Annotated in this window: 199 protein-coding genes, 1 tRNA gene and 1 riboswitch (2 of these 201 cut by a window edge); of the genes, 122 read left to right on the forward strand and 78 right to left on the reverse strand. The window is 55.6% G+C overall.

Annotated features, from left to right (window positions below; genetic code table 11):
* From SHEW_RS20635 to hemC, 6 genes are all read right to left on the reverse strand, one after another.
* Positions 1 to 10939 carry the 5' portion of a retention module-containing protein gene (locus SHEW_RS20635; protein WP_150099933.1) on the reverse strand. Its footprint begins 3449 nt before the window's first position, so the window shows 10939 of its 14388 coding nt (coding positions 1-10939); it begins with the start codon at positions 10937 to 10939; the stop codon falls past the left edge of the window.
* Between the two features lie 239 nt (positions 10940 to 11178).
* Positions 11179 to 15834 carry a retention module-containing protein gene (locus tag SHEW_RS01640; RefSeq protein WP_190272403.1) on the reverse strand — a complete coding sequence of 1552 codons (4656 nt, stop codon included), beginning with the start codon at positions 15832 to 15834 and terminating at the stop codon, positions 11179 to 11181.
* A gap of 290 nt (positions 15835 to 16124) precedes the next feature.
* Positions 16125 to 17291 carry a heme biosynthesis HemY N-terminal domain-containing protein gene (locus SHEW_RS01645; protein WP_011864121.1) on the reverse strand — a complete coding sequence of 389 codons (1167 nt, stop codon included), beginning with the start codon at positions 17289 to 17291 and terminating at the stop codon, positions 16125 to 16127.
* The gene (locus SHEW_RS01650) at positions 17288 to 18430 is read right to left on the reverse strand and encodes a uroporphyrinogen-III C-methyltransferase (RefSeq protein WP_011864122.1); all 1143 of its coding nucleotides are present in this window, start codon (positions 18428 to 18430) and stop codon (positions 17288 to 17290) included. The genes SHEW_RS01645 and SHEW_RS01650 overlap by 4 nt, the downstream gene beginning before the upstream one ends.
* 55 nt (positions 18431 to 18485) lie before the next feature.
* A complete protein-coding gene (locus tag SHEW_RS01655) occupies positions 18486 to 19217 on the reverse strand; it encodes a uroporphyrinogen-III synthase (protein ID WP_011864123.1) in 732 nt (243 codons plus the stop codon).
* 2 nt (positions 19218 to 19219) lie between these two features.
* Positions 19220 to 20149, reverse strand: coding sequence for a hydroxymethylbilane synthase (gene hemC, locus SHEW_RS01660; protein WP_041406288.1), 930 nt, complete (start codon positions 20147 to 20149; stop codon positions 19220 to 19222).
* Between the two features lie 209 nt (positions 20150 to 20358).
* Between hemC and SHEW_RS01665 the strand changes: the two genes are divergently transcribed.
* Positions 20359 to 22779 (forward strand): class I adenylate cyclase, encoded by a 2421-nt coding sequence (locus SHEW_RS01665; protein WP_011864125.1) that lies wholly within the window; start codon positions 20359 to 20361, stop codon positions 22777 to 22779.
* A gap of 7 nt (positions 22780 to 22786) precedes the next feature.
* On the opposite strand, the gene cyaY is transcribed toward SHEW_RS01665, so the two are convergent.
* On the reverse strand, positions 22787 to 23119 hold the full coding sequence (gene cyaY / locus SHEW_RS01670; protein WP_041406290.1) for an iron donor protein CyaY: 333 nt from the start codon (positions 23117 to 23119) through the stop codon (positions 22787 to 22789).
* A 543-nt stretch (positions 23120 to 23662) separates the two neighbouring features.
* Between cyaY and lptM the strand changes: the two genes are divergently transcribed.
* The 7 genes from lptM (at position 23663) to SHEW_RS01700 (ending at position 28873) form a co-directional block, all read left to right on the forward strand.
* Positions 23663 to 23818: an LPS translocon maturation chaperone LptM gene (lptM, locus tag SHEW_RS20285; protein ID WP_223294750.1), complete on the forward strand. Its 156-nt coding sequence runs from the start codon at positions 23663 to 23665 to the stop codon at positions 23816 to 23818.
* Positions 23819 to 23823: 5 nt separating this feature from the next.
* Positions 23824 to 25068: a diaminopimelate decarboxylase gene (gene lysA / locus SHEW_RS01675; RefSeq protein ID WP_011864128.1), complete on the forward strand. Its 1245-nt coding sequence runs from the start codon at positions 23824 to 23826 to the stop codon at positions 25066 to 25068.
* Positions 25069 to 25105: 37 nt separating this feature from the next.
* Positions 25106 to 25945: a diaminopimelate epimerase gene (gene dapF, locus SHEW_RS01680; RefSeq protein WP_011864129.1), complete on the forward strand. Its 840-nt coding sequence runs from the start codon at positions 25106 to 25108 to the stop codon at positions 25943 to 25945.
* On the forward strand, positions 25942 to 26580 hold the full coding sequence (locus SHEW_RS01685) for a DUF484 family protein (RefSeq protein ID WP_041406294.1): 639 nt from the start codon (positions 25942 to 25944) through the stop codon (positions 26578 to 26580). The genes dapF and SHEW_RS01685 overlap by 4 nt, the downstream gene beginning before the upstream one ends.
* A 7-nt stretch (positions 26581 to 26587) precedes the next feature.
* Positions 26588 to 27481, forward strand: a complete 894-nt coding sequence (xerC, locus tag SHEW_RS01690) for a tyrosine recombinase XerC (protein ID WP_011864131.1) — start codon at positions 26588 to 26590, stop codon at positions 27479 to 27481.
* Positions 27474 to 28196: an HAD-IA family hydrolase gene (locus SHEW_RS01695; protein ID WP_011864132.1), complete on the forward strand. Its 723-nt coding sequence runs from the start codon at positions 27474 to 27476 to the stop codon at positions 28194 to 28196. The genes xerC and SHEW_RS01695 overlap by 8 nt, the downstream gene beginning before the upstream one ends.
* Positions 28197 to 28297: 101 nt before the next feature.
* Positions 28298 to 28873 (forward strand): HupE/UreJ family protein, encoded by a 576-nt coding sequence (locus tag SHEW_RS01700; RefSeq protein WP_011864133.1) that lies wholly within the window; start codon positions 28298 to 28300, stop codon positions 28871 to 28873.
* Positions 28874 to 28985: 112 nt separating this feature from the next.
* On the opposite strand, the gene ric is transcribed toward SHEW_RS01700, so the two are convergent.
* The 4 genes from ric to prmA form a co-directional block, all read right to left on the reverse strand.
* Complete coding sequence (ric, locus tag SHEW_RS01705) at positions 28986 to 29702, reverse strand: iron-sulfur cluster repair di-iron protein (RefSeq protein WP_011864134.1); 717 nt, start codon at positions 29700 to 29702, stop codon at positions 28986 to 28988.
* 262 nt (positions 29703 to 29964) lie between these two features.
* Positions 29965 to 30270: a DNA-binding transcriptional regulator Fis gene (gene fis / locus SHEW_RS01710; RefSeq protein ID WP_011864135.1), complete on the reverse strand. Its 306-nt coding sequence runs from the start codon at positions 30268 to 30270 to the stop codon at positions 29965 to 29967.
* 17 nt (positions 30271 to 30287) lie between these two features.
* On the reverse strand, positions 30288 to 31256 hold the full coding sequence (gene dusB / locus SHEW_RS01715) for a tRNA dihydrouridine synthase DusB (RefSeq protein WP_011864136.1): 969 nt from the start codon (positions 31254 to 31256) through the stop codon (positions 30288 to 30290).
* Positions 31257 to 31407: 151 nt separating this feature from the next.
* Positions 31408 to 32289, reverse strand: a complete 882-nt coding sequence (prmA, locus tag SHEW_RS01720; protein ID WP_011864137.1) for a 50S ribosomal protein L11 methyltransferase — start codon at positions 32287 to 32289, stop codon at positions 31408 to 31410.
* Positions 32290 to 32635: 346 nt separating this feature from the next.
* Here prmA and SHEW_RS01725 point away from each other — a divergent pair, with 346 nt between their 5' ends.
* From SHEW_RS01725 to SHEW_RS01745, 5 genes are all read left to right on the forward strand, one after another.
* Entirely contained in the window at positions 32636 to 33358 is a 723-nt protein-coding gene (locus tag SHEW_RS01725) for a fumarate reductase cytochrome b subunit (protein WP_011864138.1), read from the forward strand.
* Positions 33359 to 33502: 144 nt separating this feature from the next.
* Complete coding sequence (locus SHEW_RS01730; RefSeq protein ID WP_011864139.1) at positions 33503 to 34174, forward strand: fumarate reductase cytochrome b subunit; 672 nt, start codon at positions 33503 to 33505, stop codon at positions 34172 to 34174.
* Positions 34175 to 34220: 46 nt separating this feature from the next.
* Entirely contained in the window at positions 34221 to 36227 is a 2007-nt protein-coding gene (locus SHEW_RS01735) for a fumarate reductase flavoprotein subunit (protein WP_011864140.1), read from the forward strand.
* Positions 36224 to 36955: a fumarate reductase iron-sulfur subunit gene (locus SHEW_RS01740; RefSeq protein ID WP_011864141.1), complete on the forward strand. Its 732-nt coding sequence runs from the start codon at positions 36224 to 36226 to the stop codon at positions 36953 to 36955. The genes SHEW_RS01735 and SHEW_RS01740 overlap by 4 nt, the downstream gene beginning before the upstream one ends.
* A gap of 191 nt (positions 36956 to 37146) precedes the next feature.
* Positions 37147 to 38070: a LysR family transcriptional regulator gene (locus SHEW_RS01745; protein WP_011864142.1), complete on the forward strand. Its 924-nt coding sequence runs from the start codon at positions 37147 to 37149 to the stop codon at positions 38068 to 38070.
* A gap of 75 nt (positions 38071 to 38145) precedes the next feature.
* On the opposite strand, the gene rho is transcribed toward SHEW_RS01745, so the two are convergent.
* Positions 38146 to 39411 carry a transcription termination factor Rho gene (gene rho / locus SHEW_RS01750; RefSeq protein WP_011864143.1) on the reverse strand — a complete coding sequence of 422 codons (1266 nt, stop codon included), beginning with the start codon at positions 39409 to 39411 and terminating at the stop codon, positions 38146 to 38148.
* A 230-nt stretch (positions 39412 to 39641) separates the two neighbouring features.
* Positions 39642 to 39968 carry a thioredoxin TrxA gene (gene trxA / locus SHEW_RS01755; RefSeq protein ID WP_011864144.1) on the reverse strand — a complete coding sequence of 109 codons (327 nt, stop codon included), beginning with the start codon at positions 39966 to 39968 and terminating at the stop codon, positions 39642 to 39644.
* Between the two features lie 171 nt (positions 39969 to 40139).
* On the opposite strand from trxA, the gene rhlB reads away from it, so the two are divergent.
* The 3 genes from rhlB (at position 40140) to SHEW_RS01770 (ending at position 45397) form a co-directional block, all read left to right on the forward strand.
* Positions 40140 to 41447: an ATP-dependent RNA helicase RhlB gene (rhlB, locus tag SHEW_RS01760; protein WP_011864145.1), complete on the forward strand. Its 1308-nt coding sequence runs from the start codon at positions 40140 to 40142 to the stop codon at positions 41445 to 41447.
* Complete coding sequence (locus SHEW_RS01765; RefSeq protein WP_011864146.1) at positions 41447 to 42379, forward strand: Ppx/GppA phosphatase family protein; 933 nt, start codon at positions 41447 to 41449, stop codon at positions 42377 to 42379. Before rhlB ends, SHEW_RS01765 begins: the two co-directional genes overlap by 1 nt.
* A 288-nt stretch (positions 42380 to 42667) precedes the next feature.
* Positions 42668 to 45397 (forward strand): TonB-dependent receptor domain-containing protein, encoded by a 2730-nt coding sequence (locus tag SHEW_RS01770; protein WP_011864147.1) that lies wholly within the window; start codon positions 42668 to 42670, stop codon positions 45395 to 45397.
* 50 nt (positions 45398 to 45447) lie between these two features.
* Here the strand turns inward: SHEW_RS01770 and SHEW_RS01775 are convergent, their stop codons facing one another.
* Together SHEW_RS01775 and SHEW_RS01780 are read right to left on the reverse strand one after the other, a co-directional pair.
* Positions 45448 to 45984, reverse strand: coding sequence for a thioredoxin family protein (locus SHEW_RS01775; protein ID WP_011864148.1), 537 nt, complete (start codon positions 45982 to 45984; stop codon positions 45448 to 45450).
* 229 nt (positions 45985 to 46213) lie between these two features.
* Positions 46214 to 46792, reverse strand: coding sequence for a nucleoside triphosphate pyrophosphohydrolase family protein (locus SHEW_RS01780; RefSeq protein ID WP_011864149.1), 579 nt, complete (start codon positions 46790 to 46792; stop codon positions 46214 to 46216).
* Between the two features lie 417 nt (positions 46793 to 47209).
* Here SHEW_RS01780 and nhaC point away from each other — a divergent pair, with 417 nt between their 5' ends.
* Entirely contained in the window at positions 47210 to 48730 is a 1521-nt protein-coding gene (gene nhaC / locus SHEW_RS01785; RefSeq protein WP_011864150.1) for a Na+/H+ antiporter NhaC, read from the forward strand.
* Positions 48731 to 48855: 125 nt separating this feature from the next.
* Here the strand turns inward: nhaC and SHEW_RS01790 are convergent, their stop codons facing one another.
* From SHEW_RS01790 to SHEW_RS01800, 3 genes are read right to left on the reverse strand one after another with little or no spacing between them, the layout of a single operon-like run.
* A complete protein-coding gene (locus tag SHEW_RS01790; protein WP_011864151.1) occupies positions 48856 to 49491 on the reverse strand; it encodes a TlpA family protein disulfide reductase in 636 nt (211 codons plus the stop codon).
* A complete protein-coding gene (locus tag SHEW_RS20290; RefSeq protein WP_011864152.1) occupies positions 49488 to 49934 on the reverse strand; it encodes a cytochrome c-type biogenesis protein in 447 nt (148 codons plus the stop codon). Before SHEW_RS20290 ends, SHEW_RS01790 begins: the two co-directional genes overlap by 4 nt.
* A 2-nt stretch (positions 49935 to 49936) precedes the next feature.
* A complete protein-coding gene (locus SHEW_RS01800) occupies positions 49937 to 51892 on the reverse strand; it encodes a heme lyase CcmF/NrfE family subunit (protein ID WP_041406297.1) in 1956 nt (651 codons plus the stop codon).
* Between the two features lie 473 nt (positions 51893 to 52365).
* On the opposite strand from SHEW_RS01800, the gene SHEW_RS01805 reads away from it, so the two are divergent.
* The 11 genes from SHEW_RS01805 (at position 52366) to SHEW_RS01855 (ending at position 63365) form a co-directional block, all read left to right on the forward strand.
* Entirely contained in the window at positions 52366 to 54405 is a 2040-nt protein-coding gene (locus SHEW_RS01805) for a cytochrome c3 family protein (protein ID WP_011864154.1), read from the forward strand.
* Between the two features lie 81 nt (positions 54406 to 54486).
* The gene (locus SHEW_RS01810) at positions 54487 to 54912 is read left to right on the forward strand and encodes a rhodanese-like domain-containing protein (RefSeq protein WP_011864155.1); all 426 of its coding nucleotides are present in this window, start codon (positions 54487 to 54489) and stop codon (positions 54910 to 54912) included.
* An 84-nt stretch (positions 54913 to 54996) separates the two neighbouring features.
* Positions 54997 to 55782: an FKBP-type peptidyl-prolyl cis-trans isomerase gene (locus SHEW_RS01815; protein ID WP_150099934.1), complete on the forward strand. Its 786-nt coding sequence runs from the start codon at positions 54997 to 54999 to the stop codon at positions 55780 to 55782.
* A 28-nt stretch (positions 55783 to 55810) separates the two neighbouring features.
* A complete protein-coding gene (locus SHEW_RS01820) occupies positions 55811 to 56503 on the forward strand; it encodes a tetratricopeptide repeat protein (RefSeq protein WP_011864157.1) in 693 nt (230 codons plus the stop codon).
* A gap of 60 nt (positions 56504 to 56563) precedes the next feature.
* Entirely contained in the window at positions 56564 to 57268 is a 705-nt protein-coding gene (locus SHEW_RS01825) for a 4Fe-4S dicluster domain-containing protein (RefSeq protein WP_041406878.1), read from the forward strand.
* A 2-nt stretch (positions 57269 to 57270) separates the two neighbouring features.
* Complete coding sequence (nrfD, locus tag SHEW_RS01830; protein ID WP_011864159.1) at positions 57271 to 58218, forward strand: NrfD/PsrC family molybdoenzyme membrane anchor subunit; 948 nt, start codon at positions 57271 to 57273, stop codon at positions 58216 to 58218.
* Between the two features lie 54 nt (positions 58219 to 58272).
* On the forward strand, positions 58273 to 58761 hold the full coding sequence (locus SHEW_RS01835) for a nitrous oxide reductase accessory protein NosL (RefSeq protein WP_011864160.1): 489 nt from the start codon (positions 58273 to 58275) through the stop codon (positions 58759 to 58761).
* A gap of 100 nt (positions 58762 to 58861) precedes the next feature.
* Positions 58862 to 60130, forward strand: coding sequence for a nitrous oxide reductase family maturation protein NosD (gene nosD, locus SHEW_RS01840; protein ID WP_041406879.1), 1269 nt, complete (start codon positions 58862 to 58864; stop codon positions 60128 to 60130).
* Entirely contained in the window at positions 60127 to 61056 is a 930-nt protein-coding gene (locus tag SHEW_RS01845; RefSeq protein ID WP_011864162.1) for an ABC transporter ATP-binding protein, read from the forward strand. The genes nosD and SHEW_RS01845 overlap by 4 nt, the downstream gene beginning before the upstream one ends.
* Positions 61053 to 61904, forward strand: a complete 852-nt coding sequence (locus SHEW_RS01850; protein ID WP_011864163.1) for an ABC transporter permease — start codon at positions 61053 to 61055, stop codon at positions 61902 to 61904. Before SHEW_RS01845 ends, SHEW_RS01850 begins: the two co-directional genes overlap by 4 nt.
* A 180-nt stretch (positions 61905 to 62084) precedes the next feature.
* A complete protein-coding gene (locus SHEW_RS01855) occupies positions 62085 to 63365 on the forward strand; it encodes a winged helix-turn-helix domain-containing protein (RefSeq protein ID WP_011864164.1) in 1281 nt (426 codons plus the stop codon).
* Between the two features lie 69 nt (positions 63366 to 63434).
* Here SHEW_RS01855 and fre read toward each other — a convergent pair whose 3' ends face one another.
* Together fre and ubiD are read right to left on the reverse strand one after the other, a co-directional pair.
* The gene (fre, locus tag SHEW_RS01860) at positions 63435 to 64133 is read right to left on the reverse strand and encodes an NAD(P)H-flavin reductase (RefSeq protein ID WP_011864165.1); all 699 of its coding nucleotides are present in this window, start codon (positions 64131 to 64133) and stop codon (positions 63435 to 63437) included.
* A 134-nt stretch (positions 64134 to 64267) separates the two neighbouring features.
* Entirely contained in the window at positions 64268 to 65749 is a 1482-nt protein-coding gene (gene ubiD, locus SHEW_RS01865) for a 4-hydroxy-3-polyprenylbenzoate decarboxylase (RefSeq protein WP_011864166.1), read from the reverse strand.
* A gap of 167 nt (positions 65750 to 65916) precedes the next feature.
* Here ubiD and SHEW_RS20060 point away from each other — a divergent pair, with 167 nt between their 5' ends.
* A complete protein-coding gene (locus SHEW_RS20060; RefSeq protein ID WP_011864167.1) occupies positions 65917 to 66393 on the forward strand; it encodes a hypothetical protein in 477 nt (158 codons plus the stop codon).
* Between the two features lie 28 nt (positions 66394 to 66421).
* On the opposite strand, the gene lepB is transcribed toward SHEW_RS20060, so the two are convergent.
* Positions 66422 to 67093, reverse strand: coding sequence for a signal peptidase I (lepB, locus tag SHEW_RS01875; protein ID WP_041406300.1), 672 nt, complete (start codon positions 67091 to 67093; stop codon positions 66422 to 66424).
* Positions 67094 to 67255: 162 nt separating this feature from the next.
* Here lepB and yjjG point away from each other — a divergent pair, with 162 nt between their 5' ends.
* A complete protein-coding gene (gene yjjG / locus SHEW_RS01880; RefSeq protein WP_011864169.1) occupies positions 67256 to 67933 on the forward strand; it encodes a pyrimidine 5'-nucleotidase in 678 nt (225 codons plus the stop codon).
* An 11-nt stretch (positions 67934 to 67944) separates the two neighbouring features.
* On the opposite strand, the gene SHEW_RS21015 is transcribed toward yjjG, so the two are convergent.
* A complete protein-coding gene (locus SHEW_RS21015) occupies positions 67945 to 68436 on the reverse strand; it encodes a type IV pilin protein (protein WP_011864170.1) in 492 nt (163 codons plus the stop codon).
* A gap of 189 nt (positions 68437 to 68625) precedes the next feature.
* Between SHEW_RS21015 and SHEW_RS01890 the strand changes: the two genes are divergently transcribed.
* From SHEW_RS01890 to cyoE, 7 genes are all read left to right on the forward strand, one after another.
* Positions 68626 to 68716: transfer RNA gene (locus SHEW_RS01890), tRNA-Ser, on the forward strand.
* 589 nt (positions 68717 to 69305) lie between these two features.
* Positions 69306 to 69704, forward strand: a complete 399-nt coding sequence (locus SHEW_RS01895; RefSeq protein WP_041406303.1) for a hypothetical protein — start codon at positions 69306 to 69308, stop codon at positions 69702 to 69704.
* 140 nt (positions 69705 to 69844) lie between these two features.
* Complete coding sequence (cyoA, locus tag SHEW_RS01900) at positions 69845 to 70795, forward strand: ubiquinol oxidase subunit II (protein WP_011864172.1); 951 nt, start codon at positions 69845 to 69847, stop codon at positions 70793 to 70795.
* Complete coding sequence (cyoB, locus tag SHEW_RS01905) at positions 70795 to 72783, forward strand: cytochrome o ubiquinol oxidase subunit I (RefSeq protein ID WP_011864173.1); 1989 nt, start codon at positions 70795 to 70797, stop codon at positions 72781 to 72783. Before cyoA ends, cyoB begins: the two co-directional genes overlap by 1 nt.
* The gene (cyoC, locus tag SHEW_RS01910; protein ID WP_011864174.1) at positions 72780 to 73406 is read left to right on the forward strand and encodes a cytochrome o ubiquinol oxidase subunit III; all 627 of its coding nucleotides are present in this window, start codon (positions 72780 to 72782) and stop codon (positions 73404 to 73406) included. The genes cyoB and cyoC overlap by 4 nt, the downstream gene beginning before the upstream one ends.
* On the forward strand, positions 73403 to 73729 hold the full coding sequence (gene cyoD, locus SHEW_RS01915) for a cytochrome o ubiquinol oxidase subunit IV (RefSeq protein WP_011864175.1): 327 nt from the start codon (positions 73403 to 73405) through the stop codon (positions 73727 to 73729). The genes cyoC and cyoD overlap by 4 nt, the downstream gene beginning before the upstream one ends.
* Before the next feature lie 10 nt (positions 73730 to 73739).
* Positions 73740 to 74666, forward strand: a complete 927-nt coding sequence (cyoE, locus tag SHEW_RS01920; RefSeq protein ID WP_011864176.1) for a heme o synthase — start codon at positions 73740 to 73742, stop codon at positions 74664 to 74666.
* Between the two features lie 124 nt (positions 74667 to 74790).
* Here cyoE and SHEW_RS01925 read toward each other — a convergent pair whose 3' ends face one another.
* The 5 genes from SHEW_RS01925 to hslV all read right to left on the reverse strand — a co-directional run bounded on the left by SHEW_RS01925 (position 74791) and on the right by hslV (position 78585).
* Positions 74791 to 75657: an AraC family transcriptional regulator gene (locus tag SHEW_RS01925; protein ID WP_011864177.1), complete on the reverse strand. Its 867-nt coding sequence runs from the start codon at positions 75655 to 75657 to the stop codon at positions 74791 to 74793.
* 94 nt (positions 75658 to 75751) lie between these two features.
* On the reverse strand, positions 75752 to 76186 hold the full coding sequence (locus SHEW_RS01930; RefSeq protein WP_011864178.1) for a DUF3859 domain-containing protein: 435 nt from the start codon (positions 76184 to 76186) through the stop codon (positions 75752 to 75754).
* A gap of 21 nt (positions 76187 to 76207) precedes the next feature.
* Entirely contained in the window at positions 76208 to 76603 is a 396-nt protein-coding gene (locus tag SHEW_RS01935; RefSeq protein ID WP_011864179.1) for a gamma-butyrobetaine hydroxylase family protein, read from the reverse strand.
* A gap of 76 nt (positions 76604 to 76679) precedes the next feature.
* Positions 76680 to 78005: an ATP-dependent protease ATPase subunit HslU gene (gene hslU / locus SHEW_RS01940; RefSeq protein ID WP_011864180.1), complete on the reverse strand. Its 1326-nt coding sequence runs from the start codon at positions 78003 to 78005 to the stop codon at positions 76680 to 76682.
* Positions 78006 to 78060: 55 nt separating this feature from the next.
* Entirely contained in the window at positions 78061 to 78585 is a 525-nt protein-coding gene (hslV, locus tag SHEW_RS01945) for an ATP-dependent protease subunit HslV (RefSeq protein WP_011864181.1), read from the reverse strand.
* A 594-nt stretch (positions 78586 to 79179) separates the two neighbouring features.
* Here hslV and SHEW_RS01950 point away from each other — a divergent pair.
* Positions 79180 to 80874, forward strand: a complete 1695-nt coding sequence (locus tag SHEW_RS01950) for a beta strand repeat-containing protein (protein WP_011864182.1) — start codon at positions 79180 to 79182, stop codon at positions 80872 to 80874.
* Positions 80875 to 80973: 99 nt separating this feature from the next.
* On the opposite strand, the gene SHEW_RS01955 is transcribed toward SHEW_RS01950, so the two are convergent.
* From SHEW_RS01955 to priA, 3 genes are all read right to left on the reverse strand, one after another.
* Positions 80974 to 81552 (reverse strand): SPOR domain-containing protein, encoded by a 579-nt coding sequence (locus SHEW_RS01955; RefSeq protein WP_011864183.1) that lies wholly within the window; start codon positions 81550 to 81552, stop codon positions 80974 to 80976.
* Between the two features lie 14 nt (positions 81553 to 81566).
* Positions 81567 to 83312 (reverse strand): arginine--tRNA ligase, encoded by a 1746-nt coding sequence (gene argS / locus SHEW_RS01960; RefSeq protein WP_011864184.1) that lies wholly within the window; start codon positions 83310 to 83312, stop codon positions 81567 to 81569.
* A gap of 122 nt (positions 83313 to 83434) precedes the next feature.
* Positions 83435 to 85630, reverse strand: coding sequence for a primosomal protein N' (gene priA / locus SHEW_RS01965; protein ID WP_011864185.1), 2196 nt, complete (start codon positions 85628 to 85630; stop codon positions 83435 to 83437).
* 265 nt (positions 85631 to 85895) lie between these two features.
* On the opposite strand from priA, the gene SHEW_RS01970 reads away from it, so the two are divergent.
* The 35 genes from SHEW_RS01970 to SHEW_RS02135 all read left to right on the forward strand — a co-directional run bounded on the left by SHEW_RS01970 (position 85896) and on the right by SHEW_RS02135 (position 124729).
* Complete coding sequence (locus tag SHEW_RS01970) at positions 85896 to 86672, forward strand: FimV/HubP family polar landmark protein (protein WP_011864186.1); 777 nt, start codon at positions 85896 to 85898, stop codon at positions 86670 to 86672.
* Positions 86673 to 86852: 180 nt separating this feature from the next.
* On the forward strand, positions 86853 to 87065 hold the full coding sequence (gene rpmE, locus SHEW_RS20295; RefSeq protein ID WP_011864187.1) for a 50S ribosomal protein L31: 213 nt from the start codon (positions 86853 to 86855) through the stop codon (positions 87063 to 87065).
* A gap of 226 nt (positions 87066 to 87291) precedes the next feature.
* Positions 87292 to 88062 carry a thermonuclease family protein gene (locus SHEW_RS01975; RefSeq protein WP_011864188.1) on the forward strand — a complete coding sequence of 257 codons (771 nt, stop codon included), beginning with the start codon at positions 87292 to 87294 and terminating at the stop codon, positions 88060 to 88062.
* 179 nt (positions 88063 to 88241) lie between these two features.
* Positions 88242 to 89489, forward strand: a complete 1248-nt coding sequence (locus tag SHEW_RS01980) for a malic enzyme-like NAD(P)-binding protein (protein ID WP_011864189.1) — start codon at positions 88242 to 88244, stop codon at positions 89487 to 89489.
* Positions 89490 to 89663: 174 nt separating this feature from the next.
* Positions 89664 to 91574, forward strand: coding sequence for an RNase E specificity factor CsrD (gene csrD, locus SHEW_RS01985; RefSeq protein WP_011864190.1), 1911 nt, complete (start codon positions 89664 to 89666; stop codon positions 91572 to 91574).
* A 236-nt stretch (positions 91575 to 91810) separates the two neighbouring features.
* Positions 91811 to 92689 carry a hypothetical protein gene (locus SHEW_RS01990; protein ID WP_011864191.1) on the forward strand — a complete coding sequence of 293 codons (879 nt, stop codon included), beginning with the start codon at positions 91811 to 91813 and terminating at the stop codon, positions 92687 to 92689.
* Entirely contained in the window at positions 92690 to 93295 is a 606-nt protein-coding gene (locus SHEW_RS01995) for a PilN domain-containing protein (RefSeq protein ID WP_011864192.1), read from the forward strand.
* Entirely contained in the window at positions 93292 to 93948 is a 657-nt protein-coding gene (locus tag SHEW_RS02000) for a hypothetical protein (protein WP_011864193.1), read from the forward strand. Before SHEW_RS01995 ends, SHEW_RS02000 begins: the two co-directional genes overlap by 4 nt.
* Positions 93929 to 94255, forward strand: a complete 327-nt coding sequence (locus SHEW_RS02005; RefSeq protein WP_011864194.1) for a hypothetical protein — start codon at positions 93929 to 93931, stop codon at positions 94253 to 94255. The genes SHEW_RS02000 and SHEW_RS02005 overlap by 20 nt, the downstream gene beginning before the upstream one ends.
* A complete protein-coding gene (gene mshL / locus SHEW_RS02010; protein ID WP_011864195.1) occupies positions 94256 to 95947 on the forward strand; it encodes a pilus (MSHA type) biogenesis protein MshL in 1692 nt (563 codons plus the stop codon).
* A 4-nt stretch (positions 95948 to 95951) separates the two neighbouring features.
* Entirely contained in the window at positions 95952 to 96857 is a 906-nt protein-coding gene (locus tag SHEW_RS02015; RefSeq protein WP_011864196.1) for an ExeA family protein, read from the forward strand.
* Entirely contained in the window at positions 96854 to 98014 is a 1161-nt protein-coding gene (locus SHEW_RS02020) for a tetratricopeptide repeat protein (protein ID WP_011864197.1), read from the forward strand. Before SHEW_RS02015 ends, SHEW_RS02020 begins: the two co-directional genes overlap by 4 nt.
* Positions 98011 to 99771, forward strand: coding sequence for a GspE/PulE family protein (locus SHEW_RS02025; protein WP_011864198.1), 1761 nt, complete (start codon positions 98011 to 98013; stop codon positions 99769 to 99771). Before SHEW_RS02020 ends, SHEW_RS02025 begins: the two co-directional genes overlap by 4 nt.
* Positions 99772 to 99773: 2 nt before the next feature.
* Positions 99774 to 100991: a type II secretion system F family protein gene (locus tag SHEW_RS02030; RefSeq protein ID WP_011864199.1), complete on the forward strand. Its 1218-nt coding sequence runs from the start codon at positions 99774 to 99776 to the stop codon at positions 100989 to 100991.
* Between the two features lie 32 nt (positions 100992 to 101023).
* Positions 101024 to 101515, forward strand: coding sequence for a hypothetical protein (locus tag SHEW_RS02035; protein WP_011864200.1), 492 nt, complete (start codon positions 101024 to 101026; stop codon positions 101513 to 101515).
* Positions 101516 to 101609: 94 nt separating this feature from the next.
* Positions 101610 to 102224, forward strand: a complete 615-nt coding sequence (locus SHEW_RS02040; RefSeq protein ID WP_041406888.1) for a type IV pilin protein — start codon at positions 101610 to 101612, stop codon at positions 102222 to 102224.
* A gap of 89 nt (positions 102225 to 102313) precedes the next feature.
* Entirely contained in the window at positions 102314 to 102823 is a 510-nt protein-coding gene (locus SHEW_RS02045; protein ID WP_011864202.1) for a type II secretion system protein, read from the forward strand.
* A 14-nt stretch (positions 102824 to 102837) separates the two neighbouring features.
* Positions 102838 to 103329 (forward strand): type II secretion system protein, encoded by a 492-nt coding sequence (locus SHEW_RS02050; protein ID WP_011864203.1) that lies wholly within the window; start codon positions 102838 to 102840, stop codon positions 103327 to 103329.
* A 146-nt stretch (positions 103330 to 103475) separates the two neighbouring features.
* Entirely contained in the window at positions 103476 to 103925 is a 450-nt protein-coding gene (locus SHEW_RS02055; RefSeq protein WP_011864204.1) for a type II secretion system protein, read from the forward strand.
* On the forward strand, positions 103915 to 104466 hold the full coding sequence (locus tag SHEW_RS02060; RefSeq protein WP_011864205.1) for a type II secretion system protein: 552 nt from the start codon (positions 103915 to 103917) through the stop codon (positions 104464 to 104466). The genes SHEW_RS02055 and SHEW_RS02060 overlap by 11 nt, the downstream gene beginning before the upstream one ends.
* Positions 104466 to 105263 carry a PilW family protein gene (locus SHEW_RS02065; protein ID WP_011864206.1) on the forward strand — a complete coding sequence of 266 codons (798 nt, stop codon included), beginning with the start codon at positions 104466 to 104468 and terminating at the stop codon, positions 105261 to 105263. The genes SHEW_RS02060 and SHEW_RS02065 overlap by 1 nt, the downstream gene beginning before the upstream one ends.
* Positions 105253 to 105690, forward strand: a complete 438-nt coding sequence (locus SHEW_RS02070; protein WP_011864207.1) for a hypothetical protein — start codon at positions 105253 to 105255, stop codon at positions 105688 to 105690. The genes SHEW_RS02065 and SHEW_RS02070 overlap by 11 nt, the downstream gene beginning before the upstream one ends.
* Entirely contained in the window at positions 105641 to 108385 is a 2745-nt protein-coding gene (locus tag SHEW_RS02075; protein WP_502577619.1) for a DUF8470 domain-containing protein, read from the forward strand. The genes SHEW_RS02070 and SHEW_RS02075 overlap by 50 nt, the downstream gene beginning before the upstream one ends.
* Positions 108386 to 108550: 165 nt before the next feature.
* Positions 108551 to 109600 (forward strand): rod shape-determining protein, encoded by a 1050-nt coding sequence (locus SHEW_RS02080; RefSeq protein ID WP_011864209.1) that lies wholly within the window; start codon positions 108551 to 108553, stop codon positions 109598 to 109600.
* A gap of 134 nt (positions 109601 to 109734) precedes the next feature.
* Complete coding sequence (gene mreC / locus SHEW_RS02085; protein ID WP_011864210.1) at positions 109735 to 110616, forward strand: rod shape-determining protein MreC; 882 nt, start codon at positions 109735 to 109737, stop codon at positions 110614 to 110616.
* The gene (gene mreD / locus SHEW_RS02090) at positions 110613 to 111101 is read left to right on the forward strand and encodes a rod shape-determining protein MreD (protein WP_011864211.1); all 489 of its coding nucleotides are present in this window, start codon (positions 110613 to 110615) and stop codon (positions 111099 to 111101) included. The genes mreC and mreD overlap by 4 nt, the downstream gene beginning before the upstream one ends.
* A 2-nt stretch (positions 111102 to 111103) precedes the next feature.
* Positions 111104 to 111691, forward strand: coding sequence for a Maf family protein (locus SHEW_RS02095; RefSeq protein WP_041406890.1), 588 nt, complete (start codon positions 111104 to 111106; stop codon positions 111689 to 111691).
* A 97-nt stretch (positions 111692 to 111788) separates the two neighbouring features.
* Positions 111789 to 113291, forward strand: a complete 1503-nt coding sequence (rng, locus tag SHEW_RS02100) for a ribonuclease G (RefSeq protein ID WP_011864213.1) — start codon at positions 111789 to 111791, stop codon at positions 113289 to 113291.
* A complete protein-coding gene (locus tag SHEW_RS02105; RefSeq protein ID WP_011864214.1) occupies positions 113291 to 117601 on the forward strand; it encodes a YhdP family protein in 4311 nt (1436 codons plus the stop codon). Before rng ends, SHEW_RS02105 begins: the two co-directional genes overlap by 1 nt.
* Positions 117525 to 118355, forward strand: coding sequence for a carbon-nitrogen hydrolase family protein (locus SHEW_RS02110; RefSeq protein ID WP_011864215.1), 831 nt, complete (start codon positions 117525 to 117527; stop codon positions 118353 to 118355). Before SHEW_RS02105 ends, SHEW_RS02110 begins: the two co-directional genes overlap by 77 nt.
* A 41-nt stretch (positions 118356 to 118396) precedes the next feature.
* Positions 118397 to 119845, forward strand: coding sequence for a metalloprotease TldD (gene tldD, locus SHEW_RS02115; protein WP_011864216.1), 1449 nt, complete (start codon positions 118397 to 118399; stop codon positions 119843 to 119845).
* Between the two features lie 192 nt (positions 119846 to 120037).
* Positions 120038 to 121441 (forward strand): TolC family protein, encoded by a 1404-nt coding sequence (locus SHEW_RS02120; RefSeq protein WP_011864217.1) that lies wholly within the window; start codon positions 120038 to 120040, stop codon positions 121439 to 121441.
* Positions 121431 to 122402: an HlyD family secretion protein gene (locus tag SHEW_RS02125; RefSeq protein ID WP_011864218.1), complete on the forward strand. Its 972-nt coding sequence runs from the start codon at positions 121431 to 121433 to the stop codon at positions 122400 to 122402. Before SHEW_RS02120 ends, SHEW_RS02125 begins: the two co-directional genes overlap by 11 nt.
* Positions 122403 to 122414: 12 nt before the next feature.
* Positions 122415 to 123587, forward strand: coding sequence for an ABC transporter permease (locus tag SHEW_RS02130; protein ID WP_011864219.1), 1173 nt, complete (start codon positions 122415 to 122417; stop codon positions 123585 to 123587).
* Positions 123584 to 124729 (forward strand): ABC transporter permease, encoded by a 1146-nt coding sequence (locus SHEW_RS02135; protein WP_011864220.1) that lies wholly within the window; start codon positions 123584 to 123586, stop codon positions 124727 to 124729. The genes SHEW_RS02130 and SHEW_RS02135 overlap by 4 nt, the downstream gene beginning before the upstream one ends.
* A gap of 36 nt (positions 124730 to 124765) precedes the next feature.
* Here SHEW_RS02135 and yjgA read toward each other — a convergent pair whose 3' ends face one another.
* The gene (gene yjgA / locus SHEW_RS02140) at positions 124766 to 125305 is read right to left on the reverse strand and encodes a ribosome biogenesis factor YjgA (protein ID WP_041406308.1); all 540 of its coding nucleotides are present in this window, start codon (positions 125303 to 125305) and stop codon (positions 124766 to 124768) included.
* Positions 125306 to 125454: 149 nt separating this feature from the next.
* Between yjgA and pmbA the strand changes: the two genes are divergently transcribed.
* The 6 genes from pmbA to SHEW_RS02170 all read left to right on the forward strand — a co-directional run bounded on the left by pmbA (position 125455) and on the right by SHEW_RS02170 (position 131062).
* A complete protein-coding gene (gene pmbA, locus SHEW_RS02145; protein WP_011864222.1) occupies positions 125455 to 126795 on the forward strand; it encodes a metalloprotease PmbA in 1341 nt (446 codons plus the stop codon).
* 168 nt (positions 126796 to 126963) lie between these two features.
* Positions 126964 to 127311: a metalloregulator ArsR/SmtB family transcription factor gene (locus SHEW_RS02150; protein ID WP_011864223.1), complete on the forward strand. Its 348-nt coding sequence runs from the start codon at positions 126964 to 126966 to the stop codon at positions 127309 to 127311.
* Positions 127312 to 127314: 3 nt separating this feature from the next.
* Complete coding sequence (gene arsB, locus SHEW_RS02155) at positions 127315 to 128349, forward strand: ACR3 family arsenite efflux transporter (RefSeq protein ID WP_011864224.1); 1035 nt, start codon at positions 127315 to 127317, stop codon at positions 128347 to 128349.
* A gap of 35 nt (positions 128350 to 128384) precedes the next feature.
* Complete coding sequence (locus SHEW_RS02160) at positions 128385 to 129395, forward strand: ArsJ-associated glyceraldehyde-3-phosphate dehydrogenase (RefSeq protein WP_011864225.1); 1011 nt, start codon at positions 128385 to 128387, stop codon at positions 129393 to 129395.
* 3 nt (positions 129396 to 129398) lie between these two features.
* Positions 129399 to 130628, forward strand: coding sequence for an organoarsenical effux MFS transporter ArsJ (arsJ, locus tag SHEW_RS02165; protein ID WP_041406895.1), 1230 nt, complete (start codon positions 129399 to 129401; stop codon positions 130626 to 130628).
* A 185-nt stretch (positions 130629 to 130813) separates the two neighbouring features.
* The gene (locus tag SHEW_RS02170) at positions 130814 to 131062 is read left to right on the forward strand and encodes a PspC domain-containing protein (protein WP_011864227.1); all 249 of its coding nucleotides are present in this window, start codon (positions 130814 to 130816) and stop codon (positions 131060 to 131062) included.
* 66 nt (positions 131063 to 131128) lie between these two features.
* On the opposite strand, the gene SHEW_RS02175 is transcribed toward SHEW_RS02170, so the two are convergent.
* Positions 131129 to 131614 (reverse strand): DUF2938 domain-containing protein, encoded by a 486-nt coding sequence (locus SHEW_RS02175; protein WP_011864228.1) that lies wholly within the window; start codon positions 131612 to 131614, stop codon positions 131129 to 131131.
* Positions 131615 to 131691: 77 nt separating this feature from the next.
* On the opposite strand from SHEW_RS02175, the gene SHEW_RS02180 reads away from it, so the two are divergent.
* Positions 131692 to 132114: a helix-turn-helix domain-containing protein gene (locus SHEW_RS02180; RefSeq protein WP_011864229.1), complete on the forward strand. Its 423-nt coding sequence runs from the start codon at positions 131692 to 131694 to the stop codon at positions 132112 to 132114.
* Between the two features lie 204 nt (positions 132115 to 132318).
* Positions 132319 to 133692, forward strand: a complete 1374-nt coding sequence (locus tag SHEW_RS02185) for an alanine/glycine:cation symporter family protein (RefSeq protein ID WP_011864230.1) — start codon at positions 132319 to 132321, stop codon at positions 133690 to 133692.
* 77 nt (positions 133693 to 133769) lie between these two features.
* On the opposite strand, the gene SHEW_RS02190 is transcribed toward SHEW_RS02185, so the two are convergent.
* The 7 genes from SHEW_RS02190 to SHEW_RS02215 all read right to left on the reverse strand — a co-directional run bounded on the left by SHEW_RS02190 (position 133770) and on the right by SHEW_RS02215 (position 139434).
* A complete protein-coding gene (locus SHEW_RS02190; RefSeq protein WP_011864231.1) occupies positions 133770 to 134870 on the reverse strand; it encodes an ABC transporter permease in 1101 nt (366 codons plus the stop codon).
* Entirely contained in the window at positions 134857 to 135879 is a 1023-nt protein-coding gene (locus SHEW_RS02195) for an ABC transporter ATP-binding protein (protein WP_011864232.1), read from the reverse strand. Before SHEW_RS02195 ends, SHEW_RS02190 begins: the two co-directional genes overlap by 14 nt.
* Positions 135879 to 136832 carry an HlyD family secretion protein gene (locus SHEW_RS02200; RefSeq protein ID WP_011864233.1) on the reverse strand — a complete coding sequence of 318 codons (954 nt, stop codon included), beginning with the start codon at positions 136830 to 136832 and terminating at the stop codon, positions 135879 to 135881. Before SHEW_RS02200 ends, SHEW_RS02195 begins: the two co-directional genes overlap by 1 nt.
* A 230-nt stretch (positions 136833 to 137062) precedes the next feature.
* A complete protein-coding gene (locus SHEW_RS20800; protein ID WP_011864234.1) occupies positions 137063 to 137236 on the reverse strand; it encodes a hypothetical protein in 174 nt (57 codons plus the stop codon).
* Between the two features lie 328 nt (positions 137237 to 137564).
* Positions 137565 to 138257 carry a TorF family putative porin gene (locus SHEW_RS02205; RefSeq protein ID WP_011864235.1) on the reverse strand — a complete coding sequence of 231 codons (693 nt, stop codon included), beginning with the start codon at positions 138255 to 138257 and terminating at the stop codon, positions 137565 to 137567.
* A 239-nt stretch (positions 138258 to 138496) separates the two neighbouring features.
* Positions 138497 to 138769: a non-specific DNA-binding protein Hbs gene (gene hbs / locus SHEW_RS02210; protein ID WP_011864236.1), complete on the reverse strand. Its 273-nt coding sequence runs from the start codon at positions 138767 to 138769 to the stop codon at positions 138497 to 138499.
* Between the two features lie 254 nt (positions 138770 to 139023).
* Entirely contained in the window at positions 139024 to 139434 is a 411-nt protein-coding gene (locus tag SHEW_RS02215; RefSeq protein WP_011864237.1) for a hypothetical protein, read from the reverse strand.
* 285 nt (positions 139435 to 139719) lie between these two features.
* Here SHEW_RS02215 and SHEW_RS02220 point away from each other — a divergent pair, with 285 nt between their 5' ends.
* Positions 139720 to 140229 carry a DUF4240 domain-containing protein gene (locus SHEW_RS02220; protein WP_011864238.1) on the forward strand — a complete coding sequence of 170 codons (510 nt, stop codon included), beginning with the start codon at positions 139720 to 139722 and terminating at the stop codon, positions 140227 to 140229.
* 21 nt (positions 140230 to 140250) lie between these two features.
* On the opposite strand, the gene SHEW_RS02225 is transcribed toward SHEW_RS02220, so the two are convergent.
* Complete coding sequence (locus tag SHEW_RS02225; RefSeq protein ID WP_049766486.1) at positions 140251 to 140550, reverse strand: hypothetical protein; 300 nt, start codon at positions 140548 to 140550, stop codon at positions 140251 to 140253.
* Between the two features lie 182 nt (positions 140551 to 140732).
* On the reverse strand, positions 140733 to 141044 hold the full coding sequence (locus tag SHEW_RS02230) for a hypothetical protein (RefSeq protein ID WP_011864240.1): 312 nt from the start codon (positions 141042 to 141044) through the stop codon (positions 140733 to 140735).
* Between the two features lie 247 nt (positions 141045 to 141291).
* Here SHEW_RS02230 and SHEW_RS02235 point away from each other — a divergent pair, with 247 nt between their 5' ends.
* Entirely contained in the window at positions 141292 to 141813 is a 522-nt protein-coding gene (locus SHEW_RS02235; protein WP_011864241.1) for a DUF3016 domain-containing protein, read from the forward strand.
* 14 nt (positions 141814 to 141827) lie between these two features.
* Here SHEW_RS02235 and SHEW_RS02240 read toward each other — a convergent pair whose 3' ends face one another.
* Positions 141828 to 143600 carry a bifunctional diguanylate cyclase/phosphodiesterase gene (locus SHEW_RS02240; RefSeq protein ID WP_011864242.1) on the reverse strand — a complete coding sequence of 591 codons (1773 nt, stop codon included), beginning with the start codon at positions 143598 to 143600 and terminating at the stop codon, positions 141828 to 141830.
* A 133-nt stretch (positions 143601 to 143733) separates the two neighbouring features.
* Positions 143734 to 144045 carry a hypothetical protein gene (locus SHEW_RS02245; RefSeq protein WP_011864243.1) on the reverse strand — a complete coding sequence of 104 codons (312 nt, stop codon included), beginning with the start codon at positions 144043 to 144045 and terminating at the stop codon, positions 143734 to 143736.
* A gap of 48 nt (positions 144046 to 144093) precedes the next feature.
* Here SHEW_RS02245 and SHEW_RS02250 point away from each other — a divergent pair, with 48 nt between their 5' ends.
* Both SHEW_RS02250 and SHEW_RS02255 read left to right on the forward strand, forming a co-directional pair.
* Positions 144094 to 144978 carry a TraB/GumN family protein gene (locus SHEW_RS02250; RefSeq protein WP_011864244.1) on the forward strand — a complete coding sequence of 295 codons (885 nt, stop codon included), beginning with the start codon at positions 144094 to 144096 and terminating at the stop codon, positions 144976 to 144978.
* A gap of 107 nt (positions 144979 to 145085) precedes the next feature.
* Entirely contained in the window at positions 145086 to 145718 is a 633-nt protein-coding gene (locus SHEW_RS02255; protein WP_011864245.1) for an MCP proteins methylation stimulator CheD, read from the forward strand.
* Positions 145719 to 145726: 8 nt separating this feature from the next.
* On the opposite strand, the gene SHEW_RS02260 is transcribed toward SHEW_RS02255, so the two are convergent.
* Complete coding sequence (locus tag SHEW_RS02260; protein WP_041406314.1) at positions 145727 to 146509, reverse strand: methyltransferase; 783 nt, start codon at positions 146507 to 146509, stop codon at positions 145727 to 145729.
* Between the two features lie 202 nt (positions 146510 to 146711).
* Here SHEW_RS02260 and SHEW_RS02265 point away from each other — a divergent pair, with 202 nt between their 5' ends.
* Positions 146712 to 147551 (forward strand): MaoC/PaaZ C-terminal domain-containing protein, encoded by an 840-nt coding sequence (locus SHEW_RS02265; protein WP_011864247.1) that lies wholly within the window; start codon positions 146712 to 146714, stop codon positions 147549 to 147551.
* 133 nt (positions 147552 to 147684) lie between these two features.
* Here the strand turns inward: SHEW_RS02265 and SHEW_RS02270 are convergent, their stop codons facing one another.
* The gene (locus SHEW_RS02270; RefSeq protein ID WP_011864248.1) at positions 147685 to 148575 is read right to left on the reverse strand and encodes an aldo/keto reductase; all 891 of its coding nucleotides are present in this window, start codon (positions 148573 to 148575) and stop codon (positions 147685 to 147687) included.
* A gap of 173 nt (positions 148576 to 148748) precedes the next feature.
* On the opposite strand from SHEW_RS02270, the gene SHEW_RS02275 reads away from it, so the two are divergent.
* A complete protein-coding gene (locus SHEW_RS02275; protein WP_011864249.1) occupies positions 148749 to 150443 on the forward strand; it encodes a formate--tetrahydrofolate ligase in 1695 nt (564 codons plus the stop codon).
* A gap of 144 nt (positions 150444 to 150587) precedes the next feature.
* Here the strand turns inward: SHEW_RS02275 and SHEW_RS02280 are convergent, their stop codons facing one another.
* On the reverse strand, positions 150588 to 152210 hold the full coding sequence (locus SHEW_RS02280) for a mechanosensitive ion channel family protein (protein WP_011864250.1): 1623 nt from the start codon (positions 152208 to 152210) through the stop codon (positions 150588 to 150590).
* Between the two features lie 124 nt (positions 152211 to 152334).
* Between SHEW_RS02280 and SHEW_RS02285 the strand changes: the two genes are divergently transcribed.
* Complete coding sequence (locus tag SHEW_RS02285) at positions 152335 to 152670, forward strand: hypothetical protein (protein ID WP_011864251.1); 336 nt, start codon at positions 152335 to 152337, stop codon at positions 152668 to 152670.
* A gap of 118 nt (positions 152671 to 152788) precedes the next feature.
* Here the strand turns inward: SHEW_RS02285 and SHEW_RS20640 are convergent, their stop codons facing one another.
* Positions 152789 to 152986, reverse strand: a complete 198-nt coding sequence (locus SHEW_RS20640) for a hypothetical protein (RefSeq protein ID WP_150099935.1) — start codon at positions 152984 to 152986, stop codon at positions 152789 to 152791.
* Between the two features lie 230 nt (positions 152987 to 153216).
* Between SHEW_RS20640 and SHEW_RS02290 the strand changes: the two genes are divergently transcribed.
* From SHEW_RS02290 to rraB, 6 genes are all read left to right on the forward strand, one after another.
* Positions 153217 to 153477 carry a hypothetical protein gene (locus tag SHEW_RS02290; protein WP_011864252.1) on the forward strand — a complete coding sequence of 87 codons (261 nt, stop codon included), beginning with the start codon at positions 153217 to 153219 and terminating at the stop codon, positions 153475 to 153477.
* A gap of 77 nt (positions 153478 to 153554) precedes the next feature.
* The gene (locus SHEW_RS02295; protein ID WP_011864253.1) at positions 153555 to 154760 is read left to right on the forward strand and encodes a hypothetical protein; all 1206 of its coding nucleotides are present in this window, start codon (positions 153555 to 153557) and stop codon (positions 154758 to 154760) included.
* On the forward strand, positions 154744 to 155655 hold the full coding sequence (locus SHEW_RS02300) for a metal ABC transporter solute-binding protein, Zn/Mn family (protein ID WP_011864254.1): 912 nt from the start codon (positions 154744 to 154746) through the stop codon (positions 155653 to 155655). Before SHEW_RS02295 ends, SHEW_RS02300 begins: the two co-directional genes overlap by 17 nt.
* Before the next feature lie 60 nt (positions 155656 to 155715).
* The gene (locus SHEW_RS02305) at positions 155716 to 156507 is read left to right on the forward strand and encodes a metal ABC transporter permease (RefSeq protein ID WP_011864255.1); all 792 of its coding nucleotides are present in this window, start codon (positions 155716 to 155718) and stop codon (positions 156505 to 156507) included.
* Positions 156508 to 156742: 235 nt separating this feature from the next.
* On the forward strand, positions 156743 to 157477 hold the full coding sequence (locus SHEW_RS02310; RefSeq protein WP_011864256.1) for a 1-acylglycerol-3-phosphate O-acyltransferase: 735 nt from the start codon (positions 156743 to 156745) through the stop codon (positions 157475 to 157477).
* Positions 157478 to 157501: 24 nt separating this feature from the next.
* Positions 157502 to 157909, forward strand: a complete 408-nt coding sequence (rraB, locus tag SHEW_RS02315) for a ribonuclease E inhibitor RraB (RefSeq protein WP_011864257.1) — start codon at positions 157502 to 157504, stop codon at positions 157907 to 157909.
* 77 nt (positions 157910 to 157986) lie between these two features.
* Here the strand turns inward: rraB and SHEW_RS02320 are convergent, their stop codons facing one another.
* Both SHEW_RS02320 and SHEW_RS02325 read right to left on the reverse strand, forming a co-directional pair.
* A complete protein-coding gene (locus tag SHEW_RS02320) occupies positions 157987 to 158958 on the reverse strand; it encodes a GGDEF domain-containing protein (RefSeq protein ID WP_011864258.1) in 972 nt (323 codons plus the stop codon).
* Positions 158959 to 158971: 13 nt separating this feature from the next.
* On the reverse strand, positions 158972 to 159967 hold the full coding sequence (locus SHEW_RS02325) for a response regulator (RefSeq protein WP_011864259.1): 996 nt from the start codon (positions 159965 to 159967) through the stop codon (positions 158972 to 158974).
* A 405-nt stretch (positions 159968 to 160372) separates the two neighbouring features.
* Between SHEW_RS02325 and SHEW_RS02335 the strand changes: the two genes are divergently transcribed.
* Together SHEW_RS02335 and SHEW_RS02340 are read left to right on the forward strand one after the other, a co-directional pair.
* Positions 160373 to 161182, forward strand: a complete 810-nt coding sequence (locus SHEW_RS02335; protein WP_011864260.1) for a crotonase/enoyl-CoA hydratase family protein — start codon at positions 160373 to 160375, stop codon at positions 161180 to 161182.
* A gap of 171 nt (positions 161183 to 161353) precedes the next feature.
* Positions 161354 to 161851: a YqhA family protein gene (locus SHEW_RS02340; RefSeq protein ID WP_041406317.1), complete on the forward strand. Its 498-nt coding sequence runs from the start codon at positions 161354 to 161356 to the stop codon at positions 161849 to 161851.
* Positions 161852 to 161898: 47 nt separating this feature from the next.
* Here SHEW_RS02340 and SHEW_RS02345 read toward each other — a convergent pair whose 3' ends face one another.
* Both SHEW_RS02345 and rapA read right to left on the reverse strand, forming a co-directional pair.
* Positions 161899 to 162783 (reverse strand): DUF3530 family protein, encoded by an 885-nt coding sequence (locus SHEW_RS02345; RefSeq protein WP_011864262.1) that lies wholly within the window; start codon positions 162781 to 162783, stop codon positions 161899 to 161901.
* 135 nt (positions 162784 to 162918) lie between these two features.
* On the reverse strand, positions 162919 to 165825 hold the full coding sequence (gene rapA, locus SHEW_RS02350; protein ID WP_011864263.1) for an RNA polymerase-associated protein RapA: 2907 nt from the start codon (positions 165823 to 165825) through the stop codon (positions 162919 to 162921).
* A 365-nt stretch (positions 165826 to 166190) separates the two neighbouring features.
* Here rapA and SHEW_RS02355 point away from each other — a divergent pair, with 365 nt between their 5' ends.
* From SHEW_RS02355 to SHEW_RS02365, 3 genes are all read left to right on the forward strand, one after another.
* Positions 166191 to 167585, forward strand: coding sequence for a PhoH family protein (locus SHEW_RS02355; RefSeq protein ID WP_011864264.1), 1395 nt, complete (start codon positions 166191 to 166193; stop codon positions 167583 to 167585).
* A 240-nt stretch (positions 167586 to 167825) separates the two neighbouring features.
* Complete coding sequence (locus SHEW_RS02360; protein WP_011864265.1) at positions 167826 to 171518, forward strand: response regulator; 3693 nt, start codon at positions 167826 to 167828, stop codon at positions 171516 to 171518.
* A 222-nt stretch (positions 171519 to 171740) separates the two neighbouring features.
* Positions 171741 to 174140, forward strand: a complete 2400-nt coding sequence (locus SHEW_RS02365; protein WP_011864266.1) for a zinc-dependent metalloprotease — start codon at positions 171741 to 171743, stop codon at positions 174138 to 174140.
* A 72-nt stretch (positions 174141 to 174212) separates the two neighbouring features.
* Here SHEW_RS02365 and SHEW_RS02370 read toward each other — a convergent pair whose 3' ends face one another.
* Positions 174213 to 174752: a hypothetical protein gene (locus SHEW_RS02370; protein WP_011864267.1), complete on the reverse strand. Its 540-nt coding sequence runs from the start codon at positions 174750 to 174752 to the stop codon at positions 174213 to 174215.
* A gap of 309 nt (positions 174753 to 175061) precedes the next feature.
* Here SHEW_RS02370 and SHEW_RS02375 point away from each other — a divergent pair, with 309 nt between their 5' ends.
* On the forward strand, positions 175062 to 175370 hold the full coding sequence (locus tag SHEW_RS02375) for a hypothetical protein (protein ID WP_223294754.1): 309 nt from the start codon (positions 175062 to 175064) through the stop codon (positions 175368 to 175370).
* A 118-nt stretch (positions 175371 to 175488) separates the two neighbouring features.
* On the opposite strand, the gene SHEW_RS02380 is transcribed toward SHEW_RS02375, so the two are convergent.
* From SHEW_RS02380 to SHEW_RS02400, 5 genes are all read right to left on the reverse strand, one after another.
* Positions 175489 to 175872, reverse strand: a complete 384-nt coding sequence (locus tag SHEW_RS02380) for a hypothetical protein (RefSeq protein WP_011864269.1) — start codon at positions 175870 to 175872, stop codon at positions 175489 to 175491.
* Positions 175873 to 175924: 52 nt separating this feature from the next.
* Positions 175925 to 176308: a hypothetical protein gene (locus SHEW_RS02385; RefSeq protein ID WP_011864270.1), complete on the reverse strand. Its 384-nt coding sequence runs from the start codon at positions 176306 to 176308 to the stop codon at positions 175925 to 175927.
* A gap of 160 nt (positions 176309 to 176468) precedes the next feature.
* Complete coding sequence (locus SHEW_RS02390) at positions 176469 to 176879, reverse strand: c-type cytochrome domain-containing protein (protein WP_011864271.1); 411 nt, start codon at positions 176877 to 176879, stop codon at positions 176469 to 176471.
* Positions 176880 to 177075: 196 nt separating this feature from the next.
* Positions 177076 to 180150, reverse strand: a complete 3075-nt coding sequence (locus SHEW_RS02395) for an efflux RND transporter permease subunit (protein WP_011864272.1) — start codon at positions 180148 to 180150, stop codon at positions 177076 to 177078.
* Positions 180151 to 180153: 3 nt separating this feature from the next.
* Positions 180154 to 181236, reverse strand: a complete 1083-nt coding sequence (locus SHEW_RS02400; RefSeq protein ID WP_011864273.1) for an efflux RND transporter periplasmic adaptor subunit — start codon at positions 181234 to 181236, stop codon at positions 180154 to 180156.
* Positions 181237 to 181432: 196 nt separating this feature from the next.
* Between SHEW_RS02400 and SHEW_RS02405 the strand changes: the two genes are divergently transcribed.
* Positions 181433 to 182377, forward strand: a complete 945-nt coding sequence (locus tag SHEW_RS02405; protein ID WP_011864274.1) for a LysR family transcriptional regulator — start codon at positions 181433 to 181435, stop codon at positions 182375 to 182377.
* Positions 182378 to 182379: 2 nt separating this feature from the next.
* Here the strand turns inward: SHEW_RS02405 and SHEW_RS02410 are convergent, their stop codons facing one another.
* Entirely contained in the window at positions 182380 to 183051 is a 672-nt protein-coding gene (locus SHEW_RS02410) for a Qnr family pentapeptide repeat protein (protein WP_011864275.1), read from the reverse strand.
* A gap of 16 nt (positions 183052 to 183067) precedes the next feature.
* Positions 183068 to 184435, reverse strand: coding sequence for an MATE family efflux transporter (locus tag SHEW_RS02415; protein ID WP_011864276.1), 1368 nt, complete (start codon positions 184433 to 184435; stop codon positions 183068 to 183070).
* A gap of 227 nt (positions 184436 to 184662) precedes the next feature.
* Here SHEW_RS02415 and SHEW_RS02420 point away from each other — a divergent pair, with 227 nt between their 5' ends.
* Together SHEW_RS02420 and groL are read left to right on the forward strand one after the other, a co-directional pair.
* On the forward strand, positions 184663 to 184953 hold the full coding sequence (locus SHEW_RS02420; RefSeq protein ID WP_011864277.1) for a co-chaperone GroES: 291 nt from the start codon (positions 184663 to 184665) through the stop codon (positions 184951 to 184953).
* Positions 184954 to 185009: 56 nt separating this feature from the next.
* Positions 185010 to 186659 (forward strand): chaperonin GroEL, encoded by a 1650-nt coding sequence (groL, locus tag SHEW_RS02425; protein WP_011864278.1) that lies wholly within the window; start codon positions 185010 to 185012, stop codon positions 186657 to 186659.
* 526 nt (positions 186660 to 187185) lie between these two features.
* On the opposite strand, the gene SHEW_RS02430 is transcribed toward groL, so the two are convergent.
* The 5 genes from SHEW_RS02430 to SHEW_RS02450 form a co-directional block, all read right to left on the reverse strand.
* A complete protein-coding gene (locus tag SHEW_RS02430; RefSeq protein ID WP_011864279.1) occupies positions 187186 to 187713 on the reverse strand; it encodes a hypothetical protein in 528 nt (175 codons plus the stop codon).
* Positions 187710 to 188057: an STAS-like domain-containing protein gene (locus tag SHEW_RS02435; protein WP_011864280.1), complete on the reverse strand. Its 348-nt coding sequence runs from the start codon at positions 188055 to 188057 to the stop codon at positions 187710 to 187712. The genes SHEW_RS02430 and SHEW_RS02435 overlap by 4 nt, the downstream gene beginning before the upstream one ends.
* On the reverse strand, positions 188044 to 189210 hold the full coding sequence (locus SHEW_RS02440) for a hypothetical protein (protein WP_011864281.1): 1167 nt from the start codon (positions 189208 to 189210) through the stop codon (positions 188044 to 188046). Before SHEW_RS02440 ends, SHEW_RS02435 begins: the two co-directional genes overlap by 14 nt.
* A 216-nt stretch (positions 189211 to 189426) precedes the next feature.
* Complete coding sequence (locus SHEW_RS02445; protein ID WP_011864282.1) at positions 189427 to 190224, reverse strand: NYN domain-containing protein; 798 nt, start codon at positions 190222 to 190224, stop codon at positions 189427 to 189429.
* Positions 190225 to 190255: 31 nt separating this feature from the next.
* Positions 190256 to 190630: a hypothetical protein gene (locus tag SHEW_RS02450; RefSeq protein ID WP_041406321.1), complete on the reverse strand. Its 375-nt coding sequence runs from the start codon at positions 190628 to 190630 to the stop codon at positions 190256 to 190258.
* Between the two features lie 826 nt (positions 190631 to 191456).
* Here SHEW_RS02450 and SHEW_RS02455 point away from each other — a divergent pair.
* The 6 genes from SHEW_RS02455 to SHEW_RS02480 all read left to right on the forward strand — a co-directional run bounded on the left by SHEW_RS02455 (position 191457) and on the right by SHEW_RS02480 (position 196935).
* Positions 191457 to 191693 (forward strand): helix-turn-helix domain-containing protein, encoded by a 237-nt coding sequence (locus SHEW_RS02455; protein WP_011864284.1) that lies wholly within the window; start codon positions 191457 to 191459, stop codon positions 191691 to 191693.
* A gap of 2 nt (positions 191694 to 191695) precedes the next feature.
* Positions 191696 to 192997: a HipA domain-containing protein gene (locus tag SHEW_RS02460; protein WP_011864285.1), complete on the forward strand. Its 1302-nt coding sequence runs from the start codon at positions 191696 to 191698 to the stop codon at positions 192995 to 192997.
* A gap of 87 nt (positions 192998 to 193084) precedes the next feature.
* Positions 193085 to 194125, forward strand: coding sequence for a tetratricopeptide repeat protein (locus SHEW_RS02465; RefSeq protein WP_041406323.1), 1041 nt, complete (start codon positions 193085 to 193087; stop codon positions 194123 to 194125).
* 134 nt (positions 194126 to 194259) lie between these two features.
* Positions 194260 to 194664, forward strand: coding sequence for a hypothetical protein (locus SHEW_RS02470; RefSeq protein WP_011864287.1), 405 nt, complete (start codon positions 194260 to 194262; stop codon positions 194662 to 194664).
* Between the two features lie 289 nt (positions 194665 to 194953).
* The gene (locus SHEW_RS02475; RefSeq protein WP_011864288.1) at positions 194954 to 196120 is read left to right on the forward strand and encodes a BamA/TamA family outer membrane protein; all 1167 of its coding nucleotides are present in this window, start codon (positions 194954 to 194956) and stop codon (positions 196118 to 196120) included.
* 2 nt (positions 196121 to 196122) lie between these two features.
* Positions 196123 to 196935 (forward strand): hypothetical protein, encoded by an 813-nt coding sequence (locus SHEW_RS02480; RefSeq protein ID WP_011864289.1) that lies wholly within the window; start codon positions 196123 to 196125, stop codon positions 196933 to 196935.
* A gap of 121 nt (positions 196936 to 197056) precedes the next feature.
* Here SHEW_RS02480 and SHEW_RS02485 read toward each other — a convergent pair whose 3' ends face one another.
* The 5 genes from SHEW_RS02485 to SHEW_RS20065 form a co-directional block, all read right to left on the reverse strand.
* Positions 197057 to 198328: a hypothetical protein gene (locus SHEW_RS02485; protein WP_011864290.1), complete on the reverse strand. Its 1272-nt coding sequence runs from the start codon at positions 198326 to 198328 to the stop codon at positions 197057 to 197059.
* Positions 198329 to 198364: 36 nt separating this feature from the next.
* Entirely contained in the window at positions 198365 to 198982 is a 618-nt protein-coding gene (locus SHEW_RS02490; protein ID WP_011864291.1) for an excalibur calcium-binding domain-containing protein, read from the reverse strand.
* Between the two features lie 92 nt (positions 198983 to 199074).
* Positions 199075 to 200091 carry a permease gene (locus SHEW_RS02495; RefSeq protein WP_011864292.1) on the reverse strand — a complete coding sequence of 339 codons (1017 nt, stop codon included), beginning with the start codon at positions 200089 to 200091 and terminating at the stop codon, positions 199075 to 199077.
* A 27-nt stretch (positions 200092 to 200118) separates the two neighbouring features.
* Positions 200119 to 200367 (reverse strand): thioredoxin family protein, encoded by a 249-nt coding sequence (locus SHEW_RS02500; RefSeq protein WP_011864293.1) that lies wholly within the window; start codon positions 200365 to 200367, stop codon positions 200119 to 200121.
* 10 nt (positions 200368 to 200377) lie between these two features.
* On the reverse strand, positions 200378 to 200782 hold the full coding sequence (locus SHEW_RS20065) for an ArsR/SmtB family transcription factor (RefSeq protein WP_011864294.1): 405 nt from the start codon (positions 200780 to 200782) through the stop codon (positions 200378 to 200380).
* Between the two features lie 277 nt (positions 200783 to 201059).
* Here SHEW_RS20065 and SHEW_RS02510 point away from each other — a divergent pair, with 277 nt between their 5' ends.
* Positions 201060 to 201488 carry a hypothetical protein gene (locus SHEW_RS02510; protein WP_011864295.1) on the forward strand — a complete coding sequence of 143 codons (429 nt, stop codon included), beginning with the start codon at positions 201060 to 201062 and terminating at the stop codon, positions 201486 to 201488.
* 118 nt (positions 201489 to 201606) lie between these two features.
* A complete protein-coding gene (locus SHEW_RS02515) occupies positions 201607 to 203634 on the forward strand; it encodes a S9 family peptidase (protein ID WP_011864296.1) in 2028 nt (675 codons plus the stop codon).
* 81 nt (positions 203635 to 203715) lie between these two features.
* Here SHEW_RS02515 and SHEW_RS02520 read toward each other — a convergent pair whose 3' ends face one another.
* The 3 genes from SHEW_RS02520 to SHEW_RS02530 all read right to left on the reverse strand — a co-directional run bounded on the left by SHEW_RS02520 (position 203716) and on the right by SHEW_RS02530 (position 206360).
* Positions 203716 to 203970, reverse strand: a complete 255-nt coding sequence (locus SHEW_RS02520) for a DUF2999 family protein (protein WP_011864297.1) — start codon at positions 203968 to 203970, stop codon at positions 203716 to 203718.
* A gap of 129 nt (positions 203971 to 204099) precedes the next feature.
* Positions 204100 to 205692: a bacteriohemerythrin gene (locus SHEW_RS02525; protein WP_011864298.1), complete on the reverse strand. Its 1593-nt coding sequence runs from the start codon at positions 205690 to 205692 to the stop codon at positions 204100 to 204102.
* Positions 205693 to 205853: 161 nt separating this feature from the next.
* Positions 205854 to 206360, reverse strand: a complete 507-nt coding sequence (locus SHEW_RS02530) for a hypothetical protein (protein WP_011864299.1) — start codon at positions 206358 to 206360, stop codon at positions 205854 to 205856.
* Positions 206361 to 206603: 243 nt separating this feature from the next.
* Between SHEW_RS02530 and SHEW_RS02535 the strand changes: the two genes are divergently transcribed.
* The gene (locus tag SHEW_RS02535) at positions 206604 to 207356 is read left to right on the forward strand and encodes a hypothetical protein (RefSeq protein ID WP_011864300.1); all 753 of its coding nucleotides are present in this window, start codon (positions 206604 to 206606) and stop codon (positions 207354 to 207356) included.
* A gap of 223 nt (positions 207357 to 207579) precedes the next feature.
* The gene (locus SHEW_RS02540) at positions 207580 to 208242 is read left to right on the forward strand and encodes a hypothetical protein (RefSeq protein WP_041406326.1); all 663 of its coding nucleotides are present in this window, start codon (positions 207580 to 207582) and stop codon (positions 208240 to 208242) included.
* A gap of 354 nt (positions 208243 to 208596) precedes the next feature.
* Here SHEW_RS02540 and SHEW_RS02545 read toward each other — a convergent pair whose 3' ends face one another.
* Positions 208597 to 209970 carry an alanine/glycine:cation symporter family protein gene (locus SHEW_RS02545; RefSeq protein WP_011864302.1) on the reverse strand — a complete coding sequence of 458 codons (1374 nt, stop codon included), beginning with the start codon at positions 209968 to 209970 and terminating at the stop codon, positions 208597 to 208599.
* A 242-nt stretch (positions 209971 to 210212) separates the two neighbouring features.
* Positions 210213 to 210332, reverse strand: a riboswitch (glycine riboswitch).
* Positions 210333 to 210850: 518 nt separating this feature from the next.
* Here SHEW_RS02545 and dauA point away from each other — a divergent pair.
* Positions 210851 to 212560 (forward strand): C4-dicarboxylic acid transporter DauA, encoded by a 1710-nt coding sequence (dauA, locus tag SHEW_RS02550; protein WP_223294788.1) that lies wholly within the window; start codon positions 210851 to 210853, stop codon positions 212558 to 212560.
* A 5-nt stretch (positions 212561 to 212565) separates the two neighbouring features.
* Here dauA and SHEW_RS02555 read toward each other — a convergent pair whose 3' ends face one another.
* On the reverse strand, positions 212566 to 213195 hold the full coding sequence (locus tag SHEW_RS02555; RefSeq protein ID WP_011864304.1) for a flavin reductase family protein: 630 nt from the start codon (positions 213193 to 213195) through the stop codon (positions 212566 to 212568).
* A 145-nt stretch (positions 213196 to 213340) separates the two neighbouring features.
* Here SHEW_RS02555 and SHEW_RS02560 point away from each other — a divergent pair, with 145 nt between their 5' ends.
* The 4 genes from SHEW_RS02560 to SHEW_RS02575 all read left to right on the forward strand — a co-directional run bounded on the left by SHEW_RS02560 (position 213341) and on the right by SHEW_RS02575 (position 216822).
* On the forward strand, positions 213341 to 214693 hold the full coding sequence (locus SHEW_RS02560) for a M24 family metallopeptidase (protein ID WP_011864305.1): 1353 nt from the start codon (positions 213341 to 213343) through the stop codon (positions 214691 to 214693).
* Between the two features lie 88 nt (positions 214694 to 214781).
* Positions 214782 to 215798, forward strand: a complete 1017-nt coding sequence (locus SHEW_RS02565; RefSeq protein ID WP_011864306.1) for a hypothetical protein — start codon at positions 214782 to 214784, stop codon at positions 215796 to 215798.
* Between the two features lie 202 nt (positions 215799 to 216000).
* Positions 216001 to 216285, forward strand: coding sequence for a DUF134 domain-containing protein (locus SHEW_RS02570; RefSeq protein ID WP_011864307.1), 285 nt, complete (start codon positions 216001 to 216003; stop codon positions 216283 to 216285).
* Between the two features lie 9 nt (positions 216286 to 216294).
* Positions 216295 to 216822 (forward strand): NifB/NifX family molybdenum-iron cluster-binding protein, encoded by a 528-nt coding sequence (locus SHEW_RS02575; protein ID WP_011864308.1) that lies wholly within the window; start codon positions 216295 to 216297, stop codon positions 216820 to 216822.
* A gap of 5 nt (positions 216823 to 216827) precedes the next feature.
* Here the strand turns inward: SHEW_RS02575 and SHEW_RS02580 are convergent, their stop codons facing one another.
* Positions 216828 to 217169 (reverse strand): thioredoxin family protein, encoded by a 342-nt coding sequence (locus SHEW_RS02580; protein ID WP_011864309.1) that lies wholly within the window; start codon positions 217167 to 217169, stop codon positions 216828 to 216830.
* Between the two features lie 264 nt (positions 217170 to 217433).
* Between SHEW_RS02580 and SHEW_RS02585 the strand changes: the two genes are divergently transcribed.
* A complete protein-coding gene (locus tag SHEW_RS02585; RefSeq protein WP_011864310.1) occupies positions 217434 to 218645 on the forward strand; it encodes an NnrS family protein in 1212 nt (403 codons plus the stop codon).
* Positions 218646 to 218701: 56 nt separating this feature from the next.
* A complete protein-coding gene (locus SHEW_RS02590) occupies positions 218702 to 220060 on the forward strand; it encodes an ammonia-forming cytochrome c nitrite reductase subunit c552 (RefSeq protein WP_011864311.1) in 1359 nt (452 codons plus the stop codon).
* Positions 220061 to 220127: 67 nt separating this feature from the next.
* On the opposite strand, the gene SHEW_RS02595 is transcribed toward SHEW_RS02590, so the two are convergent.
* Entirely contained in the window at positions 220128 to 221045 is a 918-nt protein-coding gene (locus SHEW_RS02595; RefSeq protein WP_011864312.1) for a LysR family transcriptional regulator, read from the reverse strand.
* Positions 221046 to 221172: 127 nt separating this feature from the next.
* Here SHEW_RS02595 and SHEW_RS02600 point away from each other — a divergent pair, with 127 nt between their 5' ends.
* Positions 221173 to 222264 carry an alkene reductase gene (locus SHEW_RS02600; protein ID WP_011864313.1) on the forward strand — a complete coding sequence of 364 codons (1092 nt, stop codon included), beginning with the start codon at positions 221173 to 221175 and terminating at the stop codon, positions 222262 to 222264.
* Between the two features lie 73 nt (positions 222265 to 222337).
* On the opposite strand, the gene SHEW_RS02605 is transcribed toward SHEW_RS02600, so the two are convergent.
* Positions 222338 to 223495 (reverse strand): putative sulfate/molybdate transporter, encoded by a 1158-nt coding sequence (locus tag SHEW_RS02605; RefSeq protein WP_011864314.1) that lies wholly within the window; start codon positions 223493 to 223495, stop codon positions 222338 to 222340.
* A gap of 265 nt (positions 223496 to 223760) precedes the next feature.
* Between SHEW_RS02605 and SHEW_RS02610 the strand changes: the two genes are divergently transcribed.
* Positions 223761 to 224186 carry a hypothetical protein gene (locus tag SHEW_RS02610; RefSeq protein WP_011864315.1) on the forward strand — a complete coding sequence of 142 codons (426 nt, stop codon included), beginning with the start codon at positions 223761 to 223763 and terminating at the stop codon, positions 224184 to 224186.
* A 52-nt stretch (positions 224187 to 224238) separates the two neighbouring features.
* On the opposite strand, the gene SHEW_RS20645 is transcribed toward SHEW_RS02610, so the two are convergent.
* Positions 224239 to 230686, reverse strand: the 3' portion of a protein-coding gene (locus SHEW_RS20645; protein ID WP_011864316.1) for a VCBS domain-containing protein. Its footprint extends 1991 nt past the window's final position; only the last 6448 of its 8439 coding nucleotides appear in the window; its start codon lies beyond the right edge, outside the window — the gene reads right to left on this strand; the stop codon is at positions 224239 to 224241.

A 230686-nucleotide genomic window follows, 5' to 3' on the forward strand; every position in this document is an offset into this window, starting at 1 on the left:
AGGTACCGCCATTAGGATCGATAGAGAGAGTAAAGATCACCGATTGTGCGCTATTGCCCGAATCATATGCCGAAGGAGTACCACTGGTATCCGAATAAGCAATGAGCATGCTTGGGTTGGCCGGATCTACATAGTAGAACACGGTTAATCCACCTGCCGTAATGCCCGAGTCAGAGAAGGTGCCTGCCCCCGAAATGTTGCCAGAGAGATCGGCGCTAAAGCCTTGATCTGCGCCGTCTACATTTATCACACCATCATAGATGCCTGCGGCGTTATCACCGGCAAGGTCTAGTGGATTGACCGTGACGCCGTCATCGATAACCTTCACTGATACTGTGCCTGTCGCTGTGTCATTGGCGGCATCAGTCGCAACGACTGTAATGCCGTTAATCACAAGTTCATCGACACTGGTTCCATGCGGTAAGTTGTCTAGTAGAGTCACTGAGACGGTAACAGTACCTGTCGCACCTGCGCTGATGTTACTACCCGATAGGCTAAGTTGAAGTACTGCATTGCCATCGATTTTGCCGATCAGGTTACCCGAGCTATCTAGGCTCCAGCTAATGTTTGCATCAAGGCCGCTGACATTGATATCCCCAATGTTGCCAAAAGCAAAACCTGTTACATCGTAAGCACCTGCAGTGAAGCTCAAACCTGCGCTGTCGCTGTCGGTTGCAGTGCCTTGGGTGTTGGCATCATCGACTATAAGGTCAACATTGTTGCCGCCGTCGACACCTGGGGTGACCGTGATAGTCAGGGTCGCCGTCTCACCGGTGTTGGTGGTGTAGGTGACAACCGGTACGCTGCCGTTCCAATCCTGGTTTGGCGTGAAGCTGTAGCTACCATTGCTGTTAACCACCAGTACGCCGCCCGCCAGGGTGACGCTGTCACCGGCAATAAAGCTCTCTTGTGAGCCGTTGCCGTCGGTGTCGAGGGTGAAGCTGACCACGCTGGTGTTGCCGGCCTCATCGTTGCTCAGCACGTTGCCGCTGGCAACAGTGTCTTCTGCCACGGTGATCGCATCGTTGGCCACATCGGTGTTGTCTGGGGTGACCGTGATGGTCAGGGTCGCTGTCTCACCGGTGTTGGTGGTGTAGGTGACAACCGGTACGCTGCCGTTCCAATCCTGGTTTGGCGTGAAGCTGTAGCTACCATTGCTGTTAACCACCAGTACGCCGCCCGCCAGGGTGACGCTGTCACCGGCAATAAAGCTCTCTTGTGAGCCGTTGCCGTCGGTGTCGAGGGTGAAGCTGACCACGCTGGTGTTGCCGGCCTCATCGTTGCTCAGCACGTTGCCGCTGGCAACAGTGTCTTCTGCTACGGTGATCGCATCGTTGGCCACATCTGTGTTGTCAGGGGTGACTGTGATGGTCAGGGTCGCCGTCTCACCGGTGTTGGTGGTGTAGGTGACAACCGGTACGCTGCCGTTCCAATCCTGGTTTGGCGTGAAGCTGTAGCTACCATTGCTGTTAACCACCAGTACGCCGCCCGCCAGGGTGACGCTGTCACCGGCTGTGAAGCTCTCTTGTGAGCCGTTGCCGTCGGTGTCGAGGGTGAAGCTGACCACGCTGGTGTTGCCGGCCTCATCGTTGCTCAGCACGTTGCCGCTGGCAACAGTGTCTTCTGCTACGGTGATCGCATCGTTGGCCACATCGGTGTTGTCTGGGGTGACCGTGATGGTCAGGGTTGAGGTGTCGGTGCTTGAGCCGTCGGTGAGCACATAGGTGATCACTGGTACCGGACCGTTGTAGTTGGCGGCCGGGGTAAAGCTGTAGCTGCCGTCAGCGTTCAGGGTGAAGCTGCCGACGCCATTGATGTTAACCGCCTGACCCAGGGTGAATGGGCCGGTAACGCCGTCGATGCTGAAGCTCTGCACGCTCAGCTCGCCATCGACGCTGGTGTCATCAATCACATTACCTGTGGTGGCGCCGCTGTCTTCATTGACGTTAATGACTTCGTTGTCATCGGTGAAGTCATCGTTGACCGGATCAACCGTGATGGTCAGGGTTGAGGTGTCGGTGCTTGAGCCGTCGGTGAGCACATAGGTGATCACTGGTACCGGACCGTTGTAGTTGGCGGCCGGGGTAAAGCTGTAGCTGCCGTCAGCATTCAAAGTGAAGCTGCCGACGCCATTGATGTTAACCGCCTGACCCAGGGTGAATGGGCCGGTAACGCCGTCGATGCTGAAGCTCTGCACGCTCAGCTCGCCATCGACGCTGGTGCCATCAATCACATTACCTGTGGTGGCGCCGCTGTCTTCATTGACGTTAATGACTTCGTTGTTATCGGTGAAGTCATCGTTGACCGGATCAACCGTGATGGTCAGGGTTGAGGTGTCGGTGCTTGAGCCGTCGGTGAGCACATAGGTGATCACTGGTACCGGACCGTTGTAGTTGGCGGCCGGGGTAAAGCTGTAGCTGCCGTCAGCGTTCAGGGTGAAGCTGCCGACGCCATTGATGTTAACCGCCTGACCCAGGGTGAATGGGCCGGTAACGCCGTCGATGCTGAAGCTCTGCACGCTCAGCTCGCCATCGACGCTGGTGCCATCAATCACATTACCTGTGGTGGCGCCGCTGTCTTCATTGACGTTAATGACTTCGTTGTTATCGGTGAAGTCATCGTTGACCGGATCAACCGTGATGGTCAGGGTTGAGGTGTCGGTGCTTGAGCCGTCGGTGAGCACATAGGTGATCACTGGTACCGGACCGTTGTAGTTGGCGGCCGGGGTAAAGCTGTAGCTGCCGTCAGCGTTCAGGGTGAAGCTGCCGACGCCATTGATGTTAACCGCCTGACCCAGGGTGAATGGGCCGGTAACGCCGTCGATGCTGAAGCTCTGCACGCTCAGCTCGCCATCGACGCTGGTGCCATCAATCACATTACCTGTGGTGGCGCCGCTGTCTTCATTGACGTTAATGACTTCGTTGTCATCGGTGAAGTCATCGTTGACCGGATCAACCGTGATGGTCAGGGTTGAGGTGTCGGTGCTTGAGCCGTCGGTGAGCACATAGGTGATCACTGGTACCGGACCGTTGTAGTTGGCGGCCGGGGTAAAGCTGTAGCTGCCGTCAGCGTTCAGGGTGAAGCTGCCGACACCATTGATGTTAACCGCCTGACCCAGGGTGAATGGGCCGGTAACGCCGTCGATGCTGAAGCTCTGCACGCTCAGCTCGCCGTCGACGCTGGTGCCATCAATCACATTACCTGTGGTGGCGCCGCTGTCTTCATTGACGTTAATGACTTCGTTGTCATCGGTGAAGTCATCGTTGACCGGATCAACCGTGATGGTCAGGGTTGAGGTGTCGGTGCTTGAGCCGTCGGTGAGCACATAGGTGATCACTGGTACCGGACCGTTGTAGTTGGCGGCCGGGGTAAAGCTGTAGCTGCCGTCAGCGTTCAGGGTGAAGCTGCCGACGCCATTGATGTTAACCGCCTGACCCAGGGTGAATGGGCCGGTAACGCCGTCGATGCTGAAGCTCTGCACGCTCAGTTCGCCATCGACGCTGGTGCCATCAATCACATTACCTGTGGTGGCGCCGCTGTCTTCATTGACGTTAATGGCTTCGTTGTCATCGGTGAAGTCATCGTTGACCGGATCAACCGTGATGGTCAGGGTTGAGGTGTCGGTGCTTGAGCCGTCGGTGAGCACATAGGTGATCACTGGTACCGGACCGTTGTAGTTGGCGGCCGGGGTAAAGCTGTAGCTGCCGTCAGCGTTCAGGGTGAAGCTGCCGACGCCATTGATGTTAACCGCCTGACCCAGGGTGAATGGGCCGGTAACGCCGTCGATGCTGAAGCTCTGCACGCTCAGTTCGCCATCGACGCTGGTGCCATCAATCACATTACCTGTGGTGGCGCCGCTGTCTTCATTGACGTTAATGACTTCGTTGTCATCGGTGAAGTCATCGTTGACCGGATCAACCGTGATGGTCAGGGTTGAGGTGTCGGTGCTTGAGCCGTCGGTGAGCACATAGGTGATCACTGGTACCGGACCGTTGTAGTTGGCGGCCGGGGTAAAGCTGTAGCTGCCGTCAGCATTCAAAGTGAAGCTGCCGACGCCATTGATGTTAACCGCCTGACCCAGGGTGAATGGGCCGGTAACGCCGTCGATGCTGAAGCTCTGCACGCTCAGCTCGCCATCGACGCTGGTGCCATCAATCACATTACCTGTGGTGGCGCCGCTGTCTTCATTGACGTTAATGACTTCGTTGTCATCGGTGAAGTCATCGTTGACCGGATCAACCGTGATGGTCAGGGTTGAGGTGTCGGTGCTTGAGCCGTCGGTGAGCACATAGGTGATCACTGGTACCGGACCGTTGTAGTTGGCGGCCGGGGTAAAGCTGTAGCTGCCGTCAGCATTCAAAGTGAAGCTGCCGACACCATTGATGTTAACCGCCTGACCCAGGGTGAATGGACCGTCAACGCCGTCGATGCTGAAGCTCTGCACGCTCAGTTCGCCATCGACGCTGGTGCCATCAATCACATTACCTGTGGTGGCGCCGCTGTCTTCATTGACGTTAATGACTTCGTTGTCATCGGTGAAGTCATCGTTGACCGGATCAACCGTGATGGTCAGGGTTGAGGTGTCGGTGCTTGAGCCGTCGGTGAGCACATAGGTGATCACTGGTACCGGACCGTTGTAGTTGGCGGCCGGGGTAAAGCTGTAGCTGCCGTCAGCGTTCAGGGTGAAGCTGCCGACGCCATTGATGTTAACCGCCTGACCCAGGGTGAATGGGCCGGTAACGCCGTCGATGCTGAAGCTCTGCACGCTCAGCTCGCCATCGACGCTGGTGTCATCAATCACATTACCTGTGGTGGCGCCGCTGTCTTCATTGACGTTAATGACTTCGTTGTCATCGGTGAAGTCATCGTTGACCGGATCAACCGTGATGGTCAGGGTTGAGGTGTCGGTGCTTGAGCCGTCGGTGAGCACATAGGTGATCACTGGTACCGGACCGTTGTAGTTGGCGGCCGGGGTAAAGCTGTAGCTGCCGTCAGCATTCAAAGTGAAGCTGCCGACGCCATTGATGTTAACCGCCTGACCCAGGGTGAATGGGCCGGTAACGCCGTCGATGCTGAAGCTCTGCACGCTCAGCTCGCCATCGACGCTGGTGCCATCAATCACATTACCTGTGGTGGCGCCGCTGTCTTCATTGACGTTAATGACTTCGTTGTCATCGGTGAAGTCATCGTTGACCGGATCAACCGTGATGGTCAGGGTTGAGGTGTCGGTGCTTGAGCCGTCGGTGAGCACATAGGTGATCACTGGTACCGGACCGTTGTAGTTGGCGGCCGGGGTAAAGCTGTAGCTGCCGTCAGCGTTCAGGGTGAAGCTGCCGACGCCATTGATGTTAACCGCCTGACCCAGGGTGAATGGGCCGGTAACGCCGTCGATGCTGAAGCTCTGCACGCTCAGCTCGCCATCGACGCTGGTGCCATCAATCACATTACCTGTGGTGGCGCCGCTGTCTTCATTGACGTTAATGACTTCGTTGTTATCGGTGAAGTCATCGTTGACCGGATCAACCGTGATGGTCAGGGTTGAGGTGTCGGTGCTTGAGCCGTCGGTGAGCACATAGGTGATCACTGGTACCGGACCGTTGTAGTTGGCGGCCGGGGTAAAGCTGTAGCTGCCGTCAGCGTTCAGGGTGAAGCTGCCGACGCCATTGATGTTAACCGCCTGACCCAGGGTGAATGGGCCGGTAACGCCGTCGATGCTGAAGCTCTGCACGCTCAGCTCGCCATCGACGCTGGTGCCATCAATCACATTACCTGTGGTGGCGCCGCTGTCTTCATTGACGTTAATGACTTCGTTGTCATCGGTGAAGTCATCGTTGACCGGATCAACCGTGATGGTCAGGGTTGAGGTGTCGGTGCTTGAGCCGTCGGTGAGCACATAGGTGATCACTGGTACCGGACCGTTGTAGTTGGCGGCCGGGGTAAAGCTGTAGCTGCCGTCAGCGTTCAGGGTGAAGCTGCCGACGCCATTGATGTTAACCGCCTGACCCAGGGTGAATGGGCCGGTAACGCCGTCGATGCTGAAGCTCTGCACGCTCAGCTCGCCATCGACGCTGGTGCCATCAATCACATTACCTGTGGTGGCGCCGCTGTCTTCATTGACGTTAATGACTTCGTTGTCATCGGTGAAGTCATCGTTGACCGGATCAACCGTGATGGTCAGGGTTGAGGTGTCGGTGCTTGAGCCGTCGGTGAGCACATAGGTGATCACTGGTACCGGACCGTTGTAGTTGGCGGCCGGGGTAAAGCTGTAGCTGCCGTCAGCGTTCAGGGTGAAGCTGCCGACGCCATTGATGTTAACCGCCTGACCCAGGGTGAATGGGCCGGTAACGCCGTCGATGCTGAAGCTCTGCACGCTCAGCTCGCCATCGACGCTGGTGCCATCAATCACATTACCTGTGGTGGCGCCGCTGTCTTCATTGACGTTAATGACTTCGTTGTCATCGGTGAAGTCATCGTTGACCGGATCAACCGTGATGGTCAGGGTTGAGGTGTCGGTGCTTGAGCCGTCGGTGAGCACATAGGTGATCACTGGTACCGGACCGTTGTAGTTGGCGGCCGGGGTAAAGCTGTAGCTGCCGTCAGCATTCAAAGTGAAGCTGCCGACACCATTGATGTTAACCGCCTGACCCAGGGTGAATGGACCGTCAACGCCGTCGATGCTGAAGCTCTGCACGCTCAGTTCGCCATCGACGCTGGTGCCATCAATCACATTACCTGTGGTGGCGCCGCTGTCTTCATTGACGTTAATGACTTCGTTGTCATCGGTGAAGTCATCGTTGACCGGATCAACCGTGATGGTCAGGGTTGAGGTGTCGGTGCTTGAGCCGTCGGTGAGCACATAGGTGATCACTGGTACCGGACCGTTGTAGTTGGCGGCCGGGGTAAAGCTGTAGCTGCCGTCAGCGTTCAGGGTGAAGCTGCCGACGCCATTGATGTTAACCGCCTGACCCAGGGTGAATGGGCCGGTAACGCCGTCGATGCTGAAGCTCTGCACGCTCAGCTCGCCATCGACGCTGGTGCCATCAATCACATTACCTGTGGTGGCGCCGCTGTCTTCATTGACGTTAATGGCTTCGTTGTCATCGGTGAAGTCATCGTTGACCGGATCAACCGTGATGGTCAGGGTTGAGGTGTCGGTGCTTGAGCCGTCGGTGAGCACATAGGTGATCACTGGTACCGGACCGTTGTAGTTGGCGGCCGGGGTAAAGCTGTAGCTGCCGTCAGCATTCAAAGTGAAGCTGCCGACACCATTGATGTTAACCGCCTGACCCAGGGTGAATGGACCGTCAACGCCGTCGATGCTGAAGCTCTGCACGCTCAGTTCGCCATCGACGCTGGTGCCATCAATCACATTACCTGTGGTGGCGCCGCTGTCTTCATTGACGTTAATGGCTTCGTTGTCATCGGTGAAGTCATCGTTGACCGGATCAACCGTGATGGTCAGGGTTGAGGTGTCGGTGCTTGAGCCGTCGGTGAGCACATAGGTGATCACTGGTACCGGACCGTTGTAGTTGGCGGCCGGGGTAAAGCTGTAGCTGCCGTCAGCGTTCAGGGTGAAGCTGCCGACGCCATTGATGTTAACCGCCTGACCCAGGGTGAATGGGCCGGTAACGCCGTCGATGCTGAAGCTCTGCACGCTCAGCTCGCCATCGACGCTGGTGCCATCAATCACATTACCTGTGGTGGCGCCGCTGTCTTCATTGACGTTAATGACTTCGTTGTCATCGGTGAAGTCATCGTTGACCGGGGTGACATTAATGGTCAGAGTCGCACTATCACCAGTATTAGTGGTGTAGGTGACGACAGGTACGCTGCCGTTCCAGTTGTCGTTTGGCGTAAATGTGTAAGAGCCGTCGGCGTTTAGTACCAGGATACCACCTTCGAGCTCCACACTTTCACCAGCGTTGTAGACGGTGTCTTCACCGTCGACAGTGAAAGTGGCTACTGACAGTTCGTTGTCGATATCGCTGTCGTTATCTAGTACGTTGCCGCTAGCAACAGTGTCCTCGGCTATGGTGTTAAAGTCATTGACCGCGTTTGTGGTATCGTCCACTGGGGTAACGACGATGGTCAGAGTGGCGGTGGCACCTGTATTGGTAATATAGGTCACTACGGGCACGTTGCCGTTCCAGTTTTCGTTCGGAACGAAGCTGTACGAGCCGTCGGCGTTAAGGAAGAAAATACCGCCGTCGAGCGTGGCGACGTTGCCAGCGATATAGCTATTGCCATCGATTTCGAAGCTGACCACAGACAGCGTGTCATCCACATCACTGTCGTTGTCGAGAACGTTGCCACTGGCAATCGTATCTTCGGCCACTGTGTTGAAGTCGTTGACGGCGTTGGTGGCATCGTCCACAGGGTCAACGTAGATAGTCAGGATAGCGGTGGCACCGGTGTTAGTAGTATAGGTCACCTCAGGTACGTAGCCATTCCAGTCGGCATTGGGAGTAAAGCTGTAAGAACCATCAGCATTAAGCACCAGAGTGCCACCGTCGAGTACGACGCTGCTACCTGCTGTATAGCTGTTTCCATTCACTTCGAAGCTGACCACGGACAGTTCGTCATCTACATCACTGTCGTTGTCAAGTACGTTACCGCTGGCCACGGTATCTTCAGGTACGTTGATGTAGTCATCCACGGCACTTGTGGCATCGTCCACTGGGGTAACGACGATGGTTAGAGTGGCGGTGGCACCTGTATTGGTAATATAGGTCACTACGGGCACGTTGCCGTTCCAGTTTTCGTTCGGAACGAAGCTGTACGAGCCGTCGGCGTTAAGGAAGAAAATACCGCCGTCGAGCGTGGCGACGTTACCAGCAATATAGCTATTGCCATCGATTTCGAAGCTGACCACAGACAGCGTGTCATCTACATCACTGTCGTTGTCGAGAACGTTGCCGCTGGCAATCGTATCTTCGGCCACTGTGTTGAAGTCGTTGACGGCGTTGGTGGCATCGTCCACAGGGTCAACGTAGATAGTCAGGATAGCGGTGGCACCGGTGTTAGTAGTATAGGTCACCTCAGGTACGTAGCCATTCCAGTCGGCATTGGGAGTAAAGCTGTAAGAACCATCAGCATTAAGCACCAGAGTGCCACCGTCGAGTACGACGCTGCTACCTGCTGTATAGCTGTTTCCATTCACTTCGAAGCTGACCACGGACAGTTCGTCATCTACATCACTGTCGTTGTCAAGTACGTTACCGCTGGCCACGGTATCTTCAGGTACGTTGATGTAGTCATCCACGGCACTTGTGGCATCGTCCACTGGGGTAACGACGATGGTTAGAGTGGCGGTGGCACCTGTATTGGTAATATAGGTCACTACGGGCACGTTGCCGTTCCAGTTTTCGTTCGGAACGAAGCTGTACGAGCCGTCGGCGTTAAGGAAGAAAATACCGCCGTCGAGCGTGGCGACGTTACCAGCGATATAGCTATTGCCATCGATTTCGAAGCTGACCACAGACAGCGTGTCATCTACATCACTGTCGTTGTCGAGAACGTTGCCGCTGGCAATCGTATCTTCGGCCACTGTGTTGAAGTCGTTGACGGCGTTGGTGGTATCATCTACCGGAGTGACGTTAATGGTCAGGGTCGCGCTCTCACCAGTATTGGTGGTGTAGGTGATAACCGGTACGCTGCCGTTCCAGTTGTCGTTTGGCGTAAAGGTGTAAGAGCCATCGGCGTTGATCACCAGGCTGCCGCCTTCCACTTCGACTGCGGTGCCCGCAGTGACGGTTTGACCGTCGACACTGAAGCTCACGACTGATAGCTCACTATCTATATCGCTGTCGTTGTCTAATACGTTGCCGGTGGCGACAGTGTCCTCTGCAACCGTGTTGCTGTCGTTCGCCAGTATAGATGGGTCATCTACCGGAGTGACGTTAATGGTCAGGGTCGCGCTCTCACCGGTATTGGTGGTGTAGGTGATGACCGGTACGCTGCCGTTCCAGTTGTCGTTTGGCGTAAAGGTGTAAGAGCCATCGGCGTTGATCACCAGGCTGCCGCCTTCCACTTCGACTGTAGTGCCCGCAGTGACGGTTTGACCGTCGACACTGAAGCTCACGACTGATAGCTCGCTGTCGATATCGCTGTCGTTATCTAATACGTTGCCGGTAGCGACAGTGTCCTCTGCAATCGTGTTGCTGTCGTTCGCCAGTATAGATGGGTCATCTACCGGAGTGACGTTAATGGTCAGGGTCGCGCTCTCACCGGTATTGGTGGTGTAGGTGATGACCGGTACGCTGCCGTTCCAGTTGTCGTTTGGCGTAAAGGTGTAAGAGCCATCGGCGTTGATCACCAGGCTGCCGCCTTCCACTTCGACTGTGGCGCCCGCAGTGACGGTTTGACCGTCGACAGTAAAGGTAACGACTGACAATTCGGTATCGAAATCAACATCATTGTCTAAAACGTTGCCAGTTGCCACGCCATCTTCTGCGATGGTGTTTGTGTCATTAGCGGTAATGGTAGGGGCGTCATCACTACTAACGGTAAACGCTTGAACGGTCGGCTGCTCGACAGAAAATCCAGATGTCGTATATCCGGCGCCAGCGAGTGTTTGGGCGCCTGTCCTGCTTACCGATATAAAGCCAGAGTCGCCTTCACTGGCGGCAGTGTTGCCTGCTGCGGTTTCTGGTAATTCAGCTGTTGGATCTTCTCCAGAGGCGATGAGCGCTTGAAGTTGTTCTATTTCATTTAATGCATCAGCTTCAGCGGCCGAAGTTTCATTGAGACTTTGGCTTGTAAATGAGGTGCCATCGGCAAACGCTAGTTCTAAATCAGCTTGTTCAGCAATGAGAATAGTGCTTCCTTCGGGAATCATTTCACCGATAGTTACTTCTTTTTGCTCGGTTTCTGTGACTAAAGAAACCTTTCCTTTCACATCTATTACTTGTCCATTTTTGGTTGTAACTAACGATTTCATACCTGCCCCCGCAGAATTAAATGACACAACTTGATTTTTTATGTTGCAACTGTTAGCGCGTTTTTTCGCCAAGTATCGAATGTTATCAATAGTCTGTACAGTGGTCAATTTTTTGACGCACAAATAATGCTAAAGCTAAGGCATACTCTCAGTTTGTAATGCTTAAGATTGACAAAAAAAAGGCCAAACCACTAATTGTTAGGGCTTGGCCTTACAGGGTGTCGCGATAATGTCAGCTGTTATGGAATTGTATCAATTACCAAGTTTTCGTTACCGAGTAGGTTGTTGATGATCTGAGCATCACTTAAGGTGTTGTTATTGGTTAAGTCAACATTGTTCAATACTATAGTGAGATCCACCACTCCATCATGGTTGGCATCAACAGAGATCTCAGTGTTACCACCACTGAAATTGAACGCTAAGTATTGATCTAAAGCATATACACCACTCTCTTCATCAACCAATATGGCAGACAAATCTAGCTTATCCATACTGATATCGAAGTTGAGCACAGTATCTATGCTGTTGTCATCGGACCCAACATCCCAAACAAAGGTATCTATATCGCTATCTATACCTGCATCTATGGTGTCGCTGCCCGCACCACCAATGAGTATATCGGCGCCTATGCCGCCATCGATAGTGTCGTTTCCTAGGCCTCCTAAGATGATGTCATTACCACTTCCGCCTTCGATCAGATCGTCACCAGAGCCACCGATGAGTTGATCGTCGCCTTCCAATCCGAATATGGAGTCGTTACCTTCTCGACCATAAATTTCGTCATCAAGGTTTGCCCCAGTTAATGAGTCTCCTTCTGTAGTACCGAAAATGAGATTATCTACATTATCAGTTCCTGTGACCGTTACTGCGGTATCAGGGAGCAATTCATGGGTAAAGGTTGCCTGAACAAAGCGTGCCTGATAAGAACCACCATCATTATCCAAGTAAGTAATGGTCCAAATATCACCTGGATCGACAGGATTGGCACCGAGATAATCGGCCAGGGTGATGCTATTGTCAGATTCCATTAGAATGTTTGTATAAGAGATATGAGCACTCATCAAACCGGAGTTAGCGTCATAAAACCAATCTGTTACGCCATTCGCTGCTGCTATCACAATAAAGGTGATACCGTTAATGGTCAGCCTTACAGATACTTCTTCCTCCCTTTCAATGCCAGTCTGTCCACCAATCTCGCCGTTAGGAATTGGGATGTCGAAAGGTGATTTTTGGAAATCGGTAAATAGATCTAATGCACCGCTGCTTGGATCTAAGTTTATGGCGCTGGCAAATGCACTGCTGACAGTCAGATAAGCGTCTTGGTCATTACCTGACGTCAATGGTGATGAGCCATCACCGATTAGTACGGTATTTCCGCCCAGGCTATTTGCTGGAACTGTATGTATGACAAAGTTGCCATCGACGCTATCGGAACCTGAGTTGACCGTGAAGGTTAGGTTGATATCCAGTTGATCTTCAATACCTGCATTATCTCCTGGGACATACACCAGGCTACCTAGCTCTGAAGCAGAAAGCACGACTGGATTATCGAAGTCATACAGGGTTAATACGCCCGTATTGTCATCGACGTACCAGATCTCACCTATGTCGGCTGTTTCGTCGGGATCAACGAAGGATAAACTTAATCCAGTAATGGTAATGACATCGTTATAGTCCTGATCCGTTGGCACATCGATACCAAGCGGATAACCATCTAGATAAGGTATGGCTATTTCTGCAAGTGAGGCGGGTACCCAGATCTCTTTAGCAAACTCACCCTCAATCGGATCATTATTACCATTAATGGTGATTGTGACCGTTTGGGTATCGTAAGCCCCATGCTTGTCCGCCACAGTGACATCGAAGCTAAGAGTAATGGTTTCATTGGCCGCTAGGAACTGTACAAGTGAGTTGAGAATTGAGTAATCCCAATGATCTTGATAAACGCTAAATCCGTCGATGAGCGCTTGAATTTGATCGGCGCTCAGGACGTCTGTTATATCGCCTCCACTCCACATTAAGCTGTTAGCGACATAACTAGCAGACAGATCATGGCCTACATATTCTGGTAAATACTCATCGTCTACATCTGTAAAACTTAACGTTCCTGTATCGGTCAACATTGGGTCTGAGTCATCTTCGGTGACCAAGCCACTTGTCTTATCAATCGTAAGCACCGGAATATCGTTGGTACCGGTAACGGTGACCGTGACCAGCTGGGTGCTGTAGGCACCGTGCTCGTCGGTGACGGTGACCAGGAAGGTCTCCTCATGGGTCTCGCCTTGGGCGAGGGCATCGACCAGGGCGTTATCGGCCAGGGTGTAACTCCACTCACCGGTGCTGGCGTTGATGCTAAAGGTACCGTAGTCGCTGACCTGAGGCACACCGCTCCAGGTCCAGCTGGCGCCGTTGTCGACATCTGCTGCGGTTAAGGTGCCGCCGGTGACTAGGCTGCCTGGCTCAGGCACGTTACCACCATCCATGACGCCGGCTTCCAGTACGCTACCGGTGGCGGCTTCAATGTTCGAGGTGATGACCGGAATATCGTTGGTACCGGTAACGGTGACCGTGACCAGCTGGGTGCTGTAGGCACCGTGCTCGTCGGTGACGGTGACCAGGAAGGTCTCCTCATGGGTCTCGCCTTGGGCGAGGGAATCGACCAGGGCGTTATCGGCCAGGGTGTAACTCCACTCACCGGTGCTGGCGTTGATGCTAAAGGTACCGTAGTCGCTGACCTGAGGCACACCGCTCCAGGTCCAGCTGGCGCCGTTGTCCACATCTGCTGCGGTTAAGGTGCCGCCGGTGACTAGGCTGCCTGGCTCAGGCACGTTACCACCATCCATGACGCCGGCTTCCAGTACGCTACCGGTGGCGGCTTCAATGTTCGAGGTGATGACCGGAATATCGTTGGTACCGGTAACGGTGACCGTGACCAGCTGGGTGCTGTAGGCACCGTGCTCGTCGGTGACGGTGACCAGGAAGGTCTCCTCATGGGTCTCGCCTTGGGCGAGGGCATCGACCAGGGCGTTATCGGCCAGGGTGTAACTCCACTCACCGGTGCTGGCGTTGATGCTAAAGGTACCGTAGTCGCTGACCTGAGGCACACCGCTCCAGGTCCAGCTGGCGCCGTTGTCCACATCTGCTGCGGTTAAGGTGCCGCCGGTGACTAGGCTGCCTGGCTCAGGCACGTTACCACCATCCATGACGCCGGCTTCCAGTACGCTACCGGTGGCGGCTTCAATGTTCGAGGTGATGACCGGAATATCGTTGGTACCGGTAACGGTGACCGTGACCAGCTGGGTGCTGTAGGCACCGTGCTCGTCGGTGACGGTGACCAGGAAGGTCTCCTCATGGGTCTCGCCTTGGGCGAGGGCATCGACCAGGGCGTTATCGGCCAGGGTGTAACTCCACTCACCGGTGCTGGCGTTGATGCTAAAGGTACCGTAGTCGCTGACCTGAGGCACACCGCTCCAGGTCCAGCTGGCGCCGTTGTCCACATCTGCTGCGGTTAAGGTGCCGCCGGTGACTAGGCTGCCTGGCTCAGGCACGTTACCACCATCCATGACGCCGGCTTCCAGTACGCTACCGGTGGCGGCTTCAATGTTCGAGGTGATGATGGGAGTGTCATTAGTACCCGTGATGGTGATGGTTAGCGGGACGAGTACCGAGTCGCCATCGCTATCGGTTAGCAGGTAGTTAAAGGTTTCGGTTATCTGCTGGCCTAGTGCGAGTGATTGTACTGCGCTGGATCCATTGTTGAGTTGATAGCTATAGCTACCATCGGCAAACAGGGTGAGTACCCCGAACTGACCTTGGATGCTATTGGTTTCACCAAGGCTAATTGAGGTGCCTTGGCTGTTAGTGACAGCGGTAACCTCTGCTGAGTCTGCACCTTGTATGTCGTTGCCGAGTACGTTGCCTGTTGCCACTGTAGCCGTATCTTCGGTGACGGCGTTGCTGTCGGCGAACCCTTCTGGCTGATCGTCGATAATATTGACGGTAATGGTACCTGTGGCGATATCGCCTTGATTATCGACCAATTCTATATTGAACAGGAACTGCAGCTGATCGCCAGCGCTGTGATCGGCTGAGCTATTGAAAGCGTAGTCGTAGGTAAATTGTCCCGACGCGCTGTCAAAGCCGGTGATGGTGAGGACACCATTGGGCGTGTTGATTACTATGGGGCCAGCAAATTGGCCGCCACTAATGATATTGATGCCATTGATAGTCAGGCTGCTAATACCTGCATCTGCAGCTGTTTGAATGTTGTTGGCAAAATTGGTGAGTAGTGCAGAAGGTGAACTACCCTGGGCCAGGTTGGCCTCAAATAGCGAGAAGGTCGCAGAGGAGACAGTGGGCGCACTGGGTTGAAGCTCGGGAATGATCACCTCTTCAACTGTGGTATCTGGCGTCAGTGGGAAACCTGCTGTGTCCCAGCCGGCATCGGCGAGGGTTTCATCACCGGTTCTGCCGACTGAGACGAAGTAAGCGTCGCCCTGGTTAGTCGGTGTGCCGGCTCCGGCGGCGGTTTCGGGCAGTCCTTGGGTCGGATCTTCACCGGCCAATATCTGCGCCTGCAGCGCGGCGATTTCGGGATCTAAGGCTACCGGCGTGTTGGTTTGCGGCGCGGCGTCGCTCTGTTGTTCCTGACCGGTGTCCTGGCTCACCGTTGTATCTTGATTAAGCGTGTCTTGCATCAAGTTGGCTTGGGTCGTTGATGAGCCATCTTCATATTCAAGATTAAACTTAGCATTGGGTGAAAATATAAGTTGCTCCCCGGCATGGATCAGGTCGCCTATTTTTACCTCTCTGATATTTCCTTGTTCATCTTTAACCTTGAGTTCGCCTACAAGGTTAACAACTACTGCATCCTGTGTTGTGATTGAAGCACCCATAATCATGTCTCGCTCTACAAAGAGTAAAATCAAGAGCAAAAGAGTTCTGTTTTGCGCTTGCTATTGGTATATCCACGTGGTTTAGCTCTTTAAGTGTGGTTGGCATTGGATAGCTGTCAAATAGCGGTAATTAAGGGAAAAATAGGGTGAAATAGTGTGTTTTTATAAAAATACAACTAATTAATTGTTTTAATGCGGGTTATATGTAAGGAAGCAGGTTGGGGGCATTTTTATAAATAAAAAACCACCAGTAAAGGTGGTTTCTTAGTTGAAAACAGTATAAAAAAGCGTCAAAAAATTGCCGCTTTTCGGTAATTCTGCAGTGCCTGGTTCTGTTCACCCAGGTGTTCGCAGGCCTCGGCAAGCGCCAGCCAGCGCTGTTTGGTGGGGGATTGCTGGCAGACTTTAGCCCACCACTTTTGAGACTCTCTGAACTCCTTGCTTTGATCGTACAGCGCGGCGATACAGGCCTGGTATTCGGTTTGCTCGCCGAGTTTCTTTTCAAGTTCAAAAAGTTGCTTTCTCGCGTCGAGATCCGCTGGGGTCAGCACCTGGGGCAGGGCGTCGAAGATCGCCTGCGTGGGCTGCTGTTTCGCCTGTTTCATCAGGAGTTTGATCGCCTCGTCTCTGCGCTCAAATTTGGCGAGGCCCAGGGCATATTGTGCAATAAACTCGGTTTGCTTACGTTCTGCGCGGGAAAGCCAGTGCCATGCTTTTTCTAATGCCTGTTCGTTCTGCCCCGCTGCTTGCTTGAGCAGCTCCAGGTTAACCTCGGCGTTCAGCGCTTGATGCTCGCTTTCATCTATGATGCCGCGCTTCTTAACGATGGGAAGTAGCAGCTTGAGGGCCGACCAATCTTGCTGGGCGCGATAGAGATCGAGTGCCAAAGCCAATACGGGTGGCTTGCTCTTGCTGGTCGGGTTGAGCTCGTCCAGCAGGGCGCGAGCCCGGGTGAGTTCGCCTTGTTGAAGCAGGTATCTTACTCGAGTCGTGAGTACCGCCTTGTAGGCCGCGGGATCTTTGGCCGCCTCGTTGAGGTAATGATCACGGGCGTCATGGTCGTTTCTGTGCTGGGCGGCGCGGGCGGCAGCTAATAGATTCAACGCCGGGATCTCGCCCTTGTCGGCGCCACGGGCCATCGCCTTTTCGGCGGTCGACCAATCTTCTTCGGCCAAGGCTAAGGCGCCTGTGAGGGTGTGTTTTCTGGCTGCCTTACGACGCCACTTTTCCGGTAGCAGGCGGCTGTTTAGAACCAAGTTTATGGTCCAGACGACCAGCATCTCCAGCAATACCAGCCCCACGTAAAACATGACGGCGGCAAAAATGGCAAATACCAGACTGGTTTCCAGTTCATAGTCGCCAATGGCGATATAGATATAACCTTTTAGCCAGGAGAGATAAGGGCTGGCGATTAACCCTATGATGACGATTACCAGGTAGATCAAGGCTCTTATCATAGCGATGTCTCCCGATCCTTAATCAGGCTGCCGTTGGTCACCAGCTGCTGTAGCAGCGGCGTAGCGGCAAATTGCTCTATGGTGGGCGACTGAATTTCCAGGGTGGCTAGGGCATCCAGTGCAGCCAAGGTCTGCTCGGTCTTGTTATCGTCGAGATCGAAATACTGGAAGATCCATTTTCTGGCCAGCGTCACCGACTGACGGTAATTCACCTGATCCTGTCGGAACAGTGCCAGTTGTGCCTGCAGGAGCTTGTTGCGAATGTTTTCAACAAGATACCACTGTTGATCGGGCGCCAGTAGCGGTGCCGGATCTGTGGTGCGTTTGCGTATGATGACAAACTCTTCGATGAGTGCCTGCCAAGATTTGGCCAGATTACTCTGCCAGTCGTCGATAGATTCGGTGACTTGCAACGAGTCGTCTTTGGCGTTGATTTTGGACTCGCTACGATTGACCTTGAGTTTAGGCAGGCGTTCTATGATGGTGTCTAGGCTGAGCACAGTGCCGGCTACGTCGGTACTCTTGATGGCGGCGACATCGTTCATGTCTCGCGCCAAGGCCTTACGGATCGGCGTCAGCGATGGATCTTTCATGGTTTCGATGCGATCGTCCGCGGCCTCCAGCAGGCTAAGCGCCGTCTGGGGATCTTTCTCTAGCCACAGCTTATTGCCCGCCATTCTGACCAGGTATTTGGCTTCCTCGGCCATCCAATGGTTGGGGTTGCGCTGAGCCAACTTGTTAACCTGATCCTGCACCTCACCCTGCTTGGCTTGTAGCTGGGCAAGCTTTTGATCGAATTGATTTTCTGCTGTGCGTTGCTGCTGCTCTAGATGGGTAATGCGGGTGCGCGGATCGTCTAGCCCCTGTTGCAGCTGTTTAGCCAGTACGGCCGTCTTTTCTTTCTGCTGGGTCAGCTCCTGATACAGGTAGAAACCGCCGGTTGCCGTGGCAAACAGGAGTAATAGGATAAATACCAGATTAAAGAGAAATCCCCATGAAACCCCGCCGCCAGACTGAGCGGGCTTGGTCTCCTGGGATGCTGTCGATTTGGCCTGTGGCGTGTCGGTAAAGGTCGCATCGATAGACTCATCGTGCTCTGTGGTGGCGACCGCTTTACTCTCTTGGGTATTTTTGTCCATTTAGGCAGATCCTTGAAGACGAGGGCGACATCGGCGAGCAGCTGTGTAAGAAGGCTTAATCCTGTAAACCTAAGGCTGTGAGTACTGCGTCGCGGTTTGCTGCTTTTGCATTGGTGACCCGTGTAAAACCTGCCGCAATGGCTTGGTCATAGACACGTGCGCTGGGCACTATAATATGACATGCGTGCAGCCAAGCAAATAATTCTTTAGGTACAAGTGTAATTAGGTTGGCCAGAATTTCACCACTGGTAATCACTATGGTGTCAATTGCTTGCTCTCGCCATTCATAGGGAGTGTGGGGATCGAGCTGTGGGCAGGCGCGGCGATAGACCTCCCAGTAGTCGACCTTGGCGCCTCTATCTGCCAGTTCGCTGGCCAGAGTTTCCCGGCCGCCGACTCCCCTGACTATGGTGATCTGTTGTCCAGTAATGGCTTGCAGCTGAGCTAAGGTAAGCAGGCCTTCGGTTTGCTGGCAAGACTCGGGGGCCTCAAAGGCCACAATGCCTTTGTCCTTAAGGGCGCAATAGGTTGCCTGACCGACCGCAAAATATTGCTTATCCTTAGGCCAAGCTGACGACAGGGCAATATCGGCATACTCTACCGCATTGGTGCTGATAAAGATGATGATATCAGACTGATAGAAAAGCTTTTTCTTGTGCTCATGGTCGGCTTCGTTATTTGCGACGACCGCTAGCAGCGGCGCTATGGTGAATGGCACGTCACGTTGTGACAGTGCCTCGGCCATAGACTGATTGCGCCCTTCGGGGCGCGTCAGGAGTAGCTTCATTTTTACTTGGCGTATACCGCATCTAAAATGGCTTTGGCGCCTTTAGATAGCAGCTCATCGGCCAGTGCAATACCCAGCTGCTCAGCATCTTGCTTAGCGCCACTGGTTGTGCCGCGGATCACCTGGCTACCGTCTGGGTTACCTACTAAGCCTCGAAGCGACAGGGTGTCGCCGTCGATTTCCGCATAGGCACCGATTGGCACCTGACAGCCACCTTCCAGGCGAGTGTTCATGGCACGCTCGGCGATCACGCGGTAGCGGGTTTCGATATGCTCTAGCGGTGCAAGTAGCGCCTTGACGCGTTCATCGTCGGTGCGGCATTCGATACCCACGGCGCCTTGACCGTTAGCGGGTAGCGAGTCTTCCGCCGAGATAAAGCTGGCGATACGGTCTTCGAGTTTGAGGCGTTTCAGGCCAGCGGCCGCCAGAATGATAGCGTCATAGTTGCCGGCATCTAGCTTGGCCAGGCGAGTGCCCACGTTGCCACGCAGATCGCGGATCTCAAGATCTGGGCGCGCCGCACGGATCTGGCATTGGCGTCTCAGGCTCGAGGTGCCGACGATGGCGCCCTGTGGTAACTCTTCGATATTCTTATAGGTATTTGAGACGAAGGCATCGCGTGGATCTTCACGCTCGCAGATCACCTGCAGGCCCAAACCTTCGGGGAAGTCGACCGGCACATCTTTCATCGAGTGCACGGCGATATCTGCCTTGCCTTCTAGCATGGCAACTTCCAACTCTTTAACGAACAAGCCTTTACCACCTACCTTTGCCAATGGCGTGTCTAGGATGACATCTCCCTTGGTGCTCATCGGCAGCAGTTCGACGACTAAACCCTCATGGGCTTTTTCTAGTTCGGCTTTAACAAATTCAGCTTGCCACATTGCCAGTGGACTTTTACGTGTAGCGATACGAATGACGTTTTGAGACATGCTCGATATTCCATCAGAGGCCATAGTTGCGCTAATGCTAACATTGCTAATTGCTAGATGTAAGAAATGGCTGTCGATTCTTTGAAGTTCACCCGCTTACGCTTTGTGCAGCTTGAGGATAAAGTGTGATCCAGCTCTCAAATACTTGCTGTTTCCGCCTAAGCTGTTAGCATGCTATAGGTGAGCTAAATGGACTAGGTTGCTTAAAATTGAAAGAGCAAGAGCATTTTATCGCAACGGCGGAGCGCTTAAACAAAGTGCGTTTAGCGCGTGCGCTTGCCATGTTGACGCCTCTGCAGCGTCATCTGATGCAACTGATCCCTGTGCTGTTTCACTATCATCGTAGTGACTTCCCTGGCTACAACGGCCCCATGACGCCAAGCGGCGTGTTCGAATATTTTCCCAGTGACGATGCCCTAGAGGCCTGCCGTACCTTAGGGCTCAGCGAGCCCCAGGTGATCCATCAGCAGCAGAGCGCCCTGTATGGTGTTTATACCATGGGCAGTACCGCCAGTTTTGGGCAAAACCCTAAGAGTGATATCGACGTCTGGTTGGTGTATGACCCAACCCTGGCCGACGATGAAATCGCTTCCCTGCAGGATAAGTCGCAGCTACTGACGGCCTGGTTCGGGCAGCACGATCTCGAAGTGAATATCTATCTGGTTCATCCAAAACAGTTTATTTCAAGCAGTCGCGACGGCGTGGTTCAGACCGCAAGCCTGGGGTGCGAGAATAGTGGCAGCGTGCAGCACTGGTTGCTGCTGGAAGAATTTTACCGCAGCCAGATCTGTCTCGGCGGTAAGCGGGTCGCCTGGTGGCCAGGGGCCGAGGCGATCGAGAGCCATCTCTTTCTGGGGGACGTGAGTAACCTGCCCGCCAGTGAGTATTTCGGCGCCTCCCTGTGGCAGCTCTACAAAGGCTTGGACAAGCCCCATAAGGCGCTGCTCAAGGTAATGCTGCTGGAGGCCTATGCCAGCGATTATCCCAATAGTAACCTAGTGACCACCCAGGTGTGGCAACGCACTCTGGCGGGGGATTTTTCGGCCTTCAACGATGCCTATTTTCTCCTGTATCAATCGATCGAACACTATCTGGAATATAAGAACGATAAGCGGCGCCTCGAGATCGTACGTCGCTGCTTCTATTTGAAATGCGGTATCAGGCTGACGGTGGCGGAGCACCCTAAAGATTGGCGTTACTATAAGTTGCAATCCTTGGTGACGCGCTGGGGTTGGTCCGATAACCTGCTGCGCACCTTAGATCAATGCGCCAGCTGGCACTGTGGTCAGTTGCAGTGGTTCAACGAGCAGCTCAATGAGTTGATGCTGGGCTGTTATCAGACCCTCCTACAATTTGCCTCGGCCAACAAGCTGAGCGACAGCCTGAAGATCTCCGAGTTGGGGCTGTTGACCCGCAAGCTACACACCTACTTTAGCGAGGATGACAAGCAGATCATCAGCCTCAACCGACTCTGGACCCGCTCGGTAGCCGAGGCGCACCTGACGGTGATCTACAGCCATAATACCAAGGAGTATTACCTTTACCGCTGCACCCCAGAATCGAAAAACTTCATGGGGAATCGTGCGGTATTTCACTCCCATAGCAAGGCTAAGTTATTGATTTGGGCCAGCCTGAATGGCGTATCTACCGCCCAGACTCAGTGGTACGCCTATGGCGAAGGCAAAGGCCAGGATAAGGCGCTCACCAAGGCGGCCAAGCGTCTGCCCACTATCATGACGGAGCGTCGCTGGCGGGCATCTAAGCTGGACTTGTGTCAGCCGTGGCATTTTCGTCAGCTGCTATTTCTCATCAATTTCAATCGCGATGAGACCCAGCTGTGGCGGGGGCAGGAGATCATCTTCGACTACATGAACGCCAACATCTTCTCCATGGGGCGTCACCACAGGAATATGGTGCAGTCGCTGGATGTTATCTGTCAAAACAGCTGGGGAGAGTGGCACTGCCATCATTTCGAGGGTAACGAAGCCATCTTAGATGCCTTGGTCTACATCACCCCTGGCATGCAGCGGGCACCCCAGCAGGTGAAGGTGGATGTGGTGAGCTGCTCCAGCCGTCTCAGTACCCAGATAGAGCGCAGCATCAGCCAGCTGGTTCACCGAGCAAATCGTATGTGTACCAAGGCGAAAACCTCGTCGACTATGGTGCACCCCTTGCAGGTGGGCGGGATAAAATATGGCCTGTTTTTCAACTCCAAGGGCATGGTGTATCAGGACTTGAGTGAGTCCACGGCCTTCTATCAACGTCTCTCCAAGCAGCGAATGCTCGAGCTGCCGCGGCCGGATCTCGGCAACGAGCCTTTCAGCAAGATCCCCGAGGTGATCCAGGATTTTGCCGCCATAGGTGCGATTCAATACTTCTTGCGCCCGGGCAAGGAGGGGATAGACGTATTTGTGCTGGATGAAAAAAATGAACTGAATCATTATGTTCAGCCGGGGAACAACCTAGAGGAGCTGGTGAGTCAGGTGAGTCATCATCATGCTTTTGCCGACTCTTATCTGGATAACGAACGCTTTAATCTACCGCAGTTTTTCCGTTTGGTCAGAGTCGATGGCCGACTGCAGGCGCAGCCCTTTGGGGTCAACGTCGACGAGGCAGCCATCGAATTTTAACGCCGGCTTACAGGCTCAGCGCTATGCCGCCCTGACGCAGGATAGAGGCGAGCACGAAGGGCATAAATTCGCCCGCATCGCTGCGCTCATCCAGCCATTTACCCTCGACGTAAGAGAAGTGGTATCCACCAAACTGTGTCGCTACCCAGATCTGATGCAGGGGCTCTTGCTTATTGATGACTATCTTGGACTTGTCCTGGAACTCGAGTTGCAAAACATTGCCTGAGGCATCGATGTCGATATCGGCATCTTGTTCATCGATTGCGTTCTCTATGGCATCTTCAAGTGCGGTAAACATTTCGTCGGCGAGTTGGTGATACTCTGAATCTGTCATTGCCATCTGGGCATCCTTCAGTGGAGTGGGTTGTTGCAGAGCCCACATAGTAATACCAAATTTACCAAATATCTAACTTTGGCCGGGCCCTTGTGAGGTGAAGTTTGTCGCCAGTCGCCCGCCTCTCTCTCTGCTTTGCAGAAACTAAGGAGGTAGCCTCGGCTTGCCAATGAATAAAAATATTCACATTCGGGGGTTTTAGTCTGGGTTAAGCTTGACGTTTTGGCCCTATCTCTGCAAACATCAGACAGACTCGATATTGGTTGTGCGCGGGCGAGTCAGGCGAAGGGCAAGGGCCCAGTTTGATGACGATAAAGCGAGATTTTGCTGAGCAGGGATTTCGTTTGTCAGGTCGATGCCTGAAATATGAAAAGTGAATTTTTATGGCTTTTAGCGGGGATTTATCCTGTTTGGGGTAAAAATCATCTTTTTCTCTCCCGCGAGCCGAGATAGTGCGTACAATCATGAGAAACATGATGAAAAAGGTACGGAGCCCTTTGGCTACCGTGTGTGATCCCCTCGAAACTGGAATGTCTGATGTTGAATAAGATGAAACCGATTTTACTTATGGTGTTGGCGAGCGCGGCGCTGAGCGGCTGCGGGCAGAAGGGGCCTCTGTATAAATCGCCAGCGCAAGAAGACAACCAGAAGCCGCAGGTGGAACAGCCCACGCCAGCAACCGAGCAGAATAACAATAAGGATTAAGCCCAGTGGATCACTTTCTCTATCAACAAGATGAACTCTATGCCGAGCAATGTACCGTTGCCTCTCTCGCAGAAACCTATGGCACGCCGCTCTATGTCTATTCGCGCGCGACCCTAGAGCGCCACTGGCATGCCTTCGACAATGCGGTTGCCGACCATCCCCATATGATCTGCTACGCGGTGAAGGCCAACTCTAACCTGGCGGTGCTGAATGTGTTAGCGCGTCTGGGCAGTGGCTTCGATATCGTCTCCGGCGGCGAGTTGGCAAGAGTATTAGAAGCCGGTGGTGAGGCGAGTAAGGTGGTCTTCTCTGGCGTCGGCAAGACAGTTGCCGAGATGGAGATGGCCCTGGAAGCGGGGATCTACTGCTTCAATGTCGAGTCGGCCGCCGAGCTCGAGCAGCTTAACCTGGTCGCACTGAGGCTGGGCAAAGTCGCGCCTGTATCACTGCGGGTTAACCCAGATGTGGACGCCGGCACACACCCTTATATCTCGACCGGCTTGAAAGAGAATAAGTTTGGTATCGCCATGGAAGAGGCCGAGGCGATCTTCCTGCGGGCAAATGAATTGCCGGGCCTGGCAGTGAAGGGCGCCGATTGCCATATCGGCTCGCAGCTCACCGAGTTACAGCCTTTCCTCGATGCCATGGATCGCATGTTGGCCCTCATCGACCGTCTGGCCGAGCAGGGGGTGAAGATTGCGCACCTGGATGTGGGCGGCGGTCTGGGGGTCACCTATGATGGCGAGCAGCCGCCGGAGCCGAGTGCCTACGCCAGTGCCCTGCTTGGTAAACTCGCGGGACGCGACCTCAAGCTCATCTTCGAGCCGGGACGTGCCATTGCCGCCAATGCCGGTATCTTCGTGACTCAGGTGCTCTACCTGAAAGAGAACGCCGAGAAGAATTTCGCCCTAGTCGACGGCGCCATGAACGACCTTATTCGTCCTTCGCTGTATAGTGCCTGGCAGAAGATCATCCCTGTGGTTCCACGCCCAGGCGAGACCCGCCAATATGACGTGGTGGGCCCAGTGTGTGAGACGGGTGACTTCTTAGGCAAAGACAGGGCGCTCAACATCAGGGCCAATGATCTGTTGGCGGTGCGCTCGTCGGGCGCCTATGGCTTTACCATGGCATCAAATTATAACTCTCGCCCCCGCGCCGCCGAGGTGATGGTGGATGGCGAACGTCATTATTTGGTGAGAGAGCGAGAAAAAGTCGCGCAATTATGGCAAGGTGAACAACTCCTCCCTTAAGCAGGGCAGGCCGGTTACTTTTTGAAGGAAAACACATTTGATCCATTTCACCAAGATGCACGGTTTAGGCAATGACTTTATGGTGGTCGATGGCGTGACGCAGAACGTCTATTTCTCGCCCGAGCAGATAAAGCGCTTAGCGGATCGCAACTTCGGCATCGGTTTCGATCAGCTCCTGTTGGTGGAGCCGCCCTATGATCCTGATTTGGATTTTCACTATCGCATCTTTAATGCCGATGGCAGCGAAGTCGAGCAGTGTGGCAATGGCGCTCGCTGTTTCGCGCGCTTCGTTAAGAGCAAGGGCTTGATCAATAAGCAGAAGATCAAGGTCAGTACCTCTTCTGGCAAGATGACCTTGCGCCTTGAACGTGACGGCAGCGTCACGGTCAACATGGGAATCCCTGTGCTGGAGCCGAGTCGCATCCCATTCAATGCCAAGAAGGCGGAGAAGACCTACCTACTGCAGGCCGATATGCCTGAGGGCATGCAGACCTTCCTCTGCGGCGCCGTGTCTATGGGTAATCCTCACTGTGTGCTGGAGGTCGACGATGTGGCCAACGCTGATGTCGAGCGGATAGGTTCACTGCTCACCAAGCATGAACGTTTCCCCAAGGGGGTGAACGTAGGTTTCATGCAGGTGGTCGATGCAAACCATATTAAACTTAGAGTGTATGAACGCGGCGCGGCCGAAACCTTGGCCTGTGGCAGCGGCGCCTGTGCGGCCGTGGCCGTGGGCCAACTGCAAGGCAAGCTCGCCAGACGCGTGCGAGTCGACCTTCCCGGTGGTAGCTTAACCATCAACTGGGAAGGCGAGGGTAAGCCCCTATGGATGACGGGGCCTGCTGAACATGTATACGATGGACAGATACAGCAATGAATGATGCGATGAACAAAAAAGCCGAGTTGCCCTTCGATGAAGTCTTGATCCGCGAGTATCTGCTCGACAATCCCGACTTTTTCGCCCGCTATCCCGAGCTGCTGTTGGCGATGCGGATCCCCCATGAGCAGCGTGGCGCAGTATCCTTGGTGGAGCGTCGTCAGGAGATGCTGAGATCCAGGGTGACTCAGCTGGAGGAGGAGATCACCTCTTTGCTGGCCATGGCCTCGCGTAACGAACAGATCTATATGTTCAATACCGCCTTGTCGCTCAAGCTATTGCAGGCTGAGGATCTCGGTGACCTGAGGCAGATACTGTCGAGCGAGTTGCAGAAGCAATTTCAGTTTACCCATGTCCGTTTGATCACTGTCCATGATATCGACAGCGAACTGTCGAACATCTGGAGCGAACGCCTGAAGCAGGGTTACTACTTCGGCCGTCTCACCCAGAACGAATCTAAGCGTCTGTTTGGCTGCGAGGTGGGCTCGGTGGCGCTGTCCCGCCTGTCACAGCAGTGTGGCCAGGTGATCTTTGCTATCGCCAGCCAAGACCCTATGCATTTCCATCCTGAAATGGATAACCTCTTGCTGGATCAGCTCAAACAGTTACTCGACCACCTGCTGCCTAAGCTGTGAGGCCGTGATGTCTGACGACTGGGTGCAGGAATTTGTCTCATATCTGGTCAGTGAGCGGCAGCTCTCTCCCCACACGGTCAGAAACTATCGCTTCGAGCTCGAGCGGGTCGGCGAACTCCTCCCCGAGAATTTTATCTGGGCAGAGGTCAGCGACGAACAGCTGCAAGCCGTGCTCAATAAGCTGCACCGCAAGGGGCTGGGGCCTCGCTCCATCGCCCTGACGCTGTCGGCCCTCAAGCAGTTTTGTCATTATCTGCTGCAAGAGGGCTATATCAAAAAAGATCCCTGCCTGAACCTCAGCGCCCCCAAACAGCAAAAGCCCCTGCCTAAGAATATGGATCTCGATTCCGTGACCCATCTTCTGTCTATCGAGGGGGACGATGCGCTGGCGTTGCGGGATAAGGCGATCATGGAGCTGTTCTACTCTTCTGGCTTGCGTCTGGCCGAGCTGGCGGCCCTGGATACCCGAGATATCGCCAGCGGCGAGCATCAGGTCAAGGTCATGGGTAAGGGCAGCAAGGAGCGTATCGTACCCATTGGCCGCATGGCACTGAGTGCCATCGACGACTGGCTCAAGGTGCGCTCGCTTTTGCCCTGTGAAGACGACGCCCTGTTTGTCACCGCCAAGGGCAAACGCCTCGCCCACAGGAGCATACAGGCCAGGCTAAACAAGTGGGGTCAGCTGCAGGGGCTAAATGCCCGGGTGCATCCCCATAAGCTGCGCCACTCCTTTGCAACCCATATGCTGGAATCTAGCGCGGATCTCAGGGCGGTGCAGGAACTGCTGGGGCATGCCAACCTGTCGACGACTCAGGTCTACACCAGCCTGGACTTCCAACACCTAGCCAAGGTCTACGACGGCGCCCATCCCAGGGCGAAGAAGCGGGGTGGTAATGGTTAGTGTGGCGATAGGTCTGCGACCCTTTAAGGCGATCAGCTTCGATCTGGACGATACCCTGTATGATAACCGGCCTATCATCATGGCGGCTGAGCAGCGCCTGCTAAGCTTTCTGGCACAAAGGCATCCACTGACCCAAGCTTGGAGCCTGGATGATTGGCAGGTATTGAAGCGCAGTTTGATAAGACAATCCCCAAGCCTGGCCCACGACACCTCGGCGGCGCGCCTGGTTACTCTGGAGCAGGGGCTGATAACCCTAGGTTACGCTAAGACGCAGGCGGGCGAGGCGGCGCAGCAGGCCCTGGCCTACTTTGTCGAGCAGCGCTCCGACTTTACCGTCGCGCCCGAGGTGATCGCCAAGCTCACTCGTCTGGCACGGCACTATCCCTTGATTGGCATCACCAACGGCAATGTCGATGCTCAGCGGATTGGGCTGGGTGAGGTGCTGGAGTTCGTCCTGCATCCCGGCAATGGCACTCGCATGAAGCCCTATCCCGATATGTTCTATCAGGCCTGTCAACGGCTGGATATCGGCTGTCATGAGCTCTTGCACCTTGGTGACAGCTTTAAGGCCGACGTTCAGGGGGCTCGCCGCGCGGGTTGCCAGGCTGCCTGGCTGAATCCGGCGGTTGGAAGGGAACCACAGCTAATTTCTGAGGGGCAACTACCCCATATGACCTGCAGCGATCTTGACGATCTGCTGGCCCTTATCGACTAAGCTTGTCAGTCACTTATTTGCACTTTTCGGCTAACCATCACAGTCAGTTAACCTTCTTTCCTCTATTGTCGGTGCTCATATTTCAAGGATAGAGAGGACTTATGCGTACAAGGTTACTTCCCCTGTTGCTGCTGGCGTGGACTACGCCCGTATTCGCCCATGGGATCACCCATGGTGCGGGCTTCATGACCGGCTTTAATCATCCGGTGCTCGGTTTCGATCACCTGCTGGCCATGCTGAGTGTGGGCCTGTTGAGCACCCAGTTGGGTGGGCGGGCGATCTGGACGGTACCGCTCGCCTTCATGGCCTTCATGTTGGTCGGTGGCATCCTTGGCCTCTATGGCGTGGCTTTACCTTGGGTTGAGCTGGGGATCGCCCTGTCGGTGTTGCTGCTTGGTCTGGCCATCGCCTTGGGTAGGCACATTCCGCTGCTGCTCGCCATGGGGTTTGTGGGGCTGTTTGCCATCTTTCACGGCCACGCCCACGGCGCCGAGATGCCGGCCTTAGCCAGCCCGGTGCTCTATGCGCTTGGCTTCCTCACGGGAACCGCTGTGATCCATCTGCTAGGCGTGGCGCTCGGCATCATAATGCAGCAGCTGAGCCATAAGCTGCCGCTGCTGCGTCTCAGTGGCGGCGTGATCGCCTTGGTCGGTGGTTATCTGATTGTCGGCGCCTAGGCCGCCGATTGGATAGGGGCGCCGATTGCTGCGCCCCTTCTCTTGCTAAGTGATAGATAACTAAGCTTTAAATAGCTAATTGTTGAATGGCTATGTTTTAAAAAGCTATGTTTTAAATCGCCAGGGTCTTAGGGAAGAGGATGTTGTTCTCGATATGTATGTGTTGCTGCAGATCGGCAACAAATTCTTTCAGGGTGGCATAGCAGATACGCCAGGTGGTGCAGGCGTGGGGCGGCGGCGTGAAGTCGTTGGTGAGGGCTCTCAGGCGCTCGACAATCTCGCTGGCCTCATCGTGCTCATGCTCCATGGCATTGATGGGGTTGCCTATGTGACCGAAACAGCCACTCACCTGTTCGCCCGCAGCCATGGCGCGGATGGCGGGGAAGAGGATCTGCTCCTCCTTCATCAGGTGGGGCATGAGATCTTCTATCAGGGCACGAACCCAGCCGGCAAAGGGCTTTATCTCGTCATAATGCTCACCGTGGGCGCGCACCATCTTCTGGCTATATTCGATAAGCAGTGGCGCCTTCTCACGCACATAGTCGTGGTGAGTCGCCTCGATATAGTCGATCAGCTCGCTTAAGGGTAACTGATTCAGGCTATCCTCTTGCATCCCTTCGGCCTTCACGGCCTGGAGCGCCGCCTCTACCTCCACCAGGGCGATGCCCGCCCGATCACAGGCCTTTACCAGGGTGCGCTTGCCGCCGCAGCAGAAATCGATACCAAATTGGCTGAAGACGTGGGCGCGTCGAAAGTCGCCGGCCACTAGGCTGCCAACTGTCTCTTCGGCAAATTCTGAGGCCAATGGGGAGTGTGTAGATAAAGACATGGTGACTCCAATTCAAAAGCTGTATTTTATAAGTGTGTTTAGATGGTAGAGAGGTTACCGGGTAAATTCAACGTAAACTTGAGTGTTTTACTCGGGATTGTTGGTTTAGTTGAGGCAGATCATGATTTACACGTTAAGCCGTGGGCCTAAGGTGAGGGATTGATTGCAGAGTTGTGTGGCTGAGAGGGGAATGAAGCGGCTTAAAGCAAAACGGGCCCACCATCGCTGGCGAGCCCGTTCAATACAGCTGACTAAGAAAGTCTTAGTTCATGCCATACTTCTTTAATTTCTTACGCAGAGTACCACGGTTGATGCCTAGCATGTTGGCCGCGCGAGTCTGGTTACCACGAGTGTGTTGCATGATGATATCTAGTAGAGGTGCTTCAACTTCACATAACACCATTTCATAAACTTCTTCGGCTTCCTGGCCGTCCATTTGAGCGAAAAAGTTAGTTACTGCGCGCTTCACTGCGTCACGAAGTAACTGAGGCTTGATAGTGCCGTTAGCGGTTTCGATTTTGCCTACGGTAAGCTGATGAGCTTCTGGTTGAGTTGTCTGATCAAACATTCGTATTCTGCTCTTTATTAATTCTTTACTAATTCATCAAAATAACGCTCCAACATGGAACGTTGTTCTTCAACAGTTTCCAGCCGATTGAAGTCGGCTCTGAAAGATCTCTGCGCTTCTTGGTCCAGATACCATCCAACATGCTTTCTGGCGATACGTAACCCTTTGTATTCGCCATATAATGCATATAAATTCTTGAGGTGTTCCAGCATCACTTGACGCTTTTCGTCCACTTCAATGGGCGCTAGCTTATTACCTGTTTCCAAGTAATGTTGGATCTCTCTGAATAGCCAAGGTCGTCCTTGAGCGCCTCTTCCTATCATCACGGCATCTGCGCCCGTATAGTCCAGCACGGAACGTGCCTTCTCCGGGGTGCAGATATCGCCATTTGCGACAACTGGAATAGAGACATTCTGTTTAATCGCACGAATCGTGTCGTACTCGGCGTCGCCTTTGTACATGCATTGTCGCGTACGGCCATGGACCGCGAGCGAGGCAATGCCACAATCTTGCGCAATTTGGGCTATGTGAACCCCATTTCGGTGTTCGGGTGCCCATCCGGTGCGAATCTTCAGGGTGACAGGTACATCCACAGCGGCAACGACAGCCTGTAAAATCGCTTTTACCAGCTCTGGTTGCTGCAGTAGTGCCGAACCTGCCAACTTCTTATTCACTTTTTTTGCAGGACACCCCATGTTGATATCGATGATCTGTGCGCCCTGTTGTACGTTGACAAGGGCGGCATGGGCCATCATATCGGGGTCGGCACCTGCAATTTGTACTGAGCGAATCCCATCTTCACCAGCGTGTGCCATGCGCTGTCGGCTCTTGTCCGTGTCCCAGACCTCGGGATTGGACGAAAGCATCTCTGATACAGCCAGGGCGGCGCCGTAGCGTAAACAGAGATTTCGGAAGGGTTGGTCGGTGACTCCTGCCATAGGAGCCACGATCAGCTGATTCTTCAGTTGATAGGGTCCAATCTGCATTAATCATCACACCTTGCGCTTCAAAGGGGCGCTATAGTACGCCTTTTTCAAGCCTGTGAAAAGGTCAATAAATGACCTGAGAGCAACTTTTTTGCTTGACTTTTGCGAGGTGAGAAGTCTGTGGCGGCCTTGCGGCCGCTGGCTTTTACCCCTATTTGCGTCTGCCTGTCAAGCGGCTCCAATCCTCTTTGTGAACTGGTGCGTCCATGTCAAACCACTGGGCATAATGCTGGCTGATCTCGTCGGCCTGTTCCTTTAACAGGCCTGAGAGTGCCAGCAGGCCACCGGGCTGTACTTTCTCGGCGATGAGCGGTGCCAGTTCGCGCAGCGGGCCGGCAAGAATGTTGGCCACCAGAACCTCTGCCTTAAGATCGGCAGGCTGGTCTTCTGGCAGATACAGGTCGAGCTTGTCGGCCACCTGGTTGCGCTCGGCATTGGCCTTAGAGGCATCGATCGCCTGGTAGTCGATGTCTATACCTGTGACCTTGGCGGCGCCCAGCTTGAGCGCTGCGACCGCGAGAATGCCTGAGCCGCAGCCAAAATCGATCGCTTCTTTACCTTGTAAGTCCAGGCCGTCTAACCACTCCAGGCACAGGGCGGTAGTAGGGTGGGTGCCGGTGCCGAATGCCAGGCCGGGATCCAGCATGACGTTGACCGCTTCTGGGTCGGGCACTTCGCGCCAGCTTGGGCAGATCCATAGGCGACGACCAAATTGGATCGGGTGGAAGTTGTCCATCCACTCTCTTTCCCAGTCCTTGTCTTCGACCTGTTCTATCTTATGGCTAAAGTCGGCGCCTAAATAAGGTTGCAGCTTGAGCATCTCCACTACGGGCGCCAGATCATAATCGGCCTCGAACAGGGCGGTGATCACTGTGTGGCTCCACAGCGGGGTCTCACCCAGGTTAGGCTCGTAGATTGGGGTGTCTTTACCATCTTCATAGGTGATCGACAGGGAACCCAGCTCCATCAGCATGTCGCTGAGCTGCTCGGCGTGTTGGTTATCTGTGTCTATCTTTAACTGGATCCAGGCCATGGGATCTTCTCTCTAAGGTCAATAATGGCCCTATTGTAAACCAAGCCTAAGGCAAAGGCCGAGGAATCTGTTCCGAAACTGAGATTTGGGGGATTTAGCATCTAAATTCAATCGGTTATTTTGACTTGTTTGTGGTTGATTGTGTTGTTTGAAATAAGTATTTAAATTACTGATTACTATTGGTTAATTGGTTTTACCTTTGTTTCGTTGTGGGCGGATTGTTTGTGATCGACGTCAAATGTTCCACCTTAGCAGGGTGAGGTGTCTCACGCTTTTCAGCTGTCCGTATAGGCAGCTAAAAACTTGTTGGTATGGTGTAGATCCCGACACTAGGCGCAGAAAGATCATGAAGGTTAACAGCTTGCAGTACCAACACACACATTACGCTGCTTTGGGCAGTCCCTGGTCCGCCAAGGCTGACAGAATACAGAGTGCCACCGGCATCTTATTGGGATGTTTTTTGCTGGCGCATCTGCACTTCGAGTCGAGCATTCTCTTCGGTAAAGAGACCTTCTATCACGTGGTGCAGTTCCTCGAAGGCGGCATGTTCAGCAGCACAGGCCATGGCATGCCGATAGTGACCAAGGTGTTCTCTATCTTTATCATGCTGGTTGTGATGCTGCATGCGGCGGTGGCGCTGCGTCGCTTCCCGGCCCAGCTGGGGCAATGGCGCGCGCTGCGTAATCACATGCAGGGGATCAAGCATAAAGACAGCCACGCCTGGTTCTGGCAGCTGGTGACAGGCTTCATCCTGTTCTTCCTGGCGCCGGTGCACATCTTTACCATGATCACCAACCCGGAGATCGGCCCCCATCTGTCGGCCGAGCGTGTCTATCATGCCAACGCCTGGTTGCTCTACGCCCTGTTGCTGCCCGCTGTGGTGGTGCACGCCATGATAGGCCTCTACCGCGTCGCGGTGAAGTGGGGGCTTATCCGTCACCGTAAGGGGCTGAGAAAGGCGATCAAGGTGTTGATCATCTATCTGATGACCCTGGGCATCTTGAGCCTCATCTCTTACATCATGATAGGCCGATCACTCGTCTTGCCAATTACGCCATTTGTGCCATAACTGTGTAGGCGCGGGGTAGATTAGCAAATTATAAAATATCGGATTGTGTTTTGATCTATCTCACGGTTTCAGTTGGGTTTGTGAGCGACATTAAGGCTAGCTGTTCTTAAATCTGTTTGTCTCCCACTTTTCACAGGAGTGCCTATGTCGCTGGCGAAGAAAAATAATAATGTAAGCGGTTGGCTCGACATGAGCCAGAGTGTCTCTGGCGTCATCTTGGCCTTGTTCCTCTGGACACATCTGGTGTTGGTCTCCTCCATCCTGTTGGGGGCCGATGCCATGACATTTGTGGCGCGAACCATGGAGCTGAGCTTCCTCAGCGCCGATGGTCATGGTTATCCCTGGGTGGTGTCGGGCATCGCCATCCTAGTGGCGCTACTGGCGCTGATCCATGTATTGGTTGCCGTGCATAAGATGCCGCTGAATCTGCAACAGCAGCGGGCACTGCGCCAGCAGATGAGCGTGATCCACCATGATGATACCAAGCTGTGGGTGTGGCAGGCGATCACTGGCGTGGGGATCTTCCTGTTGCTGCCCGTGCATCTTTGGTTGATCGGCAGCGCGCCGGAAACCATAGGCCCTGTGGGTAGCGCCGACCGTATCTGGAACCAAGGGGTCTGGATGGTCTATCTGCCCTTGCTTCTGTGTGTCGAGTTACATGCCGCCATCGGCATCTATCGCGTGGCCATCAAGTGGGGCGCCAAGCGCGCCATCGACGCCCGCGCCCGAATTAAAAAAATAAAAACCATAGTGAGTGTGGTGTTTGTGGTGATAGGTCTGGCCTCTCTGCTTGCCTTCCTGCCCTACGCCAGCTAACCCATTAGACGCTAATTTGATCTCTTATCCCTCGTAAGGAGCAAGTGTGAAACTGATATATACCGATTCTTTAGTCGTGGGCGCCGGACTGGCGGGACTAAGGGTCGCCATCGCCTCGAAGGAACGCGGCCTGGATACCCTGGTGCTGTCACTGATCCCCGCCAAGCGTTCCCATTCGGCAGCTGCCCAGGGCGGCATGCAGGCCAGTTTGGGCAATACCGTCAAAGGCATGGGAGACGATGAAGACGTACATTTCCAAGATACGGTAAAGGGATCGGACTGGGGCTGTGATCAGGAAGTGGCACGTATGTTTGCTCATTGTGCCCCCAAGGCGGTGCGTGAACTGGCAAACTGGGGCGTGCCTTGGACGCGGGTCACCAAGGGGCCGCGTCAGGTGGTGGTAAACGCCGAGAAGGTCACCATCGAAGAGGCCGAGGAGGCCCATGGCCTGATCAACGCACGCGACTTCGGCGGCACCAAGAAGTGGCGTACCTGCTATACCGCTGATGGTACCGGCCACTCGCTACTCTACGCCGTGGACAATAAGGCGATCTCTCTCGATATTCCGGTACATGAAAGGGTGGAGGCGCTGGCGCTGATCCACGATGGCAAGCGTTGCCATGGGGTGGTGGCCAGATGCCTGATCACCGGTGAGCTGCGTGCCTATGTGGCCAAGTCCACCACGATCGCCACCGGCGGCTATGGCCGTATCTATGAGGTCTCCACCAATGCGATCATCTGCGAGGGAATAGGCCAGGCGTTGGCGCTGGAAACCGGCGTGGCGACCCTGGGTAACATGGAGGCGGTGCAGTTCCACCCGACGGCGATTGTGCCCGTGGGGATTCTGACTACCGAAGGTTGCCGCGGTGACGGTGGCCTGCTCAGAGACAAAGATGGCCACCGTTTCATGCCCGATTATGAGCCGGAGAAGAAGGAGCTGGCCTCGCGCGACGTAGTATCGCGCCGCATGACTGAACATATGCGCAAGGGTAAGGGGGTTGACAGCCCCTATGGGCCGCACCTATGGCTCGATATCACCCTGCTCGGTCGCAAGCATGTGGAGACCAACCTGCGTGAGGTGAAGGAGATCTGTGAGAACTTCCTCGGCATAGATCCCGCGGAAGATTGGATCCCTGTGCGTCCGACCCAGCACTACTCCATGGGCGGTATACGTACCGATGCCAAGGGGCAGAGTCCACAGCTAAAAGGGCTGTTCAGTGTGGGTGAGGCGGCCTGTTGGGACATGCATGGCTTTAACCGCCTGGGGGGCAACTCGCTGGCGGAAACCGTGGTGGGTGGCATGATCATCGGCAAGTATGTGGCCGACTTCTGTGAAGAGAACACCCTGGAGATAGACACCTCGCTGGCCGAACGCTTCGTGGCTCAGGTGCGCGATGAGATAGATGGCTTGGTCGAGGGGCAGGGCAGTGAGTCTGCCTATGAGCTTAAGCGCGAGATGCAGCGCATCATGATGGACTATGTGGGCATCTTCCGTAATGGCCCTGAGCTGAGCAAGGCGGTCGAGGAGCTAGAGGCTCTGCTGATCCGCTCGCGTAACTTGGGCCTTAAGTGCAAGAAGCGCCATGCTAACCCAGAGCTGGTAGAGGCGCTGAGAGTCAAGCGTATGCTTAAGGTGGCGTTAACGGTTGCCTGCGGCGCCGAGGCGCGCACCGAGAGTCGCGGCGCCCACGCCCGTGAAGATTATCCACAGCGTAACGATAAAGAGTGGCTCAACCGCACGCTCTCCTCCTGGCCGAGCGTGGATGCCACCCGTCCTCAGTTGGACTACGAACAGCTGGATGTGATGAAGATGGAGCTGCCACCTGGCTATCGCGGCTATGGTATCAACAACGCGATTGCGCATCCGGACACAGAGAAGCGTGAGAAACAGATCGTCGAGATCTTGAGTAACCTGGGCGAAGATGCCGATCGCCATGAGCGCCAACACGCGCTGATGCCGTTCGAGGTGCCAGAATCCCTTAGAGAGAAGAATGAGCGTTTGCATGATAAGCCGCTCGGAAACAGACAGCAGCTTGGAGAAGAAAGCAAATGAGTCAGGGTCGTACACTAACCTTTAATATCTTCCGTTATGATCCTCAGATGCCGGACGATAAGCCCAAGATGGTCAAGTATCAGCTGGAAGAGGCGCCGGGCATGACGGTGTTTATTGCGCTGAACATGCTGCGTGAGCAGCAGGATCCGTCACTGCAGTTCGATTTCGTCTGCCGCGCCGGGATCTGCGGTAGCTGCGCCATGGTGATCAACGGTTATCCCACCTTGGCCTGTCGCACCCTGACCAGCAAGTATCCTAAGGGGGATATCACCCTGATGCCGCTGCCGGGTTTCGAGCTGATTGGCGACCTGTCGGTCAACACGGGTAAGTTTATGCGCGAGCTGGCGGAGCGTCTCAAGCTGTGGCTGCATCCGAGAAACGATGAGGCGGACATTCACCGCATCGAGGCGCCCATGGATCCCGAGGAGGCGGCCAAGCTCTATGAGCTGGAGCGCTGCGTCGAATGTGGCGTGTGTGTCTCGGCCTGTGCCACCAAGCAGATGCGCGACACCTTCGTCGGCGCCGTGGGCATGATGAAGATCGCTCGCTTCGAGCTCGACAGTCGCGATGCCCGTAGCGTGGAAGACTTCTATCACGTGATAGGCAATCAAGATGGGGTGTTCGGTTGCATGACCCTGCTGGGCTGTCAGGACAACTGTCCTAAAGACCTGCCGCATATGCAGCAGATCGCCTATCTCAGACGTAAGATGGCGACCGCTTTGGTATAAGCCTATAACGCTTAGTCGATTGCACCATCCTTCACAAGAAGCCTGCCCGAGCAGGCTTTTTTATTGGCACCAAATCCACCACTTGGCTTACTTTTATCAAAAATATTTTGATAAAAGTAAGGTTTTTAGCCAGTCTATGCTTAATAGAAATTCACTCAAAGAGAGTGCCGAACGCGGCGGGGAAACAGGCGATGCAGGTCAATGATCTATTGTTATTTGTAAGGGTCGCCGACTGCGGCAGCCTGAGCGGCGCGGCGGTGGAGTTGGAGATCTCCGCGGCGGTGGCCAGCGCCAGCCTGAAGCGGCTGGAGAAGGAGCTAGATACCGTGCTCTTCATCCGCAGCACCCGCAGCCTGAGGCTGACCGACGCCGGTGAGCGTTACCTCAGCTATTGTCGTCGGGCGCTGGAGGACCTGCGTCTCGGTGAGCAGGCGCTGGCCTGCGCCAAGTCGCAGATTGCCGGCAAGTTGAGTGTAGCCCTGCCGTCCGATGCCGGGCGTAACTATATTCTGCCCTGGCTGGATCATCTGATGGACGAATATCCCAGGTTACAGCTGAGGCTGCATCTCGCCGACAGCCTGACCAACTTCTATCACGACAAGATAGATGTTGCCCTGCGAAGCGGCACCCCAAAGGATTCTAGCCTGGTGGCCTTTAAGATCTGCTCGGCCCAGCGCATCCTGTGTGCCTCGCCCGAGTATATTGCTGTCCATGGTCGCCCCGAAACCCTAAGCGATCTAGAGAAGCATAACTGCTTGTTTTTCATGTTAGATGAGAAGACCCACGACCAATGGTGTTTCTATCGCGACGGTCAGAGTCACAGGGTGAGGGTGTCGGGCAATCGCACCTGTAACGACGCCGAAGTCGCCCGCAAGTGGGCGTTGGCGGGCAAGGGGATCGTCTACAAGTCATCCCTAGATCTGGCGGATGACCTGGCCAGCGGCGCCCTGGTGCCGCTACTGACCCAGTACAGCGGCGAGAGCGCCGATCTCTATCTTGTGTGCCCCGGGCGCCAACATGTGACGCCTCTGGTGCTGACCCTGAGGGAGCATCTGCGCCAGCGCTGCCAGCAGCGCGCCAAGCGCCTCGCCGCGGCTTTTACTCAGCAGGCATAAAAAAAGCCGCATCTTTGCGGCTTTTTTATCGATAACATTTTAAGACTAATATTAGGACTTTTATTAAGACTTATATTAAGACTTGGCGCGTTTCATCGCGGTGAAGAACTCTTCGTTAGTCTTGGTCATGGCCAGCTTGTCGATGAGGAACTCCATGCCGCTAACTTCGTCCATAGGATTGAGGATCTTACGCAGGATCCACATCTTCTGTAGCTCGTCTGGTGTGGTCAGCTTCTCTTCGCGACGGGTACCCGAGCGGTTGAAGTCGATAGCTGGGAAGACACGCTTCTCGGCGGCCTTACGAGACAGGTGCAGTTCCTGGTTACCCGTACCCTTAAATTCTTCGTAGATCACTTCGTCCATCTTAGAACCCGTATCGACCAGTGCGGTGGCGATAATGGTCAGGCTGCCGCCGTGTTCGATGTTACGGGCTGCGCCGAAGAAGCGCTTAGGACGATGCAGTGCGTTGGCGTCAACACCACCGGTAAGTACCTTACCTGACGAAGGGATCACTGTGTTGTAGGCGCGTGCCAGACGTGTGATAGAGTCGAGCAGGATCACTACGTCTTTCTTGTGTTCAACCAGACGCTTGGCCTTCTCGATAACCATCTCGGCTACCTGTACGTGACGGCTGGCGGGCTCGTCGAAGGTAGAGGCAACCACTTCACCCTTCACCAGGCGTTGCATCTCGGTCACTTCTTCTGGACGTTCGTCGATCAGCAGTACCATGAGCACAACTTCTGGGTTGTTGTAGGTGATGCTCTGGGCAATGTTTTGCAGCAGCAAGGTCTTACCTGCCTTCGGCGGCGCCACGATCAGGCCACGTTGGCCCTTACCGATTGGCGAGCAGAGGTCGAGAATACGGGCGGTAATATCTTCGGTTGAACCGTTACCACGTTCCATTCGGATACGTTCTTCTGCATGAAGTGGGGTTAAGTTTTCGAAGAGGATCTTGCTGCGGGAGTTTTCGGGTTTGTCGAAGTTGACTTCACTGACTTTCAGTAGCGCGAAATAACGTTCACCTTCTTTCGGGGGACGGATTTTACCAAAAATGGTATCACCGGTGCGCATGTTGAAGCGGCGAATTTGACTCGGTGAAACATAGATATCGTCTGGACCTGCCAGGTAAGAACCGTCTGCGCTACGAAGGAAACCAAAACCATCTTGCAGGATTTCTAGTACCCCGCCACCGAAAATATCTTCACCGCTTTTGGCGTGGGCTTTAAGGATTGCGAAAATAATGTCCTGTTTGCGGGCTCGGGCCATGTTCTCGATTTTCATATCCTGAGCCAGAATGACTAGGTCTGAAATCGACTTCTCTTTTAATTCTGATAAATTCATCGTGGTGGGTCTTGTATATTGCGAGACAAAGCTATTTTGGGACTAATAGCATAAAGTTGTTTGGATATTAATCGAAATAGCGAGGTGTGGTTAATGAGAAAGTTTCTGGTTATTAAAGTAGCACTATAGGAGCAGGGCGTCTAGAAATTTAGCGACCCTCGACACAATTACTTGACCAAGCTGTGTCGAGAATCACTTTCTATGACAAAAATGTCATAGGGATCGAAGCATTATAGTTGTGCGTCGATGAACTCTTTAAGTTGAGTTTTAGAAAGGGCGCCTACTTTAGTGTCGGCTAGCTCACCATTCTTGAATAGAAGCAGTGTGGGAATGCCACGTACGCCGTACTTAGCCGGAGAGGCGTTGTTTTGGTCTACGTTTAGCTTAGCGATAGTTACCTTACCGGCATATTCGTCTGCAACGTCATCCAGGATTGGGGCGATCATTTTACAAGGGCCGCACCATTCTGCCCAGAAATCAACGAGGACTGGCAGGTCTGATTTTAAAACGTCGTTTTCAAAGCTGTCGTCGCTTAGGGTAATAATTTTATCGCTCATGATGTTCTCCAGTTAGGGTGCCATTGCTGGTTTGTTAATGGCTTAACCTGTATATTGGGTCTGAAATTCGCTTTTCAAGAGTTATTCGCGGCTTTCAACGGTCTTTTTTTATTAGCCGTTATTTCAAACGATCGAGTTCCTTATTGCAACCCTAACTGGTATGCTTGCGCTATGAGCGAAACACATTTAACTAATCAAAAGTTTGCCGACTTTTCTCTGCATCCAGAGATACAACAGGCACTAGTCGAAAGCGGCTTTGAATATTGCACGCCTATCCAGGCATTATCATTACCGATTTTACTCGAACATAAAGATATCGCAGGCCAAGCGCAGACGGGTACAGGTAAAACCCTGGCTTTTCTGGTCGCCACCTTCAATCATCTGCTAACCACACCTATCCCCGACGGACGTCAACTCAATCAGCCCAGAGCCATAGTGATGGCACCGACCCGCGAACTGGCTATTCAGATCGCCAAGGACGGGGAGCTGCTGGCGAAACATACCGGCCTTAAGGTGGGTATTGTCTACGGCGGCGAGAGCTACGAAGTGCAGCGCAAGGTGTTGGATAAGGGCGTCGATATCCTGATCGGTACCACTGGTCGTATCATAGATTATGTGCGCCAGGGGGTGATCAACCTCAGCGCCATCCAGGCGGTGGTGTTGGACGAAGCCGACCGCATGTTCGATCTCGGTTTCATCAAAGATATCCGCTTCCTCTTCAGACGTATGCCAGACGCCAACGAGCGTTTGAACATGCTGTTCTCGGCGACTCTGTCGATGAAGGTGCAGGAGCTGGCCTACGATCACATGAATGATCCCGAGAAGGTCGAGATCGCGCCAAGCGAGAAGACATCTAAGAACATCACCGAAGAGATCTTCTATCCATCGATGGAAGATAAGATGCGTCTGCTGCTAACTCTGATCGAAGAAGATTGGCCAGAGAAGGCGATCGTGTTCTCTAACACTAAGCACAGCTGTGAAAACCTTTGGGCTCACCTGGAGGGTGACGGTCACCGTGTTGGTTTGCTTACCGGTGATGTACCGCAGAAGAAACGTATCCGCATTCTCGAGCAGTTCACCAAAGGCGAGCTGGATATCCTGGTCGCTACAGACGTTGCTGCGCGCGGTCTGCATATCTCAGACGTGTCCCATGTCTATAACTATGATCTGCCTGATGACTGTGAAGACTATGTACACCGTATCGGTCGTACCGGACGTGCGGGTCAGAAAGGGGTCTCTGTCAGTTTCGCTTGTGAAGAGTACGCCCTGAATCTGCCAGCTATCGAGCACTATATTCAACATAGTATTCCTGTGACTAACTACGACAGCGAAGCGCTGCTCGATGATATTCCGCCACCAGTGCGCATTCATCGTAAGCACTCGCCACGTCCTACAGGCCGTTCCGGTGGTGGTAAGCCACAGGGTGGTCGTCCGGGTGCACGTCCAAGACGCCACGACAGGACCCGTAGACACAGTTAATGAAGCACTCTGGCGTCAGTCCCTTGTATGCGGCCATTACCTTAGGCTCGAATAGTTTCAATATGCTGGTGGCGCAAACCCGTGCCGGCAAGCCGACCGTAGTGGCCAAGTATAAGCGCAAGGTACGCCTTGCCGAGGGGATAGGCGCAGATGGTGTGCTCTGCCCCGAGGTGTTCGACCGTGGCCTGGATTGTCTGCAGATGTTTTCGCAGATGCTGGACCACGAAGGGGTGAGTCGTGACAATATCGCCGTCATCGCCACGGCGACGCTGCGCAGTATCAGCAACGCAGACGCCTTCTGCGAGGCAGCATTACCTATCCTGGGGCAACCCATAGAGATCATCTCCGGCCTGCGAGAGGCTGAGCTTATCTATCAGGGCATGGTCGCCACCACTGTGGGTGAGGGGCGACGCCTGGTGATCGATATCGGCGGCGCAAGTACCGAGTTCATCATAGGTGATGGCAATAAGGTGCTGCTTAAGACCAGCCTTCCCATGGGCTGTGTCACCTTCAAGGATAAGTTCTTCAACAGCTTCCCATTTCAGCAACTGGATTTCGATGCGGCCCAGAGTCAGGTCGAGACCGCCCTGGGTGACTATCGCAGGCGGCTGACCGATTATGGCTGGCACTGTGTGGTTGGCGCCTCGGGGACTGTACAGTCTGTGGTGGAGCTACTCAACGATCGCGGCGTCTCCGCCACCATTACCCCGGCAGTGCTAGCCGATCTCAGGGGTGAGGTGCTGGCACAGACAGATGTGAGCCTGCGAGACATTCGCGGCCTACATAGCGAGCGTGCGCCCACCTTTGCCGCTGGCTTAGCCATACTATCTGCCCTGTTTAATCTGCTCGACATTCAGTCCCTCAATCTCTCCGGCGGCGCCCTGAGAGAAGGCGTGCTGCATCAACTTGCCCAGCGAGTCTTGGCCGCCTAATTCTGCCTTTTATCGGCGATAGCCAGCATTTAGATGGCACCCTTAAAGTTCGTAATTTCTTCCCTCTTGCTAAGTAATATTTAAATTATCTAAATATTTTCAGATATTTATCTAATTTCGCTAGCCATCTTCTTCTCAGCATCTCTACATGAAGATCTTTTGTATATTGAAGATTGTATAAAATATGTCTTTTGTGTTATGTTTTTGTTGCGTCTGAGTTCTGTACCTACTTAAACCTAAATTTATGGCTCGGATGCTAATAAAAAATAATGAGGAAGGGAGAATACAATGAAGTTAAATAGACTGGCTCAATACGTGAGTTTGGCCTGTGGTGGTTTAGCTGCGATAGCTGTTCCGACGTTTGCGGCCGACAATAGTGATGAGACTGTTGAGCGTATTGAAGTGACTGGCTCGCGAATAAAGCGCATTGACATGGAAGGGGCTAGCCCTATCACTACCATTACCGCAGATGAGCTGGCTAAATCGGGCTTTTCGACAGTGGGTGATGCGTTGCGTAGTTCTAATTTGAATGCCTTTGGCTCATGGGGCGGCGGTTCTAACAATGGGTGGGGATCGCAAGCAACAGTGCAGCTTAAGGGAGCTTCTGCTTTTCATACGCTAACCTTGTTAGATGGTAAGCGTATGGCTAAGTCTCCAGTAATGGATGGTGGTGCGGCTAATATCAATACGATTCCAATGGCTGCGGTAGAGCGTATCGAGATTCTTACCGACGGCGCATCTGCTATTTATGGAACTGATGCTATAGCCGGTGTAGTTAATATTATTCTCAAGAAAGATTTCGAGGGTATTCAATTTGATGCTCGTATGGATAGACCGACCCAAGAGGGGGGGGACTCTTCCAACATGTCGTTCACAGGTGGTCTAGATTCAGAGAAGGGACATCTGGTTTTTACTGTTGAGCATTATGAGTCACAAAAAATCATGCAGAAGGATCGCTGGTATACCAGACCTTTTGTCAAAGAAGGTGGCAATCCTGAAGACTATCAAGATTGGGTCAATATCAGTCCTACTGGCCGTGTGCTCACGCAAGGTGATGCGGGCGGTTGGGTTTATTCAACACCGTTTTCAAATTCCGATAAGAGCTGTGCCGATGTTTATGGCGAGGCCTTTATCGGCTCTTTGATTGATAGTGATTATCCAGGGGATACACTATGTGCTTACGATTACACTCAAGCAGCCGCAACGTCCGTTGGCCAAACTCGAAATAATACATTGATTCATTATTCATACGAGTTAACCGATAGCATTGAATTAACTGCGAGAGCCTATTGGGCGTCAAATGAGACAAAGGATATTTCTGCGCCTGTACCTGCTTCTATTAGTATTCCCGAAGGGTTGCCCGCCTACACGACCCCGGAGGGGTTAGAGCTTGTCGAATTGGTTGCAGATCCTAGCGCAGGAATGAATTATCGATTTGATACGGCTGGCGACAGGGTCGCAGAGCATCACGATAATATTTATGATTTCCTCATAGGACTAGATGGTTCAGCAGAGAATTTCGATTGGGATGTCGCAGTTAATTACAACAAATATGATAACTACACTTGGGGAACTGGTTATCAATTAAAAGGGGCGACGACAGATCTTGTTGGTCATTGGGATGAAGATACAAACTCTTTCGTAGGTTGGGACCCTCGAGATCCAAACTCAGCCTTACCTCCTGGGGCAACGGCTAACTATGATAAGCGCATGTCAGCGTCTTATTTGGACGTTAATGGCGGCCTTTCTTTTAACTTATTTGAGTTACCAGCCGGAGATGTAGGCATGTATATCGGTGCTTCTTATCGAGAAGAAACACTGGACTCTAAAGTAGATGCGTTAGCCGAAGCAGGTCAGATAGTTGGTGGCAATGGTGGCTCAGGTGGTGCAGGTGAGCGTGATGTTAAAGCGGCATACTTCGAGGTTGTTCTGCCCATTATTGACAGCCTAGAGTTGAACCTTGCTGGTCGCTACGATGATTATTCTGATTTTGGGGGTACCTTTAATCCTCAGGTTTCTATTCGTTATAACGTTATAGACTCGCTATTACTGCGTGGCTCTTGGGGAACAGGTTTCCGTGCTCCAACCTTGTCTGACTTGTATCAAGGCACTTCTGAAGGCTTTGGTTATATTAAGAATTACCTCAACTGTTACAAAGAAGGCGAAGACATTGATACTTGTGATCGCTGGGATTATGGCGCAACACGAACTGGTGGCAATGAGGCGTTAAAGCCTGAAGAGTCAGAATCTTACAATATTGGTGTGGTTTGGGAAGTGACAGACGAAATCAACCTATCGGTTGACTATTGGTCATTGGAAACGACTAACCTCATATCAGAGCTTGATGCGAGTGAAATCGTAAGAACTCAGGCAAAGCTATGGGAACTTGCTGATGCCAATGGGGAACCTCGCCCTGATGTTTCTAGCGTATATCCTGGTACCTCAATAAGCCAAATCGGTAACGGTAAGATTGATTATGTTGTCAGTCAGAAACTTAACGTCGGATTGAGTGAACGAGAAGGGATAGACGTAAAACTGGGCGCAGGTTTTGGTTCTGACTACGGTGACTTCAAATTTGGCTTGGGCTGGTCTTATTTCTTAAAGTATAAGTCGTCCTATTCGCAGGCAGGTGCGCAGATCTTGTCTGATGATTATGCCGGTCGCGAAGATACCCCTGCGCATAGAATAAATCTAACCGCTGATTATAGTTTTGGCGATCACGCGCTGAGTTACTTTGGTAACTATATTGGCTCTCAAAAGAGTTGGGATATAGTAGAAGGAAGCTGGGACGCCGAAGCTGGTGAGACCGCTGATGATGGGCAACTTTATGAAGTTGATTCTGTTTTCTATCATAACCTTACTTACACCTACACTCTGCCTTGGAACAATAGCATTTCCTTAGGTGTTACTAACCTTACAGATGAAGATCCTAAGTTCAAATACGATGGTACATACAACGGTAATTTGTATGATATTCGTGGACGGACCTATTGGGCTGGATTCCGTCAGTCTTTCTAATATTTATAGAGCAAAAGGCCGCAGTTGCGGCCTTTTTTATTGGTGCGGGTTTAGTCGAGGATCTTCGCCAGATTCACCTCGAGAGAGGTTTCTGGACGCTCGACGATACGACCTATCTCCTTGCCATCCTGCTTCACGATGAAGGTTGGGATGCGGGTAAAGTCATACTTGGCCGCTAGGCCTTCTGGGTCGAGTTTCTTACGATCCACCCCTATGTAGGTCACCTTGATGTTCGGGTTGTTGGTCGCTTCCATGATGCGGATGAAGCGCGGCGTCTCACGGTGACAATCTGGGCACCAGGTACCTATGATGACGACAATCTCGGTCGGTGTCTGCAGCTTCTTGATTGGCGCGATGGCGGCCTCGTCGACCTGGTAGCTCTTATAGCCCTGGGTGAAATCATCAAGCTCTGTGACTAAGGTTTGGGCTTGTACTTCGCCGGTCAGTATCACTTCTTGTTTCTCCTCACTGCAAGTGGCGATAAAGCCTTCCTGCTTTTCATCGAATGCACAGCCATTATTTGCCAGTGCCTGAGTGCTAAAGAACAGCGCTGTGGTGGCAAGTAATGCTTTAATATTATTGGTCATAAATAGTACCTCAGGCCCGTAGACAAAAACCAGAATTGAGAATTCATTTCATTCTGATGCTATTCAATCATCTAAGTTGCACCGAGAGTAGCGCGAATGCGGCGAGCTGTTAACTGGATCACGCCATGGTCGATAGCTTAGCGCAGCGCTTCACACATTTGTCGCTAAATTGCAGAAATTTTCTGCGCTCGGCAACAAGGTGTTAACCCTGCGAGCCGCCTATTGCTGATTAGGCGGTGACCAGCTTGGCCAGATCGGCTGGGCGATAGTAGACAGACTTGAGCACCTTGCCCTGGCGTACTACCTTGCCGGTCATCTCCACATCCTTGGCGCACTTGGCGATGATGAAGTCGCCCTTGCGGCTGCCGACGATCTCCACGCCCTGCTTGGCATAGTGGGCTATGGTCTCTTCCAGTTCCTGCTCGTTACGGCAGACCTTGCTCATGTTGCTCGAATGCACCTCGTCCCAGCAGCGGACGAAGTCGATGTCGCGGTTCTTGGCGACATGCAGCAGTAGATCGATCACATAGCTGATCTCCAGGCGATCATTCATCTGTGTGGCGCCGAGATGCACCAGGCGGCCCATGAGTACATAGACAGAATCGACGATGGCATCGGCCTGTTCGACACGGCTATCGGCCTCGGCCAGCTCGGTCAACTCCTCGATGGCGAGCGAGGTGTGCAGGGTATCGGCCTGCTCATCCAGGCTGGTCTCATCTTCGATAGGCAGATCGAAGGTGGAGCGGAACTGGTGGATGTCACGGTAGAGGTGGTCGTAAAGGGTCTGATCGAGTGCGGTCAGTTTCATCTGTGGGCCTTATGGGTCTTGAATGTCTATATGCGTGGCGGCAATTTTAATTTAACCGGTCGCTAATTGAAAGTTAGCTCCCTGGTACCGGCTGGGTTAGAGGCGCAGGACCGCGAGAATAGTGGATTGGCTGCTGTCTGGGTGACTTTTTTCCCATGACGAAAGCCAGGGATATATGTGGATATCCTGCATAACCAGTCTCTAAAGGCCGCTCTTGGTGAATTTGTACGCTTAATGGGGCATAAGCCCTATGGTCTCATGGTGTCGATATGCCCGTCCGGTCTGGACTGGATTGTTAAAAATGTGTAACTATGTTTGACCCGTCTGGCGATGAAACGGCCCATTCATAGTTCAAATAGCTGCTTTGATCGCCGGGGAGAAGAATAGGAAACCCCATAATTATAATAAGGATTACCCATGACCTCTCATCAGCAGTCGCCAGAACAGCCTGGCAGAGATTCGAGTCCCGCGTCGGCTAAACGCCACAAGCAGCCGACGCTACTAGATGCCCTGATCCCCATTATCGCCCTGGTCTGTATGTTAACGGCCTCTGTGTATCTCTTCTCGTCCGACAGCTCCTATGGCGCCAACCAGATCGCCCTGATCATGGCGGCCTGTATCACTCTGGTTATCGGGGTGAAGAACGGCTATAGCTGGAAGGAGATGGAGGCGGGTATCGTCAAGAGTGTCTCCCTGGCCACAGGCGCTCTGTTGATCCTGTTTTCGGTCGGCTCCCTGATCGGCACCTGGATCTTGGCCGGAACCGTGCCGACCATGATCTTCTATGGTATGAAGATCTTAAACCCAGATTATTTCTACGCCGCCTCCTGCCTACTGTGCGCCGTGGTGGCCCTGAGTATCGGTAGCTCCTGGACGGTCGCCGGCACCTTAGGTATCGCCCTTATCGGTGTCGCCGGTGCCATGGGGCTGAGCGTCGAGATCACCGCCGGCGCCATCATCAGCGGCGCTTATTTTGGTGACAAGATGTCGCCCATGTCAGACACCACTAACCTGGCGCCCGCGGTTGCCGGCAGCGAGCTGTTTGGCCATATTCGCCACATGGTGTGGACCACGACTCCGAGCATATTGCTTGCCCTGATAGGCTTTTTGTTTATCGGCCTTAACAGCGACAGCAGCAGCGTCGCGACGGATCTGGCTGCGACCATGGCACGCATCGAGACCCAGTATCATCCCGGCCTGCATCTGCTACTGCCCCTGCTGGTGGTGTTAGTGCTGGCCTACAAGAAGTTACCCGCCTTCCCGACCGTGATTCTGGGTACCCTGGCCGGCGCCATCTGCGCGGCACTGTTTCAGTTCGATGGGGTGATCAAGTTCGTCAACGACGACAGCCTGCCGACTATGGTCGCCCTGGTGAAGGGGATCTGGGTCGCCATGTTCGATGGCTACACCGCCAACACAGGGGACAAAACACTCGACAGCCTGCTGAGTCGCGGTGGCATGAGCAGCATGGTCAATACCGTCTGGTTGATCCTATGCGCCATGGCCTTCGGCGGCGTGATGGAAAAGACAGGTCTGCTGCAGCGTCTGTTGCAAGGGGTGCTGCGTCTGGTGAAATCCAGCGGCAGCCTGATCATCACCACCCTGGCGAGCTGTATCGGCGCCAACTTGATCACGGGCGATCAGTTTATTGCCATCTTGTTGCCGGGTCGTATGCTCAAAGTCGAGTATGAGAAGCATGGTCTGGCGCCGGTTAACCTGAGCCGCGCACTGGAAGATTCGGCCACCATCACCAGCCCGTTGGTGCCCTGGAATACTTGCGGCGCCTACATGGCCAGCACCTTAGGCGTGGCGACCATCGCCTATCTGCCTTTCGCCTTCTTTAACCTCATCTGTCCTTTCGTCAGCGCGGCCTACGCCTACTATGACATCAAGATAGAGCGACTGGCGGAGAGTGAAGCCGTGGAGGCCGTGGCCTAGCTTTATCGCCCAAGCAGCTTTGTTTGGTGTTAGAAGCATAAAAAAATCCGCCCGGCGAAATCACTGGCGTCGTGCCGGGCGGGAGCAATAAAGTGATGGTGGGTGGCGCCTAAGGGCGCCATTGCTTAATGAAGATGTTGTGCTTTGTTCGGCTTGGCATATTTGGCGGTGAGCCGTTCCAGATAGGGCTGTACCGCCTTATCGCCCCAGTCTAGATAACCTCTTAAAAATCCAATTAAATTACCTTCGCCGTCGAAGGCGTAGGTGGCCGGTACTATGTTGGCCGGCAGCATCTTTTCCACCTGCCGCTGAGGGTCAATCAGCGTGGGATATCCCGCCAACTGGTGGCGAGTCAGAAAGGCACCCACTTCATCATGGGCCTCGTCGATGGACAGGGGCAGCACCACAAGATCTTTGTCGAGATTGTCCCGTCTTATCTTATCCATCATGGGGATCTCCTTGATGCAGGGGGCGCACCAGGTGGCCCACAGATTGATTAAGACCAGCTTGCCCCGGTAGTCGCTCAATTTGACCTGGTCACCACTCAGACTCTCGAAGGTCGCCTCATCGACCTTCCGGGCGCTGGTCATCTCCACGAAGCGCGACATGATCACCGGCTTAGGCAGGTTCTCTCCCGTGTCATACACCTTGGCGCTCGGCATCACGGCCAGGGCGTTGCTCGTCGGTGTCATTAAACTTAGAGCGGACAGGGCGAGGCTGAGCAGGGCAAGTTTTAGCAGGGCAACTAGTCGTTTTCTCATGATCTATCTTCCTGAGAGGTGTTAAAGGATGCGGCGCCAGCTATCTGCCTGAAATACCAGAATATCGCTAGAGCCAGCAGGCACAGCGGCGCGAAGAACAGCAGGGCGGTGCCGGCACTTAGGCTGGGCATATAGCGGATACGCTCGCCGTAGCGGACCACCATGAAGTCGACTATCTCATCGCTCGTCTTGCCCTGCTCCAGCTGCAGATAGATCTCCGCCTTGAGCTCGTTGGCGATCGGGCTCTGGGAGTCCTGCAGGCTCTGATTGGTGGACATGGGGCAGCGCAGGCCAGATGCGATCGCTATCGCCTGATGCTTAAGTTGAGCGGGCGTGCGCCATTGAGGGCTTCCACCTGTTTCTGCTAGCACTTGGGCTTGTGCTCGAGTCGGTCCAAGGAAACAGGCGAGTGCGAGCAAGAGTAATATCCAATATCCTTTCATCTTCAGGCTCCTTTCACCGCCAGTTGCGGCGAGGGCGCCCGAGACAGTCGGCGCACCTTGCGTGGCAGCAGCAGGCTCAGGCCGGCAAACATCATGATGAGGCCGCCTATCCAGATCCAGCCAATCAGGGGTTTGTAGCTGATGCGGATCAGAAACTCCTCCTCGCTCAGCCTATTGCCCATGGAGATATAGAGATCGGCAAACAGGCTGCGATGGATCCCGGCGGCGGAGATCTGCATGGCGTTGCTGTTAAAGGTCTGACGCTGGGGATAGAGATAGGCAAGATGCTGCTCGCGTCTGTCTCTCACCTCTATCTTTGCCTGAAGTGCACTGTAGCTGGTGTGGGAAACGGTTTCGGTCGCCCGGTAGATAAAGGTATAGCCCGCCACCTCCTTGCCTTGACCCGGCCCCATCCTGAGTAGCTCCTCCTGCTGAAAATAGCTGGAGCAGGTGGCCCCAAGTATGCTCAGCGCCACACCCAGGTGAGCAAAGCTCATGGCGTAGCAGCGCCTGTTATCCCCCGCGCCTGTGTACGCCGCCAGGCGTTTATGCAGATAGAGCCCAGTACAGCCGAGCAGCCAGAGGCAGGCGAAGCTACCAAGCAGGAAGTGGGCGGCAAACTCTTTCAGCAGCAGAGTATTGAGAGTGAGGCCGATAAACAGGCAGATAGCTGCCAGCGCCGTTAACTGTCTTAGCATGCCAGGGTTTGATACTTGCCAGCGCATCAAAGGCGCGGCGCCCATGACCAGACAGATAAGCCAGGTCAGCGGGATGAAGAGGCTATTAAAGTAGGGGGCGCCCACCGAGATGCTCTGACCGCTTGCTACCTCATAGAGCAGCGGATAGCAGCTGCCCAGTAAGATGGAGATGGCGGCGACCAGCAATAAGAGATTGCCCAGCTGCATCAGGCTTTCCCGGCTCAGCATATTGCTATTTACCGGTCGGTAGAGGCTAGGGAGGCGCTGCAGCAGCAGGGTAAAGCCGCAGATAGAGACCAGGGCAAACAAAGTCAACATGGCGCCACCGCGCAGGGGATCGGCGGCGAAGGCGTGAACCGATTGCACCACACCTGAGCGCACCAGGAAGGTGCCCAGCAGGCAGAGGCTGAAGCCTAAGATTGCCAGGAACAGGCTGGTGCCATGAAATCTGTCTCGACGTTCGCCCAAGATTAATGAGTGCATCAGCGCCGTGGCGACCAGCCAGGGAATAAAGGAGGCATTTTCCACCGGGTCCCAGAACCACCATCCGCCCCAGCCCAGCTCGTTGTAGGCCCACCAGGAGCCGAAGGCGTTGCCGCCGGTCAACATGGCCCAGGCCAGTATCGCCCATGGGCGCATCAATCGGCAGTGCTGCTTTAGCGGCTGACTGTTATCCAGCAGGGCGGCGATGGCTGCGGCGAAACAGACCGCCAGTCCCACATAGCCGATAAAGAGTAGCGGCGGATGCAGAATTAAGCCTATGTCCTGCAGTATGGGATTGAGATCCCGCCCCTCCACCGGGATGCCGGGTAGAAGCCTGGCGAAGGGATTCGATCCTATGAGCAAGAAGGCGATTAGGCCGGCCTGAATGGCGCCCAGCACGGCGTGGAGGTAGTGAAAAAACCGGTCTTTGTGGTTGGGCTGGAGGCTGAGCACGCAGCTCCAGATCCCCATGGCGCCAATCCAGAACAGCATAGAGCCTTCGTGACCCCCCCAGACGGCGGCTAGCTTATAGAGGCTGGCCAGCTGGGTGTTGGAATTGTTGGCCACATAGGCCACGGAAAAATCGTTGCTGAGAAACAGATAGGCCAGGATAAACAGGCTAGCCACCTGCGCCAAGCTATTAAGGCGAATAAAGAGGGGCTGGTAAGGCTTAAGCCTGAGTTTGACCCCGCAGGCAGGCATGACAGGGCTCATGGCCGTGAGTAAACACAGGGTCAAGGAGATAATAAGAAGTAGTAAGCCAATTTCCGCTGTCATGGTCTCGCCTTCAGCCAAGGGGACCAAGCTACTCATCTATTTGCTGGTGATGGATAAGCCTGGTCTGTCTCTGTTTTGGCCTCACCTTAGGCGAACTCCCAAGGGTATTCTGTGAGCTGTCTCAGGGTCTTTTTTAGCTGTTTTCCCGCTCAATATTTTTCATAACTCAAAAAGCCGCTTGAGCTTTTTTGAGATCTAAAAATGCCGCTTTTAAAACTAAAAAATCACACATAAATACAACGTAAGATTTTGTTTAAATTGATTTTATATCTATTCATAACTCACGAAAAACTCCGTGTGCGCCAGCTCAACTTTTTTCTCCTTTGTCTGTGAAAAATACTGAAATTGCTCAGTTGTATAAGTCGTTCGGTTAACGATTAGGTTTATTCCAATTAATTCCCGCCAGCGAAAAGGATGAGCTGATTTGGAATTAAACATAGACAGATAAAACTAAAAATATTTAGGAGTGAATGATGAGACGATGGAAACACAAGGTAGCCTTAAGTGCGCTATTTTGTTTCGGTGCCATTGCCAATGTGAATGCCGCTGGTGGTAAATACAACAGCGTGCCCGAGATGGGCAAGACCGCCAAAGAGGCGATAGCAAACTATCAGGGCACGGAACAGGTTAATGGTGTTAAAACCCTGCAAGACTATATTGTTCAAGAAGCCGAGCTGTTTGATTTCCTGTTTGAAAACCACCCTATGTTCAAATATCAGGAAGCGGGCAATCTGGTCGGCGACTACCACATCAGCGACCGGGGTGAAGAGTATCTGGATACTGGTCACAGCCCCGAATACAGCAAGAAGGCGGGCAAACCCAGAGCGGTCCAGTACCGTCTTGGCGCCAAGTCGATTCTGGATTATCCCAACAACTTCGTCGGCCCGGAAAAGTGCGCCGAGTGTCACGCGACTCAATATGAGAAGTGGAGCCGTTCACGCCACGCCAAGACGATCCGTTTCCCCGGGGAGCACCCAGAGGTGGATAACGATCTCAACAAGACAATGTACGGCACTAAGGACACCTCTATTCTACCCGACGGCATCACGCCGGATGTGATCTATGCGACCGTGGGTACGCCCAGAACCAAGTATGGCTTCATCGATGCCTGGTTGGTGCGTGGTTCATACCATATCGAGGGTGGTTTGCTTAAGGATGGCACGGGCAAGATGGTGGCCGGTGCTAACCAGTTCTCACGTGGCTGGGCCGAGTGGCTGACTCCCGAGATGGCCAAGAAGATCAATGCGGTGATCCCTGAGTTTCCAACGACCCTGGAAGCCTATGGCGGTTCAGGCTCTCACCAGTGGGGTATGAGCTCCTATGGTGCCAAGTACCGTAAGGAGATGCTGTTTCAACCCGCCAGCTCCTACTGTGAGGTATGCCATACTTTCAAGTTCGACTTTAAGACCAAGCAGGAATACTTCGACGCCTTGGGCGATCCTAAGAAACTGCAGGAACACACCATCAGTAAAGGGATCGCCTGTGAAGAGTGTCACGGCGCTGGCGGCCACTTAGATGGTGGTACCGGCGGCATGCAGTCTAACTGCGAACGCTGTCACCAACGCTTCCAGTACGACCCTGCCATGGCCGAAACCCCTGCCGCCCAGGAGAAGCCCGAGCTGGCCTTCGGCGTGAAGATGAAGTCGCTCTGTCCTTCTTGTGGTACCGAGGGCTCGCAGATGTATGGCTCGGCGCACTATGAGAAAGGGATGCGTTGTACCACCTGTCACGATCCTCACGAGGTTACAGACGGTACCTGGATGTCAGGCATCACCAAGCCTAAGTTGAAGACAGACTGTAAGGACTGCCACGAGGCGCAGACTGTGATTGCCAGCAACACAGACACCCACGCCAACCAGACCTGCCAGAGTTGTCACATGCCTAACATGGGTAGCTGTGAAAACTTCAAGGCGATGCAGTTCCCCGATCAGGCTGGCTTCGATGCGGTGCGTAAGTCGCACATGTGGAAGATCGATGTCGACCCTGAGCGTAAGACACTCAACCCGCCAGAAGGTCAGCCAAGGATCCAAGGACCTAAGGGTGCCAAGGGCTGGACAGTGGCCAAGAACGAAGAGGGTCGTACCTACCTGGACCTCATGTGGTCTTGTGCCCGCACCTCTATCTCAGATCACGACGTAGTGGAAAACAAGGGTTGTCATAGCCAGTTCCAGTCTGAACTCGAGACTGGCCTGCACTACAAGGATCAGCTGGAGATCTACGGTGAAGTGATGAAGTGGCAGAAGCCTATTAAAGAGGTCTTCGGTCAGGTTGAGCAGGCGCTGGTGCGTATCGATCAGCTGCTCGAGGTCACCAAGTTGTCTACCGAAGACAAGACTCAGGTGCTGATGCTGGCCGAGAAGGCCCAGGCCACAGTGGATCTGATCAAGCAAGATGGCTCTTGGGGTGTCCATGGCTTCCGTTATAGCCAGAAACGTCTCGATGCGGCCCTCACCTATGTGACTCAGGCGCAGAAGATCTTAGACGGCAGCGGCTATTCGGCCAAGGCCCACTAAGTCTCTGACACCTGGAGATATCTAGGTCAATCACTAACCACCCGGCGCCTTTCCGGCGCCGGGTATTAGAGGAGAGAGAAGATGAAATCCAAACTAGGGCTATCACTGGCACTGCTGCTGGGACTAACCCCGCTGTGCAGCCTGGCGGGCGGCGGCGCCGAGATGGCACCGGCGCACAGATACGAGCATAGCCTGCATACCATCAGCCTGGCCGAGGCCGAGGCCCTGCTGGCTCAGAAAGATGTCTACTTCTTCGACGTCAACACATTGGAGCTGTGGGCCGAGGGCTATATCCCTGGGGCCGTCTACTTCAATGTCGATAACTGGAAAACCCTGCTGCCTGAGGATAAGGCGGCGCGCATGGTGTTTTACTGTGCCAATCGCCTCTGCAATGCCAGCGAGATAGCGGCTCATCAGGTGATGAAGCTGGGCTACACCAATGTGATGCAGATGCACGATGGCATCTATGGCTGGCGCCTGTCGGGTAGAAGTATTGAAAAACCATAACAAACAAAGCCTTGCCTGATTTTTTGAACAATAGTCATTTTGAATAATAGACCTTTTGAGCAATAGATGATTGAGAGTGTGAATATGAAAGCGAATCTACTGAAATCTTGTCGTGTCACCACCTTAGCCCTGGCCTGCACCTGGTCATTCTTTGCCGCGGCAAGCGAGTCGCCCCAGGAGGTCGAAGATGCCTCCTATGCATTGGGGGCCTCTGTCGGTCATTACATCTCGGGCAAGATCTATAACCAGGTCGACCTGGGTGCCCAGATTAAGGTCGATACCGTGATCCAGGGGGTGATCGACGCCCTCAAGGGTGAGGGCAAGATGTCCAACGAAGAGATACTGACTCACCTCAATGCCCGCGCGGAGTGGCTCAACAATGCCAAGGCCGCAAAGCTGGAGGCATTAGCCAGCAAGCATCAGGCCGAGGGTCAGGCCTACCTGGCGGCAAACCAGGCCAAACCTGGCGTCAAGGTGACTGAATCGGGTCTGCAATATGAGGTGATCAAGCAGGGCGACGGCCCTAAGCCGGTCGAGTCCGATGTGGTCACAGTGCACTATGTGGGTAAGCTGCTGGACGGCACCGAATTTGATAACTCTTATGAGCGCGACGAGCCCAACCGTTTCGCCCTGCTGTCGGTGATCGACGGCTGGAAAGAGGGGATCGCCCTGATGAATGTTGGCTCTACCTATCGCCTGACCATTCCTGCCGAGCTGGCCTATGGCAAGGAGGTGGTGGGCGTGATCCCGCCTGGCTCGACCCTGATCTTCGATGTCGAGCTGCTCAAGATGGAGGCACCCGGAGAGAATGCCCACGGCATGGGCCTTAGCGGTATGGGCATGGGCGGCATGATGGGCATGGGCCACTAGTTTAGGTTATCGGCAGTAGGTGCTTGTTATGATTAGTTTAGTGTTCGCCATGGCGGTAACCCTGGTCTGTTTTATTGCGCCCATCTGGCGCCACTATTTCATCCAAGAGGAAAACGCCCTGGCTGGCGATGCGACCATCCCTGCTAGGAAGCAGACCCTGACACCTATTGTGGTGACAGGCATGCTACTGCTGATACCACTTACCCTCTATGGCCTGCTGGGCCGCTTCAACGACTGGCATACCGGCCAGATCGACGAGAACATCGATTATTTGATCGCCGCCGACATCAACAAGAATGCGCGCATCTTGGATGACACGCCTCTAGACCGACTGGCCTTGCTTAACCTGGCCAATGCCTACGCCGAAGGGGGACGCTACAGCGAGGCGGTAGAGACCTTAGATAAATTACTGGCAATAGCGCCCGACGCCGAGCTGTATGGCATGAAGGCGACGGCGCTCTATTACCGTGATAACCGCGCCATGAGCCTGGAGGTCTCCCTCGTGATATCCCAGGCGCTGGCGCTCGACCCCGAGGAAGTGCAGTCATTGCTGCTGATGGCGACCCACGCTTATCTGAACAAGGATTTTCAGCAAGCGATCGTCCATTGGCGGCAGTTACTGGACAGCGATAACCCCAACATAAACCGAGCATCGATTAACAGTGCGATTGTCAACGCTGAGCAGAAGATGGCTAACCGTACCGTGACTGCATCTGAGTAAAAGTCACCAAAATGAAATATTCAATGAGGTCGGCATGCGTGCCGACGGATGGAGGATGCTGTGAGTGAAAATATAGAGAGACGGAGGTTCCTGAAATGCTTAGGAGCCGGCTCTTTGATGTTGGCACCCTTGGGGTGCAGCGTTAAGGAGCAGACAGCGCAAGACGCTGCACCGCACTATGTGATGGTGTTCGATCAAAACAAATGTGTGGGGTGTGGCGGCTGTAAGGAGGCCTGTAACAAGGCCAATAATCTGCCCGAGGGACGTTCGCGGGTGTTACTGGAGCAGCAGTCATCTGCCGTTGCCGGGCAGGCTTGCCCGCACTGCGGCAAGACAGACTGTGACTGTCAGCGAAAGTATGTGCGGGTCTCCTGTCAGCAATGTCAGAACGCCCCCTGTGTGTCTGTGTGTCCCACAGGCGCGGCCCATAGGGATCCTAAGACGGGCATAGTCACCATGGACGCCAGCAAGTGCGCCGGCTGTAAATACTGTATCGCCGCATGTCCCTACAACGCCCGCTATATCAACAGCGAGACGGATGTGGCCGACAACTGCGACTTCTGTCTGCAGAGCAAGTTAGCCAAGGGAGAGCTGCCCGCCTGCGTGCAGGAGTGTCGGTACGACGCCCTGGTCTTTGGCGACGCCAATGACCCCAACTCCTATGTGAGCCGCCTGCTGGCGGTGAAGGATTCGGTGCGGGTCAAGGCCCACTTGGGCACGGAGCCGAGCCTACGTTACATACCTATCGTTAAGTTGGGGGTATAGAGATGGACGGAACACTCGAATTTACCATGGGCCTCTCGGAAGGGGTCGCCTGGCCTTGGCCCATCGCCGTTTACCTGTTCTTCGCCGGTATCTCGGGCGGTGCGCTGTCGGTCGCCCTGTTTATCCGCTTCTATAAGCAGCAGAGCGCCAATACCCCTTTCCTCAAGGCATCGGCGCTGATCGCCTTCGTCACCATCGCCCTGGGCATGCTCTGTCTGGTGCTGGATTTGACCAATCCGCTGTTCTTCTGGCGCATCTTGGTCTACTACAACCTCAACTCAGTGATGTCGGTAGGGGTGATCGCCCTGTCAGCCTATATTCCGCTGGTGGCCCTGATCGCCCTGTTCGCGCTTGAGGAAGAGATACGTCGCCTGCCTATGCTGGCGCCGCTGCTACCCTTGATCGACAAGCTCAGACCCTGGCGTCGTAGCAGTGAGACTCTGGTGCTGGTGTTGGCGCTGGCGGTATGTGCCTACACGGGCTTCTTGATCTCGGCGCTCATCCGCTTCCCAATCATTAACACCTCTGTGTTGCCGGCCCTGTTCGTGGCCTCTGGCCTGTCGGCCGGCGCCGCGGCGGCCAAGATGCTGGCGGTGGGGCTGTTTAAGGAAGACAGACACAGCAGCGACATGCAGATTCTGCACGGCGCCGAGTGGCCCATCATGTTTGCCGAAGCCCTGTTCCTCTTCATGATCATCATGTCGCTGGTGACAGGTAACGCCGGTGCTCAGAGCGCCTTCGAGGCCTTCCACACTGGCAGCTGGTCCATGGTGTTCTGGCTGGGTGTCGTGGGTGTGGGTTTTGGCGGCCCTTTGCTGTTGAACTTCGCCACCGGCGAGCGCTTTAGCCATTCCTCTCAGGCCTTCTACCTCTCTGGCCTGTGCGCCGTGAGCGGCATGATGTGCCTGCGGATGTTTATCCTCTACGCCGGTCAGAACTTTGCTATCTGACCATCTTGCTCAGCCCCTGGGTGACAGGGGCTGATTTCCAGCTTAGGAGTCATAATGAGAGCCTTTATCTTCATCTTTATCAGCGCCTTGTTTATCTCGGGTTGTGGCGCCGCCGAGAGCGATACCCATAACCACGACGGCTTAGTGATAGGTAACCACGAGCGCTGCCACATGTGCGGCATGATGGTGAAGCAATACCCAGGCCCTAAGGGCAGTCTGGATCTTAAGGGTAACGAGATGCAGCCCAAATTCTGCTCCACCCGGGATATGTTTATGTTTGCCCTGCAGCCCGAGAATCGCCGTCAGGTCGAGGCGCTCTGGGTACACGATATGGCGGCGACCGATTGGCAGCATCCAGAGGATGAGCATTTTATCGATGCCACCAAAGCCTGGTATGTATATGGCTCAAATCGCAAGGCGGTGATGGGCGTTGCCGTGGCGCCTTTCTCCACTCTGGCTGCGGCTGAGGCCTTCGCCCAGCAGTATGGCGGTGCGGTATTCGAATATGACGAGATCACCCTTGAGCTGCTGTCGGCAAAATAGGCAACGCCTGATGCTTAGGCCGTCGTTCAGGCAGTCATTTAGCCTTTGGCGACGACAAGGGCAGTGCCTGGCGCTGGTCTTGAGTCTAGGCCTCTGCTTAGTGCCTCATTTGGCCCTGGGGGCCGATCAGTCTCAGATCATAAATATTGCTGATAGCGAGGCGCTGCGCACGGCGCTGGCATCTGCACCAAATGGCACCGAGATACGGCTGTTGCCTGGGCGTTATATAGGGCGTTTCGAGGTCGAACAGCCGCTGACCCTGCGAGGCGAGCCAGGCGCGGTCATAGATGCCCAAGGCGCAGGTTCGGCGCTGGTAGTCAGCGCGTCCGGCGTGACCCTTACCCGGCTGACGATACGTAACTGGGGGCGGGATCTCTACGAGAAAGATGCCGCCATTCGTCTGCTGCCTGGCGCCAACGAGGTGACCATTGTCGCCAATGAGCTCAGTGGTCCTGGCTTTGGTATCTACGCCAGCGAGGTGAGCGACCTTAAGCTAAAGGACAATCAGATTGAGGGGGAGGCCGAGGCCTTCTTGCTGGATCGCGGTGATGGCATTCATCTGCTGAAGGTGAACTATCCCCATGTCAGCGGCAATCGCATCAAAACGGTGCGCGATGGCATCTACCTGGAGTCTGGCGTCGGTAGCCGTGTCTATGGCAATCATCTCTCTGAGCTGCAGTACGGCCTGCACTATATGTATACCAAGCAGGATGAGGCCATGGATAACCTGGCCTGCCGGGTCAGTGGCGGCTACGCCCTGATGAACTCAGAGGGAATACGCTTGGTGTTTAATCGCGTGCGCGAGGCCAAAGAGTTTGGCGTGCTGCTTAACCTTACCCATGACGCCGAGATCCAGGCTAATCAGATCGAGGCCACCCAGATGCCCAATAGTGTCGCCGGGGATCTCTTTAGCGAGGGCAAGGGGCTGTTTGTCTACGGCGCCAAGCGCAATCAGATCAGCGGTAACTATATCGCTGGTAATCAGATCGGCATCGCCATGGCGCTCGGCGGCGAGGACAATCTTGTCTATCAAAACCAGTTTCTGGCCAATGCCACTCAGGTGCGTTACGTGGGAGAGACGCGAGTGGAGTGGAGTCTTCAGGGGCGGGGAAACTATTGGAGCGATTATCGGGGCTGGGATCTCGATGGCGATGGTATCGGCGATGGTCAACATCTGCCCAATGACAGTTTAGATCGCCTGTTTTGGCTGTACCCGGAGGCGAAGTTCTTGATGGAGAGTCCCCTAGTGAAATTATTGAAGTGGCTGGATAACCAGCTGCAAGGCGAACATTCGGTCGGCGTGGTCGACAGTCATCCCGTGATGACGCCGCCACCTCATCTTGGCCCCGCCGCCTGGGAGGCATTATGAGTCAGATGGCGGTGAGCTTTAAGCAGGTGAGCCACTATTTCGATGAGCTGTGCGCCTTGAATGATCTTAGCTTCTCTCTGCCCGGGGGGAAGTTGATGGCGCTGCTGGGCCATAACGGCGCGGGTAAGTCGACACTTATAAAGATGATCTTAGGCCTGCTGCATCCCAGCCAGGGGGAGGTGAGTGTGCTGGGCCAGACCCAGAGGCAGGCATCGAAGGTCGCCTCGACCGACATCGGCTACCTGCCGGAGAACATCAGTTTTTACGATAAGTTGACCGGCCATGAGGTGCTGAGTTACTTCGCCGCGCTTAAAGGGGTCTCAGCCCGGGCGGTCGCCCCCTTGCTGGAAGAGTTTGGCCTGGGTTATGCGCAGCACAAGGCGGTTAAGGGCTACTCCAAGGGGATGAAACAGCGCCTGGGGTTTGCCCAGGCAATACTAGCGCAGCCCAGACTGCTCTTGCTGGATGAGCCGACCGTGGGGCTGGATCCCCAGGCGTCTCAGTTTATCTATCACAAGCTTAAGCAGCTGACCGCCCAGGGCTGCACGGCCATCGTCTGTACCCACGAGTTACAGCTGGTGGAACCGCAGCTGGACTTGGCCTTAGTGCTGGGGCGGGGCAGGAGGCTCGCCTTCGGCACCCTGGATGAGCTGGTGCTTAGTTGCGACCTGGGTGTGCGTATGGCCCATCCGGCCCTGGCTCGCCTGGTCGAGACCCACCCCCTATTACAATCTTTTTATCGAGATGGCGACCTGATTTGCCCCGTCTCACAACGCGAGGTGTTGATGAAGTACCTGACCCTAGAATGCCAGCTATTTGATGTGAAGGTGACACTTCCTGAGCTGGCCCAGGTGTACCATGCCAAGATGGCGCAGATGCAGGTGATGAGCGAGCTGGGGCTCAGCCTTACCTCGGGAGAGCTATGATGTCGACCTCAGTAAAACGGCCGAGTCTCCAGCTTATTCGGGTGATCGCCACCAAGGAGATGAAGGATAGCGTGCGCAATCGCTGGGTCATGGTGGTGTTTGCCATCTTCTGGCTGCTGGCCCTTTGTATGACCTTTGCCGGTAGTGCCGTGAGCGGCACACTGTCGCTGCCGAGCCTGAGCAGTGTGGTGGCCTCCTTGACCACCATCTCGGTATTTATCATTCCGCTGGCGGCCATCTTGCTTAGTTATGATGCCTTCGTGGGTGAGGAGGAGGCGGGCACCCTGCAGCTGCTGCTCACCTATCCCGTGAGCAAGTCGCAGATCCTCGTCGGCAAGTTGCTGGCCCATGGCGGGGTGATCTTTACCGCCATCGCCAGTAGCTATGCTAGCAGTGCCGCGATGCTGATCCTCTTTGGCCGAGGTGAGCCCTGGGGCGAGATTCTATCGTCATTCGCGCTGCTGATCGCCAGCAGCTGTCTGCTGGCGGTAATCTTCATCCTCATCAGCTATCTAGTCAGCCTGAAGTCGGCGGAGAAGGCCCGGGCCGTCGGCAGTCTGTTAGCCCTCTGGTTCGCCCTGGTGCTTATCTATGATCTATTGCTGTTGCTGCTCTTGGTGGCGGATCTTGGCTATGCCAGTCAATGGTTGGTGAATCTGCTCATTCTATTGAATCCGACCGATCTCTACCGCGCCACCAATATGCTTGGTGCGAGTGCCCCGCTGGGCAGTTTAGGCCTGCTGGCCCAGTATGAGTGGAGCCTGCCGCTGTTGCTAAGTGCCGGCGTTGCCTGGCTCTTGTCGCTGCTCTATTGGACGCGACGCGTGTTTATTCACAAGCTGGTATAGCCCTTGGCATTCTCTAGATAGCCGGGATTTGGGCGCTAGTTCACACTCTGAGTCGCGGCCTGAAATCCTGGCCTGGGATTTGAGTGAGTAGTCACGGTAATTTTTGGCGAATGTTAATAAAATGCCAAAGATAACAATAAGATATTTCTAATTAACGGTTAGGAATTATTGAGGTGTCAGGTGTTAAAAATTACGCCATATCTTGAGTTCGATGATGAGGCGCACCAACTACACGATCGTACCTGTGGCGCCACGATAGGGCTGAGCTTTTCCGAGTCGGCGGTGTTGGCTCACCTGCTTTCGCAGCCCGATGCCATCTGCGACAAGGAGGCCTTGATTGCTGTGGGTTGGCCCGATCGTGTGGTGGCGGCAACCTCGCTGACTCAATGCATCAGCACCCTGCGCAAGAAGCTGGAACCCTTTCCCGAGATACAGTTAAAGACCATAGCCCGGCGTGGTTATCAGCTCCATGTTTCGCCTAAATCCCATGTGACCATGTTGGCGGTAAGCGATGCGGGCTCGATCAAAGATGCGCTCATCGATGTCTCCCTTATGGTCAAGGTCAGTGGCATTCTGATCTTGCTGGGGATAGTGGCGACCCTCTGGTATCAGAGTGATTATCACCAGGTGATGAAGCATGCGGCCAGATGGGCCTCGGATCATGAGATCAATCTCGACATTGGTGGTACCACCCGGCCCGTGACGCTGATAAACCCCAAGGGGGTCGATAGCCTGCACCCTTCCATGTGGCAGAAGCATATCGCACCTGAGAGCAATAGCATCCAAGGGTTTAATAACTTTGGCGGCTTTGCCTTTACCGATGGCAACCACTATTCGATGGCGCTCTGCGATCTGGATGAACGCGGCGAGTGTCGCCGGGACAAGATAGTCAACCTGACGGCGATCGATCTTACCCCGGCGGGGCTCAACATGGTGGAATTTGTCGAGCTGAGTAAGCGGATGGAGGAGCGGATTCGCTATAACCGTATCCTTATCCCGCCTGGTGAGGCTGGCGGTGACCTGGTGGAACATCACTACAATGGTGACGTCTATTTTCCCGTGGCCGACGAGTTGTTGGTACGCGCCGACATAGGGATCTCTCTGGTGTATGAGCAGCCCCTCGGCGGCAAGTTTTACTCCCGCGCCTGTATCACGGACCAGGACTGTCTGACCACGCCGATTAAGTATCAGATCCGCGGCGAGTTCGAGCAGTATCGCCAGAAGCTGGGGCAACTGGATGTGGACGTGTTTCATGTGAAGGTGAGGCAGAAAGATCTCATCATGCCCGATGTGGTGAGTGCCTCGGCGATGCACTTCTACCGCGAGATCCGCAAGCACAACATTCGCGATGAAGAGTTGTTTTATATGCGGGTCCATGCCGACAACGGCACGGCGGTGTGGGTGGTGCCTCTGCTGGGCAGCCTGGTGGCCTGGACCAAATATGAGAAGGTAGCGCTTTAGCCGAATCGTGTTAGGGCTTGAATCAAGTTAGCCCCGGTCTCGCGGACCAGGGCTAAGCGCAGATGAGATTTACTTGATGAAGGCGAAGGCGTCGCCGTAGAGGTGTTCCTCTTCGACGCCGATCTCGCGGAAGACTTCGCGGGCGACGCCGACCATGTCAAAACGCCCGGCGATATAGATGTCGTAGCCGTTGAGGCTGACATAGTCTTGCTTGATCTGAGCCAGTAGGTTGGCCGTCTTACCCTGCCAATCTGGCGTCGACTCTTCTACCACGGGCACGAAATGTAGCCAGGGGTGATCCTGGTGCCACTGGCGCGCTAGCGACTCATAGTACATGGCGTCCTGGTTACGACAGCCCCAGTAGAGGGTGGTTTCGACTTTCTGTTCCAGGGCAATCGATTGCTCGACGATACTCTTGATGTAAGAGAAGCCAGTACCACCTGCGATCAGCAGTCGTGGTCTGTGGCTGTCGCTGCGCAGGAAGGCTTCACCGCCCGGCGCCTCGATGTCGATATATTCGCTCTGTTGTAAGCGTTCAACCACCTGCATGGGGTAGCTCTCGCTGACCGCCGCGCCAATGTGCAGCTCGATCTGCTCGTTACCCGGTGCCGAGGCGATAGAGAAGGGACGTTTATCTTTTTCACCCATTACGACGCAAAGGTACTGCCCAGCTTTAAATTCGAAGCTGGTTTCTGGGGTTAATGTTACCTGATAGACGGCATCATTAAAGGCGGTAACATGTTCAACTTTACAACGTATGGTGTTCATTGGTTTTCCTTTCAGACCCTCTCTGTGGAGGTTTAGCACCTCTGAATACCCGATTAAATTGTTCGGGTATTCAAAGGGTTGACTTCTTTGATTTATTTTTAAAATTCAGGCGATTAGTTTATGCCTGATATTGATTATAGTGTCGGAGCATCGTCTATGCCCAGGTCATCCCAGATCGCATCGATTCTCTGTTTGACCGCTTCGTCCATGACGATGGGGGTGCCCCACTCGCGGTCGGTCTCTCCTTCCCACTTGTTGGTGGCATCCATCCCCATCTTGGAGCCGAGTCCGGCCACAGGAGAGGCGAAATCCAGGTAGTCGATAGGGGTGTTGTCTATCATGACGGTATCGCGTTTAGGATCCATCCGGGTGGTGATGGCCCAGATGACATCGTTCCAGTCGCGGCAGTTGACATCCTCATCCACTATGATGATGAACTTGGTGTACATGAACTGGCGCAGGAAGGACCAGGCGCCCATCATCACCCGCTTGGCGTGCCCTGGATACTGCTTGCGGATGGAGATCACCGCCATGCGATAGGAGCAGCCTTCGGGCGGCAGATAGAAGTCGACGATTTCAGGGTATTGCTTGCGCAAGATAGGCACGAACACCTCATTCAGTGCCACACCCAGCATGGCGGGTTCATCGGGTGGCCTGCCGGTATAGGTGCTGTGGTAGATGGCGTCGCGTCTGTGGCTGACATGGGTCACTGTGAAGACGGGGAACTCGTCGGTTTCGTTGTAGTAACCCGTGTGATCCCCGTAGGGGCCCTCTTCGGCCATCTCGCCCGGTTCGATATAACCTTCGAGAATGATCTCGCTGGTGGCGGGCACCTCGAGATCGCAGCTCAGCGCCTTACATACTTCGGTGCGCTCGCCCCGAAGCAGGCCGGCAAAGGCGTACTCGCTCATGGCGTCGGGCACAGGCGTCACGGCGCCTAAGATGGTTACGGGGTCGGCGCCCAGCGCCACCACAACCGGGTAACGCTCGCCCGGATGCTGCTCTTTAAAGTCTTTGAAATCCAGCGCGCCGCCGCGATGATCCAGCCAGCGCATGATCAGCTTGTTCTTGCCCAGTAGCTGCTGGCGGTAGATACCTAAGTTTTGTCGCTTCTGCCTCGGACCCTTGGTGATGGTCAGTCCCCAGGTCACCAGCGGGGCCACGTCGCCAGGCCAGCAGTGCTGAATAGGCAGCTTGGTGAGATCCACCTCATCGCCGCTGACCACCACCTCCTGGCAGGGGGCGTTGCGCACTGTCTTGGGTGGCATGTTCAGCGCCTGCTTGAACATAGGAATCTTGGAGATGGCATCTTTAAAGCCGCGTGGCGGCTCAGGTTCCTTGAGGAAGGCCAGCAGCTCGCCCACATCGCGCAGGGCGAGGGGATCTTCCTTGCCCAGTGCCATGGCAACGCGTTTTGGGGTGCCAAACAAGTTGGCCAGCACAGGCATTGTCTTGCCGACAGGATTTTCAAACAGCAGCGCCGGACCCTTGGCTCTCAGCACACGATCGGCGATCTCCGTCATTTCCAGATGGGGATCGACAGGGTGGGCGATGCGCTTAAGTTCGCCATTGGCTTCGAGGTGATCGATAAAACTGCGTAAATCCTTAAAACTCATTTGGAAATACTCGCGTTGAGAAAAATGTGATATGGCGCGCACTATACCATTTATGGGCGCTATTCCCAAATAGCTTGCGTCGGCTTTGCGACCCCGGCATGGCAAGATTTTCAGGGGGTATAATTAAGGGTAAGATGCGGTAAACCCCTTGAGAGTGAGGTGGCAAGATGAAGCCCGATTTGAAACCTTTATTGCTCCTGGCTGGCGTGCTTTGGCTCGGGGCCTTGCCGCCCGTGTCTAACTCTGCCTGGGCGCTCAAGATAGACGATGAATTCGAGGTAGATCCCGACTTTGGCGTGGACCCAGATTGGGAGTATCGCCCCGACTGGGACAGGGACTTCTATGATCCCTGGCGCTGGCGTATCGGCATAGGCACAGGTTTTCCCTACTGGCGCCATGGCAGCTATGGCTATTGGCGTGATGGCTGGCGTTCCCCCTACCGTTACCAGCCGCGCAAATACCGCAAGCCTAAACCGCTCGCACCGCCGCAGCAAGTCACCACGAGTTTCACCCAGAGCGATGCCATTAAGAGCCTGCCCGCAAACGCCAGGGTGAGGGTGAAAGAGGGCAGAACTGTATATGAATGGCAAGGGGTAGAGTATATCTATGATTGGAATAGCGACAGCTACGTCAAGCTTAAGTAGCTGTCACCCTGTTGCTTCTCTTTAGGGATTAGATGGGTAGCAGCCAGCGCTCGCTTCTAAACCAATAGTAGTGCTCAGGATCGTTGGAGAAGGCTACCCTGTGGGCCTTGCCGGTGATCTCTTCGCGTGGAACGAAGCCGATGACGCGTGAGTCGGCGCTGGCGTCGCGATTATCCCCAAGCGCCAGATAGTGCCCCTCGGGGACAGTTACCGGGCCGAAATTGGCCAGCCTCGAGGGTTGGTCATTCAGCCTGATGGCGTGGGGCTTGCCGGGCAGGGTCTCTTGCCAAACGCTAAAGGCTGCTTGCCCGGCATTATCTGCAAGTGCCTGCGGCTCGGCGCGATAGTTGAGGGCCGCGCCGTTGAAATAGAGGCGGTTGTTGCGCATCGCCAAGGTGTCGCCGGGCAAACCTATGATGCGTTTGACCAGCTTCTTGTCGGCCTTGGCCGAGTCGAAGGTGATGATGTCGCCACGCTCCGGGTCGGCCAGCTTCATCAGGCTGACATGGGTGAAGGGCAGGCGCAGATCGTAGGCCAACTTGTTCACCAGTATGCGGTCGCCCTGCACTATGGTGGGCAGCATGGAGCCGCTGGGCACATGGTTCCAGTCGGCCACCGCGCTACGAAAGACCAGCATCAGGCCGATAAACAGAATGAACTGGCGGTGGTGTTTCACTTGTCGCATCACTTTTTTAAGCATACCAACTCCTTGGAAAGTAAAGTGTCTTAGCATCAGACGCCGCATCGTCCAAGTGGTTCCTGCTGTGTTATCCCAGAAGCGTAAGCAAATATTTTTGCTCTGCCGAGCTCGGCATTGATATAGTGCTGCCTGTTGTCCTAAGGCCATACCCATGGAGAGAGAATGAAGTACCAGTGGATATTATTTGACGCCGATGAAACCCTGTTTCATTTCGACGCCTTTAAAGGATTACAGCTGATGTTTTCGCGCTTCGGTGTGGATTTCACCCTAGCCGATTTCGAAGAGTATCAAACGGTTAACCTGCCTTTGTGGGTGGATTATCAAGACGGCAAGATCAGCGCCCGTCACCTGCAGGTGACCCGTTTCGAACGTTGGGCCGAGAAGCTTTCTGTGACCGCCGAGCACCTTAATTCGGCGTTTCTCACGGCCATGGCCGACATCTGCACCCTGCTGCCTGGCGCCGCCGAGCTGGTGGATGCCCTCTATGGCAAGGTGAAGATGGGAATCATCACCAATGGCTTTACCGACCTGCAGACGGTGCGTCTGGAGCGTACCGGCTTGCTGCATGCCTTCTCGCCCGTGGTGATCTCGGAAGAGGTGGGGGTCGCTAAACCCGATGTGGCGATCTTCGAACACGCCCTGTCGCAGATGGCTCATCCGCCCAGAGAGCATGTGTTGATGGTGGGAGATAATCCCCATTCGGATATTCAGGGTGGGCTTAACGCCGGCTTCGATACCTGTTGGCTCAACCGCGCCAGTCAGCCAGTCCCCGAGGGGATCACGCCTCACTATCAGGTGGCATCACTCACCGAGCTGCAACACCTGCTGCTTAAGGGCTAATGCCAATAGGGTTAGCAGCCCGAATCCACAATCTCGAAACTTGGGCCCTGGGTAGTACTCAGGGCCTGTGTGTATTTGAGGTAGCAGTTCTCGCTACTGGACTTCTTGCTTGGGTGCATGAAGCGGATGAAAGGCTCGGCCTTGTTATTGTGAAAGTACCAGTCGGCCGGGTCGTCGGCGTTGAACACGGCATCGGCAAAGCTGGCCTCGAGCAAGAGATCCCAGGCGTGGGCTGAGTCGGCAGCCGGGTAGCCATAGGCGAGCTCTACCTGATCGCCGTTGAGGCTTATGTTTGTGCTGGCCTGTGTCTGCAGGTTTTCCAGACTCGCCTTGGTAAACACCAGGGGCAGGGTGCCGCTCATCTCGCTCTTGAGTCCCTGTAGGGCGGCGATGCGGGCATCGGACTGGATATTGATGAAACGTGGCAGGGCAATGGTGGCCAGAATGCCGAGTATGATGACAGTGATGACTAGTTCAATCAGGGTAAATCCGTTACGTTTCATCTTGCTACCTGGGGTTGGCTTTGTGCCTATACTACACCCTGAGCAGGCATTTGATCCCTAAAATAGGTCCGAAAAGGTTGTTTTTAACGCATTTGTCATCGAAAAATGCCTTAATGGATTATTTGTTGCTCAGTTAGTGAAATTTAGGCTTTACATTTAAAGTCCATTTCCTTACTATTCTCGGCGTTCGGAGAGATGGCAGAGTGGTCGAATGCACCGGTCTTGAAAACCGGCACGGGTTTATAGCCCGTCTAGGGTTCAAATCCCTATCTCTCCGCCACATTAAGAAAAAGGGCTTCCAGAAATGGAAGCCCTTTTTCGTTCTAGCCCTTTTTCGTTCTAGCGCTAGCTAAGTTCTACCTAAGCGACTAAGCAGACATAAGCACTTTGAACCCAGGGTTCCTAATATTTAGGTCTGGATTCCTATCGATTCCATTTTGCTAGCCCACCGGCATCTGTGCCTAGGGGTTAATCCTAGTTCTCCTTTCCTTGCTTTAATTCCGTCTAACCCAACCTCAGTTGCATATACCCTGCATAATTATTCATCAAAGTGAATAGGCAAGTGGTCATTAATCGGGATAGAGGGGGCCGGTTTTACTGGGAGTTTGCGAGTAGATAAGTAGGCGCTAATAGGCTCATGGCTCACAAAATTGCCGGCTTTTGTGATCGGTTTTGGTGTTCTTAAGGTTTAAAAATTGTTAAATGTGGCGTTTTTATCGCTAATTTGAATAAATTTTAAACATCAGGCTGGATTCCCGCTTTCTTTTACCGAGCGCTTTTTGCTATGCTCCCGCGGCATAAAAATACAGTGTAAATTATTCGCATTTTTTCAATTGCTGTCGATCGCATTCCAATTTTGGACTGATCTATTGAAACCTACTCCTAGTCATTTTCTGGCCGACGCACAGCGTGACCTCGCCCGGCTGGCAATTAGTCATCAGAAACAGTTGGCCTATCTGTTAAGCCTGCTGTTGCTCTGCTATTGCCTCTCGGTAGTGATCTCCAGCTATTTAGATAGCCGTGAGCTGATGCAGCTGTTGTCAGACTGGCTGCTTTGGGAGTCCTTCGATCTCTCCATGATGGGGCCTGTGTTCATCAGCCCGCTGTTCATCTATCCATATCTCTGTCTCTGTTTCATCGCTTATCAGCTGTTTTGCCTCCTGGCTTCCCAAGGGCCAGGCTACCCACTGCTGACATGCGATCTTAAGAGCGTCGAACATGACGCTCACGGCTGTCGCGCCCCTCCAAGCCTAACACTCTGTTTATAAAATACTTTAAGTATCCTTAGCCGCTTAATTTTTGCAGCTTGAGCCCTATTTTGCGCTCTATGCTTGCCCCTTGCTGGCCCGGATACCCTTGCCAAGCCCATTTGGCAATCTCATAAACTAGGGTTAGAGGAATATTCCTTGTGTTAATTCGAAACTTTGCCAAAGCAAGCTGTGCCATGGCGGCGCTGATGTTGGCAGGCTGTGAAGGTGGCGTACTCGATCCAAAGGGACAGGTGGGGATCGATGAGAAGCAGTTGATCGTGATTGCCACCTTGTTGATGTTGATCGTGGTGATCCCTGTGATCGTCATGACCTTGTACTTCGCCTGGAAGTATCGCGACGGTCGCGATCATGAAATCTATGCACCTAAGTGGGCGCACTCTAAGACGATCGAATTGGTGGTCTGGTGCGTGCCTATCGTCATTGTCGGCATTCTGGGTGTGATCACCTGGCATTCGACCCATAAGCTGGACCCTTATCAACCGCTGGAGCATGAGGCCGAGCCGATCATCGTCGAGGTGGTGTCACTCAACTGGAAGTGGTTGTTTATCTATCCTGAGCAGGGCATCGCCTCGGTCAACGAGCTGGCGTTTCCTGCCAATGTGCCGGTGAACTTTAAGATAAGTTCCGACACGGCCATGAACTCCTTCTTCATTCCCCAGCTGGGTAGCCAGATCTACTCCATGGCGGGCATGACCACTAAGCTGCATCTGATCGCCAACGAGCCCGGTACCTACAAGGGGATCTCGGCCAACTACAGTGGCGCGGGCTTTACCGGCATGAAATTTAATGCCATCGCGACGCCTACCCGCGACGATTTCAACGCCTGGGTTGCCAAGGTGAAGCGCGAAGGCGCGGCGCTCGGCCAAGAAAGCTATCGCGAACTGGCGAAAGAGAGCAGCAATAATCCCGTGAGCTACTACGCCTCGGTCAGTGACGGCCTGTTTGAGCAGATCGTTATGCAGTACATGCATCAGCACCAGATGCCTGCCCAAGAGGGCATGGCGATGCCGGCCGCCACTTTACACGGGCAGTCACACGAGCAGGTGCATGCATCTGAGTCATCTAACACGACGGGAGGCGAACACTAATGTCGTCTTTTCTTGGAAAATTAACACTGGATGCGGTTCCCTTCCACGAACCCATCATCATGGTGACCCTGGCTGCGGTCGCCGTGATAGGCCTTGTTATCGCGGCCCTGATCACCAAGCATAAGAAATGGGGCCCTCTGTGGCGCGACTGGCTGACCTCAGTCGACCATAAACGCCTGGGGATCATGTATATCCTGCTGGCCTTCGTCATGCTGATCCGTGGCTTCTCCGATGCCATCATGATGCGAACTCAACAGGCCATGGCCACCAATGGCGCCGCCGGCTACCTGCCGCCCGAGCACTATGACCAGATCTTCACCGCCCATGGCGTCATCATGATCATCTTCATGGCGATGCCCTTCATGATAGGCCTGATGAACCTGGTGTTACCGTTACAGATAGGCGCGCGCGACGTTGCCTTTCCGTTTCTGAATAACCTCAGCTTCTGGTTGACCGCCTCCGGCGCCGTGCTGATCAACATCTCTCTGGGGGTGGGTGAGTTTGCCAAGACAGGTTGGGTGGCCTATCCGCCGCTGTCTGAGCTGGCCTATAGTCCCGGGGTTGGGGTCGATTACTATATCTGGGCGCTGCAGATCTCCGGCATAGGGACCACTCTCACCGGGGTCAACTTCCTGGTGACTGTGCTTAAGATGCGCGCGCCGGGCATGAAGTTGATGCAGATGCCGATCTTCACCTGGACCTGCACCTGGGCCAACATACTGATCGTCGCCTCATTCCCGATTCTGACGGCCGTGTTGGCCATGCTGACCCTGGACAGATACATGGATTTCCACTTCTTCACCAACGAAGGCGGTGGTAATGCCATGATGTATATCAATCTGTTCTGGGCCTGGGGACACCCTGAGGTGTATATCCTGATCCTGCCAGCCTTCGGTATCTTCTCCGAGGTGATCTCAACCTTTACCGCCAAGCGTCTGTTTGGTTACAAGTCTATGGTTTGGGCCAGCGGCGCCATCTCGATTCTGGGCTTCATCGTCTGGCTGCATCACTTCTTTACCATGGGCTCGAGTGCCAACGTCAACGCCTTCTTCGGGGTGATGACCATGGTGATTGCCGTGCCGACCGGGGTGAAGCTGTTTAACTGGCTGTTCACCATCTATCGTGGACGCCTGAAGCTGACGGTGCCCGTACTCTGGACCCTGGGCTTCATGGTGACCTTTACCATTGGCGGCATGACAGGCGTGTTGCTGGCGGTGCCTGGCGCCGACTATGTGCTACACAACAGCCTGTTTTTGATTGCGCATTTCCACAACACCATCATTGGCGGCGCCGTGTTTGGCTACCTGGCGGGCTTTGCCTTCTGGTTCCCTAAGGCGACCGGTTTCCACCTCAACGAACGTCTGGGTAAGGCGGCATTCTGGTGCTGGCAGGCGGGCTTCTATGTCGCCTTCATGCCGCTGTATGTGCTGGGCTTCCTCGGCATGACACGTCGTCTCAATCAGACTGATAACCCGGACTGGAACTTCTGGATCTATCTGGCGGCAGTTGGTGCCTGCATCATCTTCGTCGGCATAGTGCTGCAGTTTGTTCAGCTGTACGTGAGCATCCGCGATCGTGAGCAGAACCGTGACACCACCGGCGACCCATGGAATGGTCACACCCTTGAGTGGTCGACCGCCTCGCCACCTCAGTTCTATAACTTTGCCCGTCTGCCTAAGGTCGTGGATATCGACGCCTTCACCCATGCCAAGGAGCAGGGCCAGGCCTATCAGATGCAGGAGAGCTATCAGCCGATCCACATGCCGAAGAATACCGGCCATGGGGTTTGGATGGCCCTTGGGATCACCGCCGCCGGCTTTGCCGCCATCTGGCACATCCTCTGGCTGGCCATCGCAGGTTTCCTGGGCGCTTTCATCGTCTTCCTGATGCGAGCCTACGACACAGACACCGACTACTACGTGCAGGGCGATGAGGTTAAGCGTATCGAAACCGCGCACCTGAACAACTTATCTAAGGGGCAGATATGAGTATTGCTATCCCAGCTGACCTGAGTGTTACCCAGGTCGAGACCCTACATGAGGAGCACCATGATACCGGCGAGAACACCTTGCTGGGCTTCTGGATCTACCTGATGACCGACTGCATCCTGTTTGCCTCGGCTTTCGCCACCTATGCTGTGCTCTACATGAACACAGACGGCGGCGTGTCGGGCAAGGATGTCTTCGAGTTGGACTTCGTCCTGATTGAAACCGCGGCGCTGCTGCTCAGTAGTATCACCTATGGTCTGGCGCTGATCTTTGCCAAGCGTCATCACAAGGGGGCGACCCTGGCCTGGTTGGCGGTGACCTTCGCTTTAGGCTGTGTGTTCATCGGTATGGAGGTGAACGAGTTTCATCACCTGATCCTCGAGGGCAATGGCCCGCAGCGTAGTGCCTTCCTCTCCGCCTTCTTCGCCCTGGTGGGCATGCATGGTCTGCACGTGAGTGCCGGCCTGGTGTGGATGGCGATCATGATGCTTGAGGTGGTTAAGCGCGGCACGGGCGGACGCACCCTGACCCGCCTGAATTGCCTCAGCCTGTTTTGGCATTTCCTGGACATCGTCTGGATCTGCGTGTTCACCGTGGTTTATTTGATGGGGGTCTTATTATGAGCCAAGCCACTACCCATGGTCAGGACGATCTGGCCGCCAGCATCAAGTCCTATCTTACCGGCTTCCTGCTCTCTGTGGTGTTGACCGGCATTCCCTTCTGGGCGGTGATGACCCACAGCCTGGAGACCTCGACCACCCTGGCCATAGTGCTGGTGTTGGCCGTGGTGCAGATTCTGGTGCATCTTAAGTATTTCTTGCACCTGGATTTTTCCAAGGAAGGCAAGGTGAATACCCTGTCGTTTATGTTTACCGCCCTGGTGATTGTCATGGTGGTTGGCCTGTCGGTGTGGATCATCTACGCCGCCAACGACCTCATGATGTAGGAGAGGCAGCATGATTAGGCATTCGACCTCAACTCAGGTGGCCGCGCCCTTGGGGGCTTATCTTCAGGTGACCAAACCCGGGATTATCATGGGAAACCTCATCGCCGTGGTGGGCGGGTTTCTCCTGGCTGCCAGGGGGGAGGTCGATGCCGTCTTGATGCTGGCGACGCTGGTGGGGCTCTCTCTGGTGGTGGCCTCAGGCTGCGCCATCAACAACTATATCGACCGGGATATCGACGCCAAGATGCAGCGCACCTGCCGTAGGGCGACGGTGACCGGCGCTATCCCACTTAAGCAGGTACTTGGCTTAGGCATAGCCCTGGGCGTACTCGGCTTTGGCCTGCTGGCCTGGTTTACCAACCTGGCGGCCTTGCTGTTTGCCGCCTTCGGCTACCTGGTTTACGTGGGGCTCTACAGCCTCTACATGAAGCGCAACTCCGTCTATGGCACCCTGGTCGGCAGCCTCTCGGGCGCCGTGCCGCCCGTGGTGGGTTACTGCGCCGTGACCGGCAGGATGGATGGCGCTGCGCTGATCCTGCTGGCCATGTTCAGCCTGTGGCAGATGCCGCACTCCTATGCCATCGCCATCTTTCGCTTTAAGGACTATGAGGCGGCCAATATTCCTGTGCTGCCTGTGGCCCAAGGCGTAGAAAAGGCCAAGCTGCATATCGTCTTCTACATTGCCCTGTTCGCCCTGGTATCGACCCTGCTACCCCTGGCGGGTTATACCGGGGTGGGCTTTATGGCGGTGAGTTGCGTGACCAGCTTCTGGTGGCTACTGATGGCGCTAAAAGGCTATCGCAGCGATGTGAACCTGCTGCGTTGGTCACGCCAGGTGTTCGGTTTCTCGATACTGACCATAGCCATCCTGAGCCTCACCATGGCGCTGGACTTTCAGGTGGCCGGCCAGGCGCCGCTGCTGGCCATGTTGGGCTAGAAGTTGTACTAGCAGTCGCGCTATCTGCAGCGTTAGTCGTGCTTTAAGAAGAAAGCAAAAGGCGATCCATCTGGGTCGCCTTTTTTATTGCCTGGCATCTTGTAAGGCTCTGTTTCACCGACAGCTATTTCAGTGAAAAATAGATCTTTGTTACCAGCTCATGCTCCGCCACTTCGGGGAAGAAGTTGTGGTACTCGAAGTAGAGAGGAAAGTCCCTCAGCTCCTCGCCGCTCTGGGGCAGCCAGTCGCGGTAGAACTGATAGATCTTATCGTCCATCTGATCGTGCGGTCCAAGATGGCGGATCACGGCGCAGCGACCGCCGGGGATCGTCTTGGTGATCACTCCAAAGTCGTTGGCCTTGACCTCGGCCGTTACCGAGCCACAGATGTCGAAACGAAATGCCTCGGGCGCTACCGTGTTAGGGTCGTTAAAGGGTACGCCCAGGGTCAGGCTGCTGGCCACAGGGGATTCGCCGCTCTGCTTACGCCAGTTGATAAATTGTTGAATCGAGTCGTTCAGTGCGGCCGGGCTGCCTTGGTGTTCCAGCACGGCGACCTTGATATCGTCTCTTTGCGTGAGTTTGATCTGCACAGTTTCTCTCCTTGTATAGTTCACCTTGGCATATTGTTGACTCCATTGCTCCCACTTAGGCGTTAACCTGAACTGGGTCGGGGTCTGGGCAAATACCTGCTTAAAGGCTCGCGAGAAGGATTCGCCGTTCTCAAACCCGGCATCGAGGGCGATGTCGGTGATCTTGAGTTCGGGATGAAACACCAATCGGTATGAGGCCCGCTTCAGCCTGAGCAGGCTGATGTATTTACCTAAGGTTATACCGGTATACACCTGAAACTGGCGATGAAAATGATACTTGGAGAAGTGCGCCTTCTGGCTCAGTTGTTCCAGCGTCAGGGGCTGCTCCAGATGTTTCGCGATATAGTCACAAACCGTCTGGATTCGTTGACTATAGGCCTGGTGCGCTGCTCGGTTCATATGCATCCCTTTTCAAGTGAGCGGCCATTGTGCGACGAGAGGGCTTGCTTTGCCTGACTCATATTGCTCAATGGCGTTGGCCGAGCATTTGTGCTTAAAAGCCCCTGCGTTTCCAAAAGTTCGCCACCTGACTCTCCTCATCGTTAAGATGCACATGAAAGGTCTTCTCGGCAACCACCTTGTCACCCAGGGATAGTGTCATGCGCCACCTGCCCACCTTGTCATGCTCGGGGGCCCAGATGGTGTCACCCAGATAGAACTTCCAGTCGTTGGACTCGACAAACAGCTCACCCTCGAAGGGCGGGCGAACATTGCCCTGCTGGTCTGGAATATGGGGATGATAGATGCAGTAGCTCAACCTTTGATTCTTGGCCTTGCGGATACGAGCGATGAAGCCAAATTCTATGTCTATCTCTGCCGGCACATGGACCGTGGCCTTGAGAAACTTGGGCAGATCCGGGCTCTCTTCATCCCAACGGCTGAAGAGTCCGGCCTGTAGTATGGTGACATCGGCTTTGAGCTTAGACAAAAGGGGCGCGTGATTTAGGCGTTAGGTGTGATACTTCACGGCCATATCGATCAGCGGCTCGCGGCTGGCCTTGGCGGCGCGTAGTCTGGCCAGATAGTTCTCCCACAGATCTACCTGATTGCTGGCCAGATCATAGAGCACCTTCCAAGAGTAGAGGCCTGTGTCGTGGCCGTCGTCGAACACCAGCTTGACTGCATAGTTGCCTACAGGGGTGATGGCGTTGATATTGACGTTCTTCTTGTGGGTGACCAGCACGGGATTGCCGTGACCATGGACCTCGGCCGAGGGGGAGTAGACCCTTAGGAGTTCGCAGCTCAAGGTAAATTGCTGACCGTTGTCGAAACTTATCTCCAGCTGGCGCGACTTGCGTTTGAGTTTGAGCCCTGTGACCTTGGGCGTATCGCTTTGGGGGGTCATATGCTTCGCCTATTCATGGGAGGGTATCCCTGGTTAAAAAAGAGGGCCCGCAGGGGAACTGACGGGCCCTTTAAGTTTACAGGATGAAGCGGCTGAGATCTTCGTCCTGTACCAAGTTCTCCAGGTGAGCGTTAACATAGTCGGCATCGATCACAGTCGTGCTGCCTGACTTGTCCGAGGCCTCGAAGGAGAGATCTTCCATCAGGCGCTCCATCACGGTATGCAGGCGGCGGGCACCGATATTTTCGGTGCGCTCGTTGACCTGCCAGGCAGCCTGAGCGATGCGCTCGATACCCGACTCGCTAAACTCGACCTTAACGCCTTCGGTGGCCATCAATGCCACATACTGCTCGGTGAGCGAGGCATGGGGCTCGGTGAGAATGCGCTTAAAGTCGTTGGCAGACAGGGCTTCCAGCTCGACGCGGATCGGTAGACGGCCCTGCAGCTCGGGGATGAGATCCGATGGCTTAGACATCTGGAACGCGCCCGAGGCGATAAACAGGATATGGTCTGTCTTGACCATGCCGTGCTTGGTGTTGACCGTGCAGCCTTCCACCAGAGGCAGTAAGTCGCGTTGAACCCCTTCGCGAGAGACGTCTGGCCCCGAGGTGTCGCCACGCTTACAGATCTTGTCGATCTCATCTAGGAAGACGATGCCGTGTTGCTCGACCAGTTCGATCGCCTGCTCTTTAAGATCGTCAGGATTCACCAGCTTGGCGGCTTCCTCTTCGATCAATAGCTTATAGGCTTCCTTGATGGTCATCTTACGACGCTTGCTGGCGCCAGGGCCCATGTTTTGGAACATGCTCTGCAGCTGGCTGGTCATCTCTTCCATGCCGGGTGGCGACATGATCTCTATGCCCACCTGAGGCGCGGCGATATCGATCTCGATCTCTTTGTCGTCCAGCTGGCCTTCGCGTAGCTTCTTGCGAAACACCTGACGGGTGCCGGTGTCATCTTTCTTCTCAGTGTCCCAGTCTTCCTTGGGTTTAGGTAGTAGGGCATCGAGAATACGCTCTTCGGCCGCTTCTTCGGCTCTGAACTTACACTTGGCCATCTGCTCTTCGCGGGTCAGCTTGACGGCGGCGTCGGTGAGGTCACGGATGATCTGCTCGACCTCCTTACCCACGTAACCGACTTCGGTAAACTTAGTGGCTTCGACCTTGATGAAAGGCGCCTTGGCCAGCTTGGCCAGACGGCGGGCGATCTCTGTCTTACCTACACCCGTAGGGCCTATCATCAGAATGTTTTTTGGGGTGACTTCTTGGCGCAGCGCGGCATCTAGCTGCATACGACGCCAGCGGTTACGCAGGGCGATAGCGACCGAACGCTTGGCGTTTTGCTGGCCTATGATGTGGCTGTCCAGCTCGTGAACAATCTCGCGTGGAGTCATCTCAGACATAAGTATCCCTTAATGCTTGGGTGCATACGTTTGGTAACAGTGAGCGGGCTCAGTGTTAGTAATTCAGTTCTTCTATCGTCTTGAATTGGTTGGTGAATACACAGATGTCACCGGCAATGGTCAAAGACTTTTCGGCGATCTCCTTGGCGCTGAGATCGGTATTTTCCAGCAGTGCCGTGGCCGCGGCCTGGGCAAAGTTGCCGCCTGAGCCTATGGCGATCAGGTCGTTTTCTGGCTGCACCACATCGCCGTTACCTGTGATGATCAGGCTGCACTCGGTATCGGCTACCGCCAAGAGTGCCTCGAGCTTGCGCAGCACCCTGTCTGAGCGCCAATCTTTGGCCATCTCGACCGCGGCGCGCATCAGATGGCCCTGGTGCATCTCTAACTTAGATTCGAAGCGTTCGAATAGGGTAAAAGCATCGGCGGTGCCGCCGGCAAAGCCCGCGAGGACCTTGTTGTGATACAGGCGTCGAACCTTTCTGGCGTTTCCTTTCATCACTGTATTTCCCAGTGATACCTGGCCGTCTCCGGCAATGACAACCTGATTGTTGCGACGTACTGAAACGATTGTGGTCACGGTATTTCCTCTTCTCAAGCCGACGAGTAGGAAACTCATCGGTGGACAATAGCTTAGATATGGGGGTGGCATTTTGTTTTTCAAGGGAGATCAACCATAGGTTTACCCACGCCAGAGGAGAAAAGCCGAGTTTTGTGCCTCTGCGACCTAAAAGCCGTTTATTTTTATCGCCTTACTCATTCAAGTATGACGTCGGGGCTAATACTAAAGAGGGGGCCTGTCTGGGCAAAACTAGCCGCTTGGTGGTGGGCTTTCATACCTTAGCCGGATGAAGGGGGAGAGGCTTGTCCGCATACTTTTGCCTGCCAGCACAGGCTGGCGCTTGTTTCTAAGCCGCTTGTTTCAAACATGGGGATGAAAGGAAAACGGTTCGCGGTGTAGGGGTCGACAGGCCGGAGGTTGCACGGTGACGCTTGTCGGGATCTTCGCAGGATGCGCCAACATCGAGTGATGGGCGAAGAAGATTCGGCATCTGGTAATCGCAGTTTCATGTTACTGCTGAGACTTGCACAGGATTGCACCACCTAGGTGGTGTGCACAGGGGTTGCCTCAGGCGAGCGCCCCGACAGATAAATTTAGTAAAGGATATTACTCATGACAAAGCTACTTCCACTGGCCGCCGCCATTGCGATGACAATAGGTACCGCCCACGCTGCCGACAGCACGGCGACCACTTCACAAAATGGTTCGGGTAACATTGCCTCGACGGTGCAGACTGGTACTAATCATACTGCGACTATCAATACCGCCCTGGGTTTCGACAGCTCGGCGACTATCGACCAAGCCGGTGACGCGCAAACGGCCACCATCAACCAGATCGGCGGCGTCGCGAACTCTAGCGCCATGGTGACTCAGTCTGTGTCGTCAAATAACGCTACCGTTAACCAGGAGCACATGGACAACACCCATGCGACGGTTACCCAGGCCGGTGAGAGCAACAACGCCGATGTGAATCAGCTGCATGTTAACGACTCACAGGCGATCGTTGTGCAACAGGGTAACACCAACAACGCCAACATCAGACAGTATGGTTTCGGCATCCATAACCCAGCCGGTTCAACCATATTGCAGACTGGCAACAACAACAGCGCTAATACAGATCAAGATACCTCTACCGACGCCCTGTCGACCGTAGTACAGACCGGCGCCGAGAACATCGCCAACGTTAACCAGATGAACAACGCCGAACGTTCGGTTGTTGCGATTAATCAGATCACTAACAGCTCTGTGGCAACGGCGACTCAGGATGGCTCTGCCGACTCGAGCATCACCATCAACCAGATCAACGGCTCTATCGGCACCGCCGATGTGACCCAAAGCAACGGCAGCGAAAACCTGGCGAGCGTGACTCAGGATGATAACAGCCTGAATGCCACGGCGAGCGTGTCGCAAACTGGCAGCTTCAACCAGGTGAATACACTGCAACAGCATGCCATCAACACCAGCCTGAGCGTGATGCAAAACGGTGAGTCTAACATCGCCTCAGTTAATCAAGAGCATGTGAACGACAGCGTCGCGACCGTAAATGTGACCGGTGACACCAACACCACCACAGTGCGTCAGTATGGCTTCGGTTACCATGAACCAGCGTCGGCGACCGTAACGACTGTGGGTAACTTCAACAACGTGAACATCAATCAGGATACTTCGTTCATGGCTGAGGCCAGCGTAAACCAGGTGGGTAACGGTAACATCGCCCTGGTGAGCCAGCTTAATGAGTCTGATAATTCCAAGGTGTTCATCGACCAGATCGATGCCAGCGAAAACGGTAATGTTGTCGTGGCGCAGGATCAGGCTGCCGACTCTACGGCGACTGTGATGCAGTCAGGTGTTAATGGTTCGGCGGTATTTGTGGCCCAGGGTCCAGGTAGCCAGCTGAATGCCAACGTGAACCAAACTGCTAGCGTGGGCGGTATCGTAAATATCAATCAAGATGGCCTAGATCAAGGCGCCATGGTGAGCCAGAGCGGCACAGACAACATGGCCGACATCGACCAGACTGCCTCGCTGAACCGCGTGACTGTTGCTCAGATGGGCGATTTCGGTGCAGCCGATATCGACCAGACAGGCAACAACAACGAAGGTTGGCTTAACCAGACCGGCGGCGAATACAATGACGCCGTGCTGCTGCAACAGGGCGATGACAACTACGCCATGATCGAGCAATCTGGCCTGGGTCTTGATGGCGCACACAACCTGGCGACCATCAACCAGCTGGGCATGAACGATAGCGCTTCTATCATGCAGGCCGGTGGTTTCGGTAATACGGCGACCATCACGCAGAACTAAGCGATTAACGCAGACAACAAAAAGCCAGCATCAAGCTGGCTTTTTTATTGCCTCAAGCATAAAAAAAACGGGTCAGGGCCCGTCTTTAGTCTGCTAAGGCTAGCTGCCTTCCCAGAACCAGATCTGACAGCCGTTGAGGCCGCCACGCTGTAGTATGTGGCGATGTTTCTCGGCAAGGCGTTTACGCTCGTAAGGGCCTAGCACCACCTTATACCAGGTGCCGTTGCTGCCGCTGACCTTACGCACCTGCGCCTCTAGCCCCTGGAAGGCGATCACCGCCTTCATCTCATTGGCCTGAGATTCCTGTCTGAAGGAGCCGCATTGCATCTGGTAGGGGCGAGTCGGCGTGGTGTTTTCCGGAATATCCACCTCGACCTGCTTATTCTCCAGCTCCTCTTGGTAGGTCCACTCTTCCTTTGGCTTAGGCGGTAGCGCATTGGGGTCCTTCTTGACCACCTTAGGCTTCGCCGCTTGCACCTCGGGTTGAGTCTCTACCTTGTCGGCGCTGTCGTTGATGCTCCAGAGGAAGTAGCCGAAACCGCCCACTAACCCCAGGGTCACCAGAGAGAGCACGAAGGGGAAGCGTCTCGGCGCTGGTGCCGGCTGACGTCGGCCACCCGTGCTCTTCTTACGTCCTTTCGAGGCAGGTCTTCTGTTGGCGTAATCGCGATTGCTCATCCTGGCGCCCTATACTACATGCGTTCTAAGGTTTCGATACCCAGTAGATCAAGACCCTGCTTCAGCGTCTTAGCGGTCAGCTGTGCTAGCAATAGACGGCTCTTCTTCTCATCTTCTGAGTCGGCCGCCAGCACTGGGCAGGCCTCGTAGAAGCTTGAGAAGGCGCCAGCCAGTTCAAACAGGTAGCCACACAGGGCGTGAGGCTGACCCTTGGCCACCATGCGGCCTAGCACCTCGGCAAACTGGGCCAGCTTGTTGCCCAGCTCTTTCTCTTTGTCGTGCTCCAGCTTGATGCTGGCGCCCGTGAGGTCGATTTCGGCCGCACGCTTGAAGATGCCTGCAACACGCGTGTAGGCGTAGAGCAGGTAAGGCGCCGTGTTGCCCTCGAAGCTCAGCATCTGCTCGAAGCTGAAGATGTAGTCACTGGCGCGGTTCTTCGACAGGTCGGCATATTTCACCGAGGCGATACCCACCACTTTGGCGATCTTGGCCAGCTCCTCTTCATCCATATCTGGATTCTTGCTGCGTACCAGTTCCAGCGCACGGGTCTCGGCCTCGCTCAGCAGATCAACCAGCTTCACCACGCCACCAGAGCGGGTCTTGAATGGGCGACCATCTTCGCCGTTCATGGTGCCAAAGCCCATGTGTTCCAGACTCAGCTCTGGACGGACGAAGTTAGCGGTGCGGGCCAGGCTGAATACCTGCTGGAAGTGCAGGGCCTGACGCAGGTCGACGAAGTACAGGGCGCGGTCGGCCTTGAGTACGTTTGAGCGATAGCGCATCGCCGCCAGATCGCTGGTGGCATACAGGAAGCCGCCGTCGGCCTTCTGGATGATCACAGGCAGTGGTTCACCCTCTTTGGTTTGGAACTCATCCTGGAAGACCACCTTGGCGCCGTTACTTTCTGACAATAGGCCCTGGGCATCCAGATCCCGTACCACCTGCTCGAGGTCATCGTTGTAGGCGCTCTCGCCGCGCACGTCGGCGCGGGTCAGGCTCACGCCCAGACGCTCATAAACCTCGTGGCAATGGCTCAGTGAGATATCGTTAAATTCACGCCATAGCTTGTTGCAGTACTCGTCGCCCGATTGCAGCTCAACCACGAGCTGGCGAGCGCGGGTAGCAAACTCTTCCGACTCGTCGAAACGTACCTTTGCGGCGCGGTAGAAGCTCTCGAGATCCGCCAGTTCAACCTGGGCTTGCTCGCCTTGCTGGGCGCGTAGCTCTTCCATGTAGGCCAGCAGCATGCCGAACTGGGTGCCCCAGTCGCCGACGTGGTTCTGGCGGATCACCTTGTGACCCTGGAACTCCAGCGCGCGTACCACGGCGTCACCGATAATGGTTGAACGTAGGTGGCCTACGTGCATCTCTTTGGCCAGGTTTGGCGAAGAGTAGTCGACCACCACTGTCTGCGGCGTTGGCAGGGTTACACCCAGGTGATCGTCGCTCAGGGCGGCCATCAGCTGGTTGGTCAGGGCGTTCTCATCGATAAAGAAGTTGATGAAACCTGGGCCGGCGATCTCAACTTTAGCCACCTGGCTGTTTTGTGGCAGGCTATCGATTATCAGCTGTGCGACCTCACGAGGATTCTTGCGAGCCACCTTGGTCAGCATCATGGCTAGGTTGGTGGCAAAATCACCGTGGGTTTTGTCTTTGGTTCGGTCAACCTGAATACGAGCCTCAAAATCGGCAGGGATGATCGCCTGCTGTTTTAGGGTTTGAATGGCTTGTTCGAGCAAAGATTGAATATGTGATTTCATTGGCGTTTAATCGACAGTTGCTAAATAAAAAGATTCGGGGATAACCGCGTATTTTAGCCGCTTGTGGTGGCCAATTGCTATCCTCTGGCGGGATTTTTATGAGCTATTTTTGCATTTTTTGATCACAGGAGATCCTGCGGGTCGCGATCTAGGCTCCAGCGGCATCGCTTGGCCAGGGGCAGGGCTTCGATCTGCGGCAATGCCTGCTCGAAGGCCTGCTGCAACAGCCCGCGGGTCTTGGTCTGGAACATCAGCTGACGGCGGAACTTGCCGGCCTTTCTGTCCATGGGGGCGGGCATGGGACCGATGATCTCGCACTGCTCGTCTTGCGGCAGTAACTGGGCAACCTGGGCGAGGAAGGCGTCGGCATCTTCGGCCTTGTGGGCCTCGGCACGCAACAGCAACATGTGCCAGGCCGGCGGCAACAGGGCCTGTTTACGCTCCTCTAGCTGGCCGCGGGCGAACTCGCCATACCCCTTGTGCATCAACTCTCTCAGTATGGGGTTGTCACATTGGTGGGTCTGCAGCAGCACAGTGCCCGGCTTGCGCGCTCGTCCGGCGCGGCCCGATACCTGAGTATAGAGCTGGCCGAAACGCTCGGGGGCGCGAAAGTCGGCGCTGAACAGGGCGCCATCCACATCTAACAGGCCGACCAAGGTGACGTCGGGGAAATGGTGGCCCTTGGCGAGCATCTGGGTGCCGACCAAGATCTTATATTCCCCCTTATGGATGGCGTTAAGGTGGGTTTCCAGCGCCCCTTTGCGGCTGGTGGTGTCGCGGTCGATCCGCACCACAGGGTAGTTGGGAAACTCCTTAGCCAGAGCGTCGGCCAGCTGCTCTGTGCCCACCCCTTGGCCCATCAACATGGTGCTGCCGCACTGGTGGCACTGCCGGGGGATGGCGTACTGATTGCCGCAGTGGTGGCAACGGATCTCGCCTAGGGACTGATGCACAGTGAAGAAGGCGTCGCAGCGATCGCACTCGTGCAGGTGGCCGCACTCGTGACACAGCAGCGCCGGGGCGAAGCCGCGACGGTTGAGAAACAGCAGCACCTGATTGCCCGCATCCAGATGGATTCGCATCTCGTTGAGCAGGCCATGGGAGAGACCATTCTTGAGCGGCTGATTGCGGATGTCGATGATCCCCTGGCGCACCTTCTCGGCGGCGCCGGCGCGGCTTCCCAGGCTCAGGTGTTGGTAGCGCCCGGAGAGGGCATTCTGCAGCGTCTCCAAGGAGGGGGTGGCGCTGCCAAGGAGCACGGGAATCGATTCCAGATGGCCGCGCATCACGGCTAAGTCCCGGGCGTGATAGCCGATCCCCTCTTGCTGTTTGAAGCTGGCGTCGTGCTCCTCATCCAGGATGATGATGCCGGGATAGCGCATGGGGGTGAACAGCGCCGAGCGGGTACCGATGATGATGGCGGCCTCGCCACTTCTGGCCAGGCGCCAGGCGCTCAGGCGTTGATTGTCGGTGAGCCCAGAGTGGATCACCGCCACCTGCACCTTGAAGCGACGCTTGAAGCGGCTGATGGTCTGGGGTGTCAGGCCGATCTCGGGCACCAAGATCAGCGCCTGTTTGCCCTGCTTAAGTACCGTTTCCAGCAGCGCCAGATAGACCTCTGTCTTGCCCGAACCTGTGATCCCCTCGAGTAGGGTACAGTGGTAGCCCTGCTGTTGGTTGAGCATGGCGACGGCGATGGCCTGTTCGGGATTGAGCTGATGGGGCGTCTCATCGAGTTCGAGCCCGTCGCGCCAGCTGAGATTTGATTCGATACGCCGCTCGATACACTCTATCCAGCCCCGTTCAACAAGAGCCTTTAGCGCCGTCTTGCTCTGCTCCAGGGCATTGAGTTCATCCTGGCTGAGCTCTGTTTCTAACAGGGCAAGCAGCAGCTTGCGCTGGGCGGGTGCACGCTTTAGCAGATCGATATCCGCTTCCTGTCCGGCAGCGGTCACGCGCCAGACCTGTAGCTGCTGCGCCTCTACCTCGGCACCCTTACGCAGGGCGACGGGGAGGGCCTGAGACAACATCTGCCCTAGGCTGCAAAAATAGTAGCGGGCGGCCCATTGGGTCAGCTTGTACAGCGAGGGGGGTAATACCCCTTCATGGTCTAGGAAGGTGATAACCGACTTGATCTGATTCGGCGCCAAGTCGCAGCTCTGGCTTAGGCCTGTCACTAGGCCGATCAGCTGCTGGCGACCGAAGGGTACCCTGACCCTGACGCCTACCTGAGCCTTGTCGAGATCGGCCTCTTTGACGCGATAGCTAAAGGCTTGGCGCATGGGGACGGGGAGGGCGACTTCGACAAACAGGGACATAGATTCGGCTGGCAGCAATAATAGTAGAACAAGTGTAACCAGACAGCCTGACGAGGGCTACCAGAATCTGTCGCAAGTCGGTGGAAAGCTTAGGCTATTCAGATCTAAGACTTGTGACAAAATTGTTGAAACATCAAAGAGCTTGTTGCTTAATAGCTAGGTGAGACTCGGGGTTGGCGACTGGCCGGATGGCGGATGCGTGTGACCCTGAGGTGAGCGTCTGAGAGTCGAATCGATCCACCCAAACAGGGATAAGAAGGTTGCGATGAAGAGAGTGCAATATCTGGTCATGCTGTGCCTAGTGCTGCTAGGGCAAGCCGGGCTAATGAGTCTGCCCGCCTGGGCTAAGCTTACCCACGTCAGTATCAATCAAAGGCTGTCAGATCTGGGGCAGCGCCCGACGCTCAGGGTCAATATCGTTACCCAATCGGTCAACCTGGATAAGGTGCAGTTTATCGTCGAGCAGCGCTCCGGCAGCGAGCGATTGATGGTCAAGCCGATGAACTCCTATATGTTGCTGCTAAGTGGCGTCGAAGAGGTGGAAGATGGCGAGGCGCAGCTGGTGGTCAAGGAGTATCTGGTCAACAACTGGCAGGAGGTGAAGCGCATGCCGCTGTTTGATGCCGCCACGGCTTATCAGCAGAGCAAGCCGGTTAAACCAAAGCCTGTCAAATCAAATACGCCGGTTAAAACAGCCAAGACCAACAAGCAGCCGTCGCAACCCCTTGCCGCTGCCCAGCAGTCACTAGCAAGTTTGCCGCCTGTCGATGTAGGCGATCGGGTGCAGCAGGGATGTCAGCTGGATTATGCCCCGCCTCAGACCCTGTGGCGCCTCGGCAGCACCTACGCCAAGCAGTGGCAGCTGAGCACCTATGGCGCCATGCTGGCCATCTTCGAGGCGAACCCCAATGCCTTTAACGATCGCAAGATCAATGGCCTGCGGGCAGATGTGACCCTTAAGTGCCCGTCGGCGGCCCTCAAGCAGAGATACCAGAGCGCCGATGCGGCAAGAGCAGCCTTCGAGGCGCTGACGGCAGAATAGCCATGGCGGCCGATCGCCGCTGGAAGGAAAATCAGATAACGCAGGAGAATAGTTGCAGGCTATGCTTGTAACTATTGATGGTATCCTGTACTATCTCGCGCCTAAATATTCTATTAACTGCATGTGGTGTCCGACTTCGGGTTGGAAGTGCGACATGGCCTTAAACTTGAGGTAATCCCAATGAAACCAGGCATTCATCCTGAATATGCTGAAATCACTGCAACTTGTACTTGTGGTAACGTTATCAAAGTAAACTCAACTGCAGGTAAGCCACTGCACTTGGACGTATGTGGTGCATGTCACCCATTCTACACTGGTACTCAGAAAGTTATGGATACCGGTGGACGTATCGACAAGTTCAACAAGCGTTTCGGTATGCTTGGCAAGAAGTAATACTTCTGCAAAGAACTCTGAAAAAGGCGCCTATATGGCGCCTTTTTTGTTGCCCGTTTTTGCAGGTCTGTGCCTTTGGGCTCAGCCTGCCACTTATCCCGTCACTGAGTTTGCAAGTGGGCCTGCAAGTGGGCTTTCTTGAATAGAGTTGGCGCTCGGCCTAACATGCTTGTAAGGTTATGATATTACTGATGACTGAGCGTTTAATTTAGGGAAGCGATTCATTATGGACAAGATTCTGGCCCTCTCTCTTTCTCTCTGCTCCTTCCTGGCGACGGCCGCTGGCAGCCTGTGCGCGCCGACCCATTATGATGAGACTGTCACCTTCGCCTCGGTGATCGATGGTGATACCTTGATGCTGGAAGATGGCCGTCAGCTGAGGCTTATCGGCATCGACTCGCCCGAGATAGACAGGCACTACCCAGAGCTGTCTGAGCCCTTCGCCAATCGCGCGCGCAATTTCCTCGCCTCGCGTCTGCTGCCTGGGCAGAAACTCAAACTGGCCTTCGATCGTAAACGTCTGGATCCCAAAGGGAAAACCTTAGCCTATGCCTATACCCAGGAGGGAGAGCACCTGCAGGAGATAATGCTGAGTCAGGGCTATGCCAAGGCGAGGGTCTATCAGAATGATTATTTCTGGCAGTGTTTGGTCAATATCGAGCGCCAGGCTCGTCAAGAAAGACGTGGATTATGGAGCCATAAAAGCTATCAAGCCAAGTCGCCGGATGAGCTAAATCGTGACGATCGCAATCGCTGGCGAGAGGTCAGAGGAGTGGTGACGGGTTTTGAAAGAAAAGGTCAGCAATTGTGGCTGATTATCGATGAAATCTTTTATGTGGGTATACCTAGAGAAGAATCTGGTAAATTTAGCAACATTTTAACCCTGAACCTGCTTGAAAGTCCGGTAATTGTGCGTGGTGAGTTGTATTATTCCTACAAAAAATGGCAGATGATCGCCCATCATCCTTCGCAGATAAGTTTGCAAAATAAGCCTTAGACCGTTTGGCTTCATAATAAACTGAAATTTTCTAATATCTTGTTTAAAAATCGCCTAATTTCGAGTATCTTAGCGCTCTAATGACCTGCGTCGATTTTCGCCAAATCTGGGGGAGCGAGGCGGGGCAAATAAGACCTTACTCTGAATACACTTGTCGCATTTTTTGCAGGATTACTAAAATGGCCGATTTCCGTCAGCAAGCCCTTGACTACCATGAGTTCCCCGTACCAGGCAAAACCGCCGTTAGCCTGACCAAGCCCGCAGAGACCAGCATGGATCTGGCGCTGGCCTATAGTCCGGGTGTGGCCGAGCCGGTGCGTGAAATTGCTGCCAATCCTGACGATGCCTACCGTTACACCGCCAAGGGCAACACGGTTGCTGTGATCTCTAACGGTACCGCCATCTTAGGTCTGGGTAACCTGGGCCCACTGGCCTCTAAGCCTGTGATGGAAGGTAAGGCGCTGCTGTTCAAACATTTCGCCAATATCGATGCCACAGACATAGAGGTGAAGCACCGCACTGCAGAAGAGTTTATCAACACGGTCGAGGCGATTGCCGATACCTTCGGTGGCATCAACCTGGAAGATATCAAGGCGCCCGAGTGTTTCGAGATCGAGAAGGCGCTGATTGAGCGTTGTAACGTTCCTGTATTCCACGACGATCAGCACGGCACGGCCATCGTGACTGCAGCCGGCATGATCAACGCCCTGGAGATCCAGGGTAAGAAGCTGGAAGAGGCTGTCTTTGTCTGTATGGGCGCAGGTGCGGCGGCTATCGCCTGTATGACCATGCTGGTGAAGTGCGGCGTGCAGCGTGAGAATGTCTACATGCTGGACCGTAAGGGCGTTATCCACACCCGTCGTGAAGATATCAACGAATACAAGGCGCTGTTTGCCAACAACACAGACAAGCGCACCCTGCAGGATGTGATCAAGGGCGCCGACGCCTTCCTGGGTCTGTCTGGCCCAGACGTGCTGAGTGCTGAAGACGTTGCCCTGATGGCCGACAAACCGGTGATCTTCGCCTGTTCAAACCCAGATCCAGAGATCAAGCCTGAGCTGGCCCACGATGTACGTAAAGATCTGATCATGGGTACCGGCCGCAGCGATTACCCTAACCAGGTGAACAACGTGCTCTGCTTCCCCTTCATCTTCCGTGGTGCCCTGGATGTACGCGCCGCAAAGATCAACGACGAGATGAAGATTGCCGCGGTACACGCCATCGCAGCCCTGGCGAAAGAGCCTGTGCCAGCCGAGGTATTGGCTGCTTATCCAGACGTGACCGAGCTGAAGTTTGGTCCAGATTACGTGATCCCTAAGCCGATGGATCCACGCCTGCTGTCAAACGTGGCCAAGGCCGTTGCCCAGGCGGCTATCGACTCGGGTGTCGCGGCCTTGCCAACACTGCCTGAGCACTACATGGCCTAATCGGCGATGGTAATGATAAGAAAAGGGCCTCAGGGCCCTTTTTTATTGTGCCATTACCGCTTTATTTGTATGGTAAGTGGTGTTGCTCAGCCTAGGTGATAAAGCCTTTCGGGATCGTAGATGATAAAGCGGTCTCAGACGTAAAAAATAATAATAATCCTGCAGGAAGCGGAAATGAAATTGACACAACTCCTCACCAAGAAGTTAACCGGCTTTTGGCTGCTTTCCCTCGCTGCGGTCGCCTTCATCTTTCTGCTTACCGCCCTGGTCAGTTTCATTCAGCTCACCTATAAGTTTCAACAGCAACAGATGACAGAGCTGGAAGAAATGTTACTGCAGCATCAGGTGAGGCACGAGCTTCAGCACCTGGATATCTGGTTGCCGCAGATCCTGGCCGCTTACGATGCACAAAAATTTACCCTGATCCGGGGTGATGAGACGCTGTACCGCTTCGACCGGGGTAATCATGATCAGAGTGTGGTCAACTACGACAGGGTACTCAACGAAACCTTAGACCTGCATTTTCATATCAGCCTGCCTCAGCCCTTCCTGCTGCACAACATCAGCTGGCACGGCGGTCTGGTGTTCCTGGTGGGATGCATAGCGGTAGGCCTGCTGGTGCGCCGCGGCTATCTCTGGCTGGCCCTGCAGCTGCAGGGCATAGAAGATCTGGCTAAGCGTAGTCATCTGATCCTCTCGGGAGACTATGACAAGGCGCTGGCCGAGACGGGCCATGGCCGTCCAAGGCTTATCAACCGCGCCTTGACCCAGATGTTGCTTGAGCTCGATGATGCCCAGAAGCAGCGCGCCAGGTTCGATCAGTTTATTCGCTCCAACACCTTCCTCGACCCCGAGTCGGGCATCGGCAATCGCCTGTTCCTCAAGAACCGCCTGGACGCCCTGAGCAACAAGGATGGCATGATGGCCCCCGGGGTACTGCTACTGCTGGAGATGGAAGATCTGGATCTCTTACAGCAGGAGGCAGACGAGTTCAGCATTCAGGAGCTGCTCACCCAGACCATAGGCGGCATCAGTCACCTGCTGGACAGCCAGGCCAACAGCATCTTCTCTCGTCGCTCCTACAATCAGTTTGCCATAGTCGTGCCGCAGATCTCCCTGGCCGATGCCGAGAAGCTGGCCGCCAGGCTGCTCAAGGTCTGCCTGAGTCAGCCCCTGGAAGGGGTGAACAATCGCGACGATTTCTTTCATATTGGCGTCGCCTACTTCAAGGTGGGCGAGAGCAAGGAGCAGCTGATCGAAGAGGCCGAGATGGCGCTGCGGGCGGCCCAGTTTCAGGGCAATAGCGGCTGGTTCATGTATGACAAGGGCGCGGTGGATGAGGAGTTTGCCAGAGGCTCGGTGCGCTGGCGCAGCTTTCTCGAGTATGCTCTGGTCAACAAGCGCGTGGTGCCCTTCACCCAGGCGATACTCGACAGCGATGGCAAGGAGCACCATAGCGAGGTCTCCTGTCGTCTGCGCGACAGCAGCGACAACCTGGTGCGCGCCACCCTGTTCTTGCCCATGGCGATCAAGTGCGGCTTGATCCCCCAGATCGAGCGTCAGGTGATCGAGGCCGTGTTGTTCGATCTGTTACCCAAGTCACCCAAGGACCAGCGGAAATACAGTATTAATCTCTCTCTGGATACGCTGACCAGCCGCGCCTTTATCCGTTGGCTACAGACGACCCTGCTGGAGTATCGTCACCTGACGCCGCGGCTGATCTTCGAGATCAACGAAGATATCCTGGTGAATAATCTGGCGAAACTGAAGGCACCGCTGGATATGATCGCCAAGATGGGTGCCAGCCTGTGTGTCGACCGGGTGGGGCAGCAGGTGGTGAGTACCCAGTATCTTCAATCTTGCCGCGTAGATCTGATTAAGCTGCACAGATCTATCGTACGACAGATACATTTACGCCAAGAAAATCAATTGTTTGTCAGAAGCCTTATCGGCGGACTCTATCGCACCGAGGTGCAGGTCTTTGCCGAAGGGGTCGAGTCGCTGGAGGAGTGGCAGACGTTGAAGATTTTAGGGGTGAGTGCAGGACAGGGCAGTTTCTTTAGCGATCCCCTAGAGGCCGCGTGATTTTGTTATCTCCCTGTTGGGCCTGATAAGGGCTTGTTAGGGCAGGGTTACTGTTCTATGTTTATCTGAGTGTATCTGATTGATGTTAGATTTTTTCTATAAAATTAGGCGATTAGTCGCTACAATAACGCTATTATTTTGACGCTTTCCTCGAGGCAATATCCATCCGGCATTTGAGGTAGAGCGATTTGGGACACTCATGGCGCGTGAGTATCAAATTGGTGGATATGCCTTAAATGGAAAATAGTCTTTTGAGTAAATTTGCCTTCTGGCAAACCAAGCACGATAGAGTCGATTTAGGCGTATACCTCAACGCCGCCGCTGTGACCTTCTATAACCGCGATGGCGATCCCTCCTTTTCTCTGCCCCTATCGGGTGATGACTGGTCTGGCGTATTTCAGGCGCTGACCGACAAGATCCCCGCTCCCAACCTGCAACTCGTGCTCAGCGAGGACTTCTACCAGCTGCTGGTGGTCGACAAGCCCATGGTGCAGCCAGAAGAGATGCATCAGGCGCTTATCTGGTCGATCAAGGATATGGTGTCAGAGCCCGTCGAGTCCCTGCATCTGGATTATTTTGAATCGCCAGAGTCCACCAACAACAAGGTGACTGTGGTCGCGGTCAATAAGGCCATGCTGCAGGCGCTGGTTAAGGCAGCGGATAAGCACCAGGTGACCATTGCCGGGATCAGCATCGAAGAGATGGCCATCAGCAACTATGGCGCCGGGGATAAGCTGGCGCACATGGTGCTTTGTCATAAGCCCGGGAGCGAGCTGCTACTGACCGTGGTGAAACAGGGGCAGCTCTATATGCAGCGCCGTATCCGCGGATTCAGTCAGTTAGATAGAGTCTCCAGCGAAGATCTGCAGCTTAACGTCGCCGATAACCTCAGCCTGGAGCTGCAGCGCTCCATGGACTATTTCGAGAGCCAGCTGCGCCAGGCACCGGTAGCCTCTATCGCCCTGTTGATGGGCGGCGAGCGTCAGATGCTGGCTCAGCTATTGAGTCGGAACTTCGATCAGGCCGTCGAGGTGATCGCCTGTGAGCAGGTGCAGGATAAGTTGGCCCAATGGGCATTGGCCGAGCTTGAACGTCAAACGGAGGAGCCTGCCTAGATGAATCCAAAACTGCGGGTCAATCTCTTTACTGCCAGCCTGTTACCGCCTAGGTTGCGCCTCTCCTTTAGGCGCCTACTACAGCTAGGCTTCGGCCTATTTGTCTTGCTGCTGGCCGCGAACCTACTGGCCTATCTGCATCTGGGAAGCCTGGAGGCCGACAAGCATCAGCTACTCAGCGATAAGGCCGCTTTCGATCAACAGAAGGCGCAGCTCGAGCAGGCCATCGCCAAGCGCAGCGCCTCTCAGGCACTGGTGCAGCAGGTGGATCTCCTATCGCAGCAGGTGGAACTCAAGCGTCTGCTACTCGGCGAACTCTCCCATGTGGAGACCCTCACCAGCAAGGGCTATTCGCCCCTGCTGACCGGACTTGCGCGGGTGACCGACGATCAGCTCTGGCTGAGTCGTATCCAGGTGCAGGAAGATCAGTTTGTCTTCGAGGGCTTTAGCGCCGCGCCGAATGCTGTCCCCCTCTGGCTGGCCCGCCTGCAAGGGGTCGAGCCGCTCAAGGGGCAGACCTTTAGCACGCTCACCATGAACCGGGGCGAAAAGCAGCCGCTGGGATTTGTGCTGCGCAGCAAGCGTGATGAGGAGCAGGCGAAATGAAACAACAGATAGTCCGCTGGGGCGAAGCCTTCGATCAACTGAGTCAGCGCGAGCGGATTATGATCACCGTGGCGGTCGTGGTGGTGATCGGCATGTTGCTCTATCTGCCGCTCGAGTCTCTGCTGACCCAGAGCAGCCGCGTGCAGAGTAATATCAAGGCCTTAACCGCAGAGAACCGGATCTCAGAGCAACAGATTGACCTGTATCAGCAGACCCTGGCGAGCGACCCCGATCAGGAATATCGTCAGCGTCTGGCTGGGCTACAACAACAAGCCAAGGATCTCGACCAGCAGCTGTCGTTTCAGATGGTCGACATGGTGCCCGCCGACAAGATGCCGACCATGCTCGGCGAGTTGCTGGGTCGGGTGCAAGGGATACGCCTGCAAAGTTTCGAGTCTCTGGCGCCTAAGCCACTGCTGGCATTAGGAGATGAGAACAAGCTTAACCTCTACAGCCACGGCATCAAGCTGGCGTTCGAGGGAGATTACTTTGCCACCCTCAAGTTTATCGAGGCGGTCGAGGCCATGCCCAATAAGCTCTATTGGCGCCAACTGGATTATGTGGTGGGCGATTATCCCAAGGCCGAGGTGACGTTAGAGGTCTACACACTCAGTATTAACAAGGACTTTATCAGTGTTGCGAATCAAGATTAGTGTTTGCCTGCTGGCGCTGCTTAGCCTTGGGCTGACTCAGGCCTCGGCGCAGACCCTGAGGGATCCGACCCGTCCAGGTGTTGGAGCCCCAGGCTCGGCGCAGCATCAAGGTGGACAGAAGCTGGTGCTCAACAGCCTGATGATCACCGACAATTCGGCGACGGCCATTATCAATAACAAGACATTCACCACGGGTGACAGGGTACAAGGTGTGAGGATCACTCGCATCACGGCACAGGGAGTCTGGCTCGCCGATGGCCGCCAGATCAAGCTCTACCCAGAAGTAACTGCGACAAAGGGACAATAAATGACTGCGATGAAAACCATAACACCTCTGCTCGTGCTGATGTTAGCCGCCTGTCAGACAACGGATCGTCCCCAGCCTGTCGAGTCGAAATCGGCGATCGATAGCTCGATTGCCGCGGCGCAGAACAAGCCGCAAATGCCACCACCGGCGGCCGTGATGCCAGATTCGGTGCAGCGTGAGCTGCAGTCATCGGCCCTGCTCGGATCTTTGACCCCAAGCCAGCCGAGCGAGCGACGCTTCGATGTGTCGGCCAAGGATGTCGATGCCAAGGTCTTCTTCCCTAGCCTGGTACAGGGCACGCCGCTGAGCGTGGCCGTGCACCCTAATGTGACAGGTACAGTCTCCCTGTCCCTCAAGGGGGTGACCCTGAGCGAGGCGCTGCAGGTGGTCGAAGATATCTATGGTTACGAGGTGAGCCGAGAAGGACGTATCCTGCGTGTCTTCCCTGCTGGCATGCGCACCGAGACCTTCCCGCTCAACTATCTCTACATGGAGCGTCAGGGCCTGTCGCTGACCTCGGTGAACTCAGGGCGGATCTCGGACAACAATAACAACCGTAATAACAACGGTAACAACGGTAACAACAGCAATAATTACAACAACAATAACTCGAATAACAACGGTGGCGACAGCAATAGCAACAATAGCAACGAGACCACTAACGGCACCTTTATCCGCTCCAAGACCAAGACAGACTTCTGGGGTGAGCTGAAAGAGACGCTGGAATCTATCATAGGCAACACGGGTGACGGCCGTCAGGTGGTGGTCAGCCCGCAGGCTGGCCTGGTGACCATCAGGGCCTATCCCAACGAGCTGCGTCAGGTGAAGACCTTCCTTAAGACCGCCGAGAGCCATCTGCAGCGTCAGGTGATCCTCGAGGCCAAGGTGCTCGAGGTGACCCTGTCTGACGGTTATCAGCAGGGGATCCATTGGGAAAGCGTGCTGGGTCAGAGTGGTAACAACAGCATCGAGTTTGGTACCTCGCCCGCGCCCGATGGTCTGGGGGATGTGATCACCTCGGCCATAGGTGGCATCACCTCCTTGCAGATCAAGGGCAAAGACTTCAGCACCATGATTAACCTGCTCGATACCCAAGGCGATGTGGATGTGCTGTCGAGCCCAAGGGTGACGGCCTCGAATAACCAGAAGGCGGTGATCAAGGTTGGTCGAGATGAGTATTTCGTGACAGATGTGTCTTCGACCACGGTAGCGGGCACCACGCCGGTCACCACACCGGAAGTGGAGCTGACGCCGTTTTTCTCTGGCATCGCGCTGGATGTGACGCCGCAGATCGACGAGGAGGGCAGTGTGCTGCTGCACATCCACCCATCGGTTATCGATATCAAGGAGCAGAACAAGTCGATCAAGGTATCAGACAGCACACTCGAGCTGCCGCTGGCCCAGAGCGAGATCCGCGAGTCGGACACTGTCATTAAGGCCAATACCGGCGATGTGGTGGTGATCGGCGGCCTGATGAAGAGCGAAAATATCGAGCTGATCTCTAAGGTGCCGCTGCTGGGGGATATTCCGTTTCTGGGCGAAGCCTTTACCAATCGTTCCAACTCGCTACGCAAGACTGAGCTGGTGATCCTGCTCAAGCCGACCGTGGTGGGGGCCGAGACCTGGCAGACCGAGCTGCAACGCTCCAAGGCCCTGCTGGATCGCTGGTACCCAGAAGAGAAGCAGGAGTAGGCGATTGTATTTGCAGCACTTTCATTTGGCGCAGCCTCCCTTTTCGCTGACGCCAAATACCGGCTTCTTCTTCGGCTTGGCGCCCCATGTCGAGGCGCTGCAAGTGCTGCAAACTGCCCTGCAGACGGGGGAAGGTTTTATCAAGGTCACCGGCGAGGTCGGGACGGGTAAAACCTTGATCTGTCGTAAGCTGCTTAACGATATTCCCGAGCGCTTTCACTGCGCCTATCTGCCCAATCCCTATCTGAGTCCCAGCGAGCTGCGTTGGGCACTGGCTTTAGAGCTGGGGCTAAAATACAGTGCCGATCTGGATCAGCAGCGCCTTACCAGTCTTATTCAGCAGCAGCTTATTGCACTGAGTGCCCATGGACATTCCATCGTCCTAGTGCTGGACGAGGCTCAGGCATTGCCGGACGAGAGCCTGGAGGCGCTGAGGCTGTTCACCAACCTGGAGACAGAGAGTCGCAAGCTGCTGCAGGTAGTCTTGTTTGGCCAACCTGAGCTGGATACCCGGCTGCAACAGCCGCAGTTTCGTCAGCTCAGACAGCGGATCACCTTCAGCTATCAACTGCGGCCCATGACCGCCGACGAGACCAGAGCCTATCAGGCCCATAGACTCGAGGTGGCGGGGTATCGCGGCGAGGGGCTGTTTGGCGCTCGTGAGAGTAGACGCATCGCCCGTGCAGCAAGAGGAATTCCAAGACTCATCAATATCTTGTCACATAAGGCGCTGTTGCTGGCCTATGGCGAAGGAGCAGACAAGGTGAGCCTGCGCCACGTGAAGGGGGCGATTGCCGACACTCAGGATGCCGATAGGGGGCTGTTTCCCTCTTGGTGGCTGGGCACGGTTGGCGCCGTGTCACTGTGCGCCGGCGCGCTATGGTTCTGGCTCACCCGGGGGCTGGCATGAGCGTCATCAATACCATGCTCAAAGATCTGGATAAGCGCCAGCAGTCCCATGGGCTGGATGAGCTGCCTGTGCCGCCGCTGCAATATCGTCAGGCGCCTCAGTCGCGTCTGCCCTGGTTGCTGCTCGCACTGCTTGCTCTGCTGCTGTTGGCCATGGGCTATCTGGCGTGGGATCGCTACGCGGCCCTCGAGCGCACTAATCTGGCGCTGCAACAGGATAATCAGATTCTGGCCCAGGAGATCGCCAGTGGCGACCTCAAACAGCCGAGCGTAGAAAAAGTCGCTTCGAATGAAACGGCACTGGCAGCAGATGAAGCGCCTGCCGAGGAATCAAAGACTGAGGCTTCACTGGCAGCAGATGCTCAGGTTACAGCCAAAATCGAGTCTAGTGCCGAAGCTAGTGCTGAGCTCATGACTACATCTAATACTGACCCGGTTGCTGAGCCTAAGGTCGAGAGCAAGCCAGCTGTTGAGAGCAAGCCTTCCGCTAAGTCTCAGAGGGTTCGGGTCGAGCAGACAGCGGACGCCAACACAGCAAAAACGACCGGCTCCATGGCGGTGACCGAGGTGAAGCTATCGCCCGAGGCGCTGGCCGAGAAACGTTTCAGTCAGGGCAAGTCGGCCCAGGAGGGTGGGCAACTGTCCCAGGCAGTGGATGACTTTAGCGAGGCGATAAGACTCGATCCCACCCTGCACGGCGCGCGTCAGCATCTGGCTGCCCTCTATTATGGTCAGGGGCAGTTGGGTGAGGCTAAGACAGTGCTGCAACAGGGCCTCGCCCGCTATCCCCAGGAACTTGATTATGCCCTCATGCTGGCCAAAGTGTTGGAGGCACAGGGGGATAGCCAGGGGGCCTTGGCGGCGCTTGGCACGATCCCAGACGATCACCTGCTCGCCAAGCAGAAGTGGGTGCAGCAGAGTCATCTTGCCCAGCAGGCATCGCAATTTGCCTTGGCCGAAGAGAGTTATCGCCGCCTGGCCAGGGTCGAACCCACGCAGGCCAAGTGGTGGATGGGGCTGGCCTACGCCTTAGATTCCCAGCAAAAATATACCAGCGCCAAGCAGGCTTACGGTCAGGCCCTAGGCTTATCCGGCTTGTCGCAGCAGGCCAGCGATTTTATTCAGCAGCGACTGGCCCAGTTAGGAGATATCGAGTGAAACCCAAGTTAAAGATGCGCCTCGGCGACTTATTGGTACAGGAAGCGATCATCAGCGAGGCGCAGCTGGGCCAGGCCCTGGCCGAGCAGAGAAATACCGGCAAGAAGCTGGGTCGCACCCTGATCGATCTCTCCTGCATCACAGAAGAGCAGCTGCTTAAGTTTCTGTCGCAGCAGCTTAATATTCCCTTTTTGGATATCAGCCGCCGGGCGATTCCGCCTCAAGTCGTGAATCTTCTACCCGAGGTGCAGGCCCGTCGTTATCGCGCCCTGGCGGTGGAAGATAATGGCGACCATGTGCTGGTGGCCATGAGCGACCCTGCCGATCTGCAGGCGATGGACAATATCGAGGTCTTGCTGGCGCCCAAGGCGATTAAGATCGCCGTGGTTACCGAGACCCAGCTGCTGGAGGCCTTCGACAACCTGTATCGCCGCACCGGGGAGATCGCCCAGATCGCCGGTAAGCTGGAGGAGGAATATGCCGCCGACGATCAGTTCGATCTCGCCAGCCTGACCGATGCCGACAGCGACAACGAGACCACTGTGGTTAAGCTACTGCAGTCGATCTTCGAAGACGCGGTGCAGATGCGCGCCTCAGATATTCATATCGAGCCCGGTGACAAGGTGCTGAGGATCCGCCAGCGTATCGATGGTCAGCTGCAAGAGAATACCCTGCAGGAGGTGAATATCGCCTCGGCACTGGTGCTGCGCCTCAAGTTGATGGCGGGCTTGGATATCTCAGAGAAGCGTCTGCCCCAGGATGGTCGTTTCCACATGGAGATCAAGGGACACAAGATAGACGTGCGTATGTCGACCATGCCTATCTATCACGGCGAGTCAGTGGTGATGCGTCTGCTGGACCAGTCTGCGGGCTTGCTGACTTTAGATGAGACCGGCATGCCGGCCGAGATGCTGGCGCGGGTGCGCAGACAGATCAAACGCCCCCACGGCATGCTGCTGGTAACCGGGCCTACGGGTAGCGGTAAGACCACGACGCTTTATGGCGTGTTGAGTGAGCTCAACACCGCCGATCGCAAGATCATCACGGTAGAAGATCCGGTGGAGTATCAGCTGCCGCGTATCAATCAGGTACAAGTTAACCATAAGATAGGCTTAGATTTTTCCAACGTACTGCGTACCACCTTGCGTCAGGACCCCGATATCATCATGGTGGGTGAGATGCGTGACCAGGAAACGGTGGAAATTGGCCTCAGGGGCGCGCTGACAGGTCACTTTGTGCTGTCGACCCTGCATACCAATGATGCGGTCACCTCTGCCCTGCGTCTGCTGGACATGGGCGCCGCCAGCTATCTGGTGGCCAGTGCGCTTAGGGTGATCATCGCTCAGCGTCTGGTGCGCCGGGTCTGTCACAAGTGTGCCCAGCCCTATGATGCTAGCGCCGCCGATCATGCCTGGCTTAGCAGCATAAGTGGTCGCGACTTCAGCCAGGCCAAGTTTCGTATTGGCACCGGCTGTCAGAGCTGTAACGGTAGCGGCTATCGTGGCCGTATCGGTGTGTTCGAGATCCTGGAGCTGGATGAGAAGATGATCGATGCGATGCGTAGCGGCAATCCCCAGGCGTTTGCCCAGGCCGCCTACCAGAGCCCGAACTTTACTCCGCTGGCCGAGTCGGCGCTCAACTACCTTGCTGAGGGCATGACCACTATGGAAGAGGTGGCCAAGCTTATCGAAGATGCCAGCGATGCCCAGGTACCCATCTCGCAGGAGATGATCCATCAACATGAGATTGAGGGCTAACTATGCCTATCTATCAGTACAAGGGGCGTGATGCTCAGGGCAATGCGGTTAGCGGGCGGCTCGATGCGACCACTCAGAGCGCCGCCGCCGATCAGCTGCTGTCTCGCGCCGTGATCCCCCTTGAGCTGGTGGAGGCCAAAGTTGCGCGCGAGTTCCACCTGGGCAGCCTGTTCAAGAGCAAGGTAGGCCTGGATGAGCTGCAGATCTTTACCCGGCAGATGTATTCGCTCACCCGCTCGGGCATCCCTATTCTGCGGGCCATCGCCGGCCTGTCGGAGAGTTCTCACTCCAAACGCATGAAAGATGCCCTCAACGATATCTCAGAGCAGCTGATCTCGGGTCGTCCGCTTTCATCGGCGATGAACCATCACCCGGACGTGTTCGACGCCCTGTTTGTCTCCATGATCCATGTGGGGGAGAACACGGGTAAGTTGGAGGACGCCTTTATTCAGCTTTCTGGCTATATCGAACGCGAGCAGGAGACCCGCAGGCGCATCAAGGCGGCGATGCGTTATCCCATCTTCGTCTTGATGGCGGTGGCCCTGGCCATGGTGGTGCTCAATATCATGGTGATCCCTAAGTTTGCCGATCTGTTCGCCCGTTTCGGCGCGGATCTGCCCTGGGCAACCAAGCTGTTGATCGGTACCTCTAACTTCTTCGTCAACTACTGGTACCTGCTGCTCATCGCCTTGGTGGGGTGCTTCGTGGGGATCCGCTATTGGCACAATACAGAGAAGGGCGAGCAGCAGTGGGACAGGTGGAAGCTTAAGATCCCAGCTGTGGGCAGCATCATAGAGCGTTCGACCCTGTCGCGGTATTGCCGCAGCTTCTCCATGATGCTGAGTGCAGGCGTGCCCATGACACAGGCCCTGAGCCTGGTGGCCGATGCCGTGGATAATGCCTATATGCATGACCGCATAGTGGCCATGCGCCGGGGCATAGAGTCCGGCGAGTCCATGCTGCGGGTGTCGAATCAGAGTCAGCTCTTTACCCCGCTGGTGCTGCAGATGGTGGCCGTTGGTGAAGAGACGGGCCAGATAGATCAACTGCTCAACGACGCCGCCGACTTTTACGAGGGGGAGGTCGATTACGACCTCAAGAACCTGACCGCCAAGCTGGAGCCTATCTTGATCGGCATAGTGGCGGTGATTGTTCTCATTCTGGCACTGGGTATCTACCTGCCGATGTGGGATATGCTCAATGTGGTCAAAGGGGGGTAACCCATGACGGCCATGGGCACGGAGCATAGCTGATGGAAAACCAGACACGGGTCGACAGCGAGCTGATGCAGGCCTACGGCAAGATGATCGCCATAGTGGTGCTCTTGCTCATCTTGGGTGTACTGGGTTACGGTTATTTTGCCAAGGTGGATCAGGTCTCTTCTCAGGGGCTGAAGCTGGAGCACAGCCGCCTGCTGAATGTGCTGGCCATGGTGCGCTCTCAGTGGCTGGTGCAGGGGCGCCCCGCCGAGATGCATCTCGACTGGTCCACGGCCATGGAACTCAGGGACGGCGAGCAACCCCTGATCAAGATGAGTGATCAGGGTTGGCCAACCTTGGCGCAAATCACAGAGGAGAACTGCAAGACCCTCTGGTGGCAGCTGTTGGGTGGCCGGGATGATTTAGCCAAAATTGTTACACAAGCGGACCAGGCTGGAGAGGTTTGTAGTTATATTGCTAATAACGGTGATCGATTGAGTTATCAACTCACTAGTGGACGCGTTATTTTTTTGACAGATCGCTGAATTTAGCGACTTCTAAGGTTTTATAATTTGCTGTAACTGCTAGAATTATCAGGATTATCTAAGGGAGTTTTTTATGAAAATGCGAGCCCAAAACATGCCAACCAAACAGAGTGGTTTCTCTCTGATCGAGCTGGTGATCGTGATTGTGATCCTGGGAATTCTGGCGGCCACTGCCATTCCCCGTTTTTTGAATGTGACCGACGATGCAGAAGATGCTAGCGTAGATGGCGTAGCCGGTGGTCTAGCCACGGCGGTGAGCTTCGTGCGCTCCCAATGGGAGGTGGATGGTCGTAATAATGCCAATGTGGTGCTCGATGGTACGCAGATCTCCCTGGATACCCGTTTCGGTTTTCCAACGGGCTTGACCTCGGGCAGTGGTATCGTGAGTGCGACCGGTATGACAGATGCCGCCTGTCAGGAGGTATTCCAGAATATTCTTCAGGGCGCACCGCGTAACGTGCTCTTTAATCAGGATGCCCGTAATCAGCGCTTTACAGCGCGGGTATTGGATGGCGCAGGGGGGAATGGCGTTGCGATCGATGGCACTCAGGTGACCAACTTAGATCTCTGTGTCTACCATCAGGTGACCTCGCTGGCATTAAACCCAACCACGGGCGTGCCAACACCTACACCGGATCTGGATACGGCTAATGCTAAAGGGATCCTCTATAACCCTGGTACTGGTCAGGTGTTGAGTTTTACCAATTAATCTTGGGTCTTGCCCTCGGCGAGGCCAACAGAATTTTATAAAAGTTGAAAGTTAAACGTTAGCAGAAGCGAAAATAACAAGGGTACGACATGAAGAAGCAAAACGGCTTTACACTGATCGAGCTAGTGGTTGTGATCATCATCTTAGGGATTCTGGCCGTGACCGCAGCGCCTAAGTTTATTAACTTACAGAGCGATGCGCGTGCATCGACGGTTGAAGGGGTAAAAGCGGCACTGCAAGGCGCTAATTCACTCGTTTATTCTAAGGCGGCGATTGCCGGCAAAGAGAAGGATCAAGGAGCGTCTATTACAATCGCTACCGGCGTGGCCGTCACAACAGATTATGGATACTTGGACAGTGCAACCGATACGGCGACGGTAAAGACAAACTTAGAGAAAGCCATGGATATGACTTTTGAAGCCTTGAGCGCTGCTGATAGTGTTACAGCCCAAGATTGGGGCGTACTCTATTCTAGTGAGACTAAGTTTATCATAGTGCCTAAGGGCAAGAAGTCGACAGATGCATGTCGCATAGACTATACGACGGCTGGGAATGCAAGCACACCTGCGGTTGTCACCGCTGTTACTACAGATTGTTAATTGGGGCGCTGTAAATGAACAAACAGAAAGGTTTTACACTAATTGAGTTGGTGGTCGTAATTATCATTTTAGGTATTTTGGCGGTGACCGCGGCGCCAAAGTTTATCAACCTACAAAGTGATGCACGTAAATCGACGGTTGAAGGTATGAAGGGGGCACTACAGGGTGCCAATACCTTGCTTTACTCCAAGGCCGCAATCCAGGGTAAAGAAAAAGATGCTAATTCGAATGACGCAAATAACGTTGATACGACTGGAGACGGCACTGCTGATACCAAAGCAGTATATGGTTACGTGAAGGCGGATGCGACAGAGCTAGCTAAAGTACTTGAAGTGGATAGTGCTGATTGGACGATAGCTGCACCAGCAGCTGGTGTGAGCACTGCCGATATCATCATTCATCCTGCAGATTTTACTCCGGCGGCAGATAAGAAGTGTTTCCTTGAGTACACGGATGCAACATCCAGCAGCTTGCCTGTTTACAAAACCGTTTTAGATAACTGTTAATGGTTTAGTACTATCTAAAGGCCTGCAATGCAGGCCTTTTTTGTCTGTGGCGAGAGACTAATTACTGAAATCGATGGCAATATTTGCCATACTCTGTAGGTTATTAGAAAGTTTAACGCTATCAGCGTGTTGCGGCTGGGGTGTCGATGAATAAACAACAAGGTTTTACCCTTGTGGAGCTGGTCACTAGCATCATCTTGATTGCCATTTTATCTGTGGTGGTCTTGCCGCGCTTCTTTACCGCCTCTAGCTACAGCGCCTATACCCTGAGAGACGAACTGATTAGCGAGCTCAGGCGAGTTCAGCTGATGGCGCTGAATAACCTGGATCGCTGCTACAAGGTGAGCGTGACGGCGACAAGTTATCGTGCCGACATCTTTGGCGCCGACTGCAACAGCCTGACGGTCACTGGCAATGCCCAGTCGCTACCCCGACAGACAAGCCTGAGTTTAGGTGGCTTGAACAGCTTCACCCTGACCTTCGACCGTGATGGCAGGGTGACCGGCAGCTGTGCTACGGGCTGCACCATCAAGGTTGCAGCCGATGAAACCTTAGACCTCAGCATAGAGAGCCAGGGGTATATTCATGGACGCTAGCAGAGCCATCTTACCAAGGCGCGCCTCAGGCTTTACCCTGATCGAATTGGTCGTGGGCATGATAGTGCTTGGTATCGCCCTGGTCATGCTCACCAGCATGCTGTTTCCCCAGGCGGATCGCGCCGCCGAAACCCTTCACAGGGTGCGCTCTGCCGAGCTGGCCCATTCCCTGCTCAATGAGATCTGGGGCAAGCGTTACGATCAGAACAGCAATCCTAATGGCGGCGTGCCCGCCTGTGGCGCGGCGGCCAGGCCAGACCTTGGATTGCCAGCAGGGCTGCCCTGTACAGACCAAGCCAACTTTGGCCCGGGCGGACTCGATCGCAACGCCTATCGCGATGTGGATGACTATCATGGCCTGACCCAGGCCAGCAAGATGCTCAACTCGGATCGCACCTATGCTCAGGAATATATTAACTACCAACTATCGGTCAGCGTCACCTATCCCGGCAGCGACAAGAACAGCAAGCTGGTGGCGATCAATGTGACCACACCCAGTGGCGAGGTGATCACCTATAATGCGCTGCGGAGTAACTACTGATGCGGCTGCAAACTAACAAGGGCTTCACCCTGGTCGAGATGGTGACTGTCATCATCATACTCGGCATCCTGGTGGTCGGGGTGAGTAGCTTCGTGATCTTGGGCACCCGTATCTTCGTCGAATCCAGCTCTGTGGATCAGGTGCTGAGCCAGAGCCGTTTCGTGATTGAGCGTATGACGCGGGAGCTGCGTAACGCCCTGCCAAACAGCATCCGGGTGGCCAGCTCAAGCGATGCCCAGTGCATAGAGTTTATGCCTATCACAGCTAGCGCCAGCTATATCAGCCTGCCGATAGCGCCAGACAGCGCCACAGACAGCGGCAGCGTGATGCTCCCGGCCCAGGGGATTAACCTGGCCCACAAGATGGTGATCTATCCGCTTTCACCTGCTCAGCTCTACCAAGACAGTCCGTCGACCACACAGGGGCGTATCTTCGATGTTAAACAGCTGAGCGGCAATCAGATTGAGTTTAACAATGCGCTGCGCTTCGATGAGGCCTCGCCTCAGAAGCGCTACTTCATAGTCAATGGCGCCGTGAGTTACTGCTTCTTAAGTCGCGGCGATATCAGGCGTTACGACGGCTACGGGGTTCAGACAACCCAGCCGACACCTGCGCAGATGGGGACGGGGGCCTTGATGGGCCAGCATGTGGTCAATAATCTCGGCAGCGAGGAGCCGATTCACTACACACCGGGTACACTGGTTAACAATGCCGTGGTGCAGCTGTCGCCCCGTTTCGAGGTGAATGGCCAGACCTTTCAATATCAACATCAGGTGCAGGTGATCAATGTTCCCTAATCGAGCCAGCCAGCGAGGCAGCGCCCTAGTGATAGGCATTTTCATCATTACCGTGATGTTTCTGATGGCGGCGGCGCTCGTCAATATCGTCAGCGATGCCGACGAGGGGGTAAACCTGGAGGTGTTGGCAACCCGCGCCTTCGCCGCGGCGAACAGCGGCGCCGATGTCGCCCTGGCGCAGCTGTTTCCCCTAAGCGGTGCTGTGGTCGGTTGTTCTAGCGTCTCTGCTAGTTGGACGCCGCCGAATGTGGTGGGCTTTCATGGCTGTAGTGTGGTGTTAAGCTGCAATCAGACCACAGTGGCGACAGGGAGTGACAGCGTGACCCAATATCTTATCGGCAGTGAGGCGACCTGCGCCGTGGGCAACTGCGACGGTGATGCCTGTCTGCGCGTCAATCGTAAGGTGGAGGTCGAGGCCCGTGAATAGACTCTTGCTAACCTTGCTTGCTGGTTTGTTTTACCTAGTCTTCTCCACAGGGGTTTTCGCCGTGCCTCAGTGTGATGCGATCTTTACCGACCCGCCAACCGGAAACCATAATCCCGGCCTGGTGCCGCCCGATGATATTGGGCCTAGACTCGGCAACCTCACTTGTACTAAGTGGGGATGTTCTGGGCACAGTTCACGGTTCGCTCCCGGGGATTACGACTTTGCTACTGGTGATTTTCAAAATAAATCCTATATGAGCACCACGGGGAAAACGGCTCGACTCTACTTCGATAACCTGTCGATGAATAATGCCAGCATCAATGCATCTGGCAATGCCGAAAACCTGATCATCTATGTCAGGGGCGATCTCTCTGTCGCCGGGCAGAACTATCTCAACGGCATCCTCTATGTTGCCGGCACTGTGACTTTTACCGGCAATGCTTGGATAGATGGCGCCATCGCATCAGGGGGGAGCCTGAGTTTTGGCGGCAATGGTGGAGCGGATGTCGACCTGGGAGCTGTGGATGATGCCGACTTCGGCGGCATGTGTGACAAGGGCGGTGTGAGTGTCGACCATTACCGGCTCGAATTTACCTCGGATGCGCTGAGCTGCGCCGCCAAAGATATCCTGCTGCGTGCCTGTGTCAACGCCGACTGCTCGACCCAGGCGAGTGTCTCCTCGAGCGTCGAGCTGACCAAGAACGGCGTGAAATATGCCGATGTTGGCTTTACCGGTTCGGCTCAGACCCAGGTGTGGCACCCAGACGGCGGCAGCGTCCTCTTGGGACTTGGCACTACGGCACCATCCGCGCCCTATCGCTGTTATATCGACGGTGCTCTGGTGGCTAATGCCCAGTGCCTGCTCGACTTTGCCGATACGGGATTCTATTTCGATGTGCCCGACAGCACCGCCTGTAAGACGGGTAACAGCTTTAATTTGTTTGCTGTGACCAAGGATACTCAGACTCAGCAGTGTAAGCCCCTGTTTGCCAACCAGACCAAGACGATTAGCTTCGGCTTCGATTATCTGCGTCCGGCAACGGTAAACAATCCGGCCCAGCTTACCCTGAATAGCCTGTTATCGCCGAGTGACTCGATAGCGATCGATGGTGGCGGCACTCAGACAATGCAGGTGCATTTTAACGGTGAAGGAGTTGCCAGTCTGTCGGCCAACTACCCAGAGGCGGGCGTGGTGACGCTTAGCGCCGAAAATAACCACACTGTTTCGCGTCCTGCCGGAGGCTCAGAGACGCTAGTGCTCACCCATAGCGATAGCTTTACCTCGGCGCCCGCCGGTTTTCATTTTGCCAATGTCAGTGCCAATGGGCGCTGTGATGCCAGCGATCCCTATGACGCTGACTGTAAGGTGCTGGCCGCAGCGGGTGAACCCTTTAGCATGCAGGTGACTGCAGCCTGTTGGCAGAGCGATGATGATAAGGATTTCGGTAACAACAAGGCATTGCAGAATTTCGAGCATGGCGGCCTGTCCGTGGTGTCACAGGTGGTACAGCCCGATACCGGGGTAAACGGCGTGTTAGGCAGTGATAGCCTGGCGTTCTCACTATCATCTGGCGTCAGCGCTCAGATCATCGACGATCAAAGCTGGAGCGAGGTGGGCACCATGAAGGTGGCGCTTGGCGCGGATGTCAGCTTTGAGGGCGTGACCATTCCCGCCAGCCAGTCTAGCAGTGAGGTATTTGGCCGTTTCACACCGGCCTATCTAGAGATCACTGGCAACGACCCTGAGGCGGCCCAGAGCTGCGGCCCATTCACCTATCTGGATCAGCCCTTCGGCTTTAAAACGGGCACCGAGCCAAACATTCAGGTGGCGGGGTTAAATGCCCAAGATAAGGTTACCAGCAATTACCAGATCGGCGATTGGTGGCGTTACAAACACAGGGATGAGGCAGATCGCAATCAGTGGCCTGAGCGCAGCTATCAAGACAGCACAGGGCTAGCTGTGATTGGCGACAGTCAGGCACCGGCACTCTCAGGCCAGGTCAATTATCGCGGTTCACCCAATATCGCTGAGTTGATCGGCGCCCAGCCGAGTTACCGCCGCACCCAAACGCCACAGGAACCCTTCGATGCCAAGTTTGATCTAATCTTGTCGGCGCTGGACGTCAGCGATGAAGATGGCATCTGTTATCGTGACAGCGCCTCGGCTGCTTGCCGCGGATTTACCTTCAGCGATATCGGCGACGGTAAGGCCTTCGAGCTGCGCTATGGCCGTCTGGTGCTGGAAAACGGCTATGGCCCTCAGTCGGAGGGCCTGCGGCTGCCGCTACGCAGCGAATATGTTTCAAGCGTGACTGCTGGCGTGACCACCTGGACACTCAATGGCGACGACAATTGCTCGGTTTTTAATACCCAGACCTCCTTAGATGCCGGCGAGTCGGCAACCTCTGGCCTGTATCGCATCCTACCTTCGGGCTTCCCCGATCTGCAGGCCTATAGCGATAGTGGATTGTCGCTGCGCAGTGGTGCCTTGGTGAATGGCGTGGGCAATCTCTATTTTGCCATCCCCAATCAGGCGGGCGAGGTGCCCCTCAAGCTGCATGTCGAGCCTTGGCTCAAGGGCTATTGGAACTATCCGGGGAACGCTGCCGATACCTTGTTTGACCCGAGGGCCAATGCCTATTTTGGCACCTATCGCGGACACGATAAGATCATCTATTGGCGGGAAGTGAAATAGCCGATCTACCAATTGCTGAGCGAGTGTTCACTTAGGCTGACACAAGCCCCAATGATGAACAGATATTTATCTAAGGATCAGCATAATATCCTTGTGGAATGCGGGGGGCATTGATAAAGTTACCTGATTTTTATTTTTCCGACTCCACTGAGACAGGCTGGTTACATGTTCAAGAAGCTGCGTGGCATTTTTTCTAACGATCTTTCGATCGATTTGGGTACGGCTAACACCTTAATTTACGTTCGCGAAGAGGGCATAGTGTTAAATGAGCCTTCGGTTGTTGCAATTCGGGGCGAACGCGGCAGCGGCGGCCAAAAATCGGTTGCCGCCGTGGGAACGGAAGCTAAGCAGATGCTGGGTCGTACGCCGGGCAACATTCAAGCCATTCGTCCAATGAAAGACGGCGTGATCGCCGACTTCTATGTGACCGAGAAGATGCTGCAGCACTTCATCAAACAGGTACACAACAACAGCGTATTCCGTCCAAGCCCACGCGTCTTGGTGTGTGTGCCAGTGGGAGCCACTCAGGTTGAGCGTCGTGCGATTCGTGAATCGGCCATGGGCGCAGGTGCTCGCGAAGTCTATCTGATCGAAGAGCCAATGGCGGCCGCTATCGGTGCCGGCCTGCCTGTGTCGGAAGCAACAGGTTCTATGGTGGTGGATATCGGTGGTGGTACTACCGAGGTGGCCATCATCTCACTCAACGGCGTGGTTTATTCCTCTTCTGTGCGTATCGGTGGCGATAAGTTTGACGATGCCATCATCAACTATGTGCGTCGCAACTATGGCAGCCTGATCGGTGAGGCCACGGCCGAGCGCATCAAGCACACCATAGGCACCGCCTATCCGGGCGACGAAGTGCTGGAGATCGAAGTGCGCGGTCGCAACTTGGCCGAAGGGGTACCACGTAGCTTTACCCTGAACAGCAACGAGATCTTAGAGGCGCTGCAAGAGCCTCTCTCTGGCATCGTTAGCGCCGTGATGGTGGCGCTGGAGCAGTCTCCGCCAGAACTGGCCTCAGATATCTCTGAGCGCGGCATGGTACTGACTGGTGGTGGCGCGCTGCTGCGTGACCTCGACCGTCTGTTGATGCAAGAGACCGGTATCCCGGTGATGGTGGCCGACGATCCGCTGACCTGCGTGGCCCGTGGTGGTGGTAAGGCATTAGAGATGATCGACATGCATGGCGGCGATCTCTTCTCTGACGAAAACTAATTCGGCTCAAGAAAATAGGCAGCAAGACTCTGGTTACACCCCTGGCGAGGCATAGTAAATGATGGCTCGCCGCCCAGACACCACAAGGTGAATGGGTAGAAAGTGGGTACCGGGTTCGCTGCCTTAAGTGTTTTATGAAACCTATTTTTGCCCGCGGTATTTCGAATCAATTCAGGCTCACATTGGCAATCGTTTTGTCGGTGATCTTACTGGTGGCCAACGATAGGCTGGAGCCGGTGCGCCAATCTATCTCCTCTGTGCTCAGCCCACTGCAATACGTGGCTAACATCCCCGGCGCCATTCTGGATTGGTCCGCCGAGAGTATCGCCACCCGCAACATGTTGGCCAAGCAGAACAAGCAGCTGCTGCGGCAGCAACTCCTGATGAGCGAGCGTCTGCAGCGCTTCGAGCACCTGAGACAGGAAAACGATCGTCTGCGCGCCCTGCTAGGCTCTCCGGTACACATGGACTCCAAGAAGATGGTGGCCGAGGTGATGGAGGTGGCCAGCGATCCCTTTCGTCACTATGTGGTGCTCAACCATGGTGCCCGCAGCGGTGTCTTCGTGGGTCAGCCCGTGGTGGATGCCCATGGCGTCGTCGGTCAGGTGGTGGAGATCAGCGAGCTGACCAGCCGGGTGCTGCTGATTTCAGACGTGACTCATGCTATCCCGGTGCGGGTGACCCGTAACGATGTCCGCCTGGTGGCCCAGGGTATCGGCGAGCTCGACGAGCTCGAACTGCGCCACGTGGCCAAGAGTACAGACCTTAGGGTTGGCGATCTCCTGGTCTCCTCGGGTCTGGGTAAACGCTTTCCCGAAGGCTACCCCGTGGCGCGCATCATGACGGTCGAGCGCGACGATGGCCAGAGCTATGCTACCGTCACCGCTCAGCCTTTGGCGGCACTGGACCGTATCCGTTACCTGCTGTTGATCTGGCCAGATGGCAATCAGAGCGAGCAAGCCGAGCCTATCGAAGCAGGCGCCGATGCCCAGCCGCAAGCGGAGGAGACGCCATGAGCATGCATATTCCCCACGGTCGTTGGGTGGTCTGGTTAAGCTTCCTGCTGGCCATGTTATTTCAGATCATGCCGCTGCCCGGCCTGGTAGAGGGCTGGCGCCCCGACTGGCTGCTGCTGGTGATGATCTATTGGGCGATGGCGCTGCCGCACCGCTACAACATCCTCTCGGCCTGGGTGCTGGGCGTCTTGTTGGATATCCTGCTGGGGGCCCACCTCGGCATACGCGCGCTCTCCATGTCGCTGGTGATCTATGTGGTGGTACTGCATTTTCAGCGGCTGCGTAACTTCCCCATGTGGCAACAGGCACTGATGGTGGCCAGCCTGGTGTGCCTGCACCATCTGCTGGTGTTCTGGGTACAGTTTGTGGTGAACGTGGCGAGCTTCGATGTCAGCCTGTTCCTGCCGGCCCTGTCGAGCCTGATCATCTGGCCTTGGGTATTTTGGATGCTGAGACGCATTCGCCGTATTTATAAAGTGAGATAATGATGCAACTGGTATTAGCCTCTTCCTCTCCCCGTCGTCGCGAGCTACTCGCTCAAGTGGGTCTTGGCGACTCAGAATTTGCTTTCGAGGCGCTATCCGCTGATATCGACGAGAGCCATAGGGCAGGGGAAAGCGCCGATGAGTTCGTGGTGCGTCTGGCAATCGAGAAGGCGCAAGCTGGTCTGGCGCTCTGGGGACAGGCGGGCGCCGTGGTGCTGGGTTCTGATACTATAGTGGTATTGGACGGCGAAATCCTAGGTAAGCCTAAGGATGAACAAGACGCCAGGCAGATGCTTAGCGCGCTGTCGGGCAAGCGCCATAGCGTGATGACCGCGGTGGCGGTGACCGATGGTCAACGAACCCTGTCTCGATTAGTTGAAACTAAAGTGCAATTTTGCGGCCTAACAGAACAGGCTATCTTGGCCTATATCGCCACCGGCGAGCCCATGGATAAGGCCGGTGCCTATGGCATTCAGGGTTTAGGCGGCTGTTTCGTCGAGGCCATCGACGGTAGCTATTCGGCGGTGGTAGGACTGCCGCTAGTGGAAACCCGGGCCCTGCTGGCCGAGATGAAGCTGTTAGCCGTTTAGCGTTTTACCCAATAGATTGAGCCATTTAGGTCTAAGTTGTTCTAAAATTAACGGTCCTTAGGCCGTTAATGCATTAATCATATTTGAGTGAGTAAGCATGAGTCACATAGTCAAAAACAGAGTACAGAAAAAGATAGGTTCTGAGCTATTGATCAATGTGACGCCTACCGAGGCGCGGGTGGCGCTGGTGGAATATGGCATCTTGCAAGAGGTGCATATCGAGCGCCGCATGAAGCGTGGTCTGGTGGGCAACATCTACAAGGGCAAGGTCAGCCGGGTATTGCCTGGCATGCAGGCCGCCTTTGTGGATATAGGTCTGGACAAGGCCGCCTTCCTCCATGCCTCAGATATCGTACCCCATACCGAGTGTGTGGCCGACGTCGAGAAGGGCAACTTCGTGGTACGCGACATCGCCGAGCTGGTGCGCCAGGGTCAGGACATCATGGTACAGGTGGTAAAAGATCCCCTGGGCACCAAGGGCGCGCGCCTCACCACAGATATCACCTTACCCTCGCGTTATCTGGTCTTCATGCCGGGCTCCAGCCATGTGGGCGTGTCGCAGCGCATCGAGTCCGAAGAGGTACGTGCCCGTCTCAAGGGACTGACCGAGCCCTTCGTCGACGAAGATGGTGGTTTCATCATTCGCACCGCCGCCGAGAATGCCGGTGAGCAGGAGCTGATCCAAGACGCGGCTTTCCTACGCCGGGTCTGGGCCAAGGTGTGCGAGCGTCGCAAGCGTCCGGGCGTCTCTCTGCTCTACCAAGATCTCGCCCTGCCAGTGCGTATCGTGCGTGATTTCGTCGGCACAGAGTTGGATCAGATCCAGGTGGATTCGGGCCAGACCTACGAGGAGCTGCTGCAGTTTACCCAGGAGTTTATGCCCGAGATCGCCGACAAGATAGAACACTATTCCGGCCGGGTGCCCATCTTCGATCTCTATGATGTGGAGAACGAGGTGCAGCGCGCCTTGGGGCGCAAGGTCGAGCTCAAGTCAGGCGGTTATCTGATCATAGATCAGACCGAGGCCATGACGACTGTGGATATCAACACAGGGGCCTTCGTCGGCCATCGCAACCTGGAAGAGACTATATTCAACACCAACCTGGAGGCGACCCACGCCATCGCTCGCCAATTGCGCCTGCGCAATCTGGGGGGGATCATCATTATCGATTTCATCGACATGTTGAACGAAGATCATAAGAAGCGTGTACTCAGCACCCTGGAGGCGGCGCTGGCCAACGACAGGGTGAAGACCAACGTCAGCGGCTTCTCGGGGCTCGGCCTGGTGGAGATGACCCGTAAGCGTACCCGCGAGAGCCTGGAGCATGTGCTGTGCGGCGAGTGTCCGGCCTGTTTCGGCACAGGTAGCCTGAAGACGGTCGAGACAGTTTCTTACGAGATCTTCCGCGAGATCATCCGCCTCAATCGTGGCTATGATGCCGACGAGTTTCTGGTTTATTGTGCCCCGACTGTCTACAACAGCCTCACCGGCGAGGAGAGCCATCTGGTGGCAGAACTCGGCGCCTATATCGGCAAGCATGTTCGCCTGCAAAACGAGCCCATGTACGCGCAAAACAAATTCGATGTGGTGATAATGTAGTGTCACGCCCATTCTGTCCCCGCACCTTCGGCCGCCTATGCTGGCAGATGATCGCCATCATAGTGGTGCTTTTTGCCTTGAGCGTCAGCCTGTTCAGAGGCCTGCTGCCTAAGCTGGATCAGGTCCGTCAGGAGCTGGTGAGCTATATCTATGAGCAGTATCAGGTCAAGGTCGAGGTCAGCGAACTCACCGCCGAGTGGCAGGCGTTTGGCCCTGCGGTGACCATCAAGAATCTGGTCTTGCCGGTGCAGGAAAACCTGCCGGTCACCTTCATCATAGACAATGTCCACCTCAAGCTGGATTTCTGGGACAGCCTGGTCTCGGCGTCGCCCCAGATAGAGAATGTGATCTTCGAGGGGGTCAAGATCGCCCTGGATCTCGACCGTATCAGTCAAGCCGGTAACGGTCAGCAAAGCAGCGATGCGCCAGTGGCAGAGCAGAATACCGATTGGCTCTACGCCCTGATGCTGGAACAGTTCGACCGCTTCGCCATCACAGATGTGACCATGCAGCTGATCAGCAGCACTCACAAATACCGACCTATCCATATCAGGGATCTGCGCTGGCGCAACCTGGCCGGTCGCCACAGAGCCGAGGGCGCGCTGTTCCTCGACGAGCAGGCCTCTGAGGTCGAGCGTCTCTCTCTCGCCGTCGATATTCGTGGCGATGGCCATAACCCAGAGTCCTTGACAGGTCAGCTCTATCTGGCGGCCAACTCGCTGGATCTCGGTGAGTGGGCATCACGCCAGGAAAATCCTTATGCCTCGGGTAAGAAGCTGCCACTCGAGGGGGTGGTGAACCTGCAGGCCTGGGCCGAGTTCTCTAACCGCGCCTTTACCGCGGCGACAGTCGCCTTCGAGCCGAGCTGGCTACAGTGGCAGCTCAAGGGCGAGCAGCAAAAATTTGAGATTAAGGCTGGCCAGCTAAACTGGCAGCCGCAGGTCTCGGGCTGGCAACTGACCAGCTCAGACCTAGCCTTCGTCACCAATGGTCAGGCCTGGCCGGCGCTGCATATCGGCGCGCGCAAGCGTGACGATCGGCTGATGGCCAGTATCAATCAACTGGATGCCGAGGTCTTGTTGCCTCTGTTGCCCCTGGTACCCGGCATGGATCTCGATGGCCTCTACCTGTGGCAGTCGATGGATCCCAAGGGCAGCATAGAGCAGCTCAAGTTAGGTTACGGTGAGCAGCAGGGCTTTGCCCTGTCGGCGCAGCTTAAGCAGTTTGCCTGGCAAGGCAGCGGCGCCATCCCAGGGGCTGAGCCGATAGACCTTATGCTCGGCATGCAGGGCAGCGACCTCTATCTGTCTGCGCCCGCGCAGCAGTATCACTTGGATTTTAATGGCGGCTTCGAGGAGGCATTGTCCCTCGCGGGTGACGCCTTCACGGTGAAATATGCCCTGGGCGAGGCGGAGCTGATCGCCCCTAAGCTGCATTTCTATAATGCCGACCTGGATCTCGACGCGGCCATGAAGCTGGACTTTGCCGGTGAGGCCAGCCTCAACCTGCTGGCCGATGTGCAGGTGAAGAACGCCGCCAGGGCCAAGTACTATTTCCCTAAGCATGCCATGTCCGAATCTCTGGTCGATTACCTCAGCGGCGCCATTAAGGCGGGGCAGAGCCAGGACGCCAAGGTGGTGTGGAACGGCCCGCTGAAGCATTTCCCCTATGACGATAACAGCGGTGTGTTCCAGGCTGGTTTTTCTTTGAATCAGGCCCGCTACAGGTTCCAGCCCGATTGGCCCGAGGTGACCGAGCTGAGCCTAAATGCCCTGTTTGAGAACGCGGCCATGGATATCTGGGTGAACAAGGGGATGTTGATGCAGGTGCCGGCCGACGGCGCCCATGTTGCCATCCCGCGCATGAGCCATCAGACGCTACTGACGGTGAAGGCGGATCTGCGCACCCAGGGCGAGGCCGCCAAACAGGTGCTACAACGCTCACCTCTGGCCGATACGGTCGGGGCCACGCTAGAGGTGGTGCAGGTGCAGGGTGAGGTTTCGGGCAAGCTGGATCTCAGCATCCCCCTCTATCATGGTGGCAAAGAGGCGATACTGGGACAGGTGAAGTTCGACAATACCCCTGTCTATATCAGCGAGCCGGGGGTACAGCTAGATGGCGTGACCGGCGAGGTCTACTTTGCCAACGAGGTGGTCACAGGTGAGAAGATACAGGCGCGTCTGTTCGAGCAACCCGTGAGTTTCACCTTCGACACAGGCAAGACCAACAAGCACTATGGCCTGAACTTAGATATGCAGGGCCAGTGGGCGCTGGCCTCGCTGCCGGCGATGTTGGACAACCCCCTCAAGGATTACTACAGCGGCGAGCTGGATTGGCAGGGCGCCATGACGCTGATCTTCGATGAGTTGGGGTATCGTATTCAGGCCCAGGTGAAGAGTGACATGCAGGGCGTCGAACTGAGCCTGCCGGGTAAGTTTGCCAAGACGGCCGACAGCCCGCGAGCCCTCTCCTTCGAGCTGATCGGTGATAACAAGCAGGCCTCGTTAGGGGCCAAGCTTGGGGATCAGATGGAGTTCTGGGGCGGTTTCGATGAGGAGTCGGGCGACCATCTGGCGCACTTCGATCTGCTGCTGGGACGCCTGTTTAAGCCGGGTGACCAACTCAAGCGTCAGGCCGGTCATCTGCAGCTGGATATGCCTGCCACCGAATTCGCCCCTTGGCTGCCAATCATCAAGGGATTCATGGGCGACGCGGCGCTGGAATCCTCACTGGACCTGGCCATGCGGGAAGCATTAGCAGAGCAGGCGCCTGAATCGCCGCTGGTGCAGGCAGAAACCGAGCCTAAAAAGAGCAGCTTCTTCCCGCCGCTGATCGCGGTCGATGGTCAGGTACGCCAGTTGAACCTCTATGGGCAGCCGCTGACTGAGCTGAACCTTGAGGCGCATCCCACAGAACATGGCTGGCGCTTCGAGGGCAACGCCAACGAATTTAGCGGCCGGGTGGACTTCTATCCAGACTGGTCGACCCAGGGCTTAAAGCTGGTGGCGAGCCGATTTAACTTTGCGCCTGAGAGCAAGGAGGGCGAAGCCTCTGAGGTTGCCAGCGATGAGGTGCTCAGCATACTGCCGCCGTTGGCGGTGGATGTGGATCAGTTCAGCGTCTATGGTAAGCCGCTGGGACACCTGGTGTTGCAGGCAACGCCCAAGAATGGCGACTATCAGATCCAGACCATCGCCATCACCACCCCGGGTATCACCCTCAAGGGTAAGGGCGCCTGGTCCAACAGTGAAGGGCAGAACCTGACCGAGTTTCAGGTGGATCTCAAGGCCAAGCAGTTCGATGAGGTCTCGGAGCGCCTGGGCATAGACCCAGGCCTCAAGGAGGCGCCGCTGGATCTGCAGGCCGAGCTGTCATGGCAGGGGGCGCCCTATGCCTTCTCGCTGGAGACCCTCAACGGTCAGATCAGTTACAAGCTGGGCAAGGGTCACCTGTCTGAGGTGAGTGACAAGGGCGCGCGTATCTTCTCTTTGTTCAGCCTGGATTCCTTGCTGCGTAAGCTGTCGCTGGACTTCTCCGATGTCTTCGGCAAGGGACTCTACTTTAACGCCTTTACCGGCACCCTTAAGCTGGATAACGGCGTGGTGAAGACCACGGACTCCGAGATGGATGCGGTGGCCGGTAACATGAGGGTGCGGGGTTATACCGACCTCACTACCGAGAGCCTCAACTACGACATACGCTTCGTGCCGCAACTGGCCTCAAGCGTGCCCACTGTGGTGCTGCTCAGTACCGGCGGTTGGACCCTGGGCCTGGGCGCCTTCGCCCTGACCAAAGTGTTGGAGCCGGTGATCGAGGTGATCTCTGAGATCCGCTTCAGGCTGACGGGCACCATGTCTGAGCCTAAACTGGAGGAGCTGGAGCGTAAGAGCAAGGAGATAGAGATCCCCGAGTCTGTCTTGCCGCGTCAACGAGCGCCTGGCGCAGAAGCTAAGCCAGAGAGCGTGCTGCCAGAAAGCAAACAGCCAGCGCAATTAAAACAAGAGCAGCAAGAACAGAATCCAGTGAAGCAGCCGGTGTTAGACGCTAAGCCAGAAGGAGCTTCGGCGGATCAGCAGGTGATGCCATCGGGCGTTGAGATCCCTAAGCCGGCGGTCGTCGCCATGCCCGAGTTTAAGGAGATGCCCACAGGGCAGCAGGCGCCAGTGGAGCAAAAAACTGAGACGCCGCAACAGCAAGAGTCACAGGAAAAGCCAGTGAGCAAGGAGTCAAGCGATGCAGGTCAGCCTATTACAATGTCAGAGTGGTCGCGACGTCGAGGAGAACCTCAGCTTTATTCGCGAGCAGCTTGATGCCCTAGCCGGTGGTGAGCGCCCCCATCTGGTGGTGCTGCCAGAGTGTTGTCTGCTGTTTGGTGGCCATGAGCGTCAGCAGTTGGCCTACGCCGGGGACGATGCCGGCAGCGAACTCAAGCAGACCCTGGCCGCGCTGGCGAAACAATATGGTATCTATCTGGTGGCGGGAACCATTCCTATCCTGGCCGATGAGGGGCGGGTGTTTAGCCGCAGCTATTTGTTTGACGATAGCGGAGAGACCCTAGGCCACTACGACAAGCTGCACTTGTTCGACGTGGATGTGGACGACGGCACTAAGTCCTACCGGGAGAGTGACACCTTTTGCCCCGGTGAGGGGGTAACCGTCGTCGATACGCCTTTCGGTAAGGTCGGGATGGCGATATGCTATGACCTTAGGTTTGCCGATCTATTTCGCGCCATGCGCCTGCAGGGGGCGGAGATCATCGTCTTGCCGGCGGCCTTTACCAGGGTGACCGGGCGGACGCACTGGCTGCCCCTGCTGCAGGCGAGGGCAATTGAGACCCAATGTTTCCTGTTGGCAGCAGCCCAGTGGGGCGAGCACAACCAGGGTAAACGTGAGACCTGGGGACACTCCTGCGTCATCTCCCCCTGGGGAGAAGTGCAGGCGATTAAGCCAGAAGGCTGTGGCTGGTTGTCGGCAGAGATAGACCTTAAGGCTATAGAGGGGATACGTCGTAACATCCCAGTGGTCGCTCACAATCGTTTTGAGCCACCCAAATTAAAGAGATAATAAAATCGCGCCTTCATGCAGGCGCCAAAGAGAGAAAATTAATGCCATTTTTAACCCAAGTAGAACAGAGCCTCTTGCAAGACGGATTGTCGCTGGATCAGTTGCAAGGCTATATCAATAGCATTCATCAGCATCAGGTGGACTTTTCCGATCTCTATTTTCAGGGCAGTCGCCACGAGTCTTGGGTGTTAGAAGATGGCATAGTCAAGGAAGGCAGCTTTCATATCGAGCGCGGTGTGGGCGTGCGTGCCATCAGCGGCGAGAAGACGGGCTTCGCCTATGCCGACGAGATCACCCCAGCGGCGCTGAGCGCGGCGGTCGAGGCGGCACGCGGCATCTCTGCGGCGGGCAATAGCGGCCGTGTCCAGGCATGGAAGCAGCACAAGGTGACGCCTCTGTATCAGAGCGCCGACCCTATCGCGGCCATGGAAGAGGTGAAGAAGATAGCGCTGCTCAAACAGGCCGATGCCTACGTGCGCAGCCTGGACCCGCGCATCATACAGGTGGTGATCAGCCTGTCGGGCGTGCATGAAGAGATCTTAGTCGCGGCCAGCGACGGCACCCTGGCGGCAGATATTCGTCCCCTGGTACGTTTCAACTGTAGCGTGGTGCTGGAGCAGGAAGGCAAGCGTGAGCGTGGCGCCAGCGGTGGCGGTGGACGCCATGATTATCAAGTGTTTTTCGAGTCGGGCGACGATGGTCTGCCTAGCTGTTTCGCCTTTGCCCGCGAAGCCGTGCGTCAGGCCTCGGTCAATCTGACCGCCATAGATGCACCTGCCGGTGAGATGCCTGTGGTACTGGGCGCGGGTTGGCCCGGTGTCCTGCTGCATGAGGCAGTGGGTCATGGCCTGGAAGGCGACTTCAATCGTAAGGGTAGCAGCGCCTTTAGCGGCTTGGTGGGCCAACAGGTGGCTTCTAGCCTGGTGACCGTGGTGGACGATGGCACCCTGGAGAATCGACGCGGCTCGCTCAGCATAGACGATGAAGGGGTTCCTACTCAGAAGACTGTGCTTATCCAAGACGGCATCCTCAAGGGCTATATGCAAGACAAGCTCAACGGCCGCCTGATGGGCCAGGCCTCAACCGGTAATGGTCGCCGCGAGTCTTATGCCCATCTGCCTATGCCGCGCATGACCAACACCTATATGGAAGCCGGCGACAGCTCGCCTGAAGATATCATCAAGTCGGTGGACAAGGGGATCTATGCGCCTAACTTCGGCGGCGGTCAGGTCGATATCACCTCGGGCAAGTTTGTGTTCTCGGCGTCTGAAGCCTATCTCATCGAGAAGGGCGAGATCACCCAGGCGATCAAGGGTGCGACTCTAATTGGTAATGGTCCCGAGGCCATGGGGCAGCTCTCCATGGTGGGTAACGATCTGGCGCTCGATAAGGGTGTCGGTGTCTGTGGCAAAGATGGTCAAAGTGTGCCCGTGGGCGTGGGCCAGCCTAGCCTGAAACTCGACCGCTTGACGGTAGGTGGCACGGCGTAATTCAGCCGTCGTCCTCGCCTCTGGCAGAGCCGTCAGAGGTGAATACCGCTCTACAGGAGTGGTTGTAAGAGAGTCTTTAGGGAAGGCTGTCGACAGCTTGTGAAGGGGCTTGCCAACAAGGCTTGCTTCTCAACGCCCCCATAGGGTGTTAACATTTGCCAAGGAAATAGAGTTTTAGCTCTAGAGGTGTCGATGAGATATTCACATATTGTTTGGCTGTCGCTGTTAGCTCTGGCGGGTAATGCCGCCCAGGCAAAGGAGCTCGCCTTCGGCGATGCCTGGCAGCAGCTGTTGCAGGTCAGCGACAAGTTGCAGGCCAGCCAGCAGGAGGTTAACCGTGCCCAGGCCGAAAAGGCCGCCGGGGAGGACCTCAACCTGCCTTCGCTGTCGATCAACGGCAGCTACACACGTTTAGAGAAACCCCTTGAGCTGGACCTGAGGGATCTCAACCCCTTAGCCAGTCTCGACCCCGCTACCTTGCCGCCGGCACTCGGCGGTGCCCTGGGCGCCATTCCGGGGTCGCTGTTTATCACCCCTTTTACCGAGCAGGATGTCTTCCGCTCCAGCCTGCAGGCGATGTGGCCCATCTATACCGGTGGCCGTATCAGCGCCGCCCAGGGGATCCATGAGGCCCAGGTGGCCGAGAAGGAGCAGCAGCATCAGCTGTCTACCCGGGATCTCTTCGTCCAGCTGGTGGACAGATACTATGGCGTGGCCGTGAGCCACGCCCTGATGGCGACCCGTGGTCAGCTGGTGGATGCTCTGACTGAGCACGCAGAGCATGCGGTTAAACTTGAGCAGCAGGGACAGATCGCCAAGGTGGAGCGTCTCAACGCCCAGGTGGCCCTGGAAAATGCCCGGGTGGATTATGCCAGCGCCAAGCGTCAGCTGGAGATGAGCCAGATAGCCCTGTCGCGCATGCTGCATCAGAGCGATGTCGATACCGCCTCTAAGCTGTTTCTGCTCGATAACCCGCCCTCCCTCGGCCTGCTCAGTCAGCTGACCCTGACTAGTCATCCGGCGCTTAAGCTGCTTGAGGCCAAGGAGACCCAGGCCAACGGCCTTATCGATGTGGAGAAGGGCAGTTATTACCCTAGCGTCTTTCTCTACGGTAACTACACACTATATGAAGACGACAGTCTGCTGGCCAAGATGGAGCCGGACTGGATGGTCGGCGTTGGGGTGAAGATCCCGCTTATCAGCCGCGACGGTCGTAGCGGCAAGGTCGAGGCCGCCCGCAGCGCCCTGTTGCAGGCGCGCTACACCAAGGCACAGACCCAGCAGGATCTCAGCCTGCTGCTGGATCAGAGTTATCGCCAACTGCAGCAGGCCAGGGAGGAGACTGAGTCCCTCGACCTGTCGCTGTCGCTTGCCAAAGAAAACAAACGCCTAAGGGATCTCGCCTTCAGCCAGGGGCTGTCGACCTCTATCGAGAAGGTGGACGCCGAGCTTAAGCTGAGCGGCGTGCAGACCCAGCAGCTGGCGGCCCAGTACCGCTATGTACAGGCCTACGCCAGATTGATGGCCATCAGTGGCCAGTTAGATGAATTTATCGGTCGTTCACGCACCGCCCAGGAGAGAGCTGATGCGCACTAACAGAATCCTAGCCATTGTCGCCCTAATCGCCTTGGTGGCCATCCTGGCCTACGGCTTGATGCTGGCTCATACGCCCAAGGCCGAGCGACTGCAGGGGCAGATAGAGGCCAGAGAGTACAACATCTCCTCCAAGGTCCCAGGGCGCGTGGCGCAGGTCATGGTGCGTCGCGGCGACCAGGTGGCCGAAGGCGATCTCCTGTTTGCCATCGACAGCCCTGAGCTCAATGCCAAGCTGATGCAGGCTCAAGGGGGCCGCGATGCCGCCAAGGCGTTGCAACAGGAGGCGGATAACGGCGCACGTAAGCAGCAGGTGGCGGCTTCTAAGGAGCAATGGCTAAAGGCGAAGGCGGCGGCTACCCTGGCCGAGACCACCTACAAGCGGGTAGAAGCCCTGTTTAGCGAAGGCGTACTAGCCCGTCAGAAACGCGACGAGGCCTTTACCCAGTGGCAGGCGGCCAAGTACACCCAGCAGGCGGCCTATGCCATGTATCAGATGGCCGAAGAGGGCGCCCGTGAAGAGACCAAGGCCGCGGCCGAAGGCAATGCCCGCATGGCCGAGGGGGCGGTGAAAGAGGTCAGCGCCATTTTGGCTGACAGCCAGATGCGCTCGCCCAAGTCCGGCGAGGTTAGCGAGGTACTGCTGCACCCGGGCGAGCTGGCGCCAAGCGGCTTTCCTGTGGTGAGTGTTATCGACATGCAGGATGCCTGGGCCGTGTTTCAGGTGCGTGAAGATCAGCTTAAGGGCTTTAAGGTGGGCGATACCCTGGAGGTGGAGATCCCGGCGCTCGGCGAGCGTTACCCTTTCAAGGTGGCGCACATCAGCGTCATGGGCCATTTCGCCACCTGGCGCTCCACCGAGAGTGGCCACGACTTCGATATGCGCACCTTCGAGATGGAGCTAAGACCCGTAACCCCCATCGCCGACCTGAGGGTGGGTATGACCAGCCTGTTGGTGCAATAGGCCTTGGCGTCCATGGGGCAACTCATCACGCGGGAGCTCAGGCGGCTGTGGCAGTCGCCCTGGCAGCTCGCCCTGGTCAGCTATCTGCCATTGCTGGGTACGCTCGCCCTGTGGTGGCTGTTTAGCGCCGGGCTGCCTCGCGCCCTGCCTGTGGCCGTGGTGGATCAGGATCAGAGCCAGCTGAGCCGCATGCTGGTGCGTCAGTTGAGTGCCAACTCGGTGATCAGCCCAGTGAGCTATCAGGATATCGGCCAGGCACAGGCCGCCATGGAGAGGGCCGAGGCCTATGCCATGGTGGTGCTCCCCTTCAAGTTGAATCAGGACCTGATGATAGGGCATCAGCCCAGCATCGATATCCGTTACAACGCCCAGTTTCTGCTGGTGGGCAAGCTGCTCTCCAGCCAGATCCAGCTCAGCCTGGCCGATGGCCTCAAACAGAAGGCGAGGCTGAAGCAGCTGGCATCTGGCGTGCCGCCTGTGCAGGCGGAGATTAACCTGAATCTGATAAAGACCCAGAGCAGCGCACTCTATAACGCCAACAACAACTATGTGGCCTTCCTGGTGCCGCCGATATTGATCGCCCTGGTGCAGATAGTGGCCATGCTGGTGTTTGCCAATGCCCTTACCGAGGAGCTGAGGCGCGAGACCCTGGCCGAGTGGTTTAGCCTAGGCACCTACCGGGTGCTGCTGAGTAAGGTCTTGGTCTATACCCCACTGCTGATGTTGCAGCTGGGGCTTGTCTACGCCTGGCTCTATGGCTATCTGGGATTGCCGATGCGCGGCGGCCTGGGTCAGCTGCTCATCGCACAGCTGGTGATGCTCCTGGCTGTGTGGCTTATTGTGTTGACCATCTTCGCCCTGCTGCAAGATTCGGCCCGGGTGATCAGCTTTTGCACCGCCTTGTTCGCGCCCTCCTTCGCCTTCATGGGGGTGACTTTCCCCACCCACGAGATGCCGCTTCTGGCGCAGTGGTGGCGACAGATCATGCCCTCGAGCCACTATGTCAATACCCATATCGGCGTCATCGCCTATGGTCAGGAGACTCAGGCATTAGTCTCCCAGCTGTCGAGCTACTGGGGCTTCCTGCTGTTGCTGCCGGTGATCGCCTTGATGCTGGCTAAGATGCGCCGGGAACAGACTGGTGAGCAGTTGGACCAGGCGCAGATAGTGGAGGGGCAGGGATGAACCTTTTTGCCCTGATGTTTGAAGAGCTTAAGGCTATCGTTACCGACAAGGCGATCGCCATCACCCTGTTTGGCGGGGTGATCTTCTATTCGGTACTCTATCCCTTGCCTTATCTTAACGAGGTGCCGACCCGGCAGCAGATAGTGGTGGTCGATGGCGATCACTCCAGCCTGAGTCGCCTGGTGATCCGACATGCCCAGGCCAGCCCTAAGCTGGAGGTAGTGGCTCAGGTGGATGACCTGACCCAGGCACAGGCCGCCGTCAACTCAGGGCAGGCCCATGGCTATCTGGTGATCCCCGAGGGGTTTCGCCGGGATCTGCTGCGCCAGCGCGGCGTCACTCTGGCCTATGGCGGCGATGCCAACTATTTTCTGGTCTACTCGGCGATCCTCGAGGGGCTGGTGTCTGTGGGGATCGATGCGGGGAAATATATTCAGTTCCAGGGGCTGCTGGCCAGAGGCGAGGCGGCCAAGCAGGTTCAGCGCGAGCTTGAGCCGATTCATCTCAACAGCGTGCCAGCTTTCAATCCCAGCCTGGGCTATACCTCCTACGTGGTGCCCGGCGTGCTCCTGTTGGTGTTGCATCAGACCCTGCTGATCGGCACCGGCATACTGGGCGCAGGTCAGTGGCGGCGTCAGGGGTATTGGCACAGCGTGGGGCTCGGGCAGCTGCTGAGCGCCAGGGTGGCCACCTTCGGCCTCATCTATAGCCTGTTTACCGCCTACTACATAGGCTACTGCCACTACTGGTATCAGGTGGGCGTGCAGGGCAACCTGGGGCAGGTCTGTCTGTTTCTGCTGCCCTTCTTGCTGGCCACTAGCCTGGCGGGTATCGCCTTTAGCAGCCTGTTTGTGCGCCGGGATCTACCGACCCAGGTGTTACTGCTGATCTCCATGCCTATCCTGTTTGTGTCGGGCTTCGTCTGGCCGGTGGAGCTGATCCCCGCGCCGCTGCAGGCCGTGTCTCAGCTGATCCCCGGGGTGGTGACCATCAAGGGAATGTTACAGCTTAATCAGATGGGGGCGGACTGGCAGAGCGTCGCGCCGCTATGGTGGCAGCTGTGGGGCCTGGTGCTCTTCTATCTGCTGCTGGCCTATCTCGGGCTGCGTCTCAGACTCGAGACAAGAAAAAGCCCGCACTAGCGGCGGGCTGTTTCATCTTTCGTTTAAGGCTGGTGGCTATTCGCCGGTCTCGGCGCGCAAGTACTTCACCAGCTCGGCGGCTGACTTAGAGGCCGTCTCAGGCTGTTTGGCCAGCTCCTTGTTGGCCTGTCTCACCAGCTGGCGTAGCTTCTGGCGCTCGAGGCCGGGATGCTGCTCGAGCAGGGTCTGAATCGCCTCATCACCGCCTGTCAGCAGATGATCTTTCTGCTTCTCGGCGACGTTCTGCTTAGAGCTTTCGTTGCGGTTCTGGTTAAGCACGTTCTTCAGGTTTTCCTGCAGCTCGTCGATATCGACGCTGCGCATCAGTTTACCCACATAGTGCAGCTGGCGGCGGTGAGCCTCGCTGTTGATACGGATAGTCTTGGCCTTCAAAATGTTGTCGTGTAGCAGCTCATCCAGCTCAAGCTTCTTCAGCTGACTCTTGCTGAGGGAGACCAGTTTCTTACCTAGCTCTTGGTAAATGGCAATTTCGCGCTTTATATCGGCTCTGCTGACGTAATCATCGTCATGATCGAAGGGCTGTTTAAAGTGTTCTGAGTCGCCAACAATATTCATCATTAAAAAATCTCTGGGGTCCAAGCCATAACTCCCCTAATCATAACATTTCCGGCCAATATCGCCTACGAAACGACTCAGTTATTTAATGTGAAAGCCCGACGGGTTTGCTATGCTACGGCCACGATTGATAACAAAAGAGTAGATCTGTGGCTTCTCCAAGCATCGAAACCGAATTGAATTCATTGAAAGACGCCGTGTCTATGGCATTAGAATATGCCGCCAAGTTGGGCACCTCGGGGGCTGAAGTGGCCATCAGCAAGCAGCAGGGACTCTCTGTCTCGACGCGCTTGAAAGAGGTTGAGACCGTTGAGTTTAATAAAGATGGTGCACTGGGGATCACCCTGTTTCGAGATGGCTGCAAGGGGAGCTCGTCGACCTCAGATCTGAGCCCAGAGGCGATTCGCCGCGCCGTTAAGGCCGCCGATGATATCGCCCGCTTCACCTCGGAAGACCCATTCAACGGCCTAGCCGATGCCGAGCTGATGGCTAAGCAGATCGAAGATCTAGAACTCTACTATCCTCACGAGACCACGCCCGCCGAGCTCGAAGCCCTGGCGGCCCGCGCCGAAACTGCGGCCCTGGATGCCGATGCTCGCATTAAAAACTCCGACGGTGCCAGCGCCAACGCCCATACGGGTGCCAAGGTGTATGGTAACAGCCATGGCTTCCTCAACGGTTACGTCAGCTCACGCTACAGCCTGAGCTGTGTGGTGATCGGCGAGCAAGATGGCCATATGCAGCGTGACTATGACTATACCGTCGCCCGCCGCTTCGACGACCTGTGGACGCCAGAGGCCGTGGGCCAGCAGGCAGCCAAGAAGACCCTGAGCCGTCTCGGTGCGCGTAAGATTGCCACCACTAAGCTGCCTATTCTGTTCGCACCCGATGTGGCGACCGGCCTCATGGGCCACCTGGTGGGCGCCATCAGTGGCAGTAGCCTGTATCGCAAGTCGAGCTTTTTGCTCGACGCCATAGACACCCAGATCTTCCCCGAGTGGTTCACCATCGCCGAGCAGCCGCACCTCAAGGGCGCGCTGGCCAGTGCCTGGTATGACAGCGAAGGGGTGGCGACGATCGATCGCAACATCATCGACAGCGGCGTACTCTCGACTTACCTGCTGACCAGTTATTCGGCGCGCAAGTTAGGGCTGACTAACACAGGCCATGCCGGTGGCATCTATAATTGGACGTTGTCCCATACCGGACAGACCTTCGATGAGCTGGTGAAACAGATGGGCACAGGCCTTATCGTCACCGAGGTGATGGGTCAGGGCGTGAATGGCGTGACCGGCGACTATTCTCGCGGCGCCGCCGGTTTCTATGTGGAGAATGGTGAGATCCTCTATCCAGTGGAAGAGATCACCATAGCCGGTAATCTCAAGGAGATGTACCGCAACATGGTGGCCGTAGGTAAGGAGCAGGACCTGCGCTCCTCTATCCGCACCGGCGCCATTCTGCTCGACGAGATGAAGATTGCTGGTAACTAATCCTAGGGCCTGATTAGCCTGACATTTTTAGCGACCTTAAAGCGAGCCCGATGGCTCGCTTTTTTGTGCGTTAAACTAATCTGCCAGGGCAAAAATGTGGTCATCACGACTTGTATATATGGATGACCATATATATGCTTAGCCATATATTTGTTTGAGGAGCTATTGATGGCTGTAGCAATCTTTAAAGCCCTGTCCGATGAGACCCGTCTGCTGAGCCTGCTGCTGATCCAGGCCGAGGGCGAGCTGTGTGTGTGCGAATTGATGGTGGCGCTGGACGAGAGTCAGCCCAAGGTCTCGCGTCATCTGGCGCAGCTACGCAAGGCGGAACTGCTCAGCGATCGCCGCCAGGGCCAGTGGGTGTTCTACCGTATTAACCCTGAGCTGCCCGACTGGGCGGGCGAGGTGATCCAAAAGACGCTGGCGGGCAACCCTCAGCTGTTGAGTCAGGCCCAGGCCAGGTTGGCCAAGATGGGTCAGCGCCCCGAGCGGGTGCAAGTCTGCTGTAAGGGATAAACCATGGGATTATTTGAGCGTTATCTGAGTGTCTGGGTGGGGCTGGCCATAGTCGCCGGCGTCGGCCTGGGTTATCTGCTGCCGCAGCAGTTTGCCCTGATCGCCTCGTTCGAGTACGCCAGCGTCAATCTACTGATTGCTGTGCTGATCTGGGTGATGATCTACCCCATGATGGTGCAGATCGACTTCTCTGCGGTGAAGGATGTGGGCAAGCGCCCCAAGGGGCTGCTGCTGACCTTGGTGGTGAACTGGCTGATCAAGCCTTTTACCATGGCGCTGCTGGGCTGGGTCTTCTTTCGTGTACTGTTTGCCTCCTGGGTCGATCCCCAGACCGCTAGCGAGTATATCGCCGGCATGATCTTACTGGGCGTCGCACCTTGTACCGCCATGGTGTTTGTCTGGAGTCAGCTCACCAAGGGCAATCCTAACTACACCCTAGTACAGGTGTCGGTGAACGACATCATCATGGTGTTCGCCTTTGCCCCCATCTGCGCCTTCCTGCTTGGGGTGAGTGATATTCAGGTGCCCTGGCAGACTCTGCTGATCTCTGTGGTGCTCTATGTAGTGCTGCCCCTGGTAGCGGGCATAGCGACGCGCAAGGTATTGAATAAAAAGGGTCATATTTTGAGTGTCGAGGCCTTCGTCGCCCGCCTCAAGCCCTGGTCTATCCTGGGCCTGCTGGCCACAGTTGTGCTGCTGTTTGGCCTGCAGGCCAACACCATATTGGCTCAGCCGCAAAACATCTTGCTGATCGCCATCCCCTTGCTGCTGCAGACCTACGGCATCTTCTTCATCGCCTATCTGGCGGCCAAGCGGATGAGGCTAGAGCAGGATGTGGCGGCGCCCGCCTGTATGATAGCCACCTCTAATTTCTTCGAGCTGGCGGTGGCCGTGGCCATCTCCCTGTTTGGTCTGCACTCGGGGGCAGCCCTGGCGACCGTGGTTGGTGTGCTGGTGGAGGTGCCTGTGATGCTCTCCCTGGTGGCCTTCGTCAATCGGGATAAAACCAATTACCTGCGCGGTCTGGGCAAGGCCTAGACGGTTAGCGCGAATCTAACGAATAGGACGATAAGATGACAATCAAAGTGGGAATTAACGGCTTTGGCCGCATGGGACGCCTGGCGCTGCGCGCCGCTTGGGAGTGGGACGATATCGAGTTTGTGCAGATCAACGACCCGGCGGGCGATGCCGCCACCCTGGCGCATCTGCTGACCTTCGACTCCATCCATGGCCGCTGGAACCATGATGCCGTCGCCGAGGGCGAGCAGATCATCATAGGTGACAAGCGCATCAACACCAGTGCCAACCGCGCCATCGGCGACACCGATTGGTCTGGCTGTGACCTGGTGATCGAGGCCTCAGGGGTGATGAAGACTAAGGCGCTGCTGCAGGCCTATCTGGATCAAGGCGTGAAGCGTGTGGTGGTGACCGCGCCGGTGAAGGAAGAGGGCGTACTTAACATCGTCATGGGGGTTAACCATCAGCTGTATGATAAGGACAAATATCCTATCGTCACCGCGGCATCCTGCACTACCAACTGTCTGGCGCCTGTGGTGAAGGTGCTGCACGAGCAGATCGGCATCAAGCATGGCTCCATGACGACCATTCACGACATCACCAATACTCAGACCATCTTAGATGCGCCCCATAAGGATCTGCGCCGTGCCCGCGCCTGCGGCCAGTCACTGATCCCCACCACCACGGGCTCGGCTACTGCAATTACCCACATCTTCCCCGAGCTGAAGGGTAAGTTAAACGGCCATGCGGTGCGTGTGCCCCTGGCAAATGCTTCCATCACAGACTGTGTGTTTGAGATGCAACGCCCGGTGACCGAGCAGGAGGTCAACGCCCTGTTTAAGGCGGCTGCCGAAGGTGAACTTAAAGATATTCTCGGCTACGAGGAGCGCCCGCTGGTCTCTGTGGATTACAAGACAGATCCCCGCTCCAGCATAGTCGATGCCCTGTCGACCATGGTGATCAACGGCACTCAACTCAAGCTCTACGTCTGGTACGACAACGAGTGGGGCTATGCCAACCGCACCGCCGAACTGGCGCGTATGGTCGGCCGCATGGATAAGGCCTAAATGATGCTTGCCAGCCTGCGCGCCCTGCCAAGCGAGATGCGCCAGTATCTGCTGGTGACGGGCAACTACTGGGCCTTCACACTCACCGACGGCGCGCTGCGCATGCTGGTGGTGCTGCATTTTCACCAGCTTGGCTATTCGCCGCTGTCCATCGCCATGCTGTTCCTCTTCTACGAGATCTTCGGCGTGGTGACCAATCTGGTGGGCGGCTATCTGGGGGCTCGCCTCGGGCTCAATCGCACCATGAACATCGGCCTCGGGCTGCAGGTGGCGGCCTTGGCCATGTTGTTGGTGCCCAGTAGCTGGCTTGTCGTGCCTTGGGTGATGGCGGCCCAGGCGCTATCGGGGATCGCCAAAGATCTCAACAAGATGAGCGCCAAGAGCAGCGTGAAGATGCTGGTGGCCAAGGGGGAAGAGGACAGGCTGTACAAGTATATTGCCGTGCTGACCGGCTCTAAGAATGCCCTCAAGGGGGCGGGCTTCTTCCTCGGCGGCGCCCTGTTGGCGCTGCTGGGCTTCAAGGGGGCGATCGGTCTGATGGCGGCGCTTCTGGCTATCGTCTGGCTGGTGAGCATCATCAAGCTCAAGCAAGATCTCGGCAAGGCCAAGAACAAGCCTAAGTTTACCGAGTTGTTTTCCAAGAGCCGGGCGATCAACATACTCTCGGCGGCGCGCATGTGCCTGTTTGCCGCCCGCGATGTCTGGTTTGTGGTGGCACTGCCTGTCTATCTCGCCAGTCAATTTGGCTGGGACCACTATCAGGTGGGTGGCTTCCTGGCGCTGTGGATCATCGGCTATGGCGCGGTGCAGAGCCTGGCGCCCAGGGTTACGGGCAAGGCCAGCGGCCAGGTGCCCGACGGGCGCAGCGCCATGTGGTGGGCAAGTGCCCTGACAATTATCCCCGCGCTGATCGCCTATTTGATGAGTGGTGAGTTGGCGGCACTGGCGCCCGGGTTCAATCTCGGCGTGTTGCTGCTCGGCCTGATGCTGTTTGGCGCCGTGTTTGCGGTGAACTCCTCCCTGCACAGTTACCTGATTGTCAGCTATGCCAGCGACGATGGCGTCTCCCTGGATGTGGGCTTCTACTACATGGCTAATGCCATGGGGCGCCTGCTGGGCACTATCCTCTCTGGCTGGGTGTACCAGGCCTATGGGCTGGGGGCTTGCCTGTGGATCTCTACAGGGCTGCTCGGGCTGACGGTTGTGATAAGCGTGGGGCTGCCGAGGCGCTAGCTTTGGAATGAAGACTGAATGCTTTGAGGTTGCTAAATATTCTAGCAACAGCGGGAACTGCTTAAGAACTCATATATCAAGACTTAGACTCTTGGTGTAACAAAATCAAGAGAATTTGGTTATAGTGACTCTAGGTTCAAGCGTGACCGCTTGTTAATAGTAATCTGAATTTAAAAGGGATTTTCATGGCGGATTTAGAGAAAATTAAGATATTAACCCGGGGTGAGAAGGGCGTTATCGCCGGCGTCTGCTCTGGGTTGGCCGACTATTTCGGTTGGCGAGTCAACGGATTGCGGGTCGCTTTTGTCCTTAGCAGCCTATTCTTCTTCCTACCGGTTTTAGTCTATCTGGTGTGCTGGTTAGTGTTGCCAAAATATCCCACAACCCAAGCGATGCGCCGTCAGTTGCAGCGAAAGGCCAACCAAGCTCGTTGATTGGCCGATCCTGCACCTATGCGTTTGTGTCTCCGTTCATTCCCCTTCAATTTAAAGTAGTTTGTCTCAGTTAAAGAGTCGGAGGCCTAGCGCCGAGAGGTAGAGGCCGAGCCCGAATACGCCATGGGTGATCAGGCTGTGTAGCCGTGCCTGGCCGGGGTTGGGCAGACGTGAGGCGGCGATGCCTGCGCCCATGCCGGGTTGCATCAGCAAGAAGGGGGCGAGCACAGTGACTAAGCCCACCGCGAGGGCGGGGGTCAGGCTTGGGCTGGTGAGCCATTTTGAGCCGGTAATGAGCAGCAAAAGGGCGGCAAAGCTAACGCCGATGAGATAGTGGGCCAACCAACCTATGAGGGTCTCACCCGGGACTGGGGAGGCCTTTGCTATCGCTTGGTGACGAAACTGCCCTTTGGGCATGTGGCCCAGCCAGCGGCCCACCAGATAATAGCTTGGCAGCGGCATACCCAGCAGGGGATGACGCACCAGGCCCCAAAGATCCATGATCAGGGTGGCGCCCAGGCCGATGAGGAGGCAGTCGATAAGGGGAGACATATTCAATCCTTTGTTGTGTGAAGCCATTGATATTGTTAGCTTACAACTTCAAGTCGACTTGAGGTCAAGGGAAGGATATGGATATTTCACAGGTCGCCAAGCGCTCGGGCGTGCCGGCGTCGACTCTGCGTTATTACGAAGAGCGGGGGTTGATCCGCTCGCTGGGACGTCATGGCATTCGCCGCCAATTTGGCGCCGAGGTGCTGGAGCGTCTGGCGTTGATCGCCCTTGGCCGCTCGGCGGGATTATCCCTCGATGAGATTGGCAGCATGCTAGCTACAGGCGGCGATCCCCTCATAGACAGAGAGCTGCTGCTGCGCCGTGCCGACGAGCTGGAGCGCACCATCTTGAGGATGCAGGCGATGCGTGACGGTTTGAGACACGCCGCCAACTGCACCGCGCCCAGTCACATGGAATGCCCCAAGTTTCGCCGTCTGATGAAGGCCGCCGCAGCCGGTGCATTTGACCCTCAGGATAAGCCTTCTCTGCCAAGGCGCTAGCGGCTCGCTTGCGTCTAACACCCTGAACATCCCTTGAGTCTTATTCTTCGGTGTTAGGCTCGCCGCTTCGGCTAACATCTCTCTTTGTTTCAATTTGTTAACAATCGCTGCTTTCATTTTGAACGCTTTTCGTTGTACTCTGGGATGCAATCAACAGAGCGTGGCGTAGATCACCAAAATAACGATAAAAACGACGAGGTTTGAATGGAAGGTATTACTGAATTTGTCAGTACGATCAACGGGTTCGTATGGGGTACTCCCATGCTCGTGATGATCTTAGGCGTGGGACTCTTTCTCTCCTTTGGCTTGCGGTTGATGCCGATCCTTAAGCTGGGTACCGGCTTTAAGCTACTCTGGTCCGGACGTATTCCCGACAAGGATAAGCAGATGAAGGGGGAGATCAGCCCCTTCAATGCCCTGATGACCTCGCTGTCGGCCACCATAGGCACGGGTAATATCGCAGGGGTGGCCACTGCCATCTTTATCGGTGGCCCAGGTGCCCTGTTCTGGATGTGGTGTACCGCCCTGGTGGGTATGGCTACTAAGTTTTCCGAGGCCGTGCTGGCGGTGAAATACCGCGAAGTGGATGATAACGGCAACCATATCGGCGGCCCAATGTACTACATCAAGAATGGTCTGGGCAGCAAGTGGGCCTGGCTGGGTACCGCCTTCGCCCTGTTTGGATCCTTTGCCGGTTTCGGTATCGGCAACACGGTACAGGCCAACTCTGTGGCCGATGCCCTTAACAGCAACTTCGGTGTGCCGACTTGGGTGACGGGTCTGGTGCTCATGGTGCTGGTGGGCGCCGTGCTGATGGGCGGTATCAAGCGTATCGCCGATGTGGCGGGTAAGCTGGTGCCTCTGATGACGGTATTCTATATTGCCGCCGGTCTGTCGGTGATAGTGGTTAATGCCGCAGCGATCCCAGATGCTATCGCCCTTATCGTTCACAGCGCCTTCAATCCTGTGGCGGCCCAGGGCGGTTTTGCCGGGGCGGCAGTATGGGCGGCGGTGCGCTTTGGTGTGGCCCGCGGCGTCTTCTCTAACGAGGCCGGTCTGGGTAGTGCGCCTATCGCCCACGCGGCGGCGCAGACCAATAACCCTGTGGCCCAAGGCCTAGTGGCTATGCTGGGTACCTTCATCGATACCCTGGTGGTCTGTACCATTACCGGTCTGGCGATTGTCGTTTCCGGTGCCTGGACATCGGGTGAGAATGGCGCGGCGCTGACCTCCTATGCCTTCTCTCACGCCCTGCCTATGGGCAACTATATCGTGGCTATCGCCCTCTCTATCTTCGCCTTCACCACCATCCTGGGTTGGAGCGTCTATAGCGAGAAGTGTGTGCAGTACCTGTTTGGTGTGCGCGCGGTAAAACCCTTCAGAGCCATCTGGGTCATTGTTGTTCCCCTAGGGGCCGTCAGCTCGCTCGACTTCATCTGGCTGCTGGCCGATACCCTGAACGCCATGATGGCGATACCAAACCTGATCGCCCTGTCGCTGCTTAGCCCTGTGGTCTTCGGCTTGACCCGTGAGTACTTCATCAAGAAGCGTCAGCAGGAAGCAGAAGCCAGTAGCTAAGCAAACTGTTAGAGCCTGAGTTTGTTGAATTGAAGAAGCGCCCAAAAGGGCGCTTTTTTTGTACCTCAGTTCTGGAATCAATCGAGGCGCTTATTGAAGCGCAGCGAGGCGACCAAGATACCGACCAGGGTGAAGCCGATAAGCCAGAGGGCATCGAACTGCATGTCGCTCAGGGCGCCGCCCCGCAGGACGATGGCGCGAATGATGCGCATGAAGTGGGTGGCGGGCAGCAGCTCGGCGATCCACTGGGCCGGCTTAGGCATGGCCTCGAAGGGAAACATGAAGCCCGACAGCAAGATAGTGGGCAGTATGATGAAGATAGTCATCTGCATCGCTTGTAGCTGGGTCTTGGCTATGGTGGAGATGATCAGCCCCAGGGTGAGGCTGGCGGCGATGAAGAGCAGGGTGCCCATCAGCAGTTGGGCGATGGCGCCATTGATGGGCACATCGAAGATAAGATGCCCAAGCCCGAGGATGATGGTCATCTGCACCAGCCCCACCAAGATATAGGGGACTATCTTACCGAGCATCAACTCTAAGGGCTTGATGGGGGTGGTGATCAGCAGCTCCAGGTTGCCACGTTCGCGCTCTCTTACTATGGCCGCCGAGGTAAAGAGGATCATTGTCATGGTGAGGATCACCGCGATCAGCCCTGGCACTATGTTGACCGCCGAGCGCTGCTCTGGGTTGTAGAAGAGGGCGACCTCGAAGGTGGGCAGCCGCTGGGTGTCTTGGCCCGTGATCTGATCCAGCGGCATGTTCCTCAGCTGGCTGATGGCCGAGGCCACCATAGTATCCGAACCGTCGACCACCCATTGGCCCAGTGTCTCGCCGTTGGCGAGCTTCTCGGTAAGGTTAGGCGGCAATATCAGCGCCGCGCGCACCTCGCCACGGGTGATGGCGGCCTCGGCCTCCTCGGCGCTGGCATAGTGCTTCTCTATGCTGACCACCTGAGTCACCTTGACGGCCTCGACGATCCAGCGTCCGGCGGCGGAGTGGCTCTGGTCCACCACCACCACGGGCACGTTACGCACATCGGTATTGATGGCGTAGCCAAACAGCAACAGCTGGATCAGGGGGATCATCACCACCATGCCGAAGGTAATGCGATCCCGTTTGAGTTGGCGGATCTCCTTGGTGGTGATCGATTTTATCCGCCTCAGGCTAGCGAGTAACATCTGCAGCCTCCCTAGAAGTCTTGAGTCCCTTACCGGTGACGGAAACGAAGAGATCTTCCAGGTTGGGTGAGACCAGGCTTAATTGATTTGGCTTTAGTTGGCTAGCGTTAAATTGATTTGGGCTCAGCGGTTCAGGCGTTAGTTGCCCTGTCATGGTGCGACTCTTCTCCAGCAGCCAAGGGATGGGATCTGCTATCTGCTTATCGACTAGGACTCGCAGACGGTCGCCGAGTTGGGCGGCGGAGGGGATCTCGCTGAACTGGCTCAGGTGTGACTTTAGCTGGCGCAGTCTGTGGCCAGCTATCTCTATGACATGCAGTGGCATCGCCTCAAGGAGCGCCTGAGGATTGCCCTTGGCACGAATGTGGCCGCTTTCCATGATCGCCAGCTGGTGGCAGCGCTGCGCCTCGTCCATGTAGTGGGTGGTGACCAGTATGCTGGTGCCGCGCTCGGAGAGATCGAATAGCTGCTCCCAGAAGTCGCGCCGGTTTTGAGGATCCACCGCCGAGGTGGGCTCGTCGAGAAACAGCAGCTCGGGCTCATTGATGCAGGCGCAGGCCAGCCCCAGGCGCTGCTTCTGCCCGCCGCTGAGGGTGCCCGCTAGCTGCTGGCGCTGGGCGTCGAGATGATAGGTATCGATCAGCTCATCTATCTTGCGTTTGCTCTCCCTGGCACCCAGGCCATAGATGTCGGCGATAAATTGCAGGTTCTCCCTGACGCTCAGGTCTTCGTAGAGGGAGAACTTCTGGGTCATGTAGCCTATGCGCCGCCTGAGGGCCTCGGCCTGCTGGGGGATGGCCATGCCGAGCACGGAGATCTCGCCCCGGGTTGGGGTCAAGAGGCCGGTGAGCATGCGTATTGTGGTGGACTTGCCGCAACCATTGGGGCCGAGAAAGCCGTAGATGTGCCCCTTCTGCACCTGTAGATCCAGCTCGGCAACCGCAAGTAGGTCGCCAAACCGCTTATCGACGCCTCGGGCATCTATGGCCAGATCCGCATTTAACGGCATCAGGGCAGCTCCACCTGGGCGGGGATCCCCGTGGGCAGGCTCTGAGCCCTGTCGTCGAGATCGAACTCCGCCAGATAGACGAGGCGAGACCTGTCCTGCTGATTCAAGGCGTAATAGGGGGTGAAGGCCGGCTCCTTGCTGAGCCAGCGTAGCGTGCCGGTAAAGGGCTGCGCCTGACCGTCGACATGGACTTTTAGCTGCATCCCAATGGTGAGTTTGGCCATGGCGGGGGCGGGAATATAGACCCTGGCATAGGCGGCCTTGTCGGCCTGAATCGCCACTACCACGGCGTTGGCGGGCACTCGTTCGCCGAGGTTAAAGGGCAGGCTGTCGAGGCGACCGCTGCGGGTCGCCGTGATGCTGAGATCTTCCAGCAGCTGGCGCGCCAGATCCAGCTCGGCGGCCGCCGCATCCAGTGCCGCCTGGGCCTGCTGAATATCTTCCTGACGCACGCCGACAATCAGTTTACTCAAGGCTTCGTTCGCGGCGTTATGTTCGGCGATGGTCTGATCCCGGCTAGCAACGGCCTGATCCAGCTCCTGCTGGCTTACCAGGTTCTGTCGCTTGAGTTTGTCGATGCGCCTGTAGGTCTTCTCCGCCTGCACCATGGCGGCGGTGGCACGCTCCAGATTGGCCTGGGCGCTGGCGATATCCTCCGGGCGTTCGCCATTGGTGAGCCTGAGCAGGTAGGCCTGTGCCTTCTGCCACTGGGCCTGGGCGTTGGCAACACGTGCAAGTTGTTTGCGGGTGTCGAATTGCAGTAGCAACTCGCCTTGGGTGACTAGGCTACCTTCGCGTTTAGGTAAGCCCGTGATGATCTCTGAGGTGGTGGCGCGCAGGAGTACCCGGTCTCGCTCTAAGGTGCCCAGAGCCTGGGGCGGCTCGGCGCCCTGACAGCCGCTTAGCAGCAGGATAAGTGGGGCGATAAGGCGTAAGGATTTGCTTAGCGTCATGATGACCTCTTGCAGACGAACCGCTTGGAAGAATTATGACTATCAATAAGTTATGTACTGAATTTAATCTTACACCAATTTAACCTGGGTAGAAGGGGAATCTTTGAGCCCTGAGTTTGAGTGCTATATCCTTGATGTACTCAAGGCTTATGCTCAAGGTCGAGAGCAAACGCCTGCATGGAGCCTGGCCCCATGCAGTGGTCGCGCGAAGGAGGCAAAGGAGTCTGGGGTTAGTAGAAATCTCCCCCCATGGCGCGTTTGAGTGCCGCCTCTTCGAGTAACTCTTCCAGGCGACGTTTGACTTCGCGTCTGTGTTGCAACTCACAGGCCGCCTTAGGGTTTTTGGGTGCTGTGATCGCTTCGATTTCAGCATCGTTCGGAATAACATCGAGTAACTGAGCCATAGTGAAATCCTCGTCAAATAAAGTGCTTGTGCACTCATTTGGTGCCGCTTAGCACTGAGCCGCTTTAACATAAAGTTAACTGAGTCAAAGCGTTAGCTAGTTTAGCGTCCTAAGGTGTGAGCACATTAGCGAGCGCTAATGAGAAAAATAGCAGGGGATTTTCGATTTTTGTTTGATCGAGTTAACACTATTGTGTTTGTCGTGGATTTAGACAAAATGTGAGCGAATAGACGGGTGAAGTGTTTTTAATTGACTGTTTTTAATTGAAATATTTCTAGAGCAATAATGAGTTGCCAGCTAAATTAGTGGCAACTCATTTAAATTTAGATCACAAATCGAAACTATAGCTGTAGCCAACGACCACTTTAGGATCGTCATCCTCGAGATCGGTATCGCTGACCAGGAAGGAGATGGTGCCGAAGTCGGTTTCCTTATCCAGAGACAAAGAGTAGTCGGCATAGTTGTCGGTATCGAACCAGGCGTTGACGACATCACCGCTGGAGTAGCCATAGTGGGCCGAGATAGACAGTGTCTCCGACAGTGGGAAGCTGACGCCTGCGTTGATATAGCTGAGATCTTTCTCATCGAAAGGAGCCGATGCCACGTCGCTGCCGGCATTGACCACCTTTGAATAGCCGATGCTGAACCACTTCCAGCTCAGGGCCAGGGTGACTTCACCAAAGTCTATGCTCGAATCGCTGTCTGGGTAGGCGTAGTAGAGATAGCTGATGTCATACCCAAAGTCTTCCCCTATGCTGCCGGCATAGCCGCCGTAGAAGTCGATCTCGTAGCTGGTGTCGTCGCCGAAATCCACATTGGACGCCCAGGTTCCGAGGTAGAGACCGCTGTCGTGTTCGAAGTCTATGCCGCCTTGAACCGCGGGCGCGTCTCCCGTCTGTGTGGCACCGCGCCACAAGTAGTTGGAGGTTGCGCCTATGTTGCCCGTGACGCTAGCGCTGGCCGGTAGGGCAACCATCAAGGTGCCCGCGAGTAGGCTTAGGGTTCGCAATGCTTGTTTCATACTCATTCCTTCTTATTGGTCTATGGGAGCGGCCCTGCCTGTTGTTATGAGTATTGTCAGGCCGCGTACAAGCTATAGCGAAGAGTGTGCCAAATATTTATCTGTTATTTTTCAGGTGTTTATTTTATTTGCATCAGAAGTAGGTAACGAATTGGTTAAAAATGAGGCAGAGGATGCACTAGGAGGGTGCATAAAAAAACCTCCATGAAGGAGGTTTTTTCGACGGATTAAATACCGATTTAGTTTACGCTGTCTTTTAGCGTCTTACCGGCTTTAAACTTAGGTACTACAGCCGCTGGGATCTGAATTTCTTTGCCCGTCTGTGGGTTGCGGCCTGTACGTGCTGCACGGCTAGTGGTCTCGAAAGAACCAAAACCTACAATAGAGATTTTTTCGCCGTTCTTCATCGCTTCCGCTACCGTTTCTTCGAAAGACTTTAAGGCGCGAGCAGCTTCAGCTTTAGTGAGTTCAGCGCTTTCCGCTATTTTTGCAACAAGTTCAGTTTTATTCATTTGGATAGTCTCTTCTTTCCGTAGATTTAGTAATACCAATTACATTAGATACTTGCAATTGCTGGACTTAACATGCCACAAGCATCCCTATAATGAAAGCGGTTTTATGCGCTCAAAGGGTGCTTTCAGTCAAATTCAGTAAAAATTTAACCCTGTGACAGAGGAAAGCGGCCTGGATTTGACTGAATTGGCACGAAGGCCGGTCAGATAAGGGCTGGGGAGGAGATGGGATGTAAACCTCCCCGATAGAGGGATTAAGCCTTGGTCTGGTCGCTGGTTTGAGCCGCCTGCGGCAGGTACTGTTTCAGTCCCTTGGAGAAGGCCATATACCACTGGAAACTCAGCAGTGCGGTGACGACTAGGGCGATGGCCCAGATGGGCAGCTCCTGACCACGCACCACTACCTTAACGTCCTCCGGGGTGATCTGATAGGCGATCACCGCCGTGGCGCCCAGCGCCGTGAAGCCCAGGGTTTGTATGCCGATATAGATCTTCAGCACTAGGCTTGCCCAGCTGGTGCGGGCGATGAGGCCGATGAGCACAGGGATCACGCCCAGGGTAAAGAGATCTAAGGTCTGGCTGTCCAGGGCGCGCCAACCGGCGAGGATGGCGATAACAATATAGAGGGCGATCAGTAGCAGTATGCTGGGACTTGGTCGGTTCATCTTGGCTCTTGGGTGAATGATTTGCCCCGCAGTGTAGAAAAATGGCGCGATTTAGTCCAACGCTTTACTTAAATGTCTAATGCTTTACCTAAATGTCTAATGCTTTACCTAAATGTCTAATGCTTTGGCTAAATTGCAAAGGCCCTGCTGCCAGCCGGGCTGGCTTAGGGTAAGATGTGGCCTCTGTTTGGCCTATCGTTTGATACAAGTGAGTTCGGATACGCAGGGCAGGAGTAAATATGAAGGCAATCGTTAACCATAAACCACGTTTGGTATGAGAAGAGCATGAACGAGAATGAATTTTGGCAGTTAGTCACCCGCAGCAAGCCAGAGCAAGATCAGGAGAGCCTGGCGGCAGAGCTTAAGGCGAAGCTGAACGAACTCGACAACCAAGACTTGGCGGCCTTCGATAAGTTCTTCTCGCAGCAGATGCGCCGATCTTACCTCTGGTCGCTGTGGGGCGCCGCCTACATAGTGACCGGGTGTGACAGCGAATATGGCTTTGCCGAATTTCGCGCCTTTCTGATCTCCCTGGGGCAGGAGTGGTTCGAGCGGATACTGCTTGACCCCGATGCCTTGGCCGAGCTGCCCGCCTGGCCGGAGAAGGATGGCTATGCCTATCCCTTCGTAGAGGATTACGATCTGATCGCGGGGCAGATCTATGAAGATCGCACCGGCGAGGAGCTGCCCTTTGTGCCTTCTGGGCAGGCGACGCCTCAGGGCAAGAAGTTTTCGCCCAAGAAAAAACAGCTGAAGGCGACTTACCCTCAGCTGTTTCAGCTATTTCCTTTCTAGCGAGCCCTTACTAAGCCCGCTCTAGTAGCAGACCTGGCTATCGCTATCGAAGGTTAGTTCATGCTCGGCGCAGGCGCCTTCCATAAACTCCTCTTCGGCCTGTTCCAGCTGGCTGTCGAGATCGGCCTGAAAGCCGTCGAGCGTCTGGTTATCGCTCGCTTCTTGCTGTTGGTCCAGAATCTGGAAGTGTTGTTCTACCGCGGCGCGTTCGCTGTCGCTAAGCTCATTGGCGTTGGCGCCTGAGATAAAGGCGAAACCAAGGATTAGCGAGGCCAATAGGGCGAATCTACCTGAGAATCTTTTGTGGGTTAGCTTGCTCATTGTCATAGCTCCTGTCGGTGTCTTAAATTCAATCTGTTGTCGGCATCTGGGGCTGTGTTTGCTGCCGCCCGAGTGCTGCTGCCGTTTCATTGATACCTATGTTAATGGCAATAGCTTGAACAGAAGCTGAATAAAAAACGAACAAATCAAATTGGCTCGCTGAGCGATGAAAGGCGGCTGACTCACTCCTGATTCTGCATGGTCTCGCACTGAAAGCCCTGACGGCTGTTGTCGAAGCGACACCTGAGGCCACACTCCCATAAGACATCGCCAAGCTCCTTGGCCTGCTCGGTGGCGAAGGCCTTACAGCTTTGGTAATCCTCGAAGTCGTCGGTTTTCTTGTAGCGGCCCGAGTTGTAGCCATGGGCATAGACGAAGGCTGACCAGGTTTCTGGGGCCTGCTGGGTCTCCTCCTCTATAGTGATCCAATAGAGGGCGCCGGCCAGCAACGAAAAGAGGATGACGACGAACAGCAGAGAAGATCGATTTTGCATGATTTACCTTAGTAGTCTTGCTTGCCCTGTGAGTCTACCCCAGGCTCGAAGCAAATTGATACAAAGGCTGCCAAAAACTGTGGGCTGGGGAGAAAAGGGTTAATTGCGCTTGTCCAATAAGTAAATGATGGCGAAAAGATTCGCCAGGATTTTGCATTAAGCCTATATTCAGGTTAGCTTTTGTACACTCAATGCAGTCGCTAGACTCAGTAGGTGTCCCAAGCTTGGGCGATTAAGGAGGCATAATATGAAGTTTCAATCTCTACTCTTGGTGGGAGCACTGGTGTCACTCAACCTTGCCGCCGAAGAAGCCAAAGAGAATCCAGTCACAGAGGCCGGGGTGGTTAAGATCACTTGGCAGGATACGGATAACTATCGCGACGTGAAGGCTGTGGGTGACATTCAGTTTCGCTATGAGTTGCGTGTGTTCGACACCCTGACCAAGAACCTCAACAAGGCCGCCGAGAAGACGCTTAAGCCTAATCAGAAGCTGGAGTTGGTGGTGACAGACGTGGATCTGGCCGGTGATGTGCGCCCCACCTTTGGCGCGACCCCTAACGACATTCGTCTGATCGAAGATATCTATCCGCCACGCATGACCTTTAGTTACCAGGTGCTCGACGGTGATAATGTGGTGATCGCAGGTGATGAGAAGCTCAGAGACATGAGCTTCATGCACACCACTGGCGTGATGAACGACAAGCCCCTGAGACACGAGTCTAAGATGCTGAGCGATTGGCTGAAGAAGACGGTGCAGCCCAAACTCTAAGGCCGCTGGGCCTCTCAGGCGAACTTGAGCGGCCGATACATGGCAATTGCCGCGTCGTTGGGCGCGGGCGTAAACAGGCTAAAGCCATTCAATGCGGCTTTGGCCTGTTTTTTTGCCGCCGCGCTATAGGCCGATAGCCCCTGCTCGTCGCAAAAGCGCGTCACCTCGGGGGGCAGCAGGCCAACACACAGGCTGATTAAAGGGTGGGCCACCCTCTGTCCCTGTCTGTCTTCGGCCATCACGCACTGGGCCAGCCAGTCGTCTGGGCTATAGAAGGCTTCTCTGTCTTGGTTAAAGCTGAGCAGCAGTCGGCGACACTCGTCGACGATCGCTTGGCTTGTGCCTATCACCACAAAATCATCGCCGCCCACATGGCCGACAAAATGCTCGCTACCCAGTTGCTGCTGCAGGCGTAGCGCCAAAGATTGGATCACCTCATCGCCGCGGCAGAAGCCATAGATATCGTTGTAGGGCTTGAAGTGGCACAGGTCGAAATAGGCTAGATAGAAGGCGCGACCCTGTTGGCGCAGGCGTTGTAGCTCCTCCTGAATGGGGATGTTGCCGGGAAGGCCGCTCAGAGGGTTGGCGTGACGGGCCATCTTGATGCGCTGCTCGGTGATCTGTTGCAGCAGATCTTTGGTGTGGCCTATTCCTAACAGTTGTTGCTCGCGCATCACCATGAAATGTTGTGCAACCGTGCCGTGTTCTGCGGTCAGGCACTGACTCACCTCGGAGATCGGCATGCAGGCTGGCACCTTCAGCACCTTGTCGTTCATCACCTCTATCACAGGGCTGTTCTCGTGCAGGGCACGGCCATAGGGGGTGCTGAACAGCTCCATCAACTGCGCCCTGTCGACGACGCCAAGGGGTTTCTGCTTAGCATCGACGATGGCGACTACCTGCAGGTGCGGCGAGCGCACGAAGCGGGCGCTCAGGGCCTTGAGCTTGGTCTCGGGTGTCACGCATATGGTGCGGGTCGACAGGCTTTCGGCCGATTCGGCGTAGCGGGTCTGTCGCTGCTTGGTTTCCTGTGGCGCCACTGCCTTCAGTGTCTGTGTCGGTTGCGTTTGGGGGCGGCCCAGCAGGTAGCCCTGACAATAGACTATGCCTAGCTGGGTTAGCAGCGCCAGTTCCGCAGGTGTCTCTATCCCTTCGGCGATCACCTTACAGCTGAGGCTCTGGCAGAGATCTATGATGGAGCGGACAAACTCCTGCTTCACCGGCGATTGGTCGATTTGGTGGATGAAGTGGCGGTCTATCTTGACATAGTCTGGCGCCAGTTCGGACCAGAGTCGCAACCCCGAATAGCCGGTGCCGAGGTCGTCGATGGCGGTCAGAAACCCCTGGCTGCGGTAGTGGTTGAGACATTCCTTCAGAAGATCGATATCGTCGGCGGGATATTGCTCCGACAGCTCTATTACTATCTGATCCGGCGACAGCCCCAGCTCCTGCACCAGGCTGAGGGTGAGTCCCTTGGCGTGGCTGGGTTCCAGCAGGGCCTTGGGGGAGATGTTGATAAACAGTTTGCCCGGCAACTCGCGGGCGTCGAACTGCCTGATGGAGTGACGACGGCAGATCTCTTCAAGCTCGGACAGGCGTCCCTCGTGGGCCGCGGTCTGAAACAGGGGCACGGGAGAGAAGAGGGCGCTATGCTCGGGTCCGCGGCTCAGGGCCTCGAAGCCATGTAGCCGCTGGCTGTTGATGTTGAAGATGGGCTGAAACAGCACATGGATCTTCTCATTCTCGATGATCTTATCCAGTTCACTGCTCAGGTCGATTGCTGTCATCTAGGTCCGCCTCGTACGAAAAGTAGGGCGATTCTATGGCCAGGCCATGACAGCAATATGACACTAAAGTATGAGCTTACCCGCTCATTCAGTTGCTTAGTTACTTAGGTGCTTAGTTACTTAGGTGATTTAGTTACTTGGCCTGGCTCTTAAATGCCTGCAGGGTCTGTAACAGTACTCCTAGCTTACGCACGAAACTCTCCAGCGCCGGGGCCAGACCATCGCCTTGGCGTGGCAGCTTGGTCATCTCGTCGGCCAGCTCCTGTACATAGGGACCGAAGCGGTTGCTGCGCGAAGTAAAGCCTTCATCTTGGGTGAAGATGGTGGTGAATTTACCGTGGCCGGCCTTCTTTAACTCATCCAGTTTGGCATCGGCGTCGATGGCCTGACGATAGGCCAACTGCAGGTTCTCTTTCAGTTGCTCTATTAGGTGACTATGTGGCATAACAGCCTCGTGTTGAAAAATTTAGCCGAATTATAAGGGGCAAGCCAGATGGCAACAAGTCGACCGCGTTTATTAACCATAGGGATTTTACTACTGACAGGGATCATGTCACTCAGCGCGATGGCCGCCGGTGATGACAAGCCGCCCTTCTATAAGATCAGTTATCAAGGCAAGCAGACCTTTCTGTTGGGATCGATTCATATCGGCCAGGCCGGTTTTTACCCCATGGCGGAGCAGATCGAAGTGGCCTTTGCCAAGGCAGGCGCCCTGGCGGTCGAGGCCGATACTAACAAGGCGGATATCATGGGGCTGATCCGTAAGTATGGTTTGGCTCAGGTGGCCGCCGATGCCAAGACCCAGGCACGTCTTGAAGAATACTGCCGTACCCGCAGTGAGATCTGCACGCCCATGCAGCCCTACGCACCTTGGATGCAGGCGATGCAGTTTAGCGTGATGCGTTTCGCCTCTTTAGGTTACCAGGCCCAGTGGGGCGTGGATCAAATGCTGCTGAGCAAGAACGGCCAGCGCCCTGTGATCGAGCTTGAGAGCACAGAGTATCAGTTTAAGCTGATGGCCTCTTTCAGCCCGCAGATGCAGTGGGAGATGGTGCTCGAGGCGATAGATGCGCCGGACGAGGAGATGGTACAGCTTATCAAGGCCTGGCGCAGTGGCGATGAGGCGGGGCTCGATGCCTTGATGCAGGGGCAGATGCTGCACGATGGCGATAAGGAGCTTATCGACAAGATGCTGTGGCAACGCAACGAGCAGATGACGGCCAAGATCAGATCCTTGATGATGCAACAAGATGGCCCATCGCCACTGTTTGTGGTGGTTGGCGCAGGTCATGTGGTCGGGGATAAGGGGATTCCCGCCAAGTTTGCAGGTGTAGAAGGAGCCAAGGTACAAAACTGCTGGCAGACGGCCTGTAACTAACCTTTCTCTGCTCTGCACCGGTTTCTGCCGTTTGGCTATACTGATAGGCAGGATAAACCTTGGAGAGATATCGATGGACGCTAAGTCCATCGACGCAGGGAGGCAAGATGCAGGCAGAGGCGACTCTTTTCCCCGTTCGGCCCGAATTTGAGGCGATTCCCCGCCAGTGGGATAGCCGCCATGACGCCGTGGTGGCCCGGGTCGATCCCGGCAACTTCTATGTTACCGCCCACGATGAGCTGATCTTCACCCGCCTGGGGTCCTGTGTCGCCGCCTGCATCTGGGACCCCTTGCTGGGCATCGGCGGCCTCAACCATTTCCTGCTGCCCGAACGTCAACTCCATGAAGACTGGCATCAGCTGACCAGCTATACTTGCCGCTATGGCAACTGGGCCATGGAGCAGCTGATCAACAGCATTTTGAGTCTGGGCGGGATGCGTAATCGCCTCAAGGCCAAGGTCTTCGGCGGCGCGCAGATGACGGCCACCAGTGTGCTGAACGTCGGCGAGTCTAACATCAGCTTCGTGAAGAACTACCTCAAGACAGAAGGCATAGAGATAGTAAGCGAAGATCTTGGTGGGCCCTGGCCGCGTAAGGTGCTGTTTCATCCCAACAGCGGCAAGGTCAAGCTGATGCGCCTGTCACCTGAGCGGATCAGTAAGATGATGAGCGAAGAGCAGCGCTACCTGAAACAGATAGTCACGGCTCAGGGGGAGAGCCAGGTGGAGCTGTTCGATTAGTGAGTTAGCTATCTTTGCCAACGGGTGATGAAGTGAACGTAGCGCCCCAGGCCTATGTAGGCGGGGTGGGTCGAGTATTGCAGCTCCATCTCCAGCAGCTGGCTGAAATCTGAATTAGGGGGCTGGTGGGTCTTGAGATAGTCGTGGATCACCCGCACGCCGGAGGCCGTCACCAGCTCCATCTGCCAATCACTCACCCAACCTCGCACATCGTCGATATAGAGGGGATAGCTTGGGGTTAGGCCCACCTTCTTCTTCACCTTGAAATCCGCCGCCACATAGTCGAAGTTACCCGAGATCAGGCTGTGAAAGCGCATCGCCTCCTTGTTGTAGAACATGAGGGAAAACAGCCCCTGGGGTTTTAACAGCTGGGTCAGACCGGCCAGGGTCTGCTTGGCATCGCTGAGCCACTCGGCCACCGCATGGCAGAGGATGAGGTCGAACTGGCCAAGCTCTTCCCGGGTCAGGGATTGTATCGGTGCGTGCAGCAGTGTGATGTCCAGCTTCTCACCGCTATTATTTTCATACTCTGTTATCTGCGCCTGACCCAGGGCCAACATTTCGCTGGAGATATCGCACAGAGTGACGCTATGGCCAAGCTTGGCCAGCTTCTGGCTGAAGAAGCCGAAGCCGCCGCCGGCGTCCAGAATACGCAGTGGCCCCTCGGGCAGTTGTGTCATGGCCTGGGAGATATCCCGCCACAGCACGGCGGCGCGGACTTCGCCCTTAGGCGTGCCGTAGATGTTTTTGGCAAATTTACCGGCTAATGCATCGAAGTTTTTGTCTTGCACTGAGTGACGCCCATGGGAAAAGCTGACTGAAATTAGGAGGGCTATTTTGCCATAGGCGGGGGCGACGCGCATTAAACAGACTTAAGGTTTAGGTAAAAAGCGTGATTTTGGGGTATACTCGCGGGCTTGCAATTTTTAGGCTGAGTAAAGTGTGAAGGGTTTGGATAGCGTGAATAAAGAAATTTGTGTTGAACTTAAGGCGATGCCGTCGCTGTTATCGCTTTATCGCAAGATCTTTTTTGGCCGAAAGCCAGGCTGGGACGAACAGCCTCTGCCCCATGTTAAGGTGACCTGTCCACAGGTGGCCGTGCGTGGCGATAAGGTCGCCCAATATGCCAAGGTGTGTGGCTTCGAGTTCGATGGCCAGCAGCTGCCGTTGACCTATCTCTATGTCATGGTGTTTCGCCTGCATGCCAGCATCTTTACCTTAGATGCGATCACCTTCCCCTTGCTGGGCATGATTCACCTGAAGAACAGTATCACCCGTTACCGCACCACGAGTGTGGATGAGCGCTATGATCTCGAGTGTGAGCTGACCAGCAGCCAGATGACAGACTCAGGGTTGGAGTTTGAGCTGGTGTCTCGCGCCTTTGTCGGCGGCGAGCAGGTGTGGGAGTCGCTGTCGACCTATCTCTACCGTATCGAGCAAAGCGGCAAGCGCGCGCGTCCGCCTAAGGCGAGCCCAATGAGCTGGTCGAATCCGGTTAGCTGGGAGCTGAGTGAAGATCTCGGCCGCCGTTATGCCAAGGCATCGGGCGATTACAACCTGATCCACCTGCATCCTGTGCTGTCTAAGCGTTTCGGTTTCGATCGCGTGCTGGCCCACGGCATGTGGTCTAAGGCGCGAAGCGTCGCTCAGCTGATGCCAGAAATTGGCGACAAGCCCTGTACCGTGGAGGTGGCCTTCAAGTTGCCGCTACTCATGCCGGCTCAGGTGAGTTTCGACTTCGATACCGAGAGTGCAGAGGGGCTGATGTTCGAACTGCGTGACGTCAAGGGGCGCAGGCCGCACCTGACGGGTCAGGTGAAGTTTCACGACTAAATCCTTAGAAGCCAATTCCTTAAAAGCTAATTTCTCAAAAGCTAACTTCTAAAGCGAAGCCTTAGTTTTGAGATGAATAGAGAAAAGCCAGCTGATTGCTGGCTTTTTCGTTTCTGATGCAGATTTTAGCTTCCTAAGGCACGCTGTGGCCGGTGGAGGCCTGCCAGATGCTAAACCAATCCTGCCTGTCGAGTTTTATCTCGCCGGCGGCGACGGCGGCGCTGATCCGCTCAGGATTACCGCTGCCGATGATAGGCCTTGGCTGGCTCGGTAGGGCCATCACCCAAGCATAGATGATCTGGCTGATATCATCCGTGCCATGGTCGGCGGCTATCTTGGTTAACGTCTGGCGAAGTCGCTTGGCCTGCTCGCTCTGGCTGCTAAAGATCTCACCACCACCTAGGCAGGACCAGGCCATGGGCGGGCAACGATGCTGCTGCGCCTGATCCAGGCTGCCATCGCTCAGGGTATGCATGGCTAAGGGCGAGATCTCTAGCTGGTTGGTCACCAGGGGGCGCTCCAGCCTGGACTGCAACAGATCGAACTGGGCCGGGGTGAAGTTAGAGACGCCGAAGTGGCGCACCTTACCGGTCTGATAGAGCTGCTCGAAGGCCTGGGCGACCTCGTCGGCATTCATCAGGGGATCTGGTCTGTGGATCAGCAGTAGATCTATCTCATCTACCCGCAGCGCCTTAAGCGAGTTATCGACGCTGGTGAGAATGTGCTGATAGCCTGTGTCATAGTGGTTGACGTAGCGCTCAGGTGTGGAGGCGAAGGCGGGCTTGATGCCGCACTTGGTGACTATCTGCATCTGCTGTCTCAGCTCGGGCTTGAGGGCCAGTGCGCGACCAAACAGCGCCTCGCAGCAGTACTCACCATAGATGTCCGCATGATCCATACAGGTCACGCCCAGGCTGAGATAGTGCTCGATCAACGCCAGGGTCTGCTGCGGTGTCTGTTGCCAGCTATCCAGGCGCCAGAAGCCGGCGATAAAGGGGGAGAATGTAAAGCTTTGCTGACTCATGGGCTGCTCCGTTTGGATTAATTTTTTCCATTAATAATCATTTTATTGATTTAGATTCATAAATCCTTAATTAATACCTTCGCCGACAATGAATAGGTTTGTAATGATCACCATTTCCTCTATATTCGCACCAGCTCGCTTTTTTTCATGCTTATTTATTGTAGGAGCGCTATATGCTGACTGACATCGAAATTTCACGCCAAGCCAGCTTACAACCCATAGAAAGCATAGCTACTGCTTTCGGGATCTTGCCCCACGAATTAAGCCCTTACGGCAGAACCAAGGCCAAGGTCGATCTGGCTATCACCAACCGAATTAAAGATAACAAACATGGTAAGTTAGTGATAGTCACGGCGGTAACGCCGACTCCCTTCGGCGAAGGCAAGACAGTGACCAGTATCGGCCTGACCCAGGGCTTACAGGCGATCGGCAAGAAGAGCTGCGCCTGTATCCGTCAACCCAGCATGGGACCAGTGTTTGGCATCAAGGGTGGCGCCGCCGGTGGTGGCCTGGCCCAGGTGGTGCCCATGGAAGATCTCAACCTGCATCTGACCGGCGACATACACGCGGTGACCAGTGCCCATAACTTGGCGGCCGCGGCCATTGATGCCCGCCTCTATCATGAACAGCGTCTGGGCTGTGAGGCCTTTCGCGAACAATCTGGGCTAGCGCCCTTAGATATCGATCCCGAGAAGATCTTATGGCGCCGGGTAGTAGATCAGAATGAGCGCAGCCTGCGCACCATCACGGTCGGCCTTGGCGAGGTTAACGGCCCAGTGCATCAGGGCGGCTTCGATATCAGCGCCGCCTCCGAGTTGATGGCGATTCTAGCACTGAGCCGGGATCTCAAGGACCTGCGTGCCCGCATCGGTCGTATCGTGTTGGCGCAGAACAAACAGGGCGACTACATCAGCGCCGAAGATCTTGGTGTGGCCGGCGCCATGACGGCCATAATGAGTCAGGCCATCTCGCCGACCCTGATGCAGACCCTAAGTGGTGCCCCTTGTCTGATCCATGCCGGCCCCTTCGCTAACATCGCCCATGGTAACTCGTCGATCATCGCCGACGATATCGCCCTCAGACTAGCAGATATCGTGGTGACCGAGGGGGGCTTCGGCTCAGATATGGGCTTCGAGAAATTTTGTAATATCAAGACCCGTCAGTCGGGTAATGCGCCGGATGCGGCGGTATTGGTGGTGACGGTCAAGGCGCTTAAGTCTCATAATCCTGACGCAGGTAGCGAGATGGATAAGCTCGCCGCCGGCTATGCCAACCTCAGCTGGCACATCAGCAACGTGGCCAAGTATGGCCTGCCGCTGGTGGTGGCCATCAACCGCTTCGCCGAGGATACCCAGGAGGAGCTAGAGTGGCTCAAGGCCCGCGTGCTGCAAGAGGGGGTATTTGCCTGCGAAGTCTGCGAAGCCTTTACTCAGGGGGCCGAGGGCGCGATGGCGCTTGCTAGGGCGGTGGTGCGGGCCACCGAGCAGCCGAGTCAGTTCCGTTATCTCTATGAGACCAAGCAGTCTATCGAGGCCAAGCTGCTGACCATCGCCGAGGCGGGCTATGGCGCAAATGGCATCAGCTTATCCGACACGGCCAAGGCTCAGCTGGCGCAGCTGCAACGCCAAGGATTTGATAAGCTGGCGCTCTGTATCGCCAAGACGCCGATGTCGGTCAGCCATGATCCTAAACTCAAAGGGGCGCCACAAGGGTTTGAGCTGCCCATCGCCGAGCTGAAACTCAATGCCGGTGCCGGCTTTATCACTGCGCTGGTGGGTAAGGTGATGACGATGCCAGGACTTGGGATACGTCCCGGTTACCTCAATATAGATATCGATGAGCGAGGCGAGATCACCGGGCTGGCTTAAGCTGGTTGGTCCTTCTTGCGAAAATAGATAGAAAAAGCGCCTGCAGTTGCAGGCGCTTTTTTGTTGATGACTTTCTTGTAAAGGGCTCTCTTGTTACAGCCCTTCTTGTTAAAGGCTGTCTTGTTAAGAGCTCTGTTTGAACCCTTACTTGCCAGTCTGGTAGATATGCACGTCGCGCTGTGGGAAAGGAATCGAGATATCTTCCTGGTCGAAGCGCATCTTCACCGCGCGGGTGATGTCCCAATACACATCCCAGTAATCTTCCGGTTTCACCCAAGGACGCACTACGAAGTCCACCGAAGACTCGCCCAGCAGGTGTAGCTTCACCGTCGGCTCAGGCTGCTTGAGCACCTTAGGATGCTCGTCGACTATGCCGCGCAGCACCTGCTCGGCCTTCTCTATGTTGTCGCCGTAACCTATGCCGAAGGTCATGTCGACGCGGCGCTGATGTTCTACCGTGATATTGTTGATGGTGTCGCCCCAGATCTTGTTGTTGGGGATGATCAGGCGCTGGTTGTCCAGGGTCTTGATGGTGGTGGAGACCAGGCTCATCTGGCTCACCTTACCCGTCACGCCCGCGGCGTTGATCAGATCGCCCACGTCGTAGGGACGATAGATGAGGATCATCATGCCCGAGGCGAAGTTAGACAGGGTGTCCTGCAGGGCGAAACCTATGATCACACCCGCGACCCCGAAGCCAGCCAGTAGTGGCCCAAGCTCGAAGCCTAGCTGTGACAGGGCGATCATCAGACCCAGGGCAAACACTGTCTTACCCGAGAGGGAGACGAAGAAGTCTTGCAGCAGCTTGCTGAATTTCAGCTTTGAGTTGCTCACCATCTTCTTGACGATGCGCTGCACCGCCTTGCCAGCCAGATGGGCAAGGAAGAGGATCAGCAGGAAGACAAACAATTTGAACAGCAGGCCAGGGCCGTTGTCCAGCGCCTGATTCTTGGCCTGGTTCCACCACTGGTCCAGCAGGTTGCTGGCCACATCGACGTTGAGCACGTCTTGGGTGATATCCCCTGAGATGCTAAACAGGGTCTGCTTGAGGGCCGTGGTGTCCTGGCTCATAGCATCCAGCAGCTCGATTGCCACCGAGAGGCTGGCGCTGGTCAGGCTGAGTCGCTCGTTGAGGTTGGTGACCAGGGCGGTCTGCTCAGCAGTGACATCCTTACCCGCCTTGGCCGCCTCATCCACCGCCAGCTTGAGTTTGTCCTGGGTGAAATGCACCAGGCTGTTGAGCATGTCTGAGCGTTTCAGCAGTTGAGCCGTCAGCTGGGTCTTGATGGCCTGGGTATCTTCGCCCAAGGCGTCCAGCCAGGTGAGGGTCTCATACTTGGCGCTGAGGATCTCGTCGCGCTGGCGATCCCGCATGGCGAGCTTATACATGACGCCTGTGTCATTATCGCTGCCAAGCTGTTGTTTAAATTGGTCAATATCGGCGGCGTAGTAATCGGCCACCTTGTCGATGAAGGCCAGATGCTTCTGTAGCAGTGGTAGCAGGTTTGCCTTATCCAGCGGTTGCTGGTTCATCATCAGCTTGAACTTGTCGTGTAACTGGTTGGCGTGCTCCTTGATACGGTACTCGATAAACTGCTTCATCTCGCCGTTGGCATTGCCTAGTTTAGCGATGTCTGAATCTATGGTCTGTTGCAGTTGAGTCAGTTCAGTCAGGGGCTGGGGTGTCTGGAGGGCTTCATCGGCGGTGGCGGGAAGATGGGCTAGGGCCATCATAGTCACCAGCGCCAGGGCTAAGTTGCGTAACATATTATCCGTCCTGTGTTAGCTAATGGCTAGGATCATAATCTGTTCCATCTGCGCTGTAAATTCGCAACGCACGGCGGCGCAATCTGATAGACTAGCACTCTTTGCCGTTATTTGAGAGTTTGTTGTGCTGTGTCCTCACTGTAGTCACCCCTTTCGCGCCCAACAGGTTGCTGCCCAGCGGGGCAAGGGGCTGGATGCTCAGATCCAATGTCCCCACTGCGAGGCCTGGCTGGGTCGAAGTGCCAACCTGATGCGATTGAAGATGTTGGGTTTCTATCTGGGGCTGGTGATGCTGGTTGTGGGCTATTTCCTACCAGAGTGGCGTAACCTGACCACGCCTGTGGCGATATTTGCCGTGATGATTCTGCTGGTGACTCATATGATGGACCACCTCAAGGTGAACCAGGCTCCGCCGAGGCAAGAGATGGACGACAGCGAGCACAGACAGAAGTATCGTTGAGGGGCGGGCCGTGTGAGTAGGTTAGATGATGATGCGCTTGAGCTAGGCCTGGTGCCTAGCTCATCAGAAATCTGAAATGTGTGCCCGAGTCGTTATATGCCGACTCAGGCCTAAGCCGTTATTCGACGACCTGAACCTGAGCCTCGAGCGCCGCTTCGACGTAATAGATCCCGCCGAGAATGGCGACAAAGAAGATGGCGGTCCAGAACAGCATTTTGAAATTTTCGCGAAAAAATTCCTTCATAGAGAGCATTTCCTTTAAACCTTGAATGGTGAGAGTCGGTAGCCCAGAGCCGCCGCTCAATTTAGCTGTCATCTTAGTGTCACTAACTTAAGTCAGACTTAATTTTAGCCAATCTGGCCGTGATGAGGGCCACGCTTTGGGTCGGCGCATAAGTAAAATTTTCGAATAACTTTTGTTACATTCCAGCCTGAGCCACCGCCAATTCTGGCTTGACTTCATCACTCGTATCCCTAAACTTGGTCGGAATTTGAATGCGTCCAGTAGATCCCATGGCAATAAAGGTAAAAGGAAAAGTTAGAGGAGTGGCGATATGGCTTAGTGCTATATTGTTCTGCTTGTCTGTGCTTGCGCCTGCCCATAGCCTGGAACATCTGGATGAGGGCGCCACCACACACTGCACCCTGTGTATTCAAAAACTGCAGCTCAATAGCGTCTTGCCGGTCGGCGAGTTCAGTTTTAGCCTGCCCAGCCTCACGGTGGAAGTGCCGCTGCGCGAGCCCACGGTCCTTGCCGCCGTCCATGTCGACTACTTCCAGAGCCGCGCCCCGCCCGCGCAATCGTAATACCTCAAAAACTCAAGATAATTAATACTCTGCACCCCATTGGCGGCAGAGTCGTTTAGCTGTTTTTTGGAGACATTATGATGAATTTCAATGCCCGCCTGTCGGCGGTTGCTCTTGCCTGTGCCTGTTTACCTAGCCTAATGCCAAGCCTAAGTTTCGCGGCGGATCCTAGCCTGACTAACCCTGCCATCAGTGCGGTGCTCGATGGTTATTATCAAAACGCCGAGCGCCCTATGGCAGAGCGTGTCGAGGGCTTCGGTCTGGGTCACACAGAGCTGGCCCTGAGCGCCAACATAGATGACATGTTCTATGGCAAGTTGACCACAGTCATTGAGGTCGCTGATGGCGAGACCAAGGTGGGACTCGAAGAGGCCTTCATCCAGACGTTGGCGATGCCCTATGGTCTGTCGATGCGCGGCGGTCGTTTCCTGTCGGATGTGGGTTACCTTAACAATCAGCATGTGCACAGCGATGCCTTCTCCGATCGTCCGGCGGCCTATCGCGCCTTCCTCGGTGGGCATTACTTCGATGACGGTGTGCGTCTGGACTATGTCGCGCCAACGGATCTCTACTGGAGCATGGGTGTCGAGGCCTTCAAGGGCGATAATATGCGCGCCGAAGATGAACACGGCGAGCGCGAATTTAAGAGCGTCGGCGTCTACACCGCCTACACTAAGTTGGGTGGCGATATTGGTGTCAGCAGCTCCTGGCAGCTGGGTCTGAGTTATCTGCGTAACGAAAACGGTCGCCTCAGCGCCCATGAGGAGCATGAAGAAGCCGTGGTGGCCGAGGATGGTCATGACCATAGTCATGGGGTCAGCTATACGGGTGAGAACACCTATATGGCGGACTTCGTCTACAAGTGGGCGCCCCAGGGCAACTACAAGTATCAGCATCTGACCCTGAGCGGCGAGTATTTCCGTGTGAGCGACTATGCGCCGCTGGACGACCATGACCACGAGGCGGTGGACGATCATGATACCGCTAAGCCGGATGCCCACACGGGTTGGTATCTAAGCTCTGTGTATCAGTTCTCGCCAAACTGGTCGGCGGGTCTGCGTTATGGTCAGGTCGATACCCATCTGATGCACGATGAGCACTTCGATGCCCAGAAGCTGAAAGAGACTGAGGTGAGCCTGGCCTGGCATCACAGCCACTTCTCCACCGTGCGCCTGCAATATACCAATCAGCAAGGCACTAACTTTGACGGCATCACAGATGATAATGTCATTACTCTTCAATATGTTATGACTCTGGGGGCTCACGGTGCGCATCAATTCTAACTACTTAAAAGCTGGCGTTGCGGCGCTAGCGCTGAGCTTTGCCTGTGGTGCACAGGCGAAATTGAATATCTTCGCCTGCGAGCCTGAATATGCCGCCTTGGCCAAGGAGCTGGCACCGGATGCCAAGATCTATGCCGCGACCACGGCGATGCAAGACCCGCATCAGGTGCAGGCCAGACCCAGCCTGATCGCCAAGATGCGCCAGGCAGATCTGGCGGTCTGCGCCGGCGCCGATCTCGAGGTGGGCTGGCTGCCCATGTTGCAGATGAAGTCGGCCAACGCCCAGGTGCGCTCGACTGATAAGGGGCTATTCTATGCCGCCGAGCATACTCAGACCTTGGATAAGCTGGCTCAGGTGGATCGCAGCATGGGCGATGTCCATGCCCAGGGCAATCCGCACCTGCACTTCGACCCAGAGCGTCTGCTGGAGGTGGCTAAGGCGCTGTCGGCCAAGATGGTGTCGTTGGATCCAGATAATCGCGCGGCCTACGAATCAGCCCTGGCCGATTTCAGCCAGCGTTGGCAGGCGGCGATAGCTGGTTGGCAGTCACAGGCGGCGCCGCTTAAGGGCAAGAAGGTGATCGCCTATCACACCAGCTTCCGCTACCTGTTTAACTGGTTGGGCATGGAGCAGGTGGGGGATCTCGAGCCTAAGCCTGGCCTGCCGCCAAGCACGGGGCACCTGGCCAGCCTGCAGGGGCGCGCCGGCCAGGGCGATGTGATGGCGATTATTGTCGCCTCCTATCAGGATGAGCGCGGCGCCAACTGGCTCGGTGAGCGCACCGGCTTGCCCGTGGTGAATCTGCCCATGTCGGTCGGTGGTAACGATGATGCCCAAAACCTCTTTGGCCTGTACGACAGCGTTATCCACTTGTTGCTGGGCGTGAATCGCTAGCCTGGTTTAGATCCGGCGCCCTCTTTGGGGGCGCCGTTGTTCGCTTTTTGGTACTCAACTATGTTTGATCTCGATCTCTTATCAATTCTACTCCCTGCCTTCGCCGCGGGGATCCTGGTGCTCTCGACCCATGTCTTGCTCGGGAGTCAGGTGCTCAAGCGGGGCATCATCTTCATCGACCTGGCGATCGCCCAAGTGGCGGCGCTGGGGGCGATTATTGCCCACACTAACCATGAGCTGGAGCACCTCCCCTACGCCACGGTCTGGATGCCGGCCCTGTTTGCGTTGCTGGGGGCCGGGTTTATCGCCTGGCTGGCCAAGCGGATGGCCGATGAGCTGGAGGCGATCATCGGTTGCTTCTATGTGTTGTCGGCGGTGGCGGCCATGCTCTTGCTGTCAAACGATCCCCATGGCGCAGAGATGCTTAAGCAGTTGATGTCTGGGCAGATCCTCTGGGTGAACTGGTCACAGTTAGTCTTACCGGCTGTGGTGTCTGGCCTGGTGCTGGCGATCATCGCCCTGCGCCCCACCATACTCAACGGCGCCGGTTTCTATCTGCTGTTTGCCTTAGTGATCACCCTGTCGGTGGAGCTGGTGGGCGTCTATCTGGTGTTCAGCTCGCTGATCCTGCCGGCGCTGGCGGTCAACAAGCTGCGAGGCAAGGGTAAGTGGCCGTTGGCTTACCTGGTGGGCCTGCTGGGCTATGGCATAGGCCTGCTGCTATCGGCTAGCTTCGATCTGCCTAGTGGCGCCGCGATTGTGGCGACCCTGGCGGTCAGCACGATAGCGTTTCGTCTGCTGCAGCCCAGACTACTCAGAGAAAGTTCGATTACAAAGGTCGAGGCTAACTAGAAAAGCCGATAAAAACGACGCACTTGTGAGTTGAGCGGGTAGGGGGCAACAGGCACCCGCCCGCTTTTTTCTTAGCAGCATTTGATTGCGGTGATGTTTTTCTACTGTTAATTCCATGACTTATATCGTTAACACTTGCCCTGTATCCTGTAAGGCCGATAGGGGGTTAAGACGACAGGTGTAAGTCAAAAAGCCTGCTGCTATAATGTCGCCACTGAAATCACAGGAGTAAGTTGTGCTGTTAATCTTCAGATCTCTGATCTTAGCCATCATGTTGTTGTTGGCCTTTGTCTTCGGTGGCCTTTATTGTCTGCTGCGCCCCCGTCATAGAGACAATGTGCATCTGTTTGCTAAGATTTTTTCCTGGGCCGCGCCAGTATTGGGGGTCAAGGTGGTGGTGCGCAAGCCAAAGGTGGAGCGCAGCGAGCCCTGTATCTTCCTGGCCAACCATCAGAACAATTTCGACATGTTCACCCATACGGCCGCCGTGCCAAAGGGCACAGTTAGCCTGGGCAAGAAGAGCCTGGCTTGGATCCCTTTCTTCGGCCAGATCTACTGGCTGTCGGGTAACATACTGATCGACCGTAAAAACCGTAACCGCGCCTTCGAGACCATGGCGCAGACCGCGAAGAAGATTAAAGATAAGTGCCTCTCTATCTGGATCTTCCCAGAGGGCACACGCTCACGGGGCAAGGGGCTGCTACCCTTCAAGGCCGGCGCCTTTCATACCGCCATAGAGGCGGGTGTCGCCATGGTGCCTGTGCTGGCCTCGAATCAGGAACATATTAAGCTCAACCGCTGGAACAACGGCGTGGTGATCATCGAGGTGATGGATCCCATAGAGACCAAGGGTCTGGCTAAGTCTCAGGTAAAAGAGCTTTCTACCCGGATTCATGCCATGATGGCGGAAAAACTGGCCCAGCTTAATCAGGAAGCCAGCGCCCTGATGGCCAAGAAAGCAATTAATTAAGAACATTTTTATTCGGAGAGATCCATGTCTACAGAACGTCAGCTGCAGGAACAGAAACAGGAAAACCAGGAGATCGTGGATGCGATTCTTGCCGATGGTTCTGAGCCTGATGCCGAATACACCATAGAGCACCACTTCTCGGCCTCTAACTTCGACCGTCTGGAGAAGGCGGCTGTGGAAGCCTTTAAGTTGGGCTTCGAGGTAAACGATGCCGAAGAGATGGAGCTGGAAGACGGCTCAGTGCTCTTTTGTTTCGACGCCATCGCCTACCACAAACTCGACGTGGCCTTGCTGGACAAGGCCTGTGAAGATCTGATCCAGCTGGCGGCTAAGCTCAAGGTAGATTATGACGGTTGGGGCACCTATTTCATCGGCGACGAGATGGAAGATGATGACGAGGAGTATGAAGAGGAAGACTCTCGTTTCCATTAATCTTCGCGTATCTCGCATCGAGCAAAAAGCCCATCATAGATGGGCTTTTTCGTATCTGTCACGGCTTGGGTTTGACCCTATTCGGCTTCATCGGGATTGAAGATGACGCAGCAGTTACGCCCCTTCTGCTTGGCCTGATAGAGGGCGCTGTCGGCTTGGCCTAGCCACTGGGCGCTGTTGCTCAGGTGCTCGTCTATGCCGCAGATGCCGATACTCACCGTCACCTTGAGGATGGCGCTCTCAAACCTCAGCTCTGAGGCCTCGATCTTCTCCCGCAGGCGATCGGCAAAATGCAGTGCAGCCTCGGCATTGGTGTTTGACAGCACCACGGAGAACTCCTCACCGCCGTAGCGGCCGGCGCAGTCTGTGTCCCGAAGGGACTGACGCAGGATATGGGAGACATGCTGGATCACCCTGTCACCGGCGATATGGCCGTAGGTGTCGTTGATCCGTTTGAAATGGTCTATGTCGAACATCACCAGTGTGGTGGGCTCGCCGTAGCGGGCATGGCGGTCGAACTCTTTCTGCATGCACAGCTGCCAGTGACGGCGGTTGTGCAGCTGGGTCAGGCCATCCGTCTGGCTCAGATGCTCCAGGCGCTCGTTGGCGGCCTTGAGCTGTAGCTTGTTGATCGCCACATCGGTAACGTCATAGATGATCATGCTGATATGGGTGATCTGGCCCGTGAGGGAGGAGAGGGGCAGCAGGGTCACATTCTGGTACATGAAGTCGGCGCGGCCCGTGATGGGGCGATAGTTGCCAAACTTAAACACATAGGGACGTTGCTCCCAGCTGATGAAGGCGCGGTTCTTGAGCAGAAACACAGACTCCATCTTCTGCTTCAGCCAGTTTGCCGGCAGGTAGTCGAATTGATCGAATATATTTTTGCCCTTGATGGAGTTGGGTGAGATGCCGCTATGGTTCTCCATGAAGCCGTTCCAGAGCTGGATGTTGTAGTCGCGATCCAACACGACCAGGCCCACCTCTATGGTCTGCACCATATCGATTAGCCAGTGGAGTTCGTTCATCGCGCTTTGGTCATATGGCATATCTTGGTCCAACTTAATCCAGCAGGTAGCCCAGCTTATAGTTAAGCGTCGGCAAAGAGTCTTCGGTAAACAACAAGAGGAGATCGCATTGAATATCATGGCCTTCGATGCGGTAGTTGATCTCCATCGCCAGAGTGCGGGACCATTTCTCCGAGTTGTCGTGAATCAGGTCGTTTACCGTGCAGTGACGCCCCAGCACCACGGGATGGCTCTGGCTGAACTTCATGTGCAGCTGCTCCGAGATACCGCTGAGGAAGGCGCCGATAAGCACGTTGCCCGTATCTATCATCACCTCTATCTCTGTGTTGGCATCCTCGGGATTTGCCAGCCCCATCAGCTTGGCCATGTCCTGAAAGGAGGAGTCGTGAAACAGCAGTAGCGCCTCGCCAGCTACCCCTGCGCCGATAAAACCCTGGCACAGGGCCGATACCGTGCTGTAGCGCTCGGTGGCCTTGAGGGTCATGGTAAGTTCGCTGACTTCCAGCACGTTGACGTTAGGGATTGGCAGCAGCACGAAGACATCCAGCAGCTTGGCCAGCAGATCGGCGGCGCGGCCCATGGCCACGTTGGCGACTTCCTGGCAGGCGTCGCGCAGATCCACCTCTATCATGGGGTTGTCGTTGTCTTGCTCCCCTAGGGCTATGGTGAGTATGCCGTACTCCTGGAGTATGTTACTGATGGCATCGGCGCTTACCGGCTTCTGAATAAAGTCCAGGGCGCCTAGGGCCTTCACCTTCTCGTGGGCCTTGATCTGAATGTCACCGGAGACCACGATCACTAGGGCGGGCAGATCTTCCTTCTGAATCGTCTCCAGTACCTCGTAACCATCCATGACAGGCATGTTGAGATCGAGAAAGACCACTTCGCCCTTGCCGGCCCTGATCGCCTCGATACCTTCGGCACCATTGTTGGCAAAGGTGATCTCGACATCCCACTCCTTGGGCAGGGTCCTGGCCATCTGCTTGCGAGCGAGTGCGGAGTCATCGCATATGAGTACGGGAATCGACATCTAGTTATAACATCCTAATCTGCCTTCATTATTAGAAGATAACACCAAATCACTTGCTTGGTGGCTAAAAGCTTCGTCCTGAGGCAGTTTTCATCGGTTTTGTCTGTGGTAATGACAGGGTTTAATGGGACTTGCAGTTGGTCTCTTTGCCGGGGGCATCTACCCCAATCCCAGGCATCCAGGCCGGGTCGCCGGGTATGTCGGCGCAGGTATATGACAAGCTTTGCCCAAAGGTTATTATCTATCAGCTTGATTAACAACCGTAAACTCTTAAGTGGCAATATTTTGACGCCAGTCAAAAAACGGACTTATGTTATATCTTTTAGGGATATTTGCCAAATGTGTTACATTTCTTCTGGACTGACCAGTAGCAGAGTTTAACTGCAGCGATTGAGGAGTAAAGGAATGCAACATCCCCACGTCACCCTGACCATAGCCGAGGGCATCGCCTGGGTAGAACTGTCACGGCCGGAAAAGTACAACGCCCTCAACTATGCGCTGTTCGACTCTATCGTGAAGGTGCAGAAGGTTATCGCCGGGCGCAGAGACGTGCGGGCGGTGATCCTCAGTGGCAGTGGCGGTAACTTCTGCTCCGGGCTGGATGTGGCCAGCGTGATGAAGTCACCCATGCAGGCGTTTAAGTTGCTGTTTAAATGGCTGCCGGGCAATGCCAACCTGGCGCAACGGGTCTCCATCGGCTGGCGCCGCCTGCCCGTGCCAGTGATCTGCGTGCTCGAGGGGATCTGCTATGGCGGCGGCACTCAGATAGCCTTGGGGGCCGACATGCGTATCGCCGCGCCAGACTGCCGTCTCTCTATCATGGAGGCCAAGTGGGGCCTGGTGCCCGACATGGCCGGCCTGGTCGGCCTGCGGGAGCTGGTAGGTAAGGATGTGGCTATGCAGCTCACCATGACCGCCGAGGTGATCGATGCCGAGCAGGCCAAGGATTATGGCCTGGTGACCCAGGTGAGTGAGGCGCCGCGCGAGGCCGCCGAGGCACTGGCCTTGCGGCTGGCGAAAACCTCCCCCGATGCTAACGCCGCGATCAAGTTCAGCATTAACAAGAGTTGGCGCGCCGGTGAGCGCAGCCTGCTGGCGCGGGAATCTCTGAGTCAGGTACGCCTGTTGCTGGGTAAGAACCGGGTGATAGCCGCCCTGCGTCAGACCAAAGATCCCGAGCGGCGCTACCGGCCGCGTCAGCCCTGGTGGCGCTAACCAGAACCCTTATCGCTAAGGTCGGCGACATTGGTATGTCGCCGCTAAGCGAATGAGTCATAAGTAATTTTCAATGTGATCTGCTTCACACTCCGCTTCCCCAGGCGCGACTAAGTCCCCGAGGCCCGCTAGTATCCCGCTGCCAAATTTTTGATTAAGGAAAGCATGATAATGCGACAAGGGTTCGAACGATTTCTCTGGAGTAGCCGCCTCTCTGTGATGATTGGGGTGTTTGCCTGTGTGCTGGCGGCCTTTGTGGTGTTTGTCATGGGGGTGAAGGACGTGGTCCACATGGTCGCCCTGCTGTGGGACTATGTGCTGACCGGCAGCTACGAGGTGCGCAACGATCTTGTGATGGTGGTGGTCGAGATCTTAGATACCTTCCTGCTGGGATCTGTACTGCTCATCTTCGCCTTCGGTCTGTATGAGCTGTTTATCAGTAACCTGCAGGCGGCGGAAGACAGTGTCGCCGGCGGCAAGATATTGGTGATCAGCAGCATAGACTCGCTCAAGAGCAAGCTGGGTAAAGTGATCCTTATGATGTTGATCATCAAGGTGTTCTCTTACTTTACCGAGATGAAGCCCACCTCAATGCTAGAGCTGCTCTACATGGGCGTCATCGTCGTGCTGATCGCCCTGGCTTTGATGTTGAGTAAAGATAAGAAGTAAAAGGCAAGAAGTAAAAGACAAGAAGTAAGGGGCTAGATACCCAAGCTTTATGGATAGGCCCGCAGGATACGCTGGGCGAAGCCCTGTACCAGGGTCAGGACATCCTGCCAGGCGCTGGGCTGATCCAAGTTTAACGCCAATTGCTGCTGCTCATACCGCAGCGGCTCCCCCATGGGGGAGAGGGCCTTGCGGGCCTTTTGGGTCGCCAGGGAGGCGGGCAGTCCGTCCGGCGATTGAATGTCCAATACCGGCAGCTCGAGCTTAGCCAGCTTGCCCGGCAGATCCCGATTCTCCTCATCCTGTTCAAGATAAGGGTTGATCACTACCAGTAGATCTGGGCTGGGCAGCGCCGAAGTCGTCAGCATCTCGATCACCAGGCCGGCGCTCTGGCCGGTAACTATCAGTATGCGTTTACCCGGATAACTCTTGCCGAGAGAGTCGAGCTGACCCAGGGTCTGACTCATCACAGTCTTCTGTTGCTCCCGCAGCGCCGCCCAATCCTCCTGGCTGTATTTAGGCAGACTCTGATTACTCTTCTGGCTAAGCTGCTGCTCGCCCGGCTTAGGGATCTCTCCTGCGTCGGTAATATGATTAGGCTGAGCAGCGCCCTGGGGCGCGCCTATGCTGAGGGTCGCCCAGCCCTTGGGCGTCAGCTCGCGCCTGAGAAAGGCTAGCAGTCCCTCTGGGTCGGCGTCCTCGCCTAAATCTCCTAATAAGACTGCCGCACCATATTGATTTCGCCCCTGCCAGGGACGCACCAATACAGCTTGCTCAGCATCGCCCAGGGTGATCTTTGCCACCTCGGCAGGCGGCAGGTAATCATAATCCGGTGTGGTACTGCGCTGGGCTATGGCCATAGCGGGAATTAGGGCCTGGCTCATCAGAGCGAGTAGGGCAAGGCTAAGCTGTGTGGAGCGTAGAATCATCGGCATCTAAGTCATTGGGTGTTTACTTTGGCTATGGCGTCAGTATAAGCCTAAGTGCTTGCCATTGGCGATAAAATGCAGAAGAAGCTGGCACCGACTAGAGGTCGGTGCCAGTGGAAGAGGTGTAGCGCTAAGGGCAGATTAGGCGTGGCTGACTAGCACCAGACGCACGGCGTCCAGTTGCAGCTGACAGGCATCTAAGTAGTTGCCCAGCTCGACCATCTGATTTCTCAGGTGCTCCAACTCCTCGTCACGAATGTTGGGGTTGACCGCCTTGAGGGCCTCCAGACGTTCCAGTTCTGCGGTGAGCTGCTGGGTCATCTTGTTGCTGGCCTCTTCGGTCAGCTGCTTCATCGCCGCCTGGGCAAACTCCTCACCCTTGGCAAACAGCGGATGCAGCAGGGTCTGCGAGGCGTTCACCAGCTTGCTGGCGATATGGCGGTTGACCGCGCTTAGCTGCTTGTCGAAGCTCTCGTAGCTGACATTCTGCGACAGGTTGTTGCCATTCTTGTCCAGCAGCACGCGTACCGGGGTCGGCGGCATGTAGCGGTAGAGCTGGCTCGAACGCGGCGCCGAGGCATCGGCCATATAGATCAGCTCCAAGAAGATGGTGCCCGCAGGTAGTGCCTTGTTCTTGAGCACGGCGACGCTGGTGGTGCCTGTCTCAGAAGAGGTGATCAGATCCAGCCCTGTCTGTACCAGCGGGTGCTCCTGGGTGATCAGGGCGATATCGTCGCGGGACAGCGCCATCTCACGGTCGAAGGTGACGGTAATGCCATCTTCCGGCAAACCAGGGTAGGTCGGGAACATCATGTGTTCGCTCGGATGCAGCACGATGGCGTTCTCGCCGCTGTCTTCCTGCTCGACGCCTATGATATCCCACAGGCGGATCACAGAGCCGATCAGCTGGGTGTCCTGGTCGCGGGCTGCCAGATTCTCCACCAACTTTTGCGCCTTGTCGCCGCCATGGGAGTTGATCTCCAGCAGCTTGTCGCGGCCCTGTTCCATCGCCTTCTTCAGCGCCTTGTAACGGCTCTGGGTGTGGTTGAGCAGTTGGGTGAACTTGTCTTCGTCGCGGTAGACCAGCTGGGTCAGCAGCTCTTCGGAAAACTCGTTAAACAGAATATGGCCGGTAGGGCAGGTCTGTTCGAAGGCATTCAGTCCCTTGTGGTACCAGTTCATCAGGTTTTCCTGGGCCGTGTTGGCCAGGTAAGGCAGATGGATCTCGACATCGTTGGCCTGACCGATACGGTCCAGACGGCCGATGCGCTGCTCCAGCAGATCCGGATTCAGCGGCAGGTCGAACAGCACCAAATGGCTGGCAAACTGGAAGTTACGACCTTCCGAGCCGATCTCACTACAGATCAGCGCCTGGGCTCCGCCGCTTTCCTGGGCAAAGTAGGCGCCCGCCTTGTCGCGCTCTATGATAGACATGCCTTCGTGGAAGACGGTGGCCTGAATGCCCTCGCGGGTACGCAGGGCTTCTTCCAGGCTCAGGGCGGTCTCCGCCTGGCTGGCGATGATCAGCACCTTCTTGCTGCGATGGTTCTTGAGGAAATCGATCAGCCAGTCGACCCTAGGGTCGAACTTCCACCAACTGGCGCTATCGCTCTCGAAGGCCTGATAGAGTTTTTCTGGGCTCAGGGCCTGTTTCACCTTGGCGGTCAGATCTGTCTGGCCACCCATCATGTCAGACACCCTGGCGGCTGTCTTATACTGAGCCGGCATGGTCTGTGGGTGAGCGTTGAAGATACGGGTCGGGAAGCCCTTCACCGAGGCGCGGCTGTTGCGATAGAGCACGCGGCCGGTGCCGTGTCTGTCTAACAGCTCCTGCAGCAGCTCGCTGCGGGCCTGGTCACGTTGTTCGTTGTCGACACTCTCATCTTCAATCAGACGCAGCGCCGGGGTGATATCTTTCTCGTTGAGCAGCTCGGTCAGGCTGGCAACGGCCTCGTCGGGCAGACGTTTACCACTGGCCAGAGCATCGGCGGCGCTGGCCACCTCTTTATAGCTCTCCTCCTCTTTGAGGAAGGCCTGATAGTCGTAGAAACGGTCCGGGTCCAGCAGACGCAGACGGGCGAAGTGGCTCTGGTGGCCCAGCTGATCTGGTGTGGCGGTCAGTAGCAGCACGCCGGGCACCACTTCACTCAGGGCCTCGACCACGCGATAGGCGCGGCTCGGTTCCTCTTCGGTCCACTCCAGGTGGTGGGCCTCGTCGACCACCATGAGATCCCAGTCGGCATCCAACGCCTGGTCCAGGCGTTTCTTCTTACGCAGCAGCTCGAGTGAACAGATCACCAGTTGCTCTGTGTAGAAGGGGTTGTCGTGGTCGGCGTAGGCTTCGACGCATCTGTCTTCATCGAACACCGAGAAGCGCAGGTTGAAACGGCGCAGCATCTCCACCAACCACTGATGGCGTAGGGTGTCTGGCACTATGATCAGGATACGCTCAGCGCGGCCGGTCAGCAGCTGCTGGTGGATGATCAGGCCGGCTTCTATGGTCTTACCCAGGCCCACCTCGTCCGCTAACAGGACGCGCGGTGCGAAGCGTTGGCCCACTTCATGGGCGATCCACTGCTGATGGGGGATCAGGCCGACGCGGGGACCCTGTAGGCCCAGCAGATCTGAGGTGGCCAGCTTATGCCGCAGCAGCTGGCTCTGATAGCGCACGCCGAATCTGTCCAGACGATCGATCTGGCCGGCAAATAGCCTATCCTGGGGCTTGTTGAAACGAATATTGTGGTTAAGCAGCGTCTCTCTGAGGCTGACCTCCTCGCCGGTCTCGGTGTGGATACCGTGGTAGATCACCAGCTGGTTCTTCTCTTCGATCTCGCTGACCTTGAGACTCCATCCTTCGTGACTCTCAATGATATCGCCGGGGTTATAGATCACTCGGGTTAGCGGGGCATCGTCGCGGGCAAACATGCGGTTTTCGTCAGTGGCGGGGAACATCAGGGTGACCATACGGCCTTCGAGTCCAATGACAGTACCTAAACCGAGTTCCGATTCGGTATCACTAATCCAACGTTGACCTAAGGAAAAGGGCATTTACAAATTCTCATCTACAGGGTGAATCACGAAAGGGCGCGTATGTTATCCAATCGAGACTATGATGTCGAACATATCTGACCCGTAATTGCCTCGTTAAAAATACTAATTAGATTACAAATTATCCAATCGGATTGGCCGCCGCCCGCCTTGTCATCTTAATGTCATTTTAGGCCACCAGTCTCGAATTGGGTCGGGCGATTTTCTGGACAAGTTTCCGTTGAAGCCGTGAGATTTTGGTGTCAGTATGGATTTAATCCCTAAGTGCTTTGTTGCGCGTCACTATACTGACAGAGAAGGAGGCTAATTACCCGCTCAGCTCGCTTGACTACAAATATAACACCCTACGCACAAGTGGAGGCGCCATGGAACAAGACGACAAGAAGTTGTTTGTACTGGATACCAATGTGTTACTGCATGAACCCTTAGCCATCTATTCGTTTAAGGAGCATGATGTCGTAGTCCCCATGACTGTCCTTGAAGAGTTGGATCAGATCAAAGACAGGAAACGAGATGTTAGCCGAGATGCCCGAGTCGCCATTCGCGCATTGGAAGACATACTCGGCGGGCAGACCACCCCAGAAGAGATTGTCAGCGGGGTGCCCTTGCCTAAACGCGAAGGACACGGTGACGCAGTAGGTTCCCTCTCTATCTTCCCCGACCATCAACTCGAATTTACCCAGGCATCCCTGCCCGGCGACAACAACGACAACCGCATCATCAATACAGCCCTGCATCTGCAGAATCAGTTTGCCCCACGCCATGTGGTGTTGGTGACCAAAGATATCAACATGCGCCTCAAGGCCAAGGGCGCCGGCATCAATCTGGTCGAAGATTACCGCACCGACCAGCTGATCGACGACATTCGCTTTCTGACCAAAGGCTTCCATCAGTTTGAGGGGGATTTCTGGGCGCGCAAGGAACATGTCAACACCGAGACCCAGGGGCGTCATACGGTGCACAGGGTGCCAGTTAAGGAGGTGGGTGAAGAGAACTTCTATACCAACCAATACCTTATCGACGAAGACTCCAACTTTTGCGGCCGGGTACTGAGCAACAACGACGAAGAGCTGGAGATATTGGATCTCGGCCGTGACCGTCTGCTCAACCTGGATGCCTGGGGCATCAAGCCCAAGAACGTCTACCAGGGGATGGCGATGCAGGCGCTGCTGGATCCCGATATCGATCTGGTGATCCTCACAGGCCCCGCAGGCTGTGGTAAGACGCTACTGGCTATGGCGGCGGCCCTGGAGATGGTGGTGGAGCGTGGCCTCTACGATAAGGTGATAGTGACCCGTAACACGCCGGAGATCGCCGAGTCTATCGGCTTCCTACCTGGCACAGAGGAGGAGAAGATGGCGCCCTGGCTGGCGGCCATTACCGATACCCTGGAGGTGCTGCACAAGCACGACGTTAACCCCAGCGGCAGCATGAACTACATCATGGACAAGGCTAACATTCAGTTTAAGTCGATCAACTTCATGCGCGGACGTTCGATACAGAACTCTGTGGTGCTGCTGGATGAGTGTCAAAACCTGACCGCCTCGCAGATCAAGACGATGATCACCCGTATGGGCGAGGGGACTAAGCTGATCTGTAGTGGTAACCTGGCGCAGATCGATTCTAACTATCTGACGGCGGTGACCTCGGGACTCACCTATATCGTCGAGCGCTTTAAAAACTTCGATGGCAGTGCCAACATCTACCTCAACGGCGTGGTGCGCTCTCGCCTGGCAGAGTTTGCCGAGGAAAACCTCTAACCGCTTAGGCGGCCACCGACGGCAAAAGGCTCCCTGGCGGAGTCTTTTGTCTAAAGTAAGGGCGATCTTGTGGGTCTGCGCCAATGCGCCGGCCCTGTGCCAGGCTGACGACTGAGATCATTCTGGCAAAAGCGACTCCCCTTTGTATTCCATTGGGCTGGCTTCCTGATACTATATGCAGAATATGATGCGCCGCCCCGGGTTAGCCCAAGGGCAGATGCTTGTTTTCAAAGGTAATCAATGAAGTCGACAGAGCCGGACTTACAGCTTAAGTCTCCGATTCAAAAAAACTACAATCGCGCGGTTTTCTATACCTATATCGGCGTGATCATCATGGCGTTGCTGACGGCCTGGATCTTCTTCGAGCGTCAAAAGACTCAGATGATGGATCAGCGCGAAGAGCTGGTCGAGCGTCACGTGTTGCAGATCGACCTCCTGTTGGAATCCAGTATCCGCGCGGTGAAGAGCCTGCGCAACGTGGCGGTGGATCACCTACGTCTGGGTGAGTTGGTGCGTACCGACCGTCTGCCCCAGTATGAGAAGTTTAACGAGAGCGGCCAGTTCTTCACCCTTGAGCCCAGCTATGCCCAGAGCGGCAAGCCCTTCACCAACATGGGGCGGATCACGGGCGCGGGCTCGCTCAATGGCCGCAGCGATAAGTTTTATCAGGAGCTGGAGATGCTGTTCGAGCTCTCCCTCTCCTTCCCGGTCGCCAGACAGGCGGCGCCCAAGGCCTCCTCTATCTACTACATTTCCAAACATCGGATGATGTCTTACTACCCCTGGCCCTCGGACGAACAGCGTTTTCGCGACGAGCTGCTGAAGAAGCAGCAGTTCCAGCTGGTCACCCCGGCGATGAACCCACAGCGCAGCGTGGCCTGGAGCCCGGCCTATGTGGAGCCCAATGGCAAGGGGCTGTTGACCACGGTCGGCGTGCCCATTTATCTGGAAGATGAGTTTATCGGCTCCATCAACCTGGACATGACCCTCTCCTCACTGGATAAGCAGATCCGCCTCTACTTCAAGATGCCGGGCACGGTAATCCTGCTGGATCAGCAGAACAACATTCTCTCTCACAGCGATATCGACGCCGCCGACATCAACCGCGTCTTCCACATCAGCCAGAAGATCCCCTCGGCGCTGCACTCGGTGCCCGAGTCTGAGCTGTTCGATGCCCACGAGGGGATCATGCGCAACGGCTACTATATCCACTCGGTGGCGCTGCAAAATGCCCCCTGGCGCCTGCTCTACCTGCAGGATGAGAACGAGCTGTTTAAGGACTCCTGGGAGAAGCTGGAGCTGACCTTCCTGCTGGTGGTGATCGCCCTGTCTGTGCTGGTGACCATAGTGCACTGGCAGACCCGCCGCTCCTTCGTTAACCCGGCGTCGCGTCTGTTGTCGCACCTTGAAGGCTGTTCTCAGGAGCCACGCAAGCCACCGGCCAAGATCACCCAGGGCTGGGAGCCCTGGTTCCAGCTGGTGAGTCGCATCTTCGAAGAAAACCAGCAATATACCCGTCACCTGGCGGAGCAGAACCGTCGCCTGGATAACCTGGTGGCGCGGCGTACCGAGCGTCTCAAGGAGACCACGGAGCGGCGCGAGCGGGAATACGCCCTGTTGCGCTCCCTGCTGGATTCCATCCCAGAGGCGATCATCTTCAAGGATAAAGAGGGTAAATACCTGGGCTGTAACAAGTCCGCCGAGCGCATGCTGGGTTATACCGAGAGCGAGATGATAGGCCAGGATTCCCAGACCATGACCAGCAACGAGCAGTCGATGCGGATCCGCGCCGAGGATGAGCGGGTGCTGTCCGAGCGCACGCCGCTGCGCTATCAGGAGAAGGTGGAGCTGGCGGGCAAGCCGGTGTTGCTCGATACCCTCAAGCTGCCTTTCTACAACCGCCGTGGCGAGCTGCTGGGCCTGATCGCCGTATGGCGTGACGTGACCCGGGAATATGAATCGGCCGAGCAGCTCAGGCTGTCGGAGGAGCGTTATCACCTGGCGATGGACGCGGTAGAAGATGGCCTGTGGGACTGGTATCTGGATTCCGAGCAGATCATCTGTAACCCGGCTTACTACTCTATGCTCGGCTATAAGAGCAACGAATTCCCGGCCCTGGTCTCTACCATAGACGAGCTGGTGCATCCGGACGATCGCATCCGGGTACAGGAGTATCGCGAGCAATACCTGGCGGATCCTATCGGCGCCTACGACGTCGAATTCCGTATGCGCGGCAAGAGCGGCATGTACCACTGGGTGCTCAGCCGTGGCCGTGTGGTGGAGTTCACCTCGGACAATCAGCCTAAGCGTATGGTGGGTACCCACAAGGATATTACCCGCCATAAGAGCAACGAGGTGGCGCTGCTGGAAGCCAAGCAGGACGCCGAATCGGCCAACCTCTATAAGAGTGAGTTCCTGGCCAACATGAGTCACGAGATCCGCACGCCGATGAACGCCATTATCGGTATGTTGCAGCTGGCCAGTCGCACCCAGTTGACGCCACAGCAGGCGGATTATCTGGATAAGGCGGGCTTCTCGGCCCAGTCACTGCTGCGCATCATCAACGACATCCTCGACTTCTCTAAGATCGAGGCCGGTAAGCTTGAGCTGGAGCGGGTCGCCTTCCCACTGGATAAGGTGCTGGACCACGCCCTGGATCTCAACGCCCTCAAGGCACAGGAGAAGGGGGTCGAGCTGCTGCTGTATGCACCTGTCACCGCCGGGCTTATCCTCGAAGGGGATCCTCTGCGTTTGGGTCAGGTGCTGATCAACATGCTCAGCAACGCGGTCAAATTTACCCAGAGCGGCGAGATCGAGCTGGGCTGTGAAGACGTGGGCGAGCGGGATCACCGCATCACCCTCAAGTTCTGGGTGCGCGACACCGGCATAGGGATCAGCAAGGAGCAGCAGGAGAGCCTGTTCGACGCCTTCGCCCAGGCCGACGGCTCGACCACCCGCAAGTATGGCGGCACAGGTCTGGGTCTCTCCATCAGTAAACATCTGGTTTCCATGATGGGCGGCACCATGCAGGTGCAGAGTGAGCTAGGGGTCGGCAGTACCTTCAGCTTCACCATCAGCTTCGAGATCGCCGAAGAGGCCGAGGTGAAACCGCTTATCGTGCCCGAGGTGATCGGTAACCTGAAGACGCTGGTGGTGGACGACAACCCGACGGCGCTGCAGATCTATTCTACCGCCATGCGCGATTTCCACTTCGACGTGGACACCGCATCCAACGGCGCCGAGGCGCTATACAAGCTGGAGCACAGACCGGTGGATCTCCTGCTGCTGGACTGGATGATGCCAGAGATGGATGGGGTCGAGGTGATCAAGGCACTGGATGCCATGGTGGCCGACGGCCGCCTGGAGAAACGTCCGGTGATCATCATGATGACCGCCTACGCCTCCGAGCCGCTCAAGGAAGATCTGGACGATCTCGACATCTATGCCATGTTGCAGAAGCCGTTCAAGGCCTCGGCCCTGTTCGACGAGATCATCGCTGCCTTCATCGACAAGCCCAAGATCAATCCGGCGGCCGCGCTGCCTGTGGAAGGCAACGCCACGGGTACTGGGCAGATCCTGCTGGTGGAAGACAACTTCATCAACCAGCAGGTGGCGACCGAGCTGCTCAAGAGCGCGGGTTACGAGGTGGACGTGGCCGAGAATGGTCAGGTGGCCCTGGATATGGTGGACGCCAAGCAGTACGACGCCGTGCTGATGGATATTCAGATGCCAGTGATGGACGGTCTGACGGCCACCAAGGAGCTGCGTAAGCGCTACACCAAGGAGGAGCTGCCGGTGATCGCCATGACGGCCCACGCCATGTCGGGGGATCGCGAGAAGAGCCTGGCGGCGGGCATGAACGCCCACATCACTAAGCCTATCGTACTCAACGAGCTGTTCGACACCCTGGCCCAGTGGATAGTGCGTCACTAATTAGACAGTGCAATGCGCATGTGCGAGAACAGAAGGGGCCCTGGCCCCTTTTTTGTGGCTGTCGCTCCGCTGGCCAACAAGGCGGGGAGGCTTATGATGCGGCGTGAATTATTTGCACTTGAGCCAGAGTGGAGACCTGTTAAGCTAAGTGACTGATATTCACGAGACGCATAATATTTGAACAACTAAGTCTCTCATTATAAGTCTCAGCAAGGAGATAACATGAGACCCTCTACACTCGCGCTGGCCCTTGCCCTCATTCTGGTCCCGACTGGCCCCCTGCTCGCCGTCGAAAATAGCGCTAAGGTGATCAAGAGCAGCCAGGCCGCTAATGGCTTTATCAACCTCTTCTATCAGCAAGGCTCGGGCGATCTCTACCTGGAGGCGACCCGCCTCAATCAGCCTTTCCTGCTGGTGACCAGCCTGCCCCATGGCGTGGGCTCTAACGATATCGGCCTGGATCGCGGCCAGCTGGGGATGACCCGCCTGGTGCAGTTTGAGCGCCACGGCCCCTATCTCATTCTGAAACAGCTCAACACCCGCTACCGGGCGACCACAGATAACGGCGCCGAGCAGCGGGCAGTCAAAGAGGCCTTCGCCGAATCTGTGCTCTGGCGCGGCAAGCTGCTGGAGGGCAAGCAGGCGCTGGTATCGATTAACGACCTGGTACTGCGAGACCTGCACGGTATAGCCGACACCCTGGAGCAGACCAAGCAGGGGCATTATCAGCTGGATAAGGAGACCTCGCTCATCCTGCCTCAGGGGGTGAAATCCTTCGAGCGTAACAGCGATGTAGACGTACTGCTCACCTTCAAGGGCGCCAAGGCCGGGCCTCAGGTGGCCGAGGTCACCCCAGATGGCAAACAGATGTCGCTGCGGATGCGCTACTCCTTCGTCGAGCTGCCGGACGACAACTACCAGCCCAGGTCCTATCACCCCAACAGTGGCTACCTGTCTGACGAGTATCTGGATTACGGCGCGCCAATCGACAAAGACATAGTGCAGCGCCATCTGCTGCGTCATCGCCTGCAGAAGGTCACCCCGGGCGATGCGCCCAGCGAGGTGGTGAAACCTATCATCTACTATCTGGATCCCGGTGTGCCCGAGCCTATTCGTAGCGCCCTGCTAGAGGGCGCTCGCTGGTGGGAGACCGCCTTCAACGAGGCGGGCTTTATCAACGGCTTCAAGGTAGAGCTGCTGCCGGAAGATGCCGACCCTCAGGACATTCGCTACAACGTGATCCAGTGGGTACACAGGGCGACCCGCGGCTGGTCTTATGGCAGCGCCATCGCCGATCCCCGCACAGGTGAGATCATCAAGGGCCATGTAACCTTGGGCAGTCAGCGCGTCAGGCAAGATCACCTCATCGCCCGCGGCCTCACCGCAGGCTGGCAAGACAGGGAGGCGGCCGCCCAGGCGGTGACGGAGCTCTCCCTGGCGCGTATTCGCCAGCTGTCGGCCCATGAGGTGGGCCACACCTTAGGCCTGGATCATAACTTTGCGGCGTCGAGTAACGATAACGCCTCTGTGATGGATTACCCGCACCCCAAGGCGACCCTCAAGGGCGACAAGATAGATATCTCTGCCCCCTATGATGAGGGCGTCGGTGCCTGGGACAAGTTTACCGTGGCCTATGGCTATGGTCAGTTTAGCCAGGAAGATCAACAGGCTAAGTTGACTGAGCTGATGCAGGCGGTGGAGCGTCAGGGGCTAAGATATATCGGCGAAGCAGATTCGCGCCGCGCCGGTGCCAGCCATGCCTACGCCAGCCTGTGGGACAATGGCCAGGATCCTGTGGCCGAGCTGAGCCGCCTGGCCAAGGTGCGTGAAGTGGCCATCGACGGCTTTAGCGATGCCGCCTTGCTGAAAGGCCAGCCCTATGGCGAGCTGCGCGACGCCTTCGTCCCCATCTATCTGCTAACCCGCTATCAGATAGAAGCCGCGGCCAAGTTTATCGGCGGCACCGACTATACCTATTCCACCCAGGAGGGCGGGCGTAGCTGGCATTATATGGCGCCTGAGCTGCAAAAGAATGCCCTGGAGGGCCTGCTGCAGGGCCTGAGCGTGGATGCCCTGGCGCTGCCAACCAAGGTGACCGATGCTCTGGTGCCGAAGTCGGGCAACTATGGCGCCACCCGCGAAAGCTTCGATAGCGCCACCGGCGTGGTGATCGACCCTATCGGCATGGCCGAGGTGCTGAGTCGTCACACCTGTGGGCAGCTGCTGCAGCCGATGCGACTAAATCGCGTCAATCAGGGCTACTTTGCCGACAAGGAGCAGCTCTCCGTCGTCACTCTGGTAAACAAGCTGCTGGCCAAAACAGTGTTTGCCGATGCCCCTAACGGCCCAAGCCAGGGGGTATGGATGCGGGTCAACGCCGTGGTGCTCGACGCCCTGTTGGCTAGCTACCACGACGGGGCGAGTTCGCCCGAGGTGAAGGCGCAGCTGGCGGGCCGTCTGGCTTTTGCTCAGAAGCAGCTCAGCCGACTGGTGAAGCGCAGCAGCGACTATGAGGCGGCCCACTATCAGTGGCTGCTCGATGGCCTGGAGAAGGGGCTGAAGGATAGCAAGTACAAGCTGATCCACAAGCCGTTGGCCATGCCGCCGGGTTCGCCGATTTAAGCTCTGTTACATTAGCTAAAAGCCCCGCATCGCGGGGCTTTTTTATGGTCTAAATTTGCCCGAGCCGGCGGGCTAGAGACGCTGCACCGAATCGAGGAAGTTGCGGGCGGTCTGCTCTTCACGGCTGGACTGATAGCTGGCCATCAACAGCAGTAGGTGGTCGTCGATGATATAGATGTGTTGCAGCATGCGGGTATCGTCCTTGGGCAGACGCATCTCTACCTCGTAGCCACGCATGCCATTGGTGTTGATATAGCCCTTGCTGAGGATCAACTCCTCGAGAATGGCGGCGACTTCAGGCCCCGCCATGCTGGTGTATTTGTCCATTTCATACGGAAGAAACTCCAGATCTTCTGGCTCGAAGCGTTCCATCGACGACTTGAAGGTCATCACGAACATGGTGAGCTTGTCATCGGCTTTTTTCTGGGTATTGAGGGACTCGAACTCCACCTGGGTGTTTTGCTTGTGCAGCACCTTAGGATCCGGCAACAGCTTGAGGCTTACGGGCACAGAGGTGAGGCGATAGGTTTGTAGCGGGTAGGGGGCAAACCAGTGTTGGTAGCCAAAGTAGAGCGCAGCCACCAGGGCCGCCAGTTTGATCAGGTGCGACATGTTTGTTTCCTTGTCTGCTTAGCCAGGGGCTAAGGGTTATCCGTAACGCGTCATTGGGTCGTGCCAGCCATATCTGCCCGACTTGCCTTATTTGCTGTGCATTGCGCACGTGTCATGCAAATAGACTCAGCGGCTGCAGCAACCAAGTGAGTTTACCCAGCAAATCACCCAAATAGCAAATTTGCTGCTGGGTGGCTTGCCATGCAAAAAGTGTAACAATTTGCAAGCCTTACTGTGATCTTGTTCAAAAAATGTGGGGTTTAGGTTAGTATCTTTGTTAGCTAATTGTGGTCAATAAGATTGGAGTACATGATGAAGTTGTTAGCCAGCACGACCTTAGCTTTAGCCTCTCTACTACTTACTACCCAGGCGTTTGCCGAGAGACCAGATTTCTCTAAGACCGCTGCGGCAAGAGCCGATTATCTCTTTGCCAACAACCCAAGTGCGCAGCTGGATCAGGTGCAGCGGTCAAGCAGTCGTCATGATTTTTCCAAGACGACCGCCGCCAACAGTGAGTATCGCTTCGCCGACAATCCTCCCGCCGATGAGACCGAACTCGAGCCGAGAACGACTCAGCACGATTTCTCGCGCACGGAAGCGGCCAGGAAACAGAGCTAAAGCATTTTTGATCTTGTGAAGGAGCCGCTTAGGCTCCTTTTTTTATGGCTGTTTTTGCGGTTGTTTTGCAGAGTTAGCTAAGGATTTGAGTCGGTCATTTGAGCCAGTCTCTTGAACCTTAGCGGTTAGCCTCGGCGTGCGTCTCGCCCTGCCGCGCCTCCAGGCGCATCAGCTTACGGCCCTGACGATAGGCGTCTATGATGCCGATGAGCCAGCCGAGGATGAAGGCCCAGGTGGCGGCCTCGACCCAGAAGGCCTCGCCACCCTGGGGTGCCTGGCTGATGGCGGCATAGATAGCGCCATAGTCCAGCGGCAGCTCGCCCGACAGAATCTGGTCAGATACCGTTACGGCGCGGTTGACCGCCTGATACAGCAGGTAGGCGAGGCCGCTCAGGCTGATGCAGGAGATCAGTGTCCCGGCGTTATAGCGCTTGAGGTAGAAGTGGCCCGACCCCGGGCAGACGAAGGCCGAAAGCAGGGTGGATATGATGGCTTTATTCATAATGTTCGCTTCTGAGTTGTTTGGTTTCAGCCTCTACACATTAGCGGCTGAACTATTCCAGGTCGATGCGCCTGATGGCGGCCCTGAGGTGTTCGGCCTTGGCCCGCATTGTCTCGGGTGCCCCGTCGCCTTGGGCGGCGAGCTGACTCTCAATGCCGCTCAGCTCCTGCACCAGCCAGCCACGCACCATCACATAGTAGCGCGAATCCGTGCCGTAGCGGGCGATCACCTCTAGCTGCTCGGGTGATGGGGTGGCGATCGCCTGCTGCAGCGCCTGCACCATGGCCCCCAACTCTTGCTGCTCTGCCTGGTGACTAGATTGAGACTGAGTCTGGGACGGATCTTGGGCCTGACCGTGACCATTGGCGCAGCCGGACAGTATTCCGGTGATGAGCAGGCTGGCTGCAAATAGGGTGAACAAAAACAGACGAGCCATGGGCGTGTCCAACTAAGTGGCCTATAAGTGAGTCTGATAATAACAGCTCTTTTGGGCCTGTTTAGCCTTATGGATTAATTTTTATGCAAGCTACACCCGCGCTGTTTATCTGTGAAGCAAAAAAACCACCGCCTCGGGGCGGTGGTCAGCAGGTGAAATCTTAGTTCTGTTTCGCGCCTTCATCTATCCAACGCTTGATGAGGGCGATCTGCTCGCTGCTGAGGGGCTTTCCTTCGCCTTGCGCAAATTTATCACTGTGGTGGGGCGGCATCTGGATCTTGCTATCGACCTTATGGTCGATCGCCAGGTAGAGGGTGCTGGAGGCGGAACTGCCGGGAACCACGACGGGGCCAAGCTGGGTACCGCGCATCACGCCCTGATAGCTATCCAGTGCCAGATGGGTTTTTGCCATGCCTTCGCCTGCACCCGAATGACAGCTGATGCAGGAGGCGTTGAGTATGGGCTGTACTTCGGATGAGAAGCTCACCGGCCGCTCACAGCCCAGTAGCGCCGTGGCGGCCAATGCTGCCACCAGTAACAGGCGCCTGTCGATGGAGTGATGAGCATACATAGTATCCTCCCAATAACCTTGTATTATGTACGGTTTAAGTATAGTCCCGCCGCGCCTAATCCTCCTGTGTGGTGAGTGAGACAAGGCGCCTGTGGTGAGCGGGTGTAAATCCAGCTTGCCGCTAAAACCGAGATGAACCAAAGAAAAAGCCCGACTCTCTCGAGCCGGGCACGCCGGGAAGCGAAATGTAAAGGGGTTATGCGGTCTTAGGCACCTTGATGCCGAAGACCAGGGTGTAGGCCACCGGCAGCACCACCAGGGTGAGCACAGAGGCGAAGCCAAGGCCGAAGATGATGGTGATCGCCATGGAGCCGAAGAAGGCATCCGGCAGCAGGGGGATCATCCCCAGCATTGTGGTGATCGCCGCCATCAACACCGGACGCACACGGCTCACCGAGGAGTCGAATACCGCGCGGTAGGCATCCTTACCCTGACTCAGCTCGAGGTTTATCTGATCCACCAGGACGATACCGTTCTTGATGATCATCCCGGTCAGACTCAGCAGACCCAGCAGCGCCATGAAGCTGAAGGGGGCATCGAACAGCAGCAGGCCTGAGACCACGCCGATCAGCGCCAGCGGCACGGTAAACCAGATCACCAGGGGCTGTCTGACCGAGTTAAACAGCAGCACGGTTATCAGGAACATCGCCAGGTAGCCAAGTGGGATCGAGCTAAATACCGATTGCTGCGCCTCGCTTGAGGTCTCATATTCGCCGCCCCATTCCAGCTCATAGCCGGCGGGTAGGCTGATGGCCTCGACCTTAGGTCGCAGTTTTCTAAATACCGAGTCAGCGGTCTCGTTGCCGCCGTTCAACGGGTCGGCGAGCACAGAGATCACCCGCTTACGGTCGCGGCGCATGATCAGCGGATCTTCCCACTCTGTGGTGAAGTCACTGACCACCTGAGAGATGGGCACGAACACATTGTTTTCCGTGCTCCACACCTGCAGCGCCGAGATGCTGTCGGCATTGAGACGTTCATCGGCCGGCGCCCGGGCAATAATTGGTAGCAGATGGCTGTTCTCACGATACAGGCCGACATGCTTGCCGCTGAAGTTGGTCAGCAGGGCGTTATCCAGATCTTGCTTACTGATGCCGGTTTCCCTGGCCTGAGCCAGTGCCAGCTGTGGACGCACCAGGGTTACCTGGTTACGCCAGTTGTGGCGCACGCTGGTGGCGCTCGGCTCGGCGAGGAAGATCTCGCTCGCCTGCTGGGCCAGCTGTCTCAGCACCTCTGGGTCTTCGCCGTAGAAGCGTGCCTCGATCTTGGCCGCCGGGCTGGGGCCATTCTCCATATACTTGAAGCGATATTCCGCCTCTGGGTAGTGCTGTACCAGGTCCTGCTCGAGCCTGCGCATATAGGCATTGAGGGTCTCCAGATTGCTCATCTCGATCAGCAGCTGGCCATAGGCGGCGTAGCCCTTCTCCGGCACATAGGGCAGCACGAAGCGCTGGGCGCCCTGGCCGACCACACTGGTGATGTTCACCAGGCCGAGATCCTGTTTCTCCTGCTCCGCCATTAAATCCTGCTCGATACGACCCAGCAGCGCCTCGGTGGCCTTGATGTCGCTGCCTTCAGGCATCCACACATCCACGAAGAAGATAGGGGTGTTAGAGGCCGGGAAGAAGACGTTTTTCACCTGACCAAAGCCCATCACCGAACCCACCAGGGCCAGCAGCACGACCAGCAGGGTCAGGCCGCGAAAACGCATCGCCAGGCTCAGGCTGCCGCGATAGAGCTGGAACAGCCAACCCTTGTAGGGGTCGCTATCTGCTTCATCGGGGATCTCGCCATCCTTAAACAGCAGATCGCAGAAGAAGGGGGTCAGCGTCATGGCGGTGATCCAGCTGATAAACAGGGAGATCAGCAGCACCAGGAACAGAGAGATACAAAACTCACCCGTGGCGTTGTCCGACAGACCGATAGGCGCGAAGGCGATGATGGCAATAACCGTCGCCCCCAGCAGTGGCCACTGGGTCTGAGTGATCACCTGCTTGGCGGTCTCCAGACGCGACTGGCCGCGCTTGAGGCCTATGATGATCCCTTCAGTTACCACGATGGCGTTATCCACCAACATCCCCAGGGCGATGATCAATGCCCCCAGCGAGATGATCTGCAGCTCGATATTGAGCACCTTCATCATGATGAAGGTACCGAGAATGGTGAGCAGCAGCACTAGCCCCATTAGCAGGCCAGATCTCAGCCCCATGAAGATCAGCAGCACGCCGATAACGATGGCGATCGATTCCGCCAGGTTCACCAAAAAGCCGTTGATGGTCTGATCCACCATCTTGCTCTGGTCGTAGACTGTGGTCAGCATCATGCCCACCGGCAGCTCGTCGCTGAGCGCCATCATCTTCTGATTGACCGCCTCGCCCACCTTGACCACGTTGACGCCGCTGGAGAAGGCGATGCCCACAGACAGCGCCATGTCGCCGCCGCTGTGATACAGGTTGCTCGGGGTCTCGTCCATCGCCTTGTAGATGTTGGCGATATCCCCCAGGTAGATCAGCTTGGCGCTACCGGGCGCACTCACCACAAGGCGTGATAGCGCCTCGACGCTGTCGAACTCGCCCGTGGGGTGGATGCGGATACGGTTGTCGCCCACGCGAATGCTACCCGCGTTAGAGACCACGTTCTGGCTGTTGATCAGGCCATAGATATAGTCCTGGTTCAGGCCTAAGGCGTTGATCTTCTGAGTGGAGATCTCCACTACTACCTGTTGGTCGACGATACCTGCGATGTTGACGCGCTTGATCCCATCGACCAGCACCAGCTCGCGGCGCAGAAAGTCGGCATAGTTTTCCAGCTCGCGTTCGCTGTAGCCGTCGCCGCTGAGGTTGAGCAGAATGCCATAGACGTCGCCGAAGTCGTCGATCACCTGAGGTGTCATGGCGCCGCTGGGCAGACTCCCCTGGGTATCGCTTACCTTACGGCGCACCAGATCCCAGATCTGCGGCAGCTTCTCGGCGTCGTACTTGTCCTCCATCTCAATCTGGATCTGCGACAGGCCGGCGCTGTTGATCGAGGTGATATGTTTCACCCCATCGAGCTGCTGCAGCGCATCTTCCAGGGGCAGGGTAACCTCTTCCTCCACCTGCTCCGGCGAAGCGCCAGGGTAGGCGGTGACGACCAGTGCCTCTTTAATGGTAAATTCGGGAAATTCCAGCTGCCCCAGGCTCATGAACGACAGGCTGCCACCTATGAGGAGCAGCAGGGCAAACATCCAACTGACCACCTTGTGGGTGATCGAATACTCGGCAAAATTCATCTGTTAAACACCTCGTTGCCAGCGCAGCGGCTTGACCTGCTGACTCTCGTGCAGCTGGGCCACACCGGCGACTACCACACGGTCACCTACCGTCAGGCCCTGGGTGATCTCTATCCCCTGACTGGTCACCTTACCCAGGCTCACCTTGCGGGCGCTCACCTGGCCCGTGCCCAGATCATAGGTCCAGACGATAGGCTCACCGTCTTGATCTCGCTTGAGCACGGCGCTCGGCGGCACTATGGCGCTCTTCTTTTTGGCATCGGGACCGGCGATATCCAAGATCAGCTGGGCACTCATGCCCGGCAGCACGCTAAATTCGGTCGGGGTCGGCAGGGTAAACACCACCTCGTAGCTCTGGGTGCCTGGCGTCACCTGAGTGGCGAACTCCTTGAGACGCGCGGCATACTGCTGCTCCGGGTGATTGCTAAAGGTCACCATGGGCAGTGAAGGCGAGTGTGGGTTAAAGGAGGTCACACGGCTGGCCAGCGACTCGGGCACCTGGATCACTACGTCGATGAAGCGATCTTTCTGCAGCACCAGAACCGGCTGGTTGGCCTGTACTATCTGAAAATTCTCTATCTTGGTCTTGGCGACCGTGCCGCTGAAGGGCGCCTTGATCACCGTATAGCTCAGCTGATCCTGGGCGCTGGCCAGGTTGGCGGCGCTGGATTTCAGCTGGGCCTTGGCCAGGTCATATTCCGCCTGGGAGATCAGCGCCTGGCGCAGCAGCTCGCCCTTACGGTTAAAGTCGGCCTGGGCCAGTTCATGATCTGCCTCGCGGTTGAGCAATTGGTTGCGAGCGTCTCTGTCGTCGAGGCGCGCCAGCACCTCGCCCTTGGTGACGCGCTGGCCATCCACTAGAGAGAACTCGATCAGCTGACCCGATAATCTGAACGACAGTTCCGCCTGCTTGGTGGCGGCGACCTTGGCGGGGAAGCTTCTCAGGGTGCCGCTTCCCAACTCGGTGATCTCCAGCAGCTTAACGGGACGAACACTCTCGGGAGCGATCTCGGCAGATTCTGTGCTGCAGCCGGCAAGTACTAGAGTTAATACGAGTAGTGAAAGTGACGTTGTAAGGGGTTTCATATCGTAAACTCCATCATTTGTGACAAGGTGTATCTCATGGCGGCTAAGATAGCAGCGCGATACATCTATTAAAATGGAATTATGTGGAACCGTGAGTTCCAAAAATTGAAACTGTATTAACTTGATTTACCCCTGTGACTGTGTGCAAAGTAATAACAGAATCAGGTCTGCCGCCTGTTATTGAAGTGAGACTGTGATGAAAACCGAAGATATTGCCCTGTTCCACCGCATCGTCGAGACGGGCAGCCTGGTCGAGGCTGCCGATATTCTCAATGTGCCTAAATCGACCCTGAGTCGGCGCCTGCAGACGCTGGAAGATGAGCTCAATGTTAAGCTGTTTCATCGCCAGAGTCGCGCCATGACCCTCACCGCCTCGGGCAGCCATTTCTACAATAAAACCACGCCCTTGCTGGCGACTCTGGAGCAGACCTTCTCCGAGCTGTCGGGGAAGGAAGCGGCGGTTACCGGCCATCTACGCATACTGATCTTTCCGATCCCTGAGCTCTTGTATATCACTCAAGCGATATTCGAGTTTATGGATCTTAATCCGGCGCTGACGGTGGAGATCATCGTCAGCTCGGAGCCCAAGGATATGATCCGCAATAATATCGATCTGGCCTTCATGCTCGAAGATGCGTTTAACGAGAATGAGATGGTGGCGCGGCATATCATCAGCGAATTCGTGCATTTCTTTGCCAGCCCGGAATACCTGGAGAGGGCGGGTAAACCGACTAAGCCGGAGGAGTTGCCCGAGCATAACTCCATTTTGTTTCGCTATCCCAACGGTAGGATCTTTAATGAGGTGCCCTTCGGCAAAGACAGGATACTGTCGGTAACGGGTAACCTGTGTGTTAACAGCCTGAGTACCTGTCTAGAGGCGGCCTTGATGGGGCGTGGCATCGCCATGATGCCGCTACCGATCGCCCGGGAATATGTGGAAAATGGCAAGCTGGTGATGCTATTTGAAGATATCGAGCCCTATGAGGGTAAGTGCTTCCTCGTCTATCCGTCGCGGCGTTTCATTAGCCTCGCCAGCCAGCGCTTTATCGACCATGTGTTGCGGGCACTAGATGAGTGTTTGCAAAATGGTGCCTGCGATCGTGAAGCCAGGACCAAGGGGGCGATTAAGCCGTTAATTTAACGCTATTCGCCGCAGACGATTAAGCCAAAGGGCGCCAGCAGCTGACTCTGCTGCCAGGCGTCTATCATCACCCCTTCCAGCGCCACCTCGCGGGGATCCAACCCCTCGAGATCCACCCTTGTCAGGTTGGCGCCCCTGAGATCGAACTCGCCCCACAGCTCAGGGCTAAACTCGCCGCCGCTGAGGTCACTGCCCTTAAGCGATGCCCCGGTCAGGTTGGCGCCGCGCCAGCGGTTGTCGGTCAGTTCGCACTCTTCCAGTATCACCTGAGACAGGTTGCCATAGGCGAGGTTACAGCCGCTGAATACGGCGCTGCAGAAGTAGTGATTGATGCCGATTTGATTGGCGAAACTGGCGCGGTAGAAGTCGGCGCCCTGCAGGTTGGATGCTCGAAACTCGGCGCCGAAACAGCGGGCACCGGTGAAGCGCGCCAGGTTGAGGCGACAGTCACTGAACTTGGCGTTGATCAGCGTGGCGTAGCTAAAATCACACCCCAGCAGATCGCCGGGCTCGACAAACTGACACTGCTTGAAATGGCAGTCGGTCAAATCCGCGCGGTTAAAGCTGCAGCGCACGAAGCGGCAGCGACGAAACAGTAGCCCCTGCAGATCTTTACCGCTGAAGTCATGCTCAAAGTAATCCCGTTCAAGCGTCTCGTGTTGCAAATCATCCATGGCGGCTAGCCCTCTGTTAACGCTTGTAGATCTCGACATGCTTGGGCGTGGTGTCTGGCTCTGTGATGCGACTGGCCAGGATATAACAGGCGATCCCCATCACGGCGTTGGTGATAGGTAGCGCCAGCAGCAGGCCCTTCACGCCGCCCAGATAAGAGCCCAGCGCCGCCAGCGGCAGCAGGAGTAGAAACAGGCGACAGACGTTAAGCACCAAGGAGCTCATCGGCCTGTGATAGGCGTTGAGTGAGGTGGCGGTAAGGATCACCATCCCCAGTGGACCATAGGCGGCGGGCAGGGCGATGATGTAGAAGCTGAGCCACTCGATCACCTGGGGATCTTTACTGAACAGTTGGGCAATAGGGGTAGCCATGAGTGCCAGCGGCAGATAGATGAGGGTCTGGAACACCAGCACGAAACGTAGCGACAGCATGAGGGCGTCGCGGGCGCGCTCCGTCTGTCCCGCCCCTAGGTTTTGGGCGATAAAAGGCACCAAACTGGAGGAGAGCGCCATCACGGCGATCAGCAAAACCGATTCCAAACGGGTACCGGCGCCGAATGCCGCCACCGCGCTGTGGTCGATGCGCGCCAGCATGGCCATTATGATGGCGTTGGCCACAGGGTTGAGCAGGTTCATCAGCGCCGCAGGCTGGGCGATATGGGCCAGCTGGCGCCAGTTGCAGTGAATGCGCTCAAGGTTAAACTCGGCAAAGTCCACCAGGTTGCGCTTGATGATAAGCAGGTAACCCGACAGAGACAGCGCCACCACCCAGGAGATCAGGGTGGCGATGGCCGCGCCCTGAATTTCCAAGCGGGGGAAGGGGCCTAGACCGAAGATCAGCAACGGGTCGAGCACCAGGTTGATCACCGCCGCCAGCGCCATGATCTTGGCCGGCGACTTGGTATCGCCGGTGGCGCGCAGCCCCTGGTTGCCCACCATCAAGAGCACCAGCAGCGGCGCCCCCAGATACCAGAGAAACATATAGTCGCGGATCAGCGGCAGGCTGTCGTCGTTGGCGCCCAGCAGGGTAAACAGCGGGCCGATAAATAGGCTGCCCAGCAGGGACAGGGCGGCGATCAGCCAGAAGGTGATCAGCAGGGCGTCATGCAGAAATACCTTGGCCTTGGGGCTGTTGCCACTGCCGATGAGGCGGCCGAGATTAGTCGATACCCCGGCACCTATGCCGATGGCGATGCTGGAGACGATCAGGGTGACCGGAAAGGTAAAGCTGATGGCCGCCAGGGCTTCTGTCCCCAACTGGCTGATAAAAAAGGTGTCTACAAGGCTGAACCCAAGAATGGTGAGAATACCAATCAGGTTCGGGAGGCTCATATTTAGCAGTACACGACCGATTGGCTGACTGAGCAGCCCGTGTCTGTCTCTCATGTATGTGGAATGCCTAGGTAACAGAAGGAGGGCAATTCTATCAGGAAAGGCTGATCTTTTATAAAACCCAGTTAAAAAAAATCAGATTTTTTTTGTAAAGCCCTTGGATCTGCTAAACCTTATCCCCATATATCGAACATCCCGCGGCGAAAGCTATCTCGCCGCACTTTTAATTTGATAAACCGCCAACGTTTGTTGGGCAAAAAAATCATTAGGAGAGTCCGTAGATGAATATTCGTCCATTACATGACCGCGTCATTGTTAAGCGTTCTGAAGTTGAATCAAAATCAGCCGGTGGCATCGTACTAACAGGTAGTGCAGCCGAGCAGTCAACTCGCGGTGAAGTTCTTGCAGTAGGCAATGGCCGAATTCTTGAAAATGGCACTGTGCAACCACTGGACGTGAAAGTGGGTGACATAGTGATCTTCAACGAAGGTTACGGCGTGAAGAAAGAGAAGATCGACGGCCAAGAGGTGTTGATCCTGTCTGAATCAGATTTAATGGCTGTAGTGGAATAATCCACTAAGTTACTCAATATCCCGTTTAACCAGAATTTTATTAAAGGATACAGAACATGGCAGCTAAAGAAGTTTTATTTGGCAATGACGCTCGCGTAAAAATGCTTGCGGGCGTAAACGTACTGGCTAACGCAGTTAAAGTTACTCTAGGCCCTAAAGGCCGTAACGTAGTTCTAGACAAGAGCTTCGGCGCGCCGCTGATCACCAAAGACGGTGTATCGGTAGCTAAAGAGATCGAACTGGAAGATAAGTTCGAAAACATGGGCGCGCAGATGGTGAAAGAAGTTGCTTCTAAAGCCAACGACGCCGCCGGTGACGGTACCACTACTGCAACCGTACTGGCACAAGCCATCGTAACCGAAGGCCTGAAAGCCGTTGCCGCTGGCATGAACCCAATGGATCTTAAGCGCGGTATCGACAAGGCGGTTGTAGCTGCCGTTGCCGAGCTGAAAACCCTGTCTCAAGAGTGTAGCGACACTAAGGCTATCGCTCAGGTAGGTACCATCTCTGCTAACTCTGACGAGTCAATCGGCGAAATCATCGCAACTGCGATGGAAAAAGTTGGTAAAGAAGGCGTGATCACAGTTGAAGAAGGTCAGGCCCTAGAGAACGAGCTGGACGTGGTTGAAGGTATGCAGTTCGACCGTGGTTACCTGTCTCCATACTTCATCAACAAGCCAGAAACCGGCAGCGTTGAACTTGAAAACCCATACATCCTATTGGTTGACAAGAAGATCTCTAACATCCGTGAGCTACTGCCTATCCTTGAAGGTCTGGCGAAAACCGGTAAGCCACTGATGATCATCGCAGAAGACGTTGAAGGCGAAGCCCTGGCGACTCTGGTTGTGAACAACATGCGCGGCATCGTTAAAGTGGCTGCGGTTAAGGCACCTGGTTTCGGTGACCGTCGTAAGGCGATGCTACAAGATATCGCTATCCTGACTGGCGGTACTGTGATTGCCGAAGAGATCGGTCTTGAGCTTGAAAAAGCGACTCTGGAAGACCTAGGTACTGCTAAGCGCGTGGTTATCACCAAAGATGACACTACCATCATCGACGGTACCGGCGAGCAAGAGCAGATCTCTGCCCGTGTTGCCCAGATCAAGATCCAGGCAGAAGAGTCTACTTCAGACTACGACCGTGAAAAACTACAAGAGCGTATGGCTAAGCTGGCCGGCGGTGTTGCAGTGATCAAAGTCGGTGCCGCTACCGAAGTTGAAATGAAAGAGAAGAAGGCTCGCGTAGAAGACGCGCTGCACGCGACTCGCGCCGCCGTTGAAGAAGGTGTGGTTGCCGGTGGTGGTGTTGCCCTGATCCGCGTTGCTTCTAAGATTGGTGAGCTGGACGTGGCTAACGAAGACCAGAAGCACGGTGTGACTATCGCACTGCGCGCCATGGAAGCGCCTCTACGTCAAATCGCGACCAACGCAGGTGAAGAAGCCTCAGTTGTAGCGAACAATGTTAAGAACGGCTCTGGTAACTATGGTTACAACGCCGGTAGCGATGTGTATGGTGACATGCTAGAGATGGGTATTCTTGACCCAACTAAGGTGACTCGTAGCGCGCTACAGTTCGCTTCATCTATCGCAGGTCTGATGATCACTACCGAAGCTATGGTGGGTGATGTACCGCAAGAAGCTGGTGCTGGCGATATGGGCGGCATGGGCGGCGGTATGGGTGGTATGGGCGGCATGGGCATGATGTAATTCTAGCTGGTTAAAATCGTCTATAGCGGCGTTATCTTGCCACTCGTTTAGACAGCTAAACGTCGCGGCAAGATGCCTTGCTCTAAAACGATTTTTCCTGCGCTAGAAGCAATGCTGGTCTAAAGCTCAGAAGCTTAGAACGTAAAAATGAAAGCCCCGATACTTAACCGTATCGGGGCTTTTTCATATGGATATGATTATCCCCGGAGTATATGGATATACGAAGAGGGGATTTGCTTTGTGGTGAGTGAGCAGCGCTGTGTTGCCACATGCTTGTAAGGTATTAGCAGACAGCTAAACGTCGCGGGAAGATGCCTTGCTCTAAAACGATTTTTCCTGCGCTAGATACTCTGCTGGTCTTAAGCCTAACAGCCTGAAACCAAAAGAATAGAAGCCGCGGTATCGTCAGATAGCGTTTTTTTCAAGGCCATTTTTAATAAGTAAGCTAAAGCTTAAAGTTAATATTATAAGTGAATGAATGCAGGGGAATGACTTGCAATTTTTAATGGGTGTCAAGACTGTTGTTTTATTTAAATAAAAATTTCATTATCTCAATAAATAAATAAACAATGGCTGTCCCGAAAAACATACCGAAGAGTGTATGGCGATAGGACCAAAACATATAAGACTTTGATGATACAATTTTGTCGAAATGAGTATTTTCAATTCCATCTATTAAGTCTTCACAACATTCTTGCAGCTCAAACTTTAGCCGCTCTCTATCCTCGACAGACGTTTTTTTGTCTAAATAACACTCTATATCAAAGTTGTAAAGTGGCGTTAATTTATCTTCGCTAATGAATTTACATGAGGAAAGTTTGTTCAACTGCCTAAGTTTCCAATTTACGCGAGAAACTTTAGCGTTATATCGTTCTTGCTCATATAGTTTTTCACTTTTTTCTTCGCTCCATTTGAACTCAGATAAAGAAGCTATTAGATCAATTAATGCGTCTTTTTGAGCGGATATTGCTCCACGCTTTACACTATGATGATGTATAAATAGACTAAGAATCCAACTGATGAATATCCATTCGAACTTTATCCAGCCAGTCATTTTGGTCTCTTTTGTTCAGCAGCAATAATACGATCATTAGCAGTCGTTACAAAGTTTTCTACAGTGTCATGTTTTATTGTTAACTTCTCATCTAATTCTTCTTTTGTAAATCCTCTGCGGGAAATCAATCCCCCGAATGCTTCATCCAAAAATGACCTTCCATATCTATTGTATCCTGTTAGATCAACAATTACTTTATCGTTGGCCTTTAGAGCATCGACTAAAATTGTATCGCGAAAAACTTCTCCAGCTGTAAATTCACAGCCTGGCGCGTCATCTTTATATCGACCTTTTGGTCGTGGGTGGAATTCGTTGGTAACCACTATCGTTTTAACAGAGTTCATCTAGTTTTATGCTCCATTGAAGTAACGTACCAGATAGTTCATTTTGTAATTCTATCCTAGTATGCTCTTCCTTGCCTCCTTTATTGTATTGATAGCATCCGCTATTGCTCAATATGATTAGTTTACTGTCTGCGTCAGTGGTTACAATATCTTTTATTGAAACGCTTCCTTGCCCGTGACTATCATCATCTAAACTTGTCATGTCATGCATCATGGAAGCATGGATTAGACCTGAATCACCGATAGTATTTCGTAGCGGTGCAATCATAGACTTTGCGGTTCGCACCAACTTAGTAAGCTGACCTAATTTAGAGTTATCTTCTATTTCACCGTGAAGTAGTTTAGAAAACTCTTCCGGATAGTGCTTTTTCACTCTGTTTTGGAATACTTTACTGTCTTCAAATGATAGTGGTATGCCCCTGCCTGAATCGAATATTGCTAAATACATATACTCTTCTTTTTCATTCCCGTTATGGCCAATTGAACATACTAGCCACCATTTCTTATCTTTGTCTAAAGGTTGGTCTGGATAAGCATGGCGACCAACATTTTCTAGTGTTTCAATTACTGCTTGAGATATGCGTGATTCGATATTGTCCGGGATATCACCGTCGTAAAACTTATCTCTAATTGCGTCGACTAAGGCGTCAGGAAAAGTTTGATATTCTTGATTGCTGCCGCTTATGACTGGAATTCTCTTTATTTTTGGGTTAAACATGGCCTGATTTCGCTCAGCTTTAGGGGAAAATGCTCCAGAATCTTTTATAAGCTTATTAACGAATGGAGATTTTTTAGACCAGATAACGGATATTTTGCAATTGTATTTGTCTTGAATCTCATATAACAACAAAAAGACTGGCAGATTTGTGACTGTTGTGTTTACGAAAGACAGATAAATGTGTTTTTTCTCGCTGAGCAATATTTTAAAATCTTGTAGAAAATCAACAAATGCCTGATCGTAACCAGTTCTAACAATATCAAATATTTTGGGTACAGGTAAAATTGGAATGTTAAAAATTGTCTCCAATTTTTTTCCATTGAATGAATGAATAGCATGGCCTTTAAAAATATTATGATTTTTTCCTATTCGATTAGCGTAGAAGCTGGCTTTTTTTGCAAGTTCTCGGTCATGGACTTGTAGTTTCTTTTTCATTTATCTGAGTACCAAGTGTTATTGATGGCTGCCGTAGGTCATTGATTGGTATTTTTTAATTTATAATAAGGTGTTTGATTGACTCATTTTTAAGAAATAGCATTCCGGGCAAAGAGACATTGGTTTGGAAGTTCTATTTCTATTCTTTGCGTAGTTTTTTACTGGAGAGATTTTTGTATAGATAATGCTCAATGAGTCGTTAATTCTTGTAGCAGTTTACTTCCCATTCTTCTTGGCTCGTTTGCTCTCTCTGATCCACATGACTGAACCGTTGGTTTTTCGCATCTCGAATAGGTCTATGGCGGCGAAGAGATCGCTGAGTTTCTTGAAGCCATAGTTTCTTTGGTCGAATGAGCTGTGGTTCGAAATGTGAGAGCCGATGGGGCCGAGGCGTGACCAGCCGTCATCTTCTTCTGTTGCCTCAATTGCCTGTCGCAGTAGGTGAATTAACTTGGTGTCACCTTTAAGGTTTTGTTTGCGTGGAACACTGGCTTTTGTGGTTGGCGTGGTGGTTTTTGCTTCTTTATCTGTTGCTGACTCAGTTACTTTCTCTATAGGCACTTCTACTTCGGTTTCAACTTCGGGTTCTGCGTCTAGGTAGAGGAAGCGAGAGCAGCTGTTGACGAAAGCGGTGGGGGCTTTACGTTCGCCAAAGCCGAATACCTTTTTGCCGTCTGAGAGCACTCTGGTGACTAAGGGAGTGAAGTCGCAGTCAGAGGAGATGAGGCACATGATATCTATATCTTTGGTGTATAAGATGTCCATGGCATCGATTACCAGTGCGATATCTGTGGCGTTCTTTCCTTTGGTCAGGTCGAACTGTTGAATAGGTTGAATGGCATATTCGTGCAGTATGTCTTCCCAGTGCTTCAGGCCTGGGCTTTTCCAGTTGCCGTAGGCTTTGCGAATACTCACCACGCCATGTTTGGCTAGCTCAGCCAGTATCACGTCAAACTTTCTTGCCGGTGCGTTATCTGCGTCGATAAACACCGCTATTTTCGCTACGTCTTGCATCTGCTAGCCCCGAAATTGAAGTTGCTATTAGTTAGTTTTGATTTTTGACGGAAGAGAAGTAAAAACCGCAGACAGAGCCTATGATGGCACCAGAAAAGGCAAGAATTTCTGAGAAGTACTTATTTTCAAAAATTGCTGCCTCAGCAATGATGATTAATAGGATTACTACAATAGCAATAGCCAGCAAGGGGGCGATTCGTTTGTTCATTCGCTCGGTTAGGGGCTCAGCTTTACCTATGCCACCGCATGAGCCACACATCAGTCCATGCTGATTTTGTCTACGCCAGAAAGGGAGTTCGTTCTTCTTGGCACAGGCTTCACATGAACAATTATCTTTGCCGTTGGTGCAGGTACCTGTCCCCGAGCAGTGTTGACAGTCATACAGGTTTACTTTGATTTCGTGCATCAAACTCATTCCTTTGAAAATGCCTTCAAGTGGTGCGTTGGAGCGTTGAGGGATTGGATAAGGGCGATTGCTCGTAGAGCGTTTATGAGCGCGAACCATGGATGGTGAGCTGGCACTTTTGCATGGACGCAATTGCCTGTCGAAACGGTCCCCTTTCCCCCGGTGTGGTGTGGAACACCACGACTTTCGCCAAGCGTAGCTTGGCATCAGGTATCAAAACAGCATCAGGGCTGTCATCCCTGTCATAGGCATCGCTACCGCCCGAAATTCTAGCTATTCCAGAGCGCGTAATATCCAATTAATGCTAATAAAAACAATGTTAAAGCTATCATTCTGTCGCAGATAAAACCTTATCCAAGGTCAAAAACTATGCAGATTGGCTGAGCCAGAGCCAGAGAGGGGAGTTTGAGGTGAGGTGTGAAAGCTGTCCTTGCCTTATGCCGTCTCTCTGGTGAGAGCGGCGCCATCCCTGACATTCATTCGCATACTTTAGTAAGCGCTTAAATATTGTTTTAACAACAAAACATTAACTTATCCTACAGTATCGCCGCCGCGCAAGGCAATAGTGAACAAGGCACCGCTTCGAAATGGTCGGGAGCCGTCAGATTAGTGTCGATGATGTTTTGCGGTGTTAGAGACTCTGAGAGTGTAACAAATGACACTTTTGGCCCATTTGCTAACCCGAACAGATGAAAGGTGTATGATGTTACACTTTTTGCTCTATCGGTCTTGTTAATACTTAAAAAGTGTATGTTGCTACACTTTTATGTTGAATCATCCCTTTATCGTGGCTAAAGTGTAGCAAAGTACACTTTATGGTGATCTTATGAGCTCCTCGTTAAACCAAGATTCGTTGGGATTACTGATTAAAACCCGCAGGAAGGAAGCGGCGCTGACTCAAGAGGTGGCGGCAATGTTGTGCGGTGTCACTAAGAAAACCTTGATTCGTGTCGAGAAGGGCGAAGATGTCTACATCTCTACCGTATTCAAGATACTTGATGGTCTGGGGATTCGGCTCGCTGTCGAGTCAAAGTCAGATGCCGGCTCAAGTGAGTGGTACTAGCCATGGCCGAATCACCAATCCTTGTGTTAGATATGCTACTTGGTGACCAGCTTATCGGCGCGTTGTCATTTGATCCAAGCGATGAGCGTTTTGCGGTCAGCTACACTCAAGCCTGGCAGCAAAGCGGTTTTCCATTATCACCTACGATCCCTTTGGATGGCTCGGGTAGCAGTACGCAAATTGCCATGTTTCTGGTTAATTTGCTGCCTGAGAATAAGGGGCTCGATTACCTTGTTGAATCGCTTGGTGTTGCAAAGGGCAATACCTTTGCGCTCATCCGGGCCATTGGCCTAGATACTGCGGGTGCCATCGCCTTTTCTTCTAAAGGTTCTGCATTTCCACCGACAACACTCCGGACTATCAGTGACGATGAGATCGTTCAGCGACTGGAAGATCCTGAGTTCTGGCCGATGGAGATTTGGGATGGTAGACCCAGGCTGTCGGTGGCTGGGGTACAGTCAAAGTTAAATCTCTTCTTTAATGGTGAGGAGTTTGGCTTCGGTGAAGGAGCACTGTCATCGACACATATCCTGAAGTTTGAACAGCATCCGCATCTGGTCATCAACGAGTTCCTTACTATGCGCTTGGCTAAGGCGCTGGCCTTGAAAGTCGCGAATGTCGAAATTCGTTGTTTTGGCCAGTATAAATCCTTGTGTGTCGAACGTTTCGATCGTCGCTATCTGGACGATGAAAACAGGGTGCAGAGGCGGCACATTATCGATAGTTGCCAAGCACTTGGTTTTAGCGTCAACAAGAAATATGAACGTAACTTTGGTAGTGGACGGGATGTCAGGGATATTCGTGAAGGTGTCAGCCTGCCAAGGTTGTTTGGTCTTGCGAATCAATGTATTAATCCGGCTGCAGCCAAGCAGGATATGTTGCGGTGGACGCTGTTCAATTTATTGAGTGGCAATGCCGATGCCCATGGGAAAAACTACTCGTTTTTTATGACGCCTAACGGGATGTTACCTACACCTTGGTATGACCTCGTTTGCGTGGCCTTATATGAGGATTTTGAACAAGAGTTGGCAATGGCGATAGATGATGAGTTCGATCCCAATAAGATCTATGCCTATCAACTTGCCGCCTTTAGTGAAGAGGTGGGATTACCAAGAGCCTTAATCGTAAATAGCCTGGATAAGATGGTGGCTAAGATAAGGCTCGAAATTAATGGTGTCATCGCCATGCTCAAAGACTTGGACGAAGATGAGCAGGCTTTTGTGGAGGCATATAAGGCACAACTGCTGGCCAGATGCGAACGTTATTCGGCGATCGCTCCTGAAATCAAGGCTATTGAGCTTTAACCCTTAACAGGCCATCGGCATCAGCCGAGCTGTTTTTAATGATTAGGACAAATTTCCTTAAGTGGAGCTATGGTATGGATACACAACATGTATGAAGATCTTATGCCGGTTTTGGTGATCGCCGTGACGCTGGCGTTGCTCGTTGCCGTCATGCTTTTTATCGAGGGGCGACGTAAGCCGACCATAATGCCGGGCTGGCTCGATCTGCAGGGCTTTGAGCGCCTGTTCATCTACTGGGACGCGCCGAGCGCGAAGGAGTATGGCGAAAAGCATCCCCGCCGTTATCAGCGTCTGCTCGAGGCCTGGCAAGATCTGCCGCCAGAGGAGGCCTGGTTTCATTACAACCTCTCCTGCATCGGCGTGACGCCTGTGGGGTCGAGTGTGCGTAGCGCGAAACGTTGGTGTCAGAAGGCCTGGCTGAAGAAGCAGGATGTTGAGGCGGCCTATCATCTGGGGATGATGCAGCTCATGGGCTTGGGCGGGGCGCCGGAGTATCGCTCGGCGCTGACACTGTTTGAGGCGGCGGAGCAAGGGGGCATCATACGCGCCACTACCGCTCGCGGCCTGATGTTGCTGCGTGACCCTGGTTTTATGAATACTGGCTTTGTAAATACAGGCGATGGCAACTCATGTATAGGAGATTCTGGCTTAGCAGAGGACTGGCCAATCGAGGTGCCCAAGGCGCAGCGCCACGGCGAGGCGCTGGCTTGCTTCACGGGGGCGTTTGAACAGGGCGATATGCTGGCGGCGCTTAACTTGGGTTACATGTTGGAGCATGGTCTTGGTTTAGATGCGGGTGCAGAAGCTGAAAGCGCGGCCAATCTGGATCGCGCCATCGAGAGTTATCTGCTGGCAGCAGAGGCCGGATTGCCGGCCGCTCAGTATCGTCTGTCTATGCTGTTTGAGGATCGCGGTGAACTGGTCGATGCCTACCGTTGGGCCTATATTGCAGCGGCCTGTTCTGAGTCCGACATTCCCATGGCCCGCAGCCAGAGGTTGGCGACCCTGCTGGACAGACGCACCCTGCAGCAGGCGCAGGAGTCGGCCAGGGTAACCGCCCACAGGATAATGACGCCACGGGTGCTCGCCATGTTACATAACCTTAAGCATCTGCGCAGCGCGGCCTAATCCTTTATCTGGCCTCTGTGCTAACGATCGGCTTTAACCAGAACAATTACCCATTTTTAAGATTTGCCTCAGCTTGCTTGGGTAGCATGGTGACTGTTTTGTGTCTGGAATGGTTATCAAAGGGAGCGAGTGGCATGGGAAATCAGCATTTAAATGGGACTAAGCGTGGGCCTTGGATGGCGATTGGGGTGAGTCTGGCCGTGGTGGGCCTGATCGCGCTGCTGCTTATGATGATGCCCAAGGGCTTTAAGGCGACCCATGAGGAGATAGGCAAGGGCACGCCAGCCCTGGTGTTTGTCTACGACCCTAATCTGGCGGTGAGCCATACTCAGACAGAGCAGATGAACGAGGCGCGGGGCCACCTGGGCGATAATGTACTGTTTCTGCTTGCGAGAGTCGGCACCCCTGAGGGTGAGCAGCTGATCGCCAAATACCGCGCGGGTGCCGCCGAACTCCTGCTGTTTGACGGTTCGGGCAAGCTGGTTAAGCGCCAACTCGCGGTGCAAGACGCCAATCAGTTGATGCGCTGGGTACGTTAATCCCTCGTTGGGCGCGTTTTCGAGCGCGCCGCCTATCTTTAATCGCTAATCCTTTAATACCAATTCTTTGCTGCTAGTTACTCAGTGCTAGCCATTGTCCCTGCAGCTCGCCTTAACCTAAGTGTTTCCAGTTTGCTGAACATTTGTTAATCGAAAAAGTCGTTGTTGAAACCCGCTGGGGTGTTAAAATGCCGCTCGGCTTGCGGTTGCTGCTGTTTAACACGGCAACAAATACGCAGCCCCATAACTCCTAACATCTTATTTTTCCTGACTAATCATTAGAGTGTTTATGAAACGGATTTTATGCTTGTCCCTGCTGGCCTTTTCTCAAATGGCCGCCGCCGTAGAGCCCCTGATTGAAACGCCAAAAGATATGCAGCCTACCTGGGTCGATGAGATCCTGGACGTCTTCGGCGCCGACGGTGAGTTTGACGAGAGCAAGACCATAGACATGAGCTACCTGCCGACCGCCTATTACACGCCTGAGAAGAAATTCGGCGTGGGCCTCCTGATGGTGGGCCTGTATAAGACAGATGGCGCGGCGCCCGAGGAGCAACCTTCCTCTTTGGTGCTGAACTCCTTCGTGTCGATGAACAACTCCTACGGCGTCGAAGTGGAAAACATGACCTTCTTCAACGGCGGCAAGCAGCGTCTGCTGCTGGGGCTGGAGCTGCATAACGAGGCGTCTGTCTACTACGGCCGTGGCATAGCAGACGGTAACATCGACAGCAATCACCATGAGTTCGACGAGCAGCTCTACAGCTTCACGCCGCGCTGGATGACCCAGGTGGCCGACAACTATTTTGTTGGTGTGGGCGTCGACTTCACCTACGCCAGTGCCGACAAGTTCACTCGGGTAGAGGGTGATATTCCCCTGCCATCCGACGGCATCTTGCCAAGCAACTTCAGCTCCGGCCTGGTGGTCACCAGCATCTATGATTCCCGCGACTACCGCCTCAACGCCACCAAGGGCTGGTTGTTCCAGCTCGATGCGGGCCTGTATCAAAACAGCGAGTACGACAGCTTCGCCAAGTATGACCTCGAGCTGGCCAACTATATCGATCTCAGCACCACCTCATGGCTTAGCCAGATGCCTGGCCTAATCGCCTGGCAGGTGCAGGGCCACTTCACCAGCGGCGATGTACCCTGGAACATGCTGCCGGATCTTGGCGGTTCCAGCGCCATGCGCGGCTACATCAAGGGCCGCTACCGTGACAAGCAGATGATGATGGGCCAAGTCGAGTACCGTCTGCCTATCTTCCAGCGTTACGGCATGGTGTTCTGGGGCGGCGTGGGTAGCGTGGCCGACAAGGTGAGCGATCTTAACGATGAGCTGCTGACCTCTTACGGCACAGGTTTCCGCTTTAAGATCAAAGACAACATCAACCTGCGTCTGGATGTGGGTGTCGGCGAGAACGAGACCAACTTCTACCTCAACGTCAACGAAGTCTTCTAGCCATGACAGTGCTGCCTGTTCGCTTGTGTGTTAACGCCAAGCCTATGCTTGTCGCCTCGGCCGTTGTTGCGGCCCTGGCTTTGAGCCAGTGCGCGAAGGCGGACGAGACTCAGATCCGTGATGCACAAGACAAGGCTGTTATCGATGCGGCCCCTAAGCAAAAGCCACAGTGTACTCGCCGCTCGGATTACGATATCTATCTCAGCGGCATACACACGGGCACCATGAGCCGCACCGAGCAGTGGCAGGGCAAACGCGCGGTAGTGACTTCAAACAGTGAGGCCAGCATCTTAGGCATTGGCACCCGCTATCGGCAGCGGGCCGAACTCAGCTGGTCGGAGACCACAGAGGAGTGGATCACCCAGGCGTTTCATCAGCAGGTGAGCGGCTTTCGCGCCAGAGACATGCAGGTGCGCTTCAGTCAGAATGGCCGCGCCGCGCGGGTGGATCTGGATGGTGAGGTGACCGACTATCACTCCAAAGACAATGCCCTGCGGGATGTGGACACCCTGGCGATAGAGATGCGCCGGCTATTGATGCAGGGCAGGCACCAGTTTGCCCTGGTTCGTCAGGCGTCAGATGCCATGGAGCCCTATCAATTCTATGTTAAGGCTCCGCAAGCCGCCGAAGTGGCGCCTTGGGGCCAATTGATGTTGGTGCCAGTGGAACAGACTGGTGCCGAAGAGGTGACCTACTACTTCGCTCCCGAGCTGGACTATCAGCTGATCAAGGCGCGCTATCACGGCATCTTGCTGCAGGGCCTTATCGAGCTGAACCATTACAGCTCAAGTTGCGACTTGGCCCCCTCGGCGTGAGTCGCCCGCTTTCTTTCCTAATCCAAGCTCAGCGCCCAAGATAAACGCCTAACATAAACGCTCAAGATAAACGCCCAAGATAAACGCCTAGCTTAAGCGACTAATTTAACCCAAGAGCCTGCTAGTTGGTTTCGTAGTGGGCGATCGGCAGCTGGCTGACGCTATCGAGTCGCCAGGCGCCCTTCTCATACACAAAGCTGACGCTGTGCAGGGCATCCTTAAAGTCATAGCGTTCGCTTGATTTGGGCAAGGCATCTTTAAATTCGACCTGAATGTTTTGGTAGCCTTGCTCGAGCGACATCTTACTCAGATGGCTGGGCAGGTCTATCAGGCGGCTCAGCGCCTTGTCTAACTCACGATCCTTGATCGGTAGCTTGAGTTTAAACTGCTCGCTGAACAGCGCCGAGAAGGCCTGTTTATCTTTGCTGTGGGTGTAGGCGGCGACAGTCCAGTCGGCCAGCAGCAGTTCGAATGCCTTGTCGGCCTGGGTGAGCGAAGCGATAGGCGTCTTGTTGTCGTTGGCGAGGTATGCCTTGAGGGTCGCCTCGGCTGCTTGGTATCCGTCGATGAAGATCTGCGCCACCTCAGTCGCCGCCGGATCTTGGCTCGCCTTAAGCTCATCGGTTACCGCCGCGATGGCGTCCCCTCGGGCCTGCCAGCTGTCGAAGCCCTTCATCAGGCCTTGGAGTGAGGCCTTATGCTGTTTTACCACCTCGGCAACGGCCTTATCCTGTTGGCGCGCCTGTCTGATCTTGGTGCCGACATACTCGCTGTAGGTGCCGCTGAGCAGGCTGGCTGGCGACTCGAAGTAGAGGCCCGCACCGCTATAGGGATCGACCCAGAAAGCGCTGCTATCTATCGGTGCCATGGTCTTGGGCGTTATGCCATCGAAGTAGAGATCTGTGAGTGCCGTCTTGTGCTTAGCGTAGAAGGCAGCAATCGCCTTGCTATCCGTTGCGGGCACTTGCCGGTATTGCGCCGCTAGTTGTTGCAGGCCATGGGATGCCTGGATCCTCTGACTGGCATAGTAGCCGCAGCGCAGGTCACAGGCTTGTTTGGTCAGGGTAGAGGTCGCACCTAAGTTTATCGCCTTGCTCTGCACAAACACCTCGGCGGTATAGATGCCTCTGGGGATGGCGCCGCTCTTATCCATCAGATAGATGGTATTCCTGGGGCTATGGCGGCCGACGACCTGGAGATCTTGCTTGCTGGCGCAGAGGGAAAAGTCACGGCTGGTGACCGGCAGCTCCTTGTTGTAGGTGGAGACGACCAGCTTATCCAGGTTAATCCCTTCGGGCACTGTGCCTGTGATGCTGAGGTTACACTGCTGAGCGTTAGCGTTTATTGTCATCGCGCCTAAGCCTAGGCCGATGATCAGACATCCTTGTTTCATCTTACATCCTTGTTTGTTTATTGAAGTTTTAGAGACTTAGCCACAGAACTGTCTTTCGCAGGGAATGCCATCATGATCACCATCCATTTCTGTGCCGGGACAATTGCGGAGGTAGAATTTGGCTTCCTGGCAGGAGCTCATCTGGCTGCAATGTATCTTGCCTGCTTCGCAGCGAAACTTGGGGGTGGCCGGTTGCCACTCCTGAGCCTCTACGGCGGGGAGCTCTTCGAAGCTGGCGACAGGCGTGGCGTTGAGTGCCTGATATTGTTTAATGGCGAAGCTGCCAATACTCACGAGTATGATAATGAAGATCATCCGCTGCAGGCGTGAGCCGGAGCGGCGATGAGAATAGTGGGACGACTGCGTATGGTCTCTATGTTGCGGGCGAGTCGGTTTATTCGCGAGGCCAGAAGCCCTCCCCGAAGCTATGCCTGAAACCACGGCGACGCCTTCAATGCTGGCCTTGACAGCCTTTATCTTGCCATCGCTCTGTTGCTGGCTTTGGTAGATGATCTCGTCGCCCACCACAGGCTTTCTGGCCATCTGTTTCAGGGCCGAGATATGGATAAACACATCTTGGGCATTGGGCGTGTTCGGCTTGATGAAGCCAAAGCCTTTGTCATCGTTCCAGCGAACCAGGGTGCCTCTTTCCATGGCTAAGATAGTCCTTTTATGAATTATTTGCCTGTTGATTCAGCGGCTAAGCAATATTGTTCGTCTATGCTATCGCGAATGCTCCTGCTTTGTCATCCGCTAATGGTGACCAGGTTCAGCACCCAACCCATTAGGGTGAAGGCGACCAGTAGCAGGGCAAACAGCAGGGCCAGCAGGCGCCACTGCATCACCTGTTTGAGCATGACAAATTCGGGAAAGCTGGCGGCGACCGTGCTCATGCAGAAGGCCAGGGTAGTGCCCAGGGGCACGCCTTGGATCAACAGGCTCTCCAGCACCGGAATCACCCCGGTGGCATTGGCATACAGGGGGATGCCCATCAGTACGGCGATGGGCACTGACCACCACTGGCCGTCGCCCAGGTTGGCTTCAAGATAACCTGCGGGCACGAAGCCGTGTAGCGCCGCACCGATACCTACCCCAATAATCACCCATTTCCACACGCGGCCGAAGATGGTGAGCGTCTCCTGCTTGGCGAACTGGTGACGCTGGCGCCAGCTTATGCCGGGCGTGCTCTCGTCTGGCGTGTAAGTGTCAGATGCTGAAGCTGTGGTTTGCGTCTGGGTGGCGCCGCGTCGGTAGGCGTTGGCGGCGAGGGGCTGTAGCCAGCGCTCAGCATGCAGTAGGTCGAGCAGGGCACCGCCGAGCATGCCAATGGTGATGCCGGTGAGGGCGTAGAGCAGGGTGATCTTGGCCCCCAGCAGGCTAAACAGCAGCAAGATGGCCACCTCGTTGATCAGCGGCGAGGTTAGCAGGAAGGCCATGGTGATCCCCACGGGGATCCCCGCCGTCGTAAAGCCGAGGAACACGGGAATACTGGAGCAGGAGCAGAAGGGGGTGATGGCGCCAAAGCCGGCCCCCAAGCCATAACCCAGCAGCTTAGGCTTGCCCGCCAGATAGTCGCGCACCCGCTCGACATTAAGCGCTGCCCGCAGCCAGCCGATCAGGTAGATCATCACCACTAAGAGGGCGAAGATCTTGCTGGTGTCTTCGACGAAGAAGTGCAGCGCCTGCCCGGCGGCGCTCTGGCTGGAGAGGCCGAGCAGATCGTAGACCAAGAGATCGGCGAGTTGGGTAAACCAGGCTAGCATGGGGCCTCCCTAGAGGTGACTGAGGCGCTATTGCACCTTGTTAATCTTGGTCAGCAGCTGGGCGAGCTCTTCTTCGCTGGGCAGGCGGCCGGCGGCCAGCACCTCACCGTCGATCACTATGGCCGGGGTCGACATCACGCCGTAGGCGGCGATCTGCGCCATGTCGGTCACCTTGGTCAGCTCAATATTGAGGTTAAGCTCATCGGCGATCCTGGCGATGTCGCTGGCGAGGTTAGTGCAGCGTTTACAGCCGCTGCCGAGTACTTCTATCTTCATCTGTTTCCCCTTATCTCACGGATTGAATAGCTTTGGCTTTATCTGTTTTGGCTGCTAATGACTTGGCGCAGCAGCCGGGTGATTGCGCAAGGGCGGTTTCGATACAGCTCAGCATGCCGAGCAGGCAAGGCGTCTCCAGACGGTAGTAGATCTGCTTGCCCACGCGACGACTGGCGACTATGCCCGCCTGCCGCAGTAGCGCCAGGTGTTTGGAGACGGTGGATATGTCGGCGTCGACGCCATCGGTCAGCTCGCAGACGCAACGCTCCTGATGTTCCAGCTGTTCAACCAGCCAGAGACGGGTCGGGTGGGCCAGCGCCTTGAGCAGGGCGGCGCGGTTGTTGAGCCGCTGCTGGCTCTGGGTATGAGTCTGGGCCTGAGCTTGAGTCTGGATCTGAGCCGTCGTTGCTTTCATGGTGCGCCTCAAAAAGTGGAGCCTTCATTTGGCATAATAGCCAAATGTTCTGGGGTGAGTCAGCTTTATATCAAGCGTTTAGCTCGGGTTTGTGATGGGCCTGTCAACTGCAGAAGGCTTTGTGAGCCCTGGCTGATTTGCAATCTGAGTGAAGTAGATTTGCAGTTTGTGCAACTCTGCCTGGCCCACTGTGTGAGTGCGTTTGATGATGCGGCGAAAATTTGTACTTCGGCCACTTGGTGATAGAGTGAACAGATGCTGATCACAAGGAATTAAGATGAAGGCACTCAAACTATCCCAGGGGCTGACATTGGGACCCGCTCTGTTACTGCCTGCTCTGTTAATAGGGCTTGGCCTGTATAGCGCCCAGGCGTCGGCCAGCAATGGTTTTAACAGTGAGGCGAGTCACGCCGCCGGAGGCGCCGCCATGGCCGGGGCGCTGGTGTGGGCATCGGATGCCTGGACACCTCAGTATGACAGGGCCTGGGTGGGCTTCTCCGTCAGCGCCGCCATCGGTATCCTGGTGCAATATCATGAGTATGACAAGGGTACCAACACCGCCAGCGAAGCCCTGCTGGACGCCGCGTCTCACACCCTGGGGGCAGCCATCGGCGCCTATGTGACAGACGGCTATCTGCTTAGCCCTGTGGTCAAGCCCGAGCCGGGCGGCAGTTATGTGGGCGTGGATCTCTCCTTTCGTTTCTAGCGCCGTCCCTCTTTGGTGACTGACCCTGGATGGCGTTTGACAGATTAAGCTTGGTTTAAGTGTTAGGGCCGATCATGTTGGCCAAATCACAATAAAAACAACTTGAAGGAGAGGACGCGTGAAGAAGATAGCCATTTTGTTGCTGTGCATCTTGATGCCGGTGACGACGGTTTTTGCCCAGACGGGCAAGCCCCTGTCGGTGGAGGTGCTGTGGCAGCTCAGCCGAATAGGTAACCCCAGCATTTCCCCCAACGGCGATTACATCATCGCCCCAGTCACCGAGTACGATGTGCCCGAAGACAAGGGCAATACCCAGCTGTGGCTGTTTAGCCAGGACGGCAAGCAGCAGCGGGCGCTGACCGCCAAGGGGATGCGGGTGAGCGAGCCGGTATTCTCTCCAGACAGCAAGACCCTGGCCTTTATCAGCAAGCGCGATAAGGATGAGGCGGGGCAGATCTATCTCTTGCCTATGGATGGACCGGGCGAGGCCCAGCGCCTGACCGATGTGCCGAGCGGCGTCTATGGCCTCAAGTGGGTGGGCGAGCACCTCTACTTCATCAGCTCTGTCTATCCGGGTAAGAACTGGAAAGAGATCGGCGAGCAGCTCAAGGCCGATAAGGACAACAAGGTATCGGCCCATCAGTGGAACGCGCTGCCTTATTCTAGCTTCGATCACTGGATAGACGAAGGCCGTCAGGCTCACGTGTTCCGTATTGCCGCCAAGGGCGGCGAGGTGGAGGCGATCACTCAGCCCCTGAATATCGAGCTGCCACGCTCCTCCCAAGGTGCGGGCAGCTATGATATCAGCCCGGATGAAGCCTGGATCGCCTTCAACGCCAACGGCAGCGACAATCAGGTGAATCCTAAGTTAGATCTCTTCCTCGCGGCCATCGGCAGCGGCAAGGCGGAGAACATCACCCCAGACAACCTGGCGCCAGACGCCAGCCCGCAGTTCAGCCCCAACGGTAAGACACTGGCCTTCACCCGCCAGCACATTCAGGGCTTCTATGCAGACACCGCCAAGCTGATGCTGTTCGACTTGAAGAAGCGCAGCACTAAGATGCTCGCCAAGGAGTGGGACCGCTCTGTGGCCCGCTTCGTGTGGACCCCAGACAGCAAGGGCTTCTATGCCGCCATCGACGACGCGGCCACCAGACGCCTGTACCATATCGACGCCAAGAGCGGCAAGGTGAAGGCGATCACCAAGGCGACCAATTTCGGTCAGCCGGCCATCGCCAACAATGGCACGTTAGTGGCGACTAACGACAGCTTCCTCTACCCGGCGCGCCTGGTGAAGGTGAATGGCAAGAACGGCAAGACCAGCCGTTTGGATAGCTTTAACGACGAGATCCTCGCGGATGTCGATCTGGGCAGCTATGAGTCGGTGACCTACAAGGGTTATAACGACCAAGAAATCCAGATGTGGGTGCACTACCCACCGGGGTTTGATCGCAGTAAGAAATATCCGCTGATGATGCTGGTTCATGGTGGGCCGCACAACGCCATCTCGGACGGTTTCCATTACCGCTGGAACGCCCAGACCTTCGCCTCTTGGGGTTATGTCACCGCCTGGCCAAACTTCCACGGCTCCAACAGCTTCGGTCAGGCGTTTGCCGACAGCATCAACCCAGACTGGAAGAACAAGTCACTGGAAGATGTACTCAAGGCAGCCGACTGGTTTAAGCAGCAGTCCTGGATCGACGACAAGCGCATGGTGGCCGGTGGTGCCAGCTATGGCGGTTACCTGACCTCTATCATCCTGGGGCAGAAACATCCCTTCAACGCTCTGTTGATCCACGCCGCCGTATACAACATGTACTCGCAGATGGCGGCGGATTTCTCGGTGCACAGCCCACGCTTTGGCAACTACTGGGATAACCCAGAGATCTACCAGTCTATCTCGCCTCACTACGGCGCGGGCAATTTCAACACCCCGACCCTGGTGATCCATGGTCAGCTGGATTATCGCGTGCCAGTGGGCCAGGGCTTCGAGCTGTTCAGAACCCTGCAGACCCGTGGCGTGGAGTCGCGCATGATCTACTTCCCCGACGAGAACCATTGGATCATGAAGCCCAACAACTCCATCTACTGGTATCACCAGGTGAAAGACTGGATGACCCGCTTCGCCGAGCCGGGTGGCAAGTAGGGGATTAATTCAACCTTTACGTCAGCAATAAAAAAGGCTGCCCCAATTATTGGGTGCAGCCTTTTTTGTATAACAATTTGCTTAGGATTTTTGTAGCTGGGCCTTGGCCGCCTCGACCTTGGCGAAATCCAGGCCTAGCTCGGTCACCGCTTCTTTGATCAGGGCGGGGTTTTGCATCACCAGCGCCATCAGCTGTTGTAGCTTTTCCGGGGCGATCCCTAGCTGACCAATGGTGCCCATAGCCATCAGAGGGTTTTCGGTCAGGGCTTGAAACAGCTCCTGGATCTGCGCGTCGCTGACGTTATGTTCTTTTAAGATCGCAATAATCGGATTCATTGCACTACCTTATCTCGGTTGAAAGTAAAACAGGCCGCAAGTGTAGCATCCTCTGTGACCAGCTCAAGCGATAGCTTCTAATGCCTAGCTTCTAGCGCATGCCGCAGCATCTAGTTCATGCCACTGTATCTAGTTCATGCCATTGTGCTTGAAGCAGTCCACATAGGCCTTATCCTCCTTCTGGATGTGCTGGCTGAGCCAGCTCTTCAGAAATGCCATCAACTCATCGCCAATATCTTCGCCCTGTTCGACCCGGCGCTGAAACGCCAGCACCTTGCCGACCAGCTGGTGGTGAGAGTCGGTATGCTGCTTATCCTGAGGGTAGCCAAACTGCTCGAACAGCGTCTCTTCATATTTGAAGTGATTGGCCGTGTAGTCGATCAGCCCCTGTACCACTCGCTTGATGGAGGCCAGGCCATAGTTGTTGTTGAGCAGATAGTAGAGCTCGTTGATCAGGTGTACCAGGGTCTTGTGCTGACGGTTGATCTCGGCGAGGTTGAGATCCAGGGCATCGCTCCATTCGATCAGCTTGTCGCGGCGTGTATCCTCTCGGCCGATCTGCTCGCTGTCGGTGGCAAAGCGGTGAAGCAGGGAATCGATCTCACCCGCTAAATTACGCACCGTGATGCTGGCCAGCAGTGTCTCCTGGGTAGCCTTGACGTTTTCATCGGATACCTTGTCGACCTCCACCAGACAGGTTTCCAGCATCTGAGTCTGCTCTACCTGATGCTGAGAGGCGACGGCGATCTCCTGGCCCAGGGCGTCGATGGCGTCTATCTGGCTCACCAACTCTTCGAAATGGGATTCGGCCTCGTTGGCCACGCTCTGGGAGTGTAGCACGCTCTGGCGGTTTTTCTGCATCGCCGCGATGGCATCATTTATCTGGGTCTGCAGGTTAACTATCTTGTTGTTGATATCTTCGGTGGCCACCTGGGTGCGTAGCGCCAGAGAGCGAACCTCGTCGGCGACCACGGCGAAGCCTCGGCCCAGCTCGCCGGCGCGGGCACTCTCGATGGCGGCATTGAGCGCCAGTAGGTTGGTCTGCTCGGCAATCCCCTTAATGGTTTCTACCACCTGACCTATCTGCAGGCTCTCCTGCTTGAGCTGCTCGAAGTTCTGGTCCGAGGCGGCAAACTGTTCGCCAACATCTTCAAGCGCCGTCTCGAGGGAGCGCATCTCCTGCTTACCACGATCCGCCTGACGCTTGGACTCGCTGGCCAGCTGTGAGGTGGACTCGCAGAAGGAGGAGACTTCGGCGGTGGTCTCAAACAGCTTGGAGACTATCTGTTTGGCCTCTTCGACATCGTCCTTCTGTCTGAGGGCGCCGGTTTTGGAGACTTGGGAGTCGGCCTGAACTGTATCGGCCACCCTGACCAGCTGCTGGGCTGACTTGCTCAGGGAGAAGACGGTACGTGACACATCTTCGCCTATCTGATTGAAGGCCTTAAACAGCGGGCCGCCGAGGGCCTCCTGGGTGTCGAGTCTTACCCTGAGATCGCCCTCGGAGAGATGGATGGCGGCGCTGCGCAGCCTGCCGAACATGCTATTCAGGGCTAGCAGCACAGAGAGGATAAATAGGTAATCGATAACTAACAGGGCCAGCCAGCCCCAGGCGCCTTGGCGTATCAAGAGGTAGGCTATCGGCACTAGTGGCAGGCCGGTCAGCAGACTCCACTGCAGGGCGCTCAGCGAAGCGATCCTTTTCGCAATTTTATCAATCATTCCCAAACCTTATGTTGAGTGTGACTCTATAAAATTTAGTCCAAATTCACTAAATAGGTTATCTGTATCCGCTAATAAAAACCGCTCGGCCCGGCGCTGATTTAGCCGGGCCGAATGTTGGTCGAGTGCGGGCTGAATGTGGGGGGAGAGAAGGTGAGCGCCTAGAGGCGGGGATCGCCGGACTTGCTGTCGACCTTGCCGATCACCTCGATATCGCTCAACTTAGAGAGTATGCCCCACTGTTGTATGGTCATCATATCCTTCACCTCCTGGGCCTTAAAGCTCAGGCGCAGGCCATCCTTGCGATACTCCTGGGGGAGATTTTGCGGCAGTATGTGGCGGCCATCGTCGGCGACTATGCCCCAGAAACCACCCTCGAGATTGAAATACCTAACCGTGCCTTGTGTCATGGTGATCGCCTTCTGCAGTGAGTCGCTGGTCTCCTTAGATAAACCATCGGCGACGATTTTAAGATCCTCGGCCTTGGGCTGAGCCTTGCTCGTTTCGACTTGAGTCGCCTTGGCCTCATCGGCCTTCATTGCGACTGTCTCTTCAGCGCTTTGCTTTGCCGCAGGTGGCTGCGCGGGGGCTGATTGCTCTTCCTGGTTACAGGCCGAGAGCGTCAGGGCGGCGAGTAGGGGGAGTGACAGCTTGGTGATTACACCCATAGGTAAGTTCCTCATGCACTTTATGTTTATCTTAATTACTCTAACAGAATCCCCAGGAATGCCTAGCCCAAGGAGTGGGGCAATGCTTGCAATAGCATTTGCAAGATAGCTCGCCTCATAGCAGGCTAGCGCTAGCACGCCAGTATCTATTGGTTTTTCGCATATTAACTGCCAAGGCGGATCGTCCCTGCGGGGATAAGATGACGCCCCATTACCTCTGTGATAACCAATAAGAGAAGGCCCATGAAAAAATTACTCCTTGTTCCGGCGTTGATCTCTGGCGCCCTAGTTGCCGCTACGCCGGCATCGGCGGCGACCATCATAGGTGGCATAGGCTTCGAGTCGGCGCGCACAGTGCAGCCTACGGAGAAGAAGGAGAAGCAGCAGGTCGAAGCCATCTTACAGGCGGTGAATGTGGAGTTTCTCGGACTTAACTGGAGCAACACCACGGCCGCCAAGATAAACCGTAACGGCGATATGACGGTGGCGCGCAACTGGGCCTACGGCTTCTGGAACGACAATTTCGGTGTCTCAGTGGATCTTATCAAGGGGGACTGGCTCGGCGCAGGCCCCAATATCGCCGCGGTGGGTCTCGCCTATCAGGATTGTTGGGACAAGTTTTGCCTGCGGGTTAACCCGACCCTGGCGGCGATCGACATGAAGGGCGCCGACGGTCAGGTGTTTAAAGATAATGGTGCCCAGCTCAACCTTAAGGCGGATTATCAGTTTAACGATACCTTCAGTGCCACCTTTCATCCCCAGTATGCCAGCTGGAACGATGACGAATTGGGGCAGACCCTTAAGCTGGAGTTTAACCTGACCGCTAACCTGACGGACAATAAGCGTCATAAGCTGATGCTGGTGAACGAACATTTTCTGGTCAATAACGCCTCTACCGACCACAGAACCCGTTACATAGGCGAGAACTCTCCCTTCGGCGGTTATGTGGTGGGTACCGAGTCGACCCTGAAGCTGCGTTATTTTTACGTGTTTTAAATCAAACCTTTGCCTACAAATTTGCCGACACTACCCTCTCTCCTGGTGTCGGCGATCTCCGCCTGGGCCCACCCTTAGGGTGTGGCCCAGGTTTTCTTCTTCCCCTTAGCCAAGTACCATAGCCTGCAACAGACTGATTTATAACGCCGCGAATTACCCAGTTCGGCGGCCATAGGAAGGTGTGATGCTTGCTAACAAATTGCTTGCCAGAAAAAGAGGCCCCATGACCGCGATGCGCCGTCAGCGAGGCTTTAGCGGAATGCAGATCTTCTTGATCGTGCTCCTGACCATGGTGCTCACCGCGCTGGCCAGCTTCTTTATCATCAAGACCTATATCTTTCCCTCGCCCTTTACCCCAGTGACCCTCAATGCGAAGGAGGAGCAGCGGCTGGATAACAAGCTGTCCCAGCTGGGCTGGCAGGTGGAGCGTAAGGATGATCGTCACGGCGGCGCTGGCAAACTCGAGCCCGAGCCCTATCGTGAGCGCGACGCCGACCGCCGGGTGACCTTTAGCGAGAAGGAGGTCAACGCCATGATCGGCCGCAACCCTGATTTTGCCGAGCGCGTGGCGATAGACTTCTCCGACAATCTGGCCAGCGCCAAGATCTTGATCCCCATTCCCCAGGACTTTCCCATCATGGCCGGTGAGATCCTGCGGGTGAACGCCGGGCTGGATATTCATCTGGACGCCAGCCGTCGCCCTGTGGTTGCCCTGGTTGGCGTGAGCCTGATGGGCGTGCCTATCCCCAATGCCTGGTTGGGTAACATGAAGAACGTCAATCTGGTTGGGGAGTTTGGCGATCGCGGTTTCTGGACCGCCTTCGCCGATGGGGTCGAAGATCTACAGATCCGCGATGGCGAACTCTATCTTAAATTACGCCGCTAGAATCGCCCGGCCTCAGCTGAATTGGAGGCAAAATAAAAGCCGGTGATGAGGGCCGGCTTTCGATGCAGTGGTGTAGGGAGATGGTGAGATGGCGCCTAGTCCTTGGTCTGCTGGGTGTCGGCCTCCTGCTCTGCTGCCTTCTCTTGCTTGGTCTCTTCCTGTTTAGGTTTCTCGGCCTGTCCGCCGCATCCGCCACAACAACTCATAACAACTCCTGTTGGTTCGATTAACTGGTCACAGAGTACTTGATTAAATTACTCGGGTATTTGATCTCGATCAGCTTTTGTCGACTTGTTGTGATCGCCGCCGCGCGCGGCAGCGATCCTTTAAGCATTCTGGCGATCATTTAAGATCTCAGGCGGTCAGCTCCTGCTGCGCGCCCTGGCTATCCCGGGCGGCGAAATAGCTCAGGGTGTCGGCTATGATCACCTTGCGCAGGCCGATGAGGGCGATCAGGTTGGGGATCGCCATCAGGCCGTTGACGGTATCGGCCAGCAGCCAGATGAGATCCAGCTGGATGAAGGCCCCCACGGCGATAAGGCTGAGGAAGATAAACTGGTAGATCTTAATCCCTCGCTCGCCCAGCTTGTGGCCGGTGAGATAGTACCAGCAGCGCTCGCCGTAGTAGTGCCAGCCCAGTATGGTGGTGAAGGCGAAGCAGACCAGGGCTATGGTCACCAGATATTGGCCGATGACGGCCGAACCGCCGGTGGCGAAGGCGGCGCTGGTCATGGCGGCACCTGCGGCGTCGCCGCTCCAGACACCTGTGATGATCAGCACCAGTCCCGTTATGGTGCAGATGAGCAGGGTATCGAAGAAGGTGCCCGTCATGCTCACCAGTCCCTGTTCGACCGGCTCCTTGGTTTTGGCGGCTGCCGCTGCGATGGGCGCGCTACCCAGACCAGACTCGTTGGAGAAGACCCCACGGGCGATCCCTATCTGAATTGCCTGGGCGACCGTGGCACCCAGGAAGCCGCCGGCGGCCGAGATGGGGCTGAAGGCCGAGTGGATCACCAGCTGCAGCGCCGGGATGATCTGCTCGCTAAAGGTCACCAAAATCCACAGGCAGGCCAGCACGTAACCCAGGGCCATGCTGGGCACCAGCTTCTGTGCCACCTTGGCGATCCGCTTAACGCCCCCAAGGGTAACAGCGGCTACCAGCAGGGTGAGCACTAGGGCCGTGACCCAGGCGGGAACGTGGAAGGCGATGGTCATGGCATCGCTGATGGCGTTGACCTGGGCAAAAGTGCCTATGCCGAAGAAGGCGACGCCGACGCCGAACAGGGCGAACAGCTTGGCCAGCCAGCCCAGACCCAGGCCGCGCTCTATGTAATACATGGGGCCGCCGGCGATATTGCCGCGTGCATCTGTGGTGCGATACTTGAGCGCCAGCATGCACTCGCCATACTTGGTCGCCATGCCGAAGAAGGCCGCCAGCCACATCCAGAAGAGGGCGCCCGGGCCGCCTACCTTGATGGCGGTGGCTACGCCGACGATATTGCCCGTGCCTATGGTGGCCGACAGCGCGGTGCACAGGGCGGCGAAGGAGGAGAGATCCCCCTGGCCGCTGGCGGGTTTAAACAGCAGCCTAAGCGCCAGGGGCAGCTTGAAGACCTGGATTAGCCTGAGGCGCAGGGTGAGATAGAGGCCGGTACCGACCAGCAGGCACAGGGTGATGGGGCCCCAGACGATGGCGTTGATCTCGCTTAGTAACGCGTGAAAATTCATGATGTTCCTCGAATATTAAACTCTAGGGTCCGTAGACCCCCTAATATGGAGGAGGAAAAGAAATGTCTGTGTGGAGACCGGCGTTTGTGGCTAACGTGACACTTATTAGTAGTGACGGCTATTAACAGTGACACCTAGCGGCACCGATTAACAGCGGCAGGCTTTAACAGTGGCGCGCAGCTACTGGCAAAAGCAACAAACGACAGTGACTGAATATAGCCGGGGCTATAACCGCTACAGTCATCCTCTCCTCTGTCCTTTTGCCTGAGCGTTTCGCGCAGCCATTGGGGCTGCACTTTCGCCTTCGGCGCCGTGATACCTAGGGGTTATCCTGGGCTCTCAGTCTCTCCAGAGGCTCGTCCAGTAACAGTCCACGCCACAATATGGCACCTGAAAGAGTGGTTTCTCGCCGATAACGCCTGGCGACAAACTTGCCTCGTCGGTGTGGGGTTGACTCCCCACTCTCCTGCTACCTTCATCCGAACGGAATCCGGGGGCGGCAGCCCCCGGGGCCGTATAGCATGCGCCAAACGCCGCGCCAGCTCAAGGGGCGAAGTCACACTTTTGGTTGAGAGAGTAGCAAGGATGGTCGCCAAGAGAGAGGAGAGGGGGTGAACGCCAGGCTTAGACCAAAGGCGTACGATTTTTTTCGCCCAGCCCCTTACCTTGGCGCCCGCCCAGGGTTTAGAATAAAAGCTCATAATCACGTTGTGGTTATACTGGCATTCATTGCTTAGCAGTCCAGCCTCTACGCTCACAGAAACTTCAGGTGTATCGTCACCTCACGACTTGCCATTTTTTGCCAAGTGCAGACAAGCCTTGATCTCGACTCGTTACACTCAGATGTTCGCAACTGTGTTGCGGCCGCAAGCATTATTTCATCGGGATCAACATGTTTTCAGCAGTCAAAAAAAGCATTAGCGCTAAACCCTCTTTTCAGGAGATACAGACCAACATCTTGGCGGGATTGACCGTGGGGGTGATTGCCCTGCCACTCTCTATGGCACTGGCGATCGCCAGCGGCGTGCCGCCTCAGCACGGCCTCTACACGGCGATGATCGCCGGCATAGTGATCGCCCTGTGTGGCGGCTCTAAGGTCAACATCTCGGGGCCGACGGCGGCCTTCGTGGTGATCTTGCTGCCCATAGTGCAGCAGTTTGGTCTGGGGGGACTCCTGCTGAGCGGCCTGATGGCCGGGGTGATACTGCTGTTGATGGGACTGGGTAAGCTGGGCAAGTTGATCGAGATAGTGCCTTATCCGGTGACCGTAGGCTTCACCGCCGGGATAGGCGTGGTGATCGCCACCTTTCAAATCAAAGACTTCTTCGGCCTCGAGGTGGCCGCTGGTGGCGAGCATTACCTGGAAAAGCTCTCCTATATCCTCCAGGCGCTGACCAGCATCAGTTGGCAGGAGACGCTGATCGGTGCCCTGACCCTGGCCGTGTTGCTGGCCTGGCCCAAGCTCAAGTCTAAGGTGCCGGCGCACCTGGCCGCGCTCTTGGTGGGCGCACTCATCGCCTGGGTCATGACCCAGATGATCGGCGGTTTCTCGGTGGCGACAATCGGCAGCCGTTTTCACTATGAGCTCGATGGCCTGCTGGGCAGCGGTATTCCGCCCATCATGCCAAGCTTCGAGTGGCCCTGGAATCTGCCGGGCGCCGATGGTCAGCCCATAGGCATGAGTTTCGAGCTGGTGCGTGAGCTACTGCCCTCGGCCATCACCATCGCCATCCTGGGCGCGCTGGAATCCTTGCTGTGCGCGGTGGTGGCCGATGGCATGTCGGGCAAGAAACACAACCCCAACGATGAGCTGATCGGCCAGGGGCTGGGTAACATCTTGGTGCCCCTGTTTGGTGGGATCCCCGCGACGGCGGCTATCGCCCGCACTGCGGCCAACGTCAAGGCTGGGGGTAGCATGCCGCTGGCCTCAGTGGTTCATGGTCTGTTTATTCTGGCGGGGATCCTCCTGCTGGCGCCGCTGCTGTCATACATTCCTATGGCGTCCATGGCGGCGCTGCTGCTGGTGGTGGCCTGGAACATGAGCGAGGCCAAACACTTCGTCCGCACCCTCAAGGTGGCGCCGAGGGACGATGTGTTGATCTTGGTACTCTGTTTCGCCCTTACCGTGTTGTTCGACATGACGATTGCCGTGGCGGTGGGCATGGGGCTGGCGGCTATGTTGTTTATTCGCCGCAGCATTAGCCTGACCGATGCCAGGGCGGTGGAGACTAACCATCAGGCCTATGAGGTGCCTGAGAGTGTGGTGGTGTACGACATCAATGGGCCGCTGTTTTTCGGCTCTGCCCACAAGGCGCTCAAGACTATCGCCCTGGTGCGTCCCGACGTGAGGGTGGTGATTCTGGATATGTCCGAGGTGACTCTGCTGGATATGAGCGCCATCGTCGCCATGGAGTCGATCGCCCAAGATCTGTCGGGCAAGCAGGTGGCGCTGATCATCAACAACCTGCAGCCGCGCATGTTGCTCAAGCTCAGGCGGGCGGGGATCCGCAAGCGCCGTGGTCAGGTGGAGTATGCTCGCACCATGGACGACAGCTTCGCCCTGGCCCAGCGGATGACGGCGCAGGCATAAAGCGATTAGGGCACTTGGGGTCGCTGCATGTCGAAGCGCAGCGCCTCAGAGATGCCATAGTAGGCCGAGGGGCCACCGGCCCTGAGGATAGGCTTGGCCTTGGCGGTCTGGTAGCTGCCATCTTCTATCAGGCTGGGGTCGATATGCACGGCGACCACTTCGCCCAGCACCAGCCAGGTCTCAATTTTATCGCCAGCGGCCGATTGCAGCTGTAGCGACTGGGTCAGCCTGCACTCGAAGTTGACCGGGCTCTCGGCCACCCGGTCGACCCCCACAACGCTACCCGCCACAGGCGTGAGCCCGGCAAAATCAAACTCGTCGCTGCCCGCTGGCAGGGCCGCCGAGGTGAGGTTCATCTTCTCGGCCAGCGGCCGGGTGGCCAGGTTCCAGACAAATTCGCCCGTAGCCAATATGTTGGCCAGGCTGTCCTTATAGCCGACGCTGGCGAAGCCTATGATGGGCGGATGGTAGTTGAAGCAGTTGAAGAAGCTATAGGGAGCCAGATTTCTATGGCCTTCGGGGCTGCGAGAGGCGATCCAGCCGATCGGCCTGGGCCCGACGATGGCATTGAGCGGATCGTGCGCCAGCCCATGGCCCTTGCTTGGTTCATAGTAATAACGCGCCTGTGTGTCCATCTCATCACCCTCTGCCAAGATCGCTGTCGATTAGGTTAGTCGATTAGGTTATTTAACGCCGCTTCAGCTCGAAAAACAACTCTCTGGTCTTGGGTTGAGTTTTTGATTAGTCTAAAAAATTCCCTACCTAACAGTGAGAGCTCGAATGCTTGCCAATAAGAATAATAATTTAAGCCTCTTTGCGATTGTTATCTCGCTCGTCTGCCTACTTGCACCTCAGCTTGGTCAGGCGGCCGCTACCGACGAGATACTGCCGCTGCGCGAGCGTGCGGCGATGATCGACAGCCTGATTCAGAAGCGTGTGCAGCAACTGCTGCCCGACTTGATGCGCGAAACCAATATCGATATGTGGCTGCTGATCAGCCGTGAATATAACGAAGATCCCGTGCTGCAAACCCTGCTCCCTGCCACCTGGTTGTCGGCGCGGCGCACCACCATACTGGTATTTGCCCGCGATAAGCAGGGGGAGGTGACCGCCTATGCCATCGCGCCTTATAGCGTGGGGAATCTGTTTACCAAGGCCTGGGATAAGGAGGCGCATCCCAGTCAATGGCAGGCGCTGAACGCCTTAGTGGAGCGCTATCAACCCAAGCGTATCGGGGTGAACCGCTCCGGTAGCTGGGCCCACGCCGACGGCCTGGTAGCGGGAGACGAGCAGTGGCTCTTGAGTCATCTGCCCGAGCGTTATCGACAGGCGCTGGTGTCTGCCGAGCCACTTGCGGTGGGCTGGCTTGAGCGCCGCATCCCAGAGGAGATTGAGCTCTACCCCAGCCTGGTCAAGATGGCCCATGAGATCATCGCCCAGGGTTTTTCCAATCGGGTGATTAAGGTGGGGCAGACGACCAGCGAGGATCTGGTGTGGTGGTTTAGGGAGCGGGTACGTGAGCTGAAACTCGACACCTGGTTTCATCCCAGCGTCACCATACAGAGGGCTAAGCAGCAAGACTTGTCTGGCGATAGCGTAATTCTGCCGGGTGATCTCCTGCATGTGGACTTTGGTATCACCTACCTGAGATTGAATACCGATACCCAGCAACTCGCCTATGTGCTGCGCGATGGCGAGACCCAGGCGCCCGACTATCTGGTGAAGGCGTTTAACTCTGGCAACCAGCTGCAAGACATACTCACGGCTCAGTTTGCCGTGGGCAAGACGGGCAATGAGGTGCTCAAGGCGGCGCGTGAACATGCCATCGCCGCTGGGCTGAAACCCACTATCTATTCTCATCCCATCGGCTATCACGGTCATGGTGCCGGCACTAGCTTAGGGATGTGGGATGCCCAGCAAGGGATCGCGGGATCTGGGGATCACCCCCTGCATCTTAACACCGCCTACTCCATTGAGCTCAATAACGCCGTGTTTATCCCCGAATGGGAGCGCGAGATCCGTATCATGCTGGAGGAAGATGCCATGTTTGACGCCAGCGGCGTCTGGTATCTGGATGGCCGCCAAACGGCACTGATCTTAATCGAACCGGAATTAAGTATGGGAGGTAAGTGAGCGGACTAATACATTTGTTGTATTTTTGTTGACACTCGATTGGCCTGGCAGTAGCTTCTAGTTTCTTTTTTTTGAGGGAACAAAAATTGTGACTAACTACAAGATACAAAAACATTTTTCGCTAATTTTAGGGGTTGTTTTATTAGGCCTGACCACAGGTTGTGCCACCTCTTATAAGGTTGACCCTGAGCTGGTAAGCCAGTTTAAACCTGAGGCGACGCCGACTCAGGAGCAAACTTTCGTCTATGTGATCCGCGGTGCTAACTTTCAGGGGGGCGCCCGCGGTGCCTGGGTAGCGGCTAACAAAGATGTGGTTGCCGATCTCTCTAACGGCAGTCATACCCTGTTAAAGTTGGCAACCGGGCTTAACTCTGTGCATCTGGTGCAGGGGCTGGTGGGCTTCGGTTATAGCCGGGTAGATAATCGTCCCGGTGAGACAGTGTATCTGACCATAGACTACACCACGGGCAAGATGAAGGAGGTCGAGCGTGACCTTGGTGTCTCCATGATCATGCAGACCAAGAAGGCCAAAGATATCGGTGCGCCGAGAAAGAACGATGCCTACGATAACCTGTTGGCCAATCCCGCCTTGCTGGGCTTTCCCGTGATGAAGACCGGCGTCGAGCCGATTAAACCCGATGAGCACTCGGCGGTGATCAACTTCTATCGCATGGAGACGCTGATCGGCGAGGTGCCTTTCGATATCTGGTCTGAAACCGGTTATGTGGGTAGTACCAAGGCGGGCACCTATTTTCAGGTGAGAGTCACTCCGGGCAAGCACACCTTCGTATCACTCTCCGAGCGTTATTCCGTGCTCGAAGCCGAGGTCGAGGCGGGCAAGGAGTATGTGGTCGAGTACGATGTCGACATGGGATGGAACCAGGCCCATGTGCAGATCTTGCCGATCGATCCCGTCAAGTCGGCTAAGACCATCAGGAAGTGGCAGGAGAAAGCCAGGCTGATGGTGTTGGATGAGACTGTGGTGCAGCAGCCCGAGTTTGCCCAGCGTGTTCAGATGGCGAAGGAATACCTGACGCCGAAATTTAAGAGCATAGATGCTGGCGAGATGAGCACTCGTGCCTTGACTAAGCAGCACGCGCTCTAGTCTCTAGGCTCTAGTCTTTAGGGACTAGGCCTTGCCTCTCATAAGCGAATCACTCTTAGGTGGTTCGCTTTTTGTTTTTTAGCCACCGCGAATATAAGCCAGTGTGAGCCGGCCCTCAGTTTCATTTCATAAGATCTCCCACAATTAAGTTATTGGCGTGAGCCAATAACTCATCAACATTTAATCGATAAAGGGAATGGCCATGCCAAGACCCAAAAAATGTCGCCGCCTGCAGTGCCGTCCGCCCTGCAGCCTGTTTAAGCCTAATGGGATCCCAAGCGTGGAGCTGGAGAAGATCCAGCTGGAGGCCGACGAATTTGAGGCCCTGGCGCTGGGTGATGTGCAGCGTCTCAGCCAGTTGGAGGCCGCCGCGTCCATGGGGATCTCCCGCCAGACCTTCGGCAATCTGTTGGCCAGTGCCCGCCAAAAGGTGGCTACGGCGATCACTCAGGGGCAGGCCATAGTGTTGCCGAAATCGAACCAATAAGGAATCATCATGATAATTGCTATGCCCATGAGCAGGGGCCGTCTGGCGGCGCATTTTACCAAGGCGCAGCGCATCGGCTTCTTCAACGAATATCACCAGCTGATTACCAGCTTCGATAACCCGGCCATAGGTGGCGGTGGTTGTTGCGCCAAGAGTGAGCTGCTCAGCCTGATCAAGGCGCAGAAGACAGACATAGTGATAGTGCAGCATATCGGCGAGCGCATGCTGGGTAAGTTGCTGGCGGCGGGGATCAGCGTCAGCCAGGGTGACAACGCTGAGAGTATCGAGGTGCTGCTCAGCCAGACTCAGCTGATGGAACGTCGTCTGCTGGACGCCTCACAGGGACGGGCTTCCCTCAATCACGCCAAGAAGGGCGGCTGCTGTGCCAGCGGGGGAGACTGTGGTTCGGCCGAGGGCGGATGTGGCTGCGGCGGTCATAAGCCTATGTCTGAGGTATCGAGTTTGCTACAAAAGCCTGAGTCAGCCCAGGGTGAACTGGCGTCTGTCTCCTATAGCGGCTTTCGACCCCTGAGTTAGGCCCATCAGTCCAGCAATTGATAGGGGCGAGCGATCGCCTCTCTTACCTCGACCATGGCAAACACCTTCACAAAGCGAGCAAACGCCTGCCCCTGAAAGTAGAGCTCGACGACGGGGAGGGTGAACACCCTGTGGGCGGCGGCAATATCGCCCTGCTGCTCACAGTCGATATAGCAGAGGCGCATCTTGGGAAACTCTTCGGCTAGCATCTGCAGCAGCCTGGGCTTGATACTCTGACAGACGCCGCAGTGGGCGCCGCCAAAGAGCAGGAGCACGGCCTCATGGGCGGCTAAGTAGTCGTCCAAGGCGTCACTTGACTCTATGTTATCGGCGGTTAACTGTGGCATCTGAATTACCCTTATCCCTTACCTTCTCTTTCGTCTTGGCTTGAATATCTTAAGTGGCTCCACAAGTGTTACGCCAGATAGAGAGCATGCCTATAAAGAGGTATTTAAATTCAATATGATAGCCTAATTTGCCTACTTGGTTCACACTTCTTTTGTTCGGGGCGAATATCCGTTGTCCACCTTCTCTGCTCTGAGTAGACTGGCGGCAATAAAGCCACATTCAAGATGTTTGTTTAGTTTCTAATTCTGGCCGAGGCGCAGCAGATGCTTAATATTGATGATCCTAGTGTGGTCGACAAGACACCGGCGATATGGCGCTTGGGGTTTAGACCCTTCTTCCTGGGCGGCGCCCTGCTGGCGACCCTGTATGTGCCCCTGTGGCTGATCTCCTGGTATCTGCCGGAGATGAGTCTGCTGAGATCTCAGTTCTGGGTCAAGGTGGTGCCGCTCTGGTGGCATCCCCATGAGTTGCTGTTTGGTTTTGCCGTGGCTATCGTCTCTGGCTTCCTGCTCACCTCGGTACAGACCTGGACCAATCAGCCTAGCCTCAAGGGCTGGCCCCTGGCCTTGGTATTTGCCTGCTGGTTACTGGCGCGGGTGCTGCTATTGTCGCCGTTTGAGCTGCCGGTGTGGCTGCCCGGGCTGTTTGACAGCCTCTTCTTGCTTCTGACGGCGGCCAAGCTCTGGTCTTGCATCTACCGGGTCAAGCAGTGGCGCAACATAGGCTTTCCCATCATGTTGCTGGTGGCCACGGGGATCAACCTGCTGAGTTACTACGCCCTGAGCCAGCGCGACTTCGTGCTGAGCCACCATATCTGGCAGGGGATGCTCTGGTGGCTGGGACTGCTGATCACCATAGTGGGCGGTCGGGTGATCCCCTTCTTTACCGCGGTGCGCGTCAAACAGGCCAAGCCCGAGCCGATTAAGGCGTTGGATCTCAGCCTGATAGCCTTGATGATCTTGTTGATTGCCCAGGGGATCACTAAATACCTCACGCCCGGGGCCGAGCAAGCTTTGCTGGCGGTGACGGCGCTGGCACACCTGCTGCGCTGGAGTCGCTGGCTGCCCCACAAGACGCTCGGCGAGCCCATGCTCTGGTCCTTGCAGCTGGCCTATCTCTGCTTGCCCCTGACCCTGGCGGCGCTCGCCTGGAATATTGACGATGAAAATGCCTATCGCCATCTGCTGCATCTGTTTGCCATCGGCACCATGGCGGGGCTCTGCCTGTCGATGATCTCCCGGGTCTCCTTGGGCCATACCAGCCGTAACATCTATCAGGGCCCCAAGATGTCTCTGGCCTTTCTTGGCATCACGCTGGCGGCGCTGTGCCGGGCCGTGATGCCGCTGTGGTTTCCCGAATATAGCGAGCTGTGGCTGTGGATCGCCGGCAGCTGCTGGAGCCTGGCCTTCGGTTGGTTTGTCTGGTGCTACGCGCCCATATTAACCCGGCCCAGAGTCGACGGACGTCCGGGCTAGCCCAGACACAATCTATCCCAGACACAAGTAGTCATTTAAATGAGTGTGGAAGTGTAATGAAGAAACTAACTGCCATCGCATTGAGCCTGCTGGGCTGGTGCACCCTGAGCCAGGCGCTCGCCGCAGATGTGAGCCCCGAGAAGATGAAGGCCAAATATCCTAACCAGTATGCCAGCTGGCAGGCGACTTCGACCCAGGCGGCGCGCAGCGACATGCTGGCCAGCTATCCCGCCGCCATTATCCTCTGGGCGGGCTCGGCCTACGCCAAGGAGTACCATAGCCCTCGGGGGCATCAGTTTGCGGTGGCCGACGTGACCCATACCCTGCGCACAGGTGTACCGCCTGGAGAAGGCAAGAAGGGGCTGTCGGCGAGCTGCTGGACCTGTAAGTCCCCCGACGTGCCAAGGCTTATCGATGAGCTGGGGGTCGAAGGCTTCTCGGCGAAGAACTTCACCGATCTCGGCACCGAGATGAACAGTGTGGTCTACTGCAGTGACTGTCATGAGCAGGGCAAGGCGGAGTTGAGCCTGCCGCGTCCTCACGCCCGCGACGCCATGGCCAAGGTCCATCTGCCCTTCGACAAGCAGGATGAGGCGATGCAGGGGGCGCAGGTGTGTGGCCAGTGCCATGTGACCTACTACTTTCAGCCGGAGCGCAGCAACAAGGTTAACATTCCCTGGATCTTCGGCAGCAGCGCGGATCTTATTGAAAAATATTACGACACTCGCCGCTTCTACGAGTGGATCCATCCCGTTTCTAAGACGCCCATCCTCAAGGCGCGTCATCCTGAGTTTGAGCATTGGAGCCGCAGCGAACACGCCAAGGTGGGCGTCACCTGTGTGACCTGCCACATGCCGGCGGCGACCGACGGCGAGGGCAAGGCCTATACCAACCATCAGGTGGGCAAGGCGCTGCCAAACTATGACGTTGTGTGTCAGGGCTGCCATGAGAATAAACAGGCCTTGATGAAACAGCTCAACTCGGCCAAGTCGCAGATAGCCGAGAAGGCGAGACGCGTGGAGCAACTACTGGTCAAGGCCCACTATGAGGCGGGAGCCGCCTGGGATGCGGGCGCGAGCTGGGCAATCATGAACGATGCGATCATGGCGATCCGTCATGCCCAGTGGCGCTGGGATTTTGCCATGTCATCCCACGGCAGCTATGCCCATAACCCCCAGGAGGCTAACGCTCTGCTGGACACGGCGATCCTTCAGGCCGAACATGCCCGCCGCGCGCTTAGCGAAATCCTCAGTATGTTGTCTGTTACCCAGGTGAACTACCCGGACATTTCCACCAAGGAGGCGGCGCAGCAGGCGGTGGGGATCGAGCTGGATAAGCTGACCGAGGCTAAGCAGGCCTTTATCAAGCAAGAGGTGGATAAACACTGGCCCGCGGTGAGCCGAACAGGTTACTAATCTACTGGCTTTCAAGTTTACGTAATTAAAAGCGCCGACCTGGATACCGGGTCGGCGTTTTTTGTTGCTAGCGCCTGAGCAGCGGATATTGGCTGTCGAATGCCTGGCATTTCTCTTTAAGAAACTCGATACAGGTGCGGACCTTGTGGCTTGGGTATTCCGTCTGTAGATAGGTGAGCTGTAGGGGGATGGGGTCGGCCAGATAGTCTACCAGCAGCAGCTCAAGCCTGCCCTCTGTGACCTCCTGGGCCACATCGAACCAGCTCTTGTAGGCGATCCCTTCTCCCGCCAGGGCCCACTCTTTTATCACGGCGCCATCGTTGCAACTCTTGCTGCCCGTTAGCTCGACCTCTAGGGGCTGTTGTTTGTAGGCGAAACGCCACTTGTGCCATGGGGTGTTACCGCGGTTGAGCAATAAGATCTTATGCTGGCTTAGCTGCTGGGGATGACTCGGGCGGCCATGTCGCGCTAAGTAGACTGGGGAGGCCACCGTCACCCTGTGCATGCGCGCCAGCTGCCGACGCATCAGGGAGGAGTCCTGCAGCTCACCGTATCTCAGCGCCAGGTGGACATTCTGGGCGATGAGATCGTCCAGCTGATCGCCGAAATAGAGCCTCAGGGTCAGCTCGGGGGCCTCGGCTGTCAGCTCATCCAGCCAGGCTCTGACCCGATTGCGGCCAAGATCTGAGGGAAGGGCGATACGTAGCTCGCCCCTGAGTTCGCCTCGCTTGTCGGCCAGGGCGTCGCTGGCGCCTTGCAGTAGGCTGAGGGCCTGACGCCCGGTGTCGATGAAGGCCTGGCCCTCCTCGGTGAGCTGCATGTTGCGGGTCGAGCGGGCGAACAGCTGACAGTTGAGCTTATGTTCCAGACGCTGCAGGGCGGCGCTGGCGGAAGCAGGTGTCATGCCCAGCTCGCGGGCGGCGGCCGATATGCTGTGCAGGTCGGCGATGCGGATCGCCAGTTGCAGATCTTTGAGATGATACATATCAAAAATTTTTTGAAAATGATTTCAATACTAGCCTAATTATCAAATTATGTAACGGGTAATAGACTCTGTTTCATCGAACAACTTGAACTGCATCTGCCGCGACCTGTCGGCATAAGGAAACCCGATGAAACTTTTTAACTCCTACCAGATGGGCCAGCATACCTTGGCCAACCGTATCGTGATGGCGCCCATGACCCGTTCACGCACCAGCCAGCCGGGCAACTTGCCCAACCAGATGATGGCCACCTACTATGCACAGCGCGCCTCGGCGGGGCTGATAGTGACCGAGGCGACCCAGATCTCAGGCGATAGCCAGGGATATTCCTTCACTCCTGGCATCTATACCCAGGCGCAGATCGACGGCTGGTGTCAGGTGACAGATGCGGTGCACAGTGCGGGCGGCAAGATCTTCAATCAGCTCTGGCATGTGGGCCGGGTGTCTCATCCTGTCTTTCAGGGTGGCGAGGCGCCCATGGCACCCTCGGCCATTAAGCCCGAAGGAACCCAGGTCTGGGTGGTCGATGAAGCGCACCCCGAGGGGCAGATGCTGGATTGTCCGACGCCCAGAGAGATGACCCAGGCGGATATCGACCGTGTGGTCAAGGACTTTGCCTTGGCTGCGAGCAATGCGGTGACCGCCGGCTTCAATGGGGTGGAGATCCACGGCGGTAATGGTTACCTCATCGATCAGTTCCTGCGCACCAACTCTAACAAGCGCCGCGATGCCTACGGCGGCAGCGGTGAGAAACGTATTCGCTTCCTGCTTGAGGTGGTGGCGGCCGTGAGCGAAAAAGTTGGCGCCGGCCGCGTCGGCGTGCGTCTCGCTCCCTTCGTGACCTTTAAGGACATGAACTGCCCCGAGATCGTCGATACCATCTTGCTGGCAGCCGACGCGCTGTCAAAGATGGGGGTCGCCTATATTCATCTGTCAGAGGCGGATTGGGATGATGCGCCGCAGATCCCCGAGTCTTTCAGGGTGCAGCTGCGCAACCTGTTCGACGCCACTATTATCGTGGCAGGACGCTACGATCTCGCCAGAGCCAGCGAGGTGTTGAGCAAGGGCTATGCGGATCTGGTGGCCTTCGGTCGTCCCTTTATCGCCAACCCTGACCTGCCCTATAGATTGCAGCAGCAGTTGCCGCTGGCAAGCTTCGACAAGGGGCCGCTATTTGGCGGTGGCGAGGCGGGATATACGGACTATCCCGCTGCGCGTTAGGCATAATAAAAATCTGATGGGAGGTAATCCCTTAGCCCCAAGGATTAGTACGAGGGCTAGGGGATTAATCGACTCAGTGCCTGAGATCAGAAATCAGGTGCCACTGCCTGCGGCCCATCTCCAATATCACCCCAACGGCGAGTCCGGCGGCGGTATTGATGGTCAGGCAGACGGCGGCGGTGGATAAGATCACAAAGATGCAGAAGGGTTTGCCATCGAGGAAGCGTTTCGACCAGGCCAGTTGCAGGCCGGCGATCGCCAGCAGGCTCCCCAAGATCGCAAGAGGGATCAGGGACAGCACCTGGGCTATGGTATCGCCCCAGCACAGGGCGACCAGCAGGCAGCAGATACCGAACAGGGCCGGGGCGCGCCAGCTGCGGGCACCAAAGTGATACTGCACCGCCAGGCCGCCCGCGCCATGGCACATGGGCGTTGCGCCTAATGGTGCCAGCAGTAGGTTTGCCCAGCCCGAGCTGGTGGCCAGGCGCCGCGGCGCGAAACGTTTGTCATCTACCAGGGCGTCTTGGGGGAATTTCTCACCGGCCATGGCCGAAGTGGCGATCACCGCATTGGTGAGTGTGAGTGCCAGTTGCGGTAGCACTAACAGCAGGGCGGCAGATTGCCACTCGTCGATATTGGGCCAGCCCAGTTGCCAGTCAGTGGTGGCCGACAGGGTGAAACTGGGGGCCGAGCCCTGGTTTGCCTGCCACAGCATGCCTAGCACCAATACCAGGGGCATGGCCAGGTAGGGAAGCGGCATGAAACGGCTCATAAACAGGGCGCTGAAGGCCAGTATGCCGATGAGCCAGGTGCCGCTCATCATCTGCCCGCCCATCCAGATGAGTTGCAGGCCGATAGCCAGCTGTATACCTATGCTCACGGTGGGGGACAGTTGTTTGGCCATCCAGCCGATGGCACCGCTATAGGCCAGCAGCAAGAGTATGAGTCCCATCAGGATACCGCTGGCCTGCAGCATGCCGGGCGTGAGTCCCTGGGCGATCACCAGCGCTGCGATCACCTTCATCGGCTGCACAGGAATGGGCCGTCGATAGAAGTAGGCTGTAAAGAGGGCGAACAGGCCGAAGCCGAGAAAGATCCCCTGAGGCGAGAAATGGTTGATGGCGATCAGGCCGAGCACCAGTGGCAGAAAGGTGCCGAGATCGGCGAAGGCACCGCTGAATTCTCCTATGTGTTTGTTTAGCTGGTTAACGTCTTGGGTGTTACATCTCATATTACTTGCCGTGGGAAATCATCACTCATTTTACGGCAAATTTAATGCCATGTTTTTTGTAGGCTTTTATCGGTAAAACCGAGGCAAAATGGGCCATTTGGCTAACGTGGGTGAGACAAGTTGTCACACTCTTGGTCAACACTGGGTCAAGAGATCTCAACATTAATTATTGCTAATCATTCAAAAAGTGTGCGATTGCTGCGGATTTCTGGTCGGACGTGTGTGTTAGTGTTTCGCTTCTGTCAAATGAAAAAGGGGTCAAGTGATGGAAGAGAAGCAGTTAATCAAATTGGGGATTGTGCCTTTGTTGGTGGCGACGACATTTTTGCTGTCGGCCTGTGCCAGCCAGAGAGACATTATGATAGACCAAGGATATCCGGTCGCCTATGCCGATGGTTACGACGATGGATGCCATAGTGGCAATAAGGCGGGCGGCAGCCTGTTCGATCAGTTCAAGAAGGATGTCGCCAAGTTCGACGCCGATAAACAGTATGCTCAGGGATGGTCCGACGGCTTCAAGCAATGCGAGTCTGAGCAGGAAGCGATTCAGCGCCAGGTGAGGCTGAGTCTGGAGCAGCACAAACTCGACGAGCAGAAGAAACATAACGCCTGGGAAGAGAAGAAAGCGATGGAGCGCGAGGCGCTAAAGGGGGTAGACACCAGCGGCCTGAAGAGCCTGTCTCAATCTTAGCGACCAAGCTTAGGTTAAATGCAAAGGCCCGCGAGCGGGCCTTTCTTATGCCTTAAAACTGGTTGTGCATATCGTTTAAGGCGTTGTGCAGCAGGTCGTCGTCATGGGCACTGGCATGCTGATCGTCTCTGGGATCGTCGATATCCACAAGCGATGGATGAGGCTTCTCTTTCTCATGCTCCTCCAGCAGCGGGTTGTCGAACTGATCTGCCGGGGTTAGGGTGAGATCGTCGGCGTCGAAGTGCTCCGTGGCCATCAGGGGCGTCTCCAGATCAGGCTGAGGCTTAGTGTGACTCTCGACTTGCGCCAGATCCTGCTGACTCAGCCCCACCATCTGCAGATAGTGGTCCACAGGGGCGAGCGTCGCAGCCGCCAGTGGGCGGGTGTCCGCCTCTGTATGAGAGGGTTCGGCGCCACTCGCCGCCAACTCATGGGGCTGGCTATGAACAAGCTTCTCATCCAGATCTGCAGCATGCTTATCCTCTGCCTCGCCTTCGCTTGCCTGGATGACGATGACCTGGGCGTCATCACTGGCGTCCTGGTTGTCATCCCATTGGGGAGTATCGTGCAGCTCAGGCGGCGGTGGCGGCGGGGCAGGGCTAGTGGTGACAGGGGTGACCGTCATATCTACCAACTGGGTCGATAGTTGGTTGTGACCACTGTGACCGTGAACATAGGTGATATCTAGATTCACTTCCACATCCACATTGGAGGAGTGGCTGTCGTGATAGAGGATATGAAAGATATCGTGATGGGTTTCCGAGGTGGTTTCCCCCGCCCAGTGGGTGCCGCCGGCAGCCTTGTCGCCAGGTGTCGGTGCCTGGTTATAGACATAATCCACATGGCCGGTATCTGGATCTATGGTGAGTGTGCCGTACTGACCCCTGAGGCTCAGGGTGGGGTGACCATGACCGTCATCGATCGCCCAGGCGCCAGTGGTGGGGGCGTTGGGGGTAAGCTGTTGCAGTAGCGGCGGCGCAATGAGATCGCCCGAGATGTGGGAGCCTATGGCGCCAGTCCCCGTCGGCGTAGGCGGCGTGATAAAACTCATGCTGGGGATTGGGTTGGCGTGGTCGACCACATACAGGGGGCTGCTCATCTGTGCCTGGTTACCGGCCAGATCGCTGACCATGGCCTTGATCTCCAGGCTGCCGCCCGGCAAGGCATCGACCTCGGCGGCGCTCAGCTGAGTGCTCCAGCAACCGTTATGCACGTTGGCATGGTATTGCTGCCCACCTATGGAGACGGTCACCCTCTGCCCCTCTTCGACATTAGTGACCGTGCCGCTGATGGTGAGGGCTTGATGCTGCTCTCCGGCCTGTAGCATGTTGTCGCCGGCGATGGGGTTCATGTCTATGCTGGCCTGGGTATCGACCTGATATTGATGGTTCTCCGTAGCGCTTCCCTGGTTACCGGCAAGATCTGTGGTGGTCAGGGAGGCATTTATCTCATGGGCGCCGGCCAGCTCGCTACCGGGCACCTGCACGCTGAAATGCCCTTGGTTGTCCACCTGTCCCTGATAGGTCTGTTGCCCTATGGCCAGGGTGATTGGCGTACCTCCGGGCACTTCGCTGTTGACGCTGCCCGTAACTGCTATGCTTCTGCCCGCCTCGACGGCATTGACCAGATTGTCTGGTGTGATGGCGTCGAGTCGTATCTGGGGGAGCGGCGCCTGATTATCCAGCTCAAAGTCGAGTTGGGTGTGGGGCGATGCGTGGCCGAAGGCGTCGGTCTGGCGCACCCAAAGCTGGTTGTGGCCCTGCACCGGGGTGAATTGCGACTGCCAATGCTGACCGCCGTCGACTGAATATTCCACCCGCATGCCGGCGAGCTGGCCGCCTATGGTCAGGCTGGCGTCTGTGGTGATGCCATCACTGCTGGACTGGCCGGTATCATGGGTCAGCGCCAAGGTGAGGGGCGGTATATTGGTGTTGAGGCTGAGCGGTAAGCCGTTAAATTGGCTGCTGCTGGCCGAGGCTTGATTGCCCGCTACGTCTTGCCCGCGCACGCTGATGGTGAGTTCGCCATCGGGCAGCGATGAGAGGTCGATATGCTCGAAATTAATATACTGATGATCGGGATGACTCACGCTGCCACCAATGGCGTCGTGGTGTTGAGGGTCGATCACCAGGGGCTGACCGCCGCCACTGCTGCTGATCACCAGCTGAGTCAGCTCGCTATCCTTGGGCAGGTAGACCTGCACCACCAACTCGCCATGACCATTCAGAGAGGCGCTATGCACGGCTATATCTGTCTGGGTGTCGAGTGTGAGCGCCAGCGGTGTGGCCTGCACAGTTTGTTGACTGCCGGGGGCCTGGGCACTGGCGCTGATCTGATGGGCGCCCTCGCTAAGGCCGCTGAGTGCGACGCTGTAGTGCCCCTGAGCATCACTTAACAGGCTGGTGAGCTTGTTGCCCTGCTCATATAGGGTGACCAGGGAGAAGGGGATGTCCGTCTGCCCCTCGACCACAGGGTGGGAGTCATGGGTGATTCCGTCGCTGTCGGAGACTCCGGTATCGCTGCCATGACTCAGTACTAGGGTGATGGCGTTGCCTATGGTCTGTGTTGGTGTCTGCTGGGGTTTAGTGTCCACCAGCTGTGATGGGCTGGTGACTGTGGCATGCAATTGGGGTTGCAGGCCTGTGCCGGTTGGCATGGTGAGGCTAACCCTTGCATCGAAGCTGATAAATTTGGTCTCGCTGCCGCCATGGTTGTCACTGACCTGCACCTCGAAGGTGTCTGTGCCTTGGTACTGACCGCTGGCCTTGTCATAATGCATGCCGGCGACGCTCTGGTTGAGGTGGTAGCTGTAGGCGCCTGTGTCTGGGTCGACAACCAGGGTGCCAAATTGTCCAGTTTGCTGGGCAACCGAGAAGCTGTGGCTGTCTTGGTTGTCGGGGTCTTGTACCGTGAGATGCCCCGTGGTGCTGGAGAGCCGCACCACACCTAGCTTGGGAGCATCGTTGGTGCCGGTTATCTTGATGACGATATCCTGCGCCGTGCCGTCTAAGGTATAGACTCTGTGGGTAACCAAGACCTCCTGATGTTCGCTCAGCTGTTGTAGCCTGGCGTTGTCGACGTCGTAGGTCCAGCTGCCGTCGGCGCCAATATGTAGGCTACCGCCGAAGGGATCGTCCACTTGTGTCGCCGTGCCCGCTTGGAAGGCCGCCTGACCCGCGTCGGGATCCTGCACATTGAGCTGGCCCGAGATGGCTATCTGGTTGTGGGCGTCCGGGTGTTGATCTTCGACAAGCTCGCCCCGGGTATCCCCCGAGACCTGGGCCTGGTCACTCACCGCCGCCAGTGTGGTACTGGCGCCTGTGTGAGTCACGCCGCCGTGAGCATCTTTGACATCGTAGGTAAAGTGTACCGCGCCGTTGTAGTCCTTCTCTGGCGTGAAGCTGAAGCTGCCGTCGGGGTTGGTGGTGATAGTGCCATGATCGGCCTGGAGATTGGCGACCGTGAGTTGGCCGGCGTCGTTGTCGTCGACATCCTTGGCGTGGGCTAGCAGCTGCGCCGGGGTAAGCCGCATCTGAGTATCTTCCTGACCAGCAGGGAGTATCTGGGTAGCACTAATCACGGGGGCATCGTTGGTGCCCTCTAGGGTGATCGTGATATCTTTACTTGTGCCATCGGCGCTGTAGACGCGATAGACGACCTGCTCAAACTGTCCCTTACCCAAGTGTTGGAGGGCGTTATTTGAGACTACGTACTGCCACACTCCATGCTTCTCGATATCCAGGCTGCCACCGAAGGGATCCGAGATTGCCTGAGCGTCGTGAGTCGCTCTAAAATAGCTCTCCCCCTTATCTGGATCATGAACGTCCAGGGACCCAGTGTAGTGCAGGGTATTGTGCGCATCGCCGGCAGGATAATAATCTTCCTTAAGGTTGCCCTTGTCTTCTCCCGTGATGACGGCGGCATCGTCTTGTCCTGAGATCTTGATAGTGATCGGCTGCTCTGTGCCATCGACGCTATGCACCATCAGGGTTTCGCTGAGGTACTTGCCAGATTTGAGACCTTGTATCGCGGGCTGGGCGTTATCCGCAGTGTAGGTCCAGTGGCCGAGATCGTTGATGGTGAGGGTGCCATATTGGCCCTGCAGGCTGGTGGCGATGAACTGCGCTTCGCCATGATCGGCATCGGTTACGCTCAGGGCACCGTCCACCCTGAGCTGACCCTGATAGAGATCTCTGTCTTCGGTAACCGCCCCCGTTGCAGCACCGCCAATCACAGCCCTGTCGTCCGTGCCATTGATGGTAACCGTGACTTTCTGCTTGCTGCCGTCAACGCTGTGAACAAACAGGGTTTCAGTCAGCGACTCGCCGGATTTGAGCCCCTGTATCGTGGCCTGGGAGTTGTCGGCGGTGTAGGTCCAGTGGCCATTTGAATCAATCGATAGTGCGCCGAATTGACCTTGTAGTGAGGTAGCCTGGAACTGCGCTTGACCACTGTCTGGATCGGTGACCCTGAGCGCACCGTCCACTCTCAGTTGTCCCTGATCGAGGTCTCTATCTTCAGTAACCGCCCCGGTTGAAGGGCCGCCAATCACAGCTTTATCGTCCGTGCCATTAATGGTTACCGTGACTCTCTGCTCTGTGCCATCGACCGAGCGTACAAACAGAGTCTCGGTGAGTGACTCGCCGGACTTGAGCCCCTGAATGGCAGGCTGGTCATTGTCGGCCGTGTAGGTCCAATGGCCATTTGAATCAATCGACAGTGTGCCGAATTGACCTTGTAGTGAGGTTGCCTGGAACTGCGCTTGACCACTGTCGGCATCGATCACCGTCAGCGCGCCGTCCACCCTCAGCTGTCCCTGGTAGAGGTCTCTGTCTTCGGTCACGCTGGCTGTTGCCGCGCCGCCAATCACCGCCTTGTCGTCTGTGCCATTGATGGTGACGGTCACCTGCTGCTCTGTGCCATCGACACTGTGAACAAACAGGGTCTCTGTGAGTGACTCGCCGGCCTTGAGCCCTTGTATCGCAGCCTGGGAGTTATTGGCGGTGTAAGTCCAATGACCGAGGTCGTTGATGGTCAGGGTGCCGTATTGGCCCTGTAGGCTGGTGGCGATGAACTGGTTTTGGCCGCTATCGGCATCGGTGACCGTTAGCGCGCCATCGACCCTTAGTTGGCCTTGGTAGAGGTCTCTGTCCTCATTAACAATCCCCGTTGCAGTACCGCCAATCACAGCTTTGTCGTCTGTGCCATTGATGGTTACCGTGACTTTCTGCTCACTGCCATCAATTGAGTGAACAAACAGGGTCTCGGTGAGGGACTCGCCGGATTTCAGCCCCTGAATGGCGGTTTGAGAGTTGTCCGCCGTGTAGCTCCAGTGGCCGAGATCGTTGATGGTGAGGGTGCCGTATTGTCCCTGCAGGCTGGTGGCGACAAATTGCGCCTCGCCGTGGTCGGCATCTGTGACCGTGAGCGCACCGTCCACCCTCAGCTGTCCCTGATAGAGATCTTTGTCTTCGGTAACCGCCCCGGTTGAAGCGTCGCCAATCACAGCCTTATCGTCCGTGCCATTGATGGTGACCGTGACCTTCTGCTCTGTGCCATCAATGCTGTGAACAAACAGAGTCTCTGTGAGTGACTCACCAGACTTGAGCCCTTGTATCGCACTATGTGAGTTGTCCGCAGTGTAGGTCCAGTGGCCGAGTTCGTTGATGGTCAGGGTACCGTATTGGCCTTGCAAACTAGTGGCGACAAATTGCGACTCGCCATGATCGGCATCGGTTACGCTCAGGGCACCGTCCACCCTGAGCTGACCCTGATAGAGATCTTTGTCTTCAGTAACCGCCCCTGTTGAAGCGCCACCAATGACCGCCTTATCGTCCGTGCCATTGATGGTCACGGTGACCTTCTGTTCGGTGCCATCGATGCTGTGAACAAACAGAGTCTCGGTAAGGGATTCACCGGATTTGAGCCCCTGTATCGGGGCCTGTGAGTTGTCCGCAATGTAGGTCCAGTGGCCGAGATCGTTAATAGTCAGAGTGCCGTACTGACCTTGGAGGCTAGTGGCGACAAATTGCGCCTCGCCGTGGTCGGCATCTGTGACCGTCAGCGCGCCATCGACGCGGAGTTGTCCCTGATACAGGTCTTTGTCTTCGGTCACTGTGCCCGTGGCCGTGCCGCCAATCACAGCCCTGTCGTCTGTGCCATTGATGGTGACGATCACCTTCTGCTCTGTACCGTCGACCGAGTGAACAAACAGGGTCTCGGTGAGTGACTCGCCGGACTTGAGTCCTTGAATCGCGGCCTGTGAGTTATCTGCTGTGTAGGTCCAGTGGCCTAAGTTATTGATTGTCAGAGTGCCGTATTGGCCTTGGAGACTGGTGGCGACAAACTGCTCCTCGCCATGATCGGCATCGGTCACCGTCAGCGCGCCATCGACTCTCAGTAGGCCCTGATAGAGGTCTTTGTCTTCGGTCACGGCTCCCGTGGTGGCGCCAATCACCGCCCTGTCGTCTGTACCATTGATGGTGACCGTGACCTTCTGA

The organism is Shewanella loihica PV-4 (genome assembly GCF_000016065.1).
Classification (GTDB): domain Bacteria; phylum Pseudomonadota; class Gammaproteobacteria; order Enterobacterales; family Shewanellaceae; genus Shewanella; species Shewanella loihica.

Coding starts and splice junctions, on each gene's coding strand:
- mreC (WP_011864210.1), top strand. CDS start 109,735: ATGAAACCTATTTTTGCCCGCGGTATTTCGAATCAATTCAGGCTCACA.
- SHEW_RS02305 (WP_011864255.1), top strand. CDS start 155,716: ATGTTTGATCTCGATCTCTTATCAATTCTACTCCCTGCCTTCGCCGCG.
- SHEW_RS02020 (WP_011864197.1), top strand. CDS start 96,854: ATGAGCGTCATCAATACCATGCTCAAAGATCTGGATAAGCGCCAGCAG.
- SHEW_RS01815 (WP_150099934.1), top strand. CDS start 54,997: ATGAAAGCGAATCTACTGAAATCTTGTCGTGTCACCACCTTAGCCCTG.
- SHEW_RS02340 (WP_041406317.1), top strand. CDS start 161,354: ATGCGACAAGGGTTCGAACGATTTCTCTGGAGTAGCCGCCTCTCTGTG.
- SHEW_RS02135 (WP_011864220.1), top strand. CDS start 123,584: ATGAACCTTTTTGCCCTGATGTTTGAAGAGCTTAAGGCTATCGTTACC.
- cyoE (WP_011864176.1), top strand. CDS start 73,740: ATGATTAGGCATTCGACCTCAACTCAGGTGGCCGCGCCCTTGGGGGCT.
- tldD (WP_011864216.1), top strand. CDS start 118,397: ATGCCATTTTTAACCCAAGTAGAACAGAGCCTCTTGCAAGACGGATTG.
- SHEW_RS21015 (WP_011864170.1), bottom strand. CDS start 68,436: ATGAAACGTAACGGATTTACCCTGATTGAACTAGTCATCACTGTCATC.
- SHEW_RS02125 (WP_011864218.1), top strand. CDS start 121,431: ATGCGCACTAACAGAATCCTAGCCATTGTCGCCCTAATCGCCTTGGTG.
- SHEW_RS02475 (WP_011864288.1), top strand. CDS start 194,954: ATGAAACGGATTTTATGCTTGTCCCTGCTGGCCTTTTCTCAAATGGCC.
- SHEW_RS20065 (WP_011864294.1), bottom strand. CDS start 200,782: ATGAAAGCAACGACGGCTCAGATCCAGACTCAAGCTCAGGCCCAGACT.
- SHEW_RS02040 (WP_041406888.1), top strand. CDS start 101,610: ATGCCAACCAAACAGAGTGGTTTCTCTCTGATCGAGCTGGTGATCGTG.
- SHEW_RS02215 (WP_011864237.1), bottom strand. CDS start 139,434: ATGAACCGACCAAGTCCCAGCATACTGCTACTGATCGCCCTCTATATT.
- SHEW_RS02405 (WP_011864274.1), top strand. CDS start 181,433: ATGAAAACCGAAGATATTGCCCTGTTCCACCGCATCGTCGAGACGGGC.
- mshL (WP_011864195.1), top strand. CDS start 94,256: ATGACTGCGATGAAAACCATAACACCTCTGCTCGTGCTGATGTTAGCC.
- SHEW_RS02500 (WP_011864293.1), bottom strand. CDS start 200,367: ATGAAGATAGAAGTACTCGGCAGCGGCTGTAAACGCTGCACTAACCTC.
- SHEW_RS02610 (WP_011864315.1), top strand. CDS start 223,761: ATGGAAGAGAAGCAGTTAATCAAATTGGGGATTGTGCCTTTGTTGGTG.
- rng (WP_011864213.1), top strand. CDS start 111,789: ATGAGTCACATAGTCAAAAACAGAGTACAGAAAAAGATAGGTTCTGAG.
- SHEW_RS02370 (WP_011864267.1), bottom strand. CDS start 174,752: ATGTCGCACCTGATCAAACTGGCGGCCCTGGTGGCTGCGCTCTACTTT.
- groL (WP_011864278.1), top strand. CDS start 185,010: ATGGCAGCTAAAGAAGTTTTATTTGGCAATGACGCTCGCGTAAAAATG.
- SHEW_RS02065 (WP_011864206.1), top strand. CDS start 104,466: ATGCGGCTGCAAACTAACAAGGGCTTCACCCTGGTCGAGATGGTGACT.
- argS (WP_011864184.1), bottom strand. CDS start 83,312: ATGAAATCACATATTCAATCTTTGCTCGAACAAGCCATTCAAACCCTA.
- SHEW_RS01725 (WP_011864138.1), top strand. CDS start 32,636: ATGAAGGTTAACAGCTTGCAGTACCAACACACACATTACGCTGCTTTG.
- lptM (WP_223294750.1), top strand. CDS start 23,663: ATGAAACCGATTTTACTTATGGTGTTGGCGAGCGCGGCGCTGAGCGGC.
- fis (WP_011864135.1), bottom strand. CDS start 30,270: ATGTTTGATCAGACAACTCAACCAGAAGCTCATCAGCTTACCGTAGGC.
- SHEW_RS02175 (WP_011864228.1), bottom strand. CDS start 131,614: ATGTCTCCCCTTATCGACTGCCTCCTCATCGGCCTGGGCGCCACCCTG.
- priA (WP_011864185.1), bottom strand. CDS start 85,630: ATGTCCCTGTTTGTCGAAGTCGCCCTCCCCGTCCCCATGCGCCAAGCC.
- SHEW_RS02055 (WP_011864204.1), top strand. CDS start 103,476: ATGAATAAACAACAAGGTTTTACCCTTGTGGAGCTGGTCACTAGCATC.
- SHEW_RS01955 (WP_011864183.1), bottom strand. CDS start 81,552: ATGAGCAATCGCGATTACGCCAACAGAAGACCTGCCTCGAAAGGACGT.
- rapA (WP_011864263.1), bottom strand. CDS start 165,825: ATGCCCTTTTCCTTAGGTCAACGTTGGATTAGTGATACCGAATCGGAA.
- hbs (WP_011864236.1), bottom strand. CDS start 138,769: ATGAATAAAACTGAACTTGTTGCAAAAATAGCGGAAAGCGCTGAACTC.
- SHEW_RS01730 (WP_011864139.1), top strand. CDS start 33,503: ATGTCGCTGGCGAAGAAAAATAATAATGTAAGCGGTTGGCTCGACATG.
- SHEW_RS01980 (WP_011864189.1), top strand. CDS start 88,242: ATGGCCGATTTCCGTCAGCAAGCCCTTGACTACCATGAGTTCCCCGTA.
- SHEW_RS02580 (WP_011864309.1), bottom strand. CDS start 217,169: ATGCCACAGTTAACCGCCGATAACATAGAGTCAAGTGACGCCTTGGAC.
- SHEW_RS01645 (WP_011864121.1), bottom strand. CDS start 17,291: ATGATAAGAGCCTTGATCTACCTGGTAATCGTCATCATAGGGTTAATC.
- SHEW_RS20800 (WP_011864234.1), bottom strand. CDS start 137,236: ATGGCTCAGTTACTCGATGTTATTCCGAACGATGCTGAAATCGAAGCG.
- SHEW_RS02490 (WP_011864291.1), bottom strand. CDS start 198,982: ATGGAAAGAGGCACCCTGGTTCGCTGGAACGATGACAAAGGCTTTGGC.
- cyaY (WP_041406290.1), bottom strand. CDS start 23,119: ATGGCAATGACAGATTCAGAGTATCACCAACTCGCCGACGAAATGTTT.
- cyoC (WP_011864174.1), top strand. CDS start 72,780: ATGAGTATTGCTATCCCAGCTGACCTGAGTGTTACCCAGGTCGAGACC.
- SHEW_RS02420 (WP_011864277.1), top strand. CDS start 184,663: ATGAATATTCGTCCATTACATGACCGCGTCATTGTTAAGCGTTCTGAA.
- SHEW_RS02235 (WP_011864241.1), top strand. CDS start 141,292: ATGAAGTTTCAATCTCTACTCTTGGTGGGAGCACTGGTGTCACTCAAC.
- SHEW_RS02265 (WP_011864247.1), top strand. CDS start 146,712: ATGCCGTCGCTGTTATCGCTTTATCGCAAGATCTTTTTTGGCCGAAAG.
- SHEW_RS02255 (WP_011864245.1), top strand. CDS start 145,086: ATGCAGGCAGAGGCGACTCTTTTCCCCGTTCGGCCCGAATTTGAGGCG.
- SHEW_RS02530 (WP_011864299.1), bottom strand. CDS start 206,360: ATGGGTGTAATCACCAAGCTGTCACTCCCCCTACTCGCCGCCCTGACG.
- SHEW_RS02525 (WP_011864298.1), bottom strand. CDS start 205,692: ATGATTGATAAAATTGCGAAAAGGATCGCTTCGCTGAGCGCCCTGCAG.
- SHEW_RS01950 (WP_011864182.1), top strand. CDS start 79,180: ATGACAAAGCTACTTCCACTGGCCGCCGCCATTGCGATGACAATAGGT.
- SHEW_RS02170 (WP_011864227.1), top strand. CDS start 130,814: ATGGCGGATTTAGAGAAAATTAAGATATTAACCCGGGGTGAGAAGGGC.
- ubiD (WP_011864166.1), bottom strand. CDS start 65,749: ATGAGTTTTAAGGATTTACGCAGTTTTATCGATCACCTCGAAGCCAAT.
- SHEW_RS20290 (WP_011864152.1), bottom strand. CDS start 49,934: ATGAAAGGATATTGGATATTACTCTTGCTCGCACTCGCCTGTTTCCTT.
- SHEW_RS02110 (WP_011864215.1), top strand. CDS start 117,525: ATGCAGGTCAGCCTATTACAATGTCAGAGTGGTCGCGACGTCGAGGAG.
- SHEW_RS01995 (WP_011864192.1), top strand. CDS start 92,690: ATGAATCCAAAACTGCGGGTCAATCTCTTTACTGCCAGCCTGTTACCG.
- yjgA (WP_041406308.1), bottom strand. CDS start 125,305: ATGAATATTGTTGGCGACTCAGAACACTTTAAACAGCCCTTCGATCAT.
- SHEW_RS02465 (WP_041406323.1), top strand. CDS start 193,085: ATGTATGAAGATCTTATGCCGGTTTTGGTGATCGCCGTGACGCTGGCG.
- SHEW_RS02190 (WP_011864231.1), bottom strand. CDS start 134,870: ATGTTACTCGCTAGCCTGAGGCGGATAAAATCGATCACCACCAAGGAG.
- SHEW_RS01970 (WP_011864186.1), top strand. CDS start 85,896: ATGAAGAGAGTGCAATATCTGGTCATGCTGTGCCTAGTGCTGCTAGGG.
- SHEW_RS02320 (WP_011864258.1), bottom strand. CDS start 158,958: ATGCCATATGACCAAAGCGCGATGAACGAACTCCACTGGCTAATCGAT.
- SHEW_RS02540 (WP_041406326.1), top strand. CDS start 207,580: ATGACCGCGATGCGCCGTCAGCGAGGCTTTAGCGGAATGCAGATCTTC.
- SHEW_RS02195 (WP_011864232.1), bottom strand. CDS start 135,879: ATGCCGTTAAATGCGGATCTGGCCATAGATGCCCGAGGCGTCGATAAG.
- prmA (WP_011864137.1), bottom strand. CDS start 32,289: ATGGCCTGGATCCAGTTAAAGATAGACACAGATAACCAACACGCCGAG.
- SHEW_RS02545 (WP_011864302.1), bottom strand. CDS start 209,970: ATGAATTTTCACGCGTTACTAAGCGAGATCAACGCCATCGTCTGGGGC.
- nrfD (WP_011864159.1), top strand. CDS start 57,271: ATGGACGGAACACTCGAATTTACCATGGGCCTCTCGGAAGGGGTCGCC.
- SHEW_RS01640 (WP_190272403.1), bottom strand. CDS start 15,834: ATGGGTGCTTCAATCACAACACAGGATGCAGTAGTTGTTAACCTTGTA.
- csrD (WP_011864190.1), top strand. CDS start 89,664: ATGAAATTGACACAACTCCTCACCAAGAAGTTAACCGGCTTTTGGCTG.
- SHEW_RS02150 (WP_011864223.1), top strand. CDS start 126,964: ATGGCTGTAGCAATCTTTAAAGCCCTGTCCGATGAGACCCGTCTGCTG.
- SHEW_RS02030 (WP_011864199.1), top strand. CDS start 99,774: ATGCCTATCTATCAGTACAAGGGGCGTGATGCTCAGGGCAATGCGGTT.
- SHEW_RS02160 (WP_011864225.1), top strand. CDS start 128,385: ATGACAATCAAAGTGGGAATTAACGGCTTTGGCCGCATGGGACGCCTG.
- SHEW_RS02205 (WP_011864235.1), bottom strand. CDS start 138,257: ATGAAACAAGCATTGCGAACCCTAAGCCTACTCGCGGGCACCTTGATG.
- SHEW_RS02460 (WP_011864285.1), top strand. CDS start 191,696: ATGGCCGAATCACCAATCCTTGTGTTAGATATGCTACTTGGTGACCAG.
- SHEW_RS02575 (WP_011864308.1), top strand. CDS start 216,295: ATGATAATTGCTATGCCCATGAGCAGGGGCCGTCTGGCGGCGCATTTT.
- SHEW_RS02570 (WP_011864307.1), top strand. CDS start 216,001: ATGCCAAGACCCAAAAAATGTCGCCGCCTGCAGTGCCGTCCGCCCTGC.
- SHEW_RS01745 (WP_011864142.1), top strand. CDS start 37,147: ATGCAGGTCAATGATCTATTGTTATTTGTAAGGGTCGCCGACTGCGGC.
- ric (WP_011864134.1), bottom strand. CDS start 29,702: ATGTCTTTATCTACACACTCCCCATTGGCCTCAGAATTTGCCGAAGAG.
- SHEW_RS02240 (WP_011864242.1), bottom strand. CDS start 143,600: ATGACAGCAATCGACCTGAGCAGTGAACTGGATAAGATCATCGAGAAT.
- fre (WP_011864165.1), bottom strand. CDS start 64,133: ATGAACACCATACGTTGTAAAGTTGAACATGTTACCGCCTTTAATGAT.
- SHEW_RS02445 (WP_011864282.1), bottom strand. CDS start 190,224: ATGCAAGACGTAGCGAAAATAGCGGTGTTTATCGACGCAGATAACGCA.
- SHEW_RS02585 (WP_011864310.1), top strand. CDS start 217,434: ATGCTTAATATTGATGATCCTAGTGTGGTCGACAAGACACCGGCGATA.
- SHEW_RS01740 (WP_011864141.1), top strand. CDS start 36,224: ATGAGTCAGGGTCGTACACTAACCTTTAATATCTTCCGTTATGATCCT.
- SHEW_RS01990 (WP_011864191.1), top strand. CDS start 91,811: ATGGAAAATAGTCTTTTGAGTAAATTTGCCTTCTGGCAAACCAAGCAC.
- hslU (WP_011864180.1), bottom strand. CDS start 78,005: ATGTCTGAGATGACTCCACGCGAGATTGTTCACGAGCTGGACAGCCAC.
- SHEW_RS02395 (WP_011864272.1), bottom strand. CDS start 180,150: ATGAATTTTGCCGAGTATTCGATCACCCACAAGGTGGTCAGTTGGATG.
- SHEW_RS02270 (WP_011864248.1), bottom strand. CDS start 148,575: ATGAGTCAGCAAAGCTTTACATTCTCCCCCTTTATCGCCGGCTTCTGG.
- SHEW_RS02535 (WP_011864300.1), top strand. CDS start 206,604: ATGAAAAAATTACTCCTTGTTCCGGCGTTGATCTCTGGCGCCCTAGTT.
- SHEW_RS01770 (WP_011864147.1), top strand. CDS start 42,668: ATGAAGTTAAATAGACTGGCTCAATACGTGAGTTTGGCCTGTGGTGGT.
- SHEW_RS01775 (WP_011864148.1), bottom strand. CDS start 45,984: ATGACCAATAATATTAAAGCATTACTTGCCACCACAGCGCTGTTCTTT.
- SHEW_RS02435 (WP_011864280.1), bottom strand. CDS start 188,057: ATGAACTCTGTTAAAACGATAGTGGTTACCAACGAATTCCACCCACGA.
- SHEW_RS02050 (WP_011864203.1), top strand. CDS start 102,838: ATGAACAAACAGAAAGGTTTTACACTAATTGAGTTGGTGGTCGTAATT.
- SHEW_RS02130 (WP_011864219.1), top strand. CDS start 122,415: ATGGGGCAACTCATCACGCGGGAGCTCAGGCGGCTGTGGCAGTCGCCC.
- xerC (WP_011864131.1), top strand. CDS start 26,588: ATGTCTGACGACTGGGTGCAGGAATTTGTCTCATATCTGGTCAGTGAG.
- SHEW_RS02355 (WP_011864264.1), top strand. CDS start 166,191: ATGGAACAAGACGACAAGAAGTTGTTTGTACTGGATACCAATGTGTTA.
- SHEW_RS01975 (WP_011864188.1), top strand. CDS start 87,292: ATGGACAAGATTCTGGCCCTCTCTCTTTCTCTCTGCTCCTTCCTGGCG.
- SHEW_RS02365 (WP_011864266.1), top strand. CDS start 171,741: ATGAGACCCTCTACACTCGCGCTGGCCCTTGCCCTCATTCTGGTCCCG.
- SHEW_RS01800 (WP_041406297.1), bottom strand. CDS start 51,892: ATGACAGCGGAAATTGGCTTACTACTTCTTATTATCTCCTTGACCCTG.
- SHEW_RS02345 (WP_011864262.1), bottom strand. CDS start 162,783: ATGCCGATGATTCTACGCTCCACACAGCTTAGCCTTGCCCTACTCGCT.
- SHEW_RS02325 (WP_011864259.1), bottom strand. CDS start 159,967: ATGTCGATTCCCGTACTCATATGCGATGACTCCGCACTCGCTCGCAAG.
- SHEW_RS01820 (WP_011864157.1), top strand. CDS start 55,811: ATGATTAGTTTAGTGTTCGCCATGGCGGTAACCCTGGTCTGTTTTATT.
- SHEW_RS02075 (WP_502577619.1), top strand. CDS start 105,641: ATGCCTGTCTGCGCGTCAATCGTAAGGTGGAGGTCGAGGCCCGTGAAT.
- SHEW_RS01790 (WP_011864151.1), bottom strand. CDS start 49,491: ATGAGAAAACGACTAGTTGCCCTGCTAAAACTTGCCCTGCTCAGCCTC.
- SHEW_RS20060 (WP_011864167.1), top strand. CDS start 65,917: ATGAAGCCCGATTTGAAACCTTTATTGCTCCTGGCTGGCGTGCTTTGG.
- cyoD (WP_011864175.1), top strand. CDS start 73,403: ATGAGCCAAGCCACTACCCATGGTCAGGACGATCTGGCCGCCAGCATC.
- SHEW_RS20640 (WP_150099935.1), bottom strand. CDS start 152,986: ATGACAGCTAAATTGAGCGGCGGCTCTGGGCTACCGACTCTCACCATT.
- SHEW_RS01850 (WP_011864163.1), top strand. CDS start 61,053: ATGATGTCGACCTCAGTAAAACGGCCGAGTCTCCAGCTTATTCGGGTG.
- SHEW_RS02440 (WP_011864281.1), bottom strand. CDS start 189,210: ATGAAAAAGAAACTACAAGTCCATGACCGAGAACTTGCAAAAAAAGCC.
- SHEW_RS02000 (WP_011864193.1), top strand. CDS start 93,292: ATGAAACAACAGATAGTCCGCTGGGGCGAAGCCTTCGATCAACTGAGT.
- SHEW_RS01650 (WP_011864122.1), bottom strand. CDS start 18,430: ATGGACAAAAATACCCAAGAGAGTAAAGCGGTCGCCACCACAGAGCAC.
- SHEW_RS02385 (WP_011864270.1), bottom strand. CDS start 176,308: ATGGCTCGTCTGTTTTTGTTCACCCTATTTGCAGCCAGCCTGCTCATC.
- rhlB (WP_011864145.1), top strand. CDS start 40,140: ATGAGCGAAACACATTTAACTAATCAAAAGTTTGCCGACTTTTCTCTG.
- SHEW_RS01655 (WP_011864123.1), bottom strand. CDS start 19,217: ATGAAGCTACTCCTGACGCGCCCCGAAGGGCGCAATCAGTCTATGGCC.
- SHEW_RS02120 (WP_011864217.1), top strand. CDS start 120,038: ATGAGATATTCACATATTGTTTGGCTGTCGCTGTTAGCTCTGGCGGGT.
- SHEW_RS02375 (WP_223294754.1), top strand. CDS start 175,062: ATGATGAAGTTGTTAGCCAGCACGACCTTAGCTTTAGCCTCTCTACTA.
- SHEW_RS01700 (WP_011864133.1), top strand. CDS start 28,298: ATGCGTACAAGGTTACTTCCCCTGTTGCTGCTGGCGTGGACTACGCCC.
- SHEW_RS02560 (WP_011864305.1), top strand. CDS start 213,341: ATGCTTGCCAATAAGAATAATAATTTAAGCCTCTTTGCGATTGTTATC.
- SHEW_RS02060 (WP_011864205.1), top strand. CDS start 103,915: ATGGACGCTAGCAGAGCCATCTTACCAAGGCGCGCCTCAGGCTTTACC.
- SHEW_RS02595 (WP_011864312.1), bottom strand. CDS start 221,045: ATGTATCATCTCAAAGATCTGCAACTGGCGATCCGCATCGCCGACCTG.
- SHEW_RS02480 (WP_011864289.1), top strand. CDS start 196,123: ATGACAGTGCTGCCTGTTCGCTTGTGTGTTAACGCCAAGCCTATGCTT.
- SHEW_RS02410 (WP_011864275.1), bottom strand. CDS start 183,051: ATGGATGATTTGCAACACGAGACGCTTGAACGGGATTACTTTGAGCAT.
- SHEW_RS02600 (WP_011864313.1), top strand. CDS start 221,173: ATGAAACTTTTTAACTCCTACCAGATGGGCCAGCATACCTTGGCCAAC.
- SHEW_RS01935 (WP_011864179.1), bottom strand. CDS start 76,603: ATGACCCCCCAAAGCGATACGCCCAAGGTCACAGGGCTCAAACTCAAA.
- SHEW_RS01810 (WP_011864155.1), top strand. CDS start 54,487: ATGAAATCCAAACTAGGGCTATCACTGGCACTGCTGCTGGGACTAACC.
- SHEW_RS02400 (WP_011864273.1), bottom strand. CDS start 181,236: ATGAAACCCCTTACAACGTCACTTTCACTACTCGTATTAACTCTAGTA.
- SHEW_RS02360 (WP_011864265.1), top strand. CDS start 167,826: ATGAAGTCGACAGAGCCGGACTTACAGCTTAAGTCTCCGATTCAAAAA.
- SHEW_RS02295 (WP_011864253.1), top strand. CDS start 153,555: ATGATGAATTTCAATGCCCGCCTGTCGGCGGTTGCTCTTGCCTGTGCC.
- rpmE (WP_011864187.1), top strand. CDS start 86,853: ATGAAACCAGGCATTCATCCTGAATATGCTGAAATCACTGCAACTTGT.
- SHEW_RS02485 (WP_011864290.1), bottom strand. CDS start 198,328: ATGAAACAAGGATGTCTGATCATCGGCCTAGGCTTAGGCGCGATGACA.
- SHEW_RS02280 (WP_011864250.1), bottom strand. CDS start 152,210: ATGTTACGCAACTTAGCCCTGGCGCTGGTGACTATGATGGCCCTAGCC.
- SHEW_RS02510 (WP_011864295.1), top strand. CDS start 201,060: ATGAAGGCACTCAAACTATCCCAGGGGCTGACATTGGGACCCGCTCTG.
- SHEW_RS02250 (WP_011864244.1), top strand. CDS start 144,094: ATGGCAACAAGTCGACCGCGTTTATTAACCATAGGGATTTTACTACTG.
- SHEW_RS02180 (WP_011864229.1), top strand. CDS start 131,692: ATGGATATTTCACAGGTCGCCAAGCGCTCGGGCGTGCCGGCGTCGACT.
- SHEW_RS02335 (WP_011864260.1), top strand. CDS start 160,373: ATGCAACATCCCCACGTCACCCTGACCATAGCCGAGGGCATCGCCTGG.
- SHEW_RS02605 (WP_011864314.1), bottom strand. CDS start 223,495: ATGAGATGTAACACCCAAGACGTTAACCAGCTAAACAAACACATAGGA.
- SHEW_RS02450 (WP_041406321.1), bottom strand. CDS start 190,630: ATGCACGAAATCAAAGTAAACCTGTATGACTGTCAACACTGCTCGGGG.
- SHEW_RS01695 (WP_011864132.1), top strand. CDS start 27,474: ATGGTTAGTGTGGCGATAGGTCTGCGACCCTTTAAGGCGATCAGCTTC.
- SHEW_RS02045 (WP_011864202.1), top strand. CDS start 102,314: ATGAAGAAGCAAAACGGCTTTACACTGATCGAGCTAGTGGTTGTGATC.
- SHEW_RS01925 (WP_011864177.1), bottom strand. CDS start 75,657: ATGAACCGAGCAGCGCACCAGGCCTATAGTCAACGAATCCAGACGGTT.
- arsB (WP_011864224.1), top strand. CDS start 127,315: ATGGGATTATTTGAGCGTTATCTGAGTGTCTGGGTGGGGCTGGCCATA.
- SHEW_RS02590 (WP_011864311.1), top strand. CDS start 218,702: ATGAAGAAACTAACTGCCATCGCATTGAGCCTGCTGGGCTGGTGCACC.
- SHEW_RS02070 (WP_011864207.1), top strand. CDS start 105,253: ATGTTCCCTAATCGAGCCAGCCAGCGAGGCAGCGCCCTAGTGATAGGC.
- mreD (WP_011864211.1), top strand. CDS start 110,613: ATGAGCATGCATATTCCCCACGGTCGTTGGGTGGTCTGGTTAAGCTTC.
- SHEW_RS02080 (WP_011864209.1), top strand. CDS start 108,551: ATGTTCAAGAAGCTGCGTGGCATTTTTTCTAACGATCTTTCGATCGAT.
- SHEW_RS01845 (WP_011864162.1), top strand. CDS start 60,127: ATGAGTCAGATGGCGGTGAGCTTTAAGCAGGTGAGCCACTATTTCGAT.
- SHEW_RS02275 (WP_011864249.1), top strand. CDS start 148,749: ATGCTGACTGACATCGAAATTTCACGCCAAGCCAGCTTACAACCCATA.
- trxA (WP_011864144.1), bottom strand. CDS start 39,968: ATGAGCGATAAAATTATTACCCTAAGCGACGACAGCTTTGAAAACGAC.
- SHEW_RS02415 (WP_011864276.1), bottom strand. CDS start 184,435: ATGAGAGACAGACACGGGCTGCTCAGTCAGCCAATCGGTCGTGTACTG.
- SHEW_RS01780 (WP_011864149.1), bottom strand. CDS start 46,792: ATGAAACTGACCGCACTCGATCAGACCCTTTACGACCACCTCTACCGT.
- SHEW_RS02520 (WP_011864297.1), bottom strand. CDS start 203,970: ATGAATCCGATTATTGCGATCTTAAAAGAACATAACGTCAGCGACGCG.
- SHEW_RS01765 (WP_011864146.1), top strand. CDS start 41,447: ATGAAGCACTCTGGCGTCAGTCCCTTGTATGCGGCCATTACCTTAGGC.
- SHEW_RS02555 (WP_011864304.1), bottom strand. CDS start 213,195: ATGGACACACAGGCGCGTTATTACTATGAACCAAGCAAGGGCCATGGG.
- SHEW_RS02430 (WP_011864279.1), bottom strand. CDS start 187,713: ATGACTGGCTGGATAAAGTTCGAATGGATATTCATCAGTTGGATTCTT.
- arsJ (WP_041406895.1), top strand. CDS start 129,399: ATGCTTGCCAGCCTGCGCGCCCTGCCAAGCGAGATGCGCCAGTATCTG.
- yjjG (WP_011864169.1), top strand. CDS start 67,256: ATGAAGTACCAGTGGATATTATTTGACGCCGATGAAACCCTGTTTCAT.
- lepB (WP_041406300.1), bottom strand. CDS start 67,093: ATGCTTAAAAAAGTGATGCGACAAGTGAAACACCACCGCCAGTTCATT.
- SHEW_RS02035 (WP_011864200.1), top strand. CDS start 101,024: ATGGAAAACCAGACACGGGTCGACAGCGAGCTGATGCAGGCCTACGGC.
- SHEW_RS02225 (WP_049766486.1), bottom strand. CDS start 140,550: ATGAGCAAGCTAACCCACAAAAGATTCTCAGGTAGATTCGCCCTATTG.
- SHEW_RS02390 (WP_011864271.1), bottom strand. CDS start 176,879: ATGTATGCTCATCACTCCATCGACAGGCGCCTGTTACTGGTGGCAGCA.
- rraB (WP_011864257.1), top strand. CDS start 157,502: ATGTCTACAGAACGTCAGCTGCAGGAACAGAAACAGGAAAACCAGGAG.
- SHEW_RS01835 (WP_011864160.1), top strand. CDS start 58,273: ATGAGAGCCTTTATCTTCATCTTTATCAGCGCCTTGTTTATCTCGGGT.
- SHEW_RS01685 (WP_041406294.1), top strand. CDS start 25,942: ATGAATGATGCGATGAACAAAAAAGCCGAGTTGCCCTTCGATGAAGTC.
- SHEW_RS02200 (WP_011864233.1), bottom strand. CDS start 136,832: ATGACGCTAAGCAAATCCTTACGCCTTATCGCCCCACTTATCCTGCTG.
- SHEW_RS02230 (WP_011864240.1), bottom strand. CDS start 141,044: ATGCAAAATCGATCTTCTCTGCTGTTCGTCGTCATCCTCTTTTCGTTG.
- cyoB (WP_011864173.1), top strand. CDS start 70,795: ATGTCGTCTTTTCTTGGAAAATTAACACTGGATGCGGTTCCCTTCCAC.
- rho (WP_011864143.1), bottom strand. CDS start 39,411: ATGAATTTATCAGAATTAAAAGAGAAGTCGATTTCAGACCTAGTCATT.
- SHEW_RS02455 (WP_011864284.1), top strand. CDS start 191,457: ATGAGCTCCTCGTTAAACCAAGATTCGTTGGGATTACTGATTAAAACC.
- SHEW_RS02470 (WP_011864287.1), top strand. CDS start 194,260: ATGGGAAATCAGCATTTAAATGGGACTAAGCGTGGGCCTTGGATGGCG.
- dusB (WP_011864136.1), bottom strand. CDS start 31,256: ATGCAGATTGGACCCTATCAACTGAAGAATCAGCTGATCGTGGCTCCT.
- SHEW_RS01805 (WP_011864154.1), top strand. CDS start 52,366: ATGAGACGATGGAAACACAAGGTAGCCTTAAGTGCGCTATTTTGTTTC.
- SHEW_RS02245 (WP_011864243.1), bottom strand. CDS start 144,045: ATGCCACATAGTCACCTAATAGAGCAACTGAAAGAGAACCTGCAGTTG.
- SHEW_RS02185 (WP_011864230.1), top strand. CDS start 132,319: ATGGAAGGTATTACTGAATTTGTCAGTACGATCAACGGGTTCGTATGG.
- hemC (WP_041406288.1), bottom strand. CDS start 20,149: ATGTCTCAAAACGTCATTCGTATCGCTACACGTAAAAGTCCACTGGCA.
- SHEW_RS02095 (WP_041406890.1), top strand. CDS start 111,104: ATGCAACTGGTATTAGCCTCTTCCTCTCCCCGTCGTCGCGAGCTACTC.
- nhaC (WP_011864150.1), top strand. CDS start 47,210: ATGACCTCTCATCAGCAGTCGCCAGAACAGCCTGGCAGAGATTCGAGT.
- SHEW_RS02380 (WP_011864269.1), bottom strand. CDS start 175,872: ATGAATAAAGCCATCATATCCACCCTGCTTTCGGCCTTCGTCTGCCCG.
- SHEW_RS02495 (WP_011864292.1), bottom strand. CDS start 200,091: ATGCTAGCCTGGTTTACCCAACTCGCCGATCTCTTGGTCTACGATCTG.
- SHEW_RS02220 (WP_011864238.1), top strand. CDS start 139,720: ATGAACGAGAATGAATTTTGGCAGTTAGTCACCCGCAGCAAGCCAGAG.